Raw genomic sequence first — 230,686 nt, 5'->3', positions numbered from 1 at the left:
GCCGACGGCGGAGGAGGCGGCGCGGGCGCTGGGCTTCGACCTGCCGTGACCGCGCGCGGCCGGATCGCCGGGGCGCCCGCCTCGGGCCGCGCGCCCGCCCGGTGGGATCCGGGCGGGCGTCCGCCTCCGTCGCGCGCCCGCCCGGTCAGGCGTCCCGGTAGGCCTCCAGCAGGCGCAGCCACACCTCGCTGATGGTCGGGTACGACGGGACGGCGTGCCAGAGCCGGTCGACCGGGACCCGGGCGGCCACCGCGACCGTCGCCGCGTGGATCAGCTCGCCGACGCCGGGGCCGACCAGGGTGAGGCCGCGCAGGATCTCGTCCTCGAGGTCGACGACCATGCGGGCCCGGCCCCGGTAGTCGTCGCCGTACAGGCTGGCGCCCGCCACCGAGGACAGGTCGACGTCCACGGCCCGGACCCGGTGGCCGGCCTGCTCGGCCTCCGCGAGGGTGAGGCCGACGGAGGCCACCTCCGGGTCGGTGAAGACGACCTGCGGGACGGCCGCGTGGTCGGCGGTGGCGGCGTGCGCGCCCCAGTCCTCGGCGCGCACCGGCTCCCCCGCGGCCCGGGTGACGATGGCGGCGCCCGCGATCCGGGCCTGGTACTTGCCCTGGTGGGTGAGCAGGGCGCGGTGGTTGACGTCGCCGACGGCGTACAGCCAGTCGTGGCCGGTCACCCGCAGGCTGTCGTCCACGTCGAGCCAGGAGCCGGGCTCCAGGCCGACCGTCTCCAGGCCGAGGTCGTCGGTGCGGGGGGCGCGGCCGGTCGCGAACAGGATCTCGTCGGCCTCGATGCGGTCACCGGTGTCGGTGAGGACGACGACCGTCCCGTTCTCCCGCGTCACCGACTTCACGGAGGTGCCGGTGCGGACCTGCGCGCCGGCCTCGGTGAGGGCCTCGGCGACCAGGTCGCCCGCGAAGGGCTCCATGCGGCCCAGCAGGCGTTCGCCGCGCACCAGGACGGTCACGCGGGAGCCGAGCGCCTGCCAGGCGCAGGCCATCTCGGTGGCGACGACCCCGCCGCCCACCACGACCAGCCGGCCGGGCGCGGAGTGCGCGCTGGTGGCCTCGCGGCTGGTCCACGGGCGGACCTCGTCCAGACCGGGCAGGCCGGGAAGCCGGGCCCGGCTGCCGGTGCAGACGGCGACGGCGTGCCGGGCGGTCAGGACTCGCCGGTCGCCGTCGGGGCCGGTGACCGTGACGGTGCGCGGTCCGCTGAGCCGTCCCTGGCCGCGGTACAGGTCGGCGCCGGTGCCCTCCAGCCACCGAACCTGGCCGTCGTCCTTCCAGCCGGAGGTGAAGGAGTCGCGCCGGGCGAGCACCGCGGCGGTGTCCAGGGGGCCCTGGACGGCCGCGCTCAGACCGGGCAGCCGGCGGGCGTCGGCCTGGGCGAGGACCGGGCGCAGCAGGGCCTTGCTGGGCATGCACGCCCAGTAGGAGCACTCCCCGCCGACGAGTTCACTCTCCACCACCGCGGTGCTGAGCCCGGCGGCGCGAGTGCGGTCGGCGACGTTCTCGCCCACCGGTCCGGCGCCGATCACCACCACGTCGTAGGCGGTCGCTTCCGTGTGCGTCGATTGCGTTTCCGTCATGGCGTCAGTCTGGTGGGTGGTGTGCCGGGTGGCCACATGGGTAGGGGCGCGGAATACGTGACCGGTCGGCCGTGTTGTGCCGACGCCCGAGCCGACAGCAGGAAGAGGGACCAGACCATGAGCACCACCGTCGAACTCACCAAGGAGAACTTCGACCAGACGGTCACCGACAACGAGTTCGTGCTGATCGACTTCTGGGCGGACTGGTGCGGGCCCTGCAAGCAGTTCGCACCCGTGTACGAGAAGGCGGCCGAGGCCAACCCCGACCTCGTGTTCGGCAAGGTGGACACCGAGGCGCAGCCCGAGCTGGCCGCCGCCTTCGGCATCCAGTCGATCCCGACGCTGATGATCGTCCGCGACCAGGTCGCCGTTTTCGCCCAGCCGGGTGCCCTTCCCGAGGCCGCGCTGACGGACGTCATCGGACAGGCCCGGAAGCTGGACATGGACCAGGTCCGCCAGCAGATCGCCGAGCAGCAGGCACAGCAGGGCGAGAACCCGGGCGCCTGACCGCAGGCCGAGCACCGGGGCGCCTGACGCACTCGGGAGCCCGGCGCGTCCTGAGACGTCGAACGGCACGTCTCGCGACGTCGGACGGCACGTCGTGCGACGTCAGAAGGGGTAGCGCGCCACGTCCCCGCGCACCGTGGTCCACCGCAGGTCGGTGAACGCCTCCAGGTTGGCCTCGCCGCCGAAGCGGGCGCCGGTGCCGGACGCGGCGACCCCGCCGAAGGGCGCGACGGCCTCGTCGTTCACCGTCTGGTCGTTGATGTGCACGATGCCCGTGGGGATGCGGTCCGCCAGCTCCAGGGCGCGCGCCGGGTCCGGCGCGACGATGCCGACGGCCAGCCCGTAGGGGCTCGCGGTGGCCAGGGCGACCGCCTCCTCGGCGCTCGTGAAGGACCGCACCGGCGCCACCGGGCCGAAGACCTCCTCCGTGTAGGCGGGCGTGAGGTCGTCCGCCTCGGCGAGCACGGTGGGCCGGTAGAACAGCCGCTCATGGGTGCCCCCGGCCGCGAGCCGGGCGCCGCCCGCGGTGCTGGCGTCGACCAGTCCGCGGACCTTGCCGAGCTGGCCCCCGTCGATGAGCGGCCCCAGCTGGACCTGCTCCCGGTGCGGGTCGCCGACGCTCAGCGCGTCCGCGTGGGCGGCCAGCCGGTCGACGTACTCCTCGTACAGCGACGCGTGGACCAGGTGGCGTCCCGTCGTCATGCAGATCTGCCCCTGGTGGAAGAACGACCCCCAGGCCGCCGTGGAGGTCACCGCGTCCAGGTCGGCGTCCTCCAGCACGACGAGGGCGGAGTTCCCGCCCAGTTCCAGGTGCGCCCGCTTCAGGTGCCGGCCCGCGGCCTCCCCCACCGCGCGGCCCGCGGCCGTGGAGCCGGTGAAGGAGATCACGGGGATGTGCGGGTCGGTGACCAGGGCCTGACCCGTCTCGGCTCCGCCAGGCAGGACCTGCAGCAGCCCGTCGGGCAGGCCGGCCTCGGCGAACACCGCGGCCAGGGCCAGCCCGCCGCACACCGCGGTACGCGGGTCCGGCTTGAGGACGACCGCGTTGCCGAGGGCGAGGGCCGGGGCGACGGAACGGATCGACAGGATGAGCGGCGCGTTGAACGGGGCGATCACGCCCACCACGCCGACCGGCAACCGGCGGGTGTAGGACAGGCGGGGTTCCTCGGTGGGCAGCACCTGTCCGGCGGGGCGGGAGGCGAGGGCTGCGGCCTCGTAGCACTCCTGGGCGGCGACGTGCAGCTCGAAGTCGGCCTTGCCGGGGATGCTGCCGGCCTCCCGGACCAGCCACTCGCGCAGGGCGGCGTGGCCGTCGAACAGGTCACCGGCCCTGCGGAGCACCGCGGCCCGCCGGAAGTGCGGGGACCTCGCCCAGTCCGCCTGGGCGGCGTGCGCGGCCTCCGCGGCGGGCTCGACGTCCTCGGCGGCGGCGAGGGTGACGGTGCCGAGCGTCTCGCCGGTGGCGGGCTCGGTGACGGTGTGCTCGGGACCCTTGAGCGGGCGGGACGATCCGGTGGTGAGGTCGGGCCACGTCATGACGCCTCCTCCGTCGTGTCCCGGCCCGGCGCGGGGGGGCGGCGCCCGGACCGGGTCGGTCCTCAGCCGCGTACCCCGCAGGCGAGGTGGACAACACCGGCGGGCCGCCCGTCGCGCCCGCCCGTGCCGCCCCAGCGGCACGACTGCGCGGAGAGGCGGGACGGCGCCCCTGAGCGGCGCCCGGGGAATCGCGCGACCAGCCCCCGGCAGCCCGCACCCCCGGCGAACACCCGCCCCCGGCACCCCAGTGGCAGTGGGGGGCGCTGCGCGACTCGGCGCCGCGAGGTCCCGCCCGCGCCCACCCACGACCGGCGACGCGGGCGTCAGCTGGACCCTCGGTGCACGACGGAAGCGCCGAGCACCTTGTGGGCCTCCGGTGCGGCGGCCGGGTCACGGACCGCGCGGTCGACCAGGTCGGCCAGCTCCTGACCGGACGGCAGTTCGAGGTGGACGGTGCTCAGCCGGGGCCGAAGCAGCCGGCCCAGCATCAGGTTGTCCGCGCCGACCACGGCCGTCTCCTCGGGGATGCGGATCCCCTCGTCCTGGAGGGCGCGCATCAGCAGCATGGCGTACTCGTCGTTGTACGTGAACACGGCGTCCAGGCCGAGGTCCCGCCAGCGGGCGGCGAGCCGGGCGGCGGACTCCTCGTCATGGTCGAGCGGCAGCTCGGTCACGGTCGCGTCGGTGCCGCGCACGGCGGCGCGCACCCCGGCGAGGCGCGGCGCGGAGAACGTGTCGAGGCCCGGCTCCCCCGGTACGACCACGCCGATCCGGCGGCGGCCCCGGTCGAACAGGTGGGCGCCGGCGCTGTACCCGACGACGTCGTGGTCCATCAGCAGGGCGTGCGCGCCCTCGACGGTCTCGGGGCCGAGGGTGACGACGGCCCGCGCGCCGGAGCGCTTGAGCACCTCCACGCCGCGCGGCCCGAGTCCGGAGCCCGGAACCAGTACCGCCACGGGGCGCAGTTCCGCCCAGGCGCGGGCGGCCTCGTCGTCGTGCGCGCCGACGGTGTTGTGCTGCACGACCGTGTAGTCGAGCAGGCTCAGCGCGGCCTGCAGGTCGTTGATGAACTGGCTGTACAGCGGGCCGACGGGGAACGCGGGCGCGGGCATCAGAACCATACGGCTGTGCCCGGCGCGCAGGCTGCGGGCCGCCGCGTGCGGCACGTATCCGAGTTCCCGCGCGGCCTCGCGGACCCGGCGGCGGGTGGGTTCGCTGATCCGGACGGCACCGGCGTTGTTCAGCACGTAGGAGACGGTCGCGCGCGAGACGCCGGCCAGGCGGGCCACATCGGCGCTCGTGGGCACGGAGCGCGTCGGTGCGGGTGGCGCGGGGGCGGGCGGGTTCGGTATCTGCACCATGACGTACGGCATCTTCGCAGAAGCCGTAACGCGGCTTCCCCTCGGGGGAGTTGAGAGCGCGGACCGGCGCGGAAGGCGTGGTCAGGCGGGGGTGCCGGTGACCCGGTCGACCAGCTCCACCCAGGCGTCCTCCAGCCGCTGCGGGGCCATGCCGCACCCGTGGACCAGGTGGTGGACCAGGGCGGGGTCGAGCCGGGCCAGCAGCGTGTGGGCGAGCAGCTCGCAGTCGGCGTCCGGGACCGCCTGGCGCAGCAGCAGCGTGACGTGGTGCAGCCGCACCCGGTAGGGCGGGACGGTGAAGCGGCGGCCCGCGTCCGGTTCGGCCGCGAGCTGGAGCTCCAGGTCCTCCACGGTGCGGCGCAGGGCGGCGCGGCCGAAGGCGCGCAGCCGCTCGACCGGGGGCGCGCCCGGGCCGAGGGGCGGAGGGCCGGTGAGGAACGCGGCCTGGAGCTTCTTCTCGGAGTGGTCGAGGAGGGCCATGAGCAGGCCGGTGCGGTCGCCGAAGCGGCGGAAGACCGTGCCCTTGCCCACGCCGGCCGCCGCGGCGACCTCCTCCATGGTGACGCCGTCGGCCCCGCGGGCGGCCACGAGCGAGGCCGCGGCCTCCAGCAGACGGGCCCGGTTGCGGGCGGCGTCGGCGCGCAGGCAGGGCTCGTCGTCGTCGAGGCCGAGGCGTAGCAGCTGCTGGGGCTCGACCGGCTCCTGAGGCATCGGGGCGGACGGTGGGGCGGCGGACATGAAGCCAGCGTAAAGCATCGGGAATGAAACTGGACCCTGGTCCGCTTGGAGTGCTACAAATGCAAAGCGGACCCCGGTCCGCATTGTGTCCCAGGTCTCATAGTCCACCCCCTGGAGTTCCCTCATGTCTGTTCGCATCCTCGCCCTCGTCGGCAGCCTCCGCGCCGGTTCGCACAACCGTCAGCTCGCCGAGACCGCGGTCAAGCTCGCCCCCGCGGGTGCCGATGTCGCGCTCTACGAGGGGCTCGCCGAGATCCCGTTCTACAACGAGGACATCGACGTCGAGGGTGGCGTCCCGGCCGCCGCGGCGAAGCTGCGCGAGGCCGCGGCCGGCGCGGACGCGCTGCTGCTCTTCACGCCCGAGTACAACGGCACCATCCCGGCCGTGCTGAAGAACGCCATCGACTGGCTGTCCCGCCCGTTCGGCGCCGGCGCCATCGGCGGCAAGCCGGTCGTCGTGGTCGGCACCGCCTTCGGCCAGTACGGCGGCGTGTGGGCCCAGGACGAGGCCCGCAAGGCCGTGGGCATCGCCGGCGGCAAGGTGGTCGAGGACATCAAGCTGTCCATCCCCGGCTCCGTGACCCGCTTCGCCGAGACCCACCCGGCGGACGACAGCGAGGTCACCGAGCAGCTGACCGAGGTCGTCAACCGCCTGCACGCGCTGGTCGACGCCGAGCAGACGGCCGCCTGACCCCCTTCGAAGGGGCCGGAAGCCACCAGCGCTCCCGGCCCCTTCGCCGTACCCGGCGTTCGGCGGGCCCGGCATCCCGACGGCCCCCGACGAAGCGGAACCCATCCCACCACCGTTCGCTACCGCGACCGGCCGCGCGGGGCCACCCCGCGCGACCGCGTCGGCCTGTCGCCGCACCGGCGGCCACCCGTCCGTCCTACGCCGCCGGCCGCTCCCGCGAGGGGTCGTGGTGGATCGGGGTCGTGGTGGCCGTCAAGGGGGTGCCTGTGCCGCCGTGGCGGGTCGCGATGATCTCCGCCGCTATGGAGACCGCCGTCTCCTCCGGGGTGCGGGCGCCCAGGTCGAGGCCGATCGGGGAGCGCAGACGGGACAGTTCCCGCTCCCCCACGCCCGCCTCCCGCAGGCGGCGCAGGCGGTCGGTGTGGGTGCGGCGCGAGCCCATCGCTCCGACGAACGCCACCGGCAGCCCCAGCGCCACCTTCAGCAGCGGCACGTCGAACTTCGCGTCGTGCGTGAGCACGCACAGCACCGTGCGCGCGTCGGTGCGCGTGTCCCGCAGATAGCGGTGCGGCCAGTCGACGACGATCTCGTCGGCCTCCGGGAAGCGGGCCCGGGTCGCGAACACCGGACGGGCGTCGCACACGGTGACGTGGTAGCCGAGGAGCGACCCCACCCGTACCAGCGCCGCCGCGAAGTCGACGGCGCCGAAGACGATCATCCGGGGTGGCGGGACGGAGCACTGCACGAACAGTGTCAGGCGGTCGGCACAGTACGGATCCCCGCCGGTCCCGACGGCGGCCGTGCCGGTCCGGCCGGCGTCCAGCAGGTCACGGGCCGTGGCCGCCGCCGACCGGTCCAGCTCGGCGGAGTCGCCGAGGCCGCCCTCGTACGTGCCGTCCGGACGGACGTGGAGCGCAAGCCCGAGCCGGTCCTCCGGGCCCCCGGCCACCCACGCCAGCGCCCCCGCCCCGCCCTGGGCCAGGTCCCGCAGGGCCGACTCCAGCACCGGCCGGACGGGGCTGTCCGCGCCGACCGGTGTCACCAGCACCTCGATGGTGCCGCCGCAGGTCAGACCGACCGCGAAGGCGTCCTCGTCGCTGTAGCCGAACCGCTCGGTCCTGCTCCTCCCGTCGTCGAGGGCTTCGACGCACAGGTCGTAGACCGCGCCCTCGACGCAGCCGCCGGACACCGAGCCGATCACCGTGCCGTCCCGGTCGACGGCGAGGGCCGCGCCGGGGCCGCGCGGCGCGCTGCCGCCCACGGAGACGACCGTGGCCACGGCGAACTCCCGGCCCTCGGCCAGCCATCGCCGCAGGTCACCGGCGAGGTCAAGCATCCGGACCTCCCGCCCGCAGCACCCGGTCCGGACGGATCGGGAGGCTGCGGTGACGTACGCCGGTGGCGTGCCACACCGCGTTGGCGACGGCGGCCGCCGCTCCGACGATGCCGACCTCGCCGATGCCCTTGATGCCGACGGGGTCCTCGGGGTCGTGGTCGTCGACCCAGTCGACCTCGATCGCGGGCACGTCGGCGTGCGTGGCGACGTGGTAGCCGGCCAGGTCGGCGCCGTAGAGGCCGCCCGAGGCGGGGTCGCGCACCGCCTCCTCGTGCAGGGCCATGGAGATGCCCCAGGTCAGCCCGCCGACGAGCTGGTTGCGCGCGGTGAGCGGGTTGACGATCCGGCCCGCGGCGAACACGCCGAGCATCCGCCGTACCCGCACCTCGCCGGTGGTGACGTCCACGGCGACCTCGGCGAACTGGGCGCCCCAGCTGTGCCGTTCCTTCGCCGCGAGGGCGGCGATCGCCTGAGTGGTGTCGGACCGCACGGTGATGCCCTCCGGCGGCACCGTGCCGCCCGGCACCAGGCGTTCGCACAGGTCTTCGGCGGCCGCGGCGACCGCCCAGCCCCAGGAGCGCGTGCCCATGGAGCCCGCGGCGATGCCCGACGGGCCGAAGTCGCTGTCGCCGAGGTGCACGCGGACCCGCTCCGCCGGCACCCGCAGCGCGTCCGCGGCGATCAGGGTGAGCGCCGTACGCGCCCCGGTCCCGATGTCCGACGCGGAGATGCGGACGGTGAACGTGCCGTCGGCCTCCGCCGTCACCGCCGCCGTGGACGGCAGGGTGCCCGCCGGGAAGGACGCGGCGGCCGTGCCGGTGCCGAGCAGCCACCTCCCGTCGCGGCGCACGCCGGGGCGCGGGTCGCGGGCGTCCCAGCCGAAGCGGCGGGCGCCCTCGCGGAAGCAGGCGGCGAGGTTGCGGCCGGCGAACGGCAGTCCGCTGACCGGGCCGCTCTCCGGCTCGTTGCGCAGCCGCAGCTCGATCGGGTCGACGCCGCACTTCTCGGCCAGCTCGTCGAGCGCGCACTCCAGCGCGAACGACCCCGGCGCCTCCCCCGGCGCCCGCATCCACGTCGGCGACGGCACGTCCAGCCGTACGACGCGGTTCTCCGTGCGGTGGGCGGTGGCGTCGTACATCGTGCGGGCCACACCGGCGCCCGGTTCGACGAATTCGTAGACCGTGGAGGTCTGGTTGAGCGAGACGTGCTCCAGGGCGCGCAGCCGTCCGTCGGGGCCGGCGCCGAGCCTGACCCGCTGCACGGTGGGGCTGCGGTAGCCGGTGACGGAGAACATCTGGCGGCGGGTCAGCGCCACCCGCACCGGGCGGCCCAGCGCTGCGGCGGCCATCGCGGCGGCCACCTGGGGCGCCCGTACGCCCTTGCTGCCGAAGCCGCCGCCGACGTGCTCGGAGCGGACCCGCACCGCGGACGGGTCGAGGGAGAACATCCGGGCGAGTTCGTCGGCGACCCAGGTGATGCCCTGGTTGGAGTCGACGAGGTCGAGCCGGCCGCCGTCCCACCGCGCCGTCGCCACGTGCGGCTCCATCATGGCGTGGTGCTCCTCGGGAGTGGTGTACTCCTCGTCCAGCACGTGGGCGGAGGCGGCGAGTTCGGCCTCCAGGTCGCCCTTCTCCGTCGTGCCGGGCATGTGACCCTCGGCGGGGTAGGCGTCGGGCCGGTCCGCCGAGAGCGCGACGTCGTGCGGCTCCACGTCGTAGGTGACGGTGAGGGCGTCGGCGGCCGCGCGCGCCTGCTCGGGCGTCTCGGCGACGACGAGGGCGACGGGCCAGCCGGCGTGCGGGACGCGGTCGTGCTGGAAGACCGCGGCGGTCGGGTCCGGCGGCACGCCCAGCATGCCGACGTAGTCGGTGGTCAGGCGGGAGGCGTTGCCGTGGTGGAGGACGGTCAGGACGCCCGGCATGCCGAGCACCGGCCCGGTGCCGAGGGAAAGGATCCGGCCGCGGGCCGCGGTGGACAGCACCAGCACGCCGTGGGCGAGCCCGTCGAAGGGGATGTCCCCGCCGTAGCGGGCGGCGCCGGTGACCTTGTCGCGGCCTTCGACACGGGTGTGCGCGGTGCCGACCGCGCCCGGGGCGGCGGGGCGCTGGGGTGCGACGGTCATCGGTCGGCCTCCTCGGCGAGTTCGGTCAGCACGGCCACGACGAGGTTGCGCAGGAGGGTCACCTTGTAGCCGTTGTGGGGCAGGGGCCGGGCCGCGGCGAGTTCGGCGTCGGCGGCGGCGGCGAAGTACTCGGCGGTGGCCGGGGCGCCGACGAGGATCCGTTCGGCGAGCCGGGCCCGCCAGGGCCGGGAGGCGACCGCGCCGAGGGCGAGCCGGGCGTCGCAGATCACGCCGTCCGCCACGTCGAGTGCGCCGGCGACCGAGCCGATGGCGAAGGCGTACGAGGCGCGTTCGCGGACCTTGCGGTAGCGGGAGCGGGCGGCGACCCGGGCGGGTGGCAGGGTGACGTGGGTGATGAGCGCGCCGGGCGGCAGGACGGTCTCGCGGTGCGGGGTGTCGCCGACCGGCAGGTAGAAGTCGGTCAGCGGGGCCTCACCGGGGCCCTCGGCGGTCTGCCAGGAGACGACCGCGTCGAAGGCGGTGAGCGCGACGCCCATGTCGGAGGGGTGGACGGCCACGCAGTGCTCGGACGCACCGAGGACGGCGTGGTTGTGGTGCTCGCCCTCGACGGCGGGGCAGCCGCTGCCGGGGGAACGCTTGTTGCACGGCCGGGTGATGTCGGTGAAGTAGCCGCAGCGGGTGCGCTGGAGCAGGTTGCCGCCGACGGTGGCCATGTTGCGCAGCTGGCCGGAGGCGCCGGCCAGCACGGCCTGGGTGAGCGCCGGGTAGCGGTCGCGGATCAGGGGGTGCGCGGCGAGGTCGGCGTTGGTGACGGTGGCGCCGATGCGCACCGCGCCGTCGTCGCCGGCCTCGATCCGGTCGAGCGGGAGGGAGCGTACGTCGACGAGCCGGACCGGGGACTCGACGCCGTTCTTCATCAGGTCGACGAGGTTGGTCCCGCCGCCGAGGTAGCGGGCGTCCGGGTCGGCGTCGAGCAGGGCGACCGCGCCGGTGACGTCGTCGGCGCGCCGGTAGTCGAACTCCTTCATGCGGCGGTCTCCTCGGTGGTGTGCTGTGCGGACGCCCCGGCGGCGGCGCGGGCGACCGCCTGGGCGATCTGTCCGTAGGCGCCGCAGCGGCAGAGGTTGCCGCTCATGCGCTCCTTGATCTCCTCCGCGGTGAGGGGCGGCGGGGCGGCCTCGGAGCCGACGTCCTCGGTGACGGCGCTGGGCCAGCCGGCGGCGTGCTCCTCGATGACGGCGACGGCGGAACAGATCTGTCCGGGGGTGCAGTAGCCGCACTGGAAGCCGTCCAGGTCGAGGAAGGCCTGCTGCACCGGGTGCAGGGTGTCCCCGTCGGCGACCCCCTCGACGGTGGTGATTTCGCGATCCTCGGAGGCGACGGCCAGCTGGAGGCAGGCGACGGTGCGGCGGCCGTCGACGAGGACCGTGCAGGCCCCGCACTGTCCGTGGTCGCAGCCCTTCTTGGTGCCGGTGAGGTCGAGGCGCTCGCGCAGGGCGTCGAGCAGGGTGGTTCGGTGGTCGACGGACAGCGTGTGTTTCTCGCCGTTGATGTTCAAGGTGACGGTGCTGGACGTCGAGAGCGTCATGGAACGGCCTTCCTTCACGGAACTCACGGAGAACGGTGGTCGTGGCGCTGTGCGAGGCGTGCGGTCCGCGGGATCGTGTGACGTGTGCGGGGGCGCACCGGTCGTACGGGGCATGCGGGAGGGCTCCCGTGCCGTCCGGGTACGCCGATACGATGGACCGGTACCGGACAGCTGTCCGGTACCGCAGAAACGTAGTGGACAGCTGTCCGCTTATCAAGGACGGGTTTCGGTCACGACCCGGGAGGAGGACCGGTGGGCGAGCACAAGGACGCGTCCCGGAGCACGGAGACACCCCAGCGGGCGGACGCCCAGCGCAACCGCGAGCGCATCCTCGCCGTGGCGGTGACCGAGCTGACGCGTGACGCGGACACCCCGCTGAGCGTGATCGCCAAGAAGGCGTGCGTCGGGCAGGGCACGTTCTACCGGAACTTCCCCAGCCGGGAGGCGCTGGTCCTGGAGCTCTACCGGTACGAGATGCAGCAGGTCGCCGACAGCGCGGACCAGTTGCTCGGCAGCCGGGAGCCCGACCGGGCGCTGCGCGAGTGGATGGACCGGCTCACGCGGTTCAGCATGACCAAGGCCGGCCTCGCGGACGCCATCCGGCAGGCCACCAGCGGACCGGACAGCCCGGGGAAACCGGGGCACGGCTCGCTCATCGAGGCGGCGGACCGCCTGCTGCGCGCGTGCGACGGGGCGGGGGTCATCCGTCCGGGGGTCACCGCGGACGACCTGATCCTGGCGATCGGCGGCCTGTGGCAACTGGACCCGGCCGGTGACTGGCAGCCCCGCGCCACCCGCCTCCTGGACCTGGTGATGGACGGCCTGCGGGTGGGGGCACCGGGGCGCGAGGAGGGCGGGGGGCCCGCGTCCTGACGCAGGCCCCCCGCACACCGGAACGAGTGCGCGGGGACGCGGGCCTGACGGGATGTCGCGTGGCCGCCGGGACGCCAGGGGAGCGGGCGTGCGCGGGGACGCAGGACGGCGTGGCGTGCGCCGGGACGCCGGGACGGCGTGGCGTGCGCCGCGTGGACGCCCGGACGGCGTGGCGTGCGCCCGTGGACGCCCGGACGGCGTGGCGAGCGTCGCGTGGACGGCGTGGCGAGCGTCGCGTGGACGCCCGGACGGCGTGGCGAGCGTCGCGTGGACGCCCGGACGGCGTGGCGAGCGTCGCGTGGACGCCGGGACGGCGAGCATGCCCGGAGCGCCGAGACGGCGCATGCGGGACGGCGGGCATGCGGCGGCGTGCGCGGGCGCCGGCGGGCATGCCGCCGGGACGGCGGGCATGCGCCGGGCGTGCGCGGGCCGCCGGGCGGCGGGCATGCGCGCGCGGCCGCCGGGACGGCGGGCATGCGCCGGGCGTGCGCGGGCCGCCGGGACGGCGGGCATGCGCCGGGACGGCGGGTGTGGGTCAGGCGATCGTCGTCGGGGCCAGGTCGCGTAGTTCGCGGAGGGCCGCCGCGACCGCCGGGCGGGCGTGGCCGCCGCTGCGGGTGCAGGTCAGCAGCCTGCGGTGCGGGTCGCCCGCGCACCGCACGCGGCGGATCGGCAGGTCCGGGGTCACGTGGGCCAGCCGCGGGACGAGGGCCACGCCGAGGCCGTGCGCGACCAGGTGGGCGGTCGCGTTCCAGTCGCCGGCGTGGTGCACGACCTCCGGGGCGAAGCCGGCGGCCCCGCAGGCGGCCATCACCTGGAGCCGGCACGGGCTCTCCGGCACCGGCGCGATCCACGGCTCGCGTGCCGCCTCGGCCAGGTCGACCCGCTCCTCCCCCGCCAGCGCGTGCCCGGCCGGCACGACCAGGTCGAACGGGTCGTCCAGCAGCGGCTCCTGATCGAAGCGTGTGTCGCTCATCGGCGGGTTGTGCGGGGTGGACTCCACCACGGCCAGATCGGCGGCGCCCTCGAAGAGCAGGTCGAAGATGGCCGGAACCACCGCCTCCGTGATCCGTACGGACAGCCGCGGGTGCCGTTCGCCGAGCCGCGCCGCCATCGGCGCCAGCAAGACCGAGACGGCGACCGGGAACCCGGTGACCCGCAGCACCCCCGCGGGGTCGCCGTGGTCGGCCCGCAGATCCAGCTCGGCCTGGTCCCAGCGCGCCTGGATGGCGTCGGCGTGCGCCAGCAGGCTCTCGGCTGCCGGGGTGAGCCGGATGCCGCGGCCCTGCGGTTCCAGCAGGTCGACGCCGAGGTCCCGGGCGAGCTGGCGGATCTGCTGGGAGGCGGCCGAAGGCGTGAAGTGCAGGGCGCGGGCGGCCGCGGTGACCGTGCCGTAGTGGGCGACCGCCCGGAGGACGTGGAGCCGGCGCAGGTCAATCATGCAGTCGAGGCTTCACGGTGGCGTGCACAAAGTCAACCTGGACGTGAAAGGACGGCACCACGCACCCTTGCTGTGTCGCGACATCGACAGGGCACACACGTCACGTGAGGCACGTGAGAACCAAGGAGCCGCCATGACCAGCACGACCGGCACCACGGGCACCACCGGCACCGTCTGCCCGTACTGCGGGTGGCCGGACGACGCCGAGCCGTTCCAGGTGGTCTCCCGGCACGCGACCGCCGCCGGCAGCACCGTGTGGACGCGCTGCGGCTGCGGTTCGCTCCAGGTCCGCGCCGTGGACGCGGGCGGCGTCCGCGTCGTGTCCCGCAGCCGGCCCGCCGACGCCCCGGCCGCCCGTACCGACGGCCGGTGAGCGTTGACAGGCGGCTCGCCCCGGCCGTAGTAATCGCGTAGTGATCGCGGACCGGTCGAAGCCGGCGGGAAACCGGCGCCCCGGGTACAGGCAGGAGGCGTGGACGTGCGGAGACTCCCCTTGTCCGGGGTGACGGTGGTGAGCGTGGAGCAGGCCGTGGCCGCTCCCTACGCCACCCGGCAGCTGGCCGATCTCGGCGCCCGGGTGATCAAGGTGGAGCGGCCCGGGGAGGGCGACTTCGCCCGGCGGTACGACACCACCGTGCACGGCAACTCCAGCTACTTCGTGTGGATCAACCGCTCGAAGGAGTCCCTCACCCTGGACCTGAAGGATCCGCGGGGCCGGGACATCCTGCACGAACTGCTGGGGGACGCCGACGTGTTCGTGCAGAACCTCGCGCCGGGCGCGGCCGGCCGGCTGGGTCTGGGGACCGAGGAGCTGGCCCGCCGCCACCCGAGGCTGATCCCCTGCACGATCTCCGGCTGGGGCACCAGCGGCCCGTGGGCCGACCGCAAGGCGTACGACCTGCTGGTGCAGTGCCAGACGGGGCTGGTGTCACTGACCGGGACCCCGGAGGAGACCGCCCGCACCGGCATCTCCGTCGCCGACATCGCCGCCGGGATGTACGCCTACAGCGGTGTGCTCACCGCGCTGTACACCCGCGCCACCACCGGCGAGGTGCACCCGGTGGAGGTCTCCCTGTTCGAGGCGCTCGCCGAGTGGATGGGACAGCCCGCCTACTACACCCGTCACGGCGGCGGCCAGCCCTCGCGGCTGGGCACCCAGCACGCCACGATCGCCCCGTACGGCACGTTCCGGGCGGCCGACGGCCACGAGGTGCTGTTCTCCGTGCAGAACGAGCGTGAGTGGGCGGCGCTGTGCCGGGAGTTCCTGGGGCGCCCGGAGCTGACCGACGACCCCCGGTTCGCGACGGGTTCCGCCCGTGTGGCCCACCGGGCGGAGGTGAACGCGATCGTCGCCGAGCGCTGCGCCCTCGACGACGCGGAGGACCTGCTCGAAACCCTGGAGGCGACGGGCATCGCCTGCGCCGGGGTGAACGACGTCGCGGCGTTCCTCGACCACCCGGTGCTCGCGGCGCGCGGCCGGTGGCGTGAGGTGGACGTACCCGGCGGCACGGTCGAGGCGCTGCTGCCACCGGCGGACCTCGCCGGCCTGCCGGCCCGTATGGACCCGGTCCCGGCCGTGGGCGAACACACGGAACCGATCCTGCGCGAACTGGGCCGCACCCCCGAGGACATCACGGCCCTCCGGACCGACGCGGTGATCTGACCGACCCGTGCCGCCACCGGACCGGCCCGCTGCCGGGCTGGCCGCCGTCGGCCGGGCGCTACGGATGTCCGTGTTCGCGCAGCGCCCGCAGGACCTCCTCGTCCGTCAGCTGGTCGAAGGTGTCGTACCACTGGCCGACGGCCATGAAGGCGGCCGGTTCGTGCAGGCAGATCACCTCGTCGGCCTCGGTGCGCAGCGCCGCCACGCCCTGCGGTGAGCCGACCGGGGCGGCAAGCACCAGCCGGCCGGGGTCCCGCACCCGCAGGGCACGGAGGGCGGCGCGGGCGGTGGCTCCGGTGGCCAGGCCGTCGTCCACGACGACCACGGTCCGGCCGCGCAGGTCCGGCGCGGGGCGGCCCTGCCGGTAGAGCCGTTCGCGGCGGAGCAGTTCCGCCCGTTCCCGCTCGACGACGGGGGCGAGGTCGGCCTCGCTCAGGCCCAGGCTGCGCAGTGACTCGTCGTCGTACACGGGGACGCCGTCGCCGGCCATGGCGCCGACGGCGAACTCCTCGTGCGCGGGGGCGCCGACCTTGCGGACGACGAGGACGTCGAGAGGCACCCCGAGCGCGCCGGCGACCTCGGTGCCGACGGCGACGCCGCCCCGGGGCAGGGCCAGTACGACCGGGTCGGGCAGGGCGCCCGCGTCCTGCCTCTCCCGCAGCAGCGCGGCCAGTTCGTGTCCGGCGTGCCGGCGATCACGGAACCGCATGACGGATGCCCTCCCTCCGCACCGGGCCGGTGCCGGGTCCGCCGCGACGCGGACCCCGGTCGGCACCCGCGTACCCGCTCCCCCGGCACGCGAAGCACCGCCGCGGGGCATGGGCGCCGTGGCGTCGGGCAGTCGTGGTGCATGGTCGGTGACACGAGTGACCCGGGGCAGGCGCCACGACCGGACCTCAGCGGGCACCGCTCGGTGGTGCAGGAGGACGAGGTACGCATCGAGGCCTGGGCGGCGAGCCGGGAGCACTGTCTGGCGGAGGCCGTGGTGGCGATGGTGGAGTGCTTCGCGGACGTGTCCGGGGTGAGACCGACCGGGGTGGGCCGCATCCGGCTGGCCGAGGCGTGCGACGAGGACCTGCTGGCCGCGCTGCTCGACGAGATCCTGTACCGGCTGGAGGCGTACGGGCAGGTGCCGGTGGACGTGGAGGCCGACGAGGCGGAGGGTGGACTGGACGTGCGGCTGGCGGTCGCGGGCCTGGCGGACGTACGGGTCACCGGGGAGGTGCCGACGGACGTGGGCTGGGAGGACCTGCGGCTGCGCCCGGGGCCGTACGGCTGGTCGTGCGAGATGACCGTGGACGGCTGAGCAGGCACGGAGACGGCTGCCCGCGCCCGGTCAGCGGGTGGGCGTGGCCCTGCTGATGTCCGCCAGCGCGGAGTGCGGGTCCTCCTCGGCGGCGAGGTCGCCGAGGCTGACCACGCCCACCGGGCAGCCGCCGTGCTCCACCACCGGCAGCCGGCGGACGGCGTGCTGCCGCATCAGCTCGACCGCGTGGTCGGTGGTGTCGTCGGGGGCGAGCGTGACCAGGGGCGGGCGGGTGCACAGCGAGCCGACGGTCGTGGCTTCGGGGTCGTGGCCCTCGGCGACGCCCCGCAGCACGATGTCGCGGTCGGTGAGCACGCCGAACAGGTCGCAGTCGTAGGCGACCAGGACGTCGCCGACGTCGTGCTCGCGCATCAGCAGCGCCGCCCGGGCCACCGTGGTCATGGGCTCCACGGCGGTGGTGTGCGTGGACATCACGTCCCGTATGCGCGTGGTCATGGGGGCACCTCCCGGGTGGGGGTCTCGGGCTGCTTCCCCCCGTGTCCGCCGCGTAGCCCGCCACACGGACCGTAAACCGTCACCGTCCGCCGCGGCGGCCGGCGCCGGCGGTGACGCCGGCGGCCTCAGCGGTGGCTCAGGACGTTGACCACGCGGCCGTCGGGGTCGCGGACGAAGAAGCGGCGGACGCCCCACTCCTCGTCCTGCAGGGGGTGGACGATCTCCGCGCCGCTGTCCCGTACGAGCGCGTAGGCCGCGTCCACGTCGTCCACCTCGACGCTCAGGTCGGGGACGACGGGCGCGGTCCTGTCCTCGGTCATGACGCTGACCTGCGCCGTCCCTCCGGCCGGTGGGGCCAGCGTGACGATCCAGCCGAGGTTCATGACCTCCTCCAGACCCAGCAGCCCGTAGAACCGCCGGTTCTCCTCCACGGCCTCGGAGCGGAGGTTGGGCACGACTCGGCGAACGGTCATCGACGACTCCCTGCGTGGACGGATCCGACGGGTGGATCTCCCCTGTGTACTACGGAACGTCCGGCGACGAGGCGGGTACGGGCGCCCGCGGGGCGGTTCTCTCCGTCTGCGCGGCTTCTCCGGGCGGTGTGGTCAGACCGCGCCCGGGATCTCCTCCGTGACACCGTTCAGGGGAGAGTCCGGGTCGGTGCCGTAGGGGCGGGTGAGGATCTCCAGGCCGTGGCCCGCGGGGTCGCGGAAGTACACGCCCCGGCCGCCGTCGTTGCGGTTGAGGCGGCGTGGGTACCTGCCGTGCGGGTCGGCCTGGACGGGGACCCGCGCGGCCACGAGCCGGCCCAGGATCGCGTCGAACTCCTCCTCGCCGACGAGGAACGCGTAATGCTGGACCGGGATGTCGATGTCGACGGTGGCGAAGTCGAGGGTGACGCCGTTGGCGGTGGTCACCGGGAGGAACATCCCGGCGGGCGGTCCGGGCCGCAGGCCGAGGATCTCGGCGACGAAGCGGGCGGACTTCTCACGGTCGGGGGTGAGGACGATGGTGTGGTTGAACTCGACGGGCAAGGTCAATGCCTCCGGGGCATCCGCGGCGCCTCCATGCCTCACCCTGCCGGTGACCGGCACGCGATGCCGCGGGCGACACGTTAGGCGACGGCGTCGGCGGGCGTCGAGCGGTTTTCCGGCGCCGCTCCCAAGTCCCGATGTGTAGCGGGGGGTTCGCCGCCCTCCGACGGCCCCGCGGCCTGGCTCGACGACCGCCGGGACGGCAGCGGGTGCGGGCGCCGGTCCTGGAGGTGTCAGGACTGCGCCGTGGGCCGGACGACGATCTCGTTGACGTCGACGCCGGCGGGCTGCTCGATCGCGTAACCGATGGCGGAGGCGATCGCGGACGGCGGCATCGCGATCTCGTCCCGCATCCGGGTCAAGGCGGCGGACACCTCGGGGGAGGCCGTCTTGCCGACCCCCTCGGTGTGGGTGAAGCCGGGCGACACGACGGTCACGCTCAGGCCGGGCCCCGATTCCTGGCGCAGCCCCTCGGAGATCACGTTCACCGCCGCCTTGGTGGCGGCGTAGACGGCCTGCGGGGACTTGACGACGTAGGCCGAGGTGGAGCTGACGGTGACGAAGTGGCCCGATCCCTGCCGCCGGAAGACGGGCAGGGCCGCTCCGATACCGTTGAGCAGGCCGGTGATGTGCGTGGCGACCATCGCGTCCCAGTCGTCCTGGCGCAGTTCGTCGAACGGTGAGACGGCCATGATGCCCGCGTTGGAGACGAGCACGTCGAGGCGTCCGTACCTTTCGACCGCGGTGTCGGTGAGGCGGCGGAGGTCCTCACGGCGCGTGACGTCGACGATCACACCGGTGGCGGTTCCGCCCTTCGCCGTAATGCCGTCCACCACGGCGGCGAGCCGGTCCGCGCGCCGGGCCCCGAGCACGAGCCGGGCCCCCTTTTCGGCGAGGAAGTGCGCCGTCGCCTCACCGATGCCGCTGCTGGCACCGGTGAGCGCGACGACCTTGTCCTGGATGGTCGGCATGACCGGGGTCCTTCCGAGAGGGTGCAGGCGCACGAGGTGAGCGGATCCGCGGCGGGTGCGGGCCCACGTGTGACCTACTGTGGAACCGGGGACATCCCCACTTGAACCCAAGGTAAGTGGGGAACTCCCCACTTGGCAACCTTCGGCAACCGTGGGGGCATCCCCGGGAAGGAAAGGACGTCAGAGATGGCCGACGAAGCCCACCGTCCGTTGCGCGCCGACGCACGCCGGAACAGGGACAAGATCCTCACCACCGCCGCGCGCCTGTTCACCGCGGAGGGCCTGAACGCGCAGATGGACCGGATCGCCAAGGAGGCGGGCGTCGGCAACGCGACCCTGTACCGCAACTTCCCCACCCGGGAGGCCCTGGTCGAGGCGGTCTACCGCAACGAGGTGGCCCAGCTGTGCGGCTCCGTCTCCCCGCTGCTGGCGGAGAAGGCGCCCGACGAGGCCCTGCGCGCGTGGACGCGTCTCTTCCTGGACTACGTCACCACCAAACACGGGATGATCGACGCCCTGCGCGCCATCGCCGCGACGGGTGGCAACCCCTACGGGCACAGCAGGGAGATGATCCTCGCCTCCGTCACCACGCTCATGGACGCGTGCGTGGCGGCCGGGACGATCCGGGCCGACATCCCCCCGGGTGACATCAGCGCCGCGCTGGAGGGCATCGCCCTGACGTCGGCGGGCGCGGAGCACCGGCAGCAGGCGGAGCGCCTGCTCGACCTCATGCTGGACGGCCTGAAGGCCCGCGCGTGACGACACCACCGGCCTCCCCCGGGGGAGGCCGGTCGGTTCACGCCCCGGTGGCCACCGCCGCCTCGTCGACGCGTCCGGCCACCCAGGCGAGAAAGGCCCGGACGTCCGCCGGGGGAAGGGTGAGCGCCTCCGCGCGGGGGCGCTCGAAACTGCTCAGGGCCTCGGTCACCAGGGAACGGAAGACCGGCTCGGAGGCGGCGACGACCTCGCCGGCCCTGCGCTTGGCGAACCAGTGGCCGGTGCGGCAGTAGACAGCCGCACGGCAGCCGTTCAGCACCCTGTTGTCCGCCAGGTGCCCCTCGCCGTCGGCGTGCTCCCGCACGGAGTCGCGGAGCGCGGCGAGTACGGCGGTGCGGTCCGGCGCGGCGATCACGTCCCGTGCCGGGGCGCCGTACAGCGGAGGCCGGCCTGGTGGGCGACGGACCGGTCGATGACGTACCAGAAGGCCGGCCCGTCCTCGGGGTCCTGACTGGCTCGTCCGGGCAGGAGGGGTCCGGTGTTGAGGTCGAGCAGATAGCCGGCCGCGCTCGACGGCCGGGCGGTGAAGCCGGAGCCGTAGACGACCAGTTCCAGCCCGGCCGCGGGGCACGGCAGGGCGGGGTGGGCGAGCGTCCCGGCCAGTGCCGACAGGGCCGGGCGCGGGAGGGCGGGGTCCACCACGACCGTCACGTCGACGTCGCTGCGTCCGTGCCGGTAGTCGCCCAGGGCGAGGGACCCGACCGCGAGGACGCTCACCAGGTGCGGTCCGCAGACGTCGCCGGTCCGGCGGACCAGCTCCCCCAGGTAGGTCCGCAGTTCGGGCGGCGGCAGCGGCGGTCGGCTCATCCCCTTAGTGTCGGCCCCGGCGGGGACGCCGGGGAAGGTCACGCCCAGAGTTCGTCGCTGTCGCACACGCGTGCGCCCATGTTGCGTTCCATCATGCGCAGGGCGGCGTCCGCGAGGTCGGCGTGGATGTGCGCGACGGCGTCCCGGGGGACGGTCACGTCGAGGTGCCGGATGTGCGCGTCGAGCGAGGAGTACAGGACGCACTGCTCGGTGACCTGGCCGCACATCACGAGCTGGTCGATCCCCTGCTGGGACAGCAGATAGCCGAGCGGGGTCTCGAAGAAGATCGAGTGCCGGGCCTTGACCACGAAGAGGGAGGACTCGTCCGGCACCAGCGGCTCCACCAGGTTCGCGTACGGTCCCGCCAGCGCCTTGTCGAGCAGCTCGCCGTGGTGCGAGCGCCACTCGCCGAAGTTGTCGTTGACGTAGATCACCGGCGCGTCCCGCCTGCGCGCCCGGTCCAGCAGGCGGGAGATCACCGGGACCACCGCCTCGGCGGACGGGAGCAGCTGGTCGGCGTCCGGGTGGTCGTAGGTGTTGATCATGTCGATGACGATCAGTGCGGTCTTGCCCATGCGTACCGGGTGCCACTCGCGGGGGCAGGTCAGACATCTTTCCGCCGACTGCGGCCCGGAAGTCGGACGTGGGCGTGGCGCGCGCCCGCGCGGTGCCCGTCGGCGGACGGTCCGCCGACGTGGACGGGGCCGTCCGGCCCTGGTCCCGGGGTCCGTGAGCACCGACCATGGGGGGATGATCCACAGCGATGGCTTCCGGGCGCTCGACCGGCAGGAGTGCCTGCGCCTGCTGGGCAAGGTGCCGGTCGGCCGCGTCGTGTACACCCGGCAGGCGCTGCCCGCGGTGCTGCCCGTGCACTTCTCCCTGGACACGGACGGGGCCGTGGTGCTGTGCACCTCCGCGCAGTCCGATCTGGTGCGGGCGGTCGACGGTGTGGTGGTCGCGTTCGAGGCCGACGACTTCCAGGGCGGGCGCCGGTCGGGATGGAGCGTGGTGGTGACCGGCCGGGCGGCCGTGGTGAGCGACCCGGCCGAGCACGAGCGGCTGCTGCGCACCGGTCCCCGCTCGTGGATGCCGATGCGGGACGGTGTGTTCGTACGGATCGGGAGCGAGATGGTGACCGGCCGGGAACTCACCGGGGGGCGCGGACTGACCGCGTCCGCCCTGTGGGTGGCCGCCGTGTCAACCCCCTTGCGCCGCACCGCCGGACGGGTGACGTACGGTACCGCCTGTGACCGACCGCACGCCTGAGCACGCCCCTGGCCGCCACGGCCCCCACGCCACCGTCGAGACCGAGCCCCGCGCCGTGGGCCGGGTGCGCACCGAGTACTCGCCCGCGCACGACGGCGACCCGACCCCGGGGAGATCGTCTGGACCTGGGTCCCGTTCGAGGAGAACGACGGCCGTGGCAAGGACCGGCCGGTGCTGGTCGTCGCCCGCGAGGCTGCGGGGTCGTTCCTCGCCGTGCAGCTGTCGAGCAAGCGGCACGCCGGTGACCGGGAGTGGGTGCCGATCGGCAGCGGCCCGTGGGACCGCTCGGGCCGTGACTCCTGGGTCGACGTCGACCGCGTCCTGCGACTGCACGAGGAGGGCATGCGCCGCGAGGCGTGCGCCCTGGACCGCATGCGGTTCAACCTGGTGCGGCAGCGCCTCAGGGAGCGCTACGGCTGGGAGTGACCGCGGGCTCGTCCGTCAGGTCCGCGAACGTCCGGGCGAACGCCGCGCGCGTCGCGCTGTCGCGGGCCCGGTCCAGGACACCGAACACCACGTGCCCGAAGACCCCGTGGAAACGCCCGCCGGGGCCCAGGTGCGCGCGGAACGCCTCCGCCACCTGCGCCGGGTCGTTGCGGAACACCCCGCAGCCCCAGGCGCCGAGCACCAGCCGCCGGTAGCCGTGTGCGGCCGCGGTCTCCAGGACCCGCCCGGCGCGGCCTGCCAGCACGGCGGGCAGCTCCCCCGCGCGCTCCGGTGCCCTGGCGCGGATCACACCCGCGTTGGGCGCCGGCGAGGTGAGGAAACCGGCCGTGAACGGCTCGTCCAGCAGGCCGCCGCGGTCGTCCCGGAACACCGGCACGGCGGGTGAGTGGATCACCCGGTCGGTGTAGAACGGATCGCGGTGGGCGCGGTGGTGCGCGTAGAACTCGGGGGCCCGCAGCAGGCAGGCGTACAGCGCCGAGGCACGGCACAGCGCCTCCTCCTGCGCCTGCGCGCCGTTGAGGTAGCCCCCGCCCGGGTTGCGCGCCGAGGCGAAGTTCAGCACGGCCACGGGGCGCGAGGTGTCCGCGCCGGTGAGGCGCAGGGCGGCCTGAAGGCTGCTCTCGCCGGTCACCTCGAACCGCGTCGCCACCGGCTCGGACTCCGGGACCGGGACCGGCTCCGGTCCGTGCAGTCGCGTGCCCTGTCCGGCCTCCTCGACCGCCGCCGCGACGGACACCGTGTGCCCGCCCGGTGCCCGGTAGGCGCCCTCCGCCACGATCCGTTCCGTCTCACGGGCGATGCCCCGCAGGCGCGCGCTCACGGCGCCACCCCCGTAGCCGCCGTGAACGCACCCCGCGCGTCCCCCCTCGTCGTGCTCATGCAGGCATCCTGAGCGATGCTGGTGACGCGGCGCAACGCGGTTTTCGCCGGCCCGGACGGTCCGGGGCCGGAGGGCGAAAACCCCCGGTGACGGGCGGAACGAAAGGATGACCGACCCCTTACGCCTCCCCAGGCGCCCTTGTGCCGGGCGATCCGAGGGTTTTGGGTGGACGAGTTGGTGCCGGCCGGGACCGACCTGGCTCTCGGCCGGCGACATGGTGGTGTCTCAGGAGGATCCCTGCATGTCCGATCCGTCGAGCGGTTGTGCGCCTTCCCGCACGGCCGTCACCGAAGCCGAGGCGGAGGCCCTGATACGCGGCATCTGCTTCAAGACCGGACCGCCCCGCCTTCTCGGCGTGGAAGTCGAATGGCTGGTCAACGAGCTGCGCGACCCGCGGCTCCCCGTCCCTCACGAACGCCTCGAGGCGGCCTACGCCGCACTGCGGGGCGTGACCCTCCGCTCGGCGCTCACCGTCGAGCCCGGTGGCCAGCTGGAGCTGAGCTCGCCGCCCGCCGCGACCCTGACCGAGTGCGTCGGCACCGTCTCCGCCGATCTGGACGCCGTCCGCGCCGTCCTGCGCGAGGACGGCCTGGGGCTGTCCGGCATGGGCCACGACCCCTGGCGGAACCCCCGCAGATTCCTGCACCGGCCGCGCTACGACGCGATGGAGGCCGCCCTCGACCGCACCGGCGCGGGCGGCCGGTTCATGATGTGTGCCTCCGCCTCGGTGCAGGTGTGCGTGGACGCCGGACACGAGGAGCCCGGGCCGCTCGGTCACGTACGGCGCTGGTGGCTGGCCCACCTGCTGGGCGCCGTCCTGGTGGCGGCCTTCGCGAACTCGCCGCTCTCCGCGGGCCGGCCGACCGGCTGGCGGTCCACGCGGCAGCTGCGCTGGGCGCAGATCGGCGCCGGACGGGCGGGCGGCCCGGCGCTGGACGCCGACCCGCGCGCCACCTGGGCCCGGCACGTGCTGGACGCGCCCGTGATGTGTGTGCGCCGGGACGACGACCGGCCGTGGGACGTGCCGGACGACCTGTCCTTCCGGCACTGGACACGGCGGCGCACACCGCGCGCCCCGACCCACGACGACCTCGACTACCACGTCACGACCCTGTTCCCGCCGGTCAGGCCCCGGGGGCATCTGGAACTGCGGATGATCGACGCGCAGCCCGGCGAGGACGGCTGGACGGTGCCGCTGGCCGTGACGGCGGCGCTGTTCGACGACCCGGAGGCCGCCGAGACCGCTTACCGGACGGTGAAGCCCCTGGCCGAGCGGACGGCGGGCCTGCCCGCGCCGCACAACCCGTTGTGGCGGGACGCGGCCCGGGACGGGCTGACCGACCCGGAGCTGCGCGAGGCCGCCGCCCTCTGCTTCGCGGCGGCGCTGGCCGCCCTGCCCCGGCTGGGGGCCGCGCCCGCGCTGGTCGACAGGGTCGCCGCGTTCCGGGACCGGTACGTCGCCCGGGGCCGCTGCCCCGCCGACGACCTGCTCGACACCTGGCGCGCGGCTCACGACGGGCGTACGGCCGCTTCCGGCCCGCCCTCCCCCTCCATCCACCCGCACGGGAAGGACACCCCCTCATGACCGACCCCGCCCTCGACGCCGGAACCCTGCGTGAGCGCGCGGTCACCTCACTGGTCGTCGCCCGGGACCGCACCACGCTGCTGACCAGCTGTGTGGAGGACCCCGACCTGACCGCGCAGCATTCTCCGCTGATGTCACCGCTGGTGTGGGACCTGGCGCACATCGGCAACATGGAGGAGCAGTGGCTGCTGCGGGCGGTCGCCGGCCACGAGGCGATACGTCCGGAGATCGACAGCCTTTACGACGCCTTCGAGCATCCGCGCGCCGCGCGGCCCAGCCTGCCCCTGCTGTCGCCGGAGGAGGCCCGCCGGTACGCGTCCGACGTGCGCGGGCGGGCGCTGGACGTGCTGGAGCGCACGGCGTTCGACGGCACCCGGCTGACGGAGGCCGGCTTCGCCTTCGGAATGATCGCCCAGCACGAGCAGCAGCACGACGAGACCATGCTGATCACGCACCAGCTCCGCCGGGGCCCGGCGGCCCTCACGGCGCCCGACCCGGAGCCGGTGACGCCGTTCACCGGGCCGGCGGAGGTCCTGGTGCCGGGCGGCCCGTTCACCATGGGCACCTCGTCCGAGCCGTGGGCACTGGACAACGAACGCCCGGCCCACCGCCGCGAGGTGGCGCCCTTCTTCATCGACACGACGCCGGTGACGAACGGCGCCTACCAGGCGTTCATCGAGGCCGGCGGGTACGACCAGCGACGCTGGTGGACCCCCGAGGGCTGGGCCCATGTGCGCCGCAATTCCCTCACCGCGCCGCTGTACTGGCGCCGGGACGGCCGGCAGTGGCTGCGGCGCCGCTTCGGCGTCACCGAGCTGGTGCCGCCGGACGAGCCCGTGGTGCACGTGTGCTGGTACGAGGCCGACGCCTACGCCCGCTGGGCCGGGCGGCGGCTGCCCACCGAGACCGAGTGGGAGAAGGCCGCCCGGCACGACCCCGCCACCGGCCGGTCGACGCGCTACCCCTGGGGCGACGCCGACCCCACGCCCGGGCACGCCAACCTCGGCCAGCGCCATCTGCGTCCCGCACCGGCCGGCAGCTACCCGGCCGGGGCGTCGCCGCTGGGCGTGCGGCAGCTGATCGGGGACGTGTGGGAGTGGACGGCGAGCGACTTCCTGCCGTACCCGGGATTCCGGGCGTTCCCGTACAGGGAGTACTCGGAGGTCTTCTTCGGGCCGGAGCACAAGGTGCTTCGCGGCGGTTCCTTCGCCGTGGACCCGGTCGCCTGCCGGGGCACCTTCCGCAACTGGGACCTACCGATCCGGCGGCAGATCTTCTCGGGGTTCCGCACCGCCCGCTCGGTGGAGGACGCCTGATGTGCCGCCACCTCGCCTACGTCGGGCCCGAGGAGCCGTTGGGCGCGCTGCTGGTGCGACCGGCGCACGGTCTGTACCGGCAGTCGTGGGCGCCACGCCGGCAGCGCCACGGCACGGTCAACGCCGACGGCTTCGGCGTCGGCTGGTACGCCGGTAGCGACCCGGTCCCGGCCCGCTACCGGCGGGCCGGGCCGGTGTGGGCGGACCTGTCGTTCACGGATCTCGCCCGGGTGGTGCGCACCCGGGCCCTGCTCGCCGCCGTACGGGACGCGACGCTGTCGGGTGCCGACGCGGAGGCGGCCGCGGCGCCGTTCGCCTCCGGCACCTGGCTGTTCAGCCACAACGGCGCGGTGCCGGGCTGGCCGGGTTCGCTGGCGCCGCTGGCCGCGACGCTGCCCGCCGAGGACCTGCTGTCGCTGGAGGCCCGCAACGACTCGGCGTTCGTGTGGGCGCTGGTGCTGGCCCGGCTGCGGGCCGGCGACACCATGGGCCAGGCGCTGGCCGACACGGTCGCCGAGGTCGCGGAGGCGGCCCCCACCGCCCGGCTGAACCTGCTGCTCACCGACGGCGACACCGTCACCGCGACCGCCTGGGGGGACACCTTGTGGTATCTCGCCCGGCCGGGCGGCGGCACCGTCGTCGCCTCCGAGCCCTACGACGACGATCCGCACTGGCAGGAGGTGCCCGACCGCACCCTGCTGGCCGCGAGCCGCACGGACGTGCTGCTCACCCCGCTCAAGGAGCCCCTCACGTGAGTCCGTTCCATCTCACCCGCACCCTCCCCGAGGACGCCGCCGGCGCCGCCCTGCGCGCCGACGTCCACGCGGGACTGACCGGCAGCCCCAAGACGCTGCCGCCCAAGTGGTTCTACGACGCACGGGGCAGCGAGCTGTTCGAGGAGATCACCGCGCTGCCCGAGTACTACCCGACGCGTGCCGAGCGGGAGATCCTGCTCGCCCGCGCGGACGAGATCGCCGCCGCGTCCGGTGCCCGCACCCTGGTGGAGCTGGGCTCGGGCTCCTCGGCGAAGACGCGGCACCTGATCGCCGCCCTCACCGGCCTGCACACCTACGTGCCGGTCGACGTCAGCGAGTCCGCGCTGACCGGCGCCGGGAGAGCGCTGGCCGCCGAGCGGCCCGGTCTGGACGTGCACGCGCTGGTCGCGGACTTCACCGCGCGGCTGACGCTGCCGGACACCCCGGGGCCGCGTCTGGTGGCGTTCCTCGGCGGCACCGTCGGCAATCTGCTGCCCGCCGAGCGGGCCGCGTTCCTCGCCTCCGTGCGCGCCCTGCTCGCCCCGGGCGACGCGTTGCTGCTGGGCACGGACTTGGTGAAGGACGAGCGGGTGCTGGTCCGGGCGTACGACGACGCGGCGGGGGTGACGGCCGCGTTCAACAAGAACGTGCTGAGCGTGGTCAACCGGGAGCTCGGCGCCGACTTCGACCCGGACGCCTTCGACCACGTGGCCCTGTGGAACTCCGGGCACGAGTGGATCGAGATGCGGCTGCGGGCGCGCACCGCGCAGTCCGTGAAGATCCCGGCGCTCGAGCTGGTGGTGGACTTCGCGGAGGGCGAGGAGCTGCGCACCGAGGTGTCGGCGAAGTTCCGGCAGGAGGGCGTACGCGCCGAACTGGCCGCCGCCGGGCTGGAGCTGGCCCGGTGGTGGACGGACGCGGAGGCCCGGTTCGCGCTGTCGCTGAGCGTCGCCCGCTGACCGCGCCGCCGCGCGGGCCCACGGCAGTCCCCCCCCGGGGCCTGCCCAGCACGATCCGAAGGGGAGGTTCTAGTCGAAGGCGAGGGTGTCCGTGACGCGCCGTGCGGCGCGTCCGGCCTCCTCGGCGGGGTCGGCGCCGGTGAGCACCTTCGTCATGTACTCCTTGATCGGGTTGTCGGCCTCGACCACGCTCCACCGGGGCGTGGCCGGGGTCGCCCGGCCCCGTGCGGCGCCGGCCGCCATGGCCTCCAGCCCCTCCTCCCCCGCGACCGACTCGGCGAGGCCGGCCTTGTTGGGGACGTAGTTCATGGTGCGGGCGAGTTCGGTGTTCCACCGGGCGCCGGTGAGGGCGGCGACCACCTCGACGGCGGCGTCCTCGGCGTCGGTGTTCGCGGGGACGACGAGGTCGGAGCCTCCGGTGAAGACGGCTCCGGGCCGGCCCGCCTTCTTGCCGGGGACGGGGAAGTAGCCGATCAGGTCCGCGAGTTCGGGGTTCTGCTTGACGATCGCGGGAACCAGGCCGGGGACGGCGACGATCTGGGCGACCCGGCCCTCGGCGAACACGCCCGCCTGCGGCGGGTGTTCCTCGTCGGCGTCGGCCGGTCCGTCGCCGAGCTCCTGGAGCCGGCGGTAGAAGTCCATGCCGCGCAGCGCGGCGGGACTGTCCAGCGCGCCCCGCCAGACGCCGTCGCGCTCGGTGGCGAGTTCGCCGCCCTCCTCCCAGATGAAGCCGGCCAGCGTGTACCAGTCCTGTCCGGCGAGGTAGATGCCCTGCGTCCGGTCGGTGTCGAGCTGTTCGGTGATCTCCAGCCACTCGTCGCGGGTCTCCGGCGGGGCGGTGACGCCGGCCCCGCGGAACAGATCCTTGCGGTAGACGACGACGCGGTTGGCGGCGTACCAGGGGATGCCGTACTGCTGGGAGCCCCAGCGGCCGGGTTCGGCGAGGCCGGGCAGCCAGTCGTCGCGGCCCCAGTCGCGCATCGACTCCAGCGTGAGGTCGAGCAGCCCGTCGCCCTCGGCGTAGGCGGACACCTGGGTGTTGCCGACCTCGATGACGTCGGGCCCGTCCGCGTCCCGGCCGCGCAGCGCCTGCTGGACCTTCTCGCCGATGCCGGTCCACTCCTGGATGCGGATGTCCAGGTCGATCCCGTCGTGTTCGCTCTCGAACTCCTCGGTGAAGCGGTCCAGGAAGTCCTGCGAGGCACTGTGCTGCATCAGCCACACGGTGACGGTGCGCCGCTCCGCCGCGCTGTCGGAGATCAGACCGCAGCCGCTGAGGAGGGAGGCGGACACACAGACGAGGGCGAGCAGACGGCGTCTCACGTGGGGTCCTGTTTTCTGTCTGGCGGACAGGGCGGGGCCCGGCGTGGGGGGCGAGCCGGAACTCGGACGGGTGCCCTGCATCTTGGTATGGACCAATGCTCGGGTCAAGGCCGTCAGGCGAACGGGGCCGACGTCTCGCGCCCGGCCCGCAGGTGGGGCACGGTGGAGTGACGTGTGCCACAGGCGGTGGGAGCCGCCGCGAGAGGAGCGAAGCATGTCGAACCACACCTACCGGGTCACCGAGATCGTCGGCACGTCTCCCGACGGCGTCGACGCGGCCGTGCGCAACGGCATCGAGCGGGCGTCGCAGACCCTGCGCAACCTGGACTGGTTCGAGGTGACGCAGGTGCGCGGGCAGATCGAGGAGGGGCGGATCGCGCACTGGCAGGTGGGACTGAAGGTGGGCTTCCGGCTGGAGGGGTCGGACTGAACCACCTCCTGGTCAGGTCCGTCCCTCGCGCTCCTGAGCGTCCTTCAGCTCGCCCGAGGGGGACGTCCAGCGGGCGTGGACGACGGTGAATCCGGCACGCCGCGCGTCCGCGCAGACCAGTTCGTCGTCGTCGACGAGCACACGCACCTCCCGGGTCCGGGCCAGACGGCGCAGCACGGCGAGCTTGGTGTACCGGGCGGGGCGGCGGTCTGCGTTGCCGCGCATGTGCACGTCCCCTTCGGGCAGCCCCTGCGCGGCCAGCCAGTCCAGCGTGTCGCGGCGGCAGCGCTCGGGCCGGCCGGTGAGGTAGACGATCTCGCACTCCCGGGCGCTCTCCCGCACCAGGGCGATGCCTTCGGCGAGCGGCGGGTCCTGGGGCGCGGCGGCGAAGAAGTTGTCCCAGTCACGCGGCCTGCGCTCCAGGAAGTGCTGCCGGTGCGCGGTGCCGGCGAGGGTGTTGTCGAGGTCGAACACGGCCAGCGGACGGTCGGTGCGGCGCGTCGGGCCGGTGCGGTCGGTGCGGTCGGTGCGGTCGGTGCGGTCGGTGCGGTCGGTCACGCTGCCACCCTAGACAGCGGGCGCAGGAATCCTGGCGGCCGCGGGGCGTTGGAACCGGTATGAGTTCCGTGATCGCCACGACCCGCTTCTCCGTCCTCGACCGCTCACGCGTCCGCGAGGGGCACACCGCTCCCGAGGCCCTGCGGGACACCGTGGCCCTCGCCAAGGAGGCGGAGCGGCTCGGGTACCACCGGTTCTGGGTCGCCGAGCACCACGGCGTGCCCGGTGTGGCCGGTTCGGCGCCGACCGTACTGGCGGCGGCCGTCGCCGCGGCGACCCGCACGCTGCGCGTGGGCACCGGCGGGGTGATGCTGCCCAACCACCGGCCGCTGGTCGTGGCCGAGCAGTTCGGCGTGCTCGCCTCGCTGTTCCCCGGGCGGATCGACATGGGTCTGGGCCGCTCGGTCGGGTTCACCGGCGGGGTGCGCAAGGCGCTGGGGCGGGACAAGGAGGACGCGGAGGACTTCGCCGCCCAGCTCGACGAACTGCTCGGCTGGTTCCGCGGCACCTCGCCCACGGGCGTGCACGCCCGGCCGTCCGAGGGCCTGAGCGTGCCGCCGTTCGTGCTGGCGATGGGTGAGGGCGCCACGATCGCCGCCCGTGCCGGGCTGCCGATGGTCATCGGCGACCTGCGCGACCGGGACCGGATGCGCCGGGGCATCGACCGCTACCGGGAGCTGTTCCGCCCCTCCGCGTGGGCGAGCGAGCCGTACGTGATCGTCTCCGGCACCGTGGCGGTGGCGGACACGGCCGAGCGGGCCCGGCGGCTGCTGGTCCCGGAGGCCTGGTCGATGGCGTACTCCCGCACCCACGGCAGCTTCCCGCCGCTGCCGCCGGCCGAGCGCGTCGAGGCACTGACCCTGACCGGCAAGGAGCGTGACTTCTACGAGGCGGGCCTGACCGGACACCTCGCGGGCACGGAGGAGCAGGTGGCGCAGGGGCTGGAGTCGCTGCTGAAGGACACCGGGGCGCAGGAGGTGCTCGTCACCACCAGCGCCTACGACCGCGAGGCGCTGCTGGAGTCCTACCGGCGGCTCGCCGTGGTGGCAGGCCTCCCGGGCAGCGCGACGCGCCGGTGACGGGCACCGGCGCGTCGGGGAGAGCGGGAGTCGGGGGCTTTAGCGGCCCTTGCCCGGGACGTCGCGACCCCGGCCCGGGACATCGCGACCCCGGCCCGGACATCGGACCCCGGGACGTCGCGGCCCCGGCGGCCCGATTCCTCGGTCATCTCCGTCTCGGCCTCGATGCGCTCCTTGCGCACCTGGCCGTGCACGGTCTCGTTGGTGGTCGTCTCCTCGGTGGTCATCCGCACCCGCTCGACCGGTACCGCCTCGGTGGTGACCACGGGCCGCTCCTCGTGCAGCGTGACCTCGTGCTGGTCCTCCTTGAAGGCGGGTCCGGACATGGCGTCGTCGCGGTTGGCGTCGGTGATCGGTTCGCGCTCCACGCGTACTTCCTCGTGGCGGACCGGGACGGTCTGCTGGACCTCCTCGGTCACCACGTACTTGCGCAGCCGGGCCCGGCCGGACTCGTGCCGCTCTACGCCGACGTGCATCCGCTCCTCGGAGCGGGTCATCGCGTCACCGCTGCCGCGCCCCTTGGCCTCGCCGCCGCGCGTCATGGACTCGCCGCGGCCGGACATGGCGCCCGCCGCCCCGGCCGTGCCGGCCCGCTGGGGCGTGGGAGGCGCGCCCGTCCTGCCGGAGATGTCGCCCCCGCGTCCGGCCGACGTCCCCGCGGCTCCCGCGGCACCGGCCGCGCCCGCGGCTCCCGCCGCTCCGGCGGCGCCCGAGGTCCCGGCCTTGCCCGTGGTCCCGCCGCTGTCCTTGGGGTCGCTCAGGACGCTGTCCCAGTTGATGCCGTAGTACTCGTACAGCCGGTGCTCCTCGTCCACCGACAGGTGACCGCCCGCGTCGATGTCGACGTTGGGTGCGCCCTTCACCTTGTCCTTGGGATACGGCACCTCGAGGTGGTCCTGCACCATGGAGGCGTCGCGGATGGGCACGAACGACTCGCTGGAGCCGAACATCCCGGTCTTGACGGTCACCCACTCGGGGCGTCCACTCGCGTCGTCGAGGAAGACGTGCTTCGCGTCGCCGATCTTGTTGCCGTCCCCGTCGTAGACGGGGTGATCCAGCAGGATCGAGATCTCATCGCGGGTGATCATCTGACATCACCCTCCTCTCGGGTCACTCCTCTCCGGTTCTCCTGTTCAGAGGGCCGAAAACGGTACAAAGGTAACTAATCACACTTTATTTTCGACAGCGCTGACCGCGAGTGACCGCCGCGGGACGCGAGACGGGGCCGGAAGGAGCACCTTCTTCCGGCCCCGCCCGTCCGCACCTGCCGGCGAACGTCGGTGAGGGGCGGCCACCCGGGCGGCTAGCGCCTGCCCGCCTTGCGGGTCGCCCGCAGCCACTCCTTGTTCATCCCCGTGATGGACGTCAGCGGGATGCCCTTGGGGCAGGCGGTGGCGCACTCCCCGGCGAGGGTGCAGCCGCCGAAGCCCTCCTCGTCCATCTGCGCCACCATGTCCAGCACCCGCGTCTCACGCTCGGGGGCGCCCTGCGGCAGCACGTTGAGGTGGTTGACCTTGGCGGAGGTGAACAGCATCGCCGCGCCGTTGGGGCAGGCCGCGACGCAGGCGCCGCAGCCGATGCACTCGGCGTGCTCGAAGGCGAAGTCCGCGTCCGGCTTGGGCACCGGCGTGGCGTGGGCCTCGGGCGCGGAGCCGGTCGGCGCGGTGACGTAGCCGCCGGCCTGGATGATGCGGTCGAAGGCGGAGCGGTCGACCACCAGGTCCTTGACCACCGGGAAGGCGGCGGCCCGCCACGGCTCGACGTCGATGGTGTCGCCGTCCTCGAAGGAGCGCATGTGGAGCTGGCAGGTGGTGGTGCGCTCGGGCCCGTGGGCGTCGCCGTTGATGACCAGCGAGCAGGCGCCGCAGATGCCCTCGCGGCAGTCGTGGTCGAAGGCGACCGGGTCCTCGCCCTTGAGGATGAGCTCCTCGTTGAGGGTGTCGAGCATCTCCAGGAAGGACATGTCGGGTGAGATGCCGTCCACCTCGTACGTGGACATGGTGCCGTCGGCGTCGGCGTTCTTCTGCCGCCAGACGCGCAGGGTGAGCTTCATGCGTAGCTCCGCTGGGTGGGGTGGACGTACTCGAAGACCAGGTCTTCCTTGTGCAGGGTGGGAGCCTCGCCGGTGCCGGTGAACTCCCAGGCGGCCGCGTAGGCGAACTCGTCGTCCCTGCGGGCCGCTTCGCCGTCCGGGGTCTGGGACTCCTCACGGAAGTGGCCGCCGCAGGACTCGGCGCGGTGCAGCGCGTCGAGGCACATCAGCTCGGCGAGCTCCAGGTAGTCGACGATGCGGTTGGCCTTCTCCAGCGACTGGTTGAACTCCTCGCCGGTGCCGGGAACCTTGATCCGGCGCCAGAACTCCTCGCGGATCTGCGGGATGCGCTCCAGCGCCTTGCGCAGCCCGGAGTCACTGCGCGCCATGCCGCAGAACTCCCACATCAGCTCGCCCAGTTCGCGGTGGAAGGAGTCGGGGGTGCGGTCGCCGTCGACGGACAGCAGCAGGTTGAGCCGGTCCTCGGTCTCGGCCAGCACCTCCTGCACCGCGGGGTGTTCGTCGGTCACCTCGCCCTGGCGCGGGTTGCGGGCCAGGTAGTCGTTGAGGGTCGCCGGCAGCACGAAGTAGCCGTCGGCCAGGCCCTGCATCAGCGCGGAGGCGCCGAGCCGGTTGGCGCCGTGGTCGGAGAAGTTGGCCTCACCGATCGCGAACAGGCCGGGGACGGTGGTCTGGAGGTCGTAGTCGACCCACAGGCCGCCCATCGTGTAGTGCACGGCGGGGTAGATCCGCATGGGCACCTCGTACGGATCCTCGTCGGTGATCCGCTGGTACATGTCGAAGAGGTTGCCGTACCTGGCCTCGACGGCCTTGCGGCCCATCCGCCGGATGGCGTCGGCGAAGTCCAGGTAGACGCCCTGGCCGCCGGGGCCCACTCCCCTGCCCTCGTCGCAGACGTTCTTCGCGGCGCGGGAGGCGATGTCGCGAGGCACCAGGTTGCCGAAGGAGGGGTAGAGGCGCTCCAGGTAGTAGTCGCGCTCGTCCTCGGGGATCTGCGTGGGCGGGCGGGTGTCGCCCTTGGCCTTGGGCACCCAGATACGGCCGTCGTTGCGCAGCGACTCGCTCATCAGGGTGAGCTTGGACTGGTGGTCGCCGGTGCGCGGGATGCAGGTGGGGTGGATCTGGGTGAAGCACGGGTTGGCGAAGTACGCCCCGCGCCGGTGCGCGCGCCAGACGGCGGTGGCGTTGGAGTTCATGGCGTTCGTCGACAGGTAGAAGACGTTGCCGTAACCGCCGGTCGCCAGGACGACGGCGTCCGCGAAGTAGGTGGAGATCTTCCCGGTGATCAGGTCGCGGGCCACGATGCCCCGGGCCCGGCCGTCGACGACGATCAGGTCCAGCATCTCGGTACGCGGGTGCATCTCCACGTTGCCGGCCGCGATCTGCCGGCTGAGCGCCTGGTAGGCGCCGAGGAGGAGCTGCTGGCCCGTCTGACCGCGGGCGTAGAAGGTGCGGGAGACCTGGACGCCGCCGAAGGAACGGGTGTCGAGCAGGCCGCCGTACTCGCGGGCGAAGGGCACGCCCTGCGCGACGCACTGGTCGATGATCTCGACGGAGATCTGTGCGAGGCGGTGCACGTTGGACTCGCGGGCGCGGAAGTCGCCGCCCTTGACGGTGTCGTAGAAGAGACGGTGGACGGAGTCGCCGTCGTTGCGGTAGTTCTTCGCCGCGTTGATGCCGCCCTGCGCGGCGATGGAGTGCGCCCGCCGCGGGGAGTCCTGGTAGCAGAACTGGACGACGTGGTAGCCCTGTTCGGCCAGCGTGGCCCCGGCGGAGCCGCCCGCGAGGCCGGTGCCGACGACGATCACGGTGTGCTTGCGGCGGTTGGCCGGGTTGACCAGCCTCGCCTCGAAGCGGCGCGTGTCCCAGCGCTCGTGGACCGGTCCGGCGGGGGCCTTGGTGTCGGTGACCGGCTCGCCGGTCGTGTAGTCGGTGTACGAGGTCATGGTCAGCTCACCACTCCGGTCATGACGCCCACGGGGACGGCGACGAAGCCGGCCGTGAGCAGCAGCGCAAGGGCGTTGGCGGTGGTCTTGAGGGCGCGGTCGCGGGTGCGGCTGCCGGCGCCGAGGGTCTGGGCGGCGCTCCAGAAGCCGTGCCGGACGTGCAGGCCGACGGCCAGCATCGCGACGATGTAGAGGGTGTTGCCGTACCAGGTGGAGAAGGTGTCCACGACGTTCTGGTAGGGCTTGCCGGACTCGAAGCCGCCGGAGTGGACGGTGCCGGTGGTCAGGTCGAGGACGTGCCAGACGATGAACAGGGCGAGGATGATCCCGCCCCAGCGCATGGTGCGGGTGGCGTAACTGGCGCGCGCCTTCTTGTGGACGTACTTGGTGGGGCGCGCCTTGATGTCGCGCCGGCTGAGCTGGTAGGCGGAGACGGCGTGGGCGACCACGGCGAGGACGAGCACCACGCGGACGACCCACAGCGTCCACTCGTAGTGCATGAACGGCTCGCCCACCGTCCGCAGCCAGTGGGCGTAGTGGTTGAACTCACCCGCCCCGAAGAAGATCTTCAGGTTTCCGATCATGTGGACGACCAGGTACAGCAGCATGATCAGGCCGCTGACCGCCATCACTGTCTTCTTGCCGACGGTCGAGTCCCACACGGTGCGTGCCATGGACGGCCGTCGGTCCGTCCGCGTTGCCAGAGCCATGTCACCAGACGCTAGGGCCGAAGGGCCTCATCGGTCCAAGACATGGTACGGCTCGTTTCGATAGGGACCGCCTATCATGGCTGTATGCAGTTCCCGCAGCTCCAGTACTTCGTGGCCGTCGCCGAGACCCGGCACTTCACCCGCGCCGCGGAGCTGGTCCACGTCGCCCAGCCGTCGCTCTCGCAGCAGATCAAGGCCCTGGAGCGGGAGCTGGGCGCGGATCTGTTCCGGCGGGCGCGCGGCAACATCACGCTGACCGACGCGGGCGAGGCGCTGCTGCCGCTGGCCCGGCGCATCCTGGCCGACGCGGACACCGCCCGGCACGAGGTGCAGGAGGTGGCGCAGCTGCGCAGCGGCCGGGTGCGGCTGGGCGCGACCCCCAGTCTGTGCACGGGCCTGCTGCCGGACGTGCTGCGCGCCTTCCACGACCGCTATCCGGGCGTCCGGCTGCTGGTCGAGGAGGGCGGCTCGCACGACCTGGTGCGCGAGCTGGCCCGCGGCGCCCTGGACCTGGCGCTGGTCGTGCTGCCGCTGCCCACCCCCTCCCCCGCGCTGACCACGGTGGAGCTGCTGCGCGAGGACCTGGTGGTCGTCTCCTCACCGGACGCCCCGCGCCCCGGCGGGGGGCGGCGTACCGTGCGCATCGCCGACCTGGAGGGCGAGCGCCTGGTGATGTTCCGGCACGGCTACGACCTGCGGGAGCTGACGGTGGCCGCGTGCCGGGCGGAGGGCTTCGAGCCGGGGTTCGCGGTGGAGGGCGGGGAGATGGACGCGGTGCTGGGCTTCGTCCGGGCGGGGCTGGGCGTCGCGGTGGTGCCCCGTATGGTGGCCGCCCGCTCCGGCCACGGCCTGCGCGTCACCCCGCTGGCCCGCCCGGGACTCCACCGCACGATCGCCCTGGCCCACCGCAGCGACGTGGCACCGCCGCGGGCGGCCAGGGAGCTGCAGCGGATGCTGCTGGAGCGGTGAGGGACGTCCGGACGGCACGCGTCGCCCCAGGCCCGCGGACCTCCGGTCCCAGAAGGTGGCGCTGACCGAGCCGGCCCTCCTGCCGTGGCCGGGAACCGGGGCCGTGGCGAGTCCGCCGAGCGTGGCGTCGCCGTCCACGCCGGTGCGGTGCGGCGACCATCACCACGGGGCGAACGCCGGAAACCGTCGGCGGTCTTCGGGGAGACCGCGGATCCGTCCGGCGGAGGACCGAGCGCGTGGACGCCCCCGGACCCGTCCTCGGCGACGGCGCCCGGAAGGGCCCGCACGCGTCGTGTCACGTCACGTCCGGTGCCGCCGGCGTGCCCCGCGGTGCGTGCTCATCGCCCGGTCACCGCCCGCTCCTCACCCCGTCGCGTCCACCAGCGCCAGGTCGTGCAGCCGCTCCGGGGGGCCCGGGCGGGCGTAGTACCAGCCCTGGGCCGTGTCGCAGCCGAGGATGCGGAGCTGTTCGGCCTGGGCGCCGGTCTCCACTCCCTCCACGGTGACCGCGAGGTCGAGGGAGTGGGCCAGCGAGACGATGCCCTCGACGATCTTGAGGTCGACCGGGTCGGCGGGGAACTGCTGCATGCTCTGCGTGAAGGAGCGGTCCAGCTTGAGGACGCTCACCGGGAGCCGGCGCAGGTTGGCGAGGTTGGAGTAGCCGGTGCCGAAGTCGTCCAGGGCGATGTCGACGCCCATCTCGGCGAGCCTGCGCAGCGGCTTGAGGAGGTCGTCGTCGGCGCCGATGAGCGCCGACTCGGTGACCTCCAGGCACAGCGCGTCGGGCGTGACGCCCGTGCGTTCCAGGATCTCCACGGTGTCCTGGACCAGGCCCGGGTGGGTGAGCTGGCAGGGCGAGAGGTTCACGTTGATGCGCAGCGGGCCGAGCTCCTCGCCCCCGTTGGCGTCGCGCCACGCGCGGGCCTGCCGCACCGACTGCTCCAGCACCCAGCGGCCCAGCGGCACGATGAGGCCGGTGTGCTCGGCGAGCGGGATGAAGCGGTCCGGGGACAGCACCCCGTGCTGCGGGTGCAGCCAGCGCACCAGCGCCTCGGCGCCCCGGACGCTGCCGTCGCCGAGGTGCACCAGGGGCTGGTACTCGATGAAGAACTCCCCCCGGTCCAGGGCCGTGGGCAGCGCCGTGGTGAGTCCGTGCCGGGTGATGGCGCGGGCGTCGGCCTCCGGGTCCGCCAGCTCGAAGCGGTTGCCGCCGGCCGCCTTGGCCCGGTACATCGTGATGTCGGCGCTGCGCAGCACCTCCGCCGCGCTGCGTTCCCCGGCCGGGCCCTCGACGACGCCGATGCTGCCGCGCACGGTCAGCTCCCGGCCGTCGACGCTGATCGGGGCCAGCAGCGCGTTCATGATCCGGCCGGCCAGCTCGTCGACCGTGCGCCGGGTGTCGGGGCCGGTGGTGAGGGCCACGAACTCGTCGCCGCCGAGACGGGCCACCATCTCGCCGGGCGCGGTGGCGCAGGACTGCAGCCGGTCGGCGACCTCGACGAGCAGCCGGTCGCCGGCCGCGTGGCCGAGGCTGTCGTTGACGGTCTTGAAGCCGTCCAGGTCGAGGTAGCACAGCCCGAACCGCTGGTCCCGGCCGGCCGAGAGGGCCTTCTCCAGGCGTTCGAAGAAGAAGGTGCGGTTGGGCAGTCCGGTGAGCGCGTCGTGCGTGGCCTCGTAGCGCAGCCGGAGGTTGAGCAGCCGCCGCTCGGTGGTGTCCTCCATCAGCGCGAGCTGGTACTGCGGTGCGCCGTCGGCGTCGCGCAGCAGGGAGACCGTCAGGTTGGTCCACAGGACCGTTCCGTCGGGCCGGTAGAAGGCCTTCTCGAGGTGGTAGTGCTCGCGCTCGCCACCGACCAGTTCCGCGTAGAGACGCCAGGTCTGGGGGGCGTCGTCGGGGTGCGTCCAGTCCTTGACGTTGCGGCCGAGCAACGCCTGCTCCGACAGTCCGAACATGCGCCGCAGCGCGTTGTTGACCTGGAGGATGTTGCCGTCGAGGTCGGCGATGCCGATGCCTATGGCCGCACCCTCGAAGACCGCCCGGAACCGGGTCTCGGTGGCGTGCAGCGCCTGCGCCACCACGCCCTGTGCCTCCAACGCGGCCTGGGCGATGGCCTCCTGCTCGGCCAGCGTCCGCTCGCGCAGGGCCTGCGCGAAGCCCGCGGCCATGGCGTGCTGGAGGCGGGAGCTGCGCGCCCTGAGGGTCTCCCGGTCGCCGTCCTCGCCGCAGTACAGGACCAGGTAGGCGTCCACGCAGTCCAGGGTGCGGCTGAGCGCCTCCGGGTCGGTGCAGTGGGCCGCCACCAGCGCGGCGCCGGCCGCGCGGCCCGCGTCCGGGTCGAAGGAGCGTGCCCGCAGCGCCTCGCTCAGCAGCCGGGCCACCGGCAGCAGCCGCTCCTCGAACTCCGGCCGGGTCGAGGCGGTCGAGGTCACCGGGTAGACGGCCCGGCTCCAGATCGTCGCGAACCGGCGCAGTCTGTCCTCCGGCCCGTCCGGCTCGCCGCTCACGCCGTACGCCCCACTCCCGCGAGACCGGAGAAGGCGTAGGGATCCTCGTCCTCCGGTGCGGTGTCCGGGCGCCAGCGTGGCATCGGCACCAGTCCGGGTTCCACCATGTCGTACCCCTCGAAGAACCGCGCGATCTCGTCGCGCGTGCGCATGATCAGCGGGTTGCGCATGTCTCGGTACACGTCCACCGCCCCCTCGGCCCGCTCCGGCGGCAACGGGATTCCCTCGTACGCGGCATGGGTGAGCACCAGCATGCTGCCGGGTGCCAGGGCCTCGCGCAGTTCGGCCACCGCCCCGTACGGGTCGTCCGCGTCTTCCACGAAGTGAAGTATGGCAACGAGAAGCAGCGCCACCGGCCGATTCAGGTCGATCAGCCGCGCGACTTCGTCACTGCCGAGGATCTCCTGCGGCTTGCGGAGGTCGGCGGCGAGGACGCCGGCGCCGTCGTTGCCCTCCAGCACCACCGTGCTGTGCGCGACCGCGACGGGGTCGTGGTCGACGTACATCACCCGGGCCCGGGGGTCGGCCTCCTGGGCCACCTCGTGCACGTTGCCGAAGGTGGGGATGCCGGAGCCGATGTCGAGGAACTGGGTCACGCCCTCGGCGACGGCGAACCGCACCGCCCGTCGCATGAACGCCCGGTTCGCCTGCATGACCTTGGGCAGCCCCGGCATGAACTCCATGGCCCTGCGGGCCGCTTCCCGGTCGACCTCGAAATTGTGCGAACCGCCCAGGTAGTAGTCGTACATCCGGGAGACACTGGGCACCGTGATGTCGATGCTCCGAGGGGCCCAGGCGGGACGCTCCATCTAGCTCTCCAAGACGTAGGCGATCCGGTGTTCGAGCAGAGGCTACTGATCGCCCGCCAACGGGGCGACCCCAAACGGAAATTGACCATCCGTTCCCGGTCACTGCCTCTGGCACGTGCCGCTTTGCGAAAGCACAAGATCGTTACGTGACGTGCCCGCACCACTCCGGAGCGTTCCGGAGGGCGTGGCGAAAACAGGGGAAAACGGCCCGCCCCTCCGCGGGCGGCGGAGGGGCGGGCACGGGGCCGGCGGTGTCGGAGTGGACGACACCCTGGGGAGGTTGCTACTTCTCCGACGCGCCGACCGGCTTTCCGTCGGGCCGTACGGCGTACCAGGTACCGCCGACGCCCTGACCGTTGGTGTCGCCGGGGGCCTTGTCACCGGCGAAGGTGTAGATGGGCCAGCAGTTGATCGTCTGCTGGTCGGCGCCGTCGGGGCGGGTGAAGGTCATGTACCCCTTCTTCTGGATGCCCTTGGTGTCGCCGAACGCGACCGGCGACACCACCGGCCACTTCTTCAGGCAGTCGCCGGTGCACGCCGACACGGGCTTCGGCCACGCCTCGTCCTTCATGAACCGGTAGACGGTCATGCCGTTCTTGTCGACGACGATCTCGCCGAGCTCGGAGTCCTCCCGGGTGGAGAGCCCGGGCTGGTCCGCCGACCGCGCCTTCTTCCCCTCGGGGGTGAACGCGAACCACTTGCCGCCGACCCCCTGACCCTTGACGTCTCCGGCGTTGACGTCCTTGACGTACCGGTAGGCCGGCCAGCCGTCGACGGTCAGCTGCTTGGTGCCGTCGGCCCGGGTGATCCGGCCCAGCAGCGCCTTGTCGATGCCCTCGCCCGCGGAGGCGTCGTCCGCGGGCACCGGCGGCCAGGTCTTCGCGCAGTCCCCGTCGCAGTTGGACTTCGGGGGGTTCGCCGAGTCCTGGTCGAAGCGGTAGAGCGTGAGACCCAGTTCGTCGGTCACGACCTTGCCGAGCTTGGCGTCGGTCGCCACGTTGAGCTGGCCGGCCGTGTTGGCCGGCTGGCTCGGGGCCGGGGAGGTCTGGCCCGCCTGCGCGCCGCTGCCGACGCCGCCCAGGTCGCCCGGCGCCGTGATCCCCACGTTCTGGCTGGAGGGCGGCTGGCTGTCCTGACCGCACGCCGTCGTCAGGGTCAGCACCGCCGCGGCGCTCACCACCAGTGAGGCGGTCCGCCAGGAGGTATTCATCGTCAACTCCAGATGATCGCAGAGGTGTTGCAGCGCCCTGCTGCGCCGCCGCTCGACGATGGGTACGCACGGGGGCACAGGTTGTGTTCAACGGCGACCCGTATTTCTTTTCTTAACTCCTTCGGGGCAATCCCCGGGCTCCCGCGCGTGGCCGGGCCCGTGACGACTCATGATCTTCGTCGTGCAAGCACTCGTACCGACCCAAACCCGCACGGCGGCGCGCGCGTTGGCCGTGGTCGCGCTGCTGTGGGCCGTCGCCGGCGCGCCCGCTCCGGCGGCGGCCGACGCCTGCGCGTACGCCTCGACGGGGCCGGGCGGCACGGAGGCGGTGGCGATCGCGGGCGATGTCGCCTGGACGGACTTCCCGCCCTGCTCCCCGCCTCCGCCGTCCCCGACCCCCACGCCGACGCCCACCCCCACGCCGACCCCGCCGCCTCCTCCCCCGCCACCGCCGCCCCCTCCGGAACCGACCCGCCACCACCGCCGCCCAAGCCCAGCCCCAGCCCGACGCCGACTCCGACACCGCCGCCCGCGGCCCGACCGGCACCGCCCCGGCCCGCGCCGGCCGTCACACCGACGCCGCGCCCGGTGCGCCCGGCGCCGCCCCCGCCGAAGGCTCCCAAGCCGTCGGCCACCCCGGCGCCGCGCCCGTCGGTGCGGCCCGTGACCTACCCGCGCCACCGCGCGGTCGAGGTGAAGCGGCCAACCCGGAGCACGACCTCGCCGCTCGTCTTCGTCCTGCTCATCACCACCCCCGCGGTCGTCGCCGTCGCCGCTCTGCGTCCGCGCTGACGACCGCCCCGCCACCGACCGACCCTCTCTCCCTGGAGGCACCTCTTGCCGGAATGGCTTGTTCTCACCCTCGCCATGCTCGCCGCCTGTGCCGTCGTGGTGATCATCACGCTCGTACGGCACCGGAGGGCGGCCGAGGACGAGGACCCCAGCGAGACCCCGGACGTCATCGAGTACATGACGATGTGGATCGGCGTGGTGTACGCCATCGTCCTGGGACTCGCCATCGCCGGCGTCTGGGAGGGCCGCAGCGCCGCCCAGGACAACGTCCGGGCCGAGGCGGTCGCCCTGCACGAGGTCTCCGAGCGGGTACGGGTCTACCCCGCCGAGATCCGTGACCTGATCCGGGACGATGTCAACGCCTATGTCGGACACGTCGTCACCACCGAGTGGCGCACCATGGCCGACCACGACCGGGTCACCGACGAGGGCACCGAACTCCTCGACCGGCTCCGCCGCGACGTCACCGACTACGAGCCGCGCAACGACTTCGAGGCGCAGGCGTACCAGCCGCTGGTGGACCAGGTGGCCGCCGCCGACCAGGCGCGCAGCGCGCGTGCGGAGTCGACCGGGGCGACCATGCCGGGCGTGGTGTGGTTCGGCCTGGTGGCGGGCGCCGTCATCACCATCGGCATGATCTTCGCGCTGCAGATCCGGCGCACCCGCCGCGAACTGATCCTGGCCGGGCTGTTCTCGGCGCTGATCGCGTTCCTGCTCTTCCTGATCTGGGACTTCGACGCGCCCTACAGCCGGGGCCTCGCCGCGACCGCGGACCCGTTCCTGCGGCTGTTCCCGGAGGTCAGGAGCTAGCCGGCACGGCTGCCGCCCCCGACCTCTGCGGTCGGGGGCGGCCGTCACGCGGGGGCCTTACCGGTGTTCACCGGCGTACGCCGAACTCCCCAGTCAGCGGGCCGATTCCCACCGGGTAGCTCCCCGTGGCCGCCCGGCGGACGGTGAAGCGCACCGTCACCTCCTGACCGGGGCGGACCGTGACGTCCTGGTGCTGCTCGGGCTCGCCCGCCACCGTCAGCACGGCGGTGTACGTGCCCCTCACCTCGCCGACGTTCTTCACCCGTGCGCTCACGTGCACCGGGGCGCCGGGGCGCGCCCGGGGCGGCGTCACCGTCAGACCGTGCGGCGCGAACCGGGCCTCGGGGCCCGCGACCAGGTCGTGGACGAACACGTCCGAGTGACGGTTGGTGTCGTCGTCGACCAGGTTGGCCGAGGTGCTCTCGAAGGCGACGTACCGGCCGTCGCCGCTGAGCGCGGGGAGCGCGGAGGTGCCGTCGCCCTCGGCGTCCTCCAGGCCGTCCGACACCCGGACCGTGGTGCCCGCCCGCCGGTCGCGCACGAACACGTCGGCCCGGCCGTTGGTGTCACCGGGGGCGAGGTTGGCGGCGTAGCTGTAGAACGCCACCTTCGTGCCGTCCGCGCTGAGGGAAGGCGCGTACCCCCACTGGTCGGCCGGTGTGCCGTCGCCGGTGACGTCGACCCGCTCGTTCTTCCCGGTGCGCAGGTCGTGGACGTAGAGCCGCCAGTCGTTGTCGAAGGCGACCGCGGTGCCGTCGCCGCTGATCCGGGGCGCGGTGTTCGCCCCGTCGGGACCGTCCACCAGGCGCGTCGTGCCGGTGAGGCGGTCGTGCACGAAGACGTCGGCGGTGCCGTCGGTGTCGCCCGGTACCAGGTTGTCCGCCGTGCTCTGGAAGGCGATGTACCGGGCGTCGGCGCTGATGGTCTGCTCGCGGGACGCGCCGTTGCCCGGGTTGGCGTCGGGCGCCTGGGAGACGCGGACGGTGGTGCCGAGCTTCCGGTCGCGCAGGAAGACGTCCGTGGTGCCGTTGGTGTCGCCCGGCACCAGGTTGTCGGCGTCGCTGTTGAACACGGCGTAGCGGCCGTCGGCGCTGAGCGAGGGCGCCGAGGAGAGGCCGTCGGCCGCCGTCCCGTCCGACGCGACCGAGACCCGCTCCGTGACACCGGTCGTCCGGTCGTGCGCGAAGGCGTCGGTCTGGCCGTTGGTGTCCCCGGGCACGAGGTTGGCGGCACCGCTGCTGAAGCCGACGTACCGGCCGTCGGCGGTGAGGGTCGGGGTGAGGGAGAAGTCGTCGCCCTCGGTGCCGTCGGAGGCGGCCGACACGCGCTCGGTCGTCTGCCGGTCCCGGTCGGTGACGAAGATGTCGAGCGTGCCGTTGGTGTCTCCGGGCACGAGGTTGGAGGCGGGGCTGGCGAAGGCCACGATCCGGCCGTCGTCGCTCAGGTCGGCCCACCACGCGTCGCTGTCGGGCTGGCTGCCCTGACTGGTGAGGGACGCCCGCTCGGTGGCGGACGGCGGGGGCAGTTCGAGGTCGGCCCCGCGGGTTCCGGAGGGGCCGTCCACCGTGACGGCCAGCGGCCGGGAGCGGGAGATGCCGGGCGCGGCCGCCCTGATCCGGTAGGCGCCGACGGGCACGTCGTGGACGGTGTAGCGGCCGTTGCGGTCGGTCACCGCGGTGAGGTCGTCCGGGACGCCGAGGACGCTGACCGTCGCGCCCGGCACGGTCGTCCCGGTCGGCCCGTACGTCAGCGTCCCGCTGACCGTCGTCCAGCGGGTGCGGGTGAGCTCCAGCGGGACGTCGGTGTAGCGGTCGGCGCGGACCCGCTGCCGGCTCGTGGTGTCGGCGTATCCGAAACGGGACAGCGCCAGGTCGTGGGTGCCGGGCGCGAGCCTGAGGGAGAAGTGGCCCGAGGCGTCCGTGGTGACCGCGCGGCCGGTGTCGCTGCGCGCGACCGTGACACCCGCGAGCGGCTCGCCGCTCCGCCGGTCGGTCACCGTGCCGCGCACTCCGCTGCGCAGGGCCGCCTCGGCGACCGCCGCGTAGGCGTCGATGCGTCCGTGGCCGTAGCGGGCGTTGGGGAGTTCCCCGTACCGGTCGTCGGCGCGGGAGGTGCCGGAGAGGACGGCGAGGGCTTCGTCGGCCGTCAGGTCCGGCTGGGCCTGGAACATGAGGGCGACGGTCCCGGACACGTGCGGGGTGGCCATGGAGGTGCCGTCGAGCGTGCCGTAGCCGCCGTCGGGAAGCGCCGAGAGGACGTCGACGCCGGGGGCGGAGACGTCGGGCACGACGTACGTGTCGGGCCACTCGGCGGGCGGGGCGCTCCAGTTGCTCTTGTGGACGACCTCGCCGCAGGAGAAGTCGGCAACGTTGTCGTCGGCGTCGGTCGCGCCGACCGAGACGGACTCGTAGACGTTGCCGGGACTGGCCGATCCCTGGAAGCACTCGTTGCCGATGGCGAAGGCCGGGAAGATGCCGGCGCGCGCGATGTTGCGGGCCGGTTCGACGAGTTCGTCGGCGTAGCCGTCGGAGCCGAGCGACATGCTGACCACGTCGGCGGGCTTTCCGGCGGGGGTGCCGTCGGCGGCGTACGGGGCGATCGCCCACTGCATGCCGGCGATGACCTGGGCGAGGCTGCCGCGGCCGCCGGGGATGACCAGGCCGCCCATCAGCTCGGCGCCGGGGGCCACGCCGATCTGTGTCCCGGAGGCGTCGCCTCCGGCGACCGTGCCGGCCACATGGGTGCCGTGGTAGGCGCTGTCGTGCGGCACGGAACCGGGGACCGGCCGGCCGTCGGCGTCGAACTCGATCCAGCCGCCGGGGTGGGCGGGATCGGCGGGGTCGGCACTGGTCAGCTTGCCGGCGAGGTCGGGGTGTGCGGCGTCGATGCCGGTGTCGAGGACGGCGACGCGGACGCCGGCCCCGGTGATCTTCCGCTCGCTGTGCACCTTGTCGGCGCCTATCCTGGCCAGTCCCCAGGTGGAGGATCCGGCGGTGGCGCGGGCGACGGTCCTGTCACTGCTGTCCACCGTCTCGCCGGACGGGGTCTCGAGGGTGAAGTTGGGGATGACGCGCTCGACGGGGGCCAGCGCGGCCAGGTCGCGCAATGTGTCGGACGTGGCCCGCACCAGGACCATGTTCTTGAGCCAGAAGGTGTTGAGCACCCGGTCGCCCCGGGCCTCGACGAGGTCCACCACCGGGGCCTGGTCGGCGGCGGTGCCGCGGGCGAGGGAGCGGCGGACCTCCGCCGCGGTGTCGTCGGGGGTGACGGCCGGCGCGCCGTGCCGGAGGACGACGGCGGCCTCGACGCGTCCGTCGCCGCGTGCCCCGGCGGCGTCCATCCGCTTCAGCACGGCGGGGTCGATCTTCGACTCGGCGGCCGCCGGGAAGGACGGGCCGGGAGGGGTGGCCTGCGCCGTCGCGGGAGCGGCGGTCAGCGCGGTGGCACATATGCCGAGCACGGACAACAGGGATCTGTACCGGCGGTGTTGTCCGCGAGGCGGACGGGCCGGGAGCGGCATGGGGGCACTCCTTCTGCGACGCGTGTCCGCGCCATGGGTGGGCCGAGGTGGGGGCCGATCACGAAGCTCGTCGAACGCTGACATCCGCCGTCGGCGCCTGACAAGATCAACCGGCGGCGACTTCCCGACAGCCGACGGGAAGACGACAGGAGACGAGAGGGCGGACCGTGCTGGAACCGATCGGCCTGGACGAACGCGACGAAGCCGTGTACGACGCCCTGATCCGCCGGACCCGGGCCACGGCCGCGGAGCTCGCGGCCGACTGCGGGCTCACCCCGGGCGCGGCCGGCCGGGTGCTGCGGTCACTGGTCGGTCTCGGGCTCGCCTCCGCCGGTCAGGGACGGCCCGTCAGTTACACGGCGGTACCTCCCGACAGCGCTCTGGAAGCCGTACTGCGGGAACGGGAGCAGGCGTTGAACGGCGTGCGTGCGCACGTCTCGGCGCTGATGTCCCTCTACCGGGCCGGCAGCCGTTTCGCGCACCCGGGCGACCTGGTCGAGGTGGTCTCGGGACGCGAGGAGGTCAACCGCAACTGGGTGCAGATGCAGCGCGCCTCCCGCACGCAGGTGCGCGGCTTCGACTGCCCTCCGTACGCGGCGGCGGCCGGCCACTCCGAGCCCAACCCCGTGGAACTCGAACTGCTCGCTCGGGGCGTCAAGTACCGCGTGCTGTACGACAGTTCGGTGCTGGAGCTGCCGGGGTGGCTGGAGGACGTGGCCATCGGGATACGGCTGGGTGAACAGGCCCGCATCGCCACCGGGCTGCCGGGCAAGCTCGCGATCTGCGACGACCGGGTCGCCATGCTGCCCCTGCTGCGCCCCGGCGACGACACGGTGACCGCCTCGTACGTCATCCACCCCTCGCCGCTGCTGGACGCCCTGGTCGCCCTGTTCGAGACGGTGTGGGAACGCAGCGTGCAGATACGGCCCTCGACGCCGCCCGCGGACGTGGACCCGCCCGAGCGGCTGTCGCCGGAGGAGGAGAAGCTGCTGACGCTGCTGGCGTCGGGGGCCACCGACAAGGCGGCGGGCCGGGCGCTCGGCTGGAGCGAACGCACCGTGCAGCGGCACATCACCAAGCTGCTGCGGCGCTTCGGCGCGCAGACGCGCTTCCAGCTGGCCATGGAGGCCACCCGCCGGGGGTGGATCTGAAGGGGACCCTCACCGACGCGGTGTGCGCACGACCGCGCCCCGGACACCCTTGGGCATCCGGGGCGCGGCCTTCGAACACGTGCGAAACGGGGGACCGAGGGGGACGGCGGGCTCAGACCCGCTTCTCCGCGCGGCGGCGCATCCAGAAGATGCCGCTGCCGAGGACCGCGGCGGCCACCAGCGACCCGCCGATCGCCATGTCGGTCGGCGTCGCCCCGCTGGTGCTGCTGCCGCCGATGCCGCCCCGGACACCGCCGATGACGGTGAAGGCGGCCGGGCGGGTCAGGCTCCGCCCGGAGCAGTGGACGGTGATGTCGTAGGGACCCGGGCGGGCGTCGTGGTCAATGGTGGCGGTGCCCTTGGAGGTGTCGTTGGCGCCGTTGACCGGCGTCAGGTTCGTCCGCGGGAACGCGTTCGAGGTGGCCGTACCGCCGTTGGGGCAGCCGTCGACCGTGATGGTCAGCTGGCCGCCGCGGGCGATGACGCTGGGCAGGGCGACGATGTTGGACGGGTGGGGCACCCGTCCGCCGTCCGCGACGGCCGCCGGGGCGGCGACCCCCAGGACGGCGACCGCGGCGCCGGCGGCCGCAAGGGCACGTGTGTTGCGCATGTGATCCTCCGCGGGAGACGCCCCGGGTCCCGTCCCCGGTCCGATCGGCGAGAAAGCGCCTCCCGGAAAGACCCTCAGTTGCCCGGCGCCGCCGCGCATTTCGGGAATGGTCCGTACTGGTGAGGGGCGGCCCCCGGGGGCCTGTGCACCCGGGGTCATCGCCGCAGGTCACGGACCGTCAGAAGATCTTCGTCGGGGTTCACCTCGGATGGCGCACCCCGCCCGTCCGGGGGCCACCCGTTCGCCGCCGTCCCGTCGCCGGTGGCGCACCCTCCGCTTAGCGTTCACGTCATGCGCGAGTGACACGGCGACGGCCGTGTCGAGAGGGGAAGGCGAATGTCTGCTTTCGAGCCGGCCGAAGCCGAAGAGGAGGCACGCCCGAGGAGGCGCGCCCCGTGGGGCGTGATAGCGCTGGTCCTGCTCACCGGCCTCGCACTGCTCCGCAACGGCTCCGGGGAGTTCGACGTGGGCCCGCCGCAGCCGGCCGGCGCGGCCGCCGCGGACAGCGCGACCCCCGGCGTGTTCGCCGGCACGATCCAGCCGCTGCCCTACGCGGTGCCGGACCGGGTGCGGATCCCGGCGATCCAGGTGGACGCGCCGATCGTCCCGGTGGGCCTGGACGCGGAGGGCTGGGTGGACGCGCCGCCGCCCGAGGACCCCAACCTGGCCGGCTGGTTCACCGGCGCGGTCTCGCCGGGCGAGAAGGGCACGTCGGTCGTCGTCGGGCACGTCGACAACGCGCAGGGCCCGGCCGTGTTCTACGGGCTGGGCGCGCTGAAGAAGGGCAACCGGGTCGAGGTCGCGCGCAAGGACGGCAAGACCGCCGTGTTCGAGGTCTACGGCGTCGAGGTGTTCTCGAAGAACGACTTCCCGGGCGACCGGGTCTACGCCTCCAAGGGCACCGCGGAGCTGCGGGTCATCACCTGCGGCGGCGGCTTCACCCAGCAGGACGGCTACGACGGCAACGTGGTCGCCTTCGCCCGCCTGGCCGAGGTCCGCTGAGCGGTCCCCGTCCGGGCGGGCGGGGACCGTCTCAGACGTACTCCCGGCGGGGCACGGTGACGTGGTACCCGGAGTCCAGCAGGTACGGCAGGTAGGAGCGCAGGGCCCGGACGGTCTGCGAGCGCTCGCCCCCGGCGTCGTGCGACAGCACCACGACGCCGGGGGCGGCGCCGTCCTCGACCCGCGTGACGATGGTGCGGGTGCCGGGCTCGGTCCAGTCGAGGGTGTCGACGGTCCAGGCCAGGGGTTCCATGCCCAGTTCGGCACCGAGCTGGAAGGCGGCCCGGTTCCAGGCGCCGTAGGGGGCGCGGAACCACTCCGGGCGGATGCCGCAGGCCTTCTCGACGACGTCGCTGGTGCGTTCCATCTCGGAGCGGATGCGGCCGCGGCGCAGGCTTGTGAGCAGGGGGTGGGTCCAGGTGTGGTTGCCGACCACGTGCCCCTCGTCGGCCATCCGGGCCACCAGGTCCTGGTTGTAGTCGGCCATCTCCCCGCACACGAAGAACATCGCGCGCACCTCGTAGCGGGCCAGGGTGTCCAGGATGTCGGGGGTGTAGCGGGGGTCGGGCCCGTCGTCGAAGGTGAGCACCATGGTGCGGCCGTGGTCCGGCACCCGCAGCAGCGGCTCCTTACGCACCGGGGTACGGCCGGGGACGGTGCGCGGCGGGCCGTAGCCGGTCAGGGGCTGGAGGCGGTACTCCGAGGGCCTCAGCGGACGGCGGGCCGGGGGCGCCCCGGCGGCGGGCGGCGCCGACGCGCTGCGGTTCGCGGAGCCCGGGGCGAGCGCCGCGGCCAGCCCTGCCGCGCCCAGCGTGGCGGCACCGGCGAGCAACGCCCGGCGCCGGGTGAGCAATTGATCCTTCTGCATGACTCATCAGTCGCCCCGCGGAGGTCCGGCGCAGCTCTGCGACACCGGTGCGGCGGCACGATTTCACCTGATCGGCGCAGCATACGGCGAAGATCCGCAGGGGACCGCGTGGTGTGCCGGGGATGGGGGCTCCGATAACCTCGCTGCCGTGACGGAACAGCAGGCCCATCGGTTCGAGCGGGGCACGGACGGTCCGAAGGTGATCGTGACCGGGGTGGACGGCTCGGACTCCTCGCTGCGCGCGGCGGCGTACGCCTCGGGCCTGGCCCGGCGCCAGGGCGCGCTGCTCGCCATCGTGTACGTGCAGCCGGTGCTGGCGGCCGGGGCGGCACTGGGCGCGCCGGTGGCGGACGCCACGGAGGAGATAGCGCAGGACCTGGTGGCGCAGATCCGGGAGTCGATGGAGCGGATCAAGGGGATCTTCGACATCCGCTGGGAGTTCCACACCTTCCGCGGCGACCCCTACAGCGGCCTGGTGAAGGCGGCGGACGACCTCAAGGCGGACGCGGTGGTGGTGGGGGCGTCCGAGCAGGCGGGCCACCGGTTCGTCGGTTCGGTGGCGGTGCGGCTGGTGAAGGCGGGGCGCTGGCCGGTGACGGTGGTGCCGTAGTTCCGTAAAGGCTCTCCCACGGCTCGCGTGGTGTCTTCCTTCGGCGGTGCGACAGGGGCATCATGACCCGCCGTCAGCCGTTCGCCGATCGCGAAGAGGTGTCGCGCATGGCCGGGCTCCGGGCGGGCGAAGGCGTTCTCCGCCGCAAACCCATCGAGCACATCGAGGAGACGGAGACCGGCCGGGGACCGGGGCTGGAGCGCACCCTGGGCCTGTGGCAGCTCACCGCGATCGGTGTGGGCGGCATCATCGGCGCGGGCATCTTCACGCTCGCGGGGGCCGTGGCCAACGGCACGGCGGGGCCCGCGGTACTGATCTCCTTCCTGATCGCGGGTGTCGCGAGCGCCGCGGCGGCGCTGTCGTACGCGGAGTTCGCGGGCATGATCCCGAAGGCCGGCTCGGCCTACACGTACGGCTACGCGGTGCTGGGCGAGCTGGTGGGCTGGTTCATCGGCTGGGACCTGCTGCTGGAGTACACGGCGATCGTGGCGGTGGTCGCCATCGGCATCTCCGGCTACTTCGGCTTCCTGGTGAACGAGATGGGCGCGGATCTGCCGGCCTGGATGCTGGGCGCGCCCGGCACCGGGGACGGCCACCGGGTCGATCTGTTCGCGGCGCTGCTGTGCCTGCTCATCGCGGCCCTGCTGAACCTCGGCATCAGGAACGCGGCGCGCTTCGAGACGGTCGTGGTGGTGCTGAAGGTGCTCGTCGTGCTGCTGGTGATCGGGGTGGGGGTGTTCCACATCGAGACCTCGAACTACCACCCGTTCTTCCCGTTCGGTGTGGGCGGGGCCTTCACCGGGGCGGCGACCGTGTTCTTCGCGGTGTTCGGTTACGACGCGATGTCGACGGCGGCGGAGGAGTCGAAGGACGCGCAGCGGCACATGCCGAAGGCGATCATCTACTCGCTGATCATCTCGATGGTGCTCTACGTGGCGGCCTGCCTGGTGCTGACGGGCATGCAGGACTTCAAGGACATCGACCCGGAGAGCGGCTTCTCCACGGCGTTCAAGTCGGTGGGGCTGAGCGGGCTCGCGGACGTGATCGCGGTGGGGGCCATCATCGGCATCCTCACCGTGATGTTCACGTTCATGCTGGGTGTCACCCGGGTGTGGTTCGCGATGTCCCGGGACGGGCTGCTGCCCCGGTGGTTCGCCAAGACCCATCCGACCCGGCATGTCCCCACCCGGGTCACCTGGATCGTCGGGGCGGCGTCGGCCGCCATCGCCGGGTTCCTGCCGATCGGCGAGGCGGCCGAACTCACCAACATCGGCATCCTGCTGGCGTTCGTGGTGGTGTGCACGGCGGTGATCGTGCTGCGCTACCGGCAGCCCGGTCTGCCGCGCGCCTTCCGCACCCCGTGGATGCCGGTGGTGCCGGCGGTGGGGGTGATGTTCTCGATCTGGCTCATCACGTTCCTGCAGTGGCAGACCTGGGCGCGGTTCGCCGTGTGGTTCGCGATCGGCCTGCTCGTGTACTTCGGCTACTCCTACCGGCGTTCGGAGCTGGCGCGGTCGGGCCCGAAGTCCGCGGAGCGGGGCTAGAGGGACGCCAGGAAGTCGAGCAGGACGCCGGTGTACGCGTCGGGGCGTTCCATGGCGGAGTAGTGGCCGGTGCCCTCGACGGTCGCGGTCCGGCCGTCGGGGACGGCGGCGGCCAGCCGCTCGGCGGCGGCGTGCAGCCCGGCCGGCTCCAGGGAGCCGTTGACGGCGAGCAGCGGGACGCGGATGTCGCCGATCCGGTCGAGGGAGCCGGTCACCGGGACGAGATGGTCCTTCTCGTCCGGGGTGTGCTTGGAGATGGTGTGCAGGGCCATCTCGCGCAGCCGGCGCATCAGCTCCGGGTCGATGTCGTCGGCCGTGCGCTCCGGGCCGGGCACCAGCCGGAGGAAGGCGTCGAGCCAGGCGGCCACGTCCCCGGCGGCCAGCGCGCGTCCGGTCTCCTCCTGGAGGGCCCGGTGCCAGGGGTCGGTGTACCGGAAGTCCCCGGTCGCGGCCCCGGAGGTGACCACCGCACGGACGGTCTCGGGGTGTTCGAGCACGGTGTCGGTGGCGATCACGCCGCCCATGGAGAGGCCGACGAGGACCGCGGGCCCGGCGTCGAGGTGGCGCAGCAGTGCGGCCAGGTCGTCGGCCCAGCGGAACGGAGCGGTGGCGTTGGCGGACCAGCCGTGGCCGCGGGTGTCGGGGGCGATCACGCGGTACCGCTCGGCGAGGACGGGGACGTGGGCGTCCCAGACGCGGTGGTCGACGAACCCGGAGTGGAGCAGGACGACGAGATCACCGGATCCGGTGTCGCGATAGGCGAGGTCGCCGTCGGCGGACGGGAAGAAGCGCAGTTCCGAAGCACCAGTCATGACAACCAAGGTGTCACCTTCAGGTCGCTTTGACAACCTGGATGTCATGATGGCCGGATGACGGACCACGACACCCCCCTCCCCCCGGACGAACTCGGCCACCGCCTCACCGCGGTGTACGACCTGGTCGGCACCCTCTACCGGCGCGCACAGCGCAGCGTGGAGCAGGAGCTGACGGGCGGTGAACTGTCCCTGGGCGTGCGCGCCGTGCTGACCCTGCTCCACCGCAACGGCCCGATGACGGTGCCGCAGATGGGCAGGGCGCAGGCGATCAGCCGGCAGTTCGTGCAGCGCATGGTGAACGACGCGGCGGCGGCGGGGCTGGTGGAGAGTGTGCCCAACCCCGCCCACCGGCGGTCGTCGCTCATCCGGCCGACGGAGCGGGGCACCGCGGCCATCACCGAAGTGCTGGGCAGGGAGCACCGGTTGCTGCGCGAGACCGGCGGGGGGCTGACGGACGCCGAGGTGACGGCCTGTCTGCGGGTCCTGGGCGAACTGCTCACGGCACTGGACCACGTCTCGGACGACTGACGGCACGCACCACGCCTCCGGACATCTGTGTCGCGCAATCTCCCCAGGGCCGTGGGCGAGGCCGCGGCGTTCGAGATGCACCATGCAACGACGTATGGCAACCATGGTGGGAAGTCCTCCGAAAGGGTGATCGAGATGTCCCCGACGTCTCCGCACCGGGTCTCGTCGTGGGGCGCAGGAATCCGGTCCCTCCGTCGAAGACCGCCTGAATCATGACGGCGACCTCGTCGACGGCGCCCACGTCGGTGCGCCTGGCCGTCGTGGCCGCGCTCCTGTCCTTCGCCGCAGGGGCTGGTGACGCGTTCGCGTTCGCGGAGCTCGGGGGCGTGTTCACCGCCAACATGACCGGCAGTCTCGTCCTGTCGGGTCTGACGAACCAACCGGGGTACGGCTCCCTGGTCTCGGGGGCGGCCGTGGCCCTCGCGGCGTTCCTGATCGCCGTGTACGTGGCCTCCAGGGCGGCACCGAAACGGCCGCAGGCGCAGTGGAGCAGGATCCGGGTCGTGCTGGTGGCCGTGGTCGCGCTGGACCTCGTGGTGCTGATCCTGAAGTCCGTGAGTTCCACCCCCGGCACGGCTCTGCGGCTGATGATGCTCGCGGTGTCCGCGGCGGCGATGGGCAGTCAGACCGCTGCCGCCAAACGGGCCGCGGGCGGTTCGGGCGTGACCACGACCTTCGTCACCGGCACCCTGACCAGCTTGGCCCAGGACGCCGCCGACGGCAGCACCCGGCACGCGGTCGTCCGTGTGGGCGTGGTCGTGATGCTGTTCCTGGGCGCCCTGACGGCGTCCTGGGCCATGGCGATCGACGCCCGTCTCGGCCCCGCCGTGGCGGCGGTCGGCACCACGGTGGCGATCCTGGCCTTTCCGAGGACACGTGGACCGGCGTCGTGACGGCCTGGCGAAGTGGTGTCGACCGCCACGGACGCCGCCGAGGGGACCGGCGCGGCCTTCGCCCTGCAGCTGCTGCTGACGGACCGACCAAGGAGTGGACATGGTCGAGCCCCCCACACCGGGTGGACAGCCACCCGGGAGCCCTCCCGCCTCACCACCCGCCGCGCGGTTCCGCGGTGAGGTGCGGGGAGCGATCACACCACGCGCCGGCCTCATCATGCTGGGCGTCCTCATCCTCGAACTGGCCTTCGTCGTCTCCTACATCGGAGCCTTCCACTCCCCCACCCCCGACAAGATCCCGGTGGCCGTCGTGGCTCCCGCGGCGGAGCAGCGGGCGGTGATCGAGAAACTGAACTCCATCCCCGGCGAGCCGCTGAAGGGACAGCCCGCCGACACCGCGGCGCAGGCGCGCGCCATGGTGCTGGAGCGTGAGGTGGACGCCGCTCTGCTGGTGGCACCGCAGGAGGGGGGCGACCGGCTGCTGGTGGCCTCGGCCGGCGGTCCGTCGGGCGTCCAGGCGCTGGAGCTGGTCTTCCAGAAGGCGGACCCCTCGCGGCCGGTGCAGGTCACCGATCTGCGACCACCGAACGAGGCCGACGGACGTGGACTGGCCAGCTTCTACCTGGCGGTCGGCCTGGTCGTGGGCGGCTATCTGGCCTCCGCGGCGGCGTCCGCCTCGTACGGGGCCCGGCCGGCCAATCCGCACCGCATGCTCATCCGGCTCGGCGCGCTGGCCGTGCTGTCGGTGCTTTCGGGCCTCGGCGGCGCCATCATCGTCGACCTGGTCTTCGACGCGCTGCCGGGCCACTTCGTCGCGATCTGGTGGATCGGCGCCCTCACCACGTTCGCCGCGGCGGCCGCCGGTATGGCCTTCCAGGTCCTGCTCGGGCCCATCGGCATCGCGCTGTCGGTGCTGATCTTCGTCGTGTTCGGCAACCCCAGCGCGGGCGGTGTGTACCCGGCGGCGCTCCTGCCACCGTTCTGGCGGGACCTCGGACCGGCGCTGCCGAACGGCGCCTCGGTCGCCCTGATCCGCAACTACACCTATTTCGGCGGTCATCACACCGCCACGGCCTGGTGGGTCCTCTCCGCCTGGGCCGTGGGCGGCGTCCTGGTCAGCGCCCTCGCCGCCACGTTCCGCCGACGGCCCAAGGCGGCCGACGGCACCATGGCGCCCGCGGCCCCCGGAGGGACCGGGGCCGCGGCCTGACGGCCGGGCCCGGGCCCGCTCCGGGTGCGGCGCGGGGCGAGCCGGCGGGCACGGGCGGGCGGCCGGGGCCGCCCGCCCGCCGGGTCACCTCAGGCCGAAGGCCCGGGGCGCGCGGAGACGCGGACCGGTCCCAGCACCGCGTACCCGAACGGGTCGCCCGTCCCGTCCGCCGCCGGGGCCGTCGCCGTGGCGGACGGGCGCGCGGGCGGGCGGGGGTCCGCGGCGGGCGGCTGGTCGGTCGCGGCGTGCATGCGGAGACGTTACCCGTGGTCGTGGGCGTCCGGACGACCGCACTCCCGTCCCGGACGCCCCCGGCCCCGGCGTCTCAGCCGTCGCCCTTCCGCGTCCCGCCCGCCATCACGAGCCCGTCCTTCGCGGCGCCCCGGCCGAGCACCACGTCACGGATGCGGTCGCGGACGGCGTTCAGCTCGGCCCCGTCGGCCAGCGCTTCGTTGAGGTCGACGACCCGGCCGGCGTCCACGTCGTACAGCTGGGGACGAACTCCGCGCGGGTCACCTCCCAGCGTCCGCCGGGGCGGGCCGGCGGGGCGAAGGTGAAGCGGCCCAGGGTGGACTGGTTGCCGCGCGGGTCGGTCACGCCCTCGGGGCCGGTCATCTCGCCGGCGATCTGGTCGCCCATGCCGTAGACCACCCAGGTGCCGTTGACCTTCTCGTACGCCTGCGGGACGTGGGCGTGGGTGCCGAGGATCAGGTCGATGTCCGGGCGGCCCCCGGTGGCGGAGGCGGTGAGGGAGCGGGCGAGGGTGAGCTGGAGGTCGTCGGGCTCGTCCTGCCACTCGGTGCCCCAGTGCAGGGAGACGACCACGACGTCGGCCCCGCCTCGCGGGCGGCACGGGCGTCGGAGACGATCCGCTGCTCGTCGATCAGGTTGACGGCCCAGGGCCGGTCCTGCGGCAGCGGGAGCCCGTTGGTGTCGAAGGTGTAGGCGAGGTGTGCCACGCGTGCCCCGCCGGCGCGCAGCATCGTCGGGGTGGCGGCCTCCTGTTCGGTGCGGGCGGATCCGGCGTGGCGCAGTCCCGCCGCGTCGAGGGCGTCGAGGGTGCGGCGGATGCCGTCCGCGCCGTCGTCCAGGGTGTGGTTGGAGGCGGTCGAGCAGCCGTCGTACCCGGTGGCGGCGAGGCCGGCGGCGATCTCGGGCGGTGACTTGAACAGGGGGTAGCCGCTGTAGTCGCCGTCCGCGCCGTAGACGGTCTCCATGTGACACAGCGCCAGGTCCGCCGGGGCGACGACGGAGCGGATGCCGGAGAGCATCGGGCGGAAGTCGTAACCGGTGCCCCCCGCGTCGAACTGGGCGCGGTCGATGACGGAGGTGTGGGCCAGGACGTCGCCGGAGGCGACCAGGGTGAAGCCGCGGTGGGCCGTCGCGGAAGGCGCGGGGCGCCCCTGCTGCGGCCGGTGGTCGCGGGCCTGGCAGGCGGCGCCCGCGGCAAGGACGGCGGTCAGGACGAGGGCCAGCTGTCTGCTGCGTGCGATCATCACGTCACCCCGCTGTGGTCGTATTTATGGATAAACAGGTAAGAAGCCTCATCTCGTCGAGCGGTGCTCCGACACGCCCTTTAGGCCGTCCGGCGTGCGGATACGGTCGTCTCGACCGTTCGTCGAACCGTTCGTCGACGCGATCGACCGTCCGCCGCACGCCCCTGTGCGCGCCCTGTCCCCGGACGCCCCCGTGCGCTGCCATACGGCCATGACGGCCGGAATGACACTCACGAACGGGACCACCGCCGAGCACGAGCTCGCCGCACTGCAGCGGGAGCACGGCCGGCCCCTCTTCGCGCTGCTGCTCCGGCTCTGCGACGGGGACCGGCAGCGGGCGGAGGACCTGGTCCAGGAGACGCTGGTGCGGGCCTGGCAGCACCCCGAGGCCCTGCGCGCCGAGAACTTCGACTCCGTACGCCCCTGGCTGCTGACCGTCGCGCGCCGGCTCGCCATCGACGCCCGGCGGGCCCGGCAGGCCCGTCCGGCCGAGGTCGGCGACGCCGTGCTGGAGAACGCCCGGGTGATCTCCGACCACGCGGAACGGGCCGCCGCGACGCTCGACGTCCGGGAAGCTGTGAAGACACTCACTCCCGAGCACCGCGAAGTCCTGGTGCTCGTGTACTTCCAGGGGGCGAGTGTGGCGGAAGCCGCGGCGGCCCTCGGGATCCCGCCCGGTACGGTGAAGTCCCGCGCGTACTACGCGCTGCGCGCCCTGCGCCGGGTGCTTCCCGGATACGCCTCCGACATGCGGTGAAACCAACCGTCGGGTCAAACCTCCGTAAAGCGCCTTGCCGACGAAGCCGGTTGGGGATCGGCTGTCCTCATCCGTGTTCCGGACCGGGGGCCCGGGTTCGGGCGACGCGCACGCACCGGAGGAGGCAGGAAGGGATGCTGCACAGAGGTCGAGAGAGCACGGAGGGCACCGGGGACGGCCGGCCGGCCGTCCCCATGGCCTGGTTCTACGCCGAGTACATCGCCGACGAGCTGCTGCGCACCGGCGATCTGATGCCGCCGACGTCCGTGGAGTTCCGGGCCGGGCGGGACGCGCTGGCGCTGACCGTCTTCCTGTCCGACACCGACGGCGAGCTGTCCGGCATCCGGGTCATCACCCAGCTGGAGACCTGGCTGTCGCTGACCGCCTACGACCAGCCCTGGCAGGAGTGGGTGCACCGCCGTCTGGACGACCTGGCCGCGGACGCCGCCGCGTCCGGCACCGGCGCCACGGACCCGAACCTCCAGCTGGCGGCGGACGCCTGGCGCTGGCTGCGGGAGACGGAACTGCTGGCGCCCGACCTCAACGCGGTACCCGGGGGCGGGGCGGCCGGCGAGGACGAGGGACCGAAGGTGTGGACGCCCGCCTGGCAGCTCGGACTGCCCCTGGGACACCTCGCCATCCACCTCTTCTAGGGCCCGCGTCCACCCCTTCGGGCCGCCTCGGAAATCGCCACCAATCCGCGGCCCCGAGGGCTCCGAATCCTTAGGTCACGATTCGGTGCGTGGCTTGAGTGATTCGGCTGCCTGGTGCGTACCGGTGGGAGCAAGGAGTAACCCCACCCGCACCCAACGGCACGAGGATTCGGCATGAGGTCCCTGGAGAGGCATCGCGACGTCGGCGCCTACGCGCTCGGCGTGCTGGACGAGGCGGAGGCGTTCCGCTTCGAGGACCACCTCATGGAGTGCCCCAGCTGCGCTGTCCAGGTGACCGAGTTCGGCCCCGCCACACGCCAGTTGATGCTCTACCGCAGCGCCACCCCGCGCCCGGTCCACCCGATGGCCCAGCCCTCGCCACGGATGCTGGACCGGCTGCTCACGCAGGTGGCCGGACGGCGTCGCGCCGGGCGCCGCCGGCTGCTGCTGGCGCTGGCCGCCTCGGTGGTGATCGCGGTGTCCGCCCCCGCCGCCCTCGTGCTGGCGCGCGGCGGCGACGGGCCCCGCCCGCTGACCGTGGAGGCGACCGACGAACGCTCCGGGGTGTGGGCCGAGGTGACCGTCGAGGACCGCGACTGGGGCAGCGCCGTGGAGCTGCGGGTCAAGGACGCGGCGGGACCGCGCGCATGCGTTCTCGTGGGCGTCGCCCGCGACGGCTCCGAGGACGTCATGACCAGCTGGGCCGTGCCCCGCCACGACGCCCGCCCGAACACGATCCCGGGCGGCTCCGCCCTGCACTCCGACGACACCGTCCGCTACGAGGTGCGCACCACGGAGGGCGAGACCCTGGTGACGCTGCGTCCCGAGTGATCCCGACCGTCCGGGCTCACTTCAGCAGCCGGGACAGCCTCCGGTCCGCCAGCGGCCTGCCGCCCGTCTGGCAGGTGGGGCAGTACTGCAGCGAGGAGTCGCTGAACGACACCTCGCGGATCGTGTCCCCGCACACCGGACACGGCTCGCCGGTACGGCCGTGCACCCGCAGACCGGTCTTCTTCTCCGCCTTCAGCCGGCCCGCCGCCAGCCCGCGCGAGCGTTCGACCGCGTCGGTGAGGGTGGAGCGCAGGGCCTCGTACAGCCGGGTGGTCTCCTCCGGGGTGAGCGAGGAGGCCAGCTTGAACGGGGACATACGGGCCGCGTGCAGGATCTCGTCGCTGTAGGCGTTGCCGACGCCCGCGATCAGGCTCTGGTCCCGCAGGGCGCCCTTGAGCCGGCGGCGCTCCCCGGACAGCAGCTCCGCCAGCCGCCGTTCGTCGAAGTCGTCGGCCAGCGGGTCCGGCCCGAGCCGCGCGACGCCCGGGACCTCGGCGGGGTCCGCCACGACGTACACGGCGAGCCGCTTCTGCGTGCCGGCCTCCGTCAGGTCGAAGCCGGCGCCGGTCTCCAGGGCGACCCGCAGCGCCAGCGGCCCCTTGCCGGGGCGGGGCGGTCCGCTGGGCAGCGGGTCGCGCCAGTGCAGCCAGCCCGCGCGCGCCAGATGGGTGACGAGGTGCGGGCCGCCGTCCGTCGCCATGGCGAGGAACTTGCCGTAGCGCCGCACGGCGGTGACCTCGCGGCCCTCGAGGGCGGTGAGCGGCGGATCGTAGGTCTTCAGGACGCTGATCGCCACGGGCAGCGCCCGGACGATCTCGTGGCCGGTCAGGTGCTCGGTGAGGAAGTCCTTGAGCGCCTCGACCTCGGGGAGTTCCGGCATGCGTCAAGAGTGCCACCGGCGGTCCGCGTCCTCAGCCCGTGCCGGGTTCCTTCGGCACCACGAACTCGCTCCACACGCACTTGCCGCCACCACGCGCCTCCACGCCCCACACGTCGGTCAGCGTCTCGACCAGCAGCAGTCCCCGTCCCGAGACACCCGACTCCCCCGCCTCACGGCGGCGCGGCAGGGCGCTGGAGGAGTCCTCGACCTCGACCCGCAGGCGCCGCTCGGTGCCGTCGAGCACGCTGAGGATCACGGTCGCGGACCCCTCCGTGTGCATCAGCACGTTGGTGATCATCTCGTCGGCGACCAGCTCGATCTCGTCCGCCCGGTCCCGGGCCCCCCACGCACCGGCCGCGGTACGGATCATGCTGCGGGTGTCGGACAGCGCCTGCGGGTCGCCCGGCGGCACCACCTGCTTGAGCCGCCCGGCGGAGCGCGGCCCGTCCGGTTCGCGGCGGCGCAGCAGGAGCAGCGCCACGTCGTCGTCACCGCGGCGTTCCTCGGCGACGTCGATGAGCCGGTCGGCGAGGTCGCGCACGTCGTCGGGACCGACGGCGATCAGCGCGGCGAGGGTCTCCACGCCGTCGTCGAGGTCGGCGCCGGGCTGTTCGACCAGCCCGTCGGTGCACAGCACCAGGGTGTCGCCCGGTTCCAGCTCTATCGTCCCGACGGGGTAGTCCAGGCCGCCGAACTCGGCGGACAGGCCAAGGGGCAGCCCGCCGGGGACCGACACCCGCCGGCAGGTGCCGTCGGCGCGCCGCACCATGGGGTCGAGGTGGCCGGCCCGCACCACCTGGAGCACCCCGGTGGACAGGTCCACCTCGGCGTACAGGCAGGTCGCCGAGCGGTCGGTGTCGAGTTCGTGCAGGAAGACGGAGGCGCGGGCCATCACGGTGGCCGGCGGGTGCCCCTCGGCGGCGTAGGCGCGCAGCACGATGCGCAGCTGTCCCATGACGGCGGCGGCGTGCGTGTCGTGGCCCTGGACGTCCCCGATGACGGCGCCGACCCGGCCGCCGCCGGTCGGGTTGCCGCCGGGCAGCGGGATCAGGTCGTACCAGTCGCCGCCGATGTCCCGGCCGAAGCTGCCGCCGAAGGAGGCGGCGCGGTAGCGCACCGCGAGGTCGGCGCCGTGCACGCTGGGGATGGTGCGGGGCAGCATGGCCTGCTGCAGCCCCTGGGCGAGGTCCATCTCCTGCTCGTAGAACATCGCGCGCTGCAGGCTCTGGGAGATGCTGCTGCCGAGGGCGACGAGGATGTTGCGCTCCTCGGCGGAGAAGCCGCGCCGGTCGCTGTAGAGCAGGCCCATCGCGCCGATGGGGCGGGCCTGCACGATGAGCGGCAGATAGGCGGCCGAGGTGATCTTCAGCCCGGTGATGCCCTGCCACAGCTCCGGGTAGCGCTCGGCGAACTCCTCCGGCGACTCGATGAAGCGGGGGCTGAGGGTGCGCACCGCCTCACTCATCGGGTACCGCTCGTCGATCCGGGTGAGTTCGGTGCCGGGGACGAAGCTGCCCGCGGGCCCTTCCGCGATGAGCCGGATCCGGCCGGCCTCGACCAGTCCCATCACCAGACTGGTGGCGCCCAGATGGGTGAGGCCGTGGGTGTCCTTGAGGACGTCGATGACGTCCTGCACGGTCCGCGCGTGGGCGAGGGCGGCGGTGGTCAGCTGGACCACGTTGGTCTGCTGGCGGCGCAGACTCTCCTGGAGGGCCTGCTCACGCCGGCCCTCGCTGTCCCGCAGCTCCTGGGTGGCGTCGCGGACGATGCCGATGATGCGGTGGGGCCGGCCGGACGCGTCCCGCCGGATGTAGCCCTGGGTGTGGGTCCAGCGCAGGGAGCCGTCCCGGCGGCGGAGGCGGAAGTAGGCGCCGTAGTTCTCCTGGCCGGTCTTGAGTGCCTGTGTGACGACGGTGTCCAGGCGACGCGCCTCGTCGGGCGGGACCCGCATGCCCAGGGTCTCCGGGCGGTCGTCGTACTCGTCGGGGCGCACGTCGAAGATCTCGTGCGCCTGGGCGTCCATCTGCATCACCCCGGCGTCCAGGTCCCAGTCGAAACTGCCCATGCGGTTGAGCGCCAGGATCGGATCCGGGTGTTCCGGCCAGTCGTCCGGGAGTGACAGGGGGCTCGCTCCCCGATCAGCCATGGGCCCACCTTGCCAGGGTTCGGACGATTCTTCGACCGCTGGGGCACCTCGCGTCACGGGTATCCCGCGCCGCCCGGTGGTACCCGGGAAGTCACACGGAGTACGGAGCGACAAGCGGCCGGGACCGGACGCCGGCCCGGTGTCTGAAAGGGTCCGGCGGGCGGCGGAGGAAGGAGCGTGCGGACGTGGAGTGGTTCGGCGCGTCCGACTACTGGCTGAGCCGGCTGGTGTTCCAGAAGGGGCTGGCCGCCCTGTACCTGGTCGCGTTCGTGACGGCGGCGCTGCAGTTCCGCGCGCTGATCGGGGAGCGGGGCATGCTGCCGGTGCCGCGTTTCGTGGAGCGGGTGCCGCTGCGCCGCTCGCCCAGCCTCTTCCACTGGCACTACTCCGACCGCTTTTTCGCCGGCTGCGCCTGGGCGGGGTGCGCGGTGTCGGCTGCCCTGCTGGCGGGGGCGGACGCGCTGGTCCCGCTGTGGGCGGCGATGCTGCTGTGGCTGGTGCCGTGGGCGCTGTATCTGTCGATCGTCAACGTGGGGCAGACCTGGTACGCCTTCGGCTGGGAGTCGCTGCTGCTGGAGGTGGGGTTCCTCGCCGTCCTGCTGGGGAACGACGAGGTGGCGCCGCCGGTGGTCGTGCTGTTCCTGCTGCGGTGGGTGCTGTTCCGGGTGGAGTTCGGGGCCGGGCTGATCAAGATGCGCGGTGACGAGTGCTGGCGCCGGCTGACCTGTCTGGACCACCACCACGAGACGCAGCCGATGCCGGGGCCGCTGAGCTGGTTCTTCCACCGTCTGCCGAAGCCGCTGCACCGCGTCGAGGTGGCGGCCAACCACGTCACCCAGCTGGTGGTGCCGTTCCTGCTGTTCGCGCCGCAGCCGGTCGCCTCGGTGGCCGCCGCGCTGATGATCGTCACCCAGCTGTGGCTGGTGCTGTCCGGCAACTTCGCCTGGCTGAACTGGGTCACCGTCGTACTGGCCCTGCCGGTGCTGTCCCTGCCGTCCGATCCGCCGGCGGTGGACGACGCCCCGCTCTGGTACGTGGTGGTCGTGCTCGCGGTGTCCGCGCTCCTGCTGGGCCTCAGCGGCCGGCCGGTGCGCAACATGCTGTCCCGCCGCCAGGTGATGAACCGCTCGTTCGACCCGCTGCACCTGGTCAACACCTACGGGGCGTTCGGCACCGTCGGCCGGGTCCGCCACGAGGTCGTCGTCGAGGGCACGTCCGACGAGGTGCCGCGGCGGGACTCCGACTGGCGCGAGTACGAGTTCAAGGGCAAGCCGGGCGACCCCCGCCGCTGGCCACGCCAGTTCGCCCCGTACCACCTGCGGCTCGACTGGCTGATGTGGTTCGCCGCCCTGTCCCCCGCGTACGCCGGTCCGTGGTTCGGCGCGCTGGTGGAGCGCCTGCTGGAGAACGACCGGGACACCCTGCGGCTGCTGCGCCGCTCCCCGTTCCCCCCGGACGAGCCGCCGCGCCACATCCGCGCCCGCCTGTTCCGCTACCGCTTCACCACCTGGCGCGAGCTGCGCGAGACGGGCGCCTGCTGGGAGCGGACGTACGTCCGCGAGTTCCTGCCGCCGACCCGGCTGGCCGGGCCCGCGCGGAAGACCTAGGCCGGGGCCGACGGCAGCAGGCCGCTCTCGCGCAGCTCGTCCCAGAGGGCGGCGGGGACGGTCTCCGTGAACCGGTCGGCGCTGTCGTGGACCTCGGCGGCCGAACGGGCGCCGACCAGGACACCGGCGACCGCCGGGTGCGCGGCGCAGTGGGCCAGGGCGGCGGCGCGCAACGAGGTGCCGTGCCGCTCGGCGGTCTCCTTGATCCGCAGGGCTCGTTCGAGCAGGGCGGCGGGGGCGGCCGCGTAGTCGTAGGTGGCTCCGGGCCGCGGGTCGGCGAGCAGGCCGGAGTTGAAGGCGCCGCCGACCACGACGGAGACACCGCGTTCCAGGGCGGCGGGCAGCAGGTCGGCGGAGGCGGAGGCGTCGAGCAGGGTATGGCGGCCGGCGCACAGCACCACGTCGACGTCGGTGTCGCGGACGAAGCGGGTGAGCATCGCGGTCTGGTTCATGCCGGCGCCGATGGCCCGGACGACGCCCTCGGAGCGGAGCTTCTCCAGCGCGGGGTAGCCCTCGCGGAACGCCTGTTCCTCGTGGTCGTCGGGGTCGTGCAGGTAGACGACGTCCACGCGGTCCAGGCCGAGGCGTTCCAGGCTCGCCTCCAGGGAGCGGCGCACGCCGTCGGCGCCGAAGTCCCAGACCCTGCGGTGGGTGGCGGGCACGGCGAACGCGTTGGCCAGGTCGTCGCCGCCCGCGTCGGACGGTTCGAGGCGGCGGCCCACCTTGGTGGACACGGTGTACGCGTCGCGGGGCAGGTCCCGCAGGGCGGCGCCCAGCCGGCGCTCGGCGAGACCGAGTCCGTAGTGCGGGGCGGTGTCGAAGGAGCGGATGCCACGCTCCAGCGCGGCGCGCACCGTCGCGTACGCGTCCTCCTCGGCGACCTCGGTGTACAGGTTGCCGATGCCGGCCGTGCCGAGGGCCAGCGGGGTGATCTCGACGCCGCTGCGGCCGAGTTCCCTGGGGGCTCCGAGGTCGCTCATGCCGAGCTGCTCCTTGTCGTACGGGTGGTTCGCCGGGACGGGGTGCCGCCGAGCATACGGCGCCGGGTCAGGCGCGCTTCAGCCGCAGGGTCGTCAGCTGGAACGGCCGCAGCCGCACGGTGATCCGCCCCTCCTCCACGGCGGGCGGGGGCGTGTCCGCGAGGGGGCGTTCCAGCAGGTCGGTGGCGCCCGCGCGGGCGACCGCGAAGCCGGCGGTGAGCGTGACCCGGGCGCGGGCGCCGTGCGCCTCGTGGAAGCGGACCACGACGTCACCGCTGCCGTCGTCGGCCAGCTTCACCGCCGTGACCACGACGGAGTCCCGGTCGACGGTCACCAGGGGCGCCACCTCGCCGGCGCCGGTGAGCCGCCGCTCGGGCAGGTTGATGCGCCAGCCCTCGCGCACCGCGTCCCCGACGGACGCCCCGGGGACCAGCGCGTGCCGGAAGCGGTGCAGGCCCTGGTCGGTCTCCGGGTCGGGGAAGCGCGGGGCGCGCAGCAGGGAGACCCGGACCGTGGTGGTGGTGCCGCCGTCGCTGCGGACCGTGCGCGTCACGTCGTGGCCGTACGTGCCGTCGTTGACGACCGCGACTCCCCAGTCCGGCTCCTGGAGGTGGACGAAGCGGTGGTTGCACGCCTCGAACCTGGCGGCCTCCCAGGAGGTGTTGGTGTGGGTCGGGCGGTGGAAGTGCCCGAACTGCGTCTCGGAGGCGTAGCGGTCGGCGTGCAGGTCGAGGGGGAAGGCGAGCTTGAGGAACTTCTCCGTCTCGTGCCAGTCGGCCTCGGTGTCCACCACCAGGCGCTTCTCCCCCGGCGGCAGCGAGAGCACCTGCGTCACCCGGGAGTCGCCGAAGGAGCGCCGGACGCGCACCGAGGCGCCGTCCGTACCGGCGGTGACCTCGTCCGCGTCGGTCAGGTCGGTGACGGTGTTGCGGTAGAACGCGTCCACGTCCCACGCGTCCCACATGTTCGGCAGGTCGTGGTGGAGCTGGAGCAGGTTGCCGGGCCGTCCGGGGGCGACGGTTTCGCGGTCGGCCTCCAGGTCGTGGACGGAGTCCACCAGGCCGCGGGCGTCGACGGCGACCCGGAGCAGACCGTTGTCCAGGACGTGTCCGCCGCCGGGACGGTCCTCGCGGGTCGTCCGGCCCGTGGCCTCGGCCGGGCGCGCGCCGCCCGCCGGGACACCGGCGCGGGGGTGCGGGGCCGCGTTGAACACCAGCGGGAGCGTGCCCTCGCCGGCCAGGGCGCGCTGGGCGGCGTCGACGATGCCGTTCAGCTCGTCCGCGATCCGGGCGTAGGTGGCGCGGGCCTCGCGGTGCACCCAGGCGATGGAGGAGCCGGGCAGGATGTCGTGGAACTGGTGCAGCAGCACCGTCTTCCAGATCCGGTCCAGGTGCTCGTACGGGTAGGGGAAGCCGGTGCGCACGGCGGCGGTGGCCGCCCACAGCTCGGCCTCCCGGAGCAGGTGCTCGCTGCGCCGGTTGCCCTGCTTGGTGCCGGCCTGGCTGGTGAGGGTGGCACGGTGCAGTTCCAGGTACAGCTCGCCGACCCACACGGGCGGTTCGGGGTTCTCCGCCTCGGCCTTCGCGAAGAACGCGGAGGGGGTCTCCCAGGTCACGGTGGCCGACCCCTCCAGGTCGCGCAGCCGGGCGGCCTTGGCGACCATCTCGCGGGTGGTGCCGCCGCCCCCGTCGCCCCAGCCGGTCGGCGCGAGGGAGTGCCGGGCGGCCCCCTTGTCCTTGAAGTTGCGTACGGCGTGGGCGATCTCGGCGCCGTGCATGGAGCAGTTGTATGTGTCGACGGGCGGGAAGTGGGTGAAGACGCGGGTGCCGTCGATGCCCTCCCAGCGGAAGGTGTGGTGCGGGAAGCTGTTGGTGCGGGACCAGGAGATCTTCTGCGTGAGCAGGTACGAGGAGCCGGCCGCCTTGATGATCTGCGGCAGTCCGGCGGCGAAGCCGAAGGTGTCCGGCAGCCACGCCTCGTCGTTCTCGACGCCGAACTCGTCGAGGAAGAACCGCTTCCCGTGCACGAACTGCCGGGCCATCGCCTCCGATCCGGGCATGTTGGTGTCGGACTCCACCCACATGCCGCCGGCGGGGACGAACCGCCCGTCCGCCACCGCCTTCTTCACCCGCGCCCACACCTCGGGCCGGTGGTCCTTCACCCAGGCCCACTGCTGGGCCTGCGACATGGCGAAGACGAAGTCCGGCTCGTCGTCGAGGAGGGCGGTCATGCTGGCGGCGGTGCGGGCGACCTTGCGCACGGTCTCGCGCAGCGGCCACAGCCAGGCGGAGTCGATGTGGGCGTGCCCGACCGCGCCGATGTGGTGCGCGGACGGGACGGCGGGTGCGGCCAGCACGTCGGTGAGCTGCGAACGGGCTTGCCGGGCCGTGCCGTTGACGTCCTGGAGGTCGACCGCGTCCAGGGCGCGTTCGACGGCGCGGAGGATGTCCCAGCGGCGGGGCGAGTCGACCGGCAGCTCGGCCATCAGTTCGCCGAGCACCTCGAGGTCCGTCACCAGGTGCCACACGGTCTCGTCGAGGACGGCGAGGTCCATGCGGGCCAGGGTGTACTGCGGTGCGCCGCCCGCGGTCTCCCGGTCGCCGAGCGGTGTCGGTGCGAAGGGGCGGTGGCCCATGATCACGGGGTTGGAGGCGGCCTCGATGTGCAGGCGCACCTCCTCCCCGCCCTGGACGGGCGCCCCGATCCGCACCCACTGGTTGCGGGGGTTGAGGCCCTTCACGGGGGTGCCGTCGGGGCGGTAGACCAGGCCCTCGCACTGGAAGCCGGGCATGTTCTCGTCGAAGCCGAGGTCGAGGAGCGCCTCGACGGTCCGGCCGGCCCACGCCTCGGGCACGGTCCCGGTCACCCGGAACCAGCTGGTGCCCCAGGGGGCTCCCCAGCGGGTGCCGACGGTCACCGGCTCGACGTCGGCGGCCAGCCCCTCGGCGACCGGCACCGGCTCCCCCGGCGCGTGCCACACCGCCGCGTCAAGGGGCACGGACTCGGGGTACACGGCGGGACGGATGCGCTCGTCGAGCACACGCCTGAGGCGGGCCTCGACCAGGGTGCGGTCGTCATGCATGCGGCGCTCCATGGGTGTGGCCGGTCGGCTGCCGGACGGCGGTTCCGCCGACAGGACGGGGACCTCCGGTGTAACTCCCCTCTCCCGCCACCCGCGAACCGCCGCACCCGGGGCGTCGGGGCCCGCCCCCCGCGCGGGTGGGAAGGGCGGCCTCCCTGGATCCGGAAGCCCGCCCCGTCAGGGAGCCGGGGGGTGGGCGGCGGCGTGCGTGTGCCGTGCGGGCCGTACGACGCGTCCGGCGCGGTGAGAGGGCGGCGCGCGGCGGTCACGGGGCGCGGCGGTCCGGCACGGGATCGTGAGGCCGCCTGCCGGGCGCGGGCACAAACGCGTGGGAGTCACCGCTTCCGGGCGGTGACTCCCACCGCGCTTCCCCTGGCAGGTGCGGACCCGGTCCGAGGGCGGGGGTGGCCTCGGACCGGGAGCTCAGTGGCCGGCGCCGTGACCTTCGGCGTTCACCCGGGCCTGGTCCTCGATGCGGCGCTTGGCGTCCTTCCAGTCGATCGGCAGACCGCTGACGGGCACCTCCCAGAAGGTGAACGTCGAGACGCGCATGGTCTCCCGCAGGCCGCCCATGATGCTCTTGTGCGGCTCGGTCCTGGCGTAGGTGTAGAGCGCCTCGCGGCTCTCCCAGGCGGACAGCGTGTAGAAGGTCCGCCCGAGCGGCTGGGCCACCAGGGAGGCGCCGAGCGCGCCGGGCGCCTTGCGGACCTGGCCCCAGGCGGCGAGGGACTTCCAGAAGAACCGGGGGACGTCCTTCAGCGAGCGCACCTCGAAACGGGAGGCCATGACGAAGGCACGGGTGTCGGGCCGGGCCGGGTTCGGCGTGACCCAGGGAAGAGTAGGCACGATAGTCTCGCCTCCGCAGTTGGTGAGTGGCACTATCTATATTAGACAGTGGAGCTACCCAATTGCCAGAGGAAGAGTGGGACGCACGTGAGAATCTCGGAACTCAGCCGCCGCAGCGGGGTGTCCAACGCGACCATCAAGTACTACCTGCGGGAGGGTCTGCTGCCGCCCGGACGGGCGACGGCGGCGACCCAGGCCGAGTACGACGAGTCCCACCTGCGGAGGCTGCGCCTGATCCGCGCGCTCACCGGCGTGCGCGGGCTGTCCGTGGCGTCGGCCAAGCAGGTGCTGGACGCCAGCTCCGCCCACCAGACCGACACGCACCGGCTGCTGGGCATCGTCTTCGGCATCTGGCCGTCCGAGGCGGGCCGGCCGGAGACACAGGCCGACGGGCCGCCCGAACCGAGTCCCGAGGCCGCGGCCCTGATCGAGGCGATGGGCTGGTCCGTCTCGGACTACAACCCCGCGCGGCAGGTCATCGACCAGACCCTGCGCACGCTGCGCTCGCTGGGCATCGACTACGACTGGCAGACGCTCCTGCCCTACGCCGAACTCGCGGCCCGCACCGCCCGGCACGACCTCGACCGGCTGGACACCATCACCGATCCGCTCGAGAAGGCGGAGCAGGCGGTCCTGCTCACCTTCCTGCTGGAACCGGCCCTGATGGCCCTGCGCCGGCTCGCCCAGGAGGACGAGTCCATCGTCCGCTACGGGGACGGCCCCGACGCGCCCCCGTCCGGCGAGGCCCGCCCGCCCGGGCATGAGTGAGCGGTACTCATGCCGGCGCGCGGACCGGTCCCCGGGCCGGCGCGCGGCACCCGGTCCGGCGCGGCGAAGGTGAGTGGCCCCGACTCACGCCCCTCCCCCGCCCCACGTGGTCTTCTCGTGTGCGGCACGCTGCACGGCGCCCGCCGTGCGTCCACCGCACCCGGGAGACAGGCATGCAGTTCCGGATTCTGGGCCCGCCCGACCTGTACGACGAGGCCACCGGCCGGAGCGTCCCGCTCAACGCCCCCAAGACCCGGCTGCTTCTCGGCACGCTCCTGGCCCGGCCCAACGCCCCGGTCGCCCGCGAGACGCTGGTGCGGAACTCTGGGCACCGCTCCCCGCGCCAGGTGCCGCACACCCTCAACGCCCATGTGTCCGCGCTGCGCGCCCGGCTGCTGCGGGCCGAGCCGGACCGGCACGGCGCTCCGCGGCTGACCGCCCGGGCGGGTGGCTACGCACTGGCGGTACGCCCCGAGGAAAGCGACGCGGGCCGTTTCCACCACCTGCTCGGCCGGGCCCGCCGTACCGCCGCGGGGGACCCGGAGGGCACCTACCGGACACTGTGCCGGTCCCTCGCCCTGTGGCGCGGCCCGGTGCTGGGCGGCGGGCCGCACGGTCCCGCCTGCGCCGGCCTGACGGCCCGCCTGGAGCGCGTGCGGCAGGACACGCTGGCCCTGTACTTCGACTGCGCCCTGCGCACCGGCCGGCACGAGCGGGCCGTCCCCGAGCTGCGGGAGGCCGTCGCCGCCCACCCGCTGGACGAGCGCCTGCACGACCTGCTGATGCTGGCGCTGTGCCGCTGCGGACGGGGCCCCGAGGCGATCGGCGTCTACCAGCGCGCCCGGCGCCGGCTGACCGCCGTGCACGGCCGCACGCCGCTGCTGACGGCCCGTCTGGAACAGATCAGCGTCTGCTCCCCGGTGCTCACCGACCCGGCCGCCGAGGACCCGCGCGCCGAGGACCCGCGCGCCGCGGGCCCCGCCCGGACCGCGCCGGGCCGGCCGGACGCCCCCGCCGCGTTCGCGCCGCGCACCGTCCTCGGGTATCTGACCGAGGTGCTCAGCGGCCAGGTGCTCACCTCCCGCTGAGGCGGCCGTCTCCCCGGGCACACGACAGCGCGCCCCCGCGTCGGGCGGAGGCGCGCTGCGGCCGTCGGGGGCCGGCCTGGACGGTCAGAGCTCGCCGAGGAGCTGCCGCGCCGCCTCCATGCCGGAGGAGTAGCCGGCCTCGTGGGAGCCGATCTGATCCACCCCGTGCCGCTTGGCGTGGAAGTACGAGCCGCAGAGCTTCACCCGGGTGCCGGCGTTGACGTCGTAGATGTCCTTCTGCATCTCGCGCACGGGGACGTCGATGACCGGGTGGGTGTAGGGGAAGGAGGCGATGACCGCGGAGGGGTCGATGTCGCCGGGGTAGTCCAGGGTGACGAAGTAGTCCTTCTCCGACGTGAACCCGTGCAGCTTGTTCATGTAGTAGGCGACGTAGGTGCGGTCCGCGCCGTCGACGGCGACCTTGCCGTAGTTCCACGCCTGCCAGCGCTCGCGGTCGGCGGGCATCACCGAGCGGTCGGTGTGCAGCACGACCGACGAGGCGTTGTAGCGGACCTTGGACAGCACCTCCCGCTGCCGCTCGTCCGGGTTCTCCAGGAGCGCCAGCGCCTCGTCGGCGTGGGCTCCGATCACCGCGTAGTCGTAGCGCTCGGTGCCGCGGGCGGTGGTGACGGTGACTCCGTCGGCGTCCTGTCGGACGGACCCGACGGGTTCACCGGACCGTATCTCGGGGCCGATGGCGGCGAGCGCCTTGCGCACATAGCTGACCGAACCGCCGCCCACCGTGCGCCAGTCCACGTGCTGACCGCCCAGACCGCCCTCGTCGTGGCCCATGAAGAAGGCGATGGCCGTGCTGGCCGGCATCTCCCAGATCAGCTCGGCCGGGATGGACCACACCGCGGAGCAGAGCAGGATGACGTAGCTGTTGCGGAAGGCCTGGCTGTAGCCGCCCCGGTCGAGGTACTCGCCGAGCGGGACGTCCGCCTTCTTCCGCACGAAGTCCCTGCGACCCTCGGTGTGGAAGCGGTGGGCCTCGCGCCAGATGGTCAGGAACTCCTCCGAGTAGCGGGCGGACACCTCCTCCTCGCTCAGCCCCAGCTCCGCCGTGCCGTACTCCAGGCCCGAGTCCAGGTCGAAGAAGTTGAACGCGCCCCGGTGTTCGACGGCCTCCACGCCCAGCTCGTCGAAGAACTCGCACAGGTTGGTGTAGGCGGGCCGGTTGAAGACGACGAAGGCCGTGTCGATGCCGAGCGTGCGCCCGTCGTCCTCGACCTCCACCGTGTTGGCGTGACCGCCGAGGCGGTCCTCCCGCTCGTAGAGCGTGATGCGGGCGCGGTCGCGCAGGTGGTAGGCGGCGGAGATGCCGGAGACACCGGCACCGATGACGGCGACACGGGGGACGGCGGATGACGTCATGATCAGGTCCTTACAGAATCGGTGTCCTACGGACGACGTGGCGGTGTCGGCCGGGCCGGCGGTCGGGGTTCGGGGTCAGGCGGTGAGGGAGAGGTCGGACAGGTCGGTACGGCGCAGCAGTCCGGGCCGGCCGTGCTCGGTGGCGACGGCCAGCACGTGGCGGGGCCCGGGGTGCACGACGTCGAACCACCAGCGGGCGTCGTCGCCGGCGCCCAGCGGGTCCTCCACGGCGATACGGCCGTCGGGGCGGCGGACGAAGGCGAAACTCCCCGGGCCCCGGGTCAGTCCTGTGCCGAGCGCCTTGAGGTAGGCCTCCTTCAGCACCCACAGCTCACCGGCCAGGGCGGGGCGGGCGCCGGGTGCGGTGCCCTCCAGCCGGGCGCGCTCGGCCGGGCCCAGGCGCCGCGCCAGATGGGCGGCCAGCCCGTCCGGGGCGGCCGTGGGGCCGACGTCGACGCCGCAGGCCCGCCCCCGGGTGACGACGCAGGCGATCAGCCCGTCGCAGTGCGACAGGTTGAAACGCACACCGTCCGCGGACGACTGCGGCTCGGGCCGGCCGTGCGGACCGCGGGTGAAGCGCCAGCGGTCCAGCGGGCGCCCGGTGCACGCGGAGAGGGCGTACCGGCTCAGCAGCCGGGCGCCCAGGTAACGGCGGCGGGCGCCCTCGCCGGACCTCCGCTCCAGGCCCGCCCGTTCGTCGTCCGTGAGCAGGCGGGTGCCGCCGAGGGCCGTGGCGAAACCGTTCACGGCCCGCTCGGGCAGCAGCCACAGGAACGTCGGCTCACCGGCTCCCATGGGTCCGTCCTCCTTCGTGGTGGTTCCGTCGGTGTGCCGTCGCCCGATCGGTGGGTCAGCGGCGGGCGGCGGACTCGTCGGTGACCCGCTTGGCGAGCGGGAACTGCCAGTGGGAGAACAGCCGGTTCTCCTGGTGGACGTGGCGCAGCACGTCCATCACCTCGTCGACGACGGCCCGCGAGGTGACCGCCTCGTGCGGGTACAGCTGCCTGCGCAGCCGCTCCAGCTGGAGCAGCAGCAGCGACGCGCTGGGCAGCGGCGCGTCCATCACCTCGTGCGAGTGCACGTACGTCAGGACGCAGGCGGCGGCCGCGTGCAGCAGGCAGTACTCCTTGGCCAGCTCGAACAGTTCGGACGACTGCGGGTAGTCCTTGCCGAGCACCTTCTTCAGGGCGGCGGCACGCTCGCGCATCGGGGCGGCCCGGTCGAGCAGTTCACCGGCGACGTCCGCCGCGCAGCGCAGCCGCTCCGCCTCGGTGCCCGAGGACCGCTCGGCGAGGGCACGCAGCCGGCGCACGCCGTCGGGTGCGGCGAGGACGGCGTCGTCCAGGCCGCGGCTGAACAGCTCCTGGCGCACCGGCTCGTAGACGGGCAGCTCCCGGTCCATGCCGAACAGCGTGGCGGCGCGCGCCCCGGCGGCCTCCCGCTCCGGGTCGCCGGCCAGGACGGCCTTGTCCAGCAGCCCGGCGAGCTGGTGGCCGAGGTTGCGCAGGTTGACCACCGTGTTGCCGTCGGCGATGTCCGTGATGAGGATGTCGCGGACCATCTTCTGGTGCATCCCGTAGTGCGGATGACCGCGCAGGAAGGTCCGGGCGCCGAGCACCACCGTCAGCTGGGACATGGTCTTCTGGAGCAGGGTGGGGACCAGGTACTTCGCCACCGACGACCAGACGCTGATCTGCTCCGGGGCCGCCTGGAGCGCACGGGCCGCGCCGAGGACCACGGCGTCGGCGAGCATCAGGTCGGCGAACGCCTCCGTCAGCTGGCGCCGGGTGTACGGCACGTCCCCGATCGCCTCGCCGAACAGCACCCGGCGCTCCGCGAAGTCCATGGCGAGCCGCAGACCGGTGTCCACGGCGGACAGCGCCAGGTGCAGCAGCACCACCCGCGCGGTCTGGCTGGTCTTCAGGGCGATCTCCAGGCCCTGGCCCTCGCGTCCGATCATCGCGGAGTCCGGGACGAACGCGCGGTTCATCCGCACGCCGCTGAGGTCGAGGGCACGGGTGCCGTAGAGGTCCTCGAACGGCAGGTCCTCCACCGTGTCCGCCTCTGCCCGCCACTTGTCGAGCAGGAACAGGGAGTAGGCGGCCGGGCCGGGGCGCTTGCCCGTGCGGGCGAAGACGACCATGCGGTCGGCCACGGTGGCGTTGCCGATCGGCCACTTCTCGCCGGTGAGCAGCCAGCCGCCCTCGGTCCGCTCGGCCGTCACCTCGTTGGCCACCAGGTCGCTGCCGTGCACCCGCTCGGACAGGCCCCAGGAGACGGAACTGCCGCGTTGCACGGCGGAGACCAGTTCGCGCTTCTGCTCGTCGGTGCCGAGGATCCAGGCCGGCATGAAGCCGAGGCTGTTGAGGGCGAGCCCGACCCCGGTGGACGGGTCACGGCGGGCGACCAGCCGCATCAGGGCGATGCCGGTCTCCACGTTCCCCGCCCGTCCGCCCGCCTCCGCCGGCAGGCAGTGGTCGAGGACGCCCCAGCGGCGCAGCAGCGCGACGAACTGGTACGGGTACTCGCCGCTCACGTCGTGGGCGAGGATCTGGGCGAACGGCATGCGGCTGCCGGGGTCGTGCGGGTCGCCGAGGTACTCCTCCAGCCGGGCGGCCGTCTCGGTCACGTCGGACTTGGACATCGGAAGGCTCCTATCGGGGGGTGGCCAGCCGTACGGGCAGGGCGGTGAACAGCCGGTTGCCGTCCCGCAGCGCGAGAGCGGCGTCGAGCGCGGAGTCCGCCGGTCCCCCGTGGTGGCGGGGGTCGGTGCCGTCGGCGCGGGCGAGCAGATAGCCGAGGGCGGCGCCGAGCCATCCGGTGGAGCCGGGTTCCGTGCCGTACAGGGACCGTCCGCGGTTGGCGGACCACAGGTGCAGGCAGCAGGCGGCGGCGTGCAGCCAGGCGTACCGCTCCGCCGCGTCGGTCAGGGCGTTGGGGTCGGCGCCGGGCTCGCGGGCCGCCCGGGTCAGCTCGCCGAGTCCGCCGACCGCGGCCGACAGCCGGAGGGCCGCCGGGCGGGCGTCCCCCAGGTGCCCGGCGACGGCGTCGACGGTGTCCCGCACCCCGGTGAGGACCGGGTCGGTCCCACGGGCGAACAGGTCCAGGCGGGTGGGTTCGTAGGGCGGCAGCGGCGCGTCCAGGGTGAAGACGGTGCGCAGCGCGTCCGGGTCGGGCCGGCGCGTGCCCTCGGTGAGGGTGGGCAGCTGTCCCGCGTAGGAGGCGAGGTTGGCCAGGGTGCTGGCGTCGATCACCCGTACCACGTCGGAGTCGCGCCGCAGTTTCTGGAACAGGCCGGCTCCACCCGGCGTCCCCTCGCGCAGCACCGACCGGGTCGCGAGCACCGCGGCCCCCCGCCGGATCAGGTCGTCGCAGGCCTCGGCGACCACGTGCTTGGCGGCGGGCGCCCACACGCTGAACGCCTCAGGCACCACGTGCACGCCGCGGGCCGCACTGAGCGCGACCGCGTCCGCGGCGATCAGCGCGGCCGTGGCCACGCCGAGTTCGCGGCGGCTGTACGGCGCCTCGGTGAGCACGGCACGGCCCACCCGCCGGCCGGTCGCGAAGTCCAGGGCGAGGCGTACGGCGGTGTCCGCGATGCCGAGGCTGCCGGCCATGCTCATCAGCCGCACGGTCTGCTGCGCCTTGACGGCGGCCTCCAGGCCCTCGCCCTCCTTGCCGACCAGCGCGTCGGGCGGTACGGGCGTGTCGTGGAAGCGCAGGGTGGCCAGGTCGATGCCGCGCATGCCGCCGGTGCGGGGTGCGGGCACCCGTTCCAGCCGGTCCGCCGGCAGGCCCGCGGTCTCCAGCAGGACGGCGGTGAAGGCGCCCGGGCCGCGCTCGCCGGTGCGGGCGACCACGTAGACGGCGTCGCACCGCAGCCCGAGACCCACCATCCACTTCTCGCCGCTGAGTACGCCGTCGGCGAGCCGCACCTCGTTGGTGAGCAGGTCGCTGCCGTGCGCCGCCTCGGTGAGGGCGAAGGCGACCGCGCCGCCCGCGCGCAGGATCTCCGCGGCCCGCCGCTGCTGCCCGGGGCTGCCGTGCAGCTGGAGACAGGTGGCCGCGATGATGCTGAACATCGTGCCCGGCATGATGGCGACGTCCCGGCGGGCCGCCGTGCGCACCAGGGTGAGACTGCGGTCGAAGGACTCCAGGGTGCCGCCCCAGGTCACGGGCAGGTAGTTGAGGTGGAATCCGGACCGCACCAGTTCCGCGCACAGGGCGTCGGGGAACGCGTCGCGCTCGTCGCGCGCGACGGCGGCCGCGAAGCCGTGCGGATTGGCGTCGTCGGCGGGGTCGCCGAGGCGTTCCTCCAGCTCCTCGGGGTCTGGGCGCTCATCGCGGCCCCACCGGGGAGTCGGCGACCGGGCTCTCCAGCGGGACCGGCCGGTAGTCGGCGGCGGTCGGCGGGATGTGCACGCCCGCGGTGCGCAGCTGGGCGAGGCGGGTGTGGAAGGCGGCGCCCCGCATCAGGTGGTGCGCCACGTCGGCGACCCTGCGGTTGCCGGGGGTCTTCAGGTAGCTGCCGGTCACCCAGTCGTTGAAGCTGCCCATGGCCGGGCCGCACCACACCTGGTAGTCCGCGGCACGGTCCTCGTCGCCGGTGACCGCCCAGCGCGAGGACATGCCCAGGTACCAGCGGAAGACCAGGGCCATGCGGCGCTTGGGGCTGCCGGCCGCGCGGCCAGCTGCTCGGGGTCGCGGCGGCTGAAGTAGGTGACACACTCCTGCCAGACGTCCTCCAGCGAGCGGCGGAAGACCTGCTGCTCCAGTCGGGCGCGGTCGGCGGCGGGCAGGGACTCGAGGCCGTCGTGGGCCTGGTACAGCTCGTAGAGGCGCTTGGCGCGCATCGGGAACAGGGTGCCCTTCTTCAGCACCTGCAGCTCCACGCCCATCTCGAACATGTCGGCGGCGGGCGCCATCTCGCAGTCGGCGATGCCCGCCTCGGCGAGCATCTCCTTGGAGCGGGCGGAGGCGCCTGACTCCACGCAGGACTGGTTGACGGACCCGGTGACCACGTACGCGGCCCCCATCGCGAACGCCGCCGCGACCGCGACGGGGGTGCCGAGGCCGCCGCCGGCGCCGACCCGCACCGGTACCGGGTAACGGAACTCGCGCTGCACGCCGTCGCGCAGCCGCAGGATGGAGGGCAGCAGCGCGGGCAGCGGGCGCCGGTCGGTGTGGCCGCCGGAGTCCGCCTCGACGGTGATGTCGTCGGCGAGCGGCACATGGTGGGCGAGCGCGGCCTGTTCGGCCGTCACCAGCCCCTGTTCGACCAGCGCGCCGACGAGTGAGGCGGGGGCCGGGCGCATGAAGCGTTCGGCGGTCTCGGTGCGGGAGACCTTGGCGATCAGGCGGTTGTCGGCGACCACCCGGCCGTGGGCGTCCCGGCGCAGTCCGGCGAGCCGGTAGCGCACCACGTGGGCGGTGAGGTCCATGTAGGCGGAGGCCTCCACGCAGCGCACGCCGTGCCGCAGGAACAGCTCCACGGCCTCCCGCTCCAGGCGGTCCTCGCTGGGGCTGTGAATGAGGTTGACGGCGTACGGCAGTCCGGGGATCTCGGCGGCGAACCGGGCCAGGGCCCGCTCGATGGTCTCGGGCAGCAGCCCGGCGGCGCCGAAGGAGGCGAGGAAGCCCTCCCGGGCCAGGGCCACGACCAGGTCGGCGGAGGCGATGCCGCCGGCCATCGCGCCGGCCATGTAGGGCCGGCGGACGCCGTGCGCGGCGCAGAACGCGGCCGAGCCGAGCCGCTCGGGAGGCAGGGGCTGGGCGGCGGCCAGCAGGGGCAGGCCGTCGCCCTCGGGGGCGGCGAAGCCGCCGGAGGTGGCACCGATGCCCTGGGGGGTGACGGCGATGAAGCAGGGCCGCTCCAGGTCGGCCAGCGCGTCGTAGATGCCGCCGGGGTCGGTGCTGGGGTACCTGTCCCCGTACCAGCGCAGCGGGGTGTCGCGAATGTCCATGGGAAACGAAGCTCCTTGACTGAACGGCGGGTGCGGGCGGGCCGTCACGCCTGGGCGGAACGGACCTCGACGGCCACGTCGGTCAGTTCGTAGATGCGCAGACCCGGCTTCCACAGGTCGGCGTCCGCGATCACCAGCAGGCGGTCGCCCTCCCGGCGGATCTCCTTGACGTGCACGTCGAAGAAGAGCTCCTTGTCGTCGCGGAGGATCTGGCCGCGGTACTTCCAGGCCATCTCGACGTCGGTCGCCATGGCGAAGCGGGGCTGCTCGATCCCGTCGGCGAGGTCCTGCTCCAGGACGAACAGGCGCAGCGCCTGGAGGACGGCCTCCACCCCGAGGGAGCCGGGCATCACCGGGTCGCGGTGGAAGTGGCAGTCGAAGTACCACTCGTCGGGCCGGACGGCGCGCCGGCCGTGCAGGTAGCCGTGGCCGTGCCGGCCCCCGTCGGCGACCAGGTCGACGTGGTCCACGAGTGCGAACTTGTCACCGGGCAGGTGCAGGTGGCCGCCCGTGGGGTCGGTGAAGGCGGGGGCGTCCGCGGGCAGTTCGACGCGGCGCACCCGGGCGGGGTCGGGCTGTTCGGTCTCGATCCAGGTGGGGACGTAGCGGCCGTTGTCGAGGCCGACCTGGTTGGCGAGGGCGGCGGCGCTGAAGTAGCCGAACAGCGACTCGCCGGTGTAGAAGACCTCTCCGTCGGCGGAGAGTTCGTAGCTGAAGTTCTGCAGCACCGCGCCCTGTACGGCGCTCGTCATCAGCAGCTTGGAGTGGTGGCGGACGGTCTTGCCGCGCAGGTCGATGTCCTTCACCAGGGTGGCGCGGCCGTCGAGGTTGCGGATGGAGTACTGCTCCTCGGGGTTCTTCAGGGTGGCGCCCAGGTAGTAGCCGAGGAAGATCGCCGCCTGGAGCGAGCTCTCCATGTAGACCGCGTTCGGCATGTGCGGGTGGGAGTTCTGTTCGTAGTACCAGGCGTCCGGCGGGGAGTCGTACTCGGTGACCATCTCCGCGCCGGGCGACAGGTCGCCGCGGGTGCCCTTGAGGGACATGACCCGGTCGACGAACTGGAAGTCCCCGTTCGGGATGTAGGGGGCACGGCTGTCGCGGTAGACCTCGAACTCCGGGCCCATCGCCATGTCGAGCAGGCCCTTGGCGGCGTGCGCGAGGTGCAGCTCGTTGATCATCGCGGGTTCGCCGGAGCGGTTGCGGCGGCCGAGGAACCGCGGGACGCCGCCGGCCTCCGGGCGGTACGGCGTGCCGTTCTTCTCCCGCACCTGCAGGCCCAGGTTCTTCATCCGGATGACGGGCTTGTCGCCGAGGTAGATCAGGATGTCGGCGATGACCGTGGCGCGGGGCAGGAGCGTCAGCTCCATGACCTCGACCTCGTAGCGGATCTCCTCGTGGGCCTGGGTGATCTGGCCGCGGACCTGGACCTCGATGGGGGTGTCCGTGACGCATTGGAAGCGGGCGTCCGGGAGCGTCAGGTGCATGCCCTGGTGCAGCAGGTAGATCTGCAGCAGCTGGACGGCACCCTCGGCGACGAGGGAGCCGGCCAGGACGTGGTCGTCGGGGAAGTGGCAGGTGAAGTACCAGGCGTCGGGGCTGAGCCGTTTGGTGGCGACGAGCTTGCCGAGGCCGCGCGGGCCGCCCTTGCGGTCGATGACGACGTCGTCGACCATGCGCAGCCTGTCGTCGGGCAGCCGCAGCGCCGGGTTGATGCCCGGGTCCTGCGCGTGGTCGGGGCCGAAGACGTCCCCGGGCCGGCCCTGGGCGAGGAGGTCGAGGTCCGCACGGGTCAGGTGGTTCTTCGCCGTGTACGCGAGGGGCTTGAAGTAGCCCTTGGGGAGGGCGGCGCGGGCGGCCTTCTCCTTCTCGGTCATGACGACGCCGAGCGGGGTGTCGAGCTCCTGCCGGCTGAAGAAGCCCGCGCAGGCGTCGTGCAGTTCGAGGATCAGCTCACCGTCGGCGTAGCACTTGTAGCTGAAGAAGAAGAGGGTGGTGTCGCCCTGGTGCACGAAGCGGTCGATGGAGATGTCGTAGCGCAGCGTCTGGCCGGTGCGGGGCAGGTCGCCGCGGAAGACCAGGGTGCTGTCGAGCAGGCGGTACACCCGCTCGCCCTTGTTGCGGAAGTCGATGCCCAGGTAGCTGACCAGCAGCAGGTCGCACTGGCCTGCCTCGACGGTGACGGCCGGGGGGACGCCGCCGTCGACGGCGTACCAGGCGTCCTCGGGGACGTCGTACTCGGTGGTGATGGTCGCGGGCTTGAACTCGCCGGTGGTGCCCTCCAGGGCGGTGACACGGGTGACGAAGTGGTACGGCGGCGCGGGCAGCCGGACCCGCTTCGCGTAGCCGTCGATCACCCCGAACTCGGGGCCGAAGACCTTGGCGACCGAGCCGACGGCGAACTCCAGCAGGTCGGCCTCGTCCCAGATGACGCCCTCCTTGACCTCGCGGGCACCGCCGTCCGCGTCCGCCTCCGCGGCGTGGGCGGTCCGGGCGGCCTCGGGCGGGAGCCGGGGCGGAGCCGGGGCGGGAGCCGGGCGGGAGCCGGGCGGGCGGGAGCCGGGGCGGGAAGGGCCCGCGGCGCGGCGGCAGGTGCGGGGGCGACGGGTGCGGGGGCCGGCTGGGCCCGCTCCGGCGTGCGCTCCGGCGGTGTCTGTCCGGCGCCGTCCAGGAGCGTCTCCATCCGGTGCAGCGCGGCGGACTGCAGGATGTGCTGGGTCTCCATCACCACGGAGTGCGTGGCGACCATCTGCTTGCGCATGTCGCGCACCAGGTCGGCGGCGACGGCGGCCGAGCTCTCCTCGCGCCCGGTGGCGGGCGGTGCGGCCGGCCCGGTCTGCGGGGGCTCGCCGCCGACGGGCGGGGCCCAGGACAGATGGGCGATCGGGTGCCGTCGAAGGTGATGACCTCGGCGTCGGCGAGGGTCGGGTCTGCGGGCATGAGTGCTGAGTCCTCCGGCGGTACGGGCGGGGCGGAGTGGGCGGCCGGCACGGCGCCGGCCGGCCGGCGCCCGGGAAGGCCGGGCGCGGCGTTCCCGGCGGCGGGGCCGGCCGGGTGGGCGTCGGGGCCGGGCACGAAGGCCGTCGGGGCGTCCGCACCGGGCGCGGCGGACCGCGGCACCGGACCCGTCGGCGTGACCGGTCCGGGTTCCCGCAGGGACGCCGGGGCCGCGGAGACGTCCGGACCCTGCGAGGTGGCCGGGGCGGCACCCGGGGGCGGCGCGGAGGCGCCGGGGGTGTTCGCGGCCGGTGCGACGGCTCGGGCGGCCGTCGGCACCGGGGCGGACGGTGCGGCGTTCCCGGTCGGTGCGGCGTTCGCGGTCGGTGCGGCGGCCCGGTGAGCCGTCGATGCCGGGGCCGGTGGCGCGGCGTTCGCGGTCGGTGCGGCGGCTCGGGCGGCGGCGTCCGACAGCGTGACGGTGGACGGGGTGCCGGGCGCCGTGCGCGTCAGGCCGGCGGTGGCGGCCGCCCGGGACGGAGTCGGCACGGCGGCGACGCCGGCCGGCACGGACGTGCCCGCCGCGGTCGGCGCACCCGGTGACGCGGTGACGGCGCCGGCCGTCGTCCGCGTGGGCGCCCCTGTCGCCAGCTCGCGGGCAATCCTCTCCGGGGCCGGATCCGCGCCGCCCACCCGGAAGCGGGTCGGGCGGACGGTGCGGGCCGGGACCCGGGTGGCGGGCGGGCCGAGCAGGGCGCCCAGGTCGACGTCCAGGCCGTGGGCCGTCAGACGCGCGACGAGCTGGGCGACGGACCTGGTCGCCGGCACGCCCCGCCGGTCGACCGGCACGGCGACGTGTGCCCGGTCGCCGAGGGTCTCGCGGATCCAGCGGGAGCAGGTGGCGCTCGGACCCACCTCGAGGAAGTAGCGGAAGCCGCGTTCGTACGCGCCCCGCACCAGACGCGGGAAGTCGATCGGCGAGCGCAGTGTGTGCGCGATGCGCCGGGCGATCTCCTTCCGGTCCAGGGCGGGCAGTGCCTGGTAGTCGTAGGCGCTGAACAGTTCGAGGTCGCCGAACGACCCCGTCGGGTAGTCGTTCAGGCCGGCCAGGCCGTCGAACTCGCCGTCGACGACCGGGCAGTGCATGACGGCGTTGACGGGTGAGCGGGCCGCGGGGCAGCCCAGTTCCCGGATCAGTGCCTTGCACTGCGCGGGGTCACCGGCGACGACCAGTTCGCCGGGCGTGTTGACGTGGGTGAGGTGGACGCGCTCGTGGCGGGGCAGCGCGGCCCGCACCGATTCGGCGTCGGTGAGCAGCACATGGCTCGCCCAGACCTCGGAGTCCGGTGTCGCGTCCGGCAGCCGCCAGGCCTCGCGCACCGTGCGGCGCGGCCCGCACAGCCGGTCCTTGAAGATCGGGGTGGAGCTGATCAGGGCGTCGTCGCGGCCCTCGGGGCGCCAGCCGCCGGTGGCGAACAGCATGCTGGACTCGCCGAGGCTGTAGCCGAATCCGCCGTGCGCGGTGATGCCAAGGACGTCGCGCACCAGGTCGGTGTAGAGGATCGCGAAGCTGGTGCCGGTGGCGAGCATGAACGGGATGTCGTCGCCGAGGGACGCCTCGAGGGCCATCAGTTCGCGCCGCCCGAGGGCGGTCTGGGTGCGCGGGTAGAGTTCGGCGGCCCGCAGGTGGCGTTCCGGGGCGTCGGCGTGGTCCTCGAACCGGCTGAGCAGTCCCGGCAGGGCGCGGAAGAGGTCCTGGCCGAGGCCCGGGTAGGAGTTGAACGCGCCGGGGTAGACGAGGGCGACCCTGCCGTCCGGGCCGATGGGCCGCGCGGTGGCGAAACTCCCTGCGGGGGTGGCCCATTCGCCGCCGTTCGCTTGCACGGCGGGCAGGTCCCGCGCGGCGAGGTCGAGCTGGGCGCGCAGTTCGGCCCGGTCCCGGCCGACGAGCACGGCCCGCCGGGTCCGTCCGGGCAGCCTGCGGGCGGCGTCGCGGGCGAGGGCCAGGACGTCGGCGTCCCCGGCGAGCAGCGAGCGGTGCCGGTCGATCTCGGCGAGCAGTTCCGTGTCGGTGCCGCCGGACAGCGGCAGGACGACGGGGCCTCCGGCGCGTTCCCAGTCGCTCGGGACGACGGTGCCGCGGGCGGTGCCGGCGGACAGCACGAGGTGTCCGTGCGCACCGGCCGCGCCGATGAAGCCGACGGTGGCGTGGCGGCGGGAGGCGGCCGTACGGCGCAGCCACGGGCGCGAGGTCTGCGGCACGTGCAGGGCCGAGGCGGCGAAGGCGTCAGCGAGGTCGTCGGCCGGCCGGCTCCAGCCGGCGGTGCCGGGCAGGTAGCCGTGGTGCAGGGACAGCACGGCGCGGATCACTCCGGCCATGGTGGCCGCGCAGCCGGCGTCGCCGATCTGTGCCTTGGCGCTGCCGAGCGCGACCCGTCCGGTGCGGCCGGCGGGGCCGGTCGCGTGGTCCTGTGCGGGGAACACGCGGGCGAGGGCGGTGATCTCCGCCCGGTCCTGGGCGTCGGTGCCGCCGGCGTGTGCCTCGACGTAGCCGACGTCCTCGGCGCGGATGCCGGCCTCGGTCAGCGCGGCCTCGGCCGCCGCCGCGTAGGTGTCGACGTCGGCCTCGGGCACCCGCCCGTCGACGGGGGGCGCGTACCGGACGGCGACCGACTCCAGCCGGGCGTACACCGGCGCGGACGACTCGCCGGGCCGGGTGACGACGACGGCTCCGGCGCCCTCGCCGATCCGGCGCCCCCTGGCCCCTTCGGCGAAGGTCAGTCCGGCCTCGGCGACCGCGTCGGGCCGCAGCAGCAGGTTCTCGGCGGAGCCGGCCAGGTCGACGGCGCCGACGAGCACCGCCTCGATGCCCGGGTCGAGCAGCAGCAGCCGGGCGACCTGGAGGGCCTCCGCGGTGCCGGATCCGTCGGACGAGACGGTGAAGGACGGGCCGGTGAGGTTCCACAGGGACGAGATGCGGCTGGCCATCACGTTCCCGATGTAGCTGAGCACCTCGTTGGCGACGATGGGGTCGACGACCGCGTCCCGGCCGGCGCTCGTCAGCCGGGCCAGCTCCTCCTCGTCGACGGGTACGCCGGCCCGGGCGAACTCCTCGCGCACGAAGGCGCCGAGGCCGTAGCGGGTGATCCGCAGATGGGTGGTGGGCTCGATCTCCATGCCGATGACGACGGCGACGCGGCGTTCCGGCGGGGCGCTCTCCCCCTTGGGCACGGCGCGGCTGTACCCGGCGTCGTGCAGGGCCTCGTCGGCGACCTTGACGGCCAGGGCGTGCTGGAGGTTGTAGGTGCGCAGGTCGGCGGGCGGGATCTTGAGGTCCATGGGGTCGATGCCGAGCCCGTCGACGAACGCTCCGTGGGGCAGTGTGTCCGGGCCGACGCCGGTGCCGTGTTCCAGGGAGCCGCCCCGGGTCTGGTCGAGGCCGCGCCAGCGCCGTTCGGGCAGCGGGACCAGCGCGTCCCGGCCGTCGTGGGCGGCGCGCTCGAACGCGTCGAGGGAGTCGAACGAGCCGAAGTGGGCGCCGAGTCCGACGATGTCGAGGGACGGTACCGGGGTCCGTTCGGCGGGGGTCACCTTGGCCGTGGGGTCCGGTTCGCTCAGGACGACGTGGGCGTTGGTGCCGCCGAAGCCGAAGGCGGAGACCGCGGCCCTGCGCGGTCCGTCGCCCTCCGGCCAGGGGCGGCCGGCGCGGACCAGCACGTCCTCGCCGACGCGGCCGTCCTTGGAGCGGATCGGCCGTTCCACGCCGGTCGTCGGCGGGATGTGGCCGTGGCCCATGGCGAGCACGACCTTCAGCAGGCTGCTCAGTCCGGCCACGGTGAGCAGGTGGCCGATGTTGCCCTTCACCGAGCCGAGCAGCGGGACGTGTCCGGCCGCGCCGAAGAACTCGGCGACGGAGCCGGCCTCGGTGGCGTCGCCGATGGGGGTGCCGGTGGCGTGGCATTCGAGGTAGTCGACGGTGGCGGGGTCGACGCCGGCCTGCCGGTAGGCGAGTTCGTAGGAGGCGAGCTGGCCCGCGCCCTGCGGGACGAGGAGGTGACGGCCGCTGCCGTCGTTGGTCAGGCCGATGCCGTCGACGACGGCGTGGATGCGGTCGCCGTCGCGCAGGGCGTCCTCGAGGCGCTTGACGGCGACCATGCCGGCGCCCTGGCCGGTGAGGATGCCTCCGGAGCGGCCGTCGAAGGGCTGGCTGAATCCGTCGCGCGGGTAGGCCTGGAGGTCGCCGAACGACAGGTGGATGAGGGTCGGGTCGGGGGCGCAGACGCCGCCGGCCAGGACCAGGTCGGCCTGCCCGGAGGCGAGGTGTTCGCAGGCCAGCTTGAGCGCGTACAGCGCGGAGGAGCAGGCCGCGTCGAGGGCGTAGCGGGGGCCGCCGAGTCCGAGCGCGGCGGCGGCGACGGTGGCCGGTGAGCCGCTGACTCGCAGGTCCTCGGGGTGGAGCCGGGCCGGGTCGACGCGGTCCTCGGCGCGGGTGAGCGCGCCGAGCGGCGGGTGGCCTGCGCGGCGGAGCCCTTCCAGGACCGCCTCCTGCACCAGCGGCACGCTGACCCGCGCCGACGTGGGCGTCGGGAAGGAGTAGTTGCCGAGGACGAGGCCGGTGCGGGCCAGGACGTCGGGGCGGTCGGCGTGTCCGCTGTCGCGCAGGGCCTCGCGGGCCACGTGCAGCGACCAGTGGAAGATCCGGTCGAGTCCGGAGAGGTGCCCGGGGTCGAGGAGGTAACCCTCGGGGTCGAAGACGAAGTCGGTGACGAAGCCGCCCCGGCGGCAGTAGATGTCGTGCCGGGGGTCGCGGTCGCGGGGTTCGGGTGTCCGGCCGAAGACCTCCTCGCCTCCCTCCCGGCGGCTGTCCGTGCCGGTGCGGAGGTTGTGCCAGAACTCGGCGGGCGTCTCCGCTCCCGGGAACAGGCAGGAGAGGCCGATGATGGCGTACGTGCTCATGAGAGCTCTCGGGTCCCTTCTGACGGGCGGCCGGCCCGGACGGCGGCAGGGTGTGAGGAGCCGTCCGGGCCGACCCGGTCGCTTGCGCGGGTACGAGGCGGAGTCAGCCGCTGATGAACTTGGCCGCCAGCTGCGGGGCCGAGACCACGCGGACGCCGTCGAACCGGGCCAGCACCGTTCCGTCGGGGGCGCAGGCGGTGATGGTGAGCGACGCGGTGGTGCTGCTGCCGCCCTGGGCGGGCTCGACGACGATCAGGAAGGGCTCGTCGTCGGGCAGCGGGTGGTGCAGGTCGACGCGGGCCGCCCCGAGGGGCAGGGAAGCGCTGCCGCGGAACAGCCGCACCCAGACCAGGCCGGCCTGCAGCAGCAGGTCCGCGGTGCCGGGGGCGAACCGGGTGCCGCCGAACGCGCCGCCCTCGGGCCGCAGTTCGGGCAGCCGGGCCTGGAGGACCAGGCGGGACTCGTCCTCGGCGAGGATCCGGCGCACGCCGCGCAGGGCGGGGCCGTGGAAGAGGGTCCCGTCCGTGTAGAGGCCCGCGGCGTCCCGCCCGCCGTCGAGGGCGGGCAGGCCGCTGACGGTGGCCTCCGCCGGTTCGGTGCCCGGGACGGCGACGGCCGCGTAGTGGGGGCGTACGGTGCCGTCCGCCTGTGTGGAGCGGACGGCCGCCCGGACGGTGTCGCCCTCCGGGGTCATGGTGAGGGCGAGCCGGCCGGGCTCGGTGCCGTCGAGGACGATGCCCTTGTGGACCTCGAAGTCCCTGAGCTGCCGGACCTCGGTGCCGGTGCCGCGTTCGACGGCGCCGACGATCCAGCCGAGCGCGGCCACGGCGGGGAGCACGGGGGCGTCGCCGATGACGTGGTCGGTGAGGACCGGGTGGCCGGTCAGGCCGGCGAGCGGGCGCTCGACCGTCACGGGGGTGGTGACGGCGGGACGCTCGGGTGCGGACAGGGGGGTCGTCGGGCCGAGGACGGTCACCACGTCGGCGGCGCGTGCGGCGGTGAACTGCTCGGTGAACAGCCGGGCGCCGGTGTCCTGCGGGATCAGGGTGATGCCGCGCTCCCGGAAGACGGCCTTGATCTCCGGGGAGACCATGCCGCTGTCCCAGGCACCCCAGTTGAGGGAGGTGACGCGGGCGGCGGGGTGACGCCGCTTGAAGGAGGCGGCCCAGGCGTTGAGGACCTCGTTGGCCATGGCGTAGTCGGACTGTCCGCGGTTGCCGAAGAATCCGGCGACCGAGGAGAACAGCACGACGTGGCGCAGCCGGGCGGCGTCGAGCGCGCCGGACACCACGCGCAGGCCGGTCAGCTTCGGGGCGAAGACCCGCTCGATCTCGGAGGCCTTCTTGTGGGCGACGAGCTGGTCGGCCAGGACTCCGGCGCCGTGCACCAGGCCGGTGACGCGCTCCCGGTAAGGGGCGAGTGCGGCGGCGGTGGCGGCGGGGTCGGTGATGTCGACGGCCAGGTACTCGGCGGTGCTTCCGGCGGCCCGTACGTCCGCGAGGGTCTGCCGGATCTCACGGGCGCCGGTGACGGCGCGGGACAGCTGCTCGACCCGCTTCGGGGTGGGCTTCTCGCCGGACGCCTTCAGGTGTGCGGCCGCTGCCGCCTTCAGGGCCGGTTCCGCCACGTCCCGCGCCCAGTCGGGCTCGTCCTCCAGCGGGGTGCGGCCGAGCAGGAGCAGGCCGGGCCGGCCGGTGCGGGCCAGTTCGGTGACGCACGCGGCGGTGATGCCGCGGCCGCCGCCGGTGACGACGAGCAGGTCGTCGGCGGTGAGCGCGGGGACGTCGTCGGAGGCGGGCCCGGCCGGTTCCGCGCCGAGCGTCAGGCCCACGCGGCGGGTGCCGTCGTGGCCGACCTGCGGGGTGTCGCCGACGGCGTCGTGCGCCTCGGTCAGGACGAGGGCGGCGCCGGCCTCGGCGGAGAGGGCGGGGTCGAGGTCGACGGCCCGGACGAACAGCCGGGGCGCCTCCACGGCCAGGGTCTTGACCAGCCCCGACACACCGGCGGCGGGGGCGAGTTCCTCGTCGACACCGCTCAGGCCGAAGGTGCCGTCGAGGCGGGTGACGGTGACGAAGGCGGCACGGCCGGCGTCGGCCGCGGCGGTCAGCGGCTCCACGGCGTACTTGGCGGCCAGCAGGGTGTGCGCGAGGCGCCGGGTGCCCTCGCTCCAGTCACCGCCGTGGGCGGCGCCGAGGGCGACGACCAGGGAGACCCGGTCGGCGAGGGCGAGTTCCATGCGTTCGGCCAGTTCGGTCACGCCCCAGCCGGTCAGGACGTGGTCCTTGACCCCGCTGACGCGCTGGGTCACGCCGGGCAGGCGCAGCACGTGCACGTGGCGTCCCGTCCCGGCGAGGAGTGCGGCGAGGGCGGGTGCCAGCTCGGAGCCGTCGTCGATGACGAGGGCGCCGGACCCCTGCGGGTAGGCGTCGGCCAGCTGGTCCGGGGCGGGCAGTTCGACGAGCGCGGCCTGGGCCCTGCCGATGCCGGCGGGCGGCTGCCCGGCGCGGGCGGACGTGGTCTGCGCGGCGGGGGCGGCGGGCTCCGGGGTGTCAGCGGTGCCGCCGGACAGGAAACCGACGATGTCCCGCAGCGTGCGGAGCTCCGCCAACTGCTCGGGACCGGCAGCCACACCACCACCGAACCGCTCCTGCATCACACCCATGATCTCGACACGCTTGATCGAGTCGATCCCAGATCCGCCTCGACATCCATGTCCAGATCCAGCATGTCCGCCGGATAACCCGTCTTCTGCCCCACCACCTCCAACAACACCGACTCCACACCCGCCGCGTCCACGCCGGGGAGACGACCGACGGAGCGGCGGGCGCCACAGCACCACCCGAACCGCCGGACAGGAAACCCACGATGTCCCGCAGCGTGCGGAGCTCCGCCAACTGCTCGGGACCGGCAGCCACACCACCACCGAACCGCTCCTGCATCACACCCATGATCTCGACACGCTTGATCGAGTCGATCCCCAGATCCGCCTCGACATCCATGTCCAGATCCAGCATGTCCGCCGGATAACCCGTCTTCTGCCCCACCACCTCCAACAACACCGACTCCACACCCGCCGCGTCCACGCCGGGGGAGACGACCGACGGAGCGGCGGGCGCCGGGGCGGCCGGTTCGGGCGCCGGCGGGGCCGTGGGGGCGGGCGCCGGGGTGGCGACCAGCGCCTGCGGGACGGCCGGGGTGAGCGCGTGGGCCGGGGCGCGGTCGGGGGCGGCCAGCGCCGGCGGCACCGGGCGCGCGGTCTCGCGGGCCGCCGGGACGGCCGGCCGGACGGGTGCGGGACGGGTTGCGGGGGCGGCCGTGCCGAGCTCGAGGCCCGCGAGGTCCCGCAGGATCTCGTTGGCCCGCAGGTGGCTGCGCCCGATGTCGAGGCCGTGTTCCTTCACTGCGTTGATGCCGGGCAGGACGTGCCCGAGCTGTCCCTGCTCCGCGGCGCGCTCCAGGAGGCCGGTGAGGCGCTCGGCGCTGTGCAGCTGGCTCGTCAGGTAGTCGTCGTGCAGGGCGAGATGGTCGGCCACGAGGTCGGCCAGGCGGTCACTGTCCACGTGTGCTGTCTCCATGACGGTGGGAGCTGGAGCGAGGGCGGGCGCCGCGGGAGCGGGGGCGGGCGCCACGGCCCGCGGGGTGCTCCGGGCGGCCGGGACCGCGGCGGACGCGCCGGCCGGTGCGGTGGTGGCGTAGGCGGGTGCGACGGCCGGCTCCGGTACGGCGGGGACGCCTGTCGGCGCGGCGGGTGCGGCCGGTGCGGCCGGTGCGGCGCCACCGGCGGGGCGGGCGGGGTCCTCCCCCGTGCCGGGCACGGCGGGGACCGCGATCCGGTAGCCGTTGTCGATGGCCTCCCGGTAGGCGGCCCTGCGCTCGGGCGAGACGTAGTTGATGCCGTTGAGGAGGATGGACATGCCCTTGGCCGCGGGCTGTTCCTCCGGGGGCGCGACGTAGCGGTCGGCGGTGGCCAGGGGCAGGCCGAGGACGGCCAGCCGGGCGACGGCCTGCTTCAGGGTGAGGTCGGCGTCCTTGCCGGGGCCCGCGTCCAGGGAGAGCGCGGTGTGCTCCCGGTCGCCGAGGATGCGCTTGACCAGCTGGGTGAGTACGCCCTTGGGGCCGAACTCGACGAAGACCCGGTGTCCGGCGGCGTACATCTCCTCCACGCGGCCGGCGAAGTCGACGGGGTTGATGAGCTGTTCGACGAGGACGGCGCGGTTGGCGGCGACGTCCTCGCCGTACACGGCTCCGGCGGTGTCGGCGTAGACGCTGCCCCTGGGGGCGGTCACCTCGTACCGTTCGACCTCGGCGCGGAACGCGTCCAGGGCGTGGCCGACGAACGGGGTGTGGAAGGCGGCGGAGACGGGGAGCCGGGCGGCCCGCAGTCCGGCCGTGCCCGCGTCGGCGACCAGACGCTCGATCTCCGCGGTGGGACCGCCGACGACGATCTGGTCCGGAGCGTTGCGGTTGCAGACCTGGAGGCCCGGACGTCCGGCGAGGAGTTCGGCGACCCGGTCCTCGGCGGCCGAGACGGCGGCCATGGCGCCCGCGTCGACGTCCGTCCCCTCGGGCGGGGACATCGCCTTGCCGCGGGCCCGCGCCAGGGCGTGGAAGGCCTCGTCGGTGAGCGCCCCGGCCGCCCACAGGGCCGTCAGTTCGCCGAAGCTGTGGCCGAGGAAGCCCTCGGCCTCGAAGCCGAGTTCGGTGAGATAGCGGTACTGCCCGGCCGACAGGGCGCCGATGGCGGGCTGGGCGTAGGCGGTGGCGCGCAGCGCGCTCTCCTGCTCGGCGCGCTCGGCGTCGGTGAACGCGGGCGGGGGGAAGGCGACCCGGGACAGCGGGACCTCGCCCTCGAAGTGCCGGTTGGCGGCGTCGAAGGCGGCCCGCAGCGGCGGCAGGGCGAGCACGGCGCCGCGGCCGGGGTCGACGTACTGGCTGCCCTGTCCCGCGAACAGCGCGGCGACCTTGCCGCCGGGCCGGGCGGTGCGCCGGAAGTACACGCCCCGGGGGTGGGTCCAGTCCTCGCTGCCGGGACGGGCACGCAGTTCGCCGAGGGCGAGCGCGCGCAGGTCGGCGAGTTCCTTCTCGGTCCGGGCGACGAAGGCGACCCGGGCGTGGCCGGCGGGCGCGGGTTCCGTGGCCGCGGGAGCCCCGGAGGCGAGCGCCTCGGTGAGCCGCGCGGTGTCGGGGGCGTGCCACAGGTGGACCTGTGCGACCGGGAACCTCACGCGCAGGTCGTCCCCGTCGCCGTGCTCCTCCATGACGACGTGGAAGTTGGTGCCGCCGAAGCCGAACGACGACAGCGCGGCCCGGCGCTTGGGCCGCTCCGGGGTGCGGATCCAGGGCCGCGCCTCGGTGTTGACGTACACCGGGCCGGAGGTGAAGTCGACAGCGGGGTTGGGCCGGTCGACGTTGATGGTGGGCGGCAGCACCTTGTGGTGCAGGGCCAGGGCGAGTTTGATCATCCCGGCCGCGCCGGCGGCCGCCTTGGTGTGCCCGATCTGTGACTTGACGCTGCCCAGCGCGGCGAAGCGGGTGCTGTCGGTGGCCTCGGACACCACCGCGGACAGGGCGCTGAGTTCGGTGGCGTCGCCGACGGCCGTGCCGGTGCCGTGCGCCTCGAACAGCTCCACGCTGGCGGGTGAGCAGTCGGCGTCCTCGTACGCGCGGCGCAGGGCCACCATCTGGCCCTCCTTGCGGGGGGCGTAGATGGACTTGAAGCGGCCGTCGCTGGAGGTGCCGATGCCGCGCAGGACCGCGTAGACGCGGTTCCCGTCACGCTCGGCGTCGGACAGGCGGCGCAGGGCCAGCATGCCGATGCCCTCGCCGATCAGCGTGCCGTCGGCGTTCTCGTCGAACGGGCGGATGTGCCCGGACTTGGACAGGGCCGGCGTCTTGCTGAAGCAGAGGTACATGAAGATCGTGTTCTCGGCGTCGCAGCCGCCGACGATCATGGTGTCGGCGCGGTGCTCGACGAGTTCGCTGACGGCGGTGCGGACCGCGCCGAGGGAGCTGGCGCAGGCGGCGTCGACGGTCATGTTGATGCCGCCGAGGTCGAACCGGTTGGCGATGCGTCCGGCGACGACGTTGCCGAGCATGCCGGGGAAGGAGTTCTCCTCCCAGGGCGCGTACGCCAGGCGGAACTTGGCGACGATCTCCTCGGCGTCCCGCTGGGACAGGCCGCAGCTGCGCACGACCTCCTTGAGCACGCCGCTCTGCAGCCGGGCGGTGAGCGGCTGGGTCAGCTGGTTGGCGCCGGTGATGCCGAGGACCACGCCGGTACGGGACTTGTCGTACCAGGGCTGTTCGGCGCCGGCGTCCTTCAGCAGGTCCCGGGCCACGACCAGGCTCAGCAGCTGGAGGACGTCGGTGACCTCCAGCGTGTTGGGCGGGAGCCCGAACTCCAGCGGGTTGAAGGGCGTGTCGGGGATGAAACCGCCGCGCCTGGCGTACGTCTTGTCCGGCACCGTGGGGTCCGGGTCGTAGTGCTCGTCCACGTCCCAGTGGCCGGCGGGCACGTCGTCGATGCAGTCGGCGGCGGAGACGACGTTCGACCAGAACTCCCGCAGATTCCTGGACTTGGGGAACAGGGCGGAGAGGCCGACGATGGCGATGGGGTCCCGGGCGAGCCGGTGGTCGAGGTCGGAATCCTGCGAAGAGTTCACGGCGAGTCTCTCTGGATCTGGGGCGAACAGGGACGCCGGGAGCGGCGGGCGGCCCGGACGGGCGGCGGCGGTACGGCGGCCGGTGAGGGCCGGGGCCGGCGCGGCGGCGGGGCGCGGTACGGCGGCTGCGCGGCGTGGACCGCGGCGGGCTCCGGGCGGACGGACGCTACGGCCGTCCCGGTGCCCGCCCCGGTCACGCCGCGGCCGTGCGCCGCTCGGACTCCTCGGCGATGTGCGCGGCGAGGGCCTCGATGGTGGGGTGGTACCAGAGCGCGGTGGTCCCGAGTTCGAAGCCGAGCCAGTTCTCCATCTCGCCGGCGATGATCAGCGCGGCGGTGCTGTCGAGGTCGAGCTCGTCGAAGTACTGGTCCGGCGGGACCTGCGAGGGGTCGACGCCCAGTCGCTGCGCGATCTCGTCGATCAGCCACTTCTGGGCTTCCTCGGCCGTGATTTTCACCATTTCCGGTCCTCTCCGAATGGCTTGAAGCAGATGGACCGGGGAGTTCTGTGGGATCCCCGGGGAAAACGCCTCGACACGGAGGCGTGCGAATGCGGAGGCAATGAGGGCCACACCGGGCCGGGAGGCGGTGCCGATCCGCGAGCGTGAACCTATGCGCGGGGGTGGGGCCGGGCAACCGGGCCCGACGCCGCGAATGGCCCCCAGGACGCGCGCGGACGGGCCGTCAGCGGGAATTCGCGGCTTTGAGCTGGGTGTTTCACGACCGGGTCGCGGAGAGGAACTCCACTGTCAGCCGGGAAAAACGCTGTCAGCGTCCGTGTCAGCCAATGCCGCGGCCGGAGTTGCGGGCGCGCGGCGGGCTTTCCCGCCGTCGGCCGGCGTGGGTTCGGGGTCGTCCCGGAAGAGACGGCGTGCGGTCTCGCCGCGAGCCCGGGCGAGCTGGTCGACGGCGACCCGCAGGGACACCTGCTGGCTCGCCGCGACCCGTGCGGCGGCCTTGCGGATGGCCAGCGGGAGGTGGCCGCACAGCGCGGCGAACTCCCCCGCCTCGGCGGGCTCGGCGGCGACCCGATGGGCGCCGAGGCATGCCTCGAGCAGCGCGCACGACTCCCCCGGCAACAGAGGGCCGACGCGGACGCGGGTGGCGCCCTCACGGGTGACCAGCCCGGTCAGTGGCGCCCTGCTGGTGACCAGGACGACGTTGCCGGGCGTGCCGGGGAGCAGGGCGCGGACCTGAGCGGGGTCGGCAGCGTCGTCGAGCAGCAGCAGGAACCGGCGCCCGGCGACCATGCTGCGGAACAGCACCTGGGCTTCCTCGGTGGTGTCGGGCAGCCACGCGTCCCGGACGCCCAACGAGTGCAGGAAGCGGGCCAGCACGGTGCCGGGCGGCACCGGTGCGGTGCCGCTCCCCCGCAGGTCGGCGTAGAGCTGTCCGTCCGGAAGTCGGCGCGGTGGCCGTGGGCCCAGCGGACGGCGAGGGCGCTCTTGCCCGTCTCGGGAGGTCCGTGCACGATGCCGATGCCCACCGGGCGGTGTCCGTGCCGCGGGGCCGCAGCAGGGCGTCGAGGGCGTCGAGTTGTTCTCCGCGGCCGACGAACGGCTGCGGCGGAGGCGGGAGTTGGGCGGGGGTGGCGATCACGCGCAACGGCTCGGCCGCGGCGGGCCGTCGAGGTTCACAGGGGTGTCCGGCGCCCCTGACGGCGACAGGAACGCCCCGGACACGGGGGTTCACCGGAGGACGCGCCGGCGTCCATGGTGAGGATGGTGTGGCGGCTCGCCACACCTCCTGGCTCGGCTCGACGCCGAGCTCCCGTCTCAGCCGTACCCGCAGTTCGGCGAAGAGCTGGAGGGCGGCGGCGCGGCGGCCGGAGCCCGCCAGCGCAAGCATCATCCTGGCCTGTAACGACTCGTGCAGCGGTTCCTCGTGCGCGGCGCGGCGAGGTGCTCCACGGCGGAGGCGGGCCTGTTCAGCCGTAGCGCGAGGTCGGCGCAGTCGATGGCCACGTCCACATGGCGCTGGGCGACCCGCACCACCGCGGATGCTGCCACAGATGCGACACGTCCTCGAGCAGCCGGCCCTGTCTGCTGCGCAGGGCCCCGCCGTACAGCTCCAGGGCTTCGGCCGGGCGGTGGCGGCGGTCTGCCGGGCGTGGGCGACGCGTTCGTCGAACTCCGCAGGTCCAGGCGTACTCCGTCGCTGTCCAGCACGTAGCCGCCGCGCACCGTGCGGATCCGCCGGCCGGCTGCGCTCCCGGTGTCCTCGTCGAGGACGCGGCGCAGCGGGCGGCGTAGGTGTGCAACAGATTGGCGTGGCTGAGCGGCGGCTGGTCGGGCCAGAGCACGTCGGCCATCTCGTCGTGCCGGACGACCTGGTCGGGCTGGACCGCCAGCAGTCCGAGGAGGGCACGCAGTTTCAGCGGCATGGCGACCCGCTTCCCGGCACGCAGCACGGTCAGCGGCCCCAGCAGGCGTATCTCGCAGGCGGCGGGGGGCGGTGTCGTGCGGCCGCCGTCCCGTCCCGCTCCGGGGACGGCGGGCGCCGGTAGCCGACCACGCCGGCCAGGCGTCGAGTGAGGCGTGGCGGGGGTTGCGGACCTGGCCCCGTTCGATGTGGCGGACGGTGCGCACGCTGATTCCCGCGCGCCGCGCCGCCTCCTCCTGGGTCAGGCCCGCTCTGATCCGCGCCGCCCGCAGTTCTTCTCCTTCACGCCCCTCGGACATCCCCCATCCTTTACGTGCATACGAATACGCCGAACGAATGACGGAAACCTATCCCGACCCGGGCGCACTCATGCCGGAAGAACGGCGTCGTCTTTCGCCGTGCGGCGAGGATGCGGCAGCGCGGACAATACCGGGCGGTTTGATTTCCTGTTCAAACTCCTGAGGCGTGACCGGCCGCCTTTCCGTGCGATTCCCGGAGCGTTTCCGGCGGGTTTCCGGCGGCGTGACGGAGCGGCCACGCGTCATCGGCCGTCAGCCGGCCGCGACGTGTCCCTTCGGCAGGGCGTCCTCGGCCGGCCGCGGCGACGCGCCCTCAGGCTGCGGGGCGGAGGGCCGCACCAGCAGCAGCACCATGGCACCGGCGACCACGGCCACCACGCCTCCGGCCAGGAACACCTGGTCGAGACCGGCGGCGTAGGCGTTCTCCACGGTCCGCCCGGCGGCCTGGCGCGCCCCCTCGGGCACCGCCGCCAGGACGGCTTCGGACCGGCCCCCGGTGACGAGTTCGGCGGCCTCCCCGGAGTCGGTGAACAGCCCGCTGTCGCGGAGTTCACTCGCGACGACCCCCGACAGCAGGGTGCCCACGGCCGGGATGCCCAGCGCGAATCCGAGCTGGCGGAAGGTGTTGGCCGCGCCGCCCGCCATGCCCGCGCGGTCGGCCGGTGCCGCGGCCAGCGCGGCCGAGGCGAGGATCGGCGAGGCGATGCCGACACCCACGCCCGCCACCAGGAAGCCGGCGAGCAGCGCGGTCCAGCCGGAACTGCCGGTGAGGGACATCTCCAGGAAGGAACCCACGCCGATCAGCAGCAGGCCCCCGCCGATCGGGTACTGCGGCGGCACGGCCGCGAGGAAGCGGCCGGCCAGCCCGGCGGCGACGAAGGACATCGCGCTGAACGGCATGAGGATCAGGCCGGCCTTGACGGGTCCGAAGCCGAGCACCGACTGGGCCCACACCGAGACGAACACGAGGTTGGCGAAGGCCGCGGCGCTGAAGACGACGGCGCCGCCCATCAACGCGGCGAACGACGGGGTCCGCATCAGACCGAGGTCCAGCATCGGGTCCCGCCGGCGGCGCTCGACGAGGACGAACGCCAGCAGGGCGAGGGCGGATCCGCCGAGCAGGGCGAGGGTGCTGTCCGCGCCCCAGCCCTCCTCGCCGGCGTGGATGAGGGCGAAGACGACGAGCGTGGCGGCGAGGGTGAAGCCGACGGTGCCGGGCAGGTCCAGGCGGCGGTCACGGCGGGTGGGCGACTTGGCCAGGTACCTGGCGCCCACGTACAGGGCGACGACGGCGACGGGCAGGTTGACCAGGAAGATCCAGCGCCAGTTCAGGTGCTCGGTGAGCAGACCGCCGAGGATCGGTCCCGCCGCCGCGGCCGCCCCGTTCACCGCGCCCCACATGCCGAAGGCGACGCCGCGGTCCCGGCCCTGGTAATTGCTGGCCAGAAGCGCGGTGTTGGTGGCGAACATGGCGGCGGCGCCGAGGCCCTGGACCCCGCGCGCGGCGATCAGCACCTCGCTGCTGCCGGCCAGGCCGCAGGCGAGCGAGGCGCACGCGAACACGGTGAGCCCGATCAGGTAGACGCGGCGCGCGCCCGCCAGGTCGGACAGCGATCCGAGCGCCATCAGGAGTGCGGCGAGCACCAGCACGTAGACGTCCACCACCCATTGGAGGGCGGAGAAGGACGCGTCGAGCGAGTCGGTCATCCGCGGCAGCGCGACACTGACGATGGTCACGTCGACGAGCAGCATGAAGGTGCCCAGGCACACAGCCAGCAGCGGCAGCCATTTCCGCATGGCGAGAAGCCTCTCGGGTGGGCCCGGGGCGCCTGGTGCGCGCCGGGCGGACAGGTACGGGGAACCGGCACGCCGGGGCCGGGACGGCCGGACGCCGGGGTGGTTCACGAGGCACGGACCGGCGCGCGGGGTGCGCACGCCGTCACCGGGGGTCGCGGGACCCCCTCTTAGACAGTGGGCAAGAGAGTACACCAGCTCTTAGACAGTGGCTAATAGGCTAGGGTGGCAGGCCCCGAAGCCGCCCGAGCCCCCTAACGCGGCGTCCCCCGACACCTCGGAGCGTGAGGTATCCCGTCATGGCTGACACAGCACCCCGCCGCCGGTCCCGGGCCTCGGCGGGTCTTCCGCCCATCACGGCCGAGAAGATCATCGACGCCGCGGTCGAACTGACCCGTGAGCGAGGTCTCGACGGCTGGTCGATCCGTCAGATCGCCACCCGGCTCGACGTGTGGCCCGGTGTGGTCGCGCACCACGTCGGCGACCGCGAGGCCGTCGTCATGGGGGTCACCGACCGGGTGATCTCCCGTATCCCGGTGCCGGGCGAGGACCGGCCCTGGCGCGACTGGTTCCGCTCGATGATGGTGGACGGACGGGAGGTGCTCCGCGACTACCCCGGGGTGGCACGGCGACTGTGCGTCGTGGGCCCGAACGTGCCGTCGGCGCTGCCCACGATCGACACCGGCATCCGGGTGCTGCTGGCGGCCGGGTTCGGCGCCGAGGCCCCCGTGGTGTACCGGTACCTGTTCAACACGGCGTTCACGCTGGTGGCCGTCGAGGACGACCGCAGGCACTTCCCCACGGCCCGTGCCGACATGGGGCGGGCGATGGCCGCGTTCGCGGAGGACGACTCGCTTCCCGGCCTCGCGGTGGCCGGCAGCACCGCCCGTACGCGCGGTACGGATCCCGAAGACATCGCCGCGCAGGAGACGGAGTTCTTCCTCTTCACCGTGGAGCGCTCGCTGGACGGCGCGGAGGCCATGCTGACGTCCCGTTGACACCCTGATGCCCCGCCTGTTCCCGGGCGGCCTCACCAGCACGCGCGGGCCCCGGCGCCGGCACGGGCACAGCCGGAGACGTCCCTCAGGTTCCCACCGGGCCTCGCCACGATCCGGCCCGCCCGCCCGACAGCGGGGGTACGTCCGTACGAGCGCGCCCCTCGCCACGCGAGCCGCCCGCCTGCCACCGCCTGCGGACGCCGGCTCACGGTCACCGCCCACCGACCGCCCTCGCGCACCATGCCCCACGGCGGACCTCGCACGTCCCGTCGGTGTGCGCCGGCCTGCCCTGTGCGCGGCGTCGAGACGTGTTCGGCCTGTCGGCGGTGTCCCCGCGGCGTGGGCACGCGTTCCGCCGGGCCTCGGCGCCGGGGCGCGACGCCGGTCCGGCAGGCGGCGGCCGCCGTCCCCGCCCGGGACCGGCCGCACCCGGTCGACGCAGGCGGGGACGGCGGCGGTCTCGCGCCGTCCGGCGAGGAGGTCACGCCGTGGGCTGCTCCTGGACGGCGTGGGCGTCGGTGAGGGCGACGGTCAGATAGCCCGCGATCTCGCCGACGGTGGGGTAGTTCCACAGCAGCGTCGCCGGCAGGGCGATCCCCAGGTCCCGCTCCAGCGCCACCCGGACCGCTGCGGCCAGCAGCGAGTCGACACCCGCCTCGGTGAGCGGGCGGTGCACCCCGACGGCCGCCGGCTGGACGCCGAGGACGGCGGCGACCCGGGCCCGTACCTCGTCGAGGAGGTACGCGGCCAGCCCGTCGCCCGTGAGACCGACCCAGTCCGGCACCTCCGAGGGCTGCCCCACCTCGTCGGACGCGAGTTCGGCGAGCAGCGCGGGACGCGGTCCGCCGTGGCCGCGCAGCAGGCCGAGCACCGCCACCAGCGCGCTGTCCGGACGGGCCACCGTGTGGTCGAAGGCGCGCAGTGCGAGGTCGGGGGCGATGTCGGTGGTGCCGCGGGCGTGGAGTTCCACCTCCGTCGCCGCCGCCGCGGTCGCCATGCCCAGCCCCCGCCAACTGGTCCACGCCAGGGAGACCGACTCCGCGTGTCCGGTGGCCCGCCGGTGCGCGGCCAGGACGTCGAGGAAGGTGTTGGCGGCGGCGTACGCGCCCTGGCCGGGCAGGCCGAGCAACGGCCCGGCGGAGGAGAACAGGACGAAGAAGTCCGTCGACCCGGGCGGGAAGAGCTCGTGCAGGACCCGGGCCCCGTCGGCCTTGGGCCGCATCACCGCGCGCAGGTCGTCCCCCGTGAGCCGGTGCAGCAGGGCGCTGTGCACGGTGCCGGCCGCGTGGACCACACCGCGTACCGGAGGCAGGTCCAGGGAGTCCAGCGCCCGCCGGGTGGCGGCCGCGTCGGTGATGTCGGCGGCGACGGTGCGCACGGTGACTCCCGCCGTCTCCAGGCGGCGCACCGCCCGTACCCGCGGGTCGTCGTCGGTCCAGCGGGCCCGCGGCGGCATCGGGGTGCGGCCCAGCAGGACGATCCGGCGCGCGCCGCGTTCGGCGAGGTGGCCGGCGAGCTCGAGCCCGAGCACGCCGAGCCCACCGGTGATCAGGTACGTCCCGTCGGGGCGGCAGACGAACGGCGCGGCGTCGGGTGCCGGGGCGGCCGGTGTCAGCCGCGGCACGTCGACCCCGTCGTCGGTGACCGACAGGACCGGTTCGGCGGCCCCGAGGTGCAGCAGGTTGAGCAGCAGCCGGGCGGGGACTCCGGCGAGGCCGCCCGCCGGGCAGTCGACGACGCCGCCCCAGAACTCGGGGTGTTCACTGGCCGCGACCCGGCCCATGCCCCACAGCGGCGCCTGGGCGAGGGCGCCCGCCCCGGCCGCCTCGCGCACGCCGGCGGTGAGGCACCACAGCAGCGGCCGGTCCCCGGGCAGGGCGGCGATGTCGGCGACCAGCCGGGTGAACCCGGCTGCCACGTCGGCCGGTTCGGGCGGGGTGGCGGAGCCGAAGCCGGCGGGCGCGAAGAGGACGTGGTCGGCGTCGGCGAGCGCCGCGCGGTCCACGCTCACCGTCGCACCGTGCGCGGCGGCCTCCGGCACCAGGGAGCGCGCCAGCTCGGTGGGGCCGAGCACCAGGACGGTCCGGCCGAGCAGAGTGGTCCGCGCGGAGGTGTCCACGGGGAACGGCCGCCAGGTCACCTCGAGCCGCCCGCCGGTGCCCTGCTCCTCGGCCGAACCGGACAGGTCCCGTCGAGCTCTCCGTAGTGCAGTCCCGCAGCGAGAGCAGCGACTCGGAGCCGTCGGCCGCCACGCCCCGGATGTCGACGTGCACGGTCGTGGGGCGTTCGGCGTCGACGCGTACGGTGATGCCGGCCCGGCGCGGCGGCGCACCGGCGCGGACCACCCGGTCGATGCGGGCGGGCATCCGCAGCACCCCGGGACCGGGGAAGACGACCGAGGCCATGGAGAGCGCGGCGTCGAGCACCGCGGCCCAGCTGCGGTCCAAGGGCGCGTCCGCGGCGGCGGTCAGCACGCCCTCGCCGCGCCGCAGCCCGTGCACGGTCCAGGGGTAGCCCATGTCGGCGACGCCGAGTTCGGCGAGGCGGTCGACGACGTACCCGGGCGGCAGTTCCTCGGCCGCGTCCGTGGCCTCCACCGGCAGGACGGGTCCCGCCGGGTCGAGCGCGGCGAGGGTGTGGGTGACCCACGCGGTGTCCGGGGCGCCGAGCCGGCGCGAGGCCAGCCGCAGGCCGTTCTCGTCGTGCACCACCTGCAGCTCCCGGGTCTCCTGCTGCGGTACGACGACCGGCTGGCGCAACCGCACGTCGGTCAGCTCGTCGGTGCGGGCGGCGGTGAGGAAGGTGTTGAGCAGCACGGCGGCCGGCACGATCTCCGTGCCCAGCACGGGGTGCCTGCGCGGGTAGGGACGGGTGCGCAGGTCGAGGGTGGTCTGCCAGACGCGGGTACGGGAGCCGTGCACGGCGGTGGGTGTGCCGAGCAGGGTGTCGACCGGTGGTTCGGCGCCCTGCTCGCGGGGGTCGACCCAGTGCCGCTCGTGCTGCCAGGCCGTGGCCGGCAGGTCGGTCCGGTTGCCCGCGGGCTGGAGCACCGACCAGTCGACGGGTACGCCGTGGCAGTGGAGGGCGGCGAGCGAGGCCAGCAGGGTGGCCTTCTCGGGCTTGTCACGGCGCAGGCTGGGCGTGACGAGGGCGCCGGGCAGCGCGGCGACGGCCTCGGTGACGGAGTGGCTGACCACCGGGTGCGCGGAGATCTCCAGGAAGAGGCGGTGACCGTCCTCGACGGCGGCCTGCACGGCCTGGTGGAAGCGAACGGGATTGCGCAGGTTGTCCGCCCAGTAGGAGGCGTCCTGACGGCGCCGCGCGCGCGGGTCGTCGGTCGCGGTGAGGTACAGCGGCAGCCGCGGTTCACGCGCGTCCAGGCCGGCGACGGCCGCGGCGAGTTCCGCGGCGGGTCCGTCCATGTGCGGGCTGTGGAAGGCCACGTCGGAGTCGATCCGGCGGACGGTCCAGCCCTGGCCGGCCCAGGTCTCCGCGGCTCGTTCGACGGCCGGTACGTCGCCGGCCACGACGGTGGAGGACGGGGCCGCGGCGATGGCGGCGCACAGCGTGGTGTCGGTCCCGATGCGGGTCCGCACCTCGTCGAACGGGCGGTCCACCATGATCATGGCGCCCTTGCCGGCCGCGCCGCGCAGCAGTGCCGAGCGGCGGCAGACGAGCCGTGCGCCGTCCTCCTCCGTGAGCACCCCGGCGGTGACCGCCGCGGCGATCTCGCCGACCGAGTGCCCGATGACCGCGCCCGGCCGGACACCGTGGTGACGCCAGACCTCCGCGAGACCGATCTGTACGGCGAACAGCATCGACTGGACGATGTCCACGGAACCGAGGGTGCCGGCGCCGAGCACCTCCCGCGGGGTGACGCCCAGCTCCTTGGCGTAGACGGGTCCGAGGCGGTCGATCGCCGCCGCGAACACCGGCTCGTCGGCGAGCAGTTCGCGTCCCATGCCGGCCCACTGCGCGCCGTGCCCGGAGAACACCCAGACGGGGTTCCGGGCGGGGCCCGCGCTCTCCCCGGTGACGACGGCGGGGTCGGGCCGGCCCTCCGCCAGCGCGGCCAGGCCCCGGGCGAGTTCGTCGCGGGTCGAGGCGAGGACGGCCGCGCGGACGCCGAGGTGGGCGCGGCGGTGCGCGAGCGTGTGCCCGATGTCGGCGACGTCGTGCGCGTCGAGCGCCCCGAGGAGCCGCCCGGCCTGCGCGGCGAGGCCCGGCACGGTCGCCGAGGAAAGGGGGTGGACCGCGGGGCCCGTGGCGGGCGCCGTTCCCGCCGTGGGACCGCCCGCGGTACCGGAGACCGGGCCTGCGGGCCGGGGCGCCTGTTCCAGGACGACGTGCGCGATCGTGCCGCCGTAGCCGTAGCTGGCGACTCCGGCCAGACGCGGGCGGCCGGTGTCGGGCCACGGGGTGGAATCGGTGACGAGGCGGAGCCCGGAGGTGTCCCACGGGATCTGCTCGCGGGGGCCGGCGACGGACAGGGTCGGCGGGATGACGCCGTGCTCCAGGGCGAGCGTGGTCTTGATGAGTCCGGCGATGCCGGCTGCGGCCTCGCAGTGCCCGATGTTGGTCTTCACCGATCCGACCAGGCAGGGCCGTCCTTCGTCGGCCCGGTCCCCGACGACCTCGGCGAGCGCGGCCGCCTCGATGGGGTCGCCGAGCCGGGTGCCGGTGCCGTGCGCCTCCACGTAGTCGACCTCGCCGGGGACCACGCCCGCCGCCTCGTACGCCCGGCGCAGCAGGTGCGCCTGCGCGGTGGGGCTGGGCGCCATGATGCCGTCGGTACGGCCGTCCTGGTGAACGGCGCTGCCACGGATGAGGGCGAGGACCCGGTCGCCGTCGCGCTCCGCGTGGGAGAGCAGCTTCAGGACGACGATGCCGCAGCCCTCGCCCCGCCCGTAGCCGTCCGCGGCGTCGTCGAAGGCCTTGGAGCGCCCGTCGGGCGAGATGGCTCCGGCCAGGTCCAGGACGGTGGTCAGGCCGGGGCCCGCCATCAGCATGACGCCGCCCGCGAGGGCCACGGGCACCTCCCCGGCGCGCAGCGCGGCGCACGCCTGGTGCACGGCGACCAGGGACGACGAGCAGGCCGTGTCGACGGCGAGGGACGGTCCGCGCAGGTCGAGGGTGTAGGAGATGCGGTTGGGCACGCCGCACAGCGAGGAGCCGATGCCGGTCCAGGCCTCCACGCCGGGCAGGTCCTCCAGCAGACGGCGGCCGTAGTCGTCGGTGCCGACGCCGATGAAGACCCCGGTGTCGGTGCCCGCGAGGGAGGGCGCCGGGATACCGGCGTGTTCCAGGGCCTCCCAGGCGACCTCGAGCGCGATGCGCTGCTGGGGGTCGAGCTGGCGGGCCTCGGTCGCGGAGATGCCGAAGAAGGCGGCGTCGAAGCCGGAGATGTCGTCGAGGAAGGAGCCGTTGGCCGTCACGCGCGTCAGCACGGCCGCGTCCTCCCGTGACCGGGCACGGTGCGCGGCCCAGCGGTCGTCGGGTATGGGTCCGGACGTGCTGACGGCGTCCGTCAGCAGTTCCCACAGGGCCTGCGGGGAGTCGGCGCCGCCGGCGAAGCGGCAGCCGATGCCGACGACCGCGACCGGCTCCGCAGGGCTCGGGGGCAGGGGGGACAGCGCACGCATGGAGTCACCGCTCACGTTTCGGTGCCGCTCCCGCACGAGCGGCGGAGACGGCGGGGACGGAAGAGGACGGACGGGGCAGAAGCGAGGGCCTGTGCCGGCCGGGCGCGTCCCGACCACCGGGCAGGGGCCCGGAGGCGGGCGGAGGCCGGGGGCCGGCAAGGGCCGGGGGCCGGGGGCCGGGGATGGCAAGGGTCAGGGGGGTCGGGCGGAAGTCCGGTGGCCGGGCAGGTTGGGTGGGCTCTGGTGGTCGGGCAGGTCTCCCCGGGGGCCGGGCAAGGGCGCGGGGTACGGGCGGAGGCCCGAGAGCTGGGCGAGGGCGCGGGGGTCAGGTGAGGGTCTGGTGGTCAGGCAGGGGCCGGTGGCTGCGCGAGGTCTGGTGACCGGGCGGAAGTCCGGTGGCCGGGCGAGGGACTGATGGACGGCGGAAGTCTGCGGGCCAGGCGGAGGGCTGGTGGCGGGCGGAGGCCCGGGGCCGGGCGGTGCTCCGGGTGCCGGCCGGCCCAGGGCGGGCGAGCGGCCCGGCCCTCGCCGGGCCGGGCGGCCGGGCTTCGGGCGTGGACGGCGAGGTGCGGCGCCGGGCCCGGTGCTCCGGGGCCGGGGAGCGGGCGCCGGGTCAGAAGTACATGACCGCCTTGTCCCAGTCCTCGCCCTCGGCGAAGAGGTAGCGGGCCTTGAGGATGTCGCGCTGGGCGGTGAGCGCCCGTTCCGGCACGAGAGTGCCGGGCGGCAGCCCCGTGACGCGGTGCGGGACGCCGAGTTCACGGTCGAGTGCGGCGCCCAGTTCCTTGACGGCCTGCTCCCGGACGGCGTCGGGGGCCTCCAGTTCGAGCCGCAGCACGTCGCGGTGCGCCATCGCCCGCCAGAACATCACCTCGTAGGACAGGGGCAGCGAGAACACCAGCTCCTCCAAACGCTGCTGGGTCACCGTGGCGCCGCCGACCCGGTGCTCGGTGCCGGCCCGGCCGAGCACCGTCACCGTGGGCAGCACCCAGCCGCACGGACAGGCCTCGTCCGAGACCTCGACCTCGTCGGCGAGGTTGTAACGCAGCAGCGGCATCGCCTCCCGGTGGAGGGGGGTGACGACCATCTGGCCGCGGCCCGTCGGCGACAGCTCGCCCGTGGCCGGGTCGTACACCTCGAACACCGCCCGGTCCGCCCACAGGTGCAGCCGGCCCTCGGGGCACTGTCCTGCGATGGTGCCGGTCTCCGTGGAGCCGTACTCCTCGACGACCGGGATGCCGCCCCAGATCTCGCTGAGCCGGCGCCGCCGCACCTCGCTCAGCGGTTCGGCCGCGGTGAACATGGCGCGCAGCGCGGGGAAATCACGGTCGGGACGCAGCCCGGCGGCCTTGGCCGCGGCCGCGAGCATGGTGATCTCGGTGGGGTTGCACCAGGTGAGGGTGACGTCGAGGGACTTCAGCACGCGCACCATGCGGGACAGCGGGGTGGCCAGCGAACGTGCGTCACCCGGGACGACGGTCGCTCCGCGCAGCCGTCCCGCCGCCTGCGCCAGGTGCCCGGTGATGACCAGGCCGTAGGGGGTGCGGACGAGGAAGGTGTCCGAGGGCTCGATACCGACCCACTTGCGGGCGAAGCGCTCGGCGAGATCCGCCCAGTCCTCGTCGGTGTAGTAGGAGGCGGTGGGCTCCCCGGCCGTGCCGCTGGACTCGTGGTAGGTGGCGAGCCGTTCGCGCTCCACGGCCAGCATCCCGAACGGGTACTGGCCGCGCAGGTCCTGCTTGGTGGTGATCTCGATGCCGGCGAAGTCCTCCGCGCTCCGCGGCGGCGTGCGGTCCCGGTAACGCGCGGCGTAGAAAGGCGAGTTGAGAGCCTGCGCGATCACGCCGGGCAGCCGGGTGCGCTGCAGTTCGGCCAGTTCGGCGGCGCTGGACCAGTCGCCCGGTTCCGGACGCGACCTCGACATGTGGGATCTCCCTCGGGTGGACCCTGACCGCGTGGCGGACGGCCACGCGCTGACTGACGGCGCGGGCAGCAGCACACCACCGCCGGACCGGCGGCGACGCGAGTAGTCGCCACTCAATCCGGCCGCGGGCGGGGGCACGGCATGTGCCGTGCGCCGTGCCGCAGGGAGGCGGGGCGCACGGGGTGCGTGGGCCGCGCCGGTTGAGTACCGCCTACTCATGAGGCCCGGCGGCGCCGGTGCTGTGCTTGCGACCGGGCCGATCCTGCTGCCTCGCCGGCGAGCGGCGGCCCGGCCCCGACGCACCGCCGGCGCCCCCGGCGCCTGCCGGGTGCCGCGCACGACCGCGACACCGGCGTCCGGCCCGGCACGCGCCGCAACCGCACTCCCCGCATCCACCCCGCGCGACGTACGGCCGCCGGGCACGACGCACCACCCACGGACACGCACCCGGACACGAAGGAGTCGGCTCGATGAGGACTGCGAACCTGTATCTGGCCGGGATCGGCAGCCACCTGCCGCCCCTGTACCCGGCGGAGCGGGCGGTCGCCGAAGGGCTGTACGACGAGGCGGCCCGGCAGGCGTCCGGCATGCGGTCGGCGGCCGTCAGCGAGTCGACGCCCGCCCCGCGCATGGCGATCGACGCGGCGCGCGCCGCGCTGGCCGGCTCCGGGCACGACCCCGACGACATCGGCATCCTGCTGCACAGCTACACCCATCACCAGGGCCCCGACGGCTGGTCCGCGGTGCACTACGTGCTGAACAACACGATCGACCGGCCGGTGCCGGCGGTCGAGGTGAAGCAGGGCTGCCTGGGCATGCTGGCGTCACTGGACGTCGCCGCCAACCGGCTGATCGCCAACCCCACGCACGACGCCGCGCTGATCACCACGGGCGACAACTACTCCACCCCCGGCGTCGAACGCTGGCGGGCCTCCTCGCTGTTCGTGCTCGCGGACGCCGGCAGCGCGGTGGTGCTCTCCCGCCGCTCCGGGTTCGCGCGGCTGCTGGCGGTGGACTCGCTCTCCGACTCCTCGATGGAGATCCTGCACCGCGCCGGGGAGGAGCTGTTCCCGCCGGGCGTCACCCGGGGCCGCGGGCTGAACTTCGCCGAGCGGGCCGAGAAGGTGCGCGAGCAGTGGGCGGCCGGGCAGGCCCCGCCCATCAAGAACTTCGGCGACCGGGTCGCCGAGGTCGCCGAGCGGGTGCTCAAGCAGGCGGACGTCACCTGGGAGCAGATCACGCGGGTGTGCCACGTCGGGTTCTCCCGGCCCGCCCTGGAGGCGATGTTCCTGCTCCCGCTGGACGTGCCCGAGGAGAAGACGGTCTGGGACCACGTCAGCACGATCGGGCACACCGGTGCCGCGGACCTCTTCCTCGGGCTCGAACACGTGTGGCGTACCGGCCAGGTGGGTCCCGGCGACCATGTGCTGCTGATCGGCGCGAGCACCGGCATGGAGGCCGGTGCCGCCGTCGTCCGCGTCACCGAGGCGGCCCCCGCGCCGGGACAGGAGCGGTGACGATGCTGGAGGGATGCACCCCCTGGCCCGAGGACGTGGCCCGGGCGTACCGCGAGCAGGGCATCTGGCGCGGGGAGACGCTGGGCACGGTGCTGCGTGAGGCCGCACTCGCCCACGGCGACCGCACCGCGCTCGTCCACGGTGACCGCCGCGTCGGCTATGCCGAACTCGACCGGTGGGCCGACCGGCTGGCGGCCGGCTTCGCCGCGCACGGACTGCGTGCGGGCGACCGGATCGTGGTCCAACTGCCGAACGTGCCGGAGTTCGTGGCGATCGCGTTCGCGTTGATGCGGCTCGGCGTGAAGCTGGTGTTCTCGCTGCCCGCGCACCGCGCCACCGAGCTCGGCCACCTGGTGGAGCTGAGCGGGGCGGTCGCCCTCCTGGTGCCCGAGACGCACCGGGGCGACGACCATCGGGAGCTGGCCCGTGAGGTGCGGGCGAGGACCGGCACGCTGCGGTCGCTGTTCGTGCTGGGAGCGAAGACCGAGGGGTTCGTGTCGGTGGCCGAGCTGGAGTCGGCCGTGCCCGATCCACGCCCGCTGCCCGAGCCCGACCCGTCGGACGTGGCGTTCTTCCTGCTGTCGGGCGGCACCACGGCGCTGCCCAAGCTGATCCCCCGCACCCACGACGACTACGTGTACATGTCCGACCGGGCGGCACGGGTGTGCGAGCTGACCGCGGACGACGTGTACCTGGCGGTACTGCCCATCGAGTTCAACTTCGCCTTCGGCTGCCCCGGAGTGATCGGCACCCTGCTCACCGGCGGCACCGTGGTCCTGGCCGACACCCCCAACCCGATGGACTGCTTCCCGCTCGTGGAGCGCTACCGGGCCACCGTCACGGCGATGGTGCCGTCCATCATGACGCTCTGGCTGGAGGCGGCGGAGTGGACCGAGGAGGACCTGTCCAGTCTGCGGCTGGTGCAGGTCGGCGGCGCGCGGATGCCGCGCGAGTTCACCGCCCGGATCGAGCCCACGCTGGGGGCCCGGCTGCAGCAGGTCTTCGGCATGGCGGAGGGGCTGCTCACCTTCAGCCGGCCGGACGACCCGCTGGAGTCGGTGCTCACCACGCAGGGCAGACCGGTCTCCGACGCGGACGAGCTGCTGATCGTGGACGAGGAGGGGCGCCCGCTGGAGGCGGGCCGGGTGGGCGAGCTGATCACCCGTGGCCCCTACACGCTGCGCGGCTACTACAACGCGCCCGAGCACAACCGGCGCGCTTTCACCGCCGACGGCTTCTACCGCACCGGTGACCTGGCACGGCTCACCGAGGACGGCGACCTGGTGATCGAGGGCCGCATCAAGGAGATGATCATCCGCGGCGGCGACAAGATCGCGGCGGGTGAGGTGGAGGACCTGCTGCTGGCCCACCCCGGCATCTCCGCGGCCGCCGTCGTCGGGGTGCCCGACACGTTCCTGGGTGAGCGGATCTGCGCCTTCCTCGTCGCCGAGGGACCCGAGATCCCGCTCGCCGACCTGAAGCGGTCCGTGCACGCGCGGGGGGTCGCGGACTACAAGCTGCCCGACGTCGTGCGCTACGTGCCCGAACTTCCCCTGACCCCTCTCGGCAAAGTCGACAAGAAGGCGCTGGCCGCACACGCCGCGTCCGAGCAGGAAGGCTGACGTGGACCTCTCTACGCCCCCGACCGAACGCGAGCTCCGCGCGATCGTCGCTCCCGTCCTGGGCATCGAACCCGGACGCATCGAGCCGGACGCCAACCTGGTGATGCTCGGCCTCAGTTCGCTGGAGATCATGCGGCTGGTCAGCCGCTGGCGCAAGGCCCGCGTCCCGGTGCAGTTCGACGCCCTGGTCGCGGAACCCACCCTGAAGGGCTGGCTGGCCCACTTCGCCTCCCTGGCCCCGGCGGTCCCGAGCGATCCCGGGGCGGCGTGATGGCGGCCCGGCTGATCACCGGCGGCACCGTCTACACCGCCGACGCCCAGGAGTCCGTGCACGCGCGCGGCGCCGTCCTGATCGTGGACGACACCATCGCCGCGGTCGGTCCGGCCGCCGACGTCGAGCGGGTGGCCGCCGGCCTGGCACCCGAGGTCCGGGCCGGGCTGCGCACGACGGACGCGAGCCGGATGATGGTGCTGCCCGGGTTCGTGAACGCCCACTGGCACGAGATGTTCGCGATGGGCTTCACCATGCGCGGCGCGCTCCGGCCGGTCTCCGACCGGGGGGACGAAGTGGCGTTCATGGGCGGAGGCGGCGACATGCACCAGATCTCCGCCACCTTCGACCGCTTCGACGAGCTCATCGAGGCGATGACGCCGGACGAGGCACAGGCGATCGCCGAGTACTCGATGTGGACGCAGCTGCGCGGCGGGGTGACCACGCTCGGCGACATGGGCTCTCTCAACCGGCCGCACTCCATGGTGAGTGCCGCCCGCCGCCTCGGCATGCGGTTCTCGGCGAGCACCTGGGCCAGTGACGCGGTGTGCGCGCCCGACCGGTCCCGGTTCCGGCGCACCCGGGACGCGGACGCGGTCCTGGCCGGCTTCGAGTCCCTGCTGCGGGTGGCCGCCGTGGACGACACCGGCCGCATCCGGTGCCGTCCCAACGTCTCGTACGTCACCAACATGACCGACGAACTGGCCCGGGGCATGGCCGAGCTGGTCGCCCGGCACGACCTGCCGTTCGCCACGCACGTCGGCGCGCTGCGCAACGAGCCCGAGGTGATGCGCACCTACTACGGCGAGACAGGGCTGCGCCGCCTGTCCGAACTGGGTCTGGTCGACGACGGGCTGATGGCCGGCCACGCCGCCCACCTGGACGAGCACGAGCAGAAGCTCATGCTCGCCGCGCACGCCCACATCAGCCACTCCCCCGGCAAGTACGGTCCGTCCGGCGAGAACGCGCTGACCGGCACGGGGGTCGTCCCGGCGCTGCGCCGGGCGGGCCTGGACGTGTCGCTGTCCACCGACGCGGCGGCACTGCCGGGCGCGGGCATCGCGGAGACGATGCGGGCCGCCTGGCAGATGTACAACGAGCTGGCCGCCGACCAGACCGACGTGCTGCCCACGGACGCCCTCGCCATGGCCACCCGCATCGCCGCCAAGGGCCTGCACTGGGACGACTGTGTCGGCAGCCTGGAGCCCGGCATGCAGGCCGACCTGCTGCTGGTCCCCGCCGACGACTGGCGCTATCTGCTCAACCCGCGGCCGCTGGAGAGCTTCCTGTGGCTGGGCGGTTCCGCTGACGTGCACACGGTGCTCGTGGGCGGCCGTGTCCTGGTCGAGAACGGCCGGGGCGTCGAGGTCGACGAGACGGCGCTGCGGGACCGGTACCTCACGGCGCTGGCCGGCTTCACGCAGCGGGTGCTGCGGGTGCCGGCGGAGGCGGTCGGCCACGTCCTGGGGCAGGTGTCCCGATGAAGGCCACGATGGCGACGACGGACGGCGCGAGCGTTGCCGGCCTGTCCGGGGTGGCGGTGGTGACCGGCGCGGCCGGCGGGATCGGTGCCGCGGTGGCCCGGGCGCTGGCCGCGGCCGGTGTCCCGGTGGCGCTGCTGGACCGGGACGTGAGGGCGCTGTGGGACCTGGCCGGCGAGCTGGAGGGGGCCGGCGCGGAAGTGCTGGCCGTGGCGGTCGACGTCACGGACAGCGCGGACGTGGACATGGCCGTCGCCAAGGTGGAGGCCGATCTCGGCCCGGTGCACCACCTGGTCAACGGTGCCGGGGTGCTGCACGCCGGACCCGCCGCTGAGCTGACGGACGAGGAGTGGCAGGCCACCTTCGCGGTCAACACCACCGGGGTGTTCCACGTCAGCCGGGCGGTGTCGCGGGTGATGGTGCCGCGCGGGCGGGGCTCGATCGTCACGATCGCGTCCAACGCGGCGGCCACGCCCCGGGCGTCGATGGCGGCGTACGCGGCGTCCAAGGCGGCGTCGTCGATGTTCACGAAGTGCCTCGGCCTGGAACTGGCACGGCACGGCATCCGCTGCAACGTGGTGGCGCCCGGTTCGACCCGGACGCCGATGCTGACGGCGCTTCAGGGCGACGCGGCCGAGCGGGCCTCGGTCGAGGGGACACCGGAGACGTACCGGGTGGGGATCCCCCTCGGCCGGATCGCCGAGCCGGCACACATCGCCGACGCCGTGCTGTTCCTGCTCTCCGACCGGTCGGCGCACATCACCCTGCACGACCTGACCGTGGACGGCGGCGCCTCCCTGGGCGCCTGACCGTCCCGCCCGGCTCCGCCCGACGCCGACGCGCCAGGCGGATACGCGGGTCCCGTCCCCACGTTCCACCGTGCTCCACGGCCCGCACGGCCGGCCCGCCCCCCGCCCCCCGGCACACGGCGGCCGGTCCCCCCGGTGCGGTGCCGGTCCGGCCCTCCCCCGAGCCCGGACCGGCGCCGTCCCCCGCGGGCCCCGGCACGCCCCCGCGTACCGGGGCCCCGCGGGAAGCCCCGCCCCTGAAGTCGTCCGACCAGGAAAGGAACCCGACGTGGCGATCGCCCCGATCGACCCGTATCCGATGCCACGGCCCGCCGATCTGCCGTCCAACACCGCTTCCTGGCAGATCGATCCGGGCCGCGCGGTACTGCTGGTGCACGACATGCAGCACTACTTCCTCGCGCCGTTCACCGCCGGGACCCAGCCCCGCACTGATCTCCTCACGCATGTCACGGCCCTGCGGGAACGGTGCGCCGCGCTGGGAGTGCCGGTGGTGTACTCGGCGCAGCCCGGCGACATGAACCCCGAACAGCGGGGTCTGCTGGCCGACTTCTGGGGCCCTGGCATGTCGGCGGCGCCCGAGGACAGCGGCATCCCCGCACCGCTCACGCCCACGGAGCACGACACGGTCCTCACCAAGTGGCGGGCCAGCGCCTTCCACGACACCCCGCTGCTCGGTCTGCTGCGCGAGCGGGGCCGGGACCAGCTGATCATCTGCGGTGTCTACGCCCACGTGGGTGTCCTGCTCACCGCGTGCGACGCCTTCGCCCACGGCGTCCGGCCGTTCGTGGTGGCGGACGCGGTCGCCGACTTCACCCCCGAGTTCCACCGGATGGCCCTGCGGTACGCGGCGACCCGCTGCGCCATGGTCCTGCCGACCGCCTCCGTGCTGGAGGCGCTGCCCGTGCGGGCGGCCGTGGCCGCGGGAGGCGTCGCGTGATCCCCCTGGAGGAACTCGCCGCCGGGGGCTCGGCGTTCGCGCTGCTGCACCGCCCCGAGAGCGGGGTCGCGGACCACGTGGAGCTGCTGCTCGGGGACGTCGTCACCGTCGCCTCCCTCGACGCGCTGCCGGTACCGGACCTCGGTGTCCCCGGCACCCACGAGGTACTCGCCGTCCTGCCGTACCGGGTGGTCGGCGAGCGCGGCTACGACCATCACGACGACGGTGAGCCGCTGCTCGCCATGCCCGTGCGCGAGCAGGCGCTGCTGCCCGTCGGCCAGGTACTCGACACGGTGCTCGACTGGCCGGTGGTCACCGGCGAGGGCGGCTTCGACCTGGACGACGAGGAGTACGGCGACCTGGTGCGCCGCGTGCTCGCGGAGGAGATCGGGCACGGCGCCGGCGCCAACTTCGTCCTCAAGCGCACCTTCGTCACCGAGGTCCGCGACTGGTCGCCGCGCACCGCGCTGGGGTTCTTCGGACGGCTGCTGCGCGCGGAGCCGGGCGCCTACTGGACGTTCCTGATCCACACCGGCGAGCGCACCTTCGTCGGGGCGAGTCCGGAACGGCACGTGAGCCTCGACGACGGCGTCGCCGTGATGAATCCGATCAGCGGCACCTTCCGCTATCCGCGGGACGGCCCGACGGTCTCCTCGGTCCTGGACTTCCTCGCCGACGGCAAGGAGACGCACGAGCTGTACATGGTGCTGGACGAGGAGCTGAAGATGATGAGCCGCGTGTGCGACGACGCGCACGTGGTCGGTCCGCACCTCAAGGAGATGGCCCACCTCGCCCACACCGAGTACCGGATCGTCGGCCGCACCGCGCGGGACGTGCGCGAGGTCCTGCGGGAGACCCTGCTGGCCCCGACGGTGACCGGCAGCCCGGTGCAGAGCGCGTGCCGGGTGATCGCCGCGTTCGAGCCGGGTGGCCGGGGCTACTACTCGGGGGTGGCCGCGCTGATCGGCCGGGACGACGCGGGCCGGCGCCGCATGGACTCGGCGATCATGATCAGGACGGCGGACGTCGACGCGGCCGGCCGGGTGCGGATCGGGGTCGGGGCGACGCTGGTGCGCGACTCGGACCCGGTGAAGGAGGCGGCGGAGACCCGGGCCAAGGCGGCCGGTCTGCTGGACGCCCTGCACCGGGCGGGCGAGCGTCCCGTGACCCGCGGCCTGGACGGCGACCCCCGGGTGCGGGCGGCCCTCTCCGAGCGGAACGCCCCGCTGTCCCGTTTCTGGCTCTCCCCTGCCCCGCCTCCGGCCGTCTCCCGGGACAAGGTGCTCGTCGTCGACGCGGAAGACACCTTCACCGCCATGGGCGCCCTGCAACTGCGCAGCGCCGGGTACGACGTGACGGTCCGCCGGTTCGACGAGCCGTACCGCGTCTCGGGGTACGACGTCGTTGTGCTCGGTCCGGGCCCCGGCGACCCCCGCCGGCTGGACGACGCCAAGATCGCCCATCTGCGGGCGGTCACCGGCAGCCTGCTGAACCTGCGGATCCCGTTCGTCTCCGTCTGCCTGAGCCATCAGGTCCTCTGCTCCCTGCTGGGCCTCGGTCTGCGGCGTCTGGACGTCCCCCACCAGGGGGTACGCCGCACGGTCGACCTGTTCGGCACGGAGGAGCCGGTCTACTTCTACAACACCTTCGCCGCGTACTCCGGCAGCGGACGGCTGCACAGCCCGCTGTGCCCCGGCCCGGTCGACGTCGCCCGCGACCGGGTGACCGGGGAGGTGCACGGGCTGCGAGGACCGGGTTTCACGTCCGTGCAGTTCCACCCCGAGTCCGTCATGACCCGGAACGGTGCGGCGATCCTCGACAGCCTGGTCACCGGTGCGCTGGCGCCGGTGCCTCACCCCGCGGAGCTGACGGCGTGACTCCCCTGCTGGACCTCCCCTCCACCCACGCGGCGTCCCTGAGCTGGCGCGGCCTGCCGGCCGCCCAGCAGCCCGAGTGGCCCGATCCCGCGGGCCTCGAAGCGGCGGTCGCCACACTCACCGCGAGCCTGCCGCTGGTGGTGCCCCGCGAGTGCGATCTGCTCAAGGCCCGGCTGGCCGCGGTGGCGCGGGGCGAGGCGTTCCTCGTGCAGGGCGGCGACTGCGCCGAGTCCCTGGACGCCACGGACGCCGGCTCGCTGCTGCGTACCGCGGGCACACTGCAGCAACTGGCCACCGTGTTCGGGTACATGATGTCGTTGCCGGTGGTCACGGTGGCGCGGATGGCCGGCCAGTACGCCAAGCCGCGCTCGGCGGCGACCGAGCTTCGTGACGGCGTGGAGCTGCCCGCGTACCGGGGCGACGCGGTCAACGGGCAGGCGTTCACGGCGGCGGCCCGCACCCCGGACCCGCACCGCATGGTCCGCGTCCACCAGCACTCCGCCGCCACCCTGAACCTGATCCGGGCCTACTGCGGCAGCGCGCAGGCGAGCCCGGCCCATGCCGTCGAGGGGCTGCGCCGGTTCGCGGACGCCGCCCCGGAACGGGCCCGTTACGCGCCGCTGACCGAGGACATCGCACGGGCCGGCGGCTTCACCGGGACCGGCGACGGCTGGCACACACCGGGCGAGCTGTTCATGTCCCACGAAGGTCTGCTGCTGGACTACGAGTCGGCGCTGACGCGGGTCGACGCGGTGACCGGGACGCCGTACGCCACGTCGGGACATCTGCTGTGGATCGGGGAACGCACCCGCCGCGCGGACGGCGCGCACGTGGAGTTCTTCTCCCGGATCGGCAACCCCGTCGCGGTGAAGACCGGACCGTCCGTGACCGGCGACGAACTGCTGCGGCTGATCGACCGGCTGTCCCCCGACGACGAGCCCGGCCGGCTCACCCTGGTGGCCCGGATGGGCGCGCGGCGGGTGCGTGAGGTGCTGCCGCGCCTGGTGGAGCGGGTCGCCGCGGAGGGGCGGACGGTCGGCTGGGTCTGCGACCCGATGCACGGCAACACGGTGACGGCGCCCTCCGGGCACAAGACCCGCCGGTTCGACGACATCCTGGACGAGCTGAGCGGCTTCTTCGAGGTGCTGACGGGGCTCGGGGCGCATCCCGGCGGGGTGCATCTGGAGCTGACCGGCGACGACGTCACGGAGTGCCTGGGCGGCGGCGCGGGCATCACCCCGCCCGATCTGCCGCTGCGCTACCGCTCGGCGTGCGATCCGCGGCTGAACGGCCACCAGTCGCTGGATCTTGCCTACCGGCTGCTGGAGCTGCGGGAGGCCGTCCGCGCCCCGGGCGTACCGGAGGCCCTGCGGTGACGGATCTCTGGCTGCTGCCCGAGTCCGCCTGGGACGCCCTCGCCGAGCGGCTCGGCGGCGAGCGGCTGCTCACGGAGGAGGAGCGCGCCCGGTACGCGCGTATGGCGGTGCCCCGTCGGCGCCGCCAGTTCCTGGCCGGCCGGCTGCTGTGCCGGTACGCGCTCAGTGCCCGTACCGGGTGGCCGGTGCACGCCTGGCGGTTCACCACCGGCCCGTACGGAAGGCCGGAGCCGTTTCCGGACCACCACGGCGTCCGGTTCAGCGTCGCGCACACCGACGGGCTCGCGGTGTGCGCCGTCACGCGGGGCCGGACGTGCGGGGTGGACGTGGAGTGCGGGCCGGCGTCGGTGGAGTCGGCCGGCCATGTGGCGCGCTTCCTGGCGCCCGCCGAGCGCGCCGAACTGGCCGGGCTGCCCGAGTCCGAGCGGCCGGCCAGGACCCGGGAGCTGTGGGTGCTCAAGGAGGCGTACCTGAAGGCCCTGGGCGTCGGCACGCACCGCAGCCTGGACGGCTTCTCCTTCTCGCCCCGGACCGCCCCGGGCATCACGGTGACCGACCCGCGGCAGGCGCACCCCGCTGGCTGGTGGTTCCGGCTGCTGCGTCCCACCCCCCGGCACGCGCTCGCCCTCGCCGTCCACGGCGGCCGGCCCGGCCGGGTGCGGCGGACGGACCTGACCGACCCGGCCGCTCTCGGCGAGCCGGCCGTTCCATCGCACGTCTGATCGACGAAGGGGAAGTTCCTGCCATGAACCCAGACCTGGACCTGACCGTCGCGTTGTTCCCCGGACAGGGGGCCTACCGTGCCGGTGTCCTCGCCGGCCACCGGGAGCGCGGCGACGAGGCCGTGCGGGACACGTTCGAGGTGGTCGACGCGGTCGCCGGGGAACGGATCGGCAGAAACGTGTCGTCGACACTGTTCCAGCCGTCGCCGCCGTCCCCGGCCGCCCTCCTGGAACAGGCCCCGGACATTCTGCAACTGGCCGTCCTCGCGACCTCCGTGGCCACGTACCGCCTGATCACCGCGCAGGGCGCGCGGCCCTCCCTCCACCTCGGCCACAGTCTCGGTGAGATCGCGGCGCTGACCTGCGCGGGCGCCTACGACCTGGCCGACGCGACGGCGGTGCTGTGCGAGCGGATCACCGTGGTGCGCGAGCACGCCCGCGAGGCCGGTTCGATGCTCGCGCTGCGCTGCGGCGAGGAGCGGGCGCGGCGCCTGGTGGAGCTGATCGGCCGCCCCGAGCTCGTGGTGGCCGTCGACAACGCCGACGCGCAGACGGTGCTCTCCGGCCCGGCGGACGACGTCGCCACCGCCGAGGCGATCGCCCGTCGCCTCGGCGTCACCGCGACGCCGCTGCGGTCACCGCACCCGTTCCACAACCCGCTCCTCGCCGACGCCCGGCGCGAGTTCGCCGCCCGGATCGGCGGGTTCCGGAGCCGTCCGCTGTCCGTGCCGGTGTACTCGCCGATCCTCGGCCGGTTCTACCGCGACGGCGACGATCTGGCCGAGCTGCTGTCCCTGCACCTGGTGACCCCGGTCGCGTTCCGCGGCGCCGTCGCCGCGCTGCACGCGGCCGGTGCGCGGACCTTCGTCGAGGCCGGGGCCGGGCAGGTGCTGACCTCGCTGGTCGCCGAGGCGCACCCCGGGGTGCACACGGTGGCCCCGCTGGCCGGCCGTGACGAGGCGGCCGGAGTGACGGCGGCCGTGGCCGCGCTGCACGCGGCGGCGCCCCGGTACACCGCCCCCGCTCCGGCTCCCGGCGCCGGCACGGCGGTGACGGGGCCCGACCGTTCCGCCGGGCCCGCGACGGCGCACGCGGCCCCCACGACGGCCCCGCTCCGGGCGGTCGACACGGCCCGGTCCGGGCCGGAGGGCGCGACGGACGGGCCCGGACGCGACGAACTCACCGCCCTGGTCCGCACGGTGTACGCGGAGGCAATGGAGTACCCGGAGGAGATCTTCACCGACGACGTGCTGCTGGAGGCCGACCTGGGGGTCGACTCGGTGAAGCAGACCGAACTGCTGAGCCGGCTCGGCGAGCGCTTCGGGCTGGGCCGGCCGCCGGAGGGACTCCGCGTGGCCGACTACGACACCTTCGGCAAGGTCGTCGACTTCGTGGCGGCCGGCGTCACGGACTCCGCCGGGCGGGCACCCGGTGACCGCGCACGACACGGCACCGGAGTTCGCCGGGCGGATCGCCCTCGTCACCGGCGGGGCGGGCAGTGTGGGGCGCGTCGTCGTCGAGCGGCTGGCCCGGCGCGGCGCCACCGTCCTGCTCAACTGCTTCCACTCCTACGACGCCGCCAAGGAACAGGCGCGCGAGCTGACCGGCCGTGGCCTGGACGTCCATGTCGTCCGGGCGTCGGTGGCCCGCCCGGCCCAGGTCGAGCGGATGTTCGCGGAGATCGGCGAGACGTACGGACGCCTGGACATCCTGGTCAACAACGCGGCGGCCGGCTCCTTCGTGCCGTTCGAGGAGATCACCGAGGAACTGCTCGACCGGACCTACGCCACCAACGTCAAGGGCCCGCTGTGGTGCGCCCGGTACGCCCGGCCCCTGCTCGCCGGGGCCGGCGGGCAGGGCGGCACGGTGGTCAACGTCTCCTCCCTCGGGTCGGTGACCGCCCCGGCCAACTACCTGCCGGTCGGCGTGTCCAAGGCCGCCCTGGAGTCCCTGACGCGCTATCTCGCGGCGGAACTGGCCGGGGACCGGATCCGGGTGAACGCGGCGTCCTGCGGGTTGATCGACAACCCGGTGGGGCAGATGTTCCCCGCCTTCGACGAGGTCAGCGCCCGCACGGTCGCGGCCACCCCGCTGGCGCGGCTCGGACGTCCGGAGGACCTCGCCGAGGTGGTCCTCTTCCTCGCCTCCGACCGCTCCGGCTGGGTCACCGGTCAGACCGTGGTGGCGGACGGCGGGCTCACCCTGCTGCGCGCCGCGATGTCACCGGGCACGGACGCGGCGACGGACGGCGGCGCGGCACTCGCCTCCGGCCCGGCGTCGGCATCGGGAACGCATGCGGGCGCACGCCAGGACACAGGGACACACCCGGACACCGAGCCGCACCAGGACACGGCGGACGCGGGCGTGCCCTGCGCAACCCCGCCCGGCGTGGCCGGTGACGACGCCGAAGACCCCGTGGCCGTCGTCGGCATGGGGCTCGCGGTGCCGGGTGCCTCCTCCCCGGAGGAGTTCTGGCGGCTGCTGACGACCGGCGCGGAACTGTTCGTGGACGCCCCGCCCGACCGGTGGGACATCGCCCGTTTCCACGACGAGGACCGTGGCGCGCCGGACAAGACGTACCAGCGCCGGTCCGGCTTCATCACCGGTTTCCGGCCGCACGACCGGCTGGTGGAGGACGGCTCGGCGGACGCGGGGCTCGACCACACCGCGCTCTGGCTGCGGCACAGCCTGTACCAGGCCCTGGAGGGTGTCCGCCGGGATCCCGGCGACCGCTACTCCTTCTGCGTCGGCTACACGCCCGACGGCAGTCAGCATCTGGAAGAGGCGTTCGTCCTGCGGTCCGCGCTCGACGTGCTGGCGGAGGACGGCGACGACGCGGTGGAGGGCCCGGTCGGGCAGGCGCTGCGCCGCCGGTTCCGCCGGGGTGACGACCCGTCGGCCGGTTACCTCCCGCACCGCGTCGGCCGGGACGCCATGGCCGGCGTCCTCCCGGACGGCACCCGGCTGCGCATGGTGGACACGGCGTGCTCCTCCTCGCTGTACGCGATGGACCTGGGCGTGCGCGACCTGCTGTCCGGGCGCAGCGACATCGCGGTGTGCGGCGGCTCCTTCGCCTTGGCGCCGAGCGGCTCGGTGCTGTTCGCCAAGCTCAACGGGCTCTCGGCCGGCGGGGCCGTCCGGGCGCTGGACGCGGGGGCGGACGGGGCGCTGTTCTCCGACGGCGCCGGTCTGGTCGTGCTGAAGCGGCTGTCCCGGGCCCGCGCCGACGGCGACCGGGTGCTGGGCCTGGTGTCGGCGATCGGTCTGTCGGCCGACGGGCGCGGCAAGGCGGTGTACGCGCCGGCCCCGGCGGGTCAGGAACTCGCCGTCGAACGCGCCCTGGAACGCGGGGGCCTGGCGCCGCAGGACGTGGACTGGATCGTCGCTCACGCGACGGGCACCCCGGCCGGGGACGAGGCCGAGTTCACCAGCCTGCACACCCGGTACGCCGGTCCGCGGCCCGTCCACGTCACGTCCAACAAGTCCCTGGTGGGGCACAGCGGCTGGGCCGCGGGAGTGGTGTCGGTGATCCACGCCCTGCTCGCGCTCCGGCACGACACCATCCCGGCCCAGTACCGCTTCGACCGGCTGCCGGACGCACTGGCCGGGCTGTCCGGCGGGCTGCGGGTGCCGCGCGAGCCGGTGCCGTGGCCCGCCCGGCCGGACCGGCCACGGCGGGTGGCGGTGTCGGGTTTCGGTTTCGGCGGCACCAACGCCCACCTCGTCCTGTCCGAACACCGTCCCGACACCGAACGGTCGGGCACGCCGCTCGCGGTGCCGGCCCCGGTCGACGACGCACTGGTCGTGGTCGGCTGGTCCGCCCGGCTGCCGGGGCAACCGGATGCCGCGGCGGTCGCCGCCTGGGCGGCGGGCCGGGCACCGGATCCCGAGCCGTCGTTCGGACCCGTGTACCCCGTGCCGCCGTTCCAGGAGCTGCGGATGCCACCGCCCACGGCCCGGACCACCGACCGCACCCAGCTCATGCTGCTCCGTTGCATGCAGCAACTCGACGAACCGGTACGCCGGTTCGTCCTCGACCACCACCGCACCGCCGGTGTGGTCGTCGGGCACACCGGCGCCACCCGCAACGCCCTGCTGTACAAGACCCGCGCCTACCTCGACGAGATCGAGCACGTGGTGGAGGAAGCGGGGGGCCGGGACGAGACGGAGAAGTTCCTGCGGAGGCTGCGGGAGCGGGCCACCGGTCTGATCGCGGCGCCGACGGAGGACTCGTTCCCCGGCGAGATGCCGAACGTCATCGCCGCCCGCCTGTCCAACTACTTCGACCTGCGCGGCCTCAGCCTCACCGTCGACGCGGGCGAGGCGTCGTTCCTGGAGGCCTGCTCCGTGGCGGGCCTGTACCTCGGCTTCCGGGAGATCGACGTGGCGCTGGTCGCCGGCGTCAACGGGACCGCGCTGCCCGGCTGGAACGACGGCGAGGACACCTCGGCGGCCGAGGGCGCGTTCCTGTTCGCGGTGACCCGCCGGTCCCTGGCCGAGAAGGCCGGCCTGCCCGTCCTGGCCGTCATGGAAGGAGCGTGACCCTATGACCGCCCCGCACCAGGGCACCACCCTGCTGGGCGCCGAGGGGGCCCGTGAGCTGACCGCCCTGCTGACCGGTTCCGGCAGCGGGACCGCGGTGGTGGAGCGGATCCCTCACCCGGGTGCCCCGCCCCTGCGCGTGGTCTTCCGGCGTCCCGACGCCCCGCCGCCGGACACCGCCCCGCCCGCGGCGGCCGCCGAACCGTCATGGCTGCTGGACCGTCATGTCCTGCGGCTGGCTCCCGCGCCCGCCGTGCCGCGTCCCGGGACGGTGCCGGACCTCTTCCCGCCCGGCACCGCCGTGCTGGCCGGCACCCCGTCGGGCACGGCCGGCGGCCGGACGCTCCCGCTCGACGACACCCTCGAGGAGACCGTGCACCGGCTCCGCCCGCGTCACATCCGGGCGGTGGTCGAACTGCACGGCGAGGACGCGGTTCCCTCGGAATCCCTGCTCGCCCTGCACGACGCGCTGTTCCGTACGGCGAAGGCGTGCGCGGCGCTGCCGACGCCGCCGGAGTCGTTCGTCGTCGTGGTGCTGGGCGGCATCAGCGCCGGCCGGGTGCCGCACGCCTGCTCCGGGCTGTTCACGGGCTTCGTCAAGAGCCTCGCCCTGGAGTGGCCCGGCACCTCGGTCCTGGCGGTGGTGCACGAGTCCCGGGACCTCGCCTCGGCCGGACCGGACGCCGCACGCGAGACGGTGACCGACCAGTCGCTGCCGGCCGTGTGGTACGCGGGGGAACCCGGTTGCTGTGGCAGGCGGTGGCCGATCCGGGCACGGCCGCCGGCGCCCCCGCCCCCGCCGTGCGTACGGTGGTGGCGGCGGGCGGGGCGCGGGGCATCGGCGCGGCGCTGCTGCTGGCCCTGGCCCGCCGTGACCGGCCCCGGCTGCACCTCGTCGGATCCACCCGGCCCGACGCCGAGGAGCCCGACGCGCACCTGGAGCGCAAGGAGTTCATCAGGGCGTGCACCACCGGACCGCGGCGTCTCACCGTGCGTGAGGCGACCATGGCGTACGACCGGCTGGGGGCGGCACGCGAGGTGCGCGAGAACCTCGCCGCGCTGCGCGACCTGTGCGGCGAGGACCGGGTGACGTACCACGTGTGCGACCTACGCGACCCGGAGGCGGTGCGGGCCGTGGTGGACCGCGTCACCGAGGCCGAGGGCACCGTCGACCTGCTGCTCAACATCGCCGGGACGAACCGGGCCGCGTCGGTGGAGAAGAAACGGCTGCGGGATTTCCACGCGGTCCGCGACCTGAAGGTGCGCGCGTACGCGCATCTGAAGGCGGCGTTCGCCGGGCGGCCACCCCGGCGCTGGTGCAACTTCGGCTCGTTCGTCGGCTTCACCGGGCAGACGGGCGAGACCGACTACGGCGCGGCCAACGACTACTTCAACACGGCCGCGCTCCACCACCACGCACACGGCAGCCGGGAGTTCACCCTCGGCTGGACCCTGTGGCGGGACGTCGGCCTGGGCGCGACGCCGCTGATGCGGACGTTCCTGGCCAAGAGCGCGCAGTTCACCGCCATGCCCACCGCCGAGGGCGTGCACCACTTCCTGCACGAGCTCGACCAGCCGGAGCAGCCGCCGGCCACCGTGTTCTTCGGCGACGCGGAACGCGCCGCCATCGAGGCGGCGGTGCCCGGCTATCTCGACTTCTGCCGGGCGCCGGCGGCCGGCGGTCCGCCGACGGCGCCCGGTCCGGTCGCCCCGAGCCGCCCGGCGCCTACGTGGACGACGTGGTCGACCGGGCACCTGGGCGGATCACCGTCGTACGCACCTTCAGCCTGGAACGGGACGCCTACCTCCTCGACCACGTGGTGCGCGGTCACCCGACCCTGCCGGGCACGTTCGTGCCCGAACTGGCCGTCGAGGCGGCGCTGCGGCTGGTCCCCGGGAGGGTGCCGGCCGTCGTCGAGGACGTCCGGCTGGAGTCCTTTCTGCGCGTCTACCGGCCGGACCGGCCCGAGACCAAGCGGATCACGGCCCGGCTGGTGCGGGAGGGCCCCCGGGAGTCCGTCGTCGACGTCGAGGTCACCGGTGACGTGGTCGGCCCCGGCGGACGGCTGCTGGTGCGGGACCGCAGGCACTTCACCGCCCGGGTGCGGCTGCGTGACGAACCGGTCGCCCCACCCCGCTGGGAACACTGGGCGGACCACGGCGCCACACCGCTGGCCGACCCCTACCACCTGCCGAATCCGGCCGTGCTGCTGAGCGGGGTGTTCGTGTCCACGGCGGACACCCGCGTCCATCCGAGCGGCCGGCGCGCCCGGTACGCGCCCGACCGGGCCGGGATCGAGCGCTGGTTCCCGGATCTCGCCGTTCCCTCGGTGCTGCTGGACGGGCTGGCCCGGGTGAGTGTGCTCGACCAGGTGGACCTGCCGGGCGCGGGGAGCGGCTGGACGCCGCTGGCCGTGCCGCGCACGATCCGCCGCATCGACCTGTACGGCGGCCACACCGACGCCTCGCTCGCCGCCGCCGGCACCCCGGTGGAGCTGTACTCGCTGCCCGCCCGCCTCGATCTGGAGAGCGGGCAGGACAACCGGGCGGTCGCGGTCACGGCCGACGGTGACGTGGTGCTCCAGATCAAGGACATGACGGGTGTGGTCCTCGGCCACGTCCAGCAGACCACCGGCGCGTTCCGCGAACGCCCGCGCGCCGCCACGAACGCCTCGGAGGCGACCCGGTGACCCGAGAGAACACCCCCCGCTGCCCGGTGACGTCGGCCGCCGGCGCCCCGGAGCCCGACGGCCCCACCGGACTGCCGCTGGCCTGGCCGGTGGTCGGCTCGACCGTCCTGTACGCCGCGGATCCCCCCTCCTTCGTGGTGCGCGCCCAGCGCGCCCACGGCACCGTGGTGAGTCTGCCGATGCTGCCGCACAACCCGACCGTGCAGGTCACCGCCCCGGAGGCGATCCGGCGCATCCTTCAGGGCAACGCCGACAACTACTGCCGCGGTGCCTACTACGAGGCGTTCCGGCTGTTCATGGGCGAGGGTCTGCTGACCCTCGACGACGCCGAGTGGCGCGGCCACCGCAAGGTCGTCAATCCCGCCTTCACCCCCGGGGCCGTCGCCGCCCGCGCCGCGGTCACCGACGCCGCCGTGGCCGATCTGATCGGCCGGTGGGCCGGTCACGCGGACACGGGGGAGCCGTTCGACCTGCACGCCGAGTCGATGCGGCTCTCCGCCCGGGTGATCGGGCACGCCCTGGTGGGGCGTGATCTGTCGGCCGAGGGCGAGGAGTTCTCCCGGGCACTGGCCGTCGCGCTGGAGGCGATCTTCAAGGAGGTCGGTTCGCTGGAGAAGATGCTGCCGTCGTTCCTCCCCACCCCCTACCGGCGACGGGTGAGCCGTGCCCGGCGCACCCTGGAGCGGATCGTCGACCGGGTCGCGCGCGACGCCGACGAGGGTGCGGGAGGTGAGGTGGCCGCCCTGCTGCGGGCCTCGGAGCTGCCGCCGGACGCCTTCCGGTCGGACCTGGTGACGCTGATGCTGGCGGGCGTGGAGACCACGGCGCTGGCCCTGACCTGGACGCTGTACGAGACCGCCCGTCATCCCGGGGTGCGGGACCGGCTCGAGGAGGAGACGGACCGCGTGCTGGAGGGGCGGCCGCCCGGGGCGGCGGACCTGGACTCCCTGACGTACACCGCGATGGCGGTCGACGAGGCGCTGCGCCTGCATCCCCCGGTCTGGCAGTTCCCGCGCCAGACCCTGGAGGACGACGTGCTCGCGGGCCGCCGTGTCTCCGCGGGCACCCCGGTACTCGTGTCGGTCTACGGCGCGCACCGCAACCCGAGCAGTGGAAGGACCCCGACCGCTTCGACCCGGAGCGGTTCCGGCCGGGCGCCGGGCAGGACCGGGACCGGTCCGCGTACGTGCCGTTCGGCGGTGGCCGGCGCCAGTGCATCGGCAAGCGCGTGGGACTGTCGCTGCTGCGGCAGACCGTCGCCGCGGTGCACGGACGTTTCCGGCTGACCGTGGCCGACGCGCGGCCGCCCAGGAACGGCGCCTACATCACACTGTTCCCCAAGGACGGCATCAGGGTGACGGCCGAGGAGCGGCACCGGTGACCTCCGCACCCGAGGCGGCGCCTGCCGGGACACGGTGGCCCGCGCTCCGGCCGCATCTGTCGTCCTTCGACCCCGACGCGTTCGTGCGGGGTGTCGGCCGGTTCGTCTGGGAACCCGTGGAGGCGCCGCGCCCCCTTCCGGGCACCGCGCGGCCGCTCGCCGGGCGGCGGCTGCTGCTGGTCGGCGAGTCGGCGGAGCTGGCCGACGCCGTCGGCGCGGCGCTGGAACGGCGTGGGGCGCACGCGGTGCCGTACACGCCCGGACGGGAGCTGCGCCGGGACGGCTGGGACGGGATCGTCGACCTCAACGTGACGGGCACGACGTACGCGGCGGGGACACGGGGTGGCGGCCGGCGCTCGCCCGCACCACCCGCGCCGTGCAGGCCGCGTACCCGCGCTGGGCGGCCGAGCGGCGCTTCGGACGCCACGTGTACCTGGCCGTCACCCACCTGGGCGGTCTGGGCGGGCACGGCGCGGGTCCGGTCCCGCAGCCGCTCGGCGGGGTCTGGGCGGGGCTCGCCAAGTGCCTGCCCCGTGAGCTGCCGGCCGCCGGGATCGTGGTGGTGGACGTCGACCGGGCCGAGCCGGAGGTGATCGCGGAGGCGGTGGCCCGGGAGTTGCCGCAGCCCGGGGACTTCGAGGTGTGCTACCGGGACGGGCGGCGCCACGTGCTCGCGGGCCGCCCGGCCGGGACGCCCCCGCCGGCGCGGCCTCGCCGGGGCCCGGCGACACCGTCCTGGTCACCGGTGGCGCCCGGGGCGTCGGTTTCGCGGCCGCCCGCGCGTTCGCGGAGACGTTCGGGTGCCGGGTCGTGGTGACCGGCCGTCACGAACGGCCCTCGCCCGAGGGGCCGGTGACGCTGGACGACGCGGCGTTCGCCCGCTGGCGGCGCGGCCGGCTGGCCACGGCCCGGACACCGGCGGATCTCTCCCGGGTGCGGCGCGAGGTGCGCCGTGCGGAGGAGGAGCGCACCGTGCACCGCAATCTCGCCGGCGCCGAGGCGGACGGGCTGCGCGTGGACTACCTGCGGTGCGACTGCACGGAACTGCCGCAGGTCGAGGCGGTCTTCGCGGCGCTGGGTGACGGCCCGACCCACATCGTGCACAACGCGGGCGTCGACGAGCCCGCTCGCTTCGACCGCAAGACGGCCGAGGAGGTGGTGCGCACCGTGGACGTCAAGGTCACCGGCTTCGCCCACCTCGTCCGGTCGGTCCTCGCGCGGCCCGAACGCCGCGCGCGGCTGCGCCTGTTGAGCAACGTCGGCTCGCTGGCGGGCCGGATGGGCGGGATGGTCGGGCAGGCCGACTACGCGGCGGGCAACGAGGCACTGGCCCGGCTGGGCTTCTGGGCGCGCGACACGCTCGGTCTGCCGGTGCAGACGCTGTGCTGGCCGACCTGGGAGCGGCTCGGCGTCATCGCCAACTACGCGGCCGCGGTGCGCTACGTGTCGACGCTCGACCCCGCCGACGGCGCCCGCCGCTGGTGCGCGGAGCTGGCCTCGGGGCACACCGGAGAGGTGGTGTTCCTGGGCCGGGTCGGTGCCGTGCTGTCCCCCGGCCAGCTGCGCGGTTTCGGGATGCTCACCGGCCATCCCGACCTGCCCCGGCTGCACGCCCTGAACCACTATCTGGGCGAGGTGGAGGAGTACGAGGTCTTCCGCTCGCTGAGCGGCACGCTCACGCTCACCGCGGGGAGCCACCCCTGTCTGTCCGAGTTCCGGGTCGGCCCGGACCTCGCGGTGCCGGTGAGCGTGGTCCTGGAGTACGCGGTGGCGGCGGGCGACTGGGTCGTGCCGGAGGGCTGGCCGCTGCTCCATCTGCGGGAACTGCGGGATCTGCGCGTGGAGTTGCCGGCGCTGCGGTTCGACGCGGGGACTCTCGTGCTGTGCCGCACGGCGCGCGGCGGGTACCGCGGCGAGGCCTGGTGCGTGGACGTCGTGGTGGAGACCGTCGCGGGGGTGCGGGTGGCCTCGGTGACGCTGGTGTACGGCGACTCCCCCGCGGCGCCGGAGGGCAGGACCGTACGGCCCGGCGACCGTGCCGGCGGCTGCGCCGGGGCGGCCCGGGTGCCGGCCGCGGGACCGGTCCGGACTGGGCGGGGCTCGTCCTCCCCGAGGCGGACGTGTCTGCCGGTGGCGCGGCGGACGGTGGTGCGGACGCGTCTCTCCTGCTGCCCGAGGTGCGGCCGGCGGATCTGTGGACCGTGCCGTTCCCGCCCGTGCCGACGGTCGATCCGGCGGCCGTGGAGGAGCTCGTGCGCACCGCGTGCCGCCGCCCCCGGGACGCCGGAACGGGCACGTTCGGCGTGCGGCGACTGGTCCTGGCGCCCGGGGCCCAGCGGGTGGAGGTGCTCACTCCGGAGGACGGGGCACGACGGTGGACGGGCAGCCGCGGGGTGCCGTCGTCCTGCGGGCGGAGGGCGTCGGAGCGGCCGGGTCATGACGACGGGCCCGGAGCGGCACGCTCCGGGCCCGTCGCACCCGCGAAGGCCCCGCGGGCCCCCGGCACGGGCCGGTTCATCCGACCCGCCACCCCGTCACCAGCGCGTGCAGGGTCCGTTCGTAGGAGGCGCCGATCGACAGGCCCGGCGGCTCGTTGCCCGAGAGTTCCAGGGAGACCAGTCCGTGCGCGGTGGCCCAGCAGGACAGCGCGACCACCTCGGCGTCCAGTTCGGTGGTGAACTGCCCGGCCCGCTGTCCCCGGCGCACCGCGTCCACCAGCGGCTGGTACATCTCCATCACCTCGCTGGATCCCTCGGCCGGGTCGCCGAACTGGGCGGGGCTCTCCAGGAAGAGGACGGCGTACAGGTGCGGGTTCGCGAGCGCGTATTCGCGGTAGGCCAGACCGAGGCGGATCACGTCGTTCGCCGGATCGCCGGTCGTGGGGACGGCGGCCAGTCGCGCCACGAAGAGCCGCGCGGCCTCCTGGTAGAGGCTGGCCAGGAGCCCGGCCTTGTTGCCGAAGAGCGAGTAGACCGCCGTGGTGGAGGTCTTCGCGTCCGCCGCGAGCTGTCTCAGGCTCAGCGCCGATGTGCCCCGGTCGAACACGGTGGCGGCCGCGCGGTTGATCAGTCGCTGCCGGAGCGCTTCGTCATGAGTCTTGAGTCTGGCCATCTCCCAAGAGTATGACAACGGCGTTATGAAAGGGCTACCGGGGGACGTCAGGTGGCGTCAGGTTTGCCTGAAGGTCGACATCTTCCCTGGCAGGGAAGTTTTTTCGGTCGAATGTGCAGGTCAGCCCACCTTCTCGCGGGGCTTCGCGTTAGACAGTGGACAAGAGCAGTGGAGAAGGCATTGAAAACGCTGTTACGGTTTCCGGGGCGCCGGACCCTGGCAGGAAGTGGCGCCCGCCGACCTACCTAGGGAGAACCATGTTCGAGGCGCTGGGGCGTTTCCTGTTCCGCAGGCGCAAACCCCTGCTGGCCCTGACGTTGTTGTTCGCCGTCCTGTCCGGTGCCTACGGCGTCGGCGTCTTCGGTGACATGAAGCCCGGCGGGTTCGAGGACCCGGGGTCCGACAGCCGCAAGGCCGCCCAGCTGGCGGAGAAGGCGTTCCCGCAGCGGTCGCCCGACGTCGTGGTCGTGTACCGTGACAAGGACCGCACGGTGGACGACACCTCGTTCCGCCAGGCCGTCACCGCGACGGTCGAGGGGCTGCCCGAGTCGGCCGTGACCGGGTATTCCACCTTCTGGATGACCAAGATGCCGGCCCAGGTGAGCCACGACCGGCACGCCACCTACGTCGGCATCAACCTCCGCGGCGGCGACGACAACGCCAAGGAGGAGGCGTACAAGGAGATCAGCGACCAGCTGGACGCGCGGGGCCTGGAGTCCCTGCGCGGCGGCCCGGTGGCCACCGGCCACCAGGCCGGTGACGAGATCGGCAAGGACCTCGGCACGGCGGAGGGCCTGTCCTTCCCGGTGCTCTTCCTCCTGCTGGTCGTCGTCTTCGGCGGCCTGGCCGCGGCCAGTCTGCCGCTGCTCGTCGGCGGTCTGTCCATCCTCGGCTCGATGGCCGTGCTGCGGCTGATCGCGCAGGTCACCGACGTGTCGGTGTTCTCGATGAGCCTGGTGACCATCCTCGGTCTCGCCGTCGCGATCGACTACGGCCTGCTGATCGTCAGCCGTTACCGCGAGGAGCTGGAGCGCGGGTACGCCGGGGAGGAGGCGCTGGCGCGCACCGTGGCCACCGCAGGGCGCACGGTCGTCGTCTCCGGCATCACCGTGGCCGTGGCCCTGGCCGGCATGACCTTCTTCCCCTTCGGCTTCCTGAAGTCGATGGCGTACGGCGGTGTGGCCGCGGTCGTGCTGTCGGTGTTCTTCTCGCTGATCGCCCTGCCCGCGACCCTCGGCATCATGGGCGACAAGGTCAACGCCCTGGCCCTGCGCCGCGGTCGCCGGAAAGCGGCCCGCCCGGACGGCCAGGGGGCCTGGTACCGGTTCGCGCACGGCCTGATGCGGCGGCCCGCCCTGGTCGCGCTGGGCGCGCTGGTGGTGCTGCTGGCCCTCGCCACACCCTTCCTGCGGATCGACTTCGGCGCCAACGACGCCCGCCAGCTGCCGGATTCGGCCCAGGGACGGCAGGTGCACAACGCGCTGGAGCGCGACTTCGACAGCGACGCGGTGAAGTCCATCGACTCGCTGCTCGTGCTGCGGTCGAGCGCCACGTCCCCGGAGCAGGGTGCCGCCCTCCAGGCGTACGCCGAGAAGCTCGGGGACACCGAGGGGGCCACGGGCGCGCAGGTCACCGGTGCCACCGGCACCACCGCGCGGGTGTCGGTCACCTTCGACGGCGCCGCGGTGTCCGCGGACGCCCGGGACCTCGTGAACCGGCTCAAGGACGTCCCGCCGCCGGCCGGCGCGCAGGCGTACTTCGGCGGTGAGACCGCGGTGTTCGACGACACCCTGGACGCGCTGGGCGACGTGCTGCCGTGGATGCTGCTGTACATCGCGGTCGCCACGTACCTGCTGCTGTTCCTGGCGTTCGGATCCGTGCTGCTGCCGCTCAAGGCGATCCTCATGAACCTCCTGTCCCTCTCGGCGACGTTCGGCGTGCTGGTGTGGATCTTCCAGGACGGCCATCTGGAGGGGCTGATCGGCTTCGACTCCACCGGCAACATCGAGCCGAACATGCCCATCATGCTGTTCGCGCTGATCTTCGGACTGTCCATGGACTACGAGGTGTTCCTCGTGTCCCGGATCCGGGAGCAGTACGACACGCTGGGCGACAGCACGGCCGCGGTGGCGTCCGGTCTGCAGAAGATCGGCCGGCTGATCGTGAACGCGGCGCTGCTGATGTGCGTCCCGCTCGCCGCGATGGCGACCAGCGGTGTGCTCACCATGAAGCTGTTCGGCGTCGGCATGGTGTTCGCGATCCTGGCGGACGTGGCCGTCGTACGGCTCCTGCTGGTGCCCGCGGTGCTGAAGCTGATGGGCAGGTCGGCCTGGTGGGCTCCGGGCCCGCTGGCACGGTTCTACAGCCGCTTCGGCATCAAGGAGTCCGACGCGGCGCCGGAGCCCCGGCAGCCGGTCACCGTGGGCGGCTGAGCCGTTCCCGGTTGCCCGAAGTCCCCTGCGCGGCACGGGACTTCGGGCGGCCCCGGGCGTCTGCTCAATTTCTTCGCCTTTTCTGCCGGTACTTGACGGAATTCGGCGGAAGCCAGGTACAGTCACCCGTTGGACACCGTCTAAGAGCTGTCCAACCAAGCGCTTTGGAGGCCCCATGGCCGCGGGAAAGACCGCGCTCGGCGCGATCCTGAGTCCCGTCAAGGGACGGCTGCGCTGGGCGATCGCCGCCCAGGCCGTCGCGGCGACGGCCGGAGTGGTGCCGTTCGTCGCCCTCGCCGAACTGGGCCGCATCCTGCTCGACGACGGCCCCGACCGGTCCCACGACGCGTGGACCGTCACCGCGATCGCGGCCGGCGCCCTGCTGGTCCGGCTGATCGTCATGCTGGTCGCCGGCGGGATCTCCCACCTCGCCGACAACGCCCTGCAGTTCCACATCCGGCGCGCTCTCGTCGACCGCCTCGGCCGGGTGCCGCTGGGCTGGTTCTCGTCCCGCAACTCCGGCCAGGTCAAGCAGGCGGTGCAGGACGACGTCGAGGCGATGCACCATCTGATCGCCCACTCGCTGCTGGACATCACCGCCGCGGCCGTCGTGCCGGCCGCCTCCCTCGCCTACCTTTTCTGGGTGGACTGGCGGATGACCCTCGTGGTGATCGCCCCGCTGCTCGTCGGACTCACGCTGTACAGCGCCACGATGGCCGGCATGTCCAAGAACCTGCCCCGGTACGACCGCGCGATGGGCCGTGTCAACGGCAGCACGGTCGAGTTCGTGCAGGGCATCGCGGTCGTCAAGACCTTCGGCCAGGCCGGCCGGGCGCACCGCGAGTTCACCGAGGCGGCCGACTCCTTCGCCGACTTCTTCCTGGGCTGGGTGCGCGCCACGCGCTACTCCAAGGCCGCCGCGGAGATCGTCCTGTCACCGGTGGCCGTGCTGCTCACCACCCTGTTCGGCGGCGCGCTGTTCGTCACGCAGGGGTGGCTGGCCGCGGTGGACCTGCTGCCGTTCACACTGCTCGGCATCGGCCTGACCGCGCCGGTCCTGTCGCTGTTCTACGCGAGCTACGAACTGCGCATCGCGCGGGGCGCCGCCGAGCGTGTCACCGGCATCCTGGACGCCGCGGAACTGCCCGTGCCCGACAGCCCCCGTTCCCCGGCCGGCAACCACGTCAGCTACCGCCGGGTGTCGTTCTCCTACGACGGCGAGCAGGACGTCCTGACGGATGTGGACCTGGAGCTGGCACCCGGTACGGTCACCGCCCTGGTCGGACCCTCGGGGTCCGGCAAGAGCACCCTGGCCGCCCTGCTCCCCCGGTTCCGGGACGTCACGGGCGGCGCGATCCTCGTCGGCGGTGTGGACATCCGCGAGATGTCGCTCGAGGACCTCTACGGCCGGGTGGCCTTCGTCTTCCAGGACGTCCGGCTGATCGGGGACACAGTCGCGGCCAACATCCGCATGGCCCGGCCGGACGCCACCGACGAGGAGGTGCGGGCCGCGGCCCGGGCGGCCTGCGTGGACGACGTGATCGAGTCCCTGCCGCGCGGCTACGACTCGGTGATCGGCGAGGACGCCCGGCTCTCCGGCGGTCAGGCCCAGCGGGTCACCGTGGCGCGGGCCCTGCTGGCGGACACCCCGGTCGTGGTGCTCGACGAGGCGGCCGCGCACGCGGACCCGCACGCCGAGGCCGCGGTGCAGCGGGCGATGGCCCGGCTGGCCCGGGGCAAGACGGTGCTCATGATCGCGCACCGGCTGTCCAGCGTGGTGGACGCCGACCAGATCGTCGTCCTGGACAACGGCCGCGTCGTCGAGCGCGGCCGGCACACGGAGCTGGTCGCCGCGGGCGGCCGGTACGCCGCCATGTGGCACGCCCATGAACGTTCGGCCCGTTGGCGGCCCCGTGACCTCGCGCCGACGGCGTCCGCCGCGGCCGCCGTCGCCCAGGAAGGTGCCGCCCGATGATCCGCCGGCTGATCGACGTGGTGGGCCCGCGGCAGGCGCGTCCGCTGCGCCGCATGATCGCCCTGTTGGTGGTGGGTGCGGTGCTGCAGGGCATCGCCTTCACCCTGCTGGTGCCGGTGCTGCGCGCCCTGTTCGGCCAGGATCCCGACGAGGTCTGGCCCTGGCTGTGGGCGCTGCTCGGGGTGTCGCTCCTGTACGCGGGGGCGTACTTCTGGAGCCTGCTGGCCGGCTTCGAGGCGGGCGCCGCGCTCTCCAGGACCCTGCACCGTCACATCGGTGACCGGGTGGCCGCGCTGCCGCTCGGCTGGTTCGGCCCCGAGCGGGTGGGACGGCTCGGGCACCTCGCCACGAAGAGCGTGATGGACGTGATGGGCGTGCCGGCGCACCTGCTGCGCCCGCTCGTCACCAGCTTCGTGACACCGGCGACCGTGGTCGTCCTGATGTACCTCTTCGACTGGCGACTGGCCCTGGCGGCCACCCTGACCGTCCCGCTGATCGTCCTCGTGCACCGGTGGAGCACCTCTCTGACCCGGCGCGCGGACGAGGCCCGCACCGCCGCCGCCGCGGCGACGGGCGGCCGGGTGGTGGAGTTCGCCCAGAACCAGCCGGTCCTGCGGGTGTTCGGCCGCGGCGCCGGGAACTCCGGCACCCCGCTGGACGAGGCGCTGCGGACCCAGACGGAGGCGTCCCGCCGGGTACTGGTGACGGGGGTGCCCGGGCTGATCGGGTTCGCCCTGGCGATCCAGGCGGCCTTCACGGTCGTCCTGGTCGCCGGCGTGTACCTGGTGCTGGACGGCGACCTGGGCGTGGCCGAGCTGCTGGCCCTGCTGGTCCTGGCGGTGCGGTTCACCGAGCCCATCGCCGAGACCGCGGTGCTCGGGTCGACCCTGCGCACGGCCGGCGCGGCGCTCGACCGGGTGGCCGGACTGCTCGCCGAGCCCACGCTGCCCCGCCCGGACCGTCCCGCCGTCCCGGTGGGCAACACGGTGGAGTTCGAGGACGTCCACTTCGGCTACGACGGCAAGCAGGTGCTGTCGGGCGTGTCCATGACGCTGGCCGAGGGCACCATGACCGCGCTCGTCGGCCCGTCGGGCGCCGGCAAGACCACGGTGAGCAAGCTCGTCCCGCGCTTCTGGGACGTGGACTCCGGCGTGGTGCGGGTCGGCGGGGTGGACGTACGGGACATCGATCCCGAGGTGCTGATGTCCCGTGTCTCCATCGTGTTCCAGGACGTCTACCTCTTCCAGGGCTCGATCCTGGACAACATCCGGGTGGGCCGTCCCGGCGCCGACGACGCCGAGGTCCGCCGGGCAGCCCGGCTGGCGGGCGTGGACGAGATCGTGCACCGGCTGCCGGACGGATGGGACGCGCAGGTCGGCGAGGGCGGTGCGCTCCTGTCCGGGGGCGAACGCCAGCGGGTGTCGATCGCCCGGGCCATCCTGAAGGACGCGCCGATCGTGCTGCTCGACGAGGCGACCGCCTCGCTCGACCCCGAGAACGAGCGGGCGGTGCAGGACGCCCTGAGCGCCCTGAGCGCCGGCCGCACCCTGCTCGTCATCGCCCACCGGCTCGGGACGGTCGCGGCGGCCGACCAGATCCTCTTCCTGGACCGGGGCCGCGTGACCGAGCGCGGTACGCACGCCGAACTCGTCGCGTCGGGCGGCGCCTACGCGTCCTTCTGGACGGAAAGGAACAAGGCGCAGGACTGGAGTCTGGCCGGGCACCGTTCTTGACGTCCGGTCAACTCGGGGACAGACCTCCGAGCGGCTGTTCACCCTGAAATTGATTGTGGCCCCCGGGACTTCTCCCGGGGGCCACTCGGCGTTGCGTCACACGGAATTAATCTCGCCATTGTCTGCGTGATGAACAAAACACGTCGATCCTGACAGAATTGCCGGTCGAAGTTGCCGCCCACCTGGCGTGAAAATCTCCCACATGCTGTCTGACCTGGCACTTTCCCATACACATTGCATGTGAAAGCATGTCAGATCCGCTTCCGAGCTTCCGGTCTATACTGGCCAGCGTCCACCGAACATCCGTCTTCCGAACGACCCTGTGGACGAGGTGTCAATCAGTACCGGAGGGGAACCGGAATCATTGACCATTCACCTACTCGTCCCCGGCTCGTCGACTGTTCAAGGAAAATTCGGACAGACGGCCCGGTGGATTCAGGGCACGCATCGCACGATGACTTGAATCATTCGAATGCGGGGGCATGAGTTGATGGAAAAGAATGAGACGTCCGACTGGCCCATAACGGCACGAGATGCCGAGCTGCGGACCATCAGGACCGCCATCGGACAGCACGGGGGCGCCCTCCTGTTCGGCGCCCCGGGTGTGGGAAAGAGCCGTCTGCTGTCCACGGCTCTGCGCAGGGCGGCCGAGGAGGGCCGCACCGTCCTCCACGTCGGCGGGGTGGCCCTCACCGGGACCCGGGGGTTCGGCACCCTCGCCGAATGCCTGGAGGCCGTACGGCCTTCCACCTCGGACGGCACCGCCGCCGGCCGGCCACTCGTCGGCATCGACGACGCCCACACCCTGGACGCCGCCTCCAGCCTGCGGCTGCACCGGCTGGTCGCGGCGGGGCGGCTCAGCGTGCTGGCCGCCACCCGGCAGGACGTCGCCGCGCCCACCGGCATCGACAAGCTCTGGGTGGAGCGGCTCGTCGAGCACGTCGAGGTGGCGCCGTTCGACAGCGCGGCGATGGGCCGGGTGCTGCGGGCCCGGCTCGGCGGCCACACCGACACCGCCACGCTGGAGCGCCTGTGGGCGGCCACCCACGGCAACGCGCTCATGCTGCGCGAACTGGTGGAGCACGCCCTCCAGGAGGGCTCGCTGCGCCGCACCGACGGTGTGTGGCGGTGGTCGGGCCTGACCGAACGTCCCGGACGGCGGCTGTCGGACGTGATCCGGGTGAGCCTGCGCGATCTCTCCCTGGACGAACACGAACTGGTCCACATGCTCGCCGTGGCCGAGCCGCTGGAGGCCGACATCGTCGCCGCGGCGGGCCTGGCCAAGGCGGCGGAATCCCTCGATCTGCGGGGCATCGTGAGCGTCGAGCGCAAGCGGGCCCGCGTCCAGATCCGGCTGGCCGTGCCGCTCAGCCGCGTGGTGGTGGCCTCGCGCATGTCCGACCTCACCGCGAACCGGCTGCGCCGCGAGGTCGCCGACGCGCTGGAGCGCACCGGGGCCCGCCGGGACGAGGACGTCCTGCGGATCGTGTCGCTGCGGATGGAGGCGGGGATCGTTCCCGAGCCGGACCAGTTGCTCACGGCCGCCGGCATCGCCGCCCGCCGCCGGGACTTCCCCCTCGCGGAGCGCATGTGCCTGCTCGCCCTGCACGACGCGCCCGACGACCTGGACGCCCCGCCGATGTACGGTCCCCTGCCGGACCGGACGAACGGCACCGTGGACGTACGCCGTCTGATGACGCGCGTAGAGGAGTCGCCCGCGCGGGCGCCCTACCGGGTGAGGGCCCTTCTGCTGCTGGGCAAGGTGCTGGTGGGCCGGGGCAGTCCGGCCGAGGCGGAGGAGGTGCTGTCCGCCGCGTCGGCCTGCCGGGTGCCGGTGCCGCCGGCCGAGTACGTCTCGGCCCTGCACACCCGCGTCCTCAACATGGCGTGGAGCCTCGGCCGGGTCCAGGACGCGAGCCGGCTGCTGGACCGCATGATCGCGGAGGTGCGCCCCGAGCACGCCGGGGTGCTGCACGCCACACGTGTGCTCATCTCCGTGCTGGCGGACCGGCTCAGCGATGCGGTGTCCCAGGGGGAGACCGTGCTGGCCGAGCGGGGCGAGGACGCCGCGGTCGCCCAGATGCTGGTGCCGACGGTCGCGTTCGCCCGTGCCGAACTGGGCGATGTGATCGGCGCGTCCAGGCTGCTGGACGGCTACCGTGACGCCTTCACCGGATGGGACGCCGCCAGCGTGACGCTGGCCGACTCCGTGTCCGCGCGGTGCGCCTCGCTGCTCGGGGACATCCGTGGCGCGGCCGAGGCGCTGGAGCGGGTGCAGCACCACGACTCCGGCCGCGGCCGGCCCGTACTGCTCCAGGCACACCTCGACCGGAGCCGTCTGCTGCGGCTGCTCGGCCGGCCCGAGGAGGCCGTCGCCCTGCTCAGGCGGGTGATCGCCGGCGAGGGCTCCGAGGAGTACCCGGTCTCCGGTGCCTGGCCACTGGCCCAGCTGGCCGGCGCCCTCGCCGAGTCCGGCCACCACACGGAGGCGCTGCGCACCATGGTGGAGGTGCGTTCGCTGCGGTACGACGGCCCCGTCTCCTCCGTCACCGAGGACGAGACCGCCTACGAGAGCGCGCTCGTCCTCGCCCACACCGGCGACCACTACAGTGCGGCCGTCCAGGCGACCGAGCTGGCCGGGCGTGCCCACGCGGCGGGCCGTACGGTCCGCGCGACCACGGCCCTGCTGCTGGCGGCGCGGGTCACGGACGGCGGGGCGGTGCGGTTCCCGCACCGCGAACTGGTCCGTTCCGCCCGTGCGGCCGGCGGCCTGACCCGGGTCTACGCCGACTACGTCGAAGGGCTCGCCGACGCGGACGGCGGCACCCTCATGGAGGTGTCACGCACGCTGGCCCTCATGGGCGCCCTGCCGTTGGCCGCCGAGGCCGCGGCCCAGGCGGCCCGCGCCTTCCGGACGGCCGGCCAGCACCGCAAGAGCCGGGAGGCCTCCGCGGCCTGCCGGGACCTGCAGCGCGACCACGGCGTCACGCTGCCGTCGTGGGTGGAGCAGGACGGCCGTGCGGACAGTGACTCCGCCTCGCTGACGCCCCGGGAGCGGGAGGTGGCCGCGCTGGCGGCGACCGGCATGTCCAACCGGGACATCGCCACCCGCCTCGTGGTCTCCGTCCGTACGGTCGAGAACCACCTGCACCGCATCTACCACAAGCTCGGCATCACGGCCCGCAACGACCTCAAGCGGGGCCTCGACCGGCTCGGGCACGACCGCGACGAGGCCCGCAGGGCGCTGCACCTGGTCGCCCCGGCCGATTCGGGCCAGGTCGCCTGACGTCCGTCCCCCGGGCCCGCACGCTCCCCGGCTGCGGCGGCCCGGACCCACGGCCCCCCGCGCCGAACGGCGTGGGGGGCTTTCGCACGCGGCGGCCCGGCGACCCCGGCCCCTCCCGGTGCCCGGTGCCCCGGCCGCCCGCCGCCCGCCGCCCGGTGCCCGCCGTCCGCCGTGCGCGCACAGCGAAGCGGTGTCCCGCGAGGCACTCCTCGCGGGACACCGCTGTGGGCGAACGCCGGGTGTTACGCGCCCGGAGCGGGCAGGACACCCTGCCGGACGAAATAGGCCACGTAGGTGCCGAAGACCTTGTCGTCGATGTCGGGGCAGACGATGCCCGTCCCGTCGAGCAGGTCGCGAGTGGCCTCGTCGGCGAACCGCGCGACCTCGACCTTCTCCGACTCCACAAGGATGCTCAGCAGCGGTGCCATGGAGTTGGTGAGGTCGGCCGCGACGGCCTTCATCCACCTCAGGATGGAGACCTCCGGCAGCTCGTAGCCGACGCCGCGCAGCAGCCTGAGGATCTCGTCCGACGTCAGGGTGCGCGGACTCACCTGGTGGTAGATCCCGCCGGTCCCCTCCGGAAGCCGGGAGGCGGCGACGATCGCCGCGCTGACGTAGTCCACCGGCACCATGTTCATCTCCAGCCGGAACCGGCGCGGGTAGAGGCCCACCTGTACGGCGCCCTTGATGAAGCGCCACACGAAGTCGTTGGGCTGACAGGCACCGGTGACCGAGTCGCCCCACACCTGGCCGGGCCGGTGGATCGTCACCGGCACCCCGCGGCGGGACGCCTCCAGCACCAGCTGCTCGGCGACCCACTTGCTCTTGGTGTAGCCCAGCGACAGCGCCTCCGGCGGCCCGGTGGGATCGAGCTCGGCCCGGGGCGGACGGTCCGCCCCGGGCTCGAACACACCGGTGGTGGACACGTGGTGCAGCGTGGCCCGGGCCGCGCACGCGAAGCGCAGGATGCCGTGCGTGGCCTCCACGGTGGACTTGCGCAGCCACTTGTAGAGGGTGAGGAAGTTGACCTTGGCCGCGGAGTGGTAGACCGCGCCGACCCGGCGGGCGAGGCCTGCGTACGTGTCCTCGGCCAGCCCGAGCCGCGGCTTGGTCACGTCGCCGGTGTACACCCGCACCCGGTCGAGGTCGACGTCGTCGAGCAGTTCGAGGGCGCGCAGGTTGGCGGTCAGCCGGTCCCGGGCGGCCGCGGTGTCCGCGCCCCGCACGAGGCAGTGCACGACCAGGCCCTGACGCAGCAGGTCACGGAGGAGGAAGGCCCCGAGGAACCCGGTCGCGCCGGTGAGGAACACCTCCGACACCGTCTGCGGGTCCGGTGCCGGGAACCCGGCGATGTCGTCCGCCAGGACGACGTCGCCGGCGAACTCCTCGGCGCCTTCCGTGGTCATCGTCGAAGTCATCTGTTGTCTACGGTCCTTCCGGGGACGTGCGCGGGGCGCGGGGTGTGCGTCAGGCCGCGGCGAGGGCCGCCTCGGCCACCGCGTCGGAGAGCAGGGCCATCGCCTCCTTGACCTCGGTCTCGGTGGCGACGATCGGCGGGAGCAGGCGGATGGTGGCGGGCCGGCTCAGGCACGGGGAGACGACGACGGAGCGCTGAGCGAGTCCGGTCAGGACGCCGCCGGCCAGTTCGGGTGTGCGCAGGTCGACGCCCCACAGCAGACCTCGTCCGCGGGTGGCGGCCACCGCCTCCGGGTGGGCCTCGCGCAGGTCGGCCAGGCCCTGTTCCATGGCACGGGCGAGCATGTCGCCGTTCTCGGCCCACTCCTCGACGAGGTCCAGGGCCCGGGGGATCACCGCGGTGCTCAGCGGGTGACCGCTGAACGTGGCGGTGTGCAGCATCGGATCGGCCAGCAGCGGCGCGAACAGCGTGTCGTTGCCCACCACGGCGGAGACCGGCAGGACCCCGCCGCCGAGCGGCTTGCCGAGCAGGACGCCGTCCACGTCCAGCCCGTACTCCAGGGCCAGGGACGGGGCACCGCAGCGCCGCAGCCCGGCCTGGATCTCGTCGGCGACGACGAGGGCGCCGTGCCCATGGGCGTCCCGGCACCACCGTGCGAGGACCGCCGGGTCGAGCAGACGCACGCCGTTCTCCGCCTGCACCGGCTCGAACACGAGGGCGGCCACGTCGTGCTCGCGCACCACCTTCGCGACGGCCTCGGGGTCCTCGGGGTCGATGTGCACGACGCCCTGGAGCAGCGGTTCGAGTCCCGCCTTGAACCGCGGGTTGTCGGTCAGCGCGAGGGCGCCGAGTGTCTTGCCGTGGAAGGCGCCCCGGACGGCGACGACCGTGGTGCGGCCGGTGGCCGTCCGGGCGAGCTTGACGGACGCCTCGACCACGTCGGCGCCGCCGCAGCCGAAGTAGACCCGGCCGAGCGAGCCGCCGAGGTACGCGGTGAGGCGTTCTGCGGCCAGCGGGGCGACCGGGCTCTGCACCGAGCGGGTCGAGGTGGGCATCACGTCCAGCTGGGCGCGTACCGCCTCGACGATCGCCGGGTTGCGGTGTCCGAGCAGGGCGACGGCGTAGGAGCCGAAGTCCAGCACCTCGCGTCCGTCGGAGAGGGTGACCCGGCTGCCCTCGGCGGCGGACTCCACCGCCCCCTGGCCGGTGAACCTGCCCGCGACGGCGAGCGCCGGGGAGAAGTGACGCTTGACCCTGCGGAAGGTCTCCTTCGCGTCGACGACGGGTGTGCGCGGGGAAGTGCCGGTCGGCTCTGTCATCGTCACGGTCCCCTCACGCACTCCGGTCCAGCACGCCCCGCTGATACCCCTCGAGGGCGCGGACGACGGCGGGGTGGATCATGTCGGCGACCATCGGCAGTCCGATGTCGAACTCCACCTTCAGTTCGAGGGAGACGCCCGACGGGTCCTCGCCGACCTGCCAGTGGCCCCGGTACTCGGCGAGGTCGCCGTCGGTCTGGCGGAACTCCCAGCGGCGTGCGACGTGGTCGAGGACGTCCTCCTGCTCCCACTCCATCTCCGAGCCCTTGAGCTCGACGATCCAGCTGCTCTCCCGCCGGTCACCGTCCCCGCCGGTGACGGTCACCTCGCTGACGCCTTCCATGTAGTCGGGGAACGCCTCGACGTCCAGCAGCGCCTTCCACACCTGGTCGGGGGTGGCGGAACCGGTGAGGGTCCGATGCATGACGGCCATGTACGTGTCCTTTCGCGGTGCGGGTGGTGCGGGGTCCGCCGAGCCGGCCGGCGGTGCGTGCGCTCACGCGGAGTCCCGGCGCGGGAGGGCGGTGGACTCCTCCATCAGCGCCATCAGGCGCTCCATCTCCGCGCGCAGGGCGTGCTGTTGCAGGGTCAGCTCCTCGAGCCGTCCGCGCAGCCGCACGAGTTCGAGACGGGTGCCGGGGCGGTCCGGGGACTCCGTGGTGCCGGTCCGGTCGGCCGGCCGCTCCCCCGGCGCCGGTTCGGGGACGCCCGGGCGGACGCCGGCGGCGTCGCGGAGAACCCGGACGTTGCCGGTGTGCGCCGGTGCCACGGGCTCAGCGGGGAGCGGGTCACGGGGTGCCTCGTCCACCGCGCGCGCCTCGCTGTGTCTGCCGCAGCGCCGCAGCGCGAGGGTGAGCTGTTCCCGGAAGCGGGGACGCGAGGGATGTGCGGCGACCAGTTCCTCCAGCCGGCGCACCACCTCGTGGTGCCGGCCGAGCCGCAGCGACGCCTCGCACAGGTCCTCGAGGGCCAGCAGCCGTTCGTCCTCGAGCCGGGCCGCGGCGGCGGCGCACAGCGGTCCGCCGGCGCCGTCCAGGGCCGGGCCGCGCCACAGACCGAGGGCCTTGCGCAGCAGCAGGGCCGCCGTGTGCGGGTCGGCGTCCAGCAGCCGCCTGGCCCGGGTCACCTGCAACCGGAACTGCACGCTGTCCAGCTCCTCGGGACGGGCCTGCAGCACATAGCCGGGCCCGCGGACCACCAGGCGCGGGGTGTTCACCCGCGAGGGCTCCGCCTCGACGAGCTGCTGACGCAGCCGGGAGACGTGCGCCTGGAGGGCGTTGCCTGCCTTGTCCGGCGCGTCGTCCCCCCACAGCTCCCGGATCAGCTCCTCGGTCGGCACCGGCGTTCCCAGGCGCACCGTCAACGCCCCGAGCAGCACCCGCTGCTTGGGACTGGTCAGCCGTACGCTCCGCCCCCTGACGTCGTCGTGGATCCCAGGAGACCCCAGCACCCGGAACTGCATCGCCACCTCCACCGGTCTTCGCGGCCCGTTCCGCTCCGCGCTCCAGCAGGTGATCACGCGGGCGGGCCCGGACACATGAGTACTCAGGTACTCCAAAACGCGGTGACGCTGCGTCACATCGGCGCCCTGGCGGCGCGTCGCCCACGCCGGTCGCGGCCGGCCGGGGCGTCAAGGTGAGTAACGGTTACTCAGGCCCGCGCGCGCCCGCCCGTGGTCCGCTGGGCGCGGTACGGGAGCCGGAGGGCAGGGAGTGGTGACATGACGCGTTGGGACGCCGAGACCGCGGTGGTGGGACTGGGGGCGTGGGGGGCGTCGGCGCTCTGGCGGCTGGCGTCCCGGGACGTCGACGTCATCGGGTTCGAGCGGTTCGCGCCCGGTCACGCCCTCGGGTTCCTCGCACGGCCACGCCCGGGTGCTGCGGCTGGCCTGTCCGCAGCACCCCGGGCTCGTGCCGCTGGCGCGGCGCTCGCGGGAGCTGTGGTCCGAGATGGAGGACACCGGACAGGAGCGCCTGCTGGTGGTGTGCGGCGCACTGACCGTCGGCACGGAGAACGGGCCGCTGGCCGGGGGCGCGCTGCGGGCCGCCCGCGCTCACGGGGTGCGGGTGCGGACGTTCTCGGCGAGCGCGCTGCGCTTCCAGTACCCGCGCCACACCGGTGTACCGGACCGCCACATCGGTGTGTACGAGCCGTCGGCGGCGCTGATCCGGCCCGAGCGAGCGGTGCGCACGGCCGTCGCCCTGGCCGAGGAGGCGGGCGCCCGGGTCCTCGCGGACTGCCGGGTGACCCGGGTGGAGCCGGTGCCGGGCGGCGTGCGGCTGCACACCGCGCAACGGTCGGTGCGGGTGCGCCAGGTGGTGCTGACGGCGGGCGCCTGGCTGACCGGGTTCCTGCCGGAGCTGCCTCTGGAGACCGTCCGCAGGCCGTTGGCCTGGTTCCGCCCCTACGAGCCGGACAGTGGATTCGGGCCGGAGGAGTTCCCCGCCTTCGCACGCGAGCTCGAGGACGGCCGTGTGCTGTGGGGCAACGGCGCGGAGGGCGGGGACGGCGTCGAACTCGGCCTGGACGACGCCGGGGTGGCGGCGAAACCGGTCGACCCGGAGGACACCGACCGTTCCGTGACGTCGGAGGACTGGTCGGAGCCGGCGAGGATCCTGCCCGTCAGGCTGCCGGGGCTGCGGCCGCGGCCGACCAGGGTGGCGCTGAGCACCCGGACCCGCACCCCGGACGGGCGGTTCCTGCTCGGCCGCCCGGGCGGGGACGCGCGTCTGGTCGTGGCGGGCGGCGAGAACGGCTACGGCTTCGCGCTCGCGCCGGCCGTCGGGGAGGCGCTGGCCGATGTGGTGCGCGGCGACACCCCGGCCACCGGCCTGGACTTCCTCTCCCCCGACCGCTTCCGCTGACCGGCGGCCCTCGGCGCCGGTCCCGTGGGCCGCCGGGCCCGGTGCCGGCGTGGCCGTCAGCGGGCCCCGCTCTCCACGGCGGCCCCCGGGGCGGCCTCGGTCCTGAGCACCTTGCGGCAGACGCGTTCGCCGACCCAGGCGATCAGGGCGCGCGGACGCCGGGCGTTGAGGTGGGCCATGACCGCGTTGCCCAGCCCGGGCGTGACGTAGGCCCGGTCGCGGTCCAGGGCCTTCAGGCCGGCCCTGACGACCGGTTCGGGGGTGGTGAAGCGCCCGGCGACGGCGGCGTTGCGGGTGCCGACCACCTCGAAGAAGCGCGTCTCGACGGGACCGGGGCACAGCGCGGTGACGCGGATGCCACGGCCGCGGTACTCCTGGCGCAGCGCGAGCGAGAAGTTCAGGACGAACGTCTTGGAGGCGCTGTACACCGAGAGGTAGGGACTGGGCTGGTAGCCCGCGGTGGAGCCGACGTTGAGGACGGCGCCGGAGCCGCGTTCCAGCATGCCGGGCAGCAGCGCGTGGGTGAGGTCGACCAGGGCGACGACGTTCACCATCAGCAGGTCGTGGTCGCGTTCGGCGGGGATCTCCTCGAAGCGCCCGGCGGTGCCGAAGCCGGCGTTGTTGACCAGCAGGCCGACCGTCAGCGAGCGCTCGGCGAGTTCCCGTGCCACCGCGCGTCCCGCGCCGGGCCGGGCGAGGTCGTGGACCAGCACGTGGACGGTCACCCCGTGGGCCTTGGTGAGCTCCTCGGCCACGGCCTCCAGCCGGTCGCGGGAGCGTGCCACCAGGACGAGGTCGTGCCCCCGGGCGGCGAGCCGGGCGGCGAACTCCCTTCCCAGACCGGAGGAGGCACCGGTGACCAGTGCGGTGGGCGGGGCGGTGGGGACAGTACCCATGGTGTTCCCTTTCGGCATGACGACCGGTTCCTCGCGTCCGTGGGCACGGGCCGGCCGGCACGCGCGAGGCACCTCCGGAGTCGTCCGCCGGTTCGCCGGCCCCTCATCCATGAGCCACTCCCGCACGTCACGTCCTCGGCGAACGGTTCCCGCGCACGCCGGCCAGGCCCGCGCTCGCACCGTAACGAACCGGATCACACCCTGGCCCGCGTCCTGACACCCCCTGACACGTCAGCGCGCCTCCCCCGAAACGCGTTGCCGGCACCGGCACCTCGGAACTAGGGTCGGCCCCGTGACTGCCGGGTCGGCCTCAGGCCTTACGAGAACGGTGCTCCCGGCTCCGGAGTGAGTCCGGGGCGGGCGCGTGCGCCTCCGCCGTCGGTCGTTCCTTCCGCCCGCCGCGCTCCACGCCGGCGGGGATCGACGAACCGACCCCGGAGACGAGAGACAGCCATGTCCGCAGCACCGCACGTCCAGTTGAACCACACCGCCGTCTACGCCCGTGACCGCAGGCGCTCCGCCGAGTTCCTCGCGGGGGTCCTGGGGCTGGAGGTGGGGGCGCCGTTCGGCCCGTTCCTCCCGGTCGACCTGGGCAACGGCGTGACCCTCGACTACTACGAGAAGCGGGACGAGCCCGTGCAGTCCCAGCACTACGCGTTCCTGGTGCCCGAGGAGCGGTTCGACGCGATGATCGCGCGCCTGGAGGCGGCCGGGGTGACGTACTACGCCGACCCGCCGCACACCGAACCGGGCCGGGTGAACACGCTCTTCGGCGGCCGGGGCGCCTACTTCGACGACCCGGACGGCCACAACATGGAGATCATGACCCGGCCGTACGTCCGTCCCTGACGGGGTCCGGTCGGAGCGGGCGGTACATGACGTGCAGCCCCACGCGGCCGTGCCGGGGGTGGTCGAACGCCTCGGGGACCGTGCCGAGGACCGTGAACCCGAGCGAGGTCCACAGTGTCACGGCGGGGTTGGTCTCGACGACGGCGTTGAACACCATGCCCCGGTAGCCGGCGTCGCGCGCCGCGGCCAGCACGTGCTCGGCGAGGAGACGTCCGACGCCCCGGCCGGCGTGGTCGGGGTCGACCATGAAGCCGGCGTTGGCGACGTCCCGGGCGGGGCCGCCGTAGTTGGGGGTGAGGTAGGCGGAGGCGACGACGGCCTGGGCGTCGTCCTCGACGACGTACACCTGCTTCGCGGGGCTCATCCACAGGGCCCGGGCGGCCTCCTCGGAGGTGCCCGGGTCCCAGGTGTAGGTCTCGCCCGCGGCGACGATGCGGTGCCAGAACGGCCAAATGCGCGGCCAGTCGTCGGGGCTCGCTTCCCTGATCAGCATGGACGCGAGTCTGGCACGCCCGCGGACGGGGGTGCGGGTGCGGGGGGAGAAGGGGTGTCAGTCGACGCTGGGGAGGATGTGCGGCTCGGCGAGGTCCTCCTCGTAGCCGGCGAGGCGGATCGGGGCCGAGCGGGCCCACACGTCGAGGCTTCCCAGTTCCCCCGGCCGGCGGCCGGAACGCTGCGTGCGTTCGTCAGGGCGCTGTTCGAGTTTCGTCTGCTCCGGTGTCACCGCGCACTCCTTATGTGTCGGTCACCCTCGGGACGTACTGCGTCGGCCCTGTGCCTGCGCACGCCGTCCGATCGGGTCTGTGTCCAATGCCGTCGGACGCGGTGGCGCCGGTCGTTCGAGGGGGAGCAGGCCGTGGTGAACCGGCAGTCCCATGACGGATCGTGGGTGCGGGTATGACCCTTGCTGCTGTCCGTCCGACTCAGATTAACCAAATGAGCGGCCCCCTGCTCGATGGGGCTGGAAACTGGCTGTAACAATCACATGACGGATCGCCCATCATCAGGGGCTATTTCCTGCCATGTCGTGACAGAATGCACAACGAAGCTCACTCGATCGGAGTACACGAGTGCCGATGTACCGGACAAGTCCGGACGGCCGGGACGCCGTTCGGCGGTCCCCGGCCGTCCGCGCGGCTCACCAGCGGCCGGGCGCGTAGTCCTTCAGGAACACCCCGTACAGGTCCTCGCCCGCCTCGCCGCGCACGATCGGGTCGTACACCCGGGCCGCGCCGTCGACCAGGTCGAGCGGGGCGTGGAAGCCCTCCTCGGCGAGGCGCAGCTTGTCGAAGTGCGGGCGCTCGTCGGTGATCCAGCCCGTGTCGACCGACGTCATCAGGATGCGGTCGGCGTCGAACATCTCCTGCGCGCTGGTCCGCGTCACCATGTTCATTGCTGCCTTGGCCGCGTTGGTGTTGGGGTGGCCGGCACCCTTGTAGCCGCGGGCGAACACGCCCTCCATCGCGGAGACGTTGACGACGTAGGCGCGCTTCGAGGACGAGCGGCGGGCCGCCTCGGCCATCGCCGGGCGCAGCTTGCTGATCAGGATGAACGGCGCCGTGTAGTTGCACAGCTGGGTCTCCAGCAGCTCCACCGGGGAGATCTGCTCGATGGTCTGCACCCAGGTGTTGGAGTCGACGACGTCCGGCACCAGACCGCCCGCGTCGATGGCGGTGCCGTCCCGGTGCCGCTCCACGCTGGCGTTGCCCGCGACGAGGGCCAGGTCGGCCACCGCCTGCGCGTCGAGGCCGCTGACCCCGGCGGGCAGCGCGGTCAGCCCGTCGACCGCGCCGGAGTTGAAGGCGCCGATGACATGGTGGGCGGGCAGCTCACCGGCCGGCAGCGGGGCGCTCTCGCCCTCGACGAGCGCGGCGTACGCGGAGGGCAGCCGGCGTACGGTCTGGGTGGCGTTGTTGATCAGGATGTCGAGCGGCCCCTGCTCGGCGACCTGGTCGGCGAGCGCGACGGCCTGGCCCGGGTCGCGCAGGTCGATGCCGACGACCTCGAGGCGGTGCATCCAGTCCCCGGAGTCGTCCATGGCCCTGAACCGGCGGATGGCGTCCTTGGGGAAGCGCGTGGTGATCGTGGTGTGGGCGCCGTCGCGCAGCAGCCGCAGCGCGATGTACATCCCGATCTTGGCGCGTCCGCCGGTGAGCAGCGCCCGCTTGCCGGTGAGGTCGGCGCGGGCCTCGCGCCGCGTCCGGTTCTCGTCGGCGCACGTCGGGCAGAGCTGGTGGTAGAAGTAGTCGACCTCGACGTAGCGGGTCTTGCAGACGTAGCAGGAGCGGGGGCGCTGGAGTATCCCGGCGATCCGTCCCGCCTCGACGCGGGAGGAGGGCAGGATGCCCTCGGTCTCGTCGTCGATGCGCTCGGCGGAGCCGGTGGCGGTGGCCTCGGTGACCGCCTTGTCGTGCGCGGTCTTGGCGGCCCGGCGCTCCTGGCGGCGGCGCTGCTTGACCGTGCGGTAGATGTGCGAGGTGGCCCGCCGGACCGCGATCGCGTCCGGGTGGTCGACGTCGATGCCGTCGAGTTCCTCGAGCACGCTCAGGCAGACGGCCAGCCGCTCCGGGTCGATGCCCGGCCCGTACGCCACCTCGTCCGTGGTCCCGGGGCCGTCCTGTGTCACCGTCATCGCCGCTGCCGTTCCCGCTTCGGTTCGCGCGGCGCTCCGTCCGCGTCCGCTGTCGAACGGGGGATTTTACGGAGCGCCGGGCCGCAGCACCAAAACCGCTGCGCTCAGTGATCGCAGGCCACGGTGAGTGCCGACACCTCCTCGGTCACCGCGCGGGCGAGCCGGTCGAGGTCCTCGACGGCCGCGCCGTCGGCGACCAGGCCGTAGTGGACGCGTCCCCGGTAGGTGGAGACGGCGACCGCCAGGGAGTGGCCGGGGGCCAGCGGGGCGAGCGGGAACACGGCGCCGAGCGGGTCGCCGCCGAGCCGCAGGCCGAAGCCGGGCAGCGGCACGCTGGTGACCAGGACGTCGAACCAGAGCCGGGCCGCCTGGCCGAGCAGCGGTCCGCCGAGCCGGTGGCCGAGCGGCGGCACGTGCTCGGCGAGCAGGGCGACGGCGCCCGCGCCGCGGTGCGGGCCCGCCTCCTTGTTACGGTCCATGGCGGTGCGCACCCGGGTCAGCCGGGCGAGCGGGTCCCGCTCGTCGACCGGGAGCTGTATCAAGTACCCGGACAGCCGGTTGCCCTGTGGGTGGGCGGTACGCGGACGGCGGCGGGAGACGGGGACGAGGGCGCGCGGGGCGACGCCGTCGCTGCCGTCGCCGCGTTCGTCGAGCCAGCGGCGCAGCGCGCCGGCGACGACCGCGATGAGGACGTCGTTGACAGTGCCGCCGGCGCTCTTGCGGATGCGGTGCACGTCGTCGAGGTCGACGACGACACCGGCGGTGCGGCGGGTGCCGCTGGGCGCGCAGGTCAGCGCGGGCGAGGAGCGCATGTCGAGGGTGGACCTGGCGACGGCGGCGCCGATGTCCAGGGCGCGGCCGGCGTCCGCGAGCGCCTCGCGCACCAGGCCGGGCACCTCGCGCACGTCGGGGACGAGTCCGCGGGGCGGTTCGGCGGGGCGGGGGCGGGGCGTGGGCAGGTCCATCGGGTCCATCAGCGCGGCGGCCAGGGTGAGCGCGCGCAGGCCGTCGGCGAGGGCGTGGTGGAACTTGAACAGGACGGCGAAGCGGGCGCCGTCCTCCCCCGGCAGCACATGAGCCTCCCAGGGCGGCCGGGTGCGCTCCAGCGGGTGCCCCATCAGCGCGCCGGCGGCGGCGTGGAAGTCGGCCGTCGCCGGATGCAGCCGGACGTGGTTCAGCGGGTCGAAGCCGGGGTCGGGTTCGCGGGTGGCGCCGCCGAAGGCGAGGGAGCGGCGCACGGCGGAGGCCAGCGGCCTGCGCAGCGCGGCCGTCAGCGGTTCGCCGGTGGCCGGCCAGGGGCGGCTCAGTGCGGACAGCGAGCGCCGCAGGCCGAGCGGCTCCCAGGTGTCCCGGATGCGCATGCGCAGTCCGGGGACGGCGGCCGCCCGGGCGGCCAGCAGGTCCGCCGCGTGGGCGGCCGCGGAGGGTGAGCCGGCCGTGAAGACTCCGAGCGCCGCGAGGTGCATCGGATGCCCGGCGGACTCGATGTTCCAGAACGCCAGGTCCAGGGGGGCGAGCGGGTCTGCGGTCATGGGCGGCCTCGCGTCGACGACGGGAACGGATCAGCAGTCAATCGCTCCCGGCCGATTACGGTCAAGTACGATCTGGCTACACATAGTTAACAGCATGTGACGTCTCCGCCCCTTCTGCCACTACGGCAGAAGGGGCGGAGACGGGGTGACAGCGGGGGCTACGGCGGCGTCGCGCCCGCCCGGCGGGTCGACGGACGCCACCCGGACGCACGCCACCCGGACGGGCGCGGCCCGCCGCCGGAGCCGGTCATTCCGCGGCCGGGCAGCCCGCGGGGCGGGCCCGGGAGGCGTCCCGGATCAGGTCCCGTTGAGCGGCCCGCACCCTCGGCACGTCGGGCTTCATCACCCGCCGGTCGTAGGTGAGCAGACCGTTGAGCTCGCCCTCGACGTCGGAGATCTGGGTGTAGACGGCGCCGTTGCCGCCCTTGCACACCAGGGCCCGTACCTCGTCGAGCTTGGTGAGGTAGTCGTCGGTGTACGTGGCCGGGTCGACGTCGACGTACGACTGCTGCACGGGCCAGGCGTGGCCGGGCACCGCGAGGCCGAGACCGCCGTACTCGCCGCTGACCAGGGCGCGTTCACCGTCCGGGCGGGGCGGCAGGGCCGGGCTCGGGTAGCCGTGCTCGTCCATGATGTCGCCGGTGCCGCCGTCGGCGCCGAGGTTGAGGCCGGACTGGTTGTTGACCAGCCGGCTGGGGTCCCAGGACTTGGCCTGCGCGGCGACCCGGCCGACGTCGTACTGACCCCAGCCCTCGTTGAAGGTGACCCACATGACGATCGACGGACTGCTGATGTGCTCGTCGATCATCTCCTTCATCTCGCGCTCGTAGCGGGCGCGGGCCTCGGCGTCCGGGTTGCGGGCGTCCCGCATGGAGGGCATGTCCTGCCACACCATCAGCCCGAGCCGGTCGGCCCAGTAGAACCAGCGGTCGGGTTCGACCTTGATGTGCTTGCGCACGGAGTTGAAGCCGAGCTGCTTGTGCGCCTTGAGGTCGTACGCGAGGGCCTCGTCGGTGGGCGCCGTGTGCAGGCCGTCGGGCCAGAAGCCCTGGTCGAGGGTGGCCATCAGGAAGACGGGCTTGCCGTTGAGGACCGTGCGCGGCACGCCGTCGATCTTCTCCACGGCGATGGAGCGCATGCCGAAGTAGCTGCTCACGCGGTCGGCGCCGACGGTGACCTTCAGGTCGTACAGGAACGGGTCGTCGGGTGACCACAGGTGCGGCTTCCTGATCTTCAGGCTGAGCGGCTGTCCGGTACGGCCTGACACGGTGGCGACCTTGCGCCGTCCGTCGTAGGCGGTGGCCGTGACGGGCAGACCCGCGCGGACGCCCTTCGCCTCCACGGAGAGCCTCTCGCCCGCCACGTCGGGGACGAGCTTCAGGGAGTCCACGTGGTCGCGGGCGACCGGCTCCATCCACACCGTCTGCCAGATGCCGGAGCTGGGCGTGTACCAGATGCCGCTCGGGTCGAGGCGCTGCTTGCCCATCGGCGGGTTCTCGCCGTCGGCGGCGTCCGTCGGGTCGTACACGCCGACGATCAGCTCCTGGGGGCCGCTCCGCCTGAGCGCGTCCGTGACGTCCACGGCGAACTTGTCGTAGCCGCCCTCGTGCGCGGTGACCTTCGTGCCGTTGACGTACACCTCGGCGCGCCAGTCGACCGCCTGGAAGTTCAGGCGCAGCCGCTTGCCGGAGCCGATGTGCCAGTCGCGCGGCACGGTGAAGGTGCGGCGGTACCACATGCGGTCCTCGTGCCGCTGGATTCCGGAGAGCTGGGACTCCACCGGGTACGGCACCAGGACGCGCTCCTTCAGGGTGCGGCCCACGGGCGGGCCCTCGCCCTCCTCGGCGGCGGCGAACTGCCAGCTGCCGTTGAGGTTGCGCCACGCGTCCCGGGTGAGCTGCGGGCGCGGGTACTCGGGGTGGGCGTTGCCGGGACCCACCTGGTCGGCCCACCGGGTGCGCAGCTCATGGGTGGAGCGGTTGGGTCCGCTGCTGAGGAAGGCGTCCACGGGGTCGCCGTCGGTGGTCGTCAGGCCGCCCTGGCCGTCGTAGCGCACGTCGGCGCTGCCGCGGGCGGTGCCCGTCCTGTTGCCGACGACGGGCTCGCCGAGCGTGACCAGCAGCGCCTTCGGGTCGGCCGGGTCGGGTTCCGCCGAGGTCAGGGGCCAGGTGGCGCCGCCGATCACCGCGTTGACGTGGTCGGTGAAGCCGGCCGGGGGCGTGGCGAGCGGCCGGGGGAAGTCGAGTTTCAGAGTGCGTCCGGAGGCGAGGACGGTGGCGGCGAGCGCGCCGTCGTAGTCGAAGCCGTCCGGGAGGCGGAACGCCGACCGGGGCACCGGTGCCTTGGTGCCGCCGGGCGGGGTCCAGCGCAGGTGGAAGTTGGAGCCCCCGTAGTGCTCGAAGTACTCGACCTTGATGTCGTAGGCGCGGCCCGCGGTCAGGTCGATCGGTTCGGCGGTCTGTTCCACGTCCCAGTCGTCGACCCAGTGGTCGATGGCGAGGCGGCCGTCGACCCACAGGCGGAACCCGTTGTCGGCGCTGACCGAGAAGGTGTGGGCGCCGGTGGTCTCCGGCACGATCCTGCCGGTCCAGCGGACGCTGACGTCGTCGGCCCGGCCCGTGGTGAGGCTCAGGCGCGGCTCCAGGTTGTCGAAGTCGAGGTGGGAGTCGAAGGCGACGGCCTTCAGCTCGTGGAAGTCGAAGGCGCCGGGGGCGGAGTGGGTCCAGTACTCGCCCCTCAGTCCGTGGATCTCCACGGGGTCGTCCTCCGCCGCGCTCGCGGCGGGCCCGGTCGCGCCGAGTCCGGTGACGCCCAGCGCGGTGGCCAGGAGGAGGGCGAAGCGGTTCCTGAGGCGTCTGATGCGCACGGATCCTCCGTCGGTGAGGAAGTGACGGCTCGCTGTGCATGTTCTGTTCTGTGCGTTGTCAGTCCCGTACAACGTTGTCAAAGAACAGCACTTGGCATAACAGCACGGATTCCGTCAGCAGTCCAGGGACATGACAAAGACCCCGGCCGTCTCGTACGACCGGGGCCTTCATGACGGGCCGCTACGGCACCAACTGCCCCTTGCCGAGCGCGATCACGCCGCCCTTGGACACGGTGTACAGCTCCGCGTCGCGCTCCGGGTTGACCCCGATCGTCGCGCCCGGCGGCACCTCCACGTTCTTGTCCAGCACCGCCCCGCGCACCACCGCGCCCCGCCCGATGTGCACGTTGTCGTGCAGCACCGAGCCCTGCACCACCGCTCCCGGGTCGACGACCACGCCCGGCGACAGCACCGACCGCGTCACCTGCCCCCGGATCAGGCACCCGGCGCTGATGATCGACTCGCTGGCGATGCCGCCCGCGTTGAACCGGGCCGGCGAGAGCTGCCCGGAGTGCGTGTAGATGGGCCACTGGCGGTTGTACAGGTTGAACGCGGGGCGCTCGGCGATCAGGTCCATGTGCGCGTCGTAGTACGCGTCGAGCGTGCCGACGTCCCGCCAGTAGCCCTGGTCGCGGCTGGTCTCCCCCGGCACGTGGTTGGTGCTGAAGTCGTACAGATGGGCCTCGCCCCGCTCGGTGAGCTGGGGCAGGATGGAACCGCCCATGTCGTGCACCGAGTTGTCGTCCTCGGCGTCCCGCTGGAGTGCCTCGACGAGCGCCTTGGTGGTGAAGAGGTAGTTGCCCATGGAGGCGAACACGCACTCGGGGTCGTCGGCGAGGCCGGGCGGATCGGCGGGCTTCTCCAGGAAGCGCTCCACGGCCTGCCCGTCGGAGCCCGGCGTGATCACCCCGAACGCGGACGACTCCGCGCGCGGCACCCGGATCCCGGCCACGGTGACGCCGGCGCCGCTCTCGATGTGCTGGTTGAGCATCTGGCGCGGATCCATGCGGTACACGTGGTCGGCGCCGAACACCGCCACGTACTCCGGGCGCTCGTCGTAGATCAGGTTCAGCGACTGCAGGATGGCGTCGGCGCTGCCCAGGTACCAGTGCGGACCGAGGCGCTGCTGTGCGGGGACCGGGGTGACGTAGTTGCCGAGCAGGCTGGACATCCGCCAGGTGGTGGTGACGTGCCGGTCCAGCGAGTGCGACTTGTACTGCGTGAGCACGCAGATCCGCAGGATGTCGGCGTTCACCAGGTTGGACAGCACGAAGTCGACCAGGCGGTAGGTGCCGCCGAAGGTGACCGCCGGTTTGGCGCGGTCCGCCGTGAGGGGCATCAGGCGCTTGCCCTCGCCGCCCGCCAGCACGATTCCCAGGACCGAAGGACCACCACGACGCATGGCCGCTCCCCTCACGCCGAGTTTTCCCATGACTGCCCCGGACGGGCCGGGCTAAGCCTGTTCGCCGATCTCCTCGTACAGTCCGGCCGTGCGGCGCGCCACCGCGTCCCAGCCGAACTCGGTCACCGCGCGCTCCCGTCCCGCCTCGCCCATCGCCCGGGCGGTGTCCGGGTCGCCGAGCACCGCGTCCAGCGCCCGGGTGAGCGCCGCCTCGAAGTCGTCGTCCAGGTCCACCAGCAGCCCGGTCCTGCCGTCGTCCACGACCTCCGGGATGCCTCCCACGCGGGAGGCGACCACCGCGGTGCCGCACGCCATCGCCTCCAGGTTCACGATGCCGAGCGGCTCGTACACCGAGGGGCAGGCGAACACGGCGGCGTGCGTGAGCAGCTGGATCACCTCCGGGCGGGGCAGCATCTGCGGGATCCAGTGCACGCCGTCGCGGACCCGGCTCAGCTCGTCGTACAGCTCGCGGAACTCGCGGTCGATCTCCGGGGTGTCCGGGGCGCCCGCGCACAGCACCACCTGCGCGGCGGGGTCGATGTCCCGCACCGCCCGCAGCAGGTGGGGCACGCCCTTCTGCCGGGTGATCCGGCCGACGAACAGCACGTACGGGCGGGAGCGGTCCAGGCCGATCCGGTCCAGCGCGTCCGTGCCCGGGTCGGGCCGGTAGAGGGCGGTGTCGATGCCGTTGTGCACCACGTGCACCCGGGCCGGGTCCAGCGCGGGGTAGCACTCCAGGATGTCGTCGCGCATGGCACCGGACACGGCGATCACCGCGTCGGCGGCCTCGTAGGCGGTGCGCTCCGCCCAGCTCGACAAGGCGTAGCCGCCGCCCAGCTGCTCGGCCTTCCAGGGGCGCAGCGGCTCCAGGGAGTGGGCGGTGACCACGTGCGGGATGCCGTACAGCAGTTTGGCGAGGTGGCCGCCGAGGTTGGCGTACCAGGTGTGGGAGTGGACCAGCTCGCGGCCCTGGAGGGCGGCGGCCATGGCGAGGTCCACGGAGAAGGTGCGCAGCGCGTCGTTGGCGCCGTCGAGCGACGGCCAGGAGCGGTGGCGCAGCACGCCGTCGGTGCGGCCCTCGCCCCAGCAGTGCACCTCCAGGTCCACCAGGGACCGCAGCTCCCGGGCCAGGAACTCCACGTGGACCCCGGCGCCCCCGTACACGTCCGGGGGGTACTCCCGGGTCAGCAGTCCCACTCGCACCCTGAACCCCCTGTCTGCGCGGACGTCGCTCTCATGGTCACCCAGACGGGGCGCGTGGGGAAGAGCGGGGCGGCCGAACGAAGCAACAGTCGCCGCAGACGCCCCCGCCGGGCACCCGGTAGTACAGGCAGCAGCTGCGGCGCCGGAAGGTGGTGCCGGTGAGCGTGCCGGAGCCGGTGAGCAGGGGGTGGGCGAGGAGCTCGCGGCACAGCCGGGCGGCCCGGGAGGCCACGTCCGGCCGGGCGTGGCGGCCCAGTTCGCGGGCCGCGGCGGCCAGGGCGGAGGCGGCGTTGCCGCGCAGGAGGCCGGGCGCGAGGCGGTGACGGGCGCGCAGGGCGGCGGCGAGCGGTTCCAGATGGCCGTGCAGCACCACGTCCGCGAGGGTCGCCGCGTCGCCGGGCAGCGGCCGGACCTCGGTCAGCCACAGGTCGTCGGGGGCGCTCCCCTCGGGGTCCCAGCGCATCGCCCCCGGGGCGAGGTCGGGGACGGCGCCGTACAGCGCGGCGCAGCCGAGGGCCGCGGACCACAGGCGGGCGGCCAGACCCTGATGCGCCACGGAGGCGGCGACCCGCGGCTCGGGGGCGCGCAGGGCGGCCCCGACCCGGCGCACCCGCACGGCCAGGGGGTCGGTCAGGAGATCGATCAGGGGGTCACCCTGAACATCCGGGCGGCGGGGGCCGTATGCCTGGTCGAGCGTGGGCAGGCGGCGGCCGGCTTCCTCCGCCGCACGCAGGACGAAGAAGCCACCGAGGTCACGGAGGGCGGTGAGGCGCGGGTCGAGGTCCACGAGGTGCAGTACTACCAAGTCCGCCGAGGCGAGTGGGTGTCAGGGGCCTCGGTCCCCTGGCCCCCACCCAGGGGATGACGGGGGCGCCCCCGTACTCCATCGGCAGTAGGACGCATTGGGTGCTCAGGGACGACGACGGGGAACACCCTGGCACGGCATCGTGTTGGTCATGGAAGCCGACCGTTCGCCGCGCCGGGCAGACCGCCCCGGCCTCACGCAGAGGAGCAGCCGATGAGCGCCCTCGCGTTGTCCGTGGTCCTGTCGTTCGTGTCCGCCGTGGCGTACGCCGGCGGGGCGATCGTGCAGGAGCAGGTCGCGCTGTCCTCGTCCGGCGCGCAGCAGTACGCGCCGCTGCGCCGGCCCGGCTGGTGGGCGGCCGTCGGGCTGAACGGTCTGGGTGCCGTGCTGCACGTGGTCGCGCTGGCCTACGGCCCGCTGAGCCTCGTCCAGCCGCTGGGCGCCCTCACGATCGTGTTCGCCCTGCCCATGGCCGCGCTGTTCGTCGGCCGCAGGGCCGGAGCGACGGCGTGGCGCGGTGCCCTGATGGCGACGCTCGGCCTCGCGGGTCTGCTGGCGCTGGTCGGCGCGTCGGGCGCGCAGTCGCTGGACGGTTCGCAGCGGGTGGCGGCGGCCGTGGGCACGGTCGCGGCGGTCGTGACGCTGATGGTCGCGGCGCGGGCCGTGCACCGGCACCCGGCGGTGCGCAGCATCCTGCTCGCGACCGCGTCCGGTGTCGCGTTCGGCATGTCCTCCGTCTTCACCAAGACGGTCGCGGTGGACTGGACGGGCGGCGTCTCGGCGGCGGACCTGCCGTCCCTCGCGGTGATCGGTGTGCTGGCGACGGCGGGCATGCTGCTGTCGCAGGCCTCCTACCGGGGCGCGGGCCTCGCGGCCCCGCTGGCGACGCTCACGGTGGTCAACCCGGTGGTCGCGGCCGCGGTAGGCATCACGATGTTCGGCGAGACCTTCCGCTACGGCACAACCGGCACGGCGCTGGCGCTCAGCTGCGGTGTGGTGGCGGCCGGCGGACTGATCCTGCTCACGACGGAGCGGCTGGCGCGCGAGCACGAGGCCGCCGCCGGGGCGGTGACGGCGGACACGGGGGCTGTGCCGGTCGCGGCCGACGAGCCCGCCGTGGCGAAGGCCGTCGGGCGGCAGGCGGACGACCCCGCCGAGCTGTTGCTGGCGGAGCTGACGGTGCCGGAGGACGTCACGCTGCCGGTCACCGTGCCCGCGGCGGCCGCCGGGCCGGACGCGGCGGACCCGGCGGCGGTGCCGCTGATGCCCTACGCGCCCTTCTACGGCGGCCCCTACGTGCCGGTGCCGGCGCCCGACCGGCACCTCGCCCGCGTCAGATCGTGACGCCGCCGGCGCGCAGATAGGCGAGCGGGTCGACGTCCGACCCGAATCCGGGCCCCGTCCGCACCTCGAAGTGCAGATGCGGGCCCGAACTGTTGCCGGTGGAACCCGAGCGCCCGATGCGCTGGCCGGCGCCGACCGACTGGCCGCTCTTCACCGAGATCGCGGACAGGTGGGCGTACTGGCTGTAGCGGCCGTCGGCGTGCCGCACCACGACCTGGTAGCCGAACGACCCCTCCCAGCCCGCGGCGACCACGGTGCCGGACCCGACGGACTTCACGGACGTGCCGGTGGGGACGGGGAAGTCCACGCCGGTGTGGTAGCCCTTCGACCAGGAGGACCCGGCCTTGTGGTACGGCGTGCCGAGGCCGGCGCTGACGGGTGCGACGAGCTTCGAGCCCGAGGAGGAAGCGGAGCGGTCGGCGCGTTCTTCCGTGCGCTTCTCGGTCTTTTTCTCCGTCTTCCTCTCGGCCTTGGGAGCGGCCTTCTTCTCGGCCTTCTTCTCGGTCTTGGGCGCGGCCGCCTTCTTGCCCGCCGGGCCGGACGACTCGGCGGACGGCTTGGCGGGGGCCTTGGCCGTGCCGCCCGCCAGGGTGAGGCGCTGGCCGGGCAGGATCAGGTCGGGGTCGGCGCCGACGGTCGCCCGGTTGGCCTCGTAGAGCCCCTGCCAGCCGCCGCGCACGCGCTCCTGCTCGGCGATGCCGGAGAGGGTGTCGCCGTGCACCACGGTGTACATCTCGGCGCGGCCCGCGCGGGACTGGGGTGTGGTGTGCGGCCGGACGTCCTCGACGGAGGTCCGGCCGTCGCCCTTGCCGCCGCTCGCGCTGACGGTGCCGGCGGTGCGCCCGCCGTCCCGGCCGGAGCGATCGGCGGCCGGCCGGATGTCCGGGGTGGCGCCGTCACGGGTGAGTCCGGCACGTACCGAGCAGGTGGGCCAGGCGCCGGGGCCCTGCCCGTCGAGGACCTTCTCGGCGACGGCGATCTGCTGGTCCTTCGTGGCCAGATCCGCTCGGGCCGCGTACCGGGTGCCGCCGAACGCCTCCCACGTGGACTGGCTGAACTGCAGCCCTCCGTAGTAGCCGTTGCCGGTGTTGATGTCCCAGTTGCTGGTGGACTCGCAGGCGGCGACCTTCTCCCAGGTGTCCACGTCGGCGGCCTGCGCCGCGCCGGTGCCCATGAGCGGGAGGGCCATACCCGCACCACCGGCGGTGACGGTGAGCGAGGCCCGGTTGATCCTGTTCGGCTGATACCGGCGGTGCCGGCCGCGCACGGCCATGGAATCCCCCTCGACAATGCGTCAGGAGGGGCAAAAGTAAGCGCTGCGAACAGGCCGTGACAAGGCGGCTATCAGCCGCACGGATGCGCCAAGTGGCCGGGACGTTACGCCCGTTGCGCCCCTGTTCACCACCACCGGGGGGCGTGCGCGGGGTCCTGCCTCCGGGCGCGGGAGCACGCGGGGGTGTGTGCCGGTGGGGGTGCGCCGGGCGGGGGTGAGCCCGGTAGGGGTGAGCCCAGTAGGGGGGAGCCGGGTGGGATGTCGGCCGCACCGGGCGGTCAGGGGGGCCCGCGCTGAGTACGGAGGGCGCCTTCGCGCGTATGTGCCTGCGCGGGTCCCGAAGACCCGCGCATGCGCACGCGAGTGCGGCACGCAAGGATGGTCGATGTCAGGACCGGCGGGCGTCCACCAGCAGCACCGGCACCCGGCGGCACCGATACCGAGGTCACCAGGAGTCACCCTTATGAGCAGTTCAGCGCAGATCGGCGTCACCGGGCTCGCGGTCATGGGCCGCAACCTCGCGCGCAATTTCGCCCGCAACGGCTACACGGTCGCGGTGCACAACCGCACCGCGGCACGCACGCACGCGCTGGTGGAGGAGTTCGGGCACGAGGGGAGCTTCGTGGCGGCCGAGACGGCCAAGGACTTCGTGGCGGCGCTGGAGCGGCCGCGGCGGCTGGTCGTCATGGTCAAGGCCGGGAACCCGACGGACGCCGTGATCGAGGAGTTCGCGCCGCTGCTGGAGCCCGGCGACATGATCATCGACGGTGGCAACGCGCACTTCGCCGACACCCGCCGCCGCGAGAAGGCGCTGCGTGAGCAGGGCATCCACTTCGTCGGCATGGGCGTCTCCGGCGGCGAGGAGGGCGCGCTGAACGGGCCGAGCGTCATGCCGGGTGGCCCGAAGGAGTCGTACGACTCGCTGGGCCCGATGCTGGAGAAGATCTCCGCGAAGGCGAAGGACGGTTCGCCGTGCGTCACGCACGTGGGTCCGGACGGCGCCGGCCACTTCGTGAAGATGGTGCACAACGGCATCGAGTACGCCGACATGCAGCTGATCGGTGAGGCGTACCAGCTGCTGCGCGACGTCGCCGGGTACTCCCCCGCGCAGATCGCGGAGATCTTCCGCACCTGGAACACCGGCCGGCTGGACTCGTACCTGATCGAGATCACCGCCGAGGTGCTGTCGCACGTGGACGCGGCGACGGGCAAGCCGTTCGTCGACGTGGTGGTGGACCAGGCGGAGCAGAAGGGCACCGGCCGCTGGACCGTGCAGATCGCCCTCGACCTGGGTGTGCCGGTGTCGGGCATCGCGGAGGCGGTGTTCGCCCGCTCCCTGTCGGGTCACGCGGCACTGCGGGGGGCCTCGCGCGGGCTGGCCGGCCCGAAGCCGACGCCGATGAGCGAGTCGGAGGCGTCCGCGTTCGCCGACCGGGTGGAGCAGGCGCTGTACGCGTCGAAGATCGTGTCGTACACGCAGGGCTTCCACGAGATCGCCGCGGGCAGTGAGGAGTACGGCTGGGACATCGACCTCGGCGCGGTCTCCGCGATCTGGCGCGGCGGGTGCATCATCCGCGCGGCCTTCCTGGACCGCATCCGGGCCGCCTACGACGCGCGGGCGGACCTGCCGAGCCTGCTGTCGGACGAGACGTTCGCGCAGGAGATCGCCGACGCGCAGGACGACTGGCGCGAGGTGCTGATCGCGGCGACCCGGCAGGGCGTGCCGACCCCCGGTTTCGCGGCGGCGCTCGCCTATTACGACGCCCTGCGGGCGGAGCGGCTGCCGGCGGCCCTGACCCAGGGCCAGCGCGACTTCTTCGGCGCGCACACGTACCGCCGCACCGACCGCGACGGCTCGTTCCACACCCTGTGGGGCGACGACCGCTCGGAGGTCCCGGCGTAGGGAGCGCCCCGAAGGGGCGCGGGGATTGCGCGACGCAGGCAGCACCCACCCGCGGACGCGGAACCCCGGCGCCCCGAAGGGGCGCGGGGAACTGCGCGACCCGCCCCACCCACCCGCACGCGCGGGAGGGGCTGATCGCGCCACCTCACAGGAACGCGGGGAACTGCGCGGCCGGGCCCTCACTCACCCGGGAGCTACGCACCCCCAGGGGCGCGGGGAACTGCGCGACCCGCCCCCACCCACCCGCACGCGCGGACGGTGGGTTCAGGTCAACGGCGGCCCGGGCTCCGGGCTCGGCACCGGCTCCGGCCCCGGCGGAATCGGCGAGGGCGACGGCTCGGGCGGCCCCGGATGCGGCGGGGCGGCTGAGGGTTCGGCCCCGGGGGCTGCGGGCCAGGCCCCGGAGGCTGGGCGCCGGGCCGGATCGGGCCCGGGCGGCGGCGGCTCGGGGGCCGGCACCGGGTCAGGCCCGGGACCGGGATGCGCGGGGTCCGGCCCCGGGACGGGCCCCGGAGTCGGTCCCGGCGGGACGGGATCCGGGTACGGGTTCGTCATGACACATGCCCTCCGGCCTGTCGCTCGACGTCGGCTCTGGACTACTCCCCCCGCCTACCCGGCGGCCCTGCCCGCACTCACCCGCGCGCGTGACGACAGCACGCCCGGCCGGCGCACGGGAGGGAATCCCCGACGCGCCGGACGTACCGGGCGGGGACGCGTCAGAACCGCTCCGGATGCTCCGCCAGCCACTGCTTCGCCGCGCGCAGCAGCTCCGGGTCGGCCGCCGGGGCCTCGTCGGGGTGACGCGCGGCCCACCGGACGACGTACGGGCACAGCGGCGCGACCACGGTGCCGGCGCGGGCGGCCAGGGCGTAGAGCTCGCGGGCGAGGGAGCCGGCGATGCCCTTCCCCTCGTGCGCGGCCTCGACGACGGTGTGCACCGGGACGAGGGCGGGAGCGGGGTCGTCGAGGACGAAGTACTCGATGCGGCCGACGACCTCGCCGTCCACCACCGCCTCGAGCCGGCCCGCGGCCCGGTCGTCCCGGATCTCCATGCCGTCCATACCCGTCACGCTCCTGTCTTCAGTCGGGTCGGCGCCCGTCAGACCGTGGCGACGGCCTGGGGGCTGCGCTCCTGGTCCGACCCGGGTACCGGCTCGGACGGGTCGGCGCCGAGGGAGACGATGCGGTTGTCCGCGTCCACGTGCACGACGCGGGGCTTCAACGCCCGTGCCTCGGCGTCGGTCACCTGAGCGTAACTGATGATGATCACCAGGTCGCCCGGGTGCACGAGATGGGCGGCGGCCCCGTTGATCCCGATCACCCCGGACCCGCGCTCACCCTCGATGACGTAGGTTTCCAGCCGGGCCCCGTTGGTGATGTCGACGATGTGCACGAGCTCACCGGGCAGGAGGTCGGCGGCATCGAGGAGATCGGCGTCGATCGTCACGGACCCCACGTAGTGCAGGTCGGCCTGGGTGACGGTGGCCCGATGGATCTTGGACTTGAACATGGTGCGCAGCACGTTGGACTCCTGGGCGTCGGCTCCCTGCCTGCGTGTGCTGGTCAAGGGCTGTTTCGACACCTTACAACGAGTCGCGTTCCCGGGCAGCTGTCCCCAGGGTCCCCGCGACTCGTGCTGATGACCGACTGCTGGGCGCCCTCGGCGTGGGAGAGGGGAATCCGCTCGACGTACACATCATTCGGGACGCCGCACCGGCCGTCAGTCCGTCTCCTGGGCGTGGGGAGCCGTCGCGGGCGGATGGGCCGGGCGGTCCCGCCCGCCGTCACGGCCGGACACCGCGACAACGACCAGCCCCACGAGGACGGCCGCGGCGGCGGCCCGTCCCGCCGCCCGCACCCACCAGCCCGGCCGGGCCGCGCCCCCGCCCGGCGGGCCCAGCCGCTCGGCTCGCCGGGCCGGCCGCAGCAGACGGAGCAACAGCAGCAGTGCGACCGGGAGTTGCAGGAGCCACAGCACGGTGCGCGGCCACTCCCCGTACCAGACGTTGGTCCCGTACAGCAGCGTGTGCCAGACGCTCAGCACGTACACGACGATCACGAAGCGGTGCAGCCGGCGCCAGGTGTTCGCCCCGATGCGGTGCCGGACGTAGAACAGCAGCCCGAGCGGGATGGCCAGGTACAGGGCACCCTGGCCGATCGGGATGGCGATGCGGCCGGTCCCGGAGTCGTACCAGCCCGGCACGAGGGTGTCCGCGAAGGCCACCCACAGCCGCTCCGCCCAGTCCACCTTCGTCTCGTAGCGCACGAGTTCGGCCGCGAACATCAGCGCGTGCGCGAACATCAGCGCCATGGTCGTCAGGCTGGTGGTGCGGTGCCAGCGCTCCAGTACCTGCCGCGACACCGGCAGCCGGGCGGGGCGTGGTCCCGACAGCAGCAGCCCGAGCATGACCGTGCCCCAGGCCCACAGCAGGGCGGACCAGCCGAACGCCTGGCTGAGCAGATACATCCAGTAGGTGCCGGGATCGTCCATGAACGGCATCACCGCGACGGTGTCCGAGGCTCCCGAATCCATGCGCGCCCACAGAAGGGCGAACACGAGCACGGTGACCACCACCGCGGCGGTGGCGTCGGGCAGGGCGGCCGCAGATCGCCGCGCAGCGCGACACGGTCACCGGAGGCCGCTGCTTCCTGACGGGACACCGCCCCGTCCTCGTCCGGCCTCACGTCCGACGTCATCAGGGCCTCCCGGGCACGGGCCATCGCGGCAGCGGTGGCTCATGTGGCGTGAGGCAACAAGTCTGGCTGACGAGGGCGTGATCCTTGGAGCCACAATCAGGCCAGAGCAGCCAGGCGAGGTGCTCGGCTCGGCACGCCCTTTCGCCGTCGGTTCGGGGGAACGTAGGATCGCCTGGTCATCGCCGCGACGGGAGACAGGAAGCCGGTGCGAATCCGGCACGGTCCCGCCACTGTGACCGGGGAGCGCCCCTCCGACATGCCACTGCGCACCGCGCGGGAAGGCGGAGGGAAACGTCGATCCGGGAGTCAGGACACTGGTCCGTCGCGGGCCCGTCCCAAGGAGCGCGGACTCCAGGAGGCTTCACGTGTCCCAGTTGCTCACCCCTGCCCGCACGCGCGGGTTCCTCCGTGCCACGGCCGCTGCCGTGGCCCTTTCGTCGATGGTGTCGGCCGCCGGCTGCGGTTCGTCCGACGAGGGCGGCGGGGACGCGAAGACCACCGCGGCCGTGCACGCGGGCTTCCCGGTCACCATCGACAACTGCGGCGTCACGACGACGTACGACGAGCCTCCGTCGCGGGTGGTCACCATCCACCAGCACCCGGCGGAACTCATGCTCGCCCTCGGGCTGAGGGACCGCATGGTCGGCACGGCCTTCCCCGACTCCGCCGTCCTGCCCGAGCTGAGGAAGGACTACGAGACGATCCCCGAACTGGCGGAGAAGGAACCGTCGTTCGAGAAGATCCTGGACGCCGAACCCGACTTCGTCTACGGCGGCTACGGCAGCGCCTTCGCCGAGAACGAGGGCCGCTCCCGCAAGGCGTTCGCCGACGCCGGCATCGACACCTACCTCAACCGTGAGTACTGCGGCGGGAAGCAGGTGACGATGAAGGACACCTACGACGAGATCCGCACCATCGGCAAGGTCTTCGGTGTTCCGGACCGGGCCGACCAGCTGGTCGAGGACCTCGAGGCCCGCGTCGGCCAGGCCGCCGGCACGGTCGAGGACGAGCCCGAGGTGCCCGTCTTCGTCTACGACAGCGGCGACAAGAGCGCCTTCACCGCCGGCGGCAGGAGCCTGGGCACCGAACTGATCCGGCTGGCGGGCGGCGAGAACGTCTTCGCCGACCTCGACGACGTCTTCGGAGACGTCTCCTGGGAGCAGGTCGTCGAGCGCAAGCCGGAAGCCATCGCCGTCTACGACTACGCCGGCGCCGGAAGCGTCGAGGAGAAGAAGGAGTTCCTGCTCTCCCAGCCCGCGCTCGCCGACGTACCCGCTGTCAGGAACAAGCGGTTCGTCGTCCTGCCGCTGACCGCCACCCTGGTCGGCGTCCGCTCGGCCTACGCGGTCGAGGACCTGGCCCGCGGTCTGCACCCCGAGCGCTTCCGGTGAGCCGGGCCACCACCACCGAGCGGACCGTTCCGCCGCGCAGGACCACCAAGCCGGGGGCGGGCCGTACGAGGTCGGCCGTCACCGTGATCGTCCTCACCGCCCTGCTCGTCGTCTCCGCCACGGCCGGCCTCGCCATCGGCTCCGTGCACGTGCCGCCGGGCCAGGTGTGGGGCATCGTGACGCACGCCCTGGGCGCCGACTGGCGGGAGCCGGACTGGCCGCGGGCACGGGAGACCATCGTGGTGGACGTGCGGGCGCCTCGGGTACTGCTCGGCGCGGTCACCGGCGCCGGCCTCGCGGTCGTCGGCACCGCCCTCCAGGCCCTGGTGCGCAACCCGCTCGCCGAGCCCTACCTGCTGGGCGTCTCCTCCGGCGCGTCCCTCGGCGCGGTCTCCGTGATCGTGCTCGGTGTCAGCCTCTTCGGACCGGTCTCCCTGTCGGTGGCCGCCTTCCTGGGCTCCCTGGGCGCCCTTGTGCTCGTGTACGCCACCGCCCGCACCGGCGGACGCATCACCTCGTCACGGCTGGTGCTCTCCGGGGTGGCGGTCGCGGCGGTGCTCACCGCGGTCCTCGATCTGCTGCTGCTCACCACCGGCCGCGGCAACGAGGCACGCGCGGTCCTCGCCTGGACCCTCGGCGGTCTCGGCGGTGTCAACTGGGGCACGCTGTGGCTGCCGAGCACGGCCCTGCTGCTCGGTGTCGGCGTCCTCATGGCGCAGGCCCGCAACCTGAACGTGCTGCTGGCCGGGGAGGAGGCGGCGACCACGATGGGGCTGGACGTGGCCCGGTTCCGCGCCCGGCTGTTCGTCCTGCTCTCCCTCGTCACGGGCGTGCTGGTCGCGGCGGCCGGACCGATCGGCTTCGTCGGCCTGATGATGCCGCACATCGTGCGTCTGTTCGTCGGCGGCGACCACCGCCGGGTCCTGCCGACGGCGGCACTCGGCGGGGCGGTCTTCCTGGTCTGGGCCGACATCGCCGCCCGGACGGTCGCCGCACCCATGGAGATACCCGTCGGCGTCCTCACGGCTCTGTGCGGCGGGCCGTTCTTCCTGTGGCTGATGCGCCGGGACGCACGGCGCGGCACCGACCGGGGAGGGGCATGACCGCGACCGAACTGAGCGTCGACGGTGTCACGCTCACCGCCGGAGCCCGCCACCTGGTACGCGACGTGTCCTTGACCGCCCGCCCGGGCGAGACCATCGGGCTCGTCGGTCCCAACGGCAGCGGGAAGTCCAGTCTCCTGCGCACCGTGTACCGCGTCCTGCGACCCGACGCCGGCCAGGTCCGGGTCGACGGCAACGACGCCTGGGCACTGCCGGTGCGGCAACTGGCCCGCACCGTGGCGGCGGTGGTGCAGGAGTCGGCAGCCGACTTCGACCTCGCCGTCCGTGAGGTCGTCGCCATGGGCCGCACCCCGCACAAACGGCTCCTCGCCGGGGACACCCCCGAGGACGCCGAACTCATCGACTCCGCACTCCTCGCCGTCGACGCGCTCCACCTGGCCGACCGCCCCTTCGACCGGCTCTCCGGGGGCGAACGCCGGCGTGTCCTCATCGCTCGCGCCCTCGCCCAGCAGCCCACGCTCCTCGTCCTCGACGAACCCACCAACCACCTGGACGTCCGCCACCAGTTGTCCGTGCTCGGCACGCTGCGCCGCCTGCCCGCCACCGTGCTGCTCGCCCTGCACGACCTCAACCTGGCCGCCTATTACTGCGACCGCCTCTACGTGCTGCACGACGGTGAGGTCACCGCCTGCGGCCCGCCCGCCGAGATCCTCACCCCTGGGTTGCTGGCCGAGGTGTACGGAGTGGCGGCGGAAGTCGCCACCCATCCGCGTACGGGCGCCCCGCAGGTGACGTTCCTCCCCGAGGAGCCAGGCGGCTGACGGGTCCGTCCGGTCCTGCCGCTACCCGGTGGACGCCGCGACGGTGCGGATCACCGGGGAGTCCAGCGCGGTGTTGCGGTTCCGTCCCACCGGCGGGGGTCGTCCTCGAGCACGGAGCGATCCCACTTCCCCAGCACGGCGGCGGCTTCGTAGGTGGTGCGGAAGAACTCGGCGACCGCGTCGTCGGGGTCGGGGGCGGAACGGACGGCCTCGTAGGGAATGAGGAACTGCTGGAACTCGGAACTGAAGTGGGCACCTTCGGGTCCGACCGGGTGGTCGGCGAAACCGTCCGGCGCGGGATAGGCATAGGCGTAGAAGGCGCCTTCCTCTCCCCCACCAGGCCAGAACCCGCAGCTCGACAGCTCTCGGGAGTATCCCTCGACCATGACCCAGTCCCGCAGTTGGGGCACCACGGGATGCGGAGGAGCCTTCCGCCCGGAAAAGCGCGTGCAGGCGAGGTCCATCGCTCCCCAGAAGAAGTGCACCGGGCTGACCTTGCCGACGAAGTGCGACCGGAACTCGCCCATGACCCGGTGCGCCTGCAGCAGCTGTCGCCAGAACAGGGCGGCCGCGTCACCGTCGTAGGAGGCGTGGTCGTGATCCTCGGCGAAGGGGATCGCCGGCTCCACCTCGTTCGGGTACGGACGGATCGGGGCCTCGATCCCGAGCGCGTCGAGCGCGTGCAGGACCTGGGCGTAGAACTCGGCGACCGGCATGGGCCGGAGCGGGAAACCTCGCTCGCCGCCGTCGCTGCTGCGCACCTCGAGCCGGTGTCCGACGAAGTCGAATGCGATCTCGAAGGCCCCGGTGCGGTACGGGACGGCCGAGGTCGTCAGCCCGCGGGGATCGACGTACAGCGTGACCTGCCACCAGTGGTTGACCATCGGTGCGTGGGCCATGCGGATCTTGCCCACGATCTGGGTCCACATGTGCAGAGTGTCGCGGGTGGCGGTCCAGTCCGAGACCCGGAGGCTCGGCCAGCTGGTCGTGGCCATCGCTTCTCACGTCCTTGGAATCGCTTCGCGGGGCTCAGTCGTGTCCGGGACCGAGCATGCCCGTCGCGCGGTGCTCGAGGCCGTCCTCGTTGCCTCTGACCAGGGCGGCCGCCGACCAGTCCATCGTAGGCGCCCTCTCCTCGTCGAGCACGCCTGGACATCCGGGGGCCGTTCGACCACCTGGCGGGTCATCGCGGTGTGTCAACGGCCTGCCACGCACGAGGGCGGCCAGGGGGCCGGTCAGGAGGCCGGCGTCCCTTTCGTCGAACGCCCACCGGAAGTCCGCGGTTCGTCCGGCCCATTTTGTCTAGACCTCTTGTCCAGCTCCTCCCCCGCGGGCTACGTTGCCCGCTGTTCGGAGCCCTTCGCGTTTCCTTCAACTCCCGTGCCCCACAGGCCGGAAGGAGCATGCCCGCATGCAGGACCGGAGTCTGTCCAGGCGGTCCGTCCTCGCCTCCGCGACCGTGGTCGCCGCCGGCGCGACGGGCCTCGCGGGCGTGGCGGCCACCCCCGCCGCCGCGCACGGGCGCGACAAGCGCCTCAAGAAGATCATCGCGAGGATGAGTGTCGAGGCCAAGGTCGGCCAGCTGTTCGTGCCGTACTTCTACGGCGCGTCGGCGACCTCGCCCAGCCAGGCCGACCAGGAGCGCAACCTCCGTGAACTCGGCGTCCGTACCGTCGCCGAGCTCATCGCCAAGTACCACCTCGGCGGTGTCATCTACTTCTCGGGCTGGACGAACAACATCCACGACCCCCGCCAGGTCGCCGAGCTGTCGAACGGCGTGCAGCGGGCCTCGCTGTCCCTGCCCACCCCCATCCCCTCCCTGATCTCCATCGACCAGGAGCACGGGGCCAACGTCCGGGTCGGCAGCGGGGCCACCCAGTTGCCGGGCGCGATGGCGCTGGGCGCGGGCCACTCGCTGTCCGACGCCCGCACGGCCGCCCGCATCTCGGGCACTGAGCTGGCCGCCCTGGGCATCCACCAGAACTTCGCCCCGGTCGCCGACGTCAACGTCAATCCGGCCAATCCCATCATCAACATCCGCTCCTTCGGCGCGGACGCCCGCGAGGTGGGCCGCATGGTGGCGGCACAGGTGACCGGCTACCGGCGAGCCTCCGTCGTCGCCTGCGCCAAGCACTTCCCCGGCCACGGCGACACCGGGCAGGACAGCCACACCGAGCTGCCCGTGATCACCCACACCCGCGAGGAGTGGGAGCGCATCGACGCCCCGCCCTTCCAGGCCGCCATCGCCGCCGGCGTCGACTCGATCATGACCGCTCACCTCCAGGTCCCCGCGCTCGACCCCAGCAACGATCCGGCCACCCTGTCGCCCAAGATCCTCCAGGGCGTGCTGCGCGGCGAGCTGGGGTTCGACGGGGTGATCGTCACCGACGCCCTGAACATGGCCGGCGTACGCACCAAGTACGGCGACGACCGCGTGCCCGTCCTCGCGCTCAAGGCCGGGGCCGACCAACTGCTGTTCCCGCCGGACATCGACGTCGCCTACCACGGCGTCCTGGCCGCCGTCCGCGACGGAGAGATCACCGAGGAACGGCTCGACGAGTCGGTCCTGCGCATCCTCCGCCTCAAGGACAAGGCCGGACTCCTCGGCGGCAGCCCGCTCACCTCCCCCAGGGAGGTCGACCGGGTCGTCGGCTCCCGGCAGCACCGGATCGCCGCCGACCGCATCGCCGAGCGCACCACCACCCTGCTGGTCAACGAGGGCCGCACGCTCCCGCTGCGCCGCGGGCAACGCAAGCTGCTCGTGGTCGGCGCCGGCCCGGCCTTCCCGACCGACGACACCCGGAGCACGGTGCCCGAACTGGCGAAGGCCTTCGACGCCTTGGGCTACGACACCGCCCACCTCGTCACCGGCCGCTCGCCCGACGCCGCCGCGATCGACGCCGCCGTGGCCGCCACGCGGGGCGGACGCGTGGTCGTCACCACGGACAACGTCGGCACCACCAGCGCCCAGCGCACCCTGGTGTCCCGGCTGCTCGCCACCGGCGTGCCCGTCGTGCATCTCGCCGTGCGCAACCCGTACGACATCGCCCACCTCGACGGTGTCCCCGCCTCGTTGGCCTCCTACTGCTGGACCGAGGTCGAACTGCGCGCCGCGGCCCGGGTGATCGCCGGCCGGGTCGCACCGCGCGGCACGCTGCCGGTCCCCGTCCAGCGCGCCGACGACCCGGCCGAGGTCCTGTTCCCGTCCGGGTACGGGCTGTCGTACGGCCGCTGACGCTCCCGTCCTCCGTCGCCGGCCGCGTCCCGTACGCCGACGGGCAAGCCGATCGCGGGGGTCACCGCCCGGGTACGGCGGTGACCCCCGCGATCATGAAGGGACGGGCCGCGTCAGGCGCGGGTCCAGCGCTGGTTGCTGCCGCCCGAGCAGGTGTAGATCTGGACCTGGGTGCCGTTGGCGGTGCCGGCGCCGACGGCGTCGAGGCAGCGGCCGGACTGGACGCCGACGATGGAACCGTCGGAGTTCAGGCGCCACTTCTGGTTGTCGCCGCCCCAGCAGCTGTAGATCTGGACCTTGGAGCCGTTACCGGTGCCGGCGGCGTCCAGGCACTTGTTGCCGTAGACCCTCAGCTCACCGGAGGAGGTGAGCTCCCACTGCTGGTTGGTAAGGCCGTTGCAGTCGTACAGCTGCACCTGCGTGCCGTCGGACGTGCCGGCGTTCGGCACGTCCAGGCAGCGGTTCGAACCGACGCCCTTGATGGCGGTGCCGTCACCCGGCTCCGGGTCGGGGTCCGGGTCGCCGCCAGTGCCCGCGTTGAGGGCGTTCAGCACCGCGCTGTACGCCTGCTTCTTGCTGCCGTCGTTGTTGAACAGCAGCGGGGTGTCCCCCGAACGCCACGAGTCCATGTCACGCACGCCCCAGACGGTCACGCCGAGGCAGCGGGAAACGGCCAGGCAGTCGTTGACCACGGCCGCGTAGGTGGTCGGCGAGGCGCCCTGGATGTCGAGCTCGGTGATGGCCACGTCGACGCCGAGCGCGGCGAACTCCTGCAGGGTGGTGCGGAAGTTGCTGTTGTAGGGGCTGCCGCTGTTGAAGTGCGACTGGAAGCCGACGCAGTCGATCGGGACGCCGCGCTGCTTGAAGTCCTTCACCATGCGGTACATGGCCTGGGTCTTGGCCCAGGTCCAGTTCTCGACGTTGTAGTCGTTGTAGCAGAGCTTGGCGGACGGGTCGGCGGCGCGCGCGGTGCGGAAGGCCACCTCGATCCAGTCGCTGCCGCTGCGCTCCAGGTTGGAGTCGCGCCGGGCTCCCGAATTGCCGTCGGCGAAAGCCTCGTTCACCACGTCCCACTGCGCGATCTTGCCCTTGTAGTGGGCCATCACACCGTTGATGTGGTCGATCATCGCCTGGCGCAGCGCGCTGCCACCGAGGCTCTGCATCCAGCCGGGCTGCTGGGAGTGCCAGGCCAGCGTGTGGCCGCGCACCTCCTTGCCGTTCTGCACCGCCCAGTTGTAGATGCGGTCGGCGTTGGTGAAGTTGAACTGCCCGCGCTGCGGCTCGGTGGCGTCGATCTTCATCTCGTTCTCGGCCGTCACCGAGTTGAACTCGCGGTTCGCGATCGACGCGTACGTCGAGTCGCTCAGGCGGTTCGCGGCGATGGCGACGCCGAAGTAGCGGCCGCTCTGCGCCGCCGCGGCGCCGAGGGTCGACTCGGCGGCATGGGCGGCCGGCGGCGGCGCGGCCAGTGCGCCGACCGCGCCGAGCGCGCCGACGAGCAGCGTGGGGACCAGGACGCGGAATTTCCGCCGGAGGGCGGCTCTGGGGAGGGCATAGGAGCCCATTGCGGTGCCTCCAAGGTAGGTATGACGGATCACCCGACCGACAGCGCGGGTCCGGGGGAACCCGGAAGGACTGCATGCGGTGCGTGGATCCGTCGTGCAGCTGTGCGCGGCTCTGTGGTGCGGCATGTCCGCACAGGACAGTTTGTTCGACATTTCGAACTGCGGCCGGGTTGCCAGACAGGATGATTAGGGGTTGCCGAGTACGCGTCAACCCTCCCGGCAGAAAAAGTTTCTGTTCCTCTTTCGAAACTTTCGCATCCACGCATGGTCGTCCACCATGCCCAGAACTAGCGGTTGTTTGCGGCCAGATCGGCGACGGGCCTTGACCGGATGCCCTCCGCTTTCTACCTTGTGGCGTCACAGAGCCGGAATCACATCGAAACATTCGGACCCCTTTCCGCCCTGCGCGGTGGCCGCTCCGCCGTTCGCCGGCGTCATGTCCCCCCACTTCGAGGAGGCCGTCCCATGTGGCTTCGCCACACCCTTCCCGTCCGTTCCAGACGTTTACTCGGTGTCCTCGCTCCCCTGCTGCTGCTCGCCACCTTCCTCGGCGCCCAGCCCGCCGAGGCGGCGACGGTGGACACCAATGCCTCGTACGTGCTGGTGAACCGCAACAGCGGCAAGGCGCTGGACGTCTACAACCTGGCGACGAACGACGGCGCCCGGATCACCCAGTGGTCGAGGAACGACCAGAGCCAGCAGCAGTGGCAGTTCGTCGACTCCGGGAACGGCTGGTACCGCCTGAAGTCCCGTCACTCCGGCAAGGTGCTGGACGTCCACAACTGGTCCACCGCGAACGGCGGTTCGATCGTCCAGTGGTCCGACCTGAACGCCGCCAACCAGCAGTGGCGGCTGGCCGACAGCCCGGACGGCCACGTACGCCTCATCTCCCGCCACAGCGGCAAGGCCCTCGAGGTGCAGGGCGCCTCCACCGCCGACAACGCGAACGTCGTCCAGTACGACGACTGGGGCGGGACCAACCAGCAGTGGCAGCTCGTCAAGGTCGGCTCGGACACCGGGAACCCCGGCGACCCGGGCGTCTGCGACCTGCCGTCGAGCTACCGCTGGAGCTCCACCGGCGCCCTGGCGCAGCCGCGGCAGGGATGGGTGTCGCTCAAGGACTTCACCGTCGCCCCCTACAACGGCAAGCAGCTCGTCTACGCGACCACGCACGACACCGGGACGCGTTGGGGTTCGATGAACTTCGGCCTGTTCGGAGCCTGGTCGGAGATGGGCTCGGCGAGCCAGAACACGATGAACAGCTCCACGGTCGCGCCCAGCCTCTTCTACTTCGCGCCGAAGAACATCTGGGTGCTGGCCTACCAGTGGGGCGGCACCGCCTTCTCCTACCGGACGTCGACCGACCCCACCAACCCCAACGGCTGGTCGTCCGAGCAGGTGCTGTTCTCCGGGAGCATCTCCGGCTCCGGAACGGGCCCCATCGACCAGGCACTCATCGGTGACGGCACGAACATGTACCTGTTCTTCGCCGGCGACAACGGCAAGATCTACCGGACGAGCATGCCGATCGGGAACTTCCCCGGCAGCTTCGGCTCGACCTCGACCGTGGTCATGAGCGACACGACGAACAACCTGTTCGAAGCCCCGCAGGTGTACAAGCTGCAGGGCCAGAACCGCTACCTCATGATCGTCGAGGCGATCGGTTCGCAGGGCCGGTACTTCCGCTCGTTCACCGCGACCAGCCTGGGCGGCAGCTGGACGCCCCAGGCCGCGACGGAGAGCAACCCCTTCGCCGGCAAGGCCAACAGCGGTGCCACCTGGACCAACGACATCAGTCACGGCGAGCTGCTGCGGACCAGCGCCGACCAGACCATGACCGTCGACCCCTGCAACCTGCAACTGCTGTACCAGGGCCGCAGCCCCAACTCCGGAGGTGACTACGGCCTGCTGCCCTACCGCCCGGGCCTGCTGACCCTGCAACGCTGAGAAGCCCTGTTCCGAGGGGGAGCCGGTGCGGCGGGTTCCGGTGTCATGCCGGACCCGCCGCACCGTCGTGCGGACGGAGGCAGCGTCGCACCAGGTCCAGCGTGCGTCCGGTGACCGTGTCGAGCGGGGCACCGCCGTCCACGGCGGCCAGGGCCGTGTGGAGCATCCCGGCGATCAGGTCCGCGGTGAGCGCGGGCTCCGGGGCGCCGAGCTCCCGGACGGCCGCGCGGAACGGCTCGACCTGCTCCAGGTGGAGCTCGACCAGGCGCTCCTGGCAGGCGGGCGGGAGGCCGGCGTTCATGAGGGCGGCGGCCGGCCGGTGGGCGCCCTCGGCACCGAGGCGCAGACTTTCCCGGAAGAACGCCTCGACCCGCTCCACCGGGCCCTCCGCCGTGGCCATCGCGCGGGCGAGTGCCTCGTTGGACCGCCGGAAGGCCTCCTCGGTGACGGTGGCCAGCAGGGCCGCCGAGGAGTCGAAGTACTGGTACACGCTGGAGCGTGCCAGGCCCGCGCGGGCGCCGACCGCCGCCGGGGTGACGGCGGCGGCGCCCTCGTTCACCAGGATGTCGATCGCCACGCCGATCAGCGTCTCGCGCTGGTGCGCACGGTGCTCGGCGACGGTGGCGGCGTTGATCTTCGGCATGCGGGCGGGACTCCTGGCTGACGGACGGGGCCGGGCGGCACGGCGCCGGCCGCCCGGTTCAGGACAGCCGGCCGTCGACCATCTCGTGCACCCGGTCGGCGGCGTCCATTATCGCCGTGTCGTGGGTGACCATGACGGTCGCGGTGCCGTGCCGGTGGGTCTGCTCGGCGATCAGCCGTACCGCTTCGGCGGATCGCTCCCGGTCCAGCGCGGAGGTGGGCTCGTCCACCAGCAGGACGGCGGGTGAGGTCATCAGGGCGCGGGCCAGACCGGCGCGCTGGCGTTCGCCTCCGGACAGCTGGTGCGGGCGGGAGCCGGCGCGGTGCGCCAGGTCGACCGCCTCGATGAGTTCGTCGGCCCGGGTCCGGGCCGCGGCGTCCAGGCGTCCGTCGATGTGCAGGGGCAGCAGGAGCTGTTCCCGTACGGTCAGGGACGGAAGCAGGTTCGACTGCTGGAAGACGAAACCGATGTGGCGCCGGCGGGCCGCCGTGCGCTCCTTGTCGGACAGGGCGGTCAGCTCCGTGCCGGCGATGTGCACCGCGCCCGAGGTGGGCCGCTGGAGTCCCCCCGCGACGGCGAGCAGGCTGGACTTGCCGGATCCCGAGGGGCCGACGACGGCGACGAACTCGCCCGGGGCGACGGTCAGTCCGACGTGGTCGAGGGCGGTGACGGCGGTGTCGCCGTCACCGAGGGTCAGGCTGACGTCGTGCAGGCGCAGCCCGCCGGAGCCGGTGGCGTCCGGGGCGGCCCGGTGGTCGGTGCTGGTCGTGGTCATCGGGTGGCTCCCAGGGCGGTCAGGGGGTCGACGGCGGTGATGCGGCGGACGGCGACGACGGCGCCCACGGTCCCCAGGCCGATGAGCAGGCCGGCGGACGTGGCGATGGCGGGGGCGGACAGGGAGAACGGCGCCTTGCCGATCATCGCGCTGCCCAGGGCGAGACCGGCGGCGGTGCCCACGGCCGTGGCGGCGACGAGGACGGCGACGACCTGGGCGAGGGCGTCGCGCAGGATGTAGCCGGTGGGGGCGCCGAGCGCCTTCAGCAGGGCGATCTCGGGCTTGCGCTGGACGGTCCAGACGGTGAAGAAGGCGCCGACGACCAGGGCGGAGATGGCGTAGAGGAAGCCCTTGATCAGGGCCATGGTGCTGGACTCCGCCGTGTAGCCGGGAGACGCGCCGTAGGTGGTCTCCTTGCTGTCGGCGCGGGTGCCGGTGGCCTTCTCGACGGCGGTGACGTCGGCGCCGTCCTCCAGGGTCAGGGCGACGGCCGTGGCCTGGCGGAGCGCGGCCTCGGGCAGCGCGCCGGGCAGGCCGTAGTGGAGGTGGCGCCAGGTGTCGAGGTCGGCGTAGGCGACACCGATGTGGCCGTAGGAGACGGTGTCGTCGACGAGGCCGACCACCGTCAGCCTGACCTCGCTCTTGTCGGCGGTCAGAACGTCCCCGACGCGCACGCCCAGGTCGGCGATCTCCTGGGTGATGACGATGCCGCCACCGCCGTCCTTCAACCCCTTCCCCTCCCCGGGGCTCGGGGCCAGGGGCGAGTCGGGCGCCATGCCGAAGACGGCGAGGTTGACCTGCTCGCCCTTCTGCCCGCCCTGGGTCACCTGGGCGTTGACCAGGGCGTTGCCGAACGGTTCGGCCCGCTTCACACCGGGGGCCTCGGACCAGGCCTCCCAGTCCTCCTGCTCCACGGTGGAACGGGAGAACTGTTCGCTGGTCGCCTTCCCGTCGAAGGCCATGTGGGTCACGGGCAGCGCGCGCAGCCCGGAGATACCGGCGTCCGCCAGTCCGGAGGCGAGCCCCGAGAGGAGGACGCCGAGGACGGCGATGAGGGCGACCACGGCGCCCATCAGGGCGAAGCGGCCGCGGGCGAAGCGCAGATCGCGTAGGGCAAGAAACACGGGAACTCCGGGCTGCGGGGAGAGGGGGGCGCGGCACGCACGCCCTTTACTCGCACTTGACGACACGAGCGTCGGCATCCTATCGGATGTTACCGACACATGCGTCGGGACCTTTCCGCTCCGCGCGTCCGCACTTTCAACCGATCACCCGCCACCCCTTGACACCACCCCCGGCCGCTCGTCACTGTAATGGCGATTCTAGAACGTAACTTCTAGGTTTCGTCGATGGAACGCGGCTGGTCAGCGTTCCGCCTCCTCCTTTGCGGGCCGCCGCCCCGGCGTCGGTCCGCTCTGTCCCGGAACAGGGGAACCCGCATGAGGATCACCGACCACATCCCGCAGGAGAGAATGAGCGGGCTGCAGAAACGCGCCGTCGTCATCGCGATCACCCTGGTCGTGCTCGACGGGTACGACGTCTCCCTCACGTCGTTCTCCGCGCCCTACATCGAGAGGGGCTTCGGCGTCTCGAAGGCGGAACTCGGACTGGTCATGTCCGGCGCCCTGATCGGCATGCTCGTGGGTTCGATCATCGTCGCGCCGCTCGCCGACCGCATCGGCCGGCGCAAGATGGGCGTCATCGCCACCACGACGATCGCGGTGGGCATGTTCATCGGCCCGTTCGCCACTCCGGAGACCGGAACCTGGCCCCTGGTCCTGAGCCGCATCGTCACCGGCGTGGGAGTCGGCTGTCTGGTGGCCGTGGTCGGCGTCATCCTCACCGAGTACACGGGCAAGCGGGTGTACGCCCTGGTCATGGCGGTCTACGCCGCCGCCATCAACATCGGCGGACTGCTCGGCTCGATGATCGTCGGCCCGATGCTCGACGCCCGCGGCTGGCAGTTCGGCTGGTGGATCGGGTTCGTCCTCAGCGCGATCGCCGCGGTCGCCACGTACGCGCTGCTGCCCGAGTCGTTGGCCTGGCTCTCCGAGGGCCGCCGCCCCGACTCCCTGCAGCGGCTCAACGCGCTGCTCGCGAAGATGCACCGGCCCGCGCTCACGGCGCTTCCCGTGCCGGAGTCCACGGGAGTCAAGGCGAAGGGCTCGCTGCGCACCGTCTTCACCGGCCGGACCGGCGTCTACACCCTGCTGATGATCGTCGGCTACATCGCCTACATGCTCAGCTTCTACTTCATGACCAACTGGGCCCCCAGCAGCGTGGCCTCCGCCAACGACAACCCCGCGCTGGCCCCGCAGCTCGTCACCGCCTTCAGCATCGGCGGCATCCTCGGCAACGTCCTCTTCGGCTACCTGGGCGGCAGGATCAGCATCCGCGTCCTCGCCCCCGTCTTCCTGCTCCTGGCCACCTTCACCCTGTCGCTGTTCGGCATCATCGGCTCCCAGATGCCCACCGCCTGGTGGACCCTGTTCGCCGCCTCCTTCTTCGTCTGCTCGGGCACCGCGGCCTTCTACACGATCGTCCCGACGCTCTACCCGACGCTGGCCCGCTCGACCGGCTTCGGTGTGGTCATCGGCGTCGGCCGGTTCGGCGGCATCGCCGCCCCGGTCATCGGCGGCGCGGCCTTCGACGCCGGCTGGGGCACGGGCGTGGCCTTCACCGTCTTCTCCCTGCCGATGCTGCTCGCCGGCGTCAGCATCATCGTCCTCCACCTGGCCCAGCGCCGCCCCGACGCGGGCGAGGCCCAGCGCCCCGAACCCGCGCTCTCCGGCACGTCCGCCTAGCGGCCGTCCGCACCCTCCCAGAAAGGAACCAGCACCATGCCGCTGGCCGTCGCAGCGCTCTCCCACGCGCCGTCCTTCGGCAACGTCGACCCGGGCGGGGAGACGTTCGCCGAGATCAATGCCGCCATCGACGAGGTCAGGGAGTTCGTCTCCGCGTACGACCCCGATCTCGTCGTGGTGTTCGGGCCCGACCACTTCAACGGCCAGCTCTACTCGCTGATCACCCCGTGGGTGATCGGAGCGGTCGCCGAGGGCATCGGCGACTACGGCACCACCGCGGGGCCGCTCCCCGTCGACGCCGACGCCGCCCGGGCCCTGCACGCCGCCGTCCTGGCCGAGGGCATCGACATCGGCCGCAGCGAGCGGATGACGGTCGACCACGGCATCGTCCAGCCCCTGGACTTCGTGTTCGGCAAGGACTTCACGCAACCGATCGTGCCGGTGTTCGTGAACGCGATCGGCCTGCCCCTCTCCCCCATGCGGCGGGTGCGCCTGATGGGCGAGGCGTTCGGCCGGGCCGCCCGGGCCCTGGACAAGAAGGTGCTGTTCCTCGCCTCGGGCGGCATCTCCCACAACCCCCCGATCCCCCGCTGGGACGGCGCCCCGGGCACCGTGCGGGAACGTCTGGTCGCCTACGCGCCCTCCCCCGAGGAGCGGCACGAGCGCGAGCAGATGATCGTCAAGGGCATCCGGGCGATCGCCGACGGCAAGGCGCCGAGCGACCCGCTGAACGAGGAGTGGGACAAGCTCGTCCTCGACACGTTCCGCTCCGGCGACCTCACCCCGGCCGACGGCTGGGAGAACGGCTGGTTCGTGGCGGAGGGCGGCTCGGCCGCGCACGAGATGCGCAGCTGGATCGCGGCCTACGCGGCCCTGTCGACCGCCGGACCCTACCGCTTCGCCGTCGACCGCTACTGGGCGGTCGAGAAGTGGGGCGCGGGCTTCGCCGTGCAGGCGGCGGTGACGGCGTGAGCGGGGCGGAGAGGGCGCACCTGGCGACCCTGTGGGAAGAGATCGCGGACCTGGAGCACGCGCTGCGGTACGTGGACGCGGGCGGCTGCCGCACCCGGGTCCTCGACATCGCCGGGGCGTCCCCGGACGCGCAGACGGTCGTCCTGGCCAGCGGCACCAGCGGCCACATCGAGGCGTGGACGCAGAACGTCCGCGCGTTCGCCGAGGCCGGTTTCCGGGTGGTCGGCTACGACTACCCGGGCCACGGCTACACCGCGCTCGCCGACCACCCGCTCGAGATCCGCGACTACGAGGAGCACCTGCTGGCGCTGCTCGACGCGCTGGAGCTGGACCGGGTGCACCTCGCCGGTGAGTCGCTCGGCGGCTGGCTGGCGCTGAAGTTCGCGCCGAAGCACCCCGAACGTCTGCGCACGGTCATCCTGTCCGCGCCGGGCGGCCGGGTGATCGGCGAACCGCAGCTGGACCGGACCCAGTCGGTGAGCGCGAAGGCGGTGAGCGAGCCGACCTTCGAGAACGTGAGGAAGCGTCTCCAGGTCGTGATCCACGACCCGCGGAACATCACCGACGAGCTGGTCCGCGTCCGCCAGGCGATCTACGCCCGCGACGGGTTCAGCATGGCGAACGTGTCCGCGCTGCGGGAGCCGGAGCGGCGTTGGCGCAACCGCGTGACCGACGACGACTTCGCGGCCGTCCCGGTCCCCGCCCTGATGGTGTGGACCGACAACGAGCCGACCGGCGACGAGGCCGAGGGCGAGCGCCTGTGCGGGCTGATCACGGACGGCGAGTACCTGCTGGTCCGCGGCGCCGCGCACTGGCCGCAGTGGGAGGGTGCCGCCGAGTTCAACGCCGCGGCGGTCGCCTTCCTCCAGAAGCATGCCTGACGAAAGGACCGGAGTGAGCGTCACCCGGGAGACCATCAGCGAGATCGCGCGCGAGCTGTTCGAGGCCAAGCGCGGCGTGTACACGGTGCCGTACGTGAGCCCCCGGCTGCCCGAGCGCGACCTCGACTCCGCCTACGCGATCTCCGCCGAGTTCGCCGCCCTGCGCGAACGCGAACTCGGGGTGAGGCGGGTGGGCCGCAAGGTCGGCCTGACCAACGCCCTCGTGCAGCAGCGCGTGGGCATCGACGAGCCGGACTACGGGATCATCCACGACGACATGGTGCACCCCTCGGGCACGCGCCTGCCGCTGTCCGCGTACAACCGCCTGCTCATCGAGGCGGAGGTCGCGTTCGTGCTGAAGAGCGACGTCCTCGAGCCCTCCCGTGCGTGCGTGGAGGCCGCCATCGACTACGTGACGCCCGCTTTCGAGGTCGTCGACTTCCGCTACGCCGGTTCCGTCGGGCAGATCGTCGACACCATCGCGGACAACGCCGGCTGCAGCGGAGTCGTCCTCGGCGAGGAACGGCATCCGTACGGCGAGGTCGACCTGACCCAGGTCGAGATGGTCATCACCGGTGGCGGTCAGGAGATCACCCGGGGTGTCGGTGCCAACGTGCTGGGGGACCCGGTCAACGCGGTCGTCTGGCTGGCCGGGACCGCGCTGCGCACCGGCGAGCCGCTGCGCGCCGGCGAGGTGCTGCTGTCGGGCTCCATCGGCTACATCGAGCCGTGGCCCGCCGACGTCGAGTGCGTCGCCACCGTCACCGGGCTGGGTCGCGTGGTCGCGACCGCCGATTCGAAAGGCTGAACATGACTGACTACCGTCCCGTCGACGCGATCACCCGCGTCGAGATCGAGCAACTCGTCACCGAGATGCTTCACCGCCTCGACCACCATCGCGCGGACACCACCTGGGAGCTGTACACCGAGGACGGCGTCTCCATCGGCCCGATGGGCGACATGGACCGCGAGGCCATGAAGGTGTGGGGTGCCAGGCGGGCCCGGCAGACGGACGTCGTCGGCCGTCACTTCATCGGCGGGATCCGCCTGGTGTGGGCCGAGGACGGGGACGAGGTCGAGGGCACCGTGCAGTACCTGACCTTCCGCGACACGGGCGAGCCGCAGACGCTGCCCGCGTCGGTCGGTGAGTTCCGCGAGCGCTACCGCAAGGTGGACGGCCGGTGGCTGTTCGCCCGCCGGGAGATCGTGCCGGTCTTCGGCGGCCGGGCGGCGGCGGCCCACGCGGCGCGCGTGGCCGGACAGGAAGGGCCGGCCCGGTGAAGCGGGACGCTCTCGGCGGCGGACGGCATCCGATCCTGTACCACCAGACGGTCCCGGCGTTCTCGGTGCCGGAGTGGGCGGTGGCCGCCGGTTACGACGGCGTGATCCTCGACCTCCAGCACGGGGAGCTGGGGCTGGAGGCGGCCTGCGGGATCCTGCGCTCGATCCCCCGGGACAACGCCTACGCGTACGCCCGGGTGGGCTCGCTGGACCCCGCGCCGGTCCTGCGGCTCCTGGACAGCGGGGCCCGCGGCATCGTCGCGCCGACCGTCGAGTCCCGGTCCCAGGCCGAGGCCCTGGTCGCCGCCACCAAGTACCCGCCGGCCGGCAACCGCAGTCTCGGCCCCTCCCGGCCCGCGTTGTACCCGGGAGACTCCTACACCGACGCGGGCAACCGGGCGGTGTCGGCCGTCGCGCAGATCGAGACGAGCACCGGAGTCCACCGGGCCGAGGAGATCGTCTCGGCCCCCGGCCTGGACTCGGTCTACATCGGCCCGGCCGACCTCGCCGTCTCCTACGGCCTGCCCGGGCGCGGCGACTGGGAGGAGGGCCCGGTGCGCGAGGCGATCGTTCACCTCCGCGAGGTGACGCGCGCGCACGGCGTCACCCTCGGCATCTACTCCGGCCGTCCGGAGTACGCCGCCCGCCTGTTCGCCGACGGCCTCGTCGACTACGTCGGCCTCGGCATCGATCTCGTCCTGCTGAACCGCGCGTTCGGCGACACCATCGCCGGGCTCGGCCCGGCACGATCCGCACGGAGCACCACATGAACAAGGCCTGCGACGTCCTCGTCGTCGGGGCGGGTCCGGTCGGCCTGACCCTGGCCAACCTGCTGGGGCAGCAGGGCATCGACGTACTGGTCGTCGAGCGGGAGCACGAACTCGTCGACTACCCGCGGGCCGTGGGCATCGACGACGAGGCACTGCGCGCGATGCAGACCGCCGGCCTGGTCGACGAGGTGCTTCCGCACACCATCCCGGACCAGAAGATCTACATGATCAACGGTGCCGGGGCGATCCTGTCCGAAGTGAACCCGACGACACGTGAGTTCGGCTGGCCGCGCCGCAACGGCTTCGTGCAGCCGCTGGTCGACCGGGTGCTGCTCGCCGGCCTCGACCGTTTCCCCGGCACAGCCGTGCGCTTCGGCGCCGAGGTCGTGGACCTGACCGAGGACGCCGACGGTGTGGTCGCCACGCTCGCGGACGGCGGGACGGTGCGCGCGCGATACGCCGTCGCCGCCGAGGGCGGGTCCTCCCCCACCCGCAAGCGTCTCGGCATCTCGTTCGAGGGCGAGACCCGGCCGACCGACGGCATCGTCATCGACGTCGCCAACGACCCGATCGGCACGCCCCACGCCGTCTTCGGCGGTGATCCCGCCCGCAGTTACGCCTCCATCGCGCTGCCGCACGGCATCCGGCGCTGGGAGTTCACCCTCTTCGAGCACGAGGGCGAGGCCGAGGTCGAGGACGACGCGTTCGTGTTCGCCCTGCTCGCGCCCCACGTGCCGGACCCGTCGAAGCTCGACATCATCCGCCGCCGCGTCTACCGTCACCACGCCCGCATCGCGGGCCGGTTCCGGCACGGGCGGATCTTCCTCGCCGGTGACGCCGCCCATGTCATGCCGGTGGTCGGCGGACAGGGCTGGAACTCGGGGATCCGCGACGCCTTCAACCTGGGCTGGAAGCTCGCCGCCGTCGTCAAGGGGCTGGCGGCCGACGGTCTGCTGGACACGTACGAGACCGAACGGCTCGGTCATGTCACGCAGATGGTGGCCGTCTCCCTCCGGATGGCGAAGGAGATGACGGACCACGACCCCGAGAAGGCCGCCGAGCGCGACCGGATCGCCGCCTCCCGTACGCCCGAGGAGCGGGAGGCGCAGAAGCGGCAGGCGTTCAAGCCGCAGCCGAAGTTCGACCGGGGCGTGGTGGTGCACACCCCGTTGCCGGTGTCCAAGTCGCTGCCGGTCCGCGACGTGCCCCGGCTGGCGGGCACGATCTTCCCGCAGCCGAGGGCCACCGACGCCGACGGCGTCGAGATGCTGCTCGACGACGCGACCGGTCAGGGCTGGCGGATCCTCACCTGGAACAACGACCCGACGGCGTTCCTGTCGGCCGAGCGGCGTGTGGCGCTGGACCGGCTCGGCGCCCGTCTCGTGCAGGTGGTGCCGAAGGCCCAGCTGCCGTGGGCGCGCGAGCAGGCCACGGCCGGCGTCACCGTCGTCGGCGACCTCGGCGGCGAGGCGGGCCTCCAGGCGTGGTTCGACGCGCGGCCGGTGGGCGCGGTGATCCTCCGCCCCGACCATGTGATCGCCGCCGAGTGCCTGACCCAGGAGCTCGACGACGTGGCGGCCCGGGTCCTGGCGGCCGCCTGCGCCGTGTGACGGCGGCGCGGCCCCGGCCCCGCGTGGGACGGTGCGCACCGGGTCCGGGACCGAATGGGCGTACAGATGTGCCCTTTCGGTCCCGGACCCGTTAGTAGCCGGGTTCTAGAATGGGCACTTCACTGAACGTGGGGCACGCACGACACGGCGACAGGGGCGGCATGGAGCAGGGCACACGGCAGAGCGGCGGCACCAGGGGCAAGGGCACGCGGCAGGCGCGTACGGGCCGGAGCCGGGAGCAGATCCTGCGTGCGGCGCTGGACCTGGCGCTGGAGCACGGCTACCAGGGCACGACGATGGCGGCCGTCAGCACCGAGTCCGGTCTGCCCATCGGCTCGGTCTACTGGCACTTCAAGAGCAAGGAGCAGCTCTTCGTCGCCCTGCTCGAGCACTGCTACGAGGTGTGGATGGAGATCCACTCCGGGCCCGAGGGGCTGCGTCAGAAACTGTCGCGCGGCATCACCGGCCTGTCCGGGGCCGACCCCGAGCAGTACACGAAGGAGGAGGCGCTGCTCAAGGCCGCGGCGGTCTGGGCGTTGAGCCGGCAGCTCGGCGGCCTGGGCGAGGACAGCGAGGTCCGTGCGGCATACCTGCGGATGCGGGTGGAGATGTTCAGGGTGGACGTCGCGCGGATCACCGAGTCCGTCCCCGCCGACGTCACCGAGCGCTTCCCCGATCTGCCCACCAAGCTCACGGTGCTGAGTCTGGCGCTGACCGACGGCCTCTACGTCCACGCGAACTCCGAGGTGCACCTGGAGCTGGACTTCGCCGAGTACGCGGACCTGGCCGCGCGGGCGCTGGAGAGTCTGGTGGACGACCACGCCCGCCGGGCGGCCGGGGAGCGGTAGCCCCTCGCGTCCCGCCCGGCGGGACGGGTGAGTCAGACGCCGCGGGTGAGTCCGCCGTCGACCCGGAGGTTCTGTCCGGTGGTGTACGTGGCGTCGCAGGCGACGTAGGCCACTGCCCGCGCCACCTCCTGGTAGGCGGCGGCCCTGCCCAGCGGGATGCTGGCGGTCCAGGCGGCCGGCACGGTCTCCGGGTCGGCGACGGTATAGCCGGGGAGCACGTTGTTGACGCGGATGCCGTCGGCGGCGACCTCGTCCGCCCACAGTTTCGTCCAGGTCGTCATCGCGGCCCGGGCCACCATGGAGGTGGGGAAGCGGGGCGAGGGCTCGCCGGGGCTGGCCGAGGAGATGTTGACGATGCTGCCTCCACCCTGGGCGCGCATCGGGGCCAGGGCGGCACGGCAGGCCCGCACCACGTGGTAGAAGTACAGGTCGAACCCGGTGGCCCAGTCCTCGTCGGTCAGCTCCTCCAGCTTCCCCTTGGGGCCGTGACCCGCGCTGTTGACCAGCACGTCCAGCCGCCCCCAGGCGGAGAGCACCTGCTCGACGGCGCCCTCGACGACCCCGGGTTCGGTGTAGTCGCCGCGGAGGGCGAGACCGCCCAGTTCCCCGGCCAGCGCGTCCGCCCCTTCGCCGCGTGCCAGCACCGCCACCCGGTGCCCACGTGCTGCCAGTTCACGCGCCGAGGCGGCGCCGATACCGCTGCTGCCGGCGATCACGAGGGCGGTGGGGTGTGCTTCGGTCACGGTGCGCTGCTCCTGGGTCACGGGCTTGATCCGAACAATTCCTCTAGAATCGCGATTCTAGTGAAAGGTAGTCGGCCCCACGGTGCGCGTCAACGGCACTCGGCGGCGGCACGGCGAGGGCGGCGGCGCGGCAGGCGGTTCTGCCGCGAAGTCCGGTGGACATGCGGGCACTTGATCACTTTCTGCACCACCGTGTGTGAAGCTATGCCCATGGAATCCATGGAATCTCCCGAAACCCCGCGCGGTGACATCCGGGACAGGCTGCAGACCGACCGTCCGCACTCCGCCCGGGTGTGGAACTACCTCCTGGGCGGCAAGGACAACTACCCCGTCGACAGCGAGGTCGGCGAGGCCATCCTGACGACGTTCCCGGAGTTCGCCGCCGTCGCCAGGCTGCAGCGGCGGTTCCTCGCGCGCGCCGTGCGTTTCCTGGTGGGCGAGGCAGGCATCCGGCAGTTCCTGGACATCGGGACGGGGCTGCCCACCGCGGAGAACACGCACGAGCTGGCCCAGCGCATCGCGCCCGAGAGCCGCATCGTGTACGTGGACAACGATCCGCTGGTGCTGGTGCACGCCGAGGCGCTGCTCACCAGCAGCCCCGAGGGGGCCTGCGCCTACGTGGACGCGGACGTCCGGGACCCGGAGCGGATCCTGGCCGAGGCGGCCAAGACGCTGGACTTCAGCCGCCCGGTCGCCCTGACCATGCTGGGGATCATGGGGCAGATCTCCGACGCCGACCGGCCGGCGGAGCTGGTGAGCGCCCTGCTCGCGGGGCTCCCCTCGGGCAGCTACCTCGCACTGAGCGACGGCACGAACTCCAACGAGGCGCTCAACCAGGCGGTCCTGGCGTACAACCAGCAGTCGGCCAACACCTACCACCTCCGGTCGCCGGAGGAGGTCGCCTCCTACTTCGAGGGGCTGGACCTGGTCGAGCCGGGTGTCGTCCCCACGGTCTCCTGGCGCCCGGAGTCCGACGGCGGCACGGCGGACGCGCCGGACGTGTCCGTCGCGGGGGTCGCGCTCAAGAAGTGAGGCGCGTCATGGGGATCGCCGTCCCGGGGCCCGCCGTGCGCGGGCCCCGGGACAGGGCGTCACGTCACGCGTTCCCGTGCGGGATCGCTGGGAGCACCGTCTCCACGACGTCGACGAGGACGCTGTCGTCCGGGAGACCGGCCGACTCGCTCCACACGGTGAAGTCGTAGTAACCGCCCCCGTCCTTCGCGTCGAGGGCCACGGTCAGCGTTCTGGCCAGGGGGCCCTGCCCGACGGGGCCGCCGGACGCGCTGCCGCCCAGGTCGATCTGAATGCTCATCATGTGGTCCGAGGACAGGATCGCGGGCCGGCCGAGGATCGTGAGCCTCTTGACGTCCGTCTCGTCCCCGTACTTCATCAGGTTCGCGTACTGGTCGATCGTCAGCTTGTTGTACGTGGCCAGGACGTCCACGGTGTACGTGTCGAAGCCGACCCTGGCCTCCGGCTGGGCGATCTTCTCGCCCGTCAGCGGGGCGGTGCCGCTGGAGCCGGACGCCGACGTCGCGATCTCGGTGGGTGTGCCGAGGAGTCCGGGCAGGTCAGGCCGGTTGAGTGCCTCGCACAGCTCCTCGCCGGTCACGGCCCCGGGCGTGGTCCGGTAGGCACGCGGCAGTTCCTCGCCCTCCCCGGTCTCCTCCGCGCCGGGACACGAGACGGCCTCCTCGGCCCCGGCCCCGACTTCGTCGGAGGGCAGGAACTTCGGGCCCAGCCAGAGTGCGGCCCCGAGCGCCACGAACAGACCCACGGCAGCGGCGGCCTGCCCCCAGGCGTTGGGTTCCTTGACGGCCGGAACGGCGGGACGCGGCGCGGCCGGAGCCTGCGGCTGCGGGCGGGACGGGGGCTGCGTCTGCGTCTGCGTCTGCGTCCGGGACGCGGTGGCGGCCGGTGTCGCCCCGTCGTCCGCGCCGGACGCCGGGCTCCGATGTCGCCGGGCCCGCAGAGCCTTGACCACGATGCGCACACGCAGCGCCGTGGCCAGCAGGAACGCCGCGCCGATGGCGGCCGGCACCCATCCCTCGCCGTCGAAGACGGCCATGTACATGATGCGTACGCCGAAGACCGACCCGACCAGGATGAGCAGCGGCTCACGGACCCAGAAGGGCAGGAGGCGTACGAGAAATCCGAGCATTCGGTGATCTCACCAGCACAGGATCATCACGGCTGTGACGGAAGCCACAATTCCGGCCCGGTGCTCAACTGTGATGAACGAAGAACCGGGAGGCTGCAGACCTGCCGGTCTCCCGCTCCCGGGCGACGGTCGCCGCCCTGCCACACGGGCTTCCCCGGTCCGCATGGACGTGCACCCGTGACGCGACCGCGTGCCCCACCGAGCTCCGGCGCCTTTGCGGCGTCGGGCGGTTCGCGGGAGCCTGAAGAGATGATTCGTCGGCGTGTGACGGCCCGTGCGCCCGGCGCGCCGGGGATGCAGCGCGCTGAGGGCGGTACCGAGCCGTCTCCCGGAGGTCCCGTCAAGGCCCCGATGGTCTACGTGGTCCTGGCGACCCTGCCGATCGTGCTGCTGGAGCTGTTGATCGACGACCGCACGGTGCGCGTCGCCCCCTTGCTGATCCTGCTGCCCGCGTTCCCGGCGGCGGTGGGGACCGTGCGGCAGACCGCGTGCGCGGTGGGCTGGATGCTCGTCGTCCTCACCGCGGTGCTGATCGCCCGGCCGCTCCCGTCGGCGTCGGACTACGGCGTCGTGCTGCTGCTCGCCGTCGTGCTCGGCGTGCTGTGCGTGCTGACCTGCCGCTGGCGGGTCCGGCGCGAGCGGGAACTGCTGAGAACCCGGTCCGCGGCGGTCGCGCTTCAGCGCCAGATGCTGCGGCCGCTGCCGGTCCTCACCGACCGGGTGGTCGTCGACGGTGCGTACCAGCCGGTGGAGACGGACCGGCTGGTGGGAGGCGACGTCTATGAGGTGGCGGCCTCACCGTACGGAACCCGGTTACTCTTCGGGGACGTCCAGGGCAAGGGACTGCGCGCGATCGGAGCCGCCTTCGCCGTGCTCAGCGCCTTCCGCGAAGCCGCGCAGCGCGAGCCGACCCTCACCGCGCTGGTGGACGACCTGGAGCGGGCCATGGTCCGGCACAACGCGTTCGTCCAGCAGACGGGTGAGCCCGAGCAGTTCGTCACCGCTCTCGTCCTGGGCATCGACACCGCGACCGAGACGCAGGCCGTCAACTGCGGCTATCCCCCGCCTCACCTGCTGGGATCCGGCCCCGTCGCCCCGGTGGAGCTCGGTGACCCGGGCGTACCACTCGGGCTCGCGGATCTCTCTCCCCGGCCCAGAACGGTCTCGTGGTTCCCCTTCCCCGCGGGCGCCACGCTCCTCAGCTGCAGCGACGGTGTCACCGAGGCCCGCGGCGTCACCGGCGCCCCCTACCCCCTCGAAGGACGCCTGGAAGAGTGGACGGCCGTCTCCTCGTGGGAGGTCGCCGACCGGCTGACCGAGGACGTCGGCCGCTACACGGCCGGGGAACACCGGGACGACATCGCCGTACTCATGGTGCGCAGGACCGGCTGAGTGCGGATTTCCGCCGGGCGGTCGGCGCACCGGCCGCGCTCGGGAGTGTCTGCGGCTGGAGGCGACCGCCGCGCCGTGGCCGCGTACGCCCTCGCATGCGAGGACGCGTCTACCCCCTCGCGTGGCCGGGTGAGGCCAGTCGGGTGTCCGCGCCGGAGCTGACGTGCCGCTGGGTCTCCTGAGGGCCGTGCCAGTCCAGGCACATCACGGTGGCGTCGTCCTGAAGCCGGCCGCCGGCGGCGTCCCGCACCGCGGACGTCAGCGTCAGAGCGACCTCACGCGGGTGCAGGTCCCGGGTGCGCTCCAGCATGCCGAGGAGGTCGACCTTCTCCCCGTGCCGTTCGAGCATGCCGTCGGTCAGCATCAGCAGACGATCACCGGGGCGCAGGTCGACGTCCTGGACCCGGTAGGGGTGGGCCACGAGTCCGAAGGGAGGGTCCACCTCGCAGACGACCGACTCCGCCGCTCCCTCGCGCAGACGCAGGGGCCAGGGGTGGCCTGCGTTGACGAGCCGGGCCCGGCCGGTGTTGAGGTCGACGCGCAGCAGTTGTCCGGTGGCGTGGCCGTGGCCGTGGTCGGCCAGGGCCACGTCGGCCCGGTGGGCCTGGTCGGCCAGGCCCGCTCCCGCCCGCCGGGCGCCGCGCAGGGCGCCCACCAGGATCGTTGCGGCGAGCGCCGCGGCGACGTCGTGGCCCATGGGGTCGGTCACCGACACGTGCAGGGTGTCGCGGTCCAGGGTGTAGTCGAAGGTGTCGCCGCTGAGGTTCTCGGAGGGTTCCAGGCTGCCGCACAGCGTGAACTGTGCGGCCTCGCACGACAGCGACGGGGGCAGCAGCTGGTACTGGATCTCCGCCGCCAGGGTGGGGGGCCTTGAGCGTTTGCCCCAGATGTAGAGGTCGGTGAAACGCCCGTTGGCGATCACGATGTAGGCCAGGACGTGGGCAGCTTCCCCCACCTCCTCGAGGACGTCCGCGCCGAGCCTGTCCGGAAGGATCAGTTCCAGCAGTCCGATGGCGTCCCCCCGGTTGGTGACCGGCACGATCACCCGCAGTCCCCGGTCACCCATCTCCTGGAACGGGCGCTGGGTGCGGACCACGTACTCGTAGACGCTGCCGGGGAGGGCGATCCGCTGCGCCTCCCTCCCGCCCGGCACGGGACCGGCGGTGGACAGCCGCGCCACCGCCCTCCCTGTCAGGTCCACGATGAGGAAGGACACCTCCTCGGCGGACAGACGCCACCTCAGGTGCTCGGCGACCACATCGACGGCGTCCACCGGTGCGGCCGTCTCCGCCGCCGTCAGCAGCCGGGGAAGTACGCTCTGCCCACCGCTCACGGCCACGGTCCCTTCGTCAGCGCCTGCCACCAGCCTGGGGACGGCCCCGATGGGCGTCAATCGGAGACAGGGCGAACGCCTGTCGAGCCGAGGGATGCGGTCAGGGCGACGGCGCGCCCGCCCCGCCGTCCGTCTCCCACGCCTCCACCGCGCTCCGTCCGTCCATTCTGTCCGCTGCCACTCCCGCACGGCCCCCGGCGCCCCTGCCGGCCCCGCGCATCAGCTCCGCGGCAGCGGCACCGGCCTCGGGGGGAACCACCAACACGTCCCGGCGGCCGTCGGCGAAGAAGAGGGTCAGCCGGTGCGGGTCCTGCTCCTCGGCCGACCAGTCCACCCACACGGCACGCCCGGCCAGGGAGACCCAACTCGGGATGACGGGCCAGTGGGCCGGGTTCACGGTGACGCCGGTGAGACGGCCCCAGGGACCGTCGAGCGCGGCGGTCAGGAGCGGCAGCTCGCGGCTGAGGGCACGGGAGCGAGGCCACCACACGCCGTCCAGCCCTCCCGGCGCGGGCGTCAGGGACAGCCGGGCCGGTGGCGCGGACAGCCGCCTGCTCGCCATCGTGCGGTCGATCGTCACATTCATGGCGCGGACCTTGCCTCCGGGCCCACGGTCGCGGTCCGGCGTCGCCGATCCCCGGGAACGGCACCGGCGGCGGAGCCGGTGCACGAGGAACTCCCGGCTCTTCCACCGTACTCCCCCGCCGGACCGGAACGACGTGACTGACCAGCGGTTTCCCAGGGCCGAGGGGCACGCCCGGCACCCGCCCGGCGAGGCACCTCGTCGTTCCGTCCGTCGTGCGGGAGCAACCGGCGCCCGGTCCCGGTACCCGCCGAGGCCGGCAGCGGCCTGAGCCCGCCGAGTCCCGGCGACCAGGGGCGCATCCCGAGGTCATGCGCGGGGCAGGCGCATCCGACGCCGCGCCGCGTCGAGCGCGTGCCGGCTCAGGCGCCGGACACTGGCCCTGGCACGGTGACCACTCCGCCACCGCGCCCGTCGGCGCCGCCGCCCGACGGGCGCGGCAGGCTCCCGGGACGGCGGTGCCGGGCGTGGTGCGGCCGTTCATCGGGCCGGTCAGCGAAAACCGGTCGCCGCGAACGGCACCCGTGACTGCGGCTGTTCGGCTGCCGGTGCCTGGTACGGGTGGGTCCACAGGCCCTCGGCCCGGAGCCTCGGGAGGACACCCTCGCCGAACCAGTACGCCTCCTCCAGGTGCGGATAGCCGGAGAGGACGAACTCGTCGATGCCGAGGGCGTGGTACTCCTTGACGCGTTCGGCGACCTCGTCGTGGCTGCCGACCAGCGCCGTGCCCGCGCCGCCGCGCACCAGGCCGATGCCGGCCCACAGGTTGGGGTGGATCTCCAGGCCGTCCCGTTTGCCGCCGCCGTGCAGGGCGAGCATCCGCCGCTGCCCCTCCGACTCGCTGCGGGCGAGCCCGGCCTGGACCGAGCGGATCGTCTCCTGGTCGAAGCCGGCCAGGAGACGGTTCGCCTCCGCCCAGGCCTGCTCGGAGGTGTCGCGGGTGATGACGTGCAGCCGGATGCCGAAGCGCAGGGTGCGGCCCTCCTCGGCGGCCAGGCGCCGGATCCGGGCGATCTTCTCCGCGACGGCGGCGGGCGGTTCACCCCAGGTGAGGTAGACGTCGACGTGCTTCGCCGCGACCCGGCCGGCGATCGGCGAGGATCCGCCGAAGTACACCTCCGGGACCGGGTCGGGTACGCGGGTCAGCCTGGCGTCCTCCACCCGGAGGTGCTCACCCTCCAGGTGGACGGTCTTGCCCTGCCACAACTGCCGTACGACGCTCAGGAATTCGTCGGTACGGCGGTAGCGGTCGTCCTTGTCGAGGAAGTCGCCGTAGGCGCGCTGTTCGTGGCTCTCGCCGCCGGTGACCACGTTGAGCAGCAGCCGTCCGCCGCTCTGGCGCTGGAAGGTGGACGCCATCTGCGCGGCGAGGGTGGGCGAGACGAAGCCGGGGCGGAAGGCGACCAGGAACTTCAGCCGTTCGGTGTTCCGGCTGACCATGGCGGTGGTCAGCCAGGCGTCCTCGCACCACGCGCCGGTCGGGGTGAGCGCGCCGGTGAAGCCCAGGTCCTCGGCGGCGCGGGCGATCTGGCTGAGGTAGGCGACCGTGGGCGGCCGGTCGCGGCCGGACGCCGTGGCCGGGGTGCCGTGGCCGCCGCCGACGACGTGCCGGCTGTCGCCGTTGGTGGGCAGGAACCAGTGGAAGGTGAGGGACACGGGGAAGGCTCCGTTCGGGGAGGGCGTCTTTCGTCGTTCGTCGGAGGAGGCCGTGGCGGGTGGTCGTGGGAGCCCGTTACGGCTCCTGGTGCGGGAGCCGGCGCGGCGTGTGCCGTACGGCGGCGTTCATCCGGTGGCCGCCAGCAGCGTGGTACGGCCGCCGAGCGCGCGGGAGAACTGGTCGGTGACCTGCGCCAGCGCTTCGGCGGCGGCGGGGGCGACGGTCAGCGTGCCGTCGTCGCCGACGGTGATCTCCTTGTCGAGGGTGAACCAGCCGGGCGTGATGTGGGCGGGGCCCATGGAGTTGAGGACGGGCCGCAGGGCGTAGTCGATGACGAGGACGTGGGCGGTGGTGCCGCCGGTGGCCAGCGGCAGGACGGTCTTCCCGGTCAGCGCGTACTGCGGGAGCAGGTCCAGCAGTGCCTTCAGCAGCCCGGAGTAGGCGGCCTTGTAGACGGGGGTGCCGATGACGACACCGTCGGCGCGCCGGAAGAGGGCGGTGGCCTCGACGATCGCCGGATGGCGGAAGTCGGCGTGCAGCAGCGCCTCGGGCGGGAGGGTGCGTACGTCGAGCGGTATGACCTCGTGCCCCTGGGCGACGAGCCGCTGGTCCAGGTGGCGCAGCAGCCGGCCGGTGCGGGAGGTGGCGGAGGGGCTTCCGGAGACGGACAGGACGGTGGCCATGCGAGGACCTTCCGGGAGTGGTGTGGGGCGGGCGGGTTCAGGCGCGGGCGGCGACGGGGGTTCCGTCCCCCGGGTCCCGGTTCGCGTATGCCGGGCGGCACGTGGGCACGGGCGGCACAGGCGTCATGGGCCGTACGAGGCGGACGTGCCGCCCGGGCGGCACCCGTGTGCGCGACGGGGAGGAACACGGTGAGCGGACGTCAGAGGACGGCGGCACGGGGAGGGCGGGCGTCAGCAAAAGGTCCGGGAGCCGTGAGCGATCCGGGAGCCGTGAGCAAGGAGAAGGCGCGAACGCGAGGGTTTCCCCCGGCTGCGCTCAGACCCGGGTGCGACAGCAGGAGCTGGAGACACGCGCAAGGTCGACGTGGCGTCGCCGCGTGAGCTCCTGTCGCTTCATGCCGCCGATCAAAGCAGCGGTCGGTGACACGGGTCAAGGACGCCCGGACGACGTTCCACATGCTGAGAGCCGTTCTTCGAGGGCCTGTTGGAAAATCACCCTTCACGCTGGTCCGCGCCCGGGGCGTCGTCCCGGCGAGCGGGACGACGGCCGTCGATCTGGCGCACCGCCGCCCCCGTGTGGTTACCTGAGCGCATGACCGTGCTCGTGACCCGCCGCCACGTTGACTACGTGCGTGTCACCACCACGGGCTGTCCCGCCGCGAGCTGACGCCGCGCGCCCGGCCGTGGACCGGCCGTTCCCCCCTCCTCGCCGTACCGCACCGCGCTGACCACCGCCCCCCTGTGTCCGGGCCGTGACGCGTGGCGCCGCGGCGTCCTCAGGCATGACCCTTTCGTCCCGTTTCTCTGCCAGGGAGCACCCTCATGAGCAGCCAGCCCCTTGACTCCGTCACCGCAGGCCACACCCCCGAGGAAGGTTCCACGACGGCTGACACGCCGGCCTGGTCCTTCGAGACCAAGCAGGTCCACGCGGGCGCGGAGCCCGACCCGACGACCGGTGCCCGCGCGACGCCGATCTACCAGACGACGTCGTTCGTCTTCCGCGACACGCAGCACGCCGCCGACCTGTTCGCCCTGGCCGAGCCCGGCAACATCTACACCCGCATCCACAACCCCACCCAGGACGTCTTCGAGCAGCGGATCGCCGCGCTGGAGGGCGGTGTCGCGGCCGTGGCGCTGTCCTCCGGGCAGGCGGCCGAGACGTTGGCGATCCTCACGGTGGCGAGCGCCGGCGACCACATCGTCTCCAGCACCTCACTCTACGGCGGCACGTACAACCTGTTCCGGCACACACTGCCGAAGTTCGGCATCGAGGTGTCCTTCGTGGACGACCCTGACGACCCGGAGGCCTGGCGGGCGGCGATCCGCCCCCACACCAAGGCACTGTTCGCGGAAACGCTGGGCAACCCGCGCGGCAACGTCCTCGACGTGCGGGCGGTCGCGGACGTCGCCCACACGGCGGGCGTGCCGCTGATCGTGGACAACACGGTGCCGACTCCCTATCTGCTGCGGCCCGTCGAGCACGGCGCGGACGTCGTGGTGCACTCGGCGACCAAGTTCCTGGGCGGTCACGGCACGGCGATCGCGGGTGTGGTCGTCGACGGCGGCACCTTCGACTTCGGGGCGCACGCCGACCGGTTCCCCGACTTCACCGAGCCCGACCCGAGCTACCACGGCCTGCGGTACTGGCCGGCGCTCGGTCCGGGCGCGTTCGCGGTGAAGCTGCGGGTGCAGTTGCTGCGCGACCTGGGTCCGGCCCTCTCCCCGCACTCGGCGTTCCTGCTGCTGCAGGGCGTGGAGACGCTCAGCCTGCGTATCGAACGGCACTCCTCGAACGCTCGGGCGCTCGCCGAGTGGCTGGAGCGGCGCGACGAGGTGGCCGCCGTGCACTACGCGGGCCTGCCGTCCAGCCCCTGGTACGAGGCAGGGCAGAAGTACCTGCCGCGCGGAGCGGGCGCGATCGTCTCGTTCGAGCTGCGGGACGGCGTCGAGGCAGGCAAGCGGTTCGTGGACGCCGTCCAGCTGTTCAGTCACCTCGCCAACATCGGTGACGTGCGCAGCCTCATCATCCACCCGGCGTCCACCACCCACAGCCAGCTCGACGAGCGACAGCTCGCGGCCACCGGCACCTCGCCCGGCCTGGTGCGGCTGTCCGTCGGCATCGAGGCCCTCGACGACCTCAAGGCCGACCTGGAGGCGGGGTTCCGCGCGGCGAAGGGAGCGTCCTGAACACCGTCCTGACGCCGCCCCCGACCCCCCTCCCGCCGGCCTCCGGGGCCTGGCGGGAGGGGGACCCGCCCGGACGGCGGCAGTGGTACGCGCACCCGGAGCCGCTTCCGCTGGAGGCGGGTGGTGAACTGCCGGACGTGCGGCTCGCGTTCGAGACGTGGGGCCGGCTCGCCCCGGACCGGTCCAACGCGGTGCTGGTGCTGCACGCCCTCACCGGTGACAGCCATGTGGCGGGTCCCGCCGAGCCGGGGCATCCCACGCCCGGCTGGTGGGACGGGCTCGTCGGACCCGGGCGGGCGCTCGACACGGACCGCTGGTTCGTGGTGGCGCCGAACGTGCTCGGCGGCTGCCAGGGCAGCACGGGGCCGTCCTCCCGCGGCCCGTCCGGGCGGCGCTGGGGCGGCGACTTCCCGTTCCTGACGCAGCGCGACCAGGTCGCGGCCGAGGCCGCCCTGGCCGACGCGCTCGGCATCGACCGGTGGGCTCTGGTCGTGGGCGGTTCGATGGGCGGGATGCGAGCTGTGGAGTGGGCCGTGTCGTACCCGGAACGGACCGGCGCGCTCCTGCTGGCGGCCACGACGGCCGCCGCGAGCGCGGAGCAGATCGCGTGGGCCGGGACGCAGACGCACGCCATCCGCGCCGACCCGCACTGGCACGGCGGCCACTACCACGACACCGGGCGCGGCCCGCATGCCGGACTCGGCCTGGCCCGGCGCATCGCCCACATCACCTACCGCAGCGAGCCGGAACTGCGGAGCCGTTTCGGACGAGCCGCGCAGGACGGGGAGGACCCCTGGCGCGGTGGCCGCTACCAGGTGGCGTCCTACCTGGACCATCACGCGGACAAGCTGGTGCGCCGCTTCGACGCGGGCAGTTACGTCGTGCTGTCCGAGGCGATGAACAGTCATGACGTCGGGCGCGGGCGCGGCGGGGTGCGGGCCGCCCTGGGCCGGGTGACCGCCCCGACGCTGGTGGCCGGCGTCGACTCCGACCGGCTCTACCCCCTGTCCCAGCAGGCGGAGCTGGCGGCCGGCATCCCCACGGCGGACGCACCGCGGGTCGTCGGGTCGCCGTACGGCCACGACGGCTTCCTGATCGAGGTGGAGCAGGTCGCCGCGCTGGTGGCTGAACTCCTGCCCGCACCTCCCCCGGCCCCGGCGGGTGCGCCGGAACATCACCTCCCCCATCCCTGACGCAGAAGGGTCACCACACATGTCACCCCGGACCGCGACCACGGCCGTGGCCGTCCATCCGCTGCTCGCCGAGCGCTGGAGCCCCCGTTCGTTCGACGCCGCGCACACGCTGGGCGACGAGGAACTGGTCTCCCTGCTCGAAGCGGCCCGCTGGGCGCCCTCCGCCTTCAACGCGCAGCCGTGGCGGTTCCTGGTCGGCCGGCGCGGCGACCCGACCTATCGGCGCGTCCTCGACAGCCTGATTCCCTTCAACCAGGAATGGGCGCGCACCAGTTCGCTGCTGGTGGCCGCGCTGGCGGAGGAGCGCGCCGACAACGGCGTGCCACTGCACGGCGCCGCGTACGACACCGGGCTCGCTGTGTCCCAACTGGTCCTGCAAGCACACGCCTTGGGGCTGCACGGGCACCAGATGTCGGGCTTCGACGCCGAGGTGCTGCACGGCTCGCTGGGCGTACCGGGCGGTTACCGCGCGCTGTCCGTCGTCGCCGTCGGCGCGCTGGCCCCGGCGGACCTGCTGCCGCCGAGACTGCGCGAGCGGGAGACGGCCGCCCGTGAGCGGCGCCCCGTCGCCGAGACGTTCTTCGGCCCCACCTGGGGCACCCCGCTGCCCGCCGGCCCCTGAACACCCCCGGTACAGACCGTCCGAAGGAGTGCACATGCGGTGGCCCGCGCGCTGCTGCGCGCCCTGTCCGGGGACGGGCGCGCAGCAGCGCGCGGGCCACGCATCGCTCGCCGTGTGACGGGTCACCAGGGGCCGGTACCTGCGCGGACGGTGGCTTCGGTCGTCCCGGATGCTGCATGACGGCGTCCGATCGGGGCAAACGGTCCGTCTGGAACTGGGGAGGACGCCATGACGATGACGGAGCAGCCGGCCGAGCCGACGGAGAAGGGGCACACCTGCTGCGCGCGCCACGACGACCATGCCGCGCGGTCCGGCACCGAGGAGCCGGAGTCCGCGCGGGAGCGGGTGAACCGCCGCTGGAACGAGATCCTGCAGGAGACACGTGTCACTCAGACAGGTGTGCAGATCCTCTTCGGGTTCCTGCTCAGCGTGGCCTTCACCCCCCTGTTCCGTGAGCTGGAGACGCTGGACCGGGTCATCTACGTGATGACGGTGGTCTTCGGCGCGGCCGCGACGGGGTCGCTGATCGCGCCCGTCTCCATCCACCGCTTCCTGTCCGGGCAGCGCATGAAGGACGAGATGGTGGAGGCGGCCGGCCGGCTGATGGTGTGCGGGATGGTGCTGCTCGCGCTGACCATCGGCTGCACGCTGCTGCTGATACTGCGGTTCGTCGTGCCGGGCGTGCTCGCCGAGGTACTGGTGGGCGGGGTCATGCTGTGGTTCGGGCTGTGCTGGTACGTGCTGCCGCTGCGCCTGCGCCGCCGCGCCGCCCGCCGCGCACAGCGCGAAGAGGCCTGAGCACGCGGGTACGTGGACGCCTCGTGGCCCGACGGCTTCGGGGCGTCCGTCAGTCGTTCCCGACCGTCCCCACAGCGAGGGAGAGTGCGGTCGTGAGCGCTCCTGGACTCCGAGCACGACGTGATCCTGGTGGTGACCCACTGTCACGGGGGAGTACGGCCGGCTGCCTCACCGGCCGCCCCTGATCCGGTACGGGCTTCACCGGCGCAGGACGGTCTCCTGCTCCATGTGTGACAGCTTCTGCGGGTTACGCACCGCGTACAGCCCGGTGACCAGGCCGTCGTCGAAGCGGACCGCGAGCACGGTGTCCAGTTCGCCGTCGAGGTGAAGCACGAGCCCCGGACGGCCGTTCACCTCCGCCGGCCGCAGGGTCAGCGCGCCGGGGGCTTTGCGCAGCCCGCCCTGGAGCAGCCGGGCCACCCTGTCCGCGCCCACCACCGGCCGCAGCACCGCCTGCTTGATCCCGCCGCCGTCGCCGAGCAGGACGACGTCCGGCGCCAGCACGTCGAGCAGGCCCTGCAGGTCACCCGTCTCCACCGCCCGGCGGAACGCGTCCAGGGCGTGGCGCGTCCGGTCCCGCGACGCGTCCCCGCGCGGGCGGCGGGCCGCCACGTGCGCGCGGGCCCGGTGCGCGATCTGCCGCACCGCGGCCGGGGACTTGCCGACGGCCTCCGCGATCTCGTCGTACCCGACGTCGAACACCTCGCGCAGCACGAACACCGCCCGCTCCGTCGGCGCGAGGGTCTCCATCACCAGCATCATCGCCATCGAGACGCTGTCGGCCAGTTCGACGTCCTCGGCGACGTCGGGCGAGGTGAGCAGCGGCTCGGGCAGCCAGGAGCCGACGTAGGACTCCTTGCGGCGGCCGAGCGTGCGCAGCCGGGTCAGCGCCTGCCGCGTGGTGATGCGGACCAGGTACGCGCGCCGGTCCCGCACGCCGGCCAGGTCCACGCCGGCCCAGCGCAGCCACGTCTCCTGCAGCACTTCCTCGGCGTCGGCGGCCGAGCCGAGCATCTCGTAGGCGACGGTGAACAGCAGGTTCCGGTGGGCCAGGAAGTCCTCGGTGGCGGGCCCGACTCCCCCGTCGCCCCGGCCGGCCGTGTCCCCACGGCGCCCGTCGTCCCCGCGTGTCACGGTCGTTCCCTCGTCCCGTTCCCCGAACACAGTCATGCGCACGAGACGCCGGCCGGGCCGGATCCGTGACACCGGCGGCCTGTGGTCCACCTCACATCAGCCGCTCGTCACACGGTACGGGCCGCCGGCATCTGGTGGGTGTCCGCCGAACGACGACGAGTGAGGACGACACCATGGACGCACGCTTCAACCTGTGGGAGAACGAGATCTCCGCCCGCTTCGCCAAGCGGTTCGCCGGCGCGGGACTGATCATCCACGACTCCCCGCTGCCCAGGCCGGTCCAGGAACTGGTGTCGCTGCGCGCCAGCCAGATCAACGGCTGCGGTCACTGCGTCGACATGCACGTCAAGGAGGCCACCGCGGCCGGCGAGAGCGCGGTACGGCTCCACCTGGTCGCCACCTGGCGCGAGGCGACCGTGTTCACCGAGGCCGAGCAGGCGGCCCTCGCGCTGGCCGAGGAGGGCACCCGCCTCGCCGACGCCCACCAGGGCGTGTCGGACGAGACCTGGGCCCTGGTGCGCAAGCACTACGACGACGACCAGACCGCCGCGCTGGTCGCCCTGGTCGCCCTGATCAACGCGGCCAACCGGCTGGCGGTCATCGTCCACCAGAAGGGCGGCTCGTACGAGCCGGGGGCGTTCACGGCCGCGTTCGCCGAGGGGTGACGCACGGAGGCCGGGCGAGCCGCCCGGAGTCGCGGCGACTCCGGGCGGCCTCCGGGGGCGGCACACGCCGGTGTCATGCCTCGCGGTATGACTGGGCAGGGACATCGGTGGCCGTGCCCGGACCGTCCACGGGACCCGGCCGTGGCGCGCCACCCGGACGAAAGGGCCACACGCCATGACCGCCGAACGCGAGATCACCTCCCCCGTCGACCTGTGCCTTCCCGACGGGCGGCTCGATCCGGCGGCGGTCGGCTGGACCAGGCGGCCGCTGCACCGTGCGAACCTGCGCGGGTGGGGGCGGGCCAAGCGCTGGGAGTACTGGGGCATCGTGACCCCCACCCACATCGTCGGCCTGGTCGTCTCGTCCCTCGACTACGCCGGCACGCACGGCGTGTACGTGCTGGACCGGGCCACCGGCCGCGAACTGGCCGAGGACGCGGTGACACCGCTGGCGCGGGGCGTGCGCATGCCCGACCGCAGCGGCACGGGGACCGCGTCCGCGCGGGGCGGCGGGGTGGCGCTGGAGTTCGTCCAGCACCAGGACGGCACCGGCATCAGCGCGACCGCTCCGGGTTTCCGGCTGGAGGCCGAGGCGCCGCTCGTGCCGGGCCACGACTCCCTGGGCGTGGTCGTGCCGTGGGGCCGGCGCCGCTTCCAGTACACGGTGAAGGACCTCGGCCGTCCCGTGCGCGGACGTCTGACGCTCGGCTCGCGGGAGGTCACCTTCGACGCGTCCGACTCCTTCGCCGTCCTGGACCACGGGCGCGGCAAGTGGCGCTACTCCGTCTCCTGGAACTGGGCGGCGGGCTGCGCCCCGGGGCGGGCGGTCCAGCTCGGCGGCCGGTGGACCGACGGGACCGGCTCGACGGAGAACGCACTGTTCGTCGACGGCCGGATGCACAAGATCGGGGACGACCTGGTCTGGGAGTACGACCGGACCGACTGGCTGCGGCCGTGGCGGATCACCGGCCCCCGGGTGGAGGCCGGGTTCCACCCCGCCCACGTGCGGACCGCCAGGACGAACCTGCTCGTCGTGTCCGGCGACACCCGTCAGTGCTTCGGTGACTTCACCGGGCGCGCCCAGGCCGACGACGGCACCTGGGTGGACCTCGACGGTCTCACCGGCTGGGCGGAGGAGGCCCGCAACCGGTGGTGAGAAGGGAACCGCCCGTGACGCGCGCGTCACGGGCGGGGCGGGACGGAGCGGCTCAGCCGCTCTTGCGCCGGAACGACCGCTGGTTGGCCGCCGGGCCGTGCGCGGCGCGCACCTTGGACGCGTTCGGGTGGGCGGCCGCCTCGGCCGCGTCCGCCTGCGCACCGCGCTTGCGCGCCAGCGCCTCACGGAACTTGCGCTTCAGGTCGTAGGTGCCGTCGTCGTCCGGGGTGAGAGGGGACGTTCCGGCGTCCGCCGGCTCCGAACCTTCCGTGGCGGGCTGCTCTGCGGTCATGGTGACCTCCTGGGTTCGGTGCGGGGACGGGCGAGCTCAGCTTGTCACGTCCGGCCCCGTGCGGGGAGCGAATATCTGGGGGCGGTGCCGCTTCAGCCGGAGCGGCGCACCTGGGCGGCCCGGCGCGCCTCGGCGAGCTTGCGGGCCTCGCCGGCCTTGCGGGACGGCCTGCCGCCGGTGGCGCGGGGGGTGCCCTTGGTGGTTCCGAGGCCGCGGAAGGGGGCGTTGGTGTTCTTCGGCCGGGGCGCGGCGGGTCCGCCGTCGAGGGGGACGCCGGAGGGAGCCTGGGCGCCGGTGATCCGGGTCAGTTCCGCCTCGCCGGAGCGCACCGTGGTGACGGTGGCGCGGATGCCGGCGCCGGTCAGCATGCGGACCGTCTCGCGGCGCCCGCCCGACGCGACCAGCGTGACCACACGGCCGGACTCACCGGCGCGGGCGGTGCGGCCCGCGCGGTGCACGTAGTCCTTGGGGTCGGCGGGCGGATCCACGTTGACGACGAGGTCGAGGTCGTCGATGTGCAGGCCGCGGGCCGCGACGTCGGTCGCCACCAGGGCGGTGATCCGTCCCTCCTTGAACTGCGCGAGCGTCCGGGTGCGCTGCGGCTGGGACTTGCCGCTGTGCAGGGCCCCGGCCTGCACCCCGTGTGCCCGCAGGTGCCGGGTGAGCTGGTCGACGGCGTGCTTGGTCTCCAGGAACAGCAGGACGCGGCCGTCGCGGGCGGCGATCTCCGTGGTGACGGCGTAGCGGTCGGGGCCGTGGACGACCAGGACGTGGTGCTCCATGGTCGCGACGGAGCCCTCGGCCGGGTCGACGGAGTGGACGACGGGGTCGTGGAGGTGGTCGCGGACCAGCTGGTCGACGTCGCCGTCCAGGGTGGCGGAGAACAGCATGCGCTGTCCCTCGGGGCGCACCTGGGCGAGCACCTCGGTCACCTGCGGCAGGAAGCCCAGGTCGCACATCTGGTCGGCCTCGTCCAGGACGGTGATCCGCACCCGCCCGAGCCGGCAGGCGTTGCGCTCGACGAGGTCGTGCAGGCGTCCGGGCGTGGCGACGACCACCTCGGCCCCCTGGCGCAGCGCGGCGATCTGCCGGCCGATCGACATGCCGCCGACGACCGTGGCCATCCGCAGTCGCAGTGCCTCGGCGTACGGCGCGAGCGCCTGGGTGACCTGCTGGGCCAGCTCCCGGGTGGGCACGAGGACCAGGGCGAGGGGCTGCTTGGGTTCGGCGCGCCGTCCCGCCGTGCGGGTCAGCAGGGGGAGGCCGAAGGCGAGCGTCTTGCCGGAGCCGGTGCGCCCGCGTCCCAGGACGTCGCGTCCGCGCAGGGCGTCAGGAAGGGTGGCGGCCTGGATCGGGAAGGGGTCGCGCATCCCCTGCTCGTCCAGGGTGCGCAGTACCGCCTCCGGGAGTCCGAGGGCGGCGAAGGAGCCGGCCCGGGCGTCCACCGGCGTCGTGGTCTCGCGCACGCCGGTGCCTTCGTGGGCGGCGCCTTCCTGGGCGGTGCCTCCGTGGGCGGTGCCGGAGTCGTCGGGGTGCTTCATGAAGAGCCTTCCGCAGGGGAACGTGCCGAGGAAGGCCCGGCAGGAGGGGACGGTCCGCGCAGGGGGCGGAACCGGCCTGGGAGAAGCGCCCACCGCGACGACCACGCAAACGCGTCACACTAACACAGGGCATGACACGGGCCCACCGCGTCGATCACCGGCCACCGTGCGGCGGCCCCCTCCCGGTGCGGCTCACCGGTTCACCCCGTGGCCCCCACCACGGGCGGGCATGCGAGCGCCGCCCGTCCTCCGTCCGCCTCGATGCCGTGCGCGGCGGCCCAGGCAGGGGTGGGCCGCCGCGTTCGAGAACCGGGGGGGACGGCGGGCCGCGGGCACAACTCCCCCGCACAAGCCGTCACTTACGCCGACGGCCCCGGCGCGGCGTACGGGCGGAGCGGCGGGCCGCGCGGCTCGGCGGGCCGTATGAGCCGCGGTGGCCCGGCGCGGGCCAGCCGAGCCGGGAGGCAGGCGCGGGTCAGCCGAGCGGCAGACGGCGCCGGCGTGCCGGGCGGGCCGCCGACCCGGCTCGGGCGCGGGCGGCGCGGCGGGCCGCGTAGGCCGCGGGCAGGTAGCGGAGCCGCTCGGGCAGGCGCGGAACCACCATACGCACGACACGGCCGAACAGCCGCAGCCGGCGCTCGTCGCGCGCCGTCCAGACGATGTCCAGCCGCTCCCGCGCGACGGGCGGCAACAGCCCTCTCGTGACGAAGACTTGCAGCCGCAGCAGCGGCGGACACAGCACCGGCCAGAGCCGGCGCAGCACCGCCCCCGCACCGTCCGGCGGAGGCACGGACCGCCGTGCGTCGAGCAACTCCTCGACGACGACCGTCCGTTCCAGCTCGTCACGGACCATCGCGCCGAAGTAGACCCAGAACTCCTCCGGGGAGCCCGGCATGTCCCGCTCCCGGATGCCGAGGATGCGGCCGAGCCGGCGCGCCTCCTCGTGCAGACGCCGTTCCCCCTGCTCGTCGAACGGCCGGAACAGGTACCGCGCGGCCCGCAGGAAGACGGGGAATCCGGTGGCGTGCACCCAGGCGTAGGGGGCGGGGTTCAGCGCGTGGTAGGGACGGTCGCGGGTGTCGGTGCCACGGAAGTCCTTGTGCAGCCGGCGCAGCCTGCGCCCCTCCTCGACGGCCCGGTCACCGCCGTAGACCCACAGCTGCAGCGAGTCGAGCGAGCGGCGGGCGCGCCCCCAGGGGTCGGTACGGAACACGGAGTGTTCGTCGACCCCCGCGCCCACGGCCGGGTGCGCGACCTGGAGCACCAGGGCGGCGGGCAGGTACAGCAGGACACGGATGTCGCCGACCATGTCCCACAGGAGCGTGTCGGGGGTGAACGGAACGGTTTCGGCCCGGGACGCGCGGTCACCGCGCGCCGGTGCGGGCTCCGGGCCCGGCACCGGTTCCGGTGTCGTCTCGGGGGCGTGGTCCGCACGGCCGCTGTCCATACCTCCAGCCTCCCACCCCCCTGCGGCCGCAGATCGGCCGGGCGTCAGGGCAGGTCCGGACGCACCAGCGCCCTGGCGAAAGGCTCCCCCGTGCGCCGGGCGTACGCCATCCGCTCCCGCACCTCCCTGAGCGTGCGGGGGCGGTACCCCGGCCCGCAGCAGCAGCCCATGGGGAAGCGGACGCCCGCGTGCAGGAGCAGCGACAGCACCCTCCACCCCTCGGTGTCCCGGCGGGGCGGCGCCGCGAAGGCGGCCCCGAGTGCTGAATGTGAACGTCGTGGCCCTGACGGCACTGACCAGGGCCGCGGTGCCGGGCATGCTGGCGCGCGGCCGGGGCGCCGTGATCAACGTGGCGTCGCTCCTGGCGTTCGCCGGCGACCTGCCGCCGGATCCCCTCCCCCAGCGGGCCGTGTACGCCGGGTCCAAGGGGTACGCGGTGACCTTCACCCGGACCCTGGCCGCCGAGCTGACCGACGCCCCGGTGCGGGTGCAGGTCGTCTGCCCCGGGCTCACGGCGACCGAGTTCCACCTCGGCGCCGGGGACACCCCGGTGGGCGGTGAGCGCCGGGTCCACGACGAGGGCGGCATGCCGGCGGCGGACGTGGTGACGGCGTCCCTCGCGGGTCTGGAGGCCGGGGAGGTGGTGTGCGTACCCGGTCTCACAAAGGCGGACGCCGTGGCTCGCCTTGCGGCAGCGGAACTGGACCTGCGCCGCGGCTCGGGCGCCCGCATGGCACCGCGCTACGGACGGACAAAGTGACCGCGCGGGCCCGCCGGTGACCGCTCACGTCCCCATGGGCGCGGGCGGTCACCGCGGGTGAACCACGTCAGGCGCCCAGCTTGCCGACCGTGTCGGACAGGGTCCCCGCCACGTCGTGCAGGTCCTGGTCGCTCGGGTCGGGACCCAGTCGCTCGACCAGGTCACGCTTGGTGATCACGAGCAGCGCTCCCCGGGACTCCTCTCCCGACGGCTGCTCGACCACGCGGGCCCTGCCTTCCAGCAGGACGAGCGCGGCGTCGTCGTTCGCGGCGTCACAGAGGTCCCTGACATGGCTCTCGTCGATCATTCGTCACCCTCCGGTGTGAGTGGGCCGGTGGCGCAGGACCGCGCGCGGTCGTCGTCGCTCTTCGCTCACGGCTACGCGCTGTCGGCCAGCTCGGCGTGCCCCTGTGCGCGGGCGCAGTGGGCGCAGCAGAAGAACTGGCCGCCCACCTGATGCCCGTGTCCGAGGACCTTGCACTGACAGTTGTCGCAGATGGGCGCCAGCTTGTGGGCGGCGCACTCGATGCTGTCGAACGTGTGGACGGAGCCATCGACCGTGCGCACCTCGAAGGACAGGGTGTAGTCGTTTCCGCACACTTCACAGACCGCCATGATCCGCTCCCTTCCGCAGTACCGGCCGAGTACCGCGCCGGACCCCACGTCATGCGGGCGAACCGTGCGGCAGGCGGGACGGCTGCGACACCGGTGACGGTGCCGGCACCCGGCCGACGAAGATCGGGACCACTGGGCCGATCTCAAGTGGAGCCGTTCCAGGGGAAGTTCACAGTCCCTACACTCACGATCATGACAACTGAGACGCCTCTCGCCGGCGCGGTGGCCGACGGCACCGCCGAGCCCTCCCTTTTCGCGACGATGTCCACCATGAGGGCCATGCGGCGCCTGCGCCCCGACCCGCTCCCCGACGAGCTGGTGGACCGGCTCATACAGGCGGCCGTGTGGGGCCCCAGCGGCGGCAACATGCAGCGCTACCAGTACGTCGTCGTCACCGACCGGGCGGTCATGGCCGAGCTGGCGCCGCTGTGGAAGCGGTGCGTGGACGCATACCTGGCCACGACCGGCAAGTACGCCCCCGAGGGCATGGACGAGGCCGCGTACGGGCGCATGGTCGCCGCGATCGAGTACCAGCGCGACCACTTCGCCGACACGCCCGCGCTGATCATCCCCTGCTACCAGTTCCCCGCGCCGAGGATCGAGGAGGAGGGCCTGCGGATCTACGCCGAGGCGCTGGGCGCGGAGGCTACGGAGCGTATGGGGCGGATCCAGGAGCGGTTCTCCGCCCTCGCGGAGGGCTCGTGCGTCTACCCGGGCGTGCAGAACCTGCTGCTCGCGGCGCGCGGCCTGGGCCTGGCCGCCAACATCACCATCTGGCACCTCTTCCTGGAGAACGAGTGGAAGGCGGCCCTCGGCATCCCCGAGGACATGAACACCTTCGCCGCGATCCCGGTGGGGCGGCCCCAGGGCAACTTCGGCCCGGTCCGCCGCCGCCCGGTCGAGGAGGTCGTCCACCGCAACCGCTGGTAGGGCGCCCCCGCACGTCGCCGTGCCGGACCGGACCGCCCGTGCGGGGCCCGGTCCGGCACGGTACGGCCGCGGTACGGATCCGTACGGCAGCCGTACGGGTCCGCACGCGTGGCCCGACCGCCAGTTCGGTCGTTGTGCTCCCTGACGGATCACTGTGCGGTGGAGCAGGGGGCGCGATGGGCAGGACCACCCAGCGGGAGTGCGGTACGGCCGGCCGGCGCGGGCCCGACAAGGAGCGTCCGGCGGCGTGGAGCGCCTACGGCAAGCTCGTCCGCCTCTTCCGCGAGCGCGCCGGCCTCACCCAGCAGGCCCTCGCGGACGCCATCGGCTACTCCATGGAGCAGGTCGCGTCCGTCGAGCAGGGCCGCCGCCCGGCGAAGGCGGCCTTCACGGAGGCCGCGGAACGCGTGCTGGACGCGGGCGGGGCCCTGCGGGTGCTCCAGCAGGACGTGGACCGGGCCAAACTGCCACTGTTCCTCCAGGACTTCGCCCTCCTGGAAGCGGAGGCGGTGAGCCGCTTCTCGTACGACCCGATGCTGGTGCCGGGGTTGTTGCAGACGGAGGCGTATGCCCAGGCGCTTCTTGATGCGCACTTCCCTCCCCTGGACGGGGAGACGGTCGAGCAGAGGGTGGCGGCCCGAATGGCCCGGCAGTCACTGCTGACCCGCAAGAACCCGCCGATCGTCTTCGTGTTCATCGTGGAGGAGTCCGCGATCCGACGCGTGATCGGTGACACCACCCTGATGCGGGTGCAGTGGGCACACCTGCTGGAGTGCTCGGCCATGCGCAACGTCGAGTTGCAGATCATGCCCACGGCCCGAGGCGCCCACAGCGGACTCAACGGCCCCATGGTGTTGTTGGAGTCGACCGACCGCAAACAGCACGTCTATGTTGAAGCCCAGGACATCGTGAGCGTGAGGTCCGACCGACACGAGGTGAGCGAGTTCTGGCTTCGGTATGGAACGCTGCGGACGCAGGCCCTCAACACCGAGGAGTCCTCGCGCCTCATCCAGCACATGGCAGGGGAGCTATGAGCATCGACCTTGAGTGGGTCAAGAGCAGCTACAGCGGGACGAGCGGCGGCGACTGCGTCGAGGTGGCCGCCCACCGGAACACCGTGTACGTACGGGACTCCAAGGCCGTCGGCAACGGCCCCGTGCTGCGGGTCGGCCGTGACCAGTGGGCCGCCTTCGTGGCCCTCGCCGCCAGGTAAGCACGCCGGTTTGCCCTGAACCCGTCCGTCAAGGACCAGCCCCCGGCCGACTGGCGTCGGCCGGGGGCTGTGGTGGGTGGGGGGTCAGGCCCCCTGCGAGAACTCCGCGTGGAAGCGCCGCGTGTGGTCCACCCGCCTTACCGGGCCGGTCAGCGTGACCGTCGCGGTGAGGCGGGCGTCCGTGCTGGACGCGGCCAGGCGCAGTTCCAGGGCGCCCGGTTCGACGATCCGGTGGCCCTCGCGGCCGGTGAACGACGCCACGTCCGCCGGGACCGTGACGCGCACCCTCCGCTCCTCGCCCGGCTCCAGCTCGACCCGGGTGTAGCCGACCAGCCGTTGCACCGGCTGGACCACGGAGGCGACCGGGTCGTGCAGGTAGAGCTGGACGACCTCGGTGCCGGTCCGGTCGCCCGTGTTGCGGACGGTGAGGGACGCGGTGAACTCGCCGTCCGTGGGCGCCTGTCCGGCGTCCACGACGAGGTCGCTCCAGGCGAACGTGGTGTACGTCAGACCGTGTCCGAAGCCGAACGCCGGGGTCGGGTCGATGTTGGAGACCTCGCTGGCCTGGGCGAGCGGGGCGCCGAGGTACGTGGTCGGCTGCGAGCCGGCGCTGTTCGGGACGCTCACCGGCAGACGCCCGGAGGGGGCGGTCCGGCCGCTGAGCACACCGGCGATGGCCCGGGTGCCCGCGACTCCGGGGAAGAACGACTGCACGATCGCCGCCGAGTCGGCGACCGCGCGGCCGAGCGCGTACGGGCGGCCCGCGAGCAGCACGGTCACCACCGGCGTACCGGAGTCGAGAGTTGCGTCGAGGAGCTGCTGCTGGGCGCCGGGCAGGGCGAGGGACTCCGCGTCGCAGCCCTCACCGCTGGTGCCCCGGCCGAACAGGCCCGCGCGGTCACCGAGCGCCACGACGACGATGTCGGCGTCACGCGCCGTGGCCACCGCCTCGGCGATGCCGGTGAGGTCGCCGTCGTCGATGCCCGTGCCGCGCACCACGGTGATGTCGGCGTCGGGGAACTCGGCGGACAGGCTGTCGCGCAGGCTGGGCAGCTCGATGCCCACGGGCATGTCCGGGTACTTCACGCCCACGTGCTGCGGGAAGGAGTAGCAGCCCAGGACGGCGGCGGCCTCGTCGGCGTTGGGGCCGATCAGCGCGATGCGGCGAGGACGGTCCAGCGGCAGGGTGCCGTCGTTGGTGAGCAGCACGACCGCCTTCTCGGCGATCTCCCGGGCCAGTTCGCGGTTCTCGGGGCCGTCGAGGTCGATCGTGCCGCGCAGCGACTCCGGGTCGTCCAGGTCGGCGCCGTCGAACGCGGGCGGCAGCGGGTTCCAGTCCCGGTCCAGCAGGCCGAGTTCCGCCTTCTGGGTGAGGACGCGGCGCAGGGCCCGGTCAATGACGGACTCCGGCACCCGGCCGTCGGTGACGGCGTCGACGAGCGGGGCGCCGAACGTCTTGACGGTGGGCAGTTCGACGTCGACGCCCGCCTGGAGCGCGGCGCCGGCCGCGTCGGCGAAGTCGCCGGCGATGCCGTGCAGCGTCTTGAGGAACGCGATGCCGAAGTAGTCGGCCACCACGGTGCCGTCGAAGCCCCAGGTGTCCCGCAGCAGTCCGGTGAGCAGGCTCTCGTCGGCCGCGGCGGGCATACCGTCGATGTCGGTGTAGGCGTGCATGACGGAGCGCGCGCCGCCCTCGCGGATCGCCATCTCGAACGGCGGCAGCAGCACGTCGGCGCGTTCACGCGGCCCCACGGACGAGGGGGCGAGGTTGCGGCCGGCGCGGGAGGCCGAGTAGCCGACGAAGTGCTTGAGGGTGGCGACGATCCCGGCGGACTCCAGGCCCCGCACATAGGCGGTGCCGATGGTGCCGACGAGGTACGGGTCCTCGCCGATGGTCTCCTCCACACGTCCCCAGCGGGCGTCGCGGACGACGTCCAGCACGGGGGCGAGTCCCTGGTGGACGCCGACGGCGCGCATGTCGCGGCCGATGGCGGCGGCCATCCTGCGGACGACGTCCGGGTCGAAGGTGGCGCCCCAGGACAGCGGCACGGGGTAGGCGGTGGCGCCCCAGGCGGCGAAGCCGGCCAGGCACTCCTCGTGCGCCACGGCGGGGATGCCGAAGCGGTTCGCGGAGGTGATCCGGGACTGGGTGCGCAGCAGGGACAGCGCGCCGAGCGCCGGGTCGACGGGCGCGGTGCCGAAGGGGCGGGTGAGCTGGCCCAGGCCGGCGGGGAGGAGCGCGTCGAGGTCGACGGCCTCCTCCATGTCGTGCTGGTGCGGGGCGACTTCGCCGCCGTTGGCGGACGCGCCGACCCAGACGCCGTACAGCTGGGCGATCTTCTCCTCGAGGGTCATGACGCCGATCAGCGCGTCGACCCGGGCGGAGACGGGGTGGGAGGGGTCGTTCCAGACAGGGGTTTCGGGGGTGGTCTCTACGGCCACGTTCGCGGTCACTTTCCTCCGACACCCATCAGACCCTGGACCAGGGCACGACGGGCGAACAGGTAGACGAGAAGGATGGGCACCATGGACAGCACCACGGCTCCCAGCAGACCGGGGATGTCGATGCCGTGCTCGGTCTGGAAGTTGTACAGACCCAGGGTCACGACCTTGGTGGAGTCGGACTGGGTCAGCACCAGCGGGAACAGGAAGCCGTTCCATGCCTGGAGCGCGGAGAAGACCACGATGGTGGACAGTCCGCCCCGGGACAGCGGCATCACGAGCTGGAAGAACATGCGCCGCGGGGAGGCGCCGTCCATGGCCATGGCCTCGTACAGCTCCGGGGAGATGTCACGCATGGCGCCACTGAGGATCAGCGCGGACATCGGCAGGCAGAAGGCGGCCGTGGGCAGGATGACGCCGAGCAGGTTGTCGTACAGCCCGGCTTCGCTGATCAGGTAGAACATCGGCACGATGACGGCCTGGGCGGGGATCGCCAGACCGAGCAGGAACAGCCGGAAGATCGCCGACGTGGCCTTGCCCCGGCTGCGCACGATGGCGTAGGCGAGCGGCGGGACCAGCAGCACCACGATGCCGATCACGCAGGCGGTGACGACGAGCGTGTTGAAGAAGTACTGGCCGAAGCCCGAGTCGAAGGCGCCGGTGAAGTTGTCCAGGGTGAAGGTGTCCGGAAGGGAGACCGGACCGTTCGCGGCGTAGTCCTGGCGGGTGCGCAGGGTCGCGGCGAGCATCACGTACAGCGGCAGGCCGACGAGGAGCAGCCAGACGATCGAGCCGGCGCCGGCCAGGTAGTTGGGGCGGCGCCTCATGACACACCCTCCATGGTGCTGCGCATCTTGTCGTAGCCGGAGACCTTCACCACGACCAGGGAGATGATGGTGGCGGCGACGACCAGGGCGAGGGCGATGGCGGAACCGGCCCCGAAGTCGAAGCCCTTGAAGGCCTTGTCGTACATGTAGTAGGCGCTGATGGTGGTGTCGGTGCCGGGGCCGCCCTGGGTCAGGATGAGGACGGTCTCGAAGGTGGTGAGGCCACCGACGATCATCAGGATCATCGACGTGATCATCGAGTTGCGCAGCTGCGGCAGGGTGATGTGGAAGAACTGCCGGTAGCGGCCCGCGCCGTCGATCTCCGCCGCCTGGTACAGCACCTGCGGGATCGCGCGGGCGGCGCCCTGGTAGATCAGCGTGTGGAACGGCGTGAACTGCCAGGTGCTCACGAACGCGAGCACGCCGATGGCGGTGGCCTGCTCGCCGAACAGGTTGCCGTCGCCGAACAGCCAGGTGGCGTCCGCCGGGATGCCGAAGTTCGGGTCGAGCAGCGCGCGCCACAGCACGGAGACGGCGGTGGCGGACAGCAGCAGCGGGATGAAGTAGATGACCGACAGCACCGCGCGGTTGCGCTGGTGGCCCGCGGCCCAGACGCCGAGCAGGATGCTCAGCGGGGTCTGGACGACCACGCCGAGCGCGGTCAGCAGCAGGGTCAGCCAGATGCTCTGGAGCATCACCGGGTCGTCCATCAGGCGCGACCAGTTGTCCGTGCCGACCCACTGGGGCGAGCCGATCCCGTCCCAGCTCATGAAGGACAGCACCGCGACCATGATCAGCGGGACGATGGCGAAGAGGGCGAAGAACACTGCGGCGGGCAGCGCCCAGGCGAAGCCCGGACGGCCCACCTTGGATACGGACGGGGAGGCGGCCGGCCGCCGCCGGGACTCCTTGCGGAGCCCGGCGGCGGGCGGGGCGCTCGTGATCTTTGTGGTCATGAGCCGTTCGTCACTCGGTCGGGAGGGCCTGCATGGCCTTGATGAAGCCGTCCGTGTCGAGCTGTCCGTTGAAGAACTGCTGGATGGCCTTGTGCATGTTCGAGGCCGCCGACTGCGGGTACGCCTGGTCCCACGACAGCTGGAACGACGGCGCGTCGGCGACCAGGTCGTACTGGAAGCGCGAGTACTCGGGCGTCGCGGACGTCTCGATGAACTGGTCGGTGTTGGTGGTGGTGGTCAGGTTGCCGACGTCGAGCTGCGCCTTGACGAACTCGTCGGAGTACATGAGCTTGAGGAACTCGGCGACGGCCTCGGGGTGCTTGGTCTTCTTCAGCACCGAGTAGTAGTTGTTGGTGTTGCCGGCGACGTTCTTCGGGTCGCCCTTGCCGCCCGCGACGGCCGGGAAGGCGGAGTAGCCGAGGCCCTTCTCGGCGAACTCCGGGTGGTCGGTGAGCTGCTGGGAGTAGTACCAGGAGCCCATCAGCTCGAAGCCGGCCTTGCCCTGGGCGACCAGCGCGACCGAGCCGCCGTTGGTGTACTTGACCGAGTCGTAGTTCTTGCCGAAGGCGCCCGCGTCGACGAGCTCCCTGATCATCTTCAGGGCCTTCTTGCTCTCCGCGGACTCCCAGGCGCTCTTGTCGCCCTCGAGGGCCTTCTGGAAGAGCTCCGGGCCGGCTATGCGGTCGAACAGGTACTGGAACCACATCTGGGTGGGCCAGACGTCACCGCCGCCGAGCGCGATCGGCGTGACACCCTCGTCCTTCAGCTTCTCGACGGCGTCGAGCAGCTCGTCCCAGGTCTTCGGCGGCTGGACGCCCGCCTTCTTGAGGACGTTCTTGTTGTGGAAGAGCAGGACCGGCTGGGTGCCGCGCATGGGAATGCCGTACGGCTTGCCGTCGACGACCGCGTTGTTGAAGACGGACGGGAGGAACTTGCTCTCCAGCTCCGGGTTCTTCTTGATGGCGTCGTCGAGCGGGAGGAGCAGGCCGGCCTTGACGAAGGGCTTGATGCTGCCGCCGCCCCAGTTGAAGAAGACGTCGGGTGCCTGCGGGGTGCTGATGATCGTCTGAAGCTTCTGCTGGTAGTCCGCACCGGGGATGGTGTCGAGGACCGCCTTGACGTCGGACGTCTCGTTGAACTTGTCGACGACCTGCTTCTCGATCTTGTTGGTGGCGTCCCCGTAGACAAGGATATGGATCTTGCCGTCGTCCGCCGACGCCCCGCCGTTGCCGTCACCGCAGGCCGACAGGCTCAGGGCGAGGGCGAGCGTCGCACCGGTGGCGATCAGTCTGGGCAAGCGCGCACGTGTCTTCATCGTTCGCCTTTCGAAAGTTTCGGCTTCATCGCCGAAAGTCCATGCCGAGGGACAGTAGGTCAGACGGGAGTTGGGGTCAACGGTCGGTTCACGACTCGCCCAAACCGTTATCCAGACGCGGTGCTCTATCCTGCGGGTATGCGTGAAGACGACGAGGCGAGCGGGCGTGTCACCCTGGCTGCGGTAGCGAAAGAGGCCGGGGTTTCGATGCCGACAGTTTCGAAGGTGCTCAACGGCCGTTCGGATGTCTCACGCGCGACACGCGCCAAGGTGGAGAAGCTTCTGGACCTGCACGGCTACCGCCGGCGCGTCCAGCCCGCGACCCGTTACCCGCTCATCGAGATCGTGTTCCACGAGCTGGAGAGCGTGTGGGCGATGGAGCTGATCCGGGGCGTGGAGAACGTCGCGAAAGAGAATCGCGCCACCGTCGTCCTCACGGAGAGCGGCACCCGGCACACCCCCGACCCGGACTGGCTGCCGGGTGTGCTGCAGCGCCGGCCGCTGGGTGTGGTGCTGGTCTTCTCCAGCCTCCCGCAGGACATCAAACGCCAACTGCGGGCCGCCGCCATCCCGTTCGTCGTTATCGACCCGGCGGGCGACCCGGACCCGGACGTGCCCTCGGTCGGCTCCGCCAACTGGGCCGGAGGCCTTGCCGCCACCCGTCACCTCACCGAGCGGGGCCACCGGCGGATCGCCATCATCACCGGTCCCGAGGACATGCTGTGCTCCCTGGCGCGGCTGGACGGCTACCGCTCGGCCCTGGCCATGGCGGGCCTGGAGGTCGATCCGCGGCTGACCCGCTTCGGGGACTTCCACGTGCAGGGCGGCTTCGAGCGCGCCATGGAGCTGCTGGAGGGCCCCGACCGGCCGACGGCGATCTTCGCGGGCAGTGACCTGCAGGCGCTCGGTGTGCTGGAGGCGGCCCGGGTGAAAGGGCTGCGGGTGCCCGAGGACCTGTCGGTGGTCGGCTACGACGACGTACCGCTCGCCCAGTGGTCCAGCCCGCCGCTCACCACGGTCCACCAGCCGCTGCGGCACATGGCCGAGGAGGCGTCCCGGATGCTGCTGCGCCCGGACGTCACGGGCGGCGCGGCCCAGCGCATCGAGCTGGCGACCCGCCTGGTGGTACGGCAGAGCACGGCGCCGCTCGTCGGCTGACGCAGCCCCGCGGGCTGCCGCTGCCCGGCTCGGCCCTGCGGGGCGATACGGCGCGGCCCCCTGGGCTCGGCGCCCCCGCCCCCACAGACCCGGCACGCCTGAGCCCGGCGAGCTGGGCGCTGCTCAACCCCTACGGCCCGGTGCGGCCAGCCCTGCGCGTCGGTGCGGCCATGCCCGGCGGGCTCGGGCGCCGCTCAGCCCGGCGGGCTCGAAGCGGAACAGCACCGAGGGCCCCGGTGCAGCCAACCCTGCGCGGGGCATGCGGCTCTGCCCGGCGGGCTCGGCGCTGCTCAGCCCGATGGCTCGGCGCGGATCAACCCCTGCGGCCCCGTGCGGCCAGCCCTGCGCGTCGGTGCAGCTCTGCCCGAGGACTCGAAGCGAACAGCACCGAAGGCCCGGTGCAGCCAGCCCTGCGCGGGGCGCTACGACTCTGCCCGGCAGGCTCGACGCTGCTCATCCCCAAGGGCTTGAAGCGGAACAGCACCGAGGGCCCGGTCCGGATCAGTCCGCCGCGCCGCGCTCCTGGCGCAGGCGGCGCAGGACGACGGCCAGGTCCAGTGCGGCCGTCAGGGCGAGCACCCCGCAGACGACGGCGAGCAGCACCAGCGGGCCGGGTCCGGGGCTGTCCCCGGAGTCGGACCGGGCCGCCCAGACGCCGAACAGCACCGTCCCCGCGACGAACAGCGGCAGGAAGACGCAGGACAGCAGCAACCGCAGTCTCAGCGGGCTGCGCGCGGTGACCGGCTCGGTGCCGGTGCGCGGGTTCCTGCGGCCGATCGTGCCGGAGCGGGCCCGGGAGACCGGCTCGCGGCCGGAGCCGGTGCGGGGCTCCTGGCCGGAACCGGTTCGGCTGTCGCGCACGGCGGCCCACCTCCTTCCCACCTCGTGTGCGGGTCGGGTAGCCCTCGTGGCGGGCGGCAAACCGGCGGTCGCCTGGACCCGTGCGGCGCGGGTACCCGGACCCCCTGACCATGGCCGGAGGAGGTGGCCAGGCATGGTGAGCGCATCCGTGACGGTGCCGTCGGGAGCGCGGGGCCTACGCGGTGATCTGGAGATCCCCGCGGGGGCGCGCGGCATGGTGCTGTTCGCGCACGGAAGCGGCAGCTCGCGGCTCAGCCCGCGCAACCGGGCCGTGGCCGGGGTGCTGCGCGACGCGGGGTTCGGCACGCTGCTGCTCGACCTGCTGACCGGGGCGGAGGAGGACGAGGACGCGGCGACGGGCCGGCACCGCTTCGACATCGGTCTGCTGGCCGGGCGGCTGGCGCACGCCGTGGACTGGCTGGAGGGGCGGCCGGACGCCGTGGACCTGCCGGTGGGGCTGTTCGGGGCCAGTACGGGGGCGGCGGCCGCGCTGGTCGCGGCCACGGAGCGGCCTCGGCGGGTGGCGGCGGCCGTCTCGCGGGGCGGGCGCCCGGACCTGGCCGGAGACGCGCTGGGCCTGGTGGCGTGCCCGGTGCTGCTCGTGGTGGGCGGCGCCGACCACGAGGTGCTGGACCTCAACCGCCGTGCCGCCGCACGGCTGTCCGCCCCGCACCGTGTCGACGTGGTGCCCGGCGCCACCCATCTCTTCGCCGAGCCCGGCGCGCTGGAGCGGGTGGCCCAGCTGGCCGCCGGGTGGTTCGGCGAGCATCTGTCGTGAGCGAGCCCGGGCCGGTACCCGCGGGGCGCGGCGAGCCGCAGCGTGGTGCGCGCTGCGGCTCGCCGCCGGTCAGCCGGTGCTGCAGGAGACCGTCGGCCAGTTCCAGTTGCCGTTGGTCTGGATCGTCACCCCCCAGTTGTTCCCGCTGCCGTTCGGCCTGGCCACGAGGGTCTGGCCGTTGGGGTAGGAGGCGCTGACGTTCCAGGTGCTGAGGACCTTCGCCGGGGACGGCACGTTCATCGTCACGGTCCAGTTGCCGGAGCCGCCGACCGAGACGTTGAGGTTGTAGCGGTCGCCCCACTGCTGGCCGGCCGACAGGGTCGCGGTGCAGGCACCACCACCGCCGCCGCCCCCTCCCCCGCCGCCGGAGCCGTCGGGGGCGACCGCGCGGCCGGTCTGCGGGGAGATCATGCCGGCGCACAGCCCCCGGGAGGCCAGGTTCTGCGCGATGCGCGGAATGGCGGCGATGGTGTTGGCCGGCCAGTCGTGCATCAGGATGACCTGCCCGTCGTTCAGCCGGGAGGCGGCCTGCACGATGGCGTCGGTGCTCGCGTTGTTCCAGTCCTGCGAGTCGACGTCCCAGATGACCTCGGTCAGACCGTACTTGGCCTCCACCGAGCGCAGGGTGGAGTTGGTCTCGCCGTAGGGCGGGCGGAACAGCTTGGGTGTGCCGCCCCCGGCGCTCGCGATCGCCTGCTGGGTGCGGGAGATCTCCGAGTCCATCTGCGCCTGGCTGAGCTGGGTCATGTGGGGGTGGGTGTAGCTGTGGTTGGCGACCCACATCCCCGCGTCCACCTGCGCCTTGACCAGGGACGGGTTGGCGGCGGCGTTCTGGCCCTGGTTGAACATCGTGGCCCGCAGGCCGTTCTGCTTCAGCGCGTTGAGCAGGTTCATGGTGGATCCGGTGGACGGGCCGTCGTCGAAGGTGAGTCCGACGTAGCCGTTGCAGGCGGCCGCCTGCGCGGGGGCGGCGCCGACGCCCGAGGTCACGGTGCCTGCCACCGTCAGTGCGGCGACGGCGACACCCGGGACCAGGTACCGGGTGACCGGCTGTCGCTTTCCGGTGCTCATGTGTGGGGGTCCTCCTCGTACGGGGATCAGCCTGCGCTGCAGGAGACCGAGGGCCAGTTCCAGTTGCCGTTGGTCTGGATGGTCGCGCCCCAGTTGTTGCCGCTGCCGTTGGACCGGGCGACGAGGGTCTGGCTGTCGGGGTAGGAGGCGCTGACGTTCCAGGTGCTGAGGACCTTCGCCGGGGACGGGACGCGCATGGTGACGGTCCAGTTGCTGGAGCCGCTCACCGAGACGTTGAGGTTGTAGCGGTCGCCCCACTGCTGGCCGGCCGACAGGGTCGCGGTGCAGCCACCACCGCCACCACCGCCGCCACCGCCACCGCCGCCACCGCCGGAGCCCTCGCTCACGGTGATGTTGGAGTTGCCGCTGCTCTGGTAGCCCTCGGTGGCCATGATCATGTAGTTGTGGCTGCCCAGGTTCATGCCCTTGCTCGCCCAGGCGTCGAAGTGGTTGCCGCTGGTGATGGTGCCGCCGGTGCGCTTCTGCTGGCGGACACTCCAGTACTGGTCGAAGGTCCTGGTGCCCTCGATCGAGGGGGCGTTGTACCGGGTCGTCTTGTAGATGTCGTACGTGCCGCCGTCGCTGGTGACGGTGCCCTTGTACTCGCCGGTGGGCCGGTAGGTGCCCCAGTTGTCGACGATGTAGTACTCGACCAGGGGGCCGGTGGTCCAGCCGTAGAGCGTCAGGTACGCGTTGCCGGACGGGTTGAAGCTGCCGGAGTAGTTGACGGTCTTGCGCCCGCCGGTGCTCCAGCCCTTGCCGGCCACGAAGTTGCCGGTGTTGCTCCACTGGGTGCTGTAACCGCCCCCGGAGCCCAGGTCCATGGAGACCGTGCCCTGGGCGTCGGTCCAGAAGGAGTACCACCAGCCGTTGTTGGTGCCGGTCTGGTTGCTCGTGATGACCGGGGCGGCGGTCGCCGTGCCGGTGAGGAGCAGCGCGGTGAGGGCGGCGAGAGCGATCGTCCAGACGCTCTTGACGCTCATGATCAGCCGGCCGCGTCTGCGGCTGCCGGGTGGTGAGGACACGTGCATGGGTGGCGCCTCCTGTTACGGCTCGATGGGGAGGTCGATGCCGTGACAGTGTTGGTCTGAGCGCGTCAACCGTCAACGGTTTCGGTGCGAGTTTCGAAAAGTTCGAGTGACCGGCGCCCGTCACGGAAAGAAATAACACCAGCTCAACAGGTCTATGGAAGCGCTTGAGTTGTGAAGCACCGGATATGCGCCGTCATGCGAGCCGAAGCTCGATCAGTTCCCTGCGAAACTTTCGTAGGACTTTTTCAGGGGCCCAGCGGCAAGCCACCGGTACGGTCGTCGCCTCACTGGAGAAGGCAACGGCCGTACCGACGGCGTGGAGTGAGCAGACGTCAGGTCGGCGTCGTCCAGCGGGGGGCCGTCTCCGCCCACGCCGTCTCCCATCCGGCCAGATCGCGCCGGCGCAGGACAGCCCCGACGACGGCGTGCGCGGCGGCGCCGGCGAGGGCGACGCCGATGGCGGCCAGCAGCGCCCAGCCCATCGCGCGGCTGCGCACCTCCTTGCCGCCCAGGGGCGCCTCGGTGGCCTTCCCGTCGGCGGTGATCCAGACGCTGACGGTGCTCCCGGCGGTCAGTCCCGGCCACACCTCCGCCCGGGTGGTACGGGTGCGCCCCTCGCGGGTGACGACCCGCACCTCGACCGGGTAACGGGTCTTCTTCTCTTCGTCCGAGCCCGGCTCGGGATGCCGGGGCGCGTCCGCGATCAGGGTCGCGTCCGTCAGATGACGCGTCTGCTGCTGGTGGCGCGCCGCGTCCCGGTAGTGCCGGTGGGCGGCGTCGCCCACCACGACGGCGGCCACGGGCGCCACGGCCAGTACGGCGGTCAGCACCCCGAGCCCCAGCCAGGCCCGCGCCACGTCGGTGCGGCGGCGCAGCGGGTTGCGCCGCCACCGCCGGCACAGCGGGCGCGGGGGCGGGGCGGGGGGAGGCTGTGCCGGTGGTGTCTCGGCCGCCACGTCACGTCTCCTTCCGGTGAGGGGGCCGCAGGCGGAGGGGTGGGTCAGCGGGTCCCGCCGGCCGACGGGTGGTGGTGCGCGGCGGCCAGCAGGCCGGCGGCGCCCCGGACGGCGGCGGTGTGCGGCGACGGCACCGGCTGGACCGCGCAGCCGAGGCCGCCGGGCAGCCCGCCGGTGATCTCGGGGCGCAGCGCGCCCCCTCCGGCCAGCAGCACACCCCGGCTCAGCGCGGTGCGGGTGAGCGAGGTGCGGTCCTGCCGCAGCATCGCGGTCACCATGCCGATCACCGCCTCGGTGACGAGTTCCGGCGGGGTGCCGTCGCCCAGGTCGGCGGTGCCGAGGGCGGTGCGGCGGGCGTCGGTCACCGCGCCGTCGGTGAGCAGCACCACCTCGGTGAGGTGCGCGCCGATGTCCACGACCAGCAGCGGCCGGATGTGGTCGACGCTCGCGGCGAGCGCGACCGCCCGCGCGCCGGGGACCGTCAGTACGGCGCGCGGGCGGAGTGCTTCCACGGCCGTGCGGGCGGCGGCCCGGAAGGCGAGCCCGTCGAGGACCGGGGCGGTGACGACGACCAGCGGGCGGCCGATCCTCGGCATCCGGTGTCCGAGCAGCCGGTCCAGCATGCGAGCGGTGCCGGGGACGTCGACGATGGTGCCGCGCTGGATGGGGTGGACGGCCCCCGAACCGGGGAACGTCACGGTCGGTACGTCCAGGACCATGCCCCGTCCGGCGATCCACGCGCGAGTGCGGGCGCTGCCCAGGTCGAGAGCGATACCCGAGCAGCGCCTGCACAGCGGCCAGTGCCGGTGCCGTACGGGACCCGGCCGGGGGCGCCGGATCACGGTCACCGGCCGGCCTCCCGCACCTGCTGGCAGCGCCCGCAGTAGCGGGCCTGGGGGACGATCAGCAGGCGGTGGCGTTCGACCGGGCGGCGGCAGAGGTGACAGACGCCGTAGGTCCCGGAGTCCATCCGGGCCAGCGCCTCCTCGACGTCGGCGAGCACCATGCGGGCCGACGCCGCGAGCTTGACGCCGACCTCGATCTGCGCGGCGTCCTCCCGCCGGCGGCGGTCCTCGGAACGGCTCGCGAAGGCGAACTGGCGCAGCTGTTCCCGTCGGAACAGCAGCTGCTCGTGCAGGTTCTCACGGAGCGCGGTGAGGTCCTCGGCGTCGAGGACCCCGTCGTGCTCGCCGATGGTCTGGTGGGTCACCACTGCACCCCTCGGGCAGAGCGGGAAGGACGGACGGACAGCGGGTTCAGGACGCCCGGCGCTGGCAGGCGACGCAGTACCGGGTGTGCGGGAGGATCTCCAGCCGCTCCGGCGGCACGGGCTTGGAGCAGCCCAGGCAGTCGCCGTAGGTGCCGGCGTCGACGCGGGCGAAGGCCTCGTCGATCTCCGTGAGGACCCGCTTGATGGCGTCCTTCTGGTTGGACATCAGGTGGTCGCCCGGACTGTCCCCGCTTTCGTCCAGCGCCTTGAGCTGAGCGAGCCTGGTCGTCCGGGCGTGCTCCAGACGCCGGCGGACCTCGTCCGCGGCGGGGTTCGCGGTACGGGGTTCGGTGCGGGGCAGGTCGAGCGACACGGCTTTCCTCCTGGGGAGACGTAGGGGATGACGCTTCCACCATGGCCGCTCGCGCCGCCCGCGCCCATTGGGCGTGGGACCCATCTGTGCCGGGTCCGACGACCCACCCCGGCCGGCATGGGTCCGGCGGACGACGGGAAATGGGGCGCGGGGCCCATCGACCGGGGCGGGGTGTCCGGGGCAGGCTGGCCGGTGTCCGCCGGGACCAGGGGGTCGCTGCCGCATCAGGGGCCGCGGTGACCGACAGTAGAGGCAGACGAGGAAGAGGAAGGCGTGACCTCCGTGTCCCTGTACTGGCGGATCTTCGGGCTCAACGCCGTGGTGCTCGGCAGCGCCACGGCTCTGTTGCTGTGGGCTCCGGTGACCGTGTCCGTGCCGGTGCTGCTGACGGAGGCGGTGATCCTCGTCGGCGGTCTGGTCGTGATGCTGGTGGCCAACGCGGCGCTGCTGCGCATCGGGCTGGCCCCGCTGGACCGGGTGACCCGGCTGATGACCACCGTCGACCTGCTGCGCCCCGGTCAGCGTCTTCCCGTGCGCGGGGGCGGTGAGGTGGCGGAACTGGTGAGCACCTTCAACGCGATGCTGGAGCGTCTGGAGGGGGAACGGGTCGCGAGCAGCGCGCGCGCCATCCTCGCCCAGGAGGGTGAGCGGCGCCGTATCGCCCAGGAACTGCACGACGAGGTCGGGCAGAGCATGACGGCCGTGCTGCTGGCCCTGAAGCGGGCCGCCGACGAGGCGGAGGAACCGCTGCGCGGCGAGCTGCAGCAGGCGCAGGAGATCACCCGCGGCAGTCTGGACGAGGTACGGCGGCTGGTGCGCCGGCTGCGCCCCGGCGTGCTGGACGACCTCGGCCTGGTGAGCGCGGTGACGTCGCTGACCACGGAGTTCTCCACCCACACCGGACTGCGCGTGGTGCGCCGCTTCGACCCGGACCTGCCCCCCCTCGACCACGAGACGGAACTGGTGATCTACCGGGTGGCGCAGGAGAGCCTGACCAACGCCGCCCGGCACGCCGAGGCGCGGCGGGTGGAGGTGGCGCTGCGCGGCACCGACCGGGGTGTCGTGCTGGAGGTGGCCGACGACGGGCGCGGCATCGGGGCCGCGCGGGAAGGTGCGGGACTTCGCGGAATGCGTGAACGCGCCCTGCTGATCGGGGCCACGCTGGACCTCTGGAGCCCGGACGAGGTCTCCCGAAAAGGAACCGGTACCCGAATCCGGCTGACCGTGCCCGCCGTCAGGAAGCAGTCATGAACGACCAGGACATCCGTGCCGACCGCCCCGCGGACACGATCCGCATCCTCCTCGCCGACGACCACGCCCTGGTACGGCGCGGGGTCCGGCTGATCCTCGACCGGGAGCCCGACCTGGAGGTGGTCGCCGAGGCCGGTGACGGGGCGGAGGCGATCGCCATGGCCCGCACCCACGACGTGGACCTCGCGGTGCTGGACATCGCCATGCCGCGGCTGACCGGTCTGCAGGCGGCGCGGGAGCTGACCGCGCTGAAGCCGGGGCTGCGCATCCTGATGCTGACGATGCACGACAACGAGCAGTACCTGTTCCAGGCGTTGAAGGCGGGGGCGGGCGGCTACGTGCTGAAGTCCGTCGCCGACCGTGACCTGGTCGCCGCCTGCCGGGCGGCGATGCGGGACGAGCCGTTCCTGTACCCGGGTGCGGTGACCGCGCTGATCCGCAACTACCTGGACCGGGTCCGGCACGGCGAGGAGGCACCCGAGCAGCTGCTCACCCCGCGCGAGGAGGAGGTGCTGAAGCTCGTCGCCGAGGGCCACTCGTCGAAGGAGATCGCGGAGCTGCTGTTCATCAGCGTCAAGACGGTGCAGCGGCACCGGGAGAACCTGCTCCACAAGCTCGGTCTCCGGGACCGTCTGGAGCTGACGCGGTACGCCATCCGCGCGGGGCTCGTGGAACCTTGACCGCCCACGCCCCGGGCCGTGCCGCCCGTCTTCCGCTCCGAGCCGCCGCGGCCGTCCTGGCCGCCTTCGCGGCCGTCCTGCTGACCCTCGGTTTCACCCCCGGCACGACCCCGCCTCGGCCGTCACCGCTCCCCGGCGGCCCCGCCTACTTCCCGGCGTCCCCCGGCACCCCGACGTACTCCTCGGGCACCCAGCCGCACAGCGACGAGGCGTACGTCGCCGCCCGGACCGTACTGACCCGGCCGGAACGGGACGACGGCGAGCGGAACCTGTTCGCCGGGCCGCTCCTGTTCACGCCCGCGTACACGCCGCGGGTCCCTCCCCGGCCGGCGCGGCCCGCGCCCTCGGCCGGGCACGCGCCGCCCGCCGCCGCGCATGTACCGGCGGATCTGGGGCGGGCCCCGCCCCCTGCCTCCAGCACCTGAGCCGTCCCCTTCCGACCTTCCGCGTGCCCGCCGACGGGCACGTGTGCCTTGCTGGAGGCATCTGTGAAACGTCCCGCCCGCGTCAGGGCGTTGTTCGCGCTTGCCGTGATCGCCGTGTCCGTGTTCGTCGCCGTCACCGTTCCGGTCCGTCTGGGACTGGATCTGCGCGGCGGCACCCAGATCGTGCTGGAGACCCGTTCGACCGAGACGCTCGAGGCCGACTCCGAGGCCACCGACCGCACCCTGGAGGTCCTGCGCGGCCGGGTCGACGCGCTGGGCGTCGCCGAGCCGGGCATCGTCCGCTCCGGTGACAACCGGATCATCGTCGAGCTGCCGGGGGTGCAGGACCCGCGGCAGGCCGCCGACGTGCTGGGCCGTACCGCGCAGCTCTCCGTCCACCCCGTCCTCGGCCCCGGCGCCGCGGACGGCCGGGCGCTGCCGAAGGGCGAGCGCGTGCTGCCCGACGAGGCGGGCGAGCGGCTGCACCTGGGCGGGGCCGCGCTCAGCGGCCAGGACGTGAAGAGCGCCGAGGCCCGCTTCGATCCGCAGAGCGGTGCCGGCTGGCACGTCACCGTCGACTTCGCGGACGGCAAGGGATGGGCCCGGCTGACCGGTGAGGCCGCCTGCCATCCGGCGGGCGACCCGCAGCGGCGGGTGGCCATCGTCCTCGACAACAAGATCATCTCCTCGCCGCAGGTGGATCCGTCGGTGGCCTGCGGGGCGGGCATCACCGGAGGGTCGACGCAGATCACCGGTTCCTTCACCAGCGACGAGGCGAAGGAACTCGCGCTCCTCGTGCACGGTGGTGCCCTGCCGGTGCCGGTGGAGACGGTGGAGCAGCGGACGGTCGGCCCGACGCTGGGCGCCGAGGCCATCCGGGCCAGCGCCTGGGCGGCCGTAGCCGGTACCGCCCTGACGGCGCTGTTCGTCGTCGTCGTCTACCGCCTCATGGGCCTGCTCGCCGTCGTGGCCCTGCTCTGCTACGGCCTGATCTCGTACGCCGGTCTGGCGGCGCTCGGCGCGACCCTGACCCTGCCCGGTCTCGCCGGTTTCGTGCTGGCCATCGGCATGGCGGTGGACGCCAACGTGCTGGTCTTCGAACGGGCCCGGGAGGAGTACGCGAAACGCAACCGGCCCAGCGGGCGCTCGGCCCTGACCGCCGGTTTCAAGGGCGCGTTCAGCGCGATCGCGGACTCCAACGTGACGACGCTGATCGCGGCGGCGCTGCTGTTCGTGCTCGCCTCCGGGCCGGTGAAGGGGTTCGGCGTCACGCTGGGCATCGGTGTGCTGGCGTCCATGATCAGCGCCCTGGTGATCACCCGGGTGCTCGCGGAGTTCGCGGTGGCGCGCCGCTGGGTGCACCGGCGTCCCGGTGTCACGGGGCTGGCCTCCGTCGGCCGGGTCCGCGCCTTCCTCACCCGACGCGACCCGCAGCTGATGCGCCGCCCGCGCCGCTGGCTGGCGGTGTCGGCCGTGGTGCTGGCCGTCGCCGCCGCGGGCATCTTCGTACGCGGGCTGAACTTCGGTGTGGAGTTCACCGGCGGCCGGCTGATCGAGTACTCCACCGAGCAGACCGTCGACCCGGACCGGGCGCGCGCCGCCCTCGCCGACGCCGGATTCCCGCAGGCCGTCGTGCAGTCCTCCGGTGACAGCGGTCTGACGGTGCGGACGGAGGAGCTGACCAACGAGGAGGCGGTCAAGGTGGCCGAGACCGTCGCCGAGGTCGGCGGCGGGGCGGAGAAGGTCCGCGACGAGCTGATCGGCCCGAGCCTCGGCGACGAGCTGCGGCGCAACGCGCTGATCGCGCTCGGCCTGGCGCTCGCCGCCCAGCTGCTCTACCTGGCGGTGCGGTTCCGGTGGATGTTCGGCACCGGGGCGGTGGCCGCGCTGGCGCACGACGTGGTGATCGTCACCGGCATCTTCGCCTGGCTGGGCAAGCCGATCGACGGCGTGTTCCTGGCGGCGCTGCTCACCGTGATCGGCTACTCGGTGAACGACTCCGTGGTGGTGTTCGACCGCATCCGGGAGCTGTGGCGCAAGGACGCCAAGGCACCGCTCGCGCAGGTGACCAACCAGGCGATCCTGCAGACGGTGCCGCGTACGGTGAACACGGGCATCGGCGTGATCTTCATCCTGGCGGCGCTCGCGCTGCTGGGCGGTGACTCGCTCACCGACTTCGCGCTGGCCCTGCTGATCGGCATGCTCGTCGGCACGTACTCGTCGGTCCTGACCGCCTCCCCTCTGGCCATCGAACTGGACGCCCGCGCGGGCGGACGCAAGGGGGGCCGCAAGCGGAGCGGCGGCTCCCGGAAGCCGGCCTCCGGCGCCGGGGAGCGACCGCGACGGCCGGCGGCGACGAGCCACCGGCCGTAACCCACGCGCTATGCCGCCGCCGGCCATGGAAGCCGACGGCGGCATAGCGCCCCCTCGGGGGCGCGGGGAACGGCGCGAGCGACCCCCGCGCACCCGCGGCGCTCCCCGCGACGCCAGGCACCCTCACACGGGCACCTCCGCCGCCCCCTCCTCCTCGGTGAACTGGGTCCGGTGGAGCTCGGCGTAGCGGCCGTCCGCTGCCAGGAGTTGTTCGTGCGTTCCGCGTTCGGTGATGTGGCCGGCCTCGACGACCAGGATCTGGTCGGCCGCACGGACCGTGGACAGGCGGTGGGCGATCACCACCGCCGTCCGCCCCTCCAGCGCCTCCCCCAGTGCCTCCTGCACGGCCGCCTCCGAGGTGTTGTCGAGGTGGGCCGTCGCCTCGTCGAGGACGACCACCCGCTGCCGCGCCAGCAGCAGCCGCGCGATCGTCATGCGCTGCCGCTCACCGCCGGAGAGCCGGTAGCCGCGTTCCCCGACCACCGTGTCCAGCCCGTCGGGCAGCGCCCGCACCAGCGTGTCGAGGCGCGCCCGCCGCAGCGCGTCCCACAGTTCGGCCTCGTCCGCGTCCGGCCGGGCCAGCAGCAGGTTGGCGCGGACGGTGTCGTGGAAGAGGTGACCGTCCTGGGTCACCATCCCGACGGTGGCCCGCAGCGACGCCGCGCTCAGGTCGCGGACATCGGCGCCGCCCACCCGCACCGCGCCCGAGTCGACGTCGTACAGCCGGGGCAGCAGGGCCGCGACGGTCGACTTGCCGGCGCCGGAGGAGCCGACGAGGGCGACGGTCTGCCCGGGTTCGGCGCGGAAGGAGATGCCGTGCAGCACCTCCTCGCCGCCGCGCGTGTCGAGGGTGGCGACCTCCTCCAGGGAGGCCAGGGACACCTTGTCGGCGGACGGGTAGCCGAAGCGGACGTCGTCGAACTCCACCGCGACCGGGCCCTCGGGGACCTCACGCGCGTCGGGCCGCTCCCGGATGAGGGGTTCGAGGTCCAGCACCTCGAAGACCCGCTCGAAGCTGACCAGCGCGCTCATCACCTCCACCCGCGCCCCGGCCAGCGAGGTCAGCGGCGCGTACAGGCGGGTCAGCAGCAGCGCGAGCGCCACCACCGCGCCCGCGTCGAGGGCGCCGGACAGGGCGAGCCGGCCGCCGAGGCCGTACACCAGGGCGAGGGCGAGGGCGGAGACGAGGGTGAGCGCGGTGATGAACACCGTCTGGGCGGTGGCCGTACGCACCCCGATGTCCCGCACCCGGCGGGCGCGTTCCATGAACTCCTCGGACTCCTCCTCGGGCCGCCCGAACAGTTTCACCAGGGTGGCGCCGGGCGCGGAGAACCGCTCCGTCATCCGCGTCCCCATGGCCGCGTTGAGGGCGGCGGCCTCCCGCTGGAGTCCGGCCATACGGCGGCCCATGCGGCGGGCCGGGATCACGAACACCGGCAGCAGCACCAGCGACAGCAGGGTGATCTGCCAGGACAGGGTCAGCATCACCCCGAGGGTGAGCACCAGGGTGACCATGTTGCCGACGACCGTCGACAGGGTGGTGCTGAACGCCCGCTGGGCGCCGATCACGTCGTTGTTGAGACGGGAGACGAGCGCTCCCGTACGGGTGCGTGTGAAGAACGCCACCGGCATCCGCTGCACATGGTCGAAGACCGCCGTCCGCAGCCCCAGGATGAGGTCCTCCCCGAGGGCCGCCGACAACCTCCGCCCCAGTACGCCGAGGACCGCCTCCACCACCGCGATCAGGGCGATGAGCAGCGCCAGACGCACCACCATGGCCGGATCCCCGTCCGACACGACGGTGTTCACGACCCGCCCGGCGAGGACGGGGGTGGCGACGGCGAGTGCCGCGGTCGCCGTGCCGAGGAGCACGAACAGGACCAGCCGGCGGCGGTGCGGGCGGGCGAAGGCGCCGATCCGGCGCAGGGTGTCCCGGGTGACGGGGCGGTGCCCCTCCTCGGCGGTCATGACGCTGCGCAGTTGTGCCCACGCGGTGGTCTCCATGCTCATGGACGTGACGCTATGACCTCAAGCATGATTGAGGTCAAGGAGACGGCCGTCCCGCCGGCCCGGCGCGCGAACGGGGGTCTTCGCCGTGCGTCCGGCCTGTCGCAACCCGCCGTTCGCGCGGACCGGTCATCCTCGGGGGCCATGACGGTGACGATCCGCCGTGTGCTGTGCGTACTGCCGCTGCTCCTCGTGACCGTGGTCGCGGTGCGGCAGCGGGCGGTGTTGTCCGAGGGGTTCGGACTGCTGGCGACCGCGCGCTGGCCCTGGCTGCTGGCCGCGGCCGGCCTGACGTGTCTGACGTGGGTGGCCGCCGCGTGCACCCGGCAGGGCGCGGTCCTCGAACGGCTGCCCGGGCGGCGGCTGTTGGCGACCCAGTTCGCGGCGGGCGCGGCGAACCACCTGTTGCCCACGGGGCTGGGCGCGAGCGCGGTCAACCTGCGCTTCATGGCCGTGTGCGGGCTCAGCCCGGCCCGGTCCTCGGCCGCGCTGGCGCTGTATCTGCTGGCGGAGTGCGTCGGGCGGGTGGGCCTGCTGGGCGCCTTGCTCGTGGTGTTCCCGGACGCGCTGCCGTTCGGCTCGCTGCTGCCGGACGAGGTTCCGGTCGGGGCGTTCCTCGTCGGGGGCGCGGTGCTGGCCGGCGTGGTGGGCGCGCTGGCCTCCGTACGGCGGGTGCGGACGGTGGTGGGCGGGTTCCTGCGGACGGCGTTGGGCGAGGCGCGGTCGGTGCACGTCCGTCCGGCGCGGGCGCTGGCGCTGTGGGGCGGGGCGCTGGCCTTCCCGGCGCTGCAGGCCGGCGTACTGGTGCTGGTGGCGCAGGCGTTCGGACTGTCGGTACCGGCCGCGCACCTGGCGGTGGCGTATCTGGCGGCGACGGTGGCGGTGGCCCTGGTACCCACCCCGGGCGGGATCGGCTCGGTGGAGGCGGCGCTGGTCGTGGCGCTGGTGGCGGTCGGCGGGGCCGCGGCGGTGGCCACGGCGGTGGTCCTGGTCTTCCGCCTCATCACGGTATGGCTGCCCTTGCTGCCGGGCGCGGTGACGCTGGCGGCACTGGTGCGGCTGAAGGTGATCTGACGGGAGTTGGTGCCCACGGTCCCCGGTGGGTGGGTGCGGACAGTCTCCCCGGTGGGGCGCGTGCGGGCGGTGCCGGTGGGGTCGGGTGCTGAGGAGGCTCCCGGGGCGGGCGGAGTCCAACGGGGGTTCGCCGTGGGGGCCGGGGCCGACCCCCGGACCGAGGGTGGGTCGGGTGCGGACGAGGCTCCCGGGGCGGGCGGAGTCCAACGGGGGTTCGCCGTGGGGGCCGGGGCCGACCCCCGGACCGACGGAGGCCAACTAGGGTCCGCCGTGGGGCCGGGGCTGACGGTTTCCCCGGCGGGGACAGAGGGTGGCGGCGTCCCCGATGCGGGCGGCTGCCGACGGTCGCCCACCGGGCGGGCAGCCGCCGAGGTGGGGTCGGCGCACCAGGCGGCTCCTGTCTGTTGCCTGACGCGGGCCGTCGAGAACGGCACATGCGGCGCGGGGCGCGGCTGCTGGGGGCAGTCCGGCGACCGAGGGCGGGTGCGGAAGGTGATCCGGCGCCCGGGCGGGGACTGCCGGTGATACCGACGCGCGCGGGCGGTGACCCGGCGACCGGGTCACCGCCCTCGAGGTTGATCCGGCGCGCGGGTGGATCATCCTGCGCCCGGGGCGGGTAACGTCCCGGTCCCAGCCATGGAAGGGACCCTGTCATGCCCGTACGGATCGAACGCCGGGGAGCCGTCACCACGGTCGTGCTGTCCCGCCCCGAGGTGCGCAACGCGGTGGACGGGCCGACGGCCACCGAACTCGCCGACGCCTTCCGGGCGTTCGAGGCGGACGACGGAGCGCGGGTGGCCGTGCTGTGGGGCGAGGGCGGCACGTTCTGCGCGGGCGCCGACCTGAAGGCGCTGGGCACGGAGCGCGCCAACCGGGTCGCCGAGGACGGTGACGGGCCGATGGGGCCGACCCGTATGCGGCTGTCCAAGCCGGTGATCGCCGCGGTGTCCGGGCACGCGGTGGCGGGCGGGCTGGAGCTGGCGCTCTGGTGCGATCTGCGGGTGGCCGAGGAGGACGCCGTCTTCGGCGTGTACTGCCGCCGTTGGGGCGTGCCGCTGATCGACGGCGGCACCGTACGGCTGCCCCGTCTGATCGGCACGAGCAGGGCCATGGACATGATTCTCACCGGACGCCCGGTGGCCGCGGCCGAGGCGTACGCGACGGGGCTGGCCAACCGGGTGGTGCCCACGGGGCGCGCCCGCGCCGAGGCGGAGGAACTGGCCGCCGGCCTGGCCCGGTTCCCGCAGGCGTGCCTGCGGTCCGACCGCGCCTCGGTGCTGGAGCAGGAGGGGCTCGACGAGGGAGCCGCGCTCGCCGGCGAACTGCGGCGCGGTGCCGGGGTGTTGGCGCAGAGCGCGGACGGCGCGGCCCGGTTCGCGTCGGGAGCCGGCCGGCACGGCTCGTTCGACGGCCTGTGAGACCGGCCGTGGTACGAACTGCCTCTCGGGATACGGCAGGATGAGCGTTCGGTGCCGGTCGCAGGTCGCAGCGGGTGCGGCACCGGTGAATCCCGTATACCTCGAGCAGGTGACATCACGTGACACGACTTCACATACGGCCCCCGGCCCAGGAGACACGGCCGTCGGCCCAGGGGTGCGCGGGGGGTGAGCGGTGACCCGCTCCCTCACCGTGGACGATCTGGCGCACGCCGGAATCGCCCTCGCCGCCGGTGTCCTGGCGGCGTTCCTGCTCCGGATGCTGCTGCGCTGGCTGGCGCGGCACGCCGAGCGCACCGCCTGGCGCGGCGACGACGTCCTGGTGGACGCGCTGCGCATGGTCGCGCCGTGGGCCGCCGTCGCGGGCGGTGCGGCCTCCGCGGCGGCGGCGCTGCCGCTGACCCGGGCCGTGCAGCACACGGTCAACCAGGTGCTGACCCTGACGGTGATCCTCGTCGCGACCGTGGCGGCCGCCCGGGTGGTGGCGGACCTGGTCCGGTCGGTCACCCAGTCGCGGTCCGGCGTGGCCGGGTCGGCGACGATCTTCGTGAACATCACCCGGATCCTGGTCCTCGCCATCGGCTTCCTGATCGGGCTGCAGACGCTGGGCATCTCCATCGCCCCACTGCTCACCGCCCTGGGCGTCGGCGGTCTGGCGGTCGCGCTGGCGCTGCAGGACACGCTCGCGAACCTCTTCGCCGGCATCCACATCCTCGCTTCCAAGACCGTGCAGCCCGGGGACTACATTCGGCTGAGCAGCGGCGAGGAGGGCTACGTCGAGGACATCAACTGGCGTCAGACGACCGTGCGTGAGCTGTCCAACAACCTGGTGGTCGTGCCCAACGGCCAGCTCGCCAAGTCCAACATGACCAACTTCATGCGGCCCCAGCAGCAGCTGACGATCCTGGTGCAGGCCGGGGTGTCGTACGACAGTGATCTGGAGCATGTGGAGCGGGTGACCATGGAGGTCGTCGCGGACGTGATGACCGAGATCACCGGTGCCGTGCCGGAGCACGAGCCGGCGGTGCGCTTCCACACCTTCGGTGACTCGCGCATCGGGTTCACCGTGATCCTCGGCGTCGCCGAGTTCAGCGACCAGTACCGGATCAAGCACGAGTTCATCAAGCGCCTGCACCGGCGCTACCGCGAGGAGGGCATCCGGATTCCGTCCCCCGCCCGGACGGTCGCCCTTCAGCAGGGGACGGTGCTGATTCCGTCCCAGCGGGACGGGTCGACGGCGGTGGACGACATGACCACGGGGCGGCCGGTCTGACGGACGTCGGCGGGCCGCAGCAACCGCTGGACGCTGCGGCCCGGCGCACCCGCCGGCGGCGGGTTTCGGGGCTCCGCCCCGGGCCCCGTTCGCGCGGTTCCCCGCGCCCCCACGGGGCGCTCCCGCGGAAACTCCGCGTGGACCCCTGTCGAGCCGCGGGCCGTCACAAGATATCTTGATGTCGAGCAATGTTGCAGACGTGGAGCGGAGCACCCGGTGACTGACTCGACCATCATCTATACGCACACTGACGAGGCCCCGGCCCTGGCGACGTATTCCTTCCTGCCGGTGGTCCAGGCGTACGCCTCGCAGGCGGGCGTCTCCGTGGAGACGCGGGACATCTCCCTGGCCGGACGCATCATCGCCGTGTTCCCGGAGTACCTCACCGAGGACCAGCGCATCCCGGACGCCCTCGCCGAGCTCGGTGAGCTGGCGAAGACCCCCGCGGCCAACATCATCAAGCTGCCCAACATCTCGGCCTCGATCCCGCAGCTCAAGGCCGCGATCGCCGAGCTGCAGGGGCAGGGCTACGCGCTGCCGGACTACCCGGACGACCCGAAGACCGACGAGGAGCGCGAGATCCGCGCCCGCTACGACAAGATCAAGGGTTCCGCTGTGAACCCGGTCCTGCGTGAGGGCAACTCCGACCGCCGCGCCCCCGCCTCGGTCAAGAACTACGCGAAGTCCCACCCGCACCGCATGGGCGCCTGGACCGCCGAGTCCAGGACCAACGTCGCCAC

184 protein-coding genes, 14 pseudogenes and 1 riboswitch (2 of these 199 cut by a window edge) are annotated in these 230,686 nt (G+C 73.4%); of the genes and pseudogenes, 92 read left to right on the top strand and 106 right to left on the bottom strand.

Features of this window, described 5'->3' with window-relative positions:
• Positions 1-49: pseudogene (locus F3L20_RS16420) on the top strand (peptide deformylase); it begins 593 nt to the left of the window's first position.
• Positions 50-145: 96 nt separating this feature from the next.
• Here F3L20_RS16420 and F3L20_RS16415 read toward each other — a convergent pair.
• Positions 146-1,591 carry a dihydrolipoyl dehydrogenase family protein gene (locus F3L20_RS16415; protein ID WP_150155027.1) on the bottom strand — a complete coding sequence of 482 codons (1,446 nt, stop codon included), beginning with the start codon at positions 1,589-1,591 and terminating at the stop codon, positions 146-148.
• Between the two features lie 36 nt (positions 1,592-1,627).
• Between F3L20_RS16415 and trxA the strand changes: the two genes are divergently transcribed.
• A complete protein-coding gene (gene trxA / locus F3L20_RS16410; RefSeq protein ID WP_374113053.1) occupies positions 1,628-2,098 on the top strand; it encodes a thioredoxin in 471 nt (156 codons plus the stop codon).
• 102 nt (positions 2,099-2,200) lie between these two features.
• Here the strand turns inward: trxA and F3L20_RS16405 are convergent, their stop codons facing one another.
• The 3 genes from F3L20_RS16405 to F3L20_RS16395 form a co-directional block, all read right to left on the bottom strand.
• Positions 2,201-3,634, bottom strand: coding sequence for an aldehyde dehydrogenase family protein (locus F3L20_RS16405; protein WP_150155026.1), 1,434 nt, complete (start codon positions 3,632-3,634; stop codon positions 2,201-2,203).
• Positions 3,635-3,957: 323 nt separating this feature from the next.
• Positions 3,958-4,995 carry a LacI family DNA-binding transcriptional regulator gene (locus tag F3L20_RS16400; protein WP_145824714.1) on the bottom strand — a complete coding sequence of 346 codons (1,038 nt, stop codon included), beginning with the start codon at positions 4,993-4,995 and terminating at the stop codon, positions 3,958-3,960.
• 81 nt (positions 4,996-5,076) lie between these two features.
• On the bottom strand, positions 5,077-5,733 hold the full coding sequence (locus tag F3L20_RS16395) for a TetR/AcrR family transcriptional regulator (protein WP_150155025.1): 657 nt from the start codon (positions 5,731-5,733) through the stop codon (positions 5,077-5,079).
• A gap of 124 nt (positions 5,734-5,857) precedes the next feature.
• On the opposite strand from F3L20_RS16395, the gene F3L20_RS16390 reads away from it, so the two are divergent.
• On the top strand, positions 5,858-6,424 hold the full coding sequence (locus F3L20_RS16390) for an NAD(P)H-dependent oxidoreductase (protein ID WP_145824716.1): 567 nt from the start codon (positions 5,858-5,860) through the stop codon (positions 6,422-6,424).
• Between the two features lie 196 nt (positions 6,425-6,620).
• On the opposite strand, the gene F3L20_RS16385 is transcribed toward F3L20_RS16390, so the two are convergent.
• The 4 genes from F3L20_RS16385 to F3L20_RS16370 are packed head-to-tail and all read right to left on the bottom strand — an operon-like array spanning position 6,621 to position 11,431.
• Positions 6,621-7,760, bottom strand: a complete 1,140-nt coding sequence (locus tag F3L20_RS16385) for an XdhC family protein (RefSeq protein WP_150155024.1) — start codon at positions 7,758-7,760, stop codon at positions 6,621-6,623.
• On the bottom strand, positions 7,753-9,882 hold the full coding sequence (locus F3L20_RS16380; protein WP_150155023.1) for a xanthine dehydrogenase family protein molybdopterin-binding subunit: 2,130 nt from the start codon (positions 9,880-9,882) through the stop codon (positions 7,753-7,755). The genes F3L20_RS16385 and F3L20_RS16380 overlap by 8 nt, the downstream gene beginning before the upstream one ends.
• Complete coding sequence (locus tag F3L20_RS16375) at positions 9,879-10,871, bottom strand: FAD binding domain-containing protein (RefSeq protein WP_150155022.1); 993 nt, start codon at positions 10,869-10,871, stop codon at positions 9,879-9,881. Before F3L20_RS16375 ends, F3L20_RS16380 begins: the two co-directional genes overlap by 4 nt.
• A complete protein-coding gene (locus tag F3L20_RS16370) occupies positions 10,868-11,431 on the bottom strand; it encodes a 2Fe-2S iron-sulfur cluster-binding protein (RefSeq protein ID WP_150155021.1) in 564 nt (187 codons plus the stop codon). The genes F3L20_RS16375 and F3L20_RS16370 overlap by 4 nt, the downstream gene beginning before the upstream one ends.
• A gap of 252 nt (positions 11,432-11,683) precedes the next feature.
• On the opposite strand from F3L20_RS16370, the gene F3L20_RS16365 reads away from it, so the two are divergent.
• Positions 11,684-12,304: a TetR/AcrR family transcriptional regulator gene (locus F3L20_RS16365; protein WP_150155020.1), complete on the top strand. Its 621-nt coding sequence runs from the start codon at positions 11,684-11,686 to the stop codon at positions 12,302-12,304.
• Positions 12,305-12,839: 535 nt separating this feature from the next.
• Here F3L20_RS16365 and F3L20_RS16360 read toward each other — a convergent pair.
• Positions 12,840-13,745: a LysR family transcriptional regulator gene (locus F3L20_RS16360; protein WP_150155019.1), complete on the bottom strand. Its 906-nt coding sequence runs from the start codon at positions 13,743-13,745 to the stop codon at positions 12,840-12,842.
• 133 nt (positions 13,746-13,878) lie between these two features.
• Here F3L20_RS16360 and F3L20_RS16355 point away from each other — a divergent pair, with 133 nt between their 5' ends.
• Both F3L20_RS16355 and F3L20_RS16350 read left to right on the top strand, forming a co-directional pair.
• On the top strand, positions 13,879-14,118 hold the full coding sequence (locus F3L20_RS16355; RefSeq protein WP_145824723.1) for a hypothetical protein: 240 nt from the start codon (positions 13,879-13,881) through the stop codon (positions 14,116-14,118).
• Positions 14,119-14,217: 99 nt separating this feature from the next.
• Complete coding sequence (locus tag F3L20_RS16350) at positions 14,218-15,408, top strand: CaiB/BaiF CoA transferase family protein (protein ID WP_150155018.1); 1,191 nt, start codon at positions 14,218-14,220, stop codon at positions 15,406-15,408.
• Between the two features lie 58 nt (positions 15,409-15,466).
• Here F3L20_RS16350 and F3L20_RS16345 read toward each other — a convergent pair whose 3' ends face one another.
• Positions 15,467-16,117, bottom strand: coding sequence for a phosphoribosyltransferase (locus tag F3L20_RS16345; protein WP_150155017.1), 651 nt, complete (start codon positions 16,115-16,117; stop codon positions 15,467-15,469).
• A 141-nt stretch (positions 16,118-16,258) separates the two neighbouring features.
• On the opposite strand from F3L20_RS16345, the gene F3L20_RS16340 reads away from it, so the two are divergent.
• Positions 16,259-16,714 carry an archease gene (locus tag F3L20_RS16340; protein ID WP_145824726.1) on the top strand — a complete coding sequence of 152 codons (456 nt, stop codon included), beginning with the start codon at positions 16,259-16,261 and terminating at the stop codon, positions 16,712-16,714.
• Positions 16,715-16,744: 30 nt separating this feature from the next.
• On the opposite strand, the gene F3L20_RS16335 is transcribed toward F3L20_RS16340, so the two are convergent.
• The 4 genes from F3L20_RS16335 to F3L20_RS16320 form a co-directional block, all read right to left on the bottom strand.
• Complete coding sequence (locus tag F3L20_RS16335) at positions 16,745-17,170, bottom strand: CBS domain-containing protein (RefSeq protein WP_150155016.1); 426 nt, start codon at positions 17,168-17,170, stop codon at positions 16,745-16,747.
• 125 nt (positions 17,171-17,295) lie between these two features.
• Complete coding sequence (locus tag F3L20_RS16330) at positions 17,296-17,643, bottom strand: VOC family protein (protein ID WP_150155015.1); 348 nt, start codon at positions 17,641-17,643, stop codon at positions 17,296-17,298.
• A 132-nt stretch (positions 17,644-17,775) separates the two neighbouring features.
• Entirely contained in the window at positions 17,776-18,204 is a 429-nt protein-coding gene (locus F3L20_RS16325; protein ID WP_150155014.1) for a VOC family protein, read from the bottom strand.
• 233 nt (positions 18,205-18,437) lie between these two features.
• Positions 18,438-19,175 carry an SDR family oxidoreductase gene (locus F3L20_RS16320; protein ID WP_150155013.1) on the bottom strand — a complete coding sequence of 246 codons (738 nt, stop codon included), beginning with the start codon at positions 19,173-19,175 and terminating at the stop codon, positions 18,438-18,440.
• 186 nt (positions 19,176-19,361) lie between these two features.
• Between F3L20_RS16320 and F3L20_RS16315 the strand changes: the two genes are divergently transcribed.
• Positions 19,362-19,934: a TetR/AcrR family transcriptional regulator gene (locus F3L20_RS16315; RefSeq protein ID WP_150155012.1), complete on the top strand. Its 573-nt coding sequence runs from the start codon at positions 19,362-19,364 to the stop codon at positions 19,932-19,934.
• Positions 19,935-19,971: 37 nt separating this feature from the next.
• Here the strand turns inward: F3L20_RS16315 and F3L20_RS34655 are convergent, their stop codons facing one another.
• From F3L20_RS34655 to F3L20_RS16305, 3 genes are read right to left on the bottom strand one after another with little or no spacing between them, the layout of a single operon-like run.
• Complete coding sequence (locus F3L20_RS34655) at positions 19,972-20,307, bottom strand: aminoglycoside adenylyltransferase domain-containing protein (RefSeq protein ID WP_240810661.1); 336 nt, start codon at positions 20,305-20,307, stop codon at positions 19,972-19,974.
• Positions 20,304-20,759, bottom strand: coding sequence for a nucleotidyltransferase domain-containing protein (locus tag F3L20_RS34650; RefSeq protein ID WP_240810660.1), 456 nt, complete (start codon positions 20,757-20,759; stop codon positions 20,304-20,306). Before F3L20_RS34650 ends, F3L20_RS34655 begins: the two co-directional genes overlap by 4 nt.
• A gap of 38 nt (positions 20,760-20,797) precedes the next feature.
• Positions 20,798-21,334 (bottom strand): cysteine hydrolase family protein, encoded by a 537-nt coding sequence (locus F3L20_RS16305; RefSeq protein WP_150155011.1) that lies wholly within the window; start codon positions 21,332-21,334, stop codon positions 20,798-20,800.
• Positions 21,335-21,509: 175 nt separating this feature from the next.
• Here F3L20_RS16305 and F3L20_RS16300 point away from each other — a divergent pair.
• Positions 21,510-21,923 (top strand): annotated as a pseudogene (locus tag F3L20_RS16300) (pyridoxamine 5'-phosphate oxidase family protein); the annotation flags it as partial.
• An 82-nt stretch (positions 21,924-22,005) separates the two neighbouring features.
• Positions 22,006-22,451: pseudogene (locus F3L20_RS16295) on the top strand (type II toxin-antitoxin system PemK/MazF family toxin).
• On the opposite strand, the gene F3L20_RS16290 reads toward F3L20_RS16295, so the two are convergent.
• A complete protein-coding gene (locus tag F3L20_RS16290) occupies positions 22,426-23,292 on the bottom strand; it encodes a TIGR02452 family protein (RefSeq protein WP_150155010.1) in 867 nt (288 codons plus the stop codon). The pseudogene F3L20_RS16295 and the gene F3L20_RS16290 sit on opposite strands and share 26 nt — an antisense overlap.
• Before the next feature lie 301 nt (positions 23,293-23,593).
• Here F3L20_RS16290 and egtA point away from each other — a divergent pair, with 301 nt between their 5' ends.
• From egtA to egtD, 4 genes are read left to right on the top strand one after another with little or no spacing between them, the layout of a single operon-like run.
• Entirely contained in the window at positions 23,594-24,937 is a 1,344-nt protein-coding gene (gene egtA, locus F3L20_RS16285) for an ergothioneine biosynthesis glutamate--cysteine ligase EgtA (protein WP_150155009.1), read from the top strand.
• A complete protein-coding gene (gene egtB / locus F3L20_RS16280) occupies positions 24,934-26,253 on the top strand; it encodes an ergothioneine biosynthesis protein EgtB (protein WP_150155008.1) in 1,320 nt (439 codons plus the stop codon). Before egtA ends, egtB begins: the two co-directional genes overlap by 4 nt.
• The gene (gene egtC / locus F3L20_RS16275; protein ID WP_150155007.1) at positions 26,253-27,008 is read left to right on the top strand and encodes an ergothioneine biosynthesis protein EgtC; all 756 of its coding nucleotides are present in this window, start codon (positions 26,253-26,255) and stop codon (positions 27,006-27,008) included. Before egtB ends, egtC begins: the two co-directional genes overlap by 1 nt.
• A complete protein-coding gene (gene egtD, locus F3L20_RS16270; protein WP_150155006.1) occupies positions 27,005-27,967 on the top strand; it encodes an L-histidine N(alpha)-methyltransferase in 963 nt (320 codons plus the stop codon). Before egtC ends, egtD begins: the two co-directional genes overlap by 4 nt.
• 69 nt (positions 27,968-28,036) lie before the next feature.
• On the opposite strand, the gene F3L20_RS16265 is transcribed toward egtD, so the two are convergent.
• Positions 28,037-29,290: an extracellular solute-binding protein gene (locus F3L20_RS16265; protein WP_150155005.1), complete on the bottom strand. Its 1,254-nt coding sequence runs from the start codon at positions 29,288-29,290 to the stop codon at positions 28,037-28,039.
• Positions 29,291-29,504: 214 nt separating this feature from the next.
• On the opposite strand from F3L20_RS16265, the gene F3L20_RS16260 reads away from it, so the two are divergent.
• On the top strand, positions 29,505-29,720 hold the full coding sequence (locus F3L20_RS16260) for a dodecin (protein WP_145824742.1): 216 nt from the start codon (positions 29,505-29,507) through the stop codon (positions 29,718-29,720).
• A gap of 12 nt (positions 29,721-29,732) precedes the next feature.
• Here F3L20_RS16260 and F3L20_RS16255 read toward each other — a convergent pair whose 3' ends face one another.
• Complete coding sequence (locus tag F3L20_RS16255; protein WP_150157367.1) at positions 29,733-30,200, bottom strand: LNS2 domain-containing protein; 468 nt, start codon at positions 30,198-30,200, stop codon at positions 29,733-29,735.
• Positions 30,201-30,337: 137 nt separating this feature from the next.
• On the opposite strand from F3L20_RS16255, the gene F3L20_RS16250 reads away from it, so the two are divergent.
• Complete coding sequence (locus F3L20_RS16250) at positions 30,338-31,357, top strand: LLM class flavin-dependent oxidoreductase (protein WP_150155004.1); 1,020 nt, start codon at positions 30,338-30,340, stop codon at positions 31,355-31,357.
• On the opposite strand, the gene F3L20_RS16245 is transcribed toward F3L20_RS16250, so the two are convergent.
• The 4 genes from F3L20_RS16245 to F3L20_RS16230 form a co-directional block, all read right to left on the bottom strand.
• Entirely contained in the window at positions 31,303-32,445 is a 1,143-nt protein-coding gene (locus tag F3L20_RS16245; RefSeq protein WP_150155003.1) for a DUF2382 domain-containing protein, read from the bottom strand. The genes F3L20_RS16250 and F3L20_RS16245 overlap by 55 nt on opposite strands.
• Before the next feature lie 215 nt (positions 32,446-32,660).
• Positions 32,661-33,410: a succinate dehydrogenase/fumarate reductase iron-sulfur subunit gene (locus F3L20_RS16240; RefSeq protein WP_150155002.1), complete on the bottom strand. Its 750-nt coding sequence runs from the start codon at positions 33,408-33,410 to the stop codon at positions 32,661-32,663.
• The gene (locus F3L20_RS16235) at positions 33,407-35,356 is read right to left on the bottom strand and encodes a fumarate reductase/succinate dehydrogenase flavoprotein subunit (protein ID WP_150155001.1); all 1,950 of its coding nucleotides are present in this window, start codon (positions 35,354-35,356) and stop codon (positions 33,407-33,409) included. Before F3L20_RS16235 ends, F3L20_RS16240 begins: the two co-directional genes overlap by 4 nt.
• 2 nt (positions 35,357-35,358) lie before the next feature.
• On the bottom strand, positions 35,359-36,030 hold the full coding sequence (locus tag F3L20_RS16230; protein ID WP_150155000.1) for a succinate dehydrogenase: 672 nt from the start codon (positions 36,028-36,030) through the stop codon (positions 35,359-35,361).
• A gap of 120 nt (positions 36,031-36,150) precedes the next feature.
• Here F3L20_RS16230 and F3L20_RS16225 point away from each other — a divergent pair, with 120 nt between their 5' ends.
• Complete coding sequence (locus F3L20_RS16225; protein WP_150154999.1) at positions 36,151-37,035, top strand: LysR family transcriptional regulator; 885 nt, start codon at positions 36,151-36,153, stop codon at positions 37,033-37,035.
• 363 nt (positions 37,036-37,398) lie between these two features.
• On the opposite strand, the gene F3L20_RS16220 is transcribed toward F3L20_RS16225, so the two are convergent.
• The 3 genes from F3L20_RS16220 to F3L20_RS16210 all read right to left on the bottom strand — a co-directional run bounded on the left by F3L20_RS16220 (position 37,399) and on the right by F3L20_RS16210 (position 41,559).
• Complete coding sequence (locus F3L20_RS16220) at positions 37,399-39,540, bottom strand: putative bifunctional diguanylate cyclase/phosphodiesterase (protein ID WP_150154998.1); 2,142 nt, start codon at positions 39,538-39,540, stop codon at positions 37,399-37,401.
• Positions 39,537-40,349, bottom strand: a complete 813-nt coding sequence (locus F3L20_RS16215) for an SAM-dependent methyltransferase (RefSeq protein ID WP_150154997.1) — start codon at positions 40,347-40,349, stop codon at positions 39,537-39,539. The genes F3L20_RS16220 and F3L20_RS16215 overlap by 4 nt, the downstream gene beginning before the upstream one ends.
• Positions 40,350-40,632: 283 nt before the next feature.
• A complete protein-coding gene (locus F3L20_RS16210) occupies positions 40,633-41,559 on the bottom strand; it encodes an SCO0930 family lipoprotein (RefSeq protein ID WP_150154996.1) in 927 nt (308 codons plus the stop codon).
• A 663-nt stretch (positions 41,560-42,222) separates the two neighbouring features.
• Between F3L20_RS16210 and F3L20_RS35275 the strand changes: the two genes are divergently transcribed.
• Together F3L20_RS35275 and F3L20_RS16200 are read left to right on the top strand one after the other, a co-directional pair.
• Positions 42,223-42,351, top strand: coding sequence for a hypothetical protein (locus F3L20_RS35275; protein WP_276615848.1), 129 nt, complete (start codon positions 42,223-42,225; stop codon positions 42,349-42,351).
• A gap of 45 nt (positions 42,352-42,396) precedes the next feature.
• Complete coding sequence (locus F3L20_RS16200; RefSeq protein WP_150154995.1) at positions 42,397-43,161, top strand: DUF4239 domain-containing protein; 765 nt, start codon at positions 42,397-42,399, stop codon at positions 43,159-43,161.
• A gap of 67 nt (positions 43,162-43,228) precedes the next feature.
• On the opposite strand, the gene F3L20_RS16195 is transcribed toward F3L20_RS16200, so the two are convergent.
• The gene (locus F3L20_RS16195) at positions 43,229-46,621 is read right to left on the bottom strand and encodes a S8 family serine peptidase (RefSeq protein ID WP_167534537.1); all 3,393 of its coding nucleotides are present in this window, start codon (positions 46,619-46,621) and stop codon (positions 43,229-43,231) included.
• Between the two features lie 227 nt (positions 46,622-46,848).
• On the opposite strand from F3L20_RS16195, the gene F3L20_RS16190 reads away from it, so the two are divergent.
• The gene (locus tag F3L20_RS16190; protein WP_150154993.1) at positions 46,849-47,832 is read left to right on the top strand and encodes a helix-turn-helix transcriptional regulator; all 984 of its coding nucleotides are present in this window, start codon (positions 46,849-46,851) and stop codon (positions 47,830-47,832) included.
• Positions 47,833-47,944: 112 nt separating this feature from the next.
• Here the strand turns inward: F3L20_RS16190 and F3L20_RS16185 are convergent, their stop codons facing one another.
• Complete coding sequence (locus F3L20_RS16185; RefSeq protein WP_150154992.1) at positions 47,945-48,442, bottom strand: hypothetical protein; 498 nt, start codon at positions 48,440-48,442, stop codon at positions 47,945-47,947.
• Positions 48,443-48,778: 336 nt separating this feature from the next.
• On the opposite strand from F3L20_RS16185, the gene F3L20_RS16180 reads away from it, so the two are divergent.
• Positions 48,779-49,444 carry a class F sortase gene (locus F3L20_RS16180; protein ID WP_150154991.1) on the top strand — a complete coding sequence of 222 codons (666 nt, stop codon included), beginning with the start codon at positions 48,779-48,781 and terminating at the stop codon, positions 49,442-49,444.
• 31 nt (positions 49,445-49,475) lie between these two features.
• Here the strand turns inward: F3L20_RS16180 and F3L20_RS16175 are convergent, their stop codons facing one another.
• Positions 49,476-50,312, bottom strand: coding sequence for a polysaccharide deacetylase family protein (locus F3L20_RS16175; protein ID WP_206338784.1), 837 nt, complete (start codon positions 50,310-50,312; stop codon positions 49,476-49,478).
• Between the two features lie 148 nt (positions 50,313-50,460).
• Here F3L20_RS16175 and F3L20_RS16170 point away from each other — a divergent pair, with 148 nt between their 5' ends.
• Together F3L20_RS16170 and F3L20_RS16165 are read left to right on the top strand one after the other, a co-directional pair.
• Complete coding sequence (locus tag F3L20_RS16170; RefSeq protein WP_150154990.1) at positions 50,461-50,922, top strand: universal stress protein; 462 nt, start codon at positions 50,461-50,463, stop codon at positions 50,920-50,922.
• A gap of 107 nt (positions 50,923-51,029) precedes the next feature.
• A complete protein-coding gene (locus F3L20_RS16165) occupies positions 51,030-52,466 on the top strand; it encodes an amino acid permease (protein WP_150154989.1) in 1,437 nt (478 codons plus the stop codon).
• Here the strand turns inward: F3L20_RS16165 and F3L20_RS16160 are convergent.
• Positions 52,463-53,278: an alpha/beta fold hydrolase gene (locus F3L20_RS16160; RefSeq protein WP_150154988.1), complete on the bottom strand. Its 816-nt coding sequence runs from the start codon at positions 53,276-53,278 to the stop codon at positions 52,463-52,465. The genes F3L20_RS16165 and F3L20_RS16160 overlap by 4 nt on opposite strands.
• Before the next feature lie 57 nt (positions 53,279-53,335).
• Here F3L20_RS16160 and F3L20_RS16155 point away from each other — a divergent pair, with 57 nt between their 5' ends.
• From F3L20_RS16155 to F3L20_RS16145, 3 genes are all read left to right on the top strand, one after another.
• Complete coding sequence (locus F3L20_RS16155; protein WP_150154987.1) at positions 53,336-53,809, top strand: MarR family winged helix-turn-helix transcriptional regulator; 474 nt, start codon at positions 53,336-53,338, stop codon at positions 53,807-53,809.
• A 212-nt stretch (positions 53,810-54,021) separates the two neighbouring features.
• Positions 54,022-54,702, top strand: a complete 681-nt coding sequence (locus tag F3L20_RS16150; RefSeq protein ID WP_150154986.1) for a DUF1275 family protein — start codon at positions 54,022-54,024, stop codon at positions 54,700-54,702.
• Positions 54,703-54,802: 100 nt separating this feature from the next.
• Positions 54,803-55,912, top strand: coding sequence for a DUF3533 domain-containing protein (locus tag F3L20_RS16145; RefSeq protein WP_150154985.1), 1,110 nt, complete (start codon positions 54,803-54,805; stop codon positions 55,910-55,912).
• 89 nt (positions 55,913-56,001) lie between these two features.
• On the opposite strand, the gene F3L20_RS33990 is transcribed toward F3L20_RS16145, so the two are convergent.
• Positions 56,002-56,163 (bottom strand): hypothetical protein, encoded by a 162-nt coding sequence (locus tag F3L20_RS33990; protein ID WP_167534536.1) that lies wholly within the window; start codon positions 56,161-56,163, stop codon positions 56,002-56,004.
• A gap of 74 nt (positions 56,164-56,237) precedes the next feature.
• Positions 56,238-57,408 (bottom strand): annotated as a pseudogene (locus tag F3L20_RS16140) (CapA family protein).
• A 211-nt stretch (positions 57,409-57,619) separates the two neighbouring features.
• Between F3L20_RS16140 and F3L20_RS16135 the strand changes: the two are divergent.
• The 3 genes from F3L20_RS16135 to F3L20_RS16125 all read left to right on the top strand — a co-directional run bounded on the left by F3L20_RS16135 (position 57,620) and on the right by F3L20_RS16125 (position 59,649).
• Positions 57,620-58,165, top strand: a complete 546-nt coding sequence (locus F3L20_RS16135) for a sigma-70 family RNA polymerase sigma factor (protein ID WP_033275399.1) — start codon at positions 57,620-57,622, stop codon at positions 58,163-58,165.
• A gap of 134 nt (positions 58,166-58,299) precedes the next feature.
• Complete coding sequence (locus F3L20_RS16130) at positions 58,300-58,818, top strand: hypothetical protein (RefSeq protein ID WP_150154984.1); 519 nt, start codon at positions 58,300-58,302, stop codon at positions 58,816-58,818.
• A 174-nt stretch (positions 58,819-58,992) separates the two neighbouring features.
• A complete protein-coding gene (locus F3L20_RS16125; protein ID WP_150154983.1) occupies positions 58,993-59,649 on the top strand; it encodes a zf-HC2 domain-containing protein in 657 nt (218 codons plus the stop codon).
• Positions 59,650-59,665: 16 nt separating this feature from the next.
• On the opposite strand, the gene F3L20_RS16120 is transcribed toward F3L20_RS16125, so the two are convergent.
• Both F3L20_RS16120 and F3L20_RS16115 read right to left on the bottom strand, forming a co-directional pair.
• Complete coding sequence (locus tag F3L20_RS16120) at positions 59,666-60,529, bottom strand: Fpg/Nei family DNA glycosylase (protein ID WP_145824768.1); 864 nt, start codon at positions 60,527-60,529, stop codon at positions 59,666-59,668.
• Between the two features lie 31 nt (positions 60,530-60,560).
• Complete coding sequence (locus tag F3L20_RS16115; protein WP_150154982.1) at positions 60,561-62,675, bottom strand: SpoIIE family protein phosphatase; 2,115 nt, start codon at positions 62,673-62,675, stop codon at positions 60,561-60,563.
• Between the two features lie 185 nt (positions 62,676-62,860).
• Here F3L20_RS16115 and F3L20_RS16110 point away from each other — a divergent pair, with 185 nt between their 5' ends.
• Positions 62,861-64,282, top strand: coding sequence for a lipase maturation factor family protein (locus F3L20_RS16110; protein ID WP_150154981.1), 1,422 nt, complete (start codon positions 62,861-62,863; stop codon positions 64,280-64,282).
• Here the strand turns inward: F3L20_RS16110 and F3L20_RS16105 are convergent.
• The 3 genes from F3L20_RS16105 to F3L20_RS16095 form a co-directional block, all read right to left on the bottom strand.
• Complete coding sequence (locus tag F3L20_RS16105) at positions 64,279-65,262, bottom strand: aldo/keto reductase (protein ID WP_150154980.1); 984 nt, start codon at positions 65,260-65,262, stop codon at positions 64,279-64,281. The two genes, F3L20_RS16110 and F3L20_RS16105, sit on opposite strands and share 4 nt — an antisense overlap.
• Before the next feature lie 67 nt (positions 65,263-65,329).
• On the bottom strand, positions 65,330-68,344 hold the full coding sequence (locus F3L20_RS16100) for an alpha-mannosidase (protein ID WP_150154979.1): 3,015 nt from the start codon (positions 68,342-68,344) through the stop codon (positions 65,330-65,332).
• A 423-nt stretch (positions 68,345-68,767) separates the two neighbouring features.
• Positions 68,768-69,190, bottom strand: coding sequence for a DUF3291 domain-containing protein (locus F3L20_RS16095; RefSeq protein ID WP_150154978.1), 423 nt, complete (start codon positions 69,188-69,190; stop codon positions 68,768-68,770).
• An 87-nt stretch (positions 69,191-69,277) separates the two neighbouring features.
• Between F3L20_RS16095 and F3L20_RS16090 the strand changes: the two genes are divergently transcribed.
• Positions 69,278-69,958, top strand: a complete 681-nt coding sequence (locus tag F3L20_RS16090) for a MerR family transcriptional regulator (protein WP_150154977.1) — start codon at positions 69,278-69,280, stop codon at positions 69,956-69,958.
• A 173-nt stretch (positions 69,959-70,131) separates the two neighbouring features.
• Positions 70,132-71,046: an AfsR/SARP family transcriptional regulator gene (locus F3L20_RS16085; RefSeq protein ID WP_150154976.1), complete on the top strand. Its 915-nt coding sequence runs from the start codon at positions 70,132-70,134 to the stop codon at positions 71,044-71,046.
• A gap of 84 nt (positions 71,047-71,130) precedes the next feature.
• On the opposite strand, the gene F3L20_RS16080 is transcribed toward F3L20_RS16085, so the two are convergent.
• From F3L20_RS16080 to F3L20_RS16025, 15 genes and pseudogenes are all read right to left on the bottom strand, one after another.
• Entirely contained in the window at positions 71,131-72,420 is a 1,290-nt protein-coding gene (locus F3L20_RS16080; protein WP_150154975.1) for an NAD(P)/FAD-dependent oxidoreductase, read from the bottom strand.
• A 75-nt stretch (positions 72,421-72,495) separates the two neighbouring features.
• Complete coding sequence (locus tag F3L20_RS16075) at positions 72,496-73,215, bottom strand: 4'-phosphopantetheinyl transferase family protein (protein WP_150154974.1); 720 nt, start codon at positions 73,213-73,215, stop codon at positions 72,496-72,498.
• 55 nt (positions 73,216-73,270) lie between these two features.
• The gene (locus F3L20_RS16070; RefSeq protein WP_150154973.1) at positions 73,271-75,064 is read right to left on the bottom strand and encodes an acyl-CoA dehydrogenase family protein; all 1,794 of its coding nucleotides are present in this window, start codon (positions 75,062-75,064) and stop codon (positions 73,271-73,273) included.
• Between the two features lie 10 nt (positions 75,065-75,074).
• The gene (locus F3L20_RS16065) at positions 75,075-76,628 is read right to left on the bottom strand and encodes an acyl-CoA dehydrogenase family protein (protein ID WP_240810658.1); all 1,554 of its coding nucleotides are present in this window, start codon (positions 76,626-76,628) and stop codon (positions 75,075-75,077) included.
• Positions 76,629-76,758: 130 nt separating this feature from the next.
• Positions 76,759-78,383: pseudogene (locus tag F3L20_RS16060) on the bottom strand (PfaD family polyunsaturated fatty acid/polyketide biosynthesis protein).
• 44 nt (positions 78,384-78,427) lie between these two features.
• Positions 78,428-80,737, bottom strand: coding sequence for a 3-hydroxyacyl-[acyl-carrier-protein] dehydratase FabA (locus F3L20_RS16055; RefSeq protein WP_240810655.1), 2,310 nt, complete (start codon positions 80,735-80,737; stop codon positions 78,428-78,430).
• A 367-nt stretch (positions 80,738-81,104) separates the two neighbouring features.
• The gene (locus F3L20_RS16050; RefSeq protein ID WP_150154971.1) at positions 81,105-86,273 is read right to left on the bottom strand and encodes a beta-ketoacyl synthase N-terminal-like domain-containing protein; all 5,169 of its coding nucleotides are present in this window, start codon (positions 86,271-86,273) and stop codon (positions 81,105-81,107) included.
• Positions 86,274-86,376: 103 nt separating this feature from the next.
• Positions 86,377-88,902, bottom strand: a complete 2,526-nt coding sequence (locus tag F3L20_RS34635; RefSeq protein WP_240810654.1) for an SDR family NAD(P)-dependent oxidoreductase — start codon at positions 88,900-88,902, stop codon at positions 86,377-86,379.
• A complete protein-coding gene (locus F3L20_RS34630; protein ID WP_240810653.1) occupies positions 88,823-92,935 on the bottom strand; it encodes a type I polyketide synthase in 4,113 nt (1,370 codons plus the stop codon). Before F3L20_RS34630 ends, F3L20_RS34635 begins: the two co-directional genes overlap by 80 nt.
• Before the next feature lie 193 nt (positions 92,936-93,128).
• Complete coding sequence (locus tag F3L20_RS16040; RefSeq protein WP_145824782.1) at positions 93,129-93,395, bottom strand: acyl carrier protein; 267 nt, start codon at positions 93,393-93,395, stop codon at positions 93,129-93,131.
• Positions 93,396-93,683: 288 nt separating this feature from the next.
• Complete coding sequence (locus F3L20_RS33985; RefSeq protein WP_167534535.1) at positions 93,684-94,286, bottom strand: NB-ARC domain-containing protein; 603 nt, start codon at positions 94,284-94,286, stop codon at positions 93,684-93,686.
• Positions 94,287-94,683: 397 nt separating this feature from the next.
• Positions 94,684-94,887, bottom strand: a pseudogene (locus F3L20_RS35645) (BTAD domain-containing putative transcriptional regulator); the annotation flags it as partial.
• Entirely contained in the window at positions 94,862-95,344 is a 483-nt protein-coding gene (locus F3L20_RS34625; protein WP_240810980.1) for a hypothetical protein, read from the bottom strand. The gene F3L20_RS34625 and the pseudogene F3L20_RS35645, both read right to left, overlap by 26 nt.
• A 142-nt stretch (positions 95,345-95,486) precedes the next feature.
• Positions 95,487-95,615: pseudogene (locus tag F3L20_RS34620) on the bottom strand (helix-turn-helix transcriptional regulator); the annotation flags it as partial.
• 252 nt (positions 95,616-95,867) lie between these two features.
• Positions 95,868-97,412: an MFS transporter gene (locus F3L20_RS16025; protein WP_240810652.1), complete on the bottom strand. Its 1,545-nt coding sequence runs from the start codon at positions 97,410-97,412 to the stop codon at positions 95,868-95,870.
• Between the two features lie 296 nt (positions 97,413-97,708).
• Between F3L20_RS16025 and F3L20_RS16020 the strand changes: the two genes are divergently transcribed.
• Positions 97,709-98,407 (top strand): TetR/AcrR family transcriptional regulator, encoded by a 699-nt coding sequence (locus tag F3L20_RS16020; protein ID WP_145824784.1) that lies wholly within the window; start codon positions 97,709-97,711, stop codon positions 98,405-98,407.
• Positions 98,408-98,888: 481 nt separating this feature from the next.
• Here F3L20_RS16020 and F3L20_RS34615 read toward each other — a convergent pair whose 3' ends face one another.
• The 3 genes from F3L20_RS34615 to F3L20_RS16010 all read right to left on the bottom strand — a co-directional run bounded on the left by F3L20_RS34615 (position 98,889) and on the right by F3L20_RS16010 (position 105,973).
• Positions 98,889-100,190 (bottom strand): beta-ketoacyl reductase, encoded by a 1,302-nt coding sequence (locus tag F3L20_RS34615; protein WP_240810942.1) that lies wholly within the window; start codon positions 100,188-100,190, stop codon positions 98,889-98,891.
• Positions 100,168-104,064, bottom strand: a complete 3,897-nt coding sequence (locus tag F3L20_RS16015) for a type I polyketide synthase (protein ID WP_206338783.1) — start codon at positions 104,062-104,064, stop codon at positions 100,168-100,170. Before F3L20_RS16015 ends, F3L20_RS34615 begins: the two co-directional genes overlap by 23 nt.
• 598 nt (positions 104,065-104,662) lie before the next feature.
• Positions 104,663-105,973: a phenylacetate--CoA ligase family protein gene (locus F3L20_RS16010; RefSeq protein WP_150154969.1), complete on the bottom strand. Its 1,311-nt coding sequence runs from the start codon at positions 105,971-105,973 to the stop codon at positions 104,663-104,665.
• 470 nt (positions 105,974-106,443) lie between these two features.
• Between F3L20_RS16010 and F3L20_RS16005 the strand changes: the two genes are divergently transcribed.
• The 16 genes and pseudogenes from F3L20_RS16005 to F3L20_RS35635 all read left to right on the top strand — a co-directional run.
• On the top strand, positions 106,444-107,490 hold the full coding sequence (locus F3L20_RS16005; RefSeq protein ID WP_150154968.1) for a ketoacyl-ACP synthase III family protein: 1,047 nt from the start codon (positions 106,444-106,446) through the stop codon (positions 107,488-107,490).
• 2 nt (positions 107,491-107,492) lie between these two features.
• Positions 107,493-109,112: a (2,3-dihydroxybenzoyl)adenylate synthase gene (locus tag F3L20_RS16000; RefSeq protein WP_150157362.1), complete on the top strand. Its 1,620-nt coding sequence runs from the start codon at positions 107,493-107,495 to the stop codon at positions 109,110-109,112.
• Position 109,113: 1 nt separating this feature from the next.
• Positions 109,114-109,383 (top strand): phosphopantetheine-binding protein, encoded by a 270-nt coding sequence (locus F3L20_RS15995; RefSeq protein WP_150154967.1) that lies wholly within the window; start codon positions 109,114-109,116, stop codon positions 109,381-109,383.
• Positions 109,383-110,867, top strand: a complete 1,485-nt coding sequence (locus F3L20_RS15990; RefSeq protein WP_150154966.1) for an amidohydrolase family protein — start codon at positions 109,383-109,385, stop codon at positions 110,865-110,867. The genes F3L20_RS15995 and F3L20_RS15990 overlap by 1 nt, the downstream gene beginning before the upstream one ends.
• Entirely contained in the window at positions 110,864-111,673 is an 810-nt protein-coding gene (locus tag F3L20_RS15985) for a 2,3-dihydro-2,3-dihydroxybenzoate dehydrogenase (RefSeq protein WP_150154965.1), read from the top strand. Before F3L20_RS15990 ends, F3L20_RS15985 begins: the two co-directional genes overlap by 4 nt.
• A 268-nt stretch (positions 111,674-111,941) precedes the next feature.
• Positions 111,942-112,610, top strand: coding sequence for an isochorismatase family protein (locus F3L20_RS15980; protein WP_276615847.1), 669 nt, complete (start codon positions 111,942-111,944; stop codon positions 112,608-112,610).
• Positions 112,607-114,487, top strand: coding sequence for an anthranilate synthase family protein (locus F3L20_RS15975; RefSeq protein WP_150154964.1), 1,881 nt, complete (start codon positions 112,607-112,609; stop codon positions 114,485-114,487). The genes F3L20_RS15980 and F3L20_RS15975 overlap by 4 nt, the downstream gene beginning before the upstream one ends.
• Positions 114,484-115,863, top strand: coding sequence for a 3-deoxy-7-phosphoheptulonate synthase class II (locus F3L20_RS15970; protein ID WP_150154963.1), 1,380 nt, complete (start codon positions 114,484-114,486; stop codon positions 115,861-115,863). The genes F3L20_RS15975 and F3L20_RS15970 overlap by 4 nt, the downstream gene beginning before the upstream one ends.
• On the top strand, positions 115,860-116,585 hold the full coding sequence (locus F3L20_RS15965; protein WP_150154962.1) for a 4'-phosphopantetheinyl transferase family protein: 726 nt from the start codon (positions 115,860-115,862) through the stop codon (positions 116,583-116,585). Before F3L20_RS15970 ends, F3L20_RS15965 begins: the two co-directional genes overlap by 4 nt.
• A 23-nt stretch (positions 116,586-116,608) precedes the next feature.
• Positions 116,609-117,964 (top strand): annotated as a pseudogene (locus F3L20_RS35640) (acyltransferase domain-containing protein); the annotation flags it as partial.
• Positions 117,965-118,016: 52 nt separating this feature from the next.
• A complete protein-coding gene (locus F3L20_RS15950; RefSeq protein ID WP_150154961.1) occupies positions 118,017-121,127 on the top strand; it encodes an SDR family oxidoreductase in 3,111 nt (1,036 codons plus the stop codon).
• Positions 121,128-121,334: 207 nt separating this feature from the next.
• Positions 121,335-122,531 (top strand): annotated as a pseudogene (locus tag F3L20_RS15945) (SDR family NAD(P)-dependent oxidoreductase); the annotation flags it as partial.
• A 326-nt stretch (positions 122,532-122,857) separates the two neighbouring features.
• Positions 122,858-123,817 (top strand): polyketide synthase dehydratase domain-containing protein, encoded by a 960-nt coding sequence (locus F3L20_RS15940; RefSeq protein ID WP_167534534.1) that lies wholly within the window; start codon positions 122,858-122,860, stop codon positions 123,815-123,817.
• Positions 123,814-125,066, top strand: a pseudogene (locus tag F3L20_RS34605) (cytochrome P450); the annotation flags it as partial. The gene F3L20_RS15940 and the pseudogene F3L20_RS34605, both read left to right, overlap by 4 nt.
• A gap of 508 nt (positions 125,067-125,574) precedes the next feature.
• Positions 125,575-126,015: a hypothetical protein gene (locus tag F3L20_RS34600; protein WP_240810648.1), complete on the top strand. Its 441-nt coding sequence runs from the start codon at positions 125,575-125,577 to the stop codon at positions 126,013-126,015.
• A pseudogene (locus tag F3L20_RS35635) lies at positions 125,934-126,539 on the top strand (SDR family NAD(P)-dependent oxidoreductase); the annotation flags it as partial. The gene F3L20_RS34600 and the pseudogene F3L20_RS35635, both read left to right, overlap by 82 nt.
• A gap of 1,173 nt (positions 126,540-127,712) precedes the next feature.
• Here F3L20_RS35635 and F3L20_RS15925 read toward each other — a convergent pair.
• Positions 127,713-128,309 carry a TetR/AcrR family transcriptional regulator gene (locus tag F3L20_RS15925; protein WP_150154958.1) on the bottom strand — a complete coding sequence of 199 codons (597 nt, stop codon included), beginning with the start codon at positions 128,307-128,309 and terminating at the stop codon, positions 127,713-127,715.
• A 257-nt stretch (positions 128,310-128,566) separates the two neighbouring features.
• Between F3L20_RS15925 and F3L20_RS15920 the strand changes: the two genes are divergently transcribed.
• The 4 genes from F3L20_RS15920 (at position 128,567) to F3L20_RS35270 (ending at position 137,735) form a co-directional block, all read left to right on the top strand.
• Positions 128,567-130,741, top strand: coding sequence for an MMPL family transporter (locus tag F3L20_RS15920; RefSeq protein WP_150154957.1), 2,175 nt, complete (start codon positions 128,567-128,569; stop codon positions 130,739-130,741).
• Between the two features lie 175 nt (positions 130,742-130,916).
• Positions 130,917-132,716 carry an ABC transporter ATP-binding protein gene (locus tag F3L20_RS15915; protein ID WP_150154956.1) on the top strand — a complete coding sequence of 600 codons (1,800 nt, stop codon included), beginning with the start codon at positions 130,917-130,919 and terminating at the stop codon, positions 132,714-132,716.
• Complete coding sequence (locus tag F3L20_RS15910; RefSeq protein ID WP_150154955.1) at positions 132,713-134,449, top strand: ABC transporter ATP-binding protein; 1,737 nt, start codon at positions 132,713-132,715, stop codon at positions 134,447-134,449. Before F3L20_RS15915 ends, F3L20_RS15910 begins: the two co-directional genes overlap by 4 nt.
• 490 nt (positions 134,450-134,939) lie before the next feature.
• Positions 134,940-137,735, top strand: coding sequence for a LuxR family transcriptional regulator (locus F3L20_RS35270; protein ID WP_150154954.1), 2,796 nt, complete (start codon positions 134,940-134,942; stop codon positions 137,733-137,735).
• A gap of 242 nt (positions 137,736-137,977) precedes the next feature.
• On the opposite strand, the gene F3L20_RS15900 is transcribed toward F3L20_RS35270, so the two are convergent.
• From F3L20_RS15900 to F3L20_RS15885, 4 genes are all read right to left on the bottom strand, one after another.
• Complete coding sequence (locus F3L20_RS15900) at positions 137,978-139,153, bottom strand: thioester reductase domain-containing protein (RefSeq protein ID WP_150154953.1); 1,176 nt, start codon at positions 139,151-139,153, stop codon at positions 137,978-137,980.
• Positions 139,154-139,202: 49 nt separating this feature from the next.
• Positions 139,203-140,471, bottom strand: a complete 1,269-nt coding sequence (locus tag F3L20_RS15895; protein ID WP_150154952.1) for an aspartate aminotransferase family protein — start codon at positions 140,469-140,471, stop codon at positions 139,203-139,205.
• 13 nt (positions 140,472-140,484) lie between these two features.
• A complete protein-coding gene (locus F3L20_RS15890; protein ID WP_150154951.1) occupies positions 140,485-140,904 on the bottom strand; it encodes a type II toxin-antitoxin system RatA family toxin in 420 nt (139 codons plus the stop codon).
• Between the two features lie 63 nt (positions 140,905-140,967).
• On the bottom strand, positions 140,968-141,933 hold the full coding sequence (locus F3L20_RS15885; protein WP_150154950.1) for an AfsR/SARP family transcriptional regulator: 966 nt from the start codon (positions 141,931-141,933) through the stop codon (positions 140,968-140,970).
• A 412-nt stretch (positions 141,934-142,345) separates the two neighbouring features.
• Between F3L20_RS15885 and F3L20_RS15880 the strand changes: the two genes are divergently transcribed.
• Complete coding sequence (locus F3L20_RS15880; RefSeq protein WP_240810647.1) at positions 142,346-143,335, top strand: FAD-dependent oxidoreductase; 990 nt, start codon at positions 142,346-142,348, stop codon at positions 143,333-143,335.
• Between the two features lie 56 nt (positions 143,336-143,391).
• On the opposite strand, the gene F3L20_RS15875 is transcribed toward F3L20_RS15880, so the two are convergent.
• A complete protein-coding gene (locus tag F3L20_RS15875; protein ID WP_150154949.1) occupies positions 143,392-144,231 on the bottom strand; it encodes an SDR family NAD(P)-dependent oxidoreductase in 840 nt (279 codons plus the stop codon).
• 453 nt (positions 144,232-144,684) lie between these two features.
• On the opposite strand from F3L20_RS15875, the gene F3L20_RS15870 reads away from it, so the two are divergent.
• Entirely contained in the window at positions 144,685-145,080 is a 396-nt protein-coding gene (locus tag F3L20_RS15870; protein WP_150154948.1) for a VOC family protein, read from the top strand.
• Here the strand turns inward: F3L20_RS15870 and F3L20_RS15865 are convergent.
• The 8 genes from F3L20_RS15865 to F3L20_RS15830 all read right to left on the bottom strand — a co-directional run bounded on the left by F3L20_RS15865 (position 145,052) and on the right by F3L20_RS15830 (position 155,520).
• Positions 145,052-145,573, bottom strand: a complete 522-nt coding sequence (locus F3L20_RS15865; RefSeq protein ID WP_145824811.1) for a GNAT family N-acetyltransferase — start codon at positions 145,571-145,573, stop codon at positions 145,052-145,054. The two genes, F3L20_RS15870 and F3L20_RS15865, sit on opposite strands and share 29 nt — an antisense overlap.
• A 57-nt stretch (positions 145,574-145,630) precedes the next feature.
• Positions 145,631-145,804 carry a hypothetical protein gene (locus F3L20_RS15860; protein WP_106966952.1) on the bottom strand — a complete coding sequence of 58 codons (174 nt, stop codon included), beginning with the start codon at positions 145,802-145,804 and terminating at the stop codon, positions 145,631-145,633.
• A 414-nt stretch (positions 145,805-146,218) separates the two neighbouring features.
• Positions 146,219-147,712 carry an SDR family NAD(P)-dependent oxidoreductase gene (locus tag F3L20_RS15855; protein WP_150154947.1) on the bottom strand — a complete coding sequence of 498 codons (1,494 nt, stop codon included), beginning with the start codon at positions 147,710-147,712 and terminating at the stop codon, positions 146,219-146,221.
• 104 nt (positions 147,713-147,816) lie between these two features.
• Entirely contained in the window at positions 147,817-149,244 is a 1,428-nt protein-coding gene (locus F3L20_RS15850; RefSeq protein ID WP_150154946.1) for a wax ester/triacylglycerol synthase family O-acyltransferase, read from the bottom strand.
• A 247-nt stretch (positions 149,245-149,491) separates the two neighbouring features.
• Positions 149,492-152,110, bottom strand: coding sequence for a PA14 domain-containing protein (locus F3L20_RS15845; RefSeq protein ID WP_150154945.1), 2,619 nt, complete (start codon positions 152,108-152,110; stop codon positions 149,492-149,494).
• A 181-nt stretch (positions 152,111-152,291) separates the two neighbouring features.
• The gene (gene glgC, locus F3L20_RS15840) at positions 152,292-153,512 is read right to left on the bottom strand and encodes a glucose-1-phosphate adenylyltransferase (RefSeq protein WP_150154944.1); all 1,221 of its coding nucleotides are present in this window, start codon (positions 153,510-153,512) and stop codon (positions 152,292-152,294) included.
• 51 nt (positions 153,513-153,563) lie between these two features.
• A complete protein-coding gene (glgA, locus tag F3L20_RS15835) occupies positions 153,564-154,715 on the bottom strand; it encodes a glycogen synthase (RefSeq protein ID WP_150154943.1) in 1,152 nt (383 codons plus the stop codon).
• A 37-nt stretch (positions 154,716-154,752) separates the two neighbouring features.
• Positions 154,753-155,520: a (2Fe-2S)-binding protein gene (locus F3L20_RS15830; RefSeq protein ID WP_240810916.1), complete on the bottom strand. Its 768-nt coding sequence runs from the start codon at positions 155,518-155,520 to the stop codon at positions 154,753-154,755.
• A gap of 213 nt (positions 155,521-155,733) precedes the next feature.
• On the opposite strand from F3L20_RS15830, the gene F3L20_RS15825 reads away from it, so the two are divergent.
• Entirely contained in the window at positions 155,734-156,864 is a 1,131-nt protein-coding gene (locus F3L20_RS15825) for a DMT family transporter (protein WP_167534533.1), read from the top strand.
• Here the strand turns inward: F3L20_RS15825 and F3L20_RS35630 are convergent.
• Positions 156,854-157,171 (bottom strand): annotated as a pseudogene (locus F3L20_RS35630) (M23 family metallopeptidase); the annotation flags it as partial. The gene F3L20_RS15825 and the pseudogene F3L20_RS35630 sit on opposite strands and share 11 nt — an antisense overlap.
• Positions 157,172-157,450: 279 nt before the next feature.
• Positions 157,451-158,137, bottom strand: a pseudogene (locus F3L20_RS35625) (transglycosylase family protein); the annotation flags it as partial.
• A gap of 463 nt (positions 158,138-158,600) precedes the next feature.
• Here F3L20_RS35625 and gndA point away from each other — a divergent pair.
• Entirely contained in the window at positions 158,601-160,040 is a 1,440-nt protein-coding gene (gene gndA, locus F3L20_RS15815; RefSeq protein ID WP_150154940.1) for an NADP-dependent phosphogluconate dehydrogenase, read from the top strand.
• A 716-nt stretch (positions 160,041-160,756) separates the two neighbouring features.
• On the opposite strand, the gene F3L20_RS15805 is transcribed toward gndA, so the two are convergent.
• The 3 genes and pseudogenes from F3L20_RS15805 to F3L20_RS15795 form a co-directional block, all read right to left on the bottom strand.
• On the bottom strand, positions 160,757-161,101 hold the full coding sequence (locus F3L20_RS15805; protein WP_150154938.1) for a GNAT family N-acetyltransferase: 345 nt from the start codon (positions 161,099-161,101) through the stop codon (positions 160,757-160,759).
• A gap of 38 nt (positions 161,102-161,139) precedes the next feature.
• Positions 161,140-161,562: an aspartate 1-decarboxylase gene (panD, locus tag F3L20_RS15800; RefSeq protein ID WP_150157358.1), complete on the bottom strand. Its 423-nt coding sequence runs from the start codon at positions 161,560-161,562 to the stop codon at positions 161,140-161,142.
• Between the two features lie 198 nt (positions 161,563-161,760).
• A pseudogene (locus F3L20_RS15795) lies at positions 161,761-162,737 on the bottom strand (ferric reductase-like transmembrane domain-containing protein).
• A 195-nt stretch (positions 162,738-162,932) separates the two neighbouring features.
• Positions 162,933-163,054: riboswitch (cobalamin riboswitch) on the top strand.
• Positions 163,055-163,102: 48 nt separating this feature from the next.
• Between F3L20_RS15795 and F3L20_RS15790 the strand changes: the two are divergent.
• From F3L20_RS15790 to F3L20_RS15780, 3 genes are read left to right on the top strand one after another with little or no spacing between them, the layout of a single operon-like run.
• Entirely contained in the window at positions 163,103-164,128 is a 1,026-nt protein-coding gene (locus F3L20_RS15790; protein ID WP_150154936.1) for an ABC transporter substrate-binding protein, read from the top strand.
• Positions 164,125-165,231, top strand: coding sequence for a FecCD family ABC transporter permease (locus F3L20_RS15785; protein WP_150154935.1), 1,107 nt, complete (start codon positions 164,125-164,127; stop codon positions 165,229-165,231). The genes F3L20_RS15790 and F3L20_RS15785 overlap by 4 nt, the downstream gene beginning before the upstream one ends.
• The gene (locus F3L20_RS15780) at positions 165,228-166,013 is read left to right on the top strand and encodes an ABC transporter ATP-binding protein (protein ID WP_150154934.1); all 786 of its coding nucleotides are present in this window, start codon (positions 165,228-165,230) and stop codon (positions 166,011-166,013) included. The genes F3L20_RS15785 and F3L20_RS15780 overlap by 4 nt, the downstream gene beginning before the upstream one ends.
• 50 nt (positions 166,014-166,063) lie before the next feature.
• Here F3L20_RS15780 and F3L20_RS15775 read toward each other — a convergent pair whose 3' ends face one another.
• Positions 166,064-167,008: a DUF5996 family protein gene (locus tag F3L20_RS15775; RefSeq protein WP_150154933.1), complete on the bottom strand. Its 945-nt coding sequence runs from the start codon at positions 167,006-167,008 to the stop codon at positions 166,064-166,066.
• A 416-nt stretch (positions 167,009-167,424) separates the two neighbouring features.
• Between F3L20_RS15775 and F3L20_RS15770 the strand changes: the two genes are divergently transcribed.
• Positions 167,425-169,248 carry a glycoside hydrolase family 3 protein gene (locus F3L20_RS15770; RefSeq protein ID WP_150154932.1) on the top strand — a complete coding sequence of 608 codons (1,824 nt, stop codon included), beginning with the start codon at positions 167,425-167,427 and terminating at the stop codon, positions 169,246-169,248.
• 113 nt (positions 169,249-169,361) lie between these two features.
• On the opposite strand, the gene F3L20_RS15765 is transcribed toward F3L20_RS15770, so the two are convergent.
• Positions 169,362-170,813 (bottom strand): endo-1,4-beta-xylanase, encoded by a 1,452-nt coding sequence (locus F3L20_RS15765; RefSeq protein WP_150154931.1) that lies wholly within the window; start codon positions 170,811-170,813, stop codon positions 169,362-169,364.
• A gap of 465 nt (positions 170,814-171,278) precedes the next feature.
• On the opposite strand from F3L20_RS15765, the gene F3L20_RS15760 reads away from it, so the two are divergent.
• The gene (locus tag F3L20_RS15760) at positions 171,279-172,760 is read left to right on the top strand and encodes a non-reducing end alpha-L-arabinofuranosidase family hydrolase (RefSeq protein ID WP_150154930.1); all 1,482 of its coding nucleotides are present in this window, start codon (positions 171,279-171,281) and stop codon (positions 172,758-172,760) included.
• 43 nt (positions 172,761-172,803) lie between these two features.
• Here the strand turns inward: F3L20_RS15760 and F3L20_RS15755 are convergent, their stop codons facing one another.
• From F3L20_RS15755 to F3L20_RS15745, 3 genes are read right to left on the bottom strand one after another with little or no spacing between them, the layout of a single operon-like run.
• Positions 172,804-173,403: a TetR/AcrR family transcriptional regulator gene (locus F3L20_RS15755; protein WP_150154929.1), complete on the bottom strand. Its 600-nt coding sequence runs from the start codon at positions 173,401-173,403 to the stop codon at positions 172,804-172,806.
• A gap of 58 nt (positions 173,404-173,461) precedes the next feature.
• A complete protein-coding gene (locus tag F3L20_RS15750; protein ID WP_150154928.1) occupies positions 173,462-174,178 on the bottom strand; it encodes an ABC transporter ATP-binding protein in 717 nt (238 codons plus the stop codon).
• Positions 174,175-175,302 carry an ABC transporter permease gene (locus F3L20_RS15745; protein WP_150154927.1) on the bottom strand — a complete coding sequence of 376 codons (1,128 nt, stop codon included), beginning with the start codon at positions 175,300-175,302 and terminating at the stop codon, positions 174,175-174,177. Before F3L20_RS15745 ends, F3L20_RS15750 begins: the two co-directional genes overlap by 4 nt.
• 315 nt (positions 175,303-175,617) lie before the next feature.
• Between F3L20_RS15745 and F3L20_RS15740 the strand changes: the two genes are divergently transcribed.
• The 8 genes from F3L20_RS15740 to F3L20_RS15705 all read left to right on the top strand — a co-directional run bounded on the left by F3L20_RS15740 (position 175,618) and on the right by F3L20_RS15705 (position 183,344).
• On the top strand, positions 175,618-176,982 hold the full coding sequence (locus F3L20_RS15740) for an MFS transporter (protein ID WP_150154926.1): 1,365 nt from the start codon (positions 175,618-175,620) through the stop codon (positions 176,980-176,982).
• A 36-nt stretch (positions 176,983-177,018) separates the two neighbouring features.
• Positions 177,019-177,954 (top strand): 3-carboxyethylcatechol 2,3-dioxygenase, encoded by a 936-nt coding sequence (locus tag F3L20_RS15735; protein ID WP_150154925.1) that lies wholly within the window; start codon positions 177,019-177,021, stop codon positions 177,952-177,954.
• Positions 177,951-178,835, top strand: a complete 885-nt coding sequence (locus tag F3L20_RS15730) for an alpha/beta fold hydrolase (RefSeq protein WP_150154924.1) — start codon at positions 177,951-177,953, stop codon at positions 178,833-178,835. Before F3L20_RS15735 ends, F3L20_RS15730 begins: the two co-directional genes overlap by 4 nt.
• Before the next feature lie 13 nt (positions 178,836-178,848).
• Positions 178,849-179,643 carry a 2-keto-4-pentenoate hydratase gene (locus tag F3L20_RS15725; protein WP_145825017.1) on the top strand — a complete coding sequence of 265 codons (795 nt, stop codon included), beginning with the start codon at positions 178,849-178,851 and terminating at the stop codon, positions 179,641-179,643.
• A 2-nt stretch (positions 179,644-179,645) separates the two neighbouring features.
• A complete protein-coding gene (locus tag F3L20_RS15720; RefSeq protein ID WP_150154923.1) occupies positions 179,646-180,116 on the top strand; it encodes a nuclear transport factor 2 family protein in 471 nt (156 codons plus the stop codon).
• Positions 180,113-180,886, top strand: a complete 774-nt coding sequence (locus tag F3L20_RS15715) for an HpcH/HpaI aldolase family protein (protein ID WP_150154922.1) — start codon at positions 180,113-180,115, stop codon at positions 180,884-180,886. The genes F3L20_RS15720 and F3L20_RS15715 overlap by 4 nt, the downstream gene beginning before the upstream one ends.
• On the top strand, positions 180,883-182,496 hold the full coding sequence (locus F3L20_RS15710; RefSeq protein WP_150154921.1) for a bifunctional 3-(3-hydroxy-phenyl)propionate/3-hydroxycinnamic acid hydroxylase: 1,614 nt from the start codon (positions 180,883-180,885) through the stop codon (positions 182,494-182,496). Before F3L20_RS15715 ends, F3L20_RS15710 begins: the two co-directional genes overlap by 4 nt.
• A 161-nt stretch (positions 182,497-182,657) precedes the next feature.
• Positions 182,658-183,344, top strand: coding sequence for a TetR/AcrR family transcriptional regulator (locus F3L20_RS15705; protein ID WP_145824847.1), 687 nt, complete (start codon positions 182,658-182,660; stop codon positions 183,342-183,344).
• 32 nt (positions 183,345-183,376) lie between these two features.
• Here F3L20_RS15705 and F3L20_RS15700 read toward each other — a convergent pair whose 3' ends face one another.
• Positions 183,377-184,087 carry an SDR family oxidoreductase gene (locus F3L20_RS15700; protein WP_150154920.1) on the bottom strand — a complete coding sequence of 237 codons (711 nt, stop codon included), beginning with the start codon at positions 184,085-184,087 and terminating at the stop codon, positions 183,377-183,379.
• Between the two features lie 219 nt (positions 184,088-184,306).
• Between F3L20_RS15700 and F3L20_RS15695 the strand changes: the two genes are divergently transcribed.
• Positions 184,307-185,119 (top strand): SAM-dependent methyltransferase, encoded by an 813-nt coding sequence (locus F3L20_RS15695; RefSeq protein ID WP_150154919.1) that lies wholly within the window; start codon positions 184,307-184,309, stop codon positions 185,117-185,119.
• 64 nt (positions 185,120-185,183) lie between these two features.
• On the opposite strand, the gene F3L20_RS15690 is transcribed toward F3L20_RS15695, so the two are convergent.
• Complete coding sequence (locus F3L20_RS15690; protein ID WP_150154918.1) at positions 185,184-186,248, bottom strand: DUF6215 domain-containing protein; 1,065 nt, start codon at positions 186,246-186,248, stop codon at positions 185,184-185,186.
• Between the two features lie 351 nt (positions 186,249-186,599).
• Between F3L20_RS15690 and F3L20_RS15685 the strand changes: the two genes are divergently transcribed.
• Complete coding sequence (locus tag F3L20_RS15685) at positions 186,600-187,640, top strand: PP2C family protein-serine/threonine phosphatase (protein ID WP_167534532.1); 1,041 nt, start codon at positions 186,600-186,602, stop codon at positions 187,638-187,640.
• A 109-nt stretch (positions 187,641-187,749) separates the two neighbouring features.
• Here F3L20_RS15685 and F3L20_RS15680 read toward each other — a convergent pair whose 3' ends face one another.
• The 5 genes from F3L20_RS15680 to F3L20_RS35620 all read right to left on the bottom strand — a co-directional run bounded on the left by F3L20_RS15680 (position 187,750) and on the right by F3L20_RS35620 (position 192,293).
• The gene (locus tag F3L20_RS15680) at positions 187,750-188,973 is read right to left on the bottom strand and encodes a PP2C family protein-serine/threonine phosphatase (RefSeq protein ID WP_240810915.1); all 1,224 of its coding nucleotides are present in this window, start codon (positions 188,971-188,973) and stop codon (positions 187,750-187,752) included.
• A gap of 100 nt (positions 188,974-189,073) precedes the next feature.
• Positions 189,074-189,559 carry a DUF5994 family protein gene (locus F3L20_RS15675; protein ID WP_150154916.1) on the bottom strand — a complete coding sequence of 162 codons (486 nt, stop codon included), beginning with the start codon at positions 189,557-189,559 and terminating at the stop codon, positions 189,074-189,076.
• 489 nt (positions 189,560-190,048) lie between these two features.
• On the bottom strand, positions 190,049-191,212 hold the full coding sequence (locus tag F3L20_RS15670) for an LLM class flavin-dependent oxidoreductase (protein ID WP_150154915.1): 1,164 nt from the start codon (positions 191,210-191,212) through the stop codon (positions 190,049-190,051).
• 126 nt (positions 191,213-191,338) lie between these two features.
• The gene (gene ssuE, locus F3L20_RS15665; RefSeq protein WP_150154914.1) at positions 191,339-191,896 is read right to left on the bottom strand and encodes an NADPH-dependent FMN reductase; all 558 of its coding nucleotides are present in this window, start codon (positions 191,894-191,896) and stop codon (positions 191,339-191,341) included.
• Positions 191,897-192,212: 316 nt separating this feature from the next.
• Positions 192,213-192,293, bottom strand: a complete 81-nt coding sequence (locus F3L20_RS35620; protein ID WP_356787323.1) for a putative leader peptide — start codon at positions 192,291-192,293, stop codon at positions 192,213-192,215.
• A 425-nt stretch (positions 192,294-192,718) separates the two neighbouring features.
• Between F3L20_RS35620 and F3L20_RS15660 the strand changes: the two genes are divergently transcribed.
• The 4 genes from F3L20_RS15660 to F3L20_RS15645 all read left to right on the top strand — a co-directional run bounded on the left by F3L20_RS15660 (position 192,719) and on the right by F3L20_RS15645 (position 196,696).
• Positions 192,719-194,083 (top strand): bifunctional o-acetylhomoserine/o-acetylserine sulfhydrylase, encoded by a 1,365-nt coding sequence (locus F3L20_RS15660; RefSeq protein WP_150154913.1) that lies wholly within the window; start codon positions 192,719-192,721, stop codon positions 194,081-194,083.
• Positions 194,080-195,276, top strand: a complete 1,197-nt coding sequence (metX, locus tag F3L20_RS15655) for a homoserine O-acetyltransferase MetX (protein ID WP_150154912.1) — start codon at positions 194,080-194,082, stop codon at positions 195,274-195,276. The genes F3L20_RS15660 and metX overlap by 4 nt, the downstream gene beginning before the upstream one ends.
• Positions 195,277-195,295: 19 nt before the next feature.
• Entirely contained in the window at positions 195,296-195,898 is a 603-nt protein-coding gene (locus tag F3L20_RS15650; RefSeq protein ID WP_150154911.1) for a nitroreductase family protein, read from the top strand.
• Between the two features lie 228 nt (positions 195,899-196,126).
• On the top strand, positions 196,127-196,696 hold the full coding sequence (locus F3L20_RS15645; protein WP_150154910.1) for a DUF6328 family protein: 570 nt from the start codon (positions 196,127-196,129) through the stop codon (positions 196,694-196,696).
• A 198-nt stretch (positions 196,697-196,894) separates the two neighbouring features.
• Here F3L20_RS15645 and F3L20_RS15640 read toward each other — a convergent pair whose 3' ends face one another.
• Entirely contained in the window at positions 196,895-197,866 is a 972-nt protein-coding gene (locus F3L20_RS15640; RefSeq protein ID WP_431193192.1) for an RNA polymerase sigma-70 factor, read from the bottom strand.
• A gap of 137 nt (positions 197,867-198,003) precedes the next feature.
• On the opposite strand from F3L20_RS15640, the gene F3L20_RS15635 reads away from it, so the two are divergent.
• On the top strand, positions 198,004-198,495 hold the full coding sequence (locus tag F3L20_RS15635) for a carboxymuconolactone decarboxylase family protein (protein ID WP_150154908.1): 492 nt from the start codon (positions 198,004-198,006) through the stop codon (positions 198,493-198,495).
• A gap of 175 nt (positions 198,496-198,670) precedes the next feature.
• On the top strand, positions 198,671-199,651 hold the full coding sequence (locus tag F3L20_RS15630; protein WP_150154907.1) for a DUF2804 domain-containing protein: 981 nt from the start codon (positions 198,671-198,673) through the stop codon (positions 199,649-199,651).
• Positions 199,652-199,703: 52 nt separating this feature from the next.
• Here the strand turns inward: F3L20_RS15630 and F3L20_RS15625 are convergent, their stop codons facing one another.
• The 4 genes from F3L20_RS15625 to F3L20_RS15610 form a co-directional block, all read right to left on the bottom strand.
• Positions 199,704-199,943 carry a DUF5302 domain-containing protein gene (locus tag F3L20_RS15625; protein WP_145824857.1) on the bottom strand — a complete coding sequence of 80 codons (240 nt, stop codon included), beginning with the start codon at positions 199,941-199,943 and terminating at the stop codon, positions 199,704-199,706.
• 92 nt (positions 199,944-200,035) lie between these two features.
• Positions 200,036-201,484, bottom strand: coding sequence for a DEAD/DEAH box helicase (locus F3L20_RS15620; RefSeq protein ID WP_150154906.1), 1,449 nt, complete (start codon positions 201,482-201,484; stop codon positions 200,036-200,038).
• 475 nt (positions 201,485-201,959) lie between these two features.
• The gene (locus tag F3L20_RS15615; protein WP_150154905.1) at positions 201,960-202,931 is read right to left on the bottom strand and encodes an oxygenase MpaB family protein; all 972 of its coding nucleotides are present in this window, start codon (positions 202,929-202,931) and stop codon (positions 201,960-201,962) included.
• 44 nt (positions 202,932-202,975) lie between these two features.
• Complete coding sequence (locus F3L20_RS15610; protein WP_150154904.1) at positions 202,976-203,224, bottom strand: hypothetical protein; 249 nt, start codon at positions 203,222-203,224, stop codon at positions 202,976-202,978.
• Here F3L20_RS15610 and F3L20_RS15605 point away from each other — a divergent pair.
• A complete protein-coding gene (locus tag F3L20_RS15605; protein WP_382686128.1) occupies positions 203,191-203,691 on the top strand; it encodes an SDR family NAD(P)-dependent oxidoreductase in 501 nt (166 codons plus the stop codon). The genes F3L20_RS15610 and F3L20_RS15605 overlap by 34 nt on opposite strands.
• Before the next feature lie 67 nt (positions 203,692-203,758).
• Here the strand turns inward: F3L20_RS15605 and F3L20_RS15600 are convergent, their stop codons facing one another.
• Both F3L20_RS15600 and F3L20_RS15595 read right to left on the bottom strand, forming a co-directional pair.
• Positions 203,759-203,998, bottom strand: a complete 240-nt coding sequence (locus F3L20_RS15600) for a hypothetical protein (RefSeq protein ID WP_150154903.1) — start codon at positions 203,996-203,998, stop codon at positions 203,759-203,761.
• A 71-nt stretch (positions 203,999-204,069) separates the two neighbouring features.
• Positions 204,070-204,306, bottom strand: coding sequence for a hypothetical protein (locus F3L20_RS15595; protein ID WP_145824864.1), 237 nt, complete (start codon positions 204,304-204,306; stop codon positions 204,070-204,072).
• A 192-nt stretch (positions 204,307-204,498) separates the two neighbouring features.
• Between F3L20_RS15595 and F3L20_RS15590 the strand changes: the two genes are divergently transcribed.
• The 3 genes from F3L20_RS15590 (at position 204,499) to F3L20_RS15580 (ending at position 206,449) form a co-directional block, all read left to right on the top strand.
• On the top strand, positions 204,499-205,236 hold the full coding sequence (locus F3L20_RS15590) for a nitroreductase family protein (RefSeq protein ID WP_150154902.1): 738 nt from the start codon (positions 204,499-204,501) through the stop codon (positions 205,234-205,236).
• Between the two features lie 176 nt (positions 205,237-205,412).
• The gene (locus F3L20_RS15585; protein WP_150154901.1) at positions 205,413-206,270 is read left to right on the top strand and encodes a helix-turn-helix domain-containing protein; all 858 of its coding nucleotides are present in this window, start codon (positions 205,413-205,415) and stop codon (positions 206,268-206,270) included.
• Entirely contained in the window at positions 206,267-206,449 is a 183-nt protein-coding gene (locus tag F3L20_RS15580) for a DUF397 domain-containing protein (protein WP_145824866.1), read from the top strand. Before F3L20_RS15585 ends, F3L20_RS15580 begins: the two co-directional genes overlap by 4 nt.
• 84 nt (positions 206,450-206,533) lie before the next feature.
• Here the strand turns inward: F3L20_RS15580 and F3L20_RS15575 are convergent, their stop codons facing one another.
• Genes F3L20_RS15575 through F3L20_RS15560 form a run of 4 tightly spaced genes read right to left on the bottom strand, consistent with a single transcriptional unit; the run spans position 206,534 to position 211,989 of the window.
• Positions 206,534-208,903: a beta-glucosidase family protein gene (locus tag F3L20_RS15575; RefSeq protein WP_150154900.1), complete on the bottom strand. Its 2,370-nt coding sequence runs from the start codon at positions 208,901-208,903 to the stop codon at positions 206,534-206,536.
• Entirely contained in the window at positions 208,900-209,718 is an 819-nt protein-coding gene (locus F3L20_RS15570) for a carbohydrate ABC transporter permease (protein ID WP_145824868.1), read from the bottom strand. The genes F3L20_RS15575 and F3L20_RS15570 overlap by 4 nt, the downstream gene beginning before the upstream one ends.
• Positions 209,715-210,674: a carbohydrate ABC transporter permease gene (locus tag F3L20_RS15565; RefSeq protein ID WP_145824869.1), complete on the bottom strand. Its 960-nt coding sequence runs from the start codon at positions 210,672-210,674 to the stop codon at positions 209,715-209,717. The genes F3L20_RS15570 and F3L20_RS15565 overlap by 4 nt, the downstream gene beginning before the upstream one ends.
• 10 nt (positions 210,675-210,684) lie before the next feature.
• Positions 210,685-211,989, bottom strand: coding sequence for an ABC transporter substrate-binding protein (locus F3L20_RS15560; protein ID WP_150154899.1), 1,305 nt, complete (start codon positions 211,987-211,989; stop codon positions 210,685-210,687).
• A gap of 138 nt (positions 211,990-212,127) precedes the next feature.
• Between F3L20_RS15560 and F3L20_RS15555 the strand changes: the two genes are divergently transcribed.
• Entirely contained in the window at positions 212,128-213,147 is a 1,020-nt protein-coding gene (locus tag F3L20_RS15555) for a LacI family DNA-binding transcriptional regulator (RefSeq protein WP_150154898.1), read from the top strand.
• Between the two features lie 501 nt (positions 213,148-213,648).
• Here F3L20_RS15555 and F3L20_RS15550 read toward each other — a convergent pair.
• A complete protein-coding gene (locus F3L20_RS15550) occupies positions 213,649-214,008 on the bottom strand; it encodes a DUF6343 family protein (protein WP_346768110.1) in 360 nt (119 codons plus the stop codon).
• Positions 214,009-214,141: 133 nt separating this feature from the next.
• Here F3L20_RS15550 and F3L20_RS15545 point away from each other — a divergent pair, with 133 nt between their 5' ends.
• Entirely contained in the window at positions 214,142-214,786 is a 645-nt protein-coding gene (locus F3L20_RS15545; protein WP_150154897.1) for a dienelactone hydrolase family protein, read from the top strand.
• A 69-nt stretch (positions 214,787-214,855) separates the two neighbouring features.
• Here the strand turns inward: F3L20_RS15545 and F3L20_RS15540 are convergent, their stop codons facing one another.
• The 6 genes from F3L20_RS15540 to F3L20_RS15515 all read right to left on the bottom strand — a co-directional run bounded on the left by F3L20_RS15540 (position 214,856) and on the right by F3L20_RS15515 (position 219,427).
• On the bottom strand, positions 214,856-215,857 hold the full coding sequence (locus F3L20_RS15540; protein WP_150154896.1) for a polysaccharide deacetylase family protein: 1,002 nt from the start codon (positions 215,855-215,857) through the stop codon (positions 214,856-214,858).
• Positions 215,858-215,883: 26 nt separating this feature from the next.
• Positions 215,884-216,888 carry a glycoside hydrolase family 11 protein gene (locus tag F3L20_RS15535; protein WP_150154895.1) on the bottom strand — a complete coding sequence of 335 codons (1,005 nt, stop codon included), beginning with the start codon at positions 216,886-216,888 and terminating at the stop codon, positions 215,884-215,886.
• A gap of 332 nt (positions 216,889-217,220) precedes the next feature.
• Positions 217,221-217,844: an Rv1733c family protein gene (locus F3L20_RS15530; protein ID WP_150154894.1), complete on the bottom strand. Its 624-nt coding sequence runs from the start codon at positions 217,842-217,844 to the stop codon at positions 217,221-217,223.
• 44 nt (positions 217,845-217,888) lie between these two features.
• Positions 217,889-218,692, bottom strand: coding sequence for a rod shape-determining protein (locus F3L20_RS15525; RefSeq protein WP_150154893.1), 804 nt, complete (start codon positions 218,690-218,692; stop codon positions 217,889-217,891).
• Positions 218,689-219,057 carry a TraR/DksA family transcriptional regulator gene (locus F3L20_RS15520; RefSeq protein ID WP_150154892.1) on the bottom strand — a complete coding sequence of 123 codons (369 nt, stop codon included), beginning with the start codon at positions 219,055-219,057 and terminating at the stop codon, positions 218,689-218,691. The genes F3L20_RS15525 and F3L20_RS15520 overlap by 4 nt, the downstream gene beginning before the upstream one ends.
• A 43-nt stretch (positions 219,058-219,100) precedes the next feature.
• On the bottom strand, positions 219,101-219,427 hold the full coding sequence (locus F3L20_RS15515; protein ID WP_145824878.1) for a TraR/DksA family transcriptional regulator: 327 nt from the start codon (positions 219,425-219,427) through the stop codon (positions 219,101-219,103).
• Between the two features lie 273 nt (positions 219,428-219,700).
• Here F3L20_RS15515 and F3L20_RS15510 point away from each other — a divergent pair, with 273 nt between their 5' ends.
• The 4 genes from F3L20_RS15510 (at position 219,701) to secD (ending at position 224,156) form a co-directional block, all read left to right on the top strand.
• The gene (locus F3L20_RS15510) at positions 219,701-220,678 is read left to right on the top strand and encodes a HAMP domain-containing sensor histidine kinase (protein ID WP_206338901.1); all 978 of its coding nucleotides are present in this window, start codon (positions 219,701-219,703) and stop codon (positions 220,676-220,678) included.
• A complete protein-coding gene (locus F3L20_RS15505; protein WP_024883663.1) occupies positions 220,675-221,358 on the top strand; it encodes a response regulator in 684 nt (227 codons plus the stop codon). Before F3L20_RS15510 ends, F3L20_RS15505 begins: the two co-directional genes overlap by 4 nt.
• Positions 221,355-221,783 carry a hypothetical protein gene (locus F3L20_RS15500; RefSeq protein ID WP_150154891.1) on the top strand — a complete coding sequence of 143 codons (429 nt, stop codon included), beginning with the start codon at positions 221,355-221,357 and terminating at the stop codon, positions 221,781-221,783. The genes F3L20_RS15505 and F3L20_RS15500 overlap by 4 nt, the downstream gene beginning before the upstream one ends.
• 63 nt (positions 221,784-221,846) lie before the next feature.
• Complete coding sequence (gene secD, locus F3L20_RS15495; RefSeq protein WP_167534531.1) at positions 221,847-224,156, top strand: protein translocase subunit SecD; 2,310 nt, start codon at positions 221,847-221,849, stop codon at positions 224,154-224,156.
• Between the two features lie 123 nt (positions 224,157-224,279).
• Here the strand turns inward: secD and F3L20_RS15490 are convergent, their stop codons facing one another.
• The gene (locus F3L20_RS15490; protein ID WP_150157353.1) at positions 224,280-226,160 is read right to left on the bottom strand and encodes an ABC transporter ATP-binding protein; all 1,881 of its coding nucleotides are present in this window, start codon (positions 226,158-226,160) and stop codon (positions 224,280-224,282) included.
• A 147-nt stretch (positions 226,161-226,307) separates the two neighbouring features.
• On the opposite strand from F3L20_RS15490, the gene F3L20_RS15485 reads away from it, so the two are divergent.
• The 4 genes from F3L20_RS15485 to F3L20_RS15470 all read left to right on the top strand — a co-directional run.
• Positions 226,308-227,237, top strand: coding sequence for a lysylphosphatidylglycerol synthase transmembrane domain-containing protein (locus tag F3L20_RS15485; RefSeq protein WP_150154889.1), 930 nt, complete (start codon positions 226,308-226,310; stop codon positions 227,235-227,237).
• Positions 227,238-227,890: 653 nt separating this feature from the next.
• Positions 227,891-228,655: a crotonase/enoyl-CoA hydratase family protein gene (locus F3L20_RS15480; protein ID WP_150154888.1), complete on the top strand. Its 765-nt coding sequence runs from the start codon at positions 227,891-227,893 to the stop codon at positions 228,653-228,655.
• Positions 228,656-228,848: 193 nt separating this feature from the next.
• Positions 228,849-229,946: a mechanosensitive ion channel family protein gene (locus tag F3L20_RS15475; RefSeq protein ID WP_167534530.1), complete on the top strand. Its 1,098-nt coding sequence runs from the start codon at positions 228,849-228,851 to the stop codon at positions 229,944-229,946.
• A gap of 216 nt (positions 229,947-230,162) precedes the next feature.
• Positions 230,163-230,686, top strand: partial view of an NADP-dependent isocitrate dehydrogenase gene (locus F3L20_RS15470; protein ID WP_150154887.1) — the 5' end (the start) only. 1,696 nt of this gene lie beyond the right edge of the window; 524 of the gene's 2,220 nt are visible here — the first part of the coding sequence; the start codon lies at positions 230,163-230,165; its stop codon lies beyond the right edge, outside the window.

Source organism: Streptomyces tendae (genome assembly GCF_008632955.1).
Taxonomy (GTDB): domain Bacteria; phylum Actinomycetota; class Actinomycetes; order Streptomycetales; family Streptomycetaceae; genus Streptomyces.
This window is presented reverse-complemented; position numbering and strand designations above follow the sequence as displayed.

Excerpts from the sequence above, each read along its gene's own strand:
- F3L20_RS16415 (WP_150155027.1), bottom strand. The coding sequence starts at position 1,591 with ATGACGGAAACGCAATCGACGCACACGGAAGCGACCGCCTACGACGTG.
- trxA (WP_374113053.1), top strand. The coding sequence starts at position 1,628 with ATGGGTAGGGGCGCGGAATACGTGACCGGTCGGCCGTGTTGTGCCGAC.
- F3L20_RS16405 (WP_150155026.1), bottom strand. The coding sequence starts at position 3,634 with ATGACGTGGCCCGACCTCACCACCGGATCGTCCCGCCCGCTCAAGGGT.
- F3L20_RS16400 (WP_145824714.1), bottom strand. The coding sequence starts at position 4,995 with ATGGTGCAGATACCGAACCCGCCCGCCCCCGCGCCACCCGCACCGACG.
- F3L20_RS16395 (WP_150155025.1), bottom strand. The coding sequence starts at position 5,733 with ATGTCCGCCGCCCCACCGTCCGCCCCGATGCCTCAGGAGCCGGTCGAG.
- F3L20_RS16390 (WP_145824716.1), top strand. The coding sequence starts at position 5,858 with ATGTCTGTTCGCATCCTCGCCCTCGTCGGCAGCCTCCGCGCCGGTTCG.
- F3L20_RS16385 (WP_150155024.1), bottom strand. The coding sequence starts at position 7,760 with ATGCTTGACCTCGCCGGTGACCTGCGGCGATGGCTGGCCGAGGGCCGG.
- F3L20_RS16380 (WP_150155023.1), bottom strand. The coding sequence starts at position 9,882 with ATGACCGTCGCACCCCAGCGCCCCGCCGCCCCGGGCGCGGTCGGCACC.
- F3L20_RS16375 (WP_150155022.1), bottom strand. The coding sequence starts at position 10,871 with ATGAAGGAGTTCGACTACCGGCGCGCCGACGACGTCACCGGCGCGGTC.
- F3L20_RS16370 (WP_150155021.1), bottom strand. The coding sequence starts at position 11,431 with ATGACGCTCTCGACGTCCAGCACCGTCACCTTGAACATCAACGGCGAG.
- F3L20_RS16360 (WP_150155019.1), bottom strand. The coding sequence starts at position 13,745 with ATGATTGACCTGCGCCGGCTCCACGTCCTCCGGGCGGTCGCCCACTAC.
- F3L20_RS16355 (WP_145824723.1), top strand. The coding sequence starts at position 13,879 with ATGACCAGCACGACCGGCACCACGGGCACCACCGGCACCGTCTGCCCG.
- F3L20_RS16345 (WP_150155017.1), bottom strand. The coding sequence starts at position 16,117 with ATGCGGTTCCGTGATCGCCGGCACGCCGGACACGAACTGGCCGCGCTG.
- F3L20_RS16340 (WP_145824726.1), top strand. The coding sequence starts at position 16,259 with ATGGTCGGTGACACGAGTGACCCGGGGCAGGCGCCACGACCGGACCTC.
- F3L20_RS16335 (WP_150155016.1), bottom strand. The coding sequence starts at position 17,170 with ATGACCACGCGCATACGGGACGTGATGTCCACGCACACCACCGCCGTG.
- F3L20_RS16330 (WP_150155015.1), bottom strand. The coding sequence starts at position 17,643 with ATGACCGTTCGCCGAGTCGTGCCCAACCTCCGCTCCGAGGCCGTGGAG.
- F3L20_RS16320 (WP_150155013.1), bottom strand. The coding sequence starts at position 19,175 with ATGCCGACCATCCAGGACAAGGTCGTCGCGCTCACCGGTGCCAGCAGC.
- F3L20_RS16315 (WP_150155012.1), top strand. The coding sequence starts at position 19,362 with ATGGCCGACGAAGCCCACCGTCCGTTGCGCGCCGACGCACGCCGGAAC.
- F3L20_RS34650 (WP_240810660.1), bottom strand. The coding sequence starts at position 20,759 with ATGAGCCGACCGCCGCTGCCGCCGCCCGAACTGCGGACCTACCTGGGG.
- F3L20_RS16305 (WP_150155011.1), bottom strand. The coding sequence starts at position 21,334 with ATGGGCAAGACCGCACTGATCGTCATCGACATGATCAACACCTACGAC.
- egtA (WP_150155009.1), top strand. The coding sequence starts at position 23,594 with ATGTCCGATCCGTCGAGCGGTTGTGCGCCTTCCCGCACGGCCGTCACC.
- egtB (WP_150155008.1), top strand. The coding sequence starts at position 24,934 with ATGACCGACCCCGCCCTCGACGCCGGAACCCTGCGTGAGCGCGCGGTC.
- egtC (WP_150155007.1), top strand. The coding sequence starts at position 26,253 with ATGTGCCGCCACCTCGCCTACGTCGGGCCCGAGGAGCCGTTGGGCGCG.
- F3L20_RS16260 (WP_145824742.1), top strand. The coding sequence starts at position 29,505 with ATGTCGAACCACACCTACCGGGTCACCGAGATCGTCGGCACGTCTCCC.
- F3L20_RS16250 (WP_150155004.1), top strand. The coding sequence starts at position 30,338 with ATGAGTTCCGTGATCGCCACGACCCGCTTCTCCGTCCTCGACCGCTCA.
- F3L20_RS16245 (WP_150155003.1), bottom strand. The coding sequence starts at position 32,445 with ATGATCACCCGCGATGAGATCTCGATCCTGCTGGATCACCCCGTCTAC.
- F3L20_RS16240 (WP_150155002.1), bottom strand. The coding sequence starts at position 33,410 with ATGAAGCTCACCCTGCGCGTCTGGCGGCAGAAGAACGCCGACGCCGAC.
- F3L20_RS16235 (WP_150155001.1), bottom strand. The coding sequence starts at position 35,356 with ATGACCTCGTACACCGACTACACGACCGGCGAGCCGGTCACCGACACC.
- F3L20_RS16230 (WP_150155000.1), bottom strand. The coding sequence starts at position 36,030 with ATGGCACGCACCGTGTGGGACTCGACCGTCGGCAAGAAGACAGTGATG.
- F3L20_RS16225 (WP_150154999.1), top strand. The coding sequence starts at position 36,151 with ATGCAGTTCCCGCAGCTCCAGTACTTCGTGGCCGTCGCCGAGACCCGG.
- F3L20_RS16215 (WP_150154997.1), bottom strand. The coding sequence starts at position 40,349 with ATGGAGCGTCCCGCCTGGGCCCCTCGGAGCATCGACATCACGGTGCCC.
- F3L20_RS16210 (WP_150154996.1), bottom strand. The coding sequence starts at position 41,559 with ATGAATACCTCCTGGCGGACCGCCTCACTGGTGGTGAGCGCCGCGGCG.
- F3L20_RS16185 (WP_150154992.1), bottom strand. The coding sequence starts at position 48,442 with ATGCGCAACACACGTGCCCTTGCGGCCGCCGGCGCCGCGGTCGCCGTC.
- F3L20_RS16180 (WP_150154991.1), top strand. The coding sequence starts at position 48,779 with ATGTCTGCTTTCGAGCCGGCCGAAGCCGAAGAGGAGGCACGCCCGAGG.
- F3L20_RS16175 (WP_206338784.1), bottom strand. The coding sequence starts at position 50,312 with ATGCAGAAGGATCAATTGCTCACCCGGCGCCGGGCGTTGCTCGCCGGT.
- F3L20_RS16165 (WP_150154989.1), top strand. The coding sequence starts at position 51,030 with ATGGCCGGGCTCCGGGCGGGCGAAGGCGTTCTCCGCCGCAAACCCATC.
- F3L20_RS16160 (WP_150154988.1), bottom strand. The coding sequence starts at position 53,278 with ATGACTGGTGCTTCGGAACTGCGCTTCTTCCCGTCCGCCGACGGCGAC.
- F3L20_RS16155 (WP_150154987.1), top strand. The coding sequence starts at position 53,336 with ATGACGGACCACGACACCCCCCTCCCCCCGGACGAACTCGGCCACCGC.
- F3L20_RS16150 (WP_150154986.1), top strand. The coding sequence starts at position 54,022 with ATGACGGCGACCTCGTCGACGGCGCCCACGTCGGTGCGCCTGGCCGTC.
- F3L20_RS16145 (WP_150154985.1), top strand. The coding sequence starts at position 54,803 with ATGGTCGAGCCCCCCACACCGGGTGGACAGCCACCCGGGAGCCCTCCC.
- F3L20_RS33990 (WP_167534536.1), bottom strand. The coding sequence starts at position 56,163 with ATGCACGCCGCGACCGACCAGCCGCCCGCCGCGGACCCCCGCCCGCCC.
- F3L20_RS16135 (WP_033275399.1), top strand. The coding sequence starts at position 57,620 with ATGACGGCCGGAATGACACTCACGAACGGGACCACCGCCGAGCACGAG.
- F3L20_RS16130 (WP_150154984.1), top strand. The coding sequence starts at position 58,300 with ATGCTGCACAGAGGTCGAGAGAGCACGGAGGGCACCGGGGACGGCCGG.
- F3L20_RS16125 (WP_150154983.1), top strand. The coding sequence starts at position 58,993 with ATGAGGTCCCTGGAGAGGCATCGCGACGTCGGCGCCTACGCGCTCGGC.
- F3L20_RS16120 (WP_145824768.1), bottom strand. The coding sequence starts at position 60,529 with ATGCCGGAACTCCCCGAGGTCGAGGCGCTCAAGGACTTCCTCACCGAG.
- F3L20_RS16115 (WP_150154982.1), bottom strand. The coding sequence starts at position 62,675 with ATGGCTGATCGGGGAGCGAGCCCCCTGTCACTCCCGGACGACTGGCCG.
- F3L20_RS16105 (WP_150154980.1), bottom strand. The coding sequence starts at position 65,262 with ATGAGCGACCTCGGAGCCCCCAGGGAACTCGGCCGCAGCGGCGTCGAG.
- F3L20_RS16100 (WP_150154979.1), bottom strand. The coding sequence starts at position 68,344 with ATGCATGACGACCGCACCCTGGTCGAGGCCCGCCTCAGGCGTGTGCTC.
- F3L20_RS16085 (WP_150154976.1), top strand. The coding sequence starts at position 70,132 with ATGCAGTTCCGGATTCTGGGCCCGCCCGACCTGTACGACGAGGCCACC.
- F3L20_RS16080 (WP_150154975.1), bottom strand. The coding sequence starts at position 72,420 with ATGACGTCATCCGCCGTCCCCCGTGTCGCCGTCATCGGTGCCGGTGTC.
- F3L20_RS16075 (WP_150154974.1), bottom strand. The coding sequence starts at position 73,215 with ATGGGAGCCGGTGAGCCGACGTTCCTGTGGCTGCTGCCCGAGCGGGCC.
- F3L20_RS16070 (WP_150154973.1), bottom strand. The coding sequence starts at position 75,064 with ATGTCCAAGTCCGACGTGACCGAGACGGCCGCCCGGCTGGAGGAGTAC.
- F3L20_RS16050 (WP_150154971.1), bottom strand. The coding sequence starts at position 86,273 with ATGAGCACGTACGCCATCATCGGCCTCTCCTGCCTGTTCCCGGGAGCG.
- F3L20_RS16040 (WP_145824782.1), bottom strand. The coding sequence starts at position 93,395 with ATGGTGAAAATCACGGCCGAGGAAGCCCAGAAGTGGCTGATCGACGAG.
- F3L20_RS16025 (WP_240810652.1), bottom strand. The coding sequence starts at position 97,412 with ATGCGGAAATGGCTGCCGCTGCTGGCTGTGTGCCTGGGCACCTTCATG.
- F3L20_RS16020 (WP_145824784.1), top strand. The coding sequence starts at position 97,709 with ATGGCTGACACAGCACCCCGCCGCCGGTCCCGGGCCTCGGCGGGTCTT.
- F3L20_RS34615 (WP_240810942.1), bottom strand. The coding sequence starts at position 100,190 with ATGGGCCGGGTCGCGGCCAGTGAACACCCCGAGTTCTGGGGCGGCGTC.
- F3L20_RS16010 (WP_150154969.1), bottom strand. The coding sequence starts at position 105,973 with ATGTCGAGGTCGCGTCCGGAACCGGGCGACTGGTCCAGCGCCGCCGAA.
- F3L20_RS16005 (WP_150154968.1), top strand. The coding sequence starts at position 106,444 with ATGAGGACTGCGAACCTGTATCTGGCCGGGATCGGCAGCCACCTGCCG.
- F3L20_RS16000 (WP_150157362.1), top strand. The coding sequence starts at position 107,493 with ATGCTGGAGGGATGCACCCCCTGGCCCGAGGACGTGGCCCGGGCGTAC.
- F3L20_RS15990 (WP_150154966.1), top strand. The coding sequence starts at position 109,383 with ATGGCGGCCCGGCTGATCACCGGCGGCACCGTCTACACCGCCGACGCC.
- F3L20_RS15985 (WP_150154965.1), top strand. The coding sequence starts at position 110,864 with ATGAAGGCCACGATGGCGACGACGGACGGCGCGAGCGTTGCCGGCCTG.
- F3L20_RS15925 (WP_150154958.1), bottom strand. The coding sequence starts at position 128,309 with ATGGCCAGACTCAAGACTCATGACGAAGCGCTCCGGCAGCGACTGATC.
- F3L20_RS15920 (WP_150154957.1), top strand. The coding sequence starts at position 128,567 with ATGTTCGAGGCGCTGGGGCGTTTCCTGTTCCGCAGGCGCAAACCCCTG.
- F3L20_RS15915 (WP_150154956.1), top strand. The coding sequence starts at position 130,917 with ATGGCCGCGGGAAAGACCGCGCTCGGCGCGATCCTGAGTCCCGTCAAG.
- F3L20_RS15910 (WP_150154955.1), top strand. The coding sequence starts at position 132,713 with ATGATCCGCCGGCTGATCGACGTGGTGGGCCCGCGGCAGGCGCGTCCG.
- F3L20_RS35270 (WP_150154954.1), top strand. The coding sequence starts at position 134,940 with ATGGAAAAGAATGAGACGTCCGACTGGCCCATAACGGCACGAGATGCC.
- F3L20_RS15900 (WP_150154953.1), bottom strand. The coding sequence starts at position 139,153 with ATGACTTCGACGATGACCACGGAAGGCGCCGAGGAGTTCGCCGGCGAC.
- F3L20_RS15895 (WP_150154952.1), bottom strand. The coding sequence starts at position 140,471 with ATGACAGAGCCGACCGGCACTTCCCCGCGCACACCCGTCGTCGACGCG.
- F3L20_RS15890 (WP_150154951.1), bottom strand. The coding sequence starts at position 140,904 with ATGGCCGTCATGCATCGGACCCTCACCGGTTCCGCCACCCCCGACCAG.
- F3L20_RS15885 (WP_150154950.1), bottom strand. The coding sequence starts at position 141,933 with ATGCAGTTCCGGGTGCTGGGGTCTCCTGGGATCCACGACGACGTCAGG.
- F3L20_RS15875 (WP_150154949.1), bottom strand. The coding sequence starts at position 144,231 with ATGGGTACTGTCCCCACCGCCCCGCCCACCGCACTGGTCACCGGTGCC.
- F3L20_RS15870 (WP_150154948.1), top strand. The coding sequence starts at position 144,685 with ATGTCCGCAGCACCGCACGTCCAGTTGAACCACACCGCCGTCTACGCC.
- F3L20_RS15865 (WP_145824811.1), bottom strand. The coding sequence starts at position 145,573 with ATGCTGATCAGGGAAGCGAGCCCCGACGACTGGCCGCGCATTTGGCCG.
- F3L20_RS15855 (WP_150154947.1), bottom strand. The coding sequence starts at position 147,712 with ATGACGGTGACACAGGACGGCCCCGGGACCACGGACGAGGTGGCGTAC.
- F3L20_RS15850 (WP_150154946.1), bottom strand. The coding sequence starts at position 149,244 with ATGACCGCAGACCCGCTCGCCCCCCTGGACCTGGCGTTCTGGAACATC.
- glgC (WP_150154944.1), bottom strand. The coding sequence starts at position 153,512 with ATGCGTCGTGGTGGTCCTTCGGTCCTGGGAATCGTGCTGGCGGGCGGC.
- F3L20_RS15825 (WP_167534533.1), top strand. The coding sequence starts at position 155,734 with ATGAGCGCCCTCGCGTTGTCCGTGGTCCTGTCGTTCGTGTCCGCCGTG.
- gndA (WP_150154940.1), top strand. The coding sequence starts at position 158,601 with ATGAGCAGTTCAGCGCAGATCGGCGTCACCGGGCTCGCGGTCATGGGC.
- F3L20_RS15805 (WP_150154938.1), bottom strand. The coding sequence starts at position 161,101 with ATGGACGGCATGGAGATCCGGGACGACCGGGCCGCGGGCCGGCTCGAG.
- F3L20_RS15780 (WP_150154934.1), top strand. The coding sequence starts at position 165,228 with ATGACCGCGACCGAACTGAGCGTCGACGGTGTCACGCTCACCGCCGGA.
- F3L20_RS15775 (WP_150154933.1), bottom strand. The coding sequence starts at position 167,008 with ATGGCCACGACCAGCTGGCCGAGCCTCCGGGTCTCGGACTGGACCGCC.
- F3L20_RS15770 (WP_150154932.1), top strand. The coding sequence starts at position 167,425 with ATGCAGGACCGGAGTCTGTCCAGGCGGTCCGTCCTCGCCTCCGCGACC.
- F3L20_RS15765 (WP_150154931.1), bottom strand. The coding sequence starts at position 170,813 with ATGGGCTCCTATGCCCTCCCCAGAGCCGCCCTCCGGCGGAAATTCCGC.
- F3L20_RS15760 (WP_150154930.1), top strand. The coding sequence starts at position 171,279 with ATGTGGCTTCGCCACACCCTTCCCGTCCGTTCCAGACGTTTACTCGGT.
- F3L20_RS15755 (WP_150154929.1), bottom strand. The coding sequence starts at position 173,403 with ATGCCGAAGATCAACGCCGCCACCGTCGCCGAGCACCGTGCGCACCAG.
- F3L20_RS15750 (WP_150154928.1), bottom strand. The coding sequence starts at position 174,178 with ATGACCACGACCAGCACCGACCACCGGGCCGCCCCGGACGCCACCGGC.
- F3L20_RS15740 (WP_150154926.1), top strand. The coding sequence starts at position 175,618 with ATGAGGATCACCGACCACATCCCGCAGGAGAGAATGAGCGGGCTGCAG.
- F3L20_RS15735 (WP_150154925.1), top strand. The coding sequence starts at position 177,019 with ATGCCGCTGGCCGTCGCAGCGCTCTCCCACGCGCCGTCCTTCGGCAAC.
- F3L20_RS15720 (WP_150154923.1), top strand. The coding sequence starts at position 179,646 with ATGACTGACTACCGTCCCGTCGACGCGATCACCCGCGTCGAGATCGAG.
- F3L20_RS15710 (WP_150154921.1), top strand. The coding sequence starts at position 180,883 with ATGAACAAGGCCTGCGACGTCCTCGTCGTCGGGGCGGGTCCGGTCGGC.
- F3L20_RS15705 (WP_145824847.1), top strand. The coding sequence starts at position 182,658 with ATGGAGCAGGGCACACGGCAGAGCGGCGGCACCAGGGGCAAGGGCACG.
- F3L20_RS15695 (WP_150154919.1), top strand. The coding sequence starts at position 184,307 with ATGGAATCTCCCGAAACCCCGCGCGGTGACATCCGGGACAGGCTGCAG.
- F3L20_RS15690 (WP_150154918.1), bottom strand. The coding sequence starts at position 186,248 with ATGCTCGGATTTCTCGTACGCCTCCTGCCCTTCTGGGTCCGTGAGCCG.
- F3L20_RS15685 (WP_167534532.1), top strand. The coding sequence starts at position 186,600 with ATGGTCTACGTGGTCCTGGCGACCCTGCCGATCGTGCTGCTGGAGCTG.
- F3L20_RS15675 (WP_150154916.1), bottom strand. The coding sequence starts at position 189,559 with ATGAATGTGACGATCGACCGCACGATGGCGAGCAGGCGGCTGTCCGCG.
- ssuE (WP_150154914.1), bottom strand. The coding sequence starts at position 191,896 with ATGGCCACCGTCCTGTCCGTCTCCGGAAGCCCCTCCGCCACCTCCCGC.
- F3L20_RS35620 (WP_356787323.1), bottom strand. The coding sequence starts at position 192,293 with ATGAAGCGACAGGAGCTCACGCGGCGACGCCACGTCGACCTTGCGCGT.
- F3L20_RS15660 (WP_150154913.1), top strand. The coding sequence starts at position 192,719 with ATGAGCAGCCAGCCCCTTGACTCCGTCACCGCAGGCCACACCCCCGAG.
- F3L20_RS15650 (WP_150154911.1), top strand. The coding sequence starts at position 195,296 with ATGTCACCCCGGACCGCGACCACGGCCGTGGCCGTCCATCCGCTGCTC.
- F3L20_RS15645 (WP_150154910.1), top strand. The coding sequence starts at position 196,127 with ATGACGATGACGGAGCAGCCGGCCGAGCCGACGGAGAAGGGGCACACC.
- F3L20_RS15640 (WP_431193192.1), bottom strand. The coding sequence starts at position 197,866 with ATGACTGTGTTCGGGGAACGGGACGAGGGAACGACCGTGACACGCGGG.
- F3L20_RS15635 (WP_150154908.1), top strand. The coding sequence starts at position 198,004 with ATGGACGCACGCTTCAACCTGTGGGAGAACGAGATCTCCGCCCGCTTC.
- F3L20_RS15630 (WP_150154907.1), top strand. The coding sequence starts at position 198,671 with ATGACCGCCGAACGCGAGATCACCTCCCCCGTCGACCTGTGCCTTCCC.
- F3L20_RS15625 (WP_145824857.1), bottom strand. The coding sequence starts at position 199,943 with ATGACCGCAGAGCAGCCCGCCACGGAAGGTTCGGAGCCGGCGGACGCC.
- F3L20_RS15620 (WP_150154906.1), bottom strand. The coding sequence starts at position 201,484 with ATGAAGCACCCCGACGACTCCGGCACCGCCCACGGAGGCACCGCCCAG.
- F3L20_RS15615 (WP_150154905.1), bottom strand. The coding sequence starts at position 202,931 with ATGGACAGCGGCCGTGCGGACCACGCCCCCGAGACGACACCGGAACCG.
- F3L20_RS15600 (WP_150154903.1), bottom strand. The coding sequence starts at position 203,998 with ATGATCGACGAGAGCCATGTCAGGGACCTCTGTGACGCCGCGAACGAC.
- F3L20_RS15595 (WP_145824864.1), bottom strand. The coding sequence starts at position 204,306 with ATGGCGGTCTGTGAAGTGTGCGGAAACGACTACACCCTGTCCTTCGAG.
- F3L20_RS15590 (WP_150154902.1), top strand. The coding sequence starts at position 204,499 with ATGACAACTGAGACGCCTCTCGCCGGCGCGGTGGCCGACGGCACCGCC.
- F3L20_RS15585 (WP_150154901.1), top strand. The coding sequence starts at position 205,413 with ATGGGCAGGACCACCCAGCGGGAGTGCGGTACGGCCGGCCGGCGCGGG.
- F3L20_RS15580 (WP_145824866.1), top strand. The coding sequence starts at position 206,267 with ATGAGCATCGACCTTGAGTGGGTCAAGAGCAGCTACAGCGGGACGAGC.
- F3L20_RS15570 (WP_145824868.1), bottom strand. The coding sequence starts at position 209,718 with ATGAGGCGCCGCCCCAACTACCTGGCCGGCGCCGGCTCGATCGTCTGG.
- F3L20_RS15565 (WP_145824869.1), bottom strand. The coding sequence starts at position 210,674 with ATGACCACAAAGATCACGAGCGCCCCGCCCGCCGCCGGGCTCCGCAAG.
- F3L20_RS15560 (WP_150154899.1), bottom strand. The coding sequence starts at position 211,989 with ATGAAGACACGTGCGCGCTTGCCCAGACTGATCGCCACCGGTGCGACG.
- F3L20_RS15555 (WP_150154898.1), top strand. The coding sequence starts at position 212,128 with ATGCGTGAAGACGACGAGGCGAGCGGGCGTGTCACCCTGGCTGCGGTA.
- F3L20_RS15545 (WP_150154897.1), top strand. The coding sequence starts at position 214,142 with ATGGTGAGCGCATCCGTGACGGTGCCGTCGGGAGCGCGGGGCCTACGC.
- F3L20_RS15540 (WP_150154896.1), bottom strand. The coding sequence starts at position 215,857 with ATGAGCACCGGAAAGCGACAGCCGGTCACCCGGTACCTGGTCCCGGGT.
- F3L20_RS15535 (WP_150154895.1), bottom strand. The coding sequence starts at position 216,888 with ATGCACGTGTCCTCACCACCCGGCAGCCGCAGACGCGGCCGGCTGATC.
- F3L20_RS15505 (WP_024883663.1), top strand. The coding sequence starts at position 220,675 with ATGAACGACCAGGACATCCGTGCCGACCGCCCCGCGGACACGATCCGC.
- F3L20_RS15490 (WP_150157353.1), bottom strand. The coding sequence starts at position 226,160 with ATGGAGACCACCGCGTGGGCACAACTGCGCAGCGTCATGACCGCCGAG.
- F3L20_RS15485 (WP_150154889.1), top strand. The coding sequence starts at position 226,308 with ATGACGGTGACGATCCGCCGTGTGCTGTGCGTACTGCCGCTGCTCCTC.
- F3L20_RS15480 (WP_150154888.1), top strand. The coding sequence starts at position 227,891 with ATGCCCGTACGGATCGAACGCCGGGGAGCCGTCACCACGGTCGTGCTG.